Source organism: Capnocytophaga stomatis (assembly GCF_002302635.1).
In the GTDB taxonomy this organism is placed as follows: domain Bacteria; phylum Bacteroidota; class Bacteroidia; order Flavobacteriales; family Flavobacteriaceae; genus Capnocytophaga; species Capnocytophaga stomatis.
This window is the reverse complement of the sequence record NZ_CP022387.1, coordinates 1-230,686: the sequence shown is the minus strand read 5'-3', so window position 1 is coordinate 230,686 and position 230,686 is coordinate 1. Positions and strand designations below refer to the sequence as shown.

General features: G+C 35.1%; 213 protein-coding genes and 3 tRNA genes (1 of these 216 cut by a window edge). 104 read left to right on the top strand and 112 right to left on the bottom strand.

Annotated features, from left to right (window positions below; all coding sequences use genetic code 11):
* Nucleotides 1-563 carry the 3' end of an ABC-F family ATP-binding cassette domain-containing protein gene (locus CGC58_RS01070; protein WP_095894726.1) on the top strand. The gene continues 1,060 nt to the left of window position 1, outside the view, so the window shows 563 of its 1,623 coding nt (coding positions 1,061-1,623); its start codon lies off the left edge, out of view; the stop codon is at nucleotides 561-563.
* Nucleotides 564-1,305: 742 nt separating this feature from the next.
* Here CGC58_RS01070 and CGC58_RS01065 read toward each other — a convergent pair.
* Nucleotides 1,306-2,058: a DUF4595 domain-containing protein gene (locus tag CGC58_RS01065; protein WP_095894725.1), complete on the bottom strand. Its 753-nt coding sequence runs from the start codon at nucleotides 2,056-2,058 to the stop codon at nucleotides 1,306-1,308.
* 144 nt (nucleotides 2,059-2,202) lie between these two features.
* Between CGC58_RS01065 and CGC58_RS01060 the strand changes: the two genes are divergently transcribed.
* From CGC58_RS01060 to CGC58_RS01050, 3 genes are read left to right on the top strand one after another with little or no spacing between them, the layout of a single operon-like run.
* Nucleotides 2,203-2,790, top strand: a complete 588-nt coding sequence (locus tag CGC58_RS01060; RefSeq protein ID WP_095894724.1) for a LemA family protein — start codon at nucleotides 2,203-2,205, stop codon at nucleotides 2,788-2,790.
* Nucleotides 2,791-3,234, top strand: coding sequence for a TPM domain-containing protein (locus CGC58_RS01055; RefSeq protein WP_095894723.1), 444 nt, complete (start codon nucleotides 2,791-2,793; stop codon nucleotides 3,232-3,234).
* Complete coding sequence (locus CGC58_RS01050; protein WP_095894722.1) at nucleotides 3,234-3,995, top strand: TPM domain-containing protein; 762 nt, start codon at nucleotides 3,234-3,236, stop codon at nucleotides 3,993-3,995. The genes CGC58_RS01055 and CGC58_RS01050 overlap by 1 nt, the downstream gene beginning before the upstream one ends.
* A 234-nt stretch (nucleotides 3,996-4,229) precedes the next feature.
* Here CGC58_RS01050 and CGC58_RS01045 read toward each other — a convergent pair whose 3' ends face one another.
* The 9 genes from CGC58_RS01045 to CGC58_RS01005 form a co-directional block, all read right to left on the bottom strand.
* Nucleotides 4,230-4,841 (bottom strand): fumarylacetoacetate hydrolase family protein, encoded by a 612-nt coding sequence (locus CGC58_RS01045; RefSeq protein WP_095897053.1) that lies wholly within the window; start codon nucleotides 4,839-4,841, stop codon nucleotides 4,230-4,232.
* 49 nt (nucleotides 4,842-4,890) lie between these two features.
* Nucleotides 4,891-5,508 carry a DUF4230 domain-containing protein gene (locus CGC58_RS01040; protein ID WP_095894721.1) on the bottom strand — a complete coding sequence of 206 codons (618 nt, stop codon included), beginning with the start codon at nucleotides 5,506-5,508 and terminating at the stop codon, nucleotides 4,891-4,893.
* A 77-nt stretch (nucleotides 5,509-5,585) separates the two neighbouring features.
* A complete protein-coding gene (locus CGC58_RS01035) occupies nucleotides 5,586-6,353 on the bottom strand; it encodes a 3'-5' exonuclease (RefSeq protein ID WP_095894720.1) in 768 nt (255 codons plus the stop codon).
* Nucleotides 6,354-6,909: 556 nt separating this feature from the next.
* A complete protein-coding gene (locus CGC58_RS01030; RefSeq protein ID WP_157909168.1) occupies nucleotides 6,910-7,557 on the bottom strand; it encodes a hypothetical protein in 648 nt (215 codons plus the stop codon).
* A 348-nt stretch (nucleotides 7,558-7,905) separates the two neighbouring features.
* Entirely contained in the window at nucleotides 7,906-8,277 is a 372-nt protein-coding gene (locus tag CGC58_RS01025) for an HU family DNA-binding protein (RefSeq protein WP_095894718.1), read from the bottom strand.
* Nucleotides 8,278-8,546: 269 nt separating this feature from the next.
* Nucleotides 8,547-9,242 (bottom strand): hypothetical protein, encoded by a 696-nt coding sequence (locus CGC58_RS01020; protein WP_157909167.1) that lies wholly within the window; start codon nucleotides 9,240-9,242, stop codon nucleotides 8,547-8,549.
* Nucleotides 9,243-9,291: 49 nt separating this feature from the next.
* Nucleotides 9,292-9,990: a hypothetical protein gene (locus CGC58_RS01015; protein ID WP_095894716.1), complete on the bottom strand. Its 699-nt coding sequence runs from the start codon at nucleotides 9,988-9,990 to the stop codon at nucleotides 9,292-9,294.
* Between the two features lie 101 nt (nucleotides 9,991-10,091).
* Nucleotides 10,092-10,805 carry a hypothetical protein gene (locus tag CGC58_RS01010; protein WP_095894715.1) on the bottom strand — a complete coding sequence of 238 codons (714 nt, stop codon included), beginning with the start codon at nucleotides 10,803-10,805 and terminating at the stop codon, nucleotides 10,092-10,094.
* Nucleotides 10,802-11,164: a PadR family transcriptional regulator gene (locus CGC58_RS01005; RefSeq protein WP_095894714.1), complete on the bottom strand. Its 363-nt coding sequence runs from the start codon at nucleotides 11,162-11,164 to the stop codon at nucleotides 10,802-10,804. Before CGC58_RS01005 ends, CGC58_RS01010 begins: the two co-directional genes overlap by 4 nt.
* Before the next feature lie 157 nt (nucleotides 11,165-11,321).
* On the opposite strand from CGC58_RS01005, the gene CGC58_RS01000 reads away from it, so the two are divergent.
* The 6 genes from CGC58_RS01000 (at nucleotide 11,322) to CGC58_RS00975 (ending at nucleotide 17,744) form a co-directional block, all read left to right on the top strand.
* Nucleotides 11,322-12,242 (top strand): DUF6268 family outer membrane beta-barrel protein, encoded by a 921-nt coding sequence (locus tag CGC58_RS01000; RefSeq protein ID WP_095894713.1) that lies wholly within the window; start codon nucleotides 11,322-11,324, stop codon nucleotides 12,240-12,242.
* Nucleotides 12,243-12,271: 29 nt separating this feature from the next.
* Complete coding sequence (locus tag CGC58_RS00995; RefSeq protein WP_095894712.1) at nucleotides 12,272-13,483, top strand: RsmB/NOP family class I SAM-dependent RNA methyltransferase; 1,212 nt, start codon at nucleotides 12,272-12,274, stop codon at nucleotides 13,481-13,483.
* 161 nt (nucleotides 13,484-13,644) lie between these two features.
* On the top strand, nucleotides 13,645-14,508 hold the full coding sequence (locus tag CGC58_RS00990) for a peptidyl-prolyl cis-trans isomerase (RefSeq protein WP_232748849.1): 864 nt from the start codon (nucleotides 13,645-13,647) through the stop codon (nucleotides 14,506-14,508).
* Nucleotides 14,501-15,880, top strand: coding sequence for a peptidylprolyl isomerase (locus tag CGC58_RS00985; protein ID WP_095894711.1), 1,380 nt, complete (start codon nucleotides 14,501-14,503; stop codon nucleotides 15,878-15,880). Before CGC58_RS00990 ends, CGC58_RS00985 begins: the two co-directional genes overlap by 8 nt.
* A 44-nt stretch (nucleotides 15,881-15,924) precedes the next feature.
* Nucleotides 15,925-16,644, top strand: a complete 720-nt coding sequence (locus CGC58_RS00980) for a 16S rRNA (uracil(1498)-N(3))-methyltransferase (RefSeq protein WP_095894710.1) — start codon at nucleotides 15,925-15,927, stop codon at nucleotides 16,642-16,644.
* A gap of 23 nt (nucleotides 16,645-16,667) precedes the next feature.
* A complete protein-coding gene (locus tag CGC58_RS00975; RefSeq protein WP_095894709.1) occupies nucleotides 16,668-17,744 on the top strand; it encodes an AI-2E family transporter in 1,077 nt (358 codons plus the stop codon).
* Between the two features lie 9 nt (nucleotides 17,745-17,753).
* Here CGC58_RS00975 and CGC58_RS00970 read toward each other — a convergent pair whose 3' ends face one another.
* The 5 genes from CGC58_RS00970 to CGC58_RS00950 are packed head-to-tail and all read right to left on the bottom strand — an operon-like array spanning nucleotide 17,754 to nucleotide 20,544.
* The gene (locus CGC58_RS00970; RefSeq protein WP_095894708.1) at nucleotides 17,754-18,500 is read right to left on the bottom strand and encodes a Rossmann-fold NAD(P)-binding domain-containing protein; all 747 of its coding nucleotides are present in this window, start codon (nucleotides 18,498-18,500) and stop codon (nucleotides 17,754-17,756) included.
* 9 nt (nucleotides 18,501-18,509) lie between these two features.
* Nucleotides 18,510-19,034, bottom strand: a complete 525-nt coding sequence (locus CGC58_RS00965) for a DUF4252 domain-containing protein (protein ID WP_095894707.1) — start codon at nucleotides 19,032-19,034, stop codon at nucleotides 18,510-18,512.
* Between the two features lie 12 nt (nucleotides 19,035-19,046).
* A complete protein-coding gene (locus CGC58_RS00960) occupies nucleotides 19,047-19,562 on the bottom strand; it encodes a DUF4252 domain-containing protein (protein ID WP_095894706.1) in 516 nt (171 codons plus the stop codon).
* A gap of 33 nt (nucleotides 19,563-19,595) precedes the next feature.
* On the bottom strand, nucleotides 19,596-20,033 hold the full coding sequence (locus CGC58_RS00955) for a hypothetical protein (RefSeq protein ID WP_095894705.1): 438 nt from the start codon (nucleotides 20,031-20,033) through the stop codon (nucleotides 19,596-19,598).
* Nucleotides 20,034-20,043: 10 nt separating this feature from the next.
* A complete protein-coding gene (locus tag CGC58_RS00950; protein WP_095894704.1) occupies nucleotides 20,044-20,544 on the bottom strand; it encodes an RNA polymerase sigma factor in 501 nt (166 codons plus the stop codon).
* A 77-nt stretch (nucleotides 20,545-20,621) separates the two neighbouring features.
* On the opposite strand from CGC58_RS00950, the gene CGC58_RS00945 reads away from it, so the two are divergent.
* The 6 genes from CGC58_RS00945 (at nucleotide 20,622) to priA (ending at nucleotide 27,342) form a co-directional block, all read left to right on the top strand.
* A complete protein-coding gene (locus CGC58_RS00945) occupies nucleotides 20,622-22,118 on the top strand; it encodes a S41 family peptidase (RefSeq protein ID WP_095894703.1) in 1,497 nt (498 codons plus the stop codon).
* 49 nt (nucleotides 22,119-22,167) lie between these two features.
* Complete coding sequence (locus tag CGC58_RS00940; RefSeq protein ID WP_095894702.1) at nucleotides 22,168-23,208, top strand: ferredoxin--NADP reductase; 1,041 nt, start codon at nucleotides 22,168-22,170, stop codon at nucleotides 23,206-23,208.
* 19 nt (nucleotides 23,209-23,227) lie between these two features.
* Complete coding sequence (locus tag CGC58_RS00935) at nucleotides 23,228-23,593, top strand: rhodanese-like domain-containing protein (protein WP_095894701.1); 366 nt, start codon at nucleotides 23,228-23,230, stop codon at nucleotides 23,591-23,593.
* 111 nt (nucleotides 23,594-23,704) lie between these two features.
* Nucleotides 23,705-23,878, top strand: a complete 174-nt coding sequence (locus CGC58_RS12785; protein ID WP_095894700.1) for a hypothetical protein — start codon at nucleotides 23,705-23,707, stop codon at nucleotides 23,876-23,878.
* A gap of 95 nt (nucleotides 23,879-23,973) precedes the next feature.
* Nucleotides 23,974-24,891 carry a YihY/virulence factor BrkB family protein gene (locus CGC58_RS00925; protein WP_095894699.1) on the top strand — a complete coding sequence of 306 codons (918 nt, stop codon included), beginning with the start codon at nucleotides 23,974-23,976 and terminating at the stop codon, nucleotides 24,889-24,891.
* A complete protein-coding gene (gene priA, locus CGC58_RS00920; protein ID WP_095894698.1) occupies nucleotides 24,892-27,342 on the top strand; it encodes a replication restart helicase PriA in 2,451 nt (816 codons plus the stop codon).
* A 28-nt stretch (nucleotides 27,343-27,370) separates the two neighbouring features.
* Here the strand turns inward: priA and CGC58_RS00915 are convergent, their stop codons facing one another.
* Entirely contained in the window at nucleotides 27,371-28,009 is a 639-nt protein-coding gene (locus tag CGC58_RS00915; RefSeq protein ID WP_095894697.1) for a hypothetical protein, read from the bottom strand.
* A 510-nt stretch (nucleotides 28,010-28,519) separates the two neighbouring features.
* The gene (locus CGC58_RS00910; protein WP_095894696.1) at nucleotides 28,520-29,965 is read right to left on the bottom strand and encodes an SLC13 family permease; all 1,446 of its coding nucleotides are present in this window, start codon (nucleotides 29,963-29,965) and stop codon (nucleotides 28,520-28,522) included.
* A gap of 271 nt (nucleotides 29,966-30,236) precedes the next feature.
* Here CGC58_RS00910 and CGC58_RS00905 point away from each other — a divergent pair, with 271 nt between their 5' ends.
* The 5 genes from CGC58_RS00905 (at nucleotide 30,237) to CGC58_RS00885 (ending at nucleotide 36,259) form a co-directional block, all read left to right on the top strand.
* The gene (locus tag CGC58_RS00905; RefSeq protein WP_095894695.1) at nucleotides 30,237-30,599 is read left to right on the top strand and encodes a hypothetical protein; all 363 of its coding nucleotides are present in this window, start codon (nucleotides 30,237-30,239) and stop codon (nucleotides 30,597-30,599) included.
* A 77-nt stretch (nucleotides 30,600-30,676) separates the two neighbouring features.
* Complete coding sequence (mtaB, locus tag CGC58_RS00900; protein ID WP_095894694.1) at nucleotides 30,677-32,002, top strand: tRNA (N(6)-L-threonylcarbamoyladenosine(37)-C(2))-methylthiotransferase MtaB; 1,326 nt, start codon at nucleotides 30,677-30,679, stop codon at nucleotides 32,000-32,002.
* Nucleotides 32,003-32,147: 145 nt separating this feature from the next.
* The gene (pta, locus tag CGC58_RS00895; RefSeq protein WP_095894693.1) at nucleotides 32,148-34,232 is read left to right on the top strand and encodes a phosphate acetyltransferase; all 2,085 of its coding nucleotides are present in this window, start codon (nucleotides 32,148-32,150) and stop codon (nucleotides 34,230-34,232) included.
* Between the two features lie 101 nt (nucleotides 34,233-34,333).
* Nucleotides 34,334-34,846 (top strand): isoprenylcysteine carboxyl methyltransferase family protein, encoded by a 513-nt coding sequence (locus tag CGC58_RS00890; protein ID WP_095894692.1) that lies wholly within the window; start codon nucleotides 34,334-34,336, stop codon nucleotides 34,844-34,846.
* 210 nt (nucleotides 34,847-35,056) lie between these two features.
* Nucleotides 35,057-36,259: an acetate/propionate family kinase gene (locus CGC58_RS00885; protein WP_095894691.1), complete on the top strand. Its 1,203-nt coding sequence runs from the start codon at nucleotides 35,057-35,059 to the stop codon at nucleotides 36,257-36,259.
* Nucleotides 36,260-36,331: 72 nt separating this feature from the next.
* Here CGC58_RS00885 and CGC58_RS00880 read toward each other — a convergent pair whose 3' ends face one another.
* Nucleotides 36,332-36,805, bottom strand: a complete 474-nt coding sequence (locus tag CGC58_RS00880; RefSeq protein ID WP_232748848.1) for a hypothetical protein — start codon at nucleotides 36,803-36,805, stop codon at nucleotides 36,332-36,334.
* A 275-nt stretch (nucleotides 36,806-37,080) separates the two neighbouring features.
* Between CGC58_RS00880 and ettA the strand changes: the two genes are divergently transcribed.
* From ettA to CGC58_RS00865, 3 genes are all read left to right on the top strand, one after another.
* Nucleotides 37,081-38,775 (top strand): energy-dependent translational throttle protein EttA, encoded by a 1,695-nt coding sequence (gene ettA, locus CGC58_RS00875; RefSeq protein ID WP_095894690.1) that lies wholly within the window; start codon nucleotides 37,081-37,083, stop codon nucleotides 38,773-38,775.
* Between the two features lie 173 nt (nucleotides 38,776-38,948).
* Nucleotides 38,949-41,054, top strand: coding sequence for a glycoside hydrolase family 97 protein (locus CGC58_RS00870; RefSeq protein WP_095894689.1), 2,106 nt, complete (start codon nucleotides 38,949-38,951; stop codon nucleotides 41,052-41,054).
* A 126-nt stretch (nucleotides 41,055-41,180) separates the two neighbouring features.
* On the top strand, nucleotides 41,181-41,471 hold the full coding sequence (locus CGC58_RS00865) for an HU family DNA-binding protein (protein WP_255318094.1): 291 nt from the start codon (nucleotides 41,181-41,183) through the stop codon (nucleotides 41,469-41,471).
* A 46-nt stretch (nucleotides 41,472-41,517) separates the two neighbouring features.
* On the opposite strand, the gene trmD is transcribed toward CGC58_RS00865, so the two are convergent.
* From trmD to CGC58_RS00805, 12 genes are all read right to left on the bottom strand, one after another.
* A complete protein-coding gene (gene trmD, locus CGC58_RS00860; RefSeq protein ID WP_095894687.1) occupies nucleotides 41,518-42,195 on the bottom strand; it encodes a tRNA (guanosine(37)-N1)-methyltransferase TrmD in 678 nt (225 codons plus the stop codon).
* A gap of 3 nt (nucleotides 42,196-42,198) precedes the next feature.
* On the bottom strand, nucleotides 42,199-42,810 hold the full coding sequence (locus CGC58_RS00855) for a hypothetical protein (protein ID WP_095894686.1): 612 nt from the start codon (nucleotides 42,808-42,810) through the stop codon (nucleotides 42,199-42,201).
* Nucleotides 42,811-43,002: 192 nt separating this feature from the next.
* Nucleotides 43,003-44,181, bottom strand: coding sequence for an acetyl-CoA C-acyltransferase (locus CGC58_RS00850; protein ID WP_095894685.1), 1,179 nt, complete (start codon nucleotides 44,179-44,181; stop codon nucleotides 43,003-43,005).
* 121 nt (nucleotides 44,182-44,302) lie between these two features.
* Nucleotides 44,303-45,235: a bifunctional riboflavin kinase/FAD synthetase gene (locus tag CGC58_RS00845; protein WP_095894684.1), complete on the bottom strand. Its 933-nt coding sequence runs from the start codon at nucleotides 45,233-45,235 to the stop codon at nucleotides 44,303-44,305.
* 41 nt (nucleotides 45,236-45,276) lie between these two features.
* On the bottom strand, nucleotides 45,277-47,049 hold the full coding sequence (locus CGC58_RS00840) for an AMP-dependent synthetase/ligase (protein ID WP_095894683.1): 1,773 nt from the start codon (nucleotides 47,047-47,049) through the stop codon (nucleotides 45,277-45,279).
* Between the two features lie 205 nt (nucleotides 47,050-47,254).
* The gene (locus CGC58_RS00835; protein WP_095894682.1) at nucleotides 47,255-48,349 is read right to left on the bottom strand and encodes a BT_3928 family protein; all 1,095 of its coding nucleotides are present in this window, start codon (nucleotides 48,347-48,349) and stop codon (nucleotides 47,255-47,257) included.
* Nucleotides 48,350-48,389: 40 nt separating this feature from the next.
* The gene (locus CGC58_RS00830) at nucleotides 48,390-48,929 is read right to left on the bottom strand and encodes a DUF1599 domain-containing protein (protein WP_095894681.1); all 540 of its coding nucleotides are present in this window, start codon (nucleotides 48,927-48,929) and stop codon (nucleotides 48,390-48,392) included.
* Between the two features lie 83 nt (nucleotides 48,930-49,012).
* A complete protein-coding gene (locus CGC58_RS00825) occupies nucleotides 49,013-50,020 on the bottom strand; it encodes an endonuclease (RefSeq protein WP_095894680.1) in 1,008 nt (335 codons plus the stop codon).
* 165 nt (nucleotides 50,021-50,185) lie between these two features.
* The gene (locus tag CGC58_RS00820; protein ID WP_095894679.1) at nucleotides 50,186-51,316 is read right to left on the bottom strand and encodes a porin; all 1,131 of its coding nucleotides are present in this window, start codon (nucleotides 51,314-51,316) and stop codon (nucleotides 50,186-50,188) included.
* Nucleotides 51,317-51,551: 235 nt separating this feature from the next.
* A complete protein-coding gene (locus CGC58_RS00815; protein WP_095894678.1) occupies nucleotides 51,552-52,271 on the bottom strand; it encodes a DNA-binding domain-containing protein in 720 nt (239 codons plus the stop codon).
* A gap of 199 nt (nucleotides 52,272-52,470) precedes the next feature.
* Nucleotides 52,471-53,526, bottom strand: coding sequence for an L-asparaginase 2 (gene ansB / locus CGC58_RS00810; RefSeq protein WP_095894677.1), 1,056 nt, complete (start codon nucleotides 53,524-53,526; stop codon nucleotides 52,471-52,473).
* 57 nt (nucleotides 53,527-53,583) lie between these two features.
* Nucleotides 53,584-54,912, bottom strand: coding sequence for an anaerobic C4-dicarboxylate transporter family protein (locus CGC58_RS00805; protein ID WP_095894676.1), 1,329 nt, complete (start codon nucleotides 54,910-54,912; stop codon nucleotides 53,584-53,586).
* 60 nt (nucleotides 54,913-54,972) lie between these two features.
* Between CGC58_RS00805 and CGC58_RS12640 the strand changes: the two genes are divergently transcribed.
* Nucleotides 54,973-55,113, top strand: coding sequence for a hypothetical protein (locus tag CGC58_RS12640; RefSeq protein ID WP_157909166.1), 141 nt, complete (start codon nucleotides 54,973-54,975; stop codon nucleotides 55,111-55,113).
* On the opposite strand, the gene CGC58_RS00800 is transcribed toward CGC58_RS12640, so the two are convergent.
* Nucleotides 55,088-55,690 carry a hypothetical protein gene (locus CGC58_RS00800; RefSeq protein ID WP_095894675.1) on the bottom strand — a complete coding sequence of 201 codons (603 nt, stop codon included), beginning with the start codon at nucleotides 55,688-55,690 and terminating at the stop codon, nucleotides 55,088-55,090. The genes CGC58_RS12640 and CGC58_RS00800 overlap by 26 nt on opposite strands.
* Before the next feature lie 136 nt (nucleotides 55,691-55,826).
* Nucleotides 55,827-57,005 carry a proline dehydrogenase family protein gene (locus CGC58_RS00795; protein WP_095894674.1) on the bottom strand — a complete coding sequence of 393 codons (1,179 nt, stop codon included), beginning with the start codon at nucleotides 57,003-57,005 and terminating at the stop codon, nucleotides 55,827-55,829.
* 213 nt (nucleotides 57,006-57,218) lie between these two features.
* Between CGC58_RS00795 and aroB the strand changes: the two genes are divergently transcribed.
* From aroB to CGC58_RS00780, 3 genes are read left to right on the top strand one after another with little or no spacing between them, the layout of a single operon-like run.
* Nucleotides 57,219-58,274, top strand: a complete 1,056-nt coding sequence (gene aroB, locus CGC58_RS00790) for a 3-dehydroquinate synthase (RefSeq protein WP_095894673.1) — start codon at nucleotides 57,219-57,221, stop codon at nucleotides 58,272-58,274.
* Complete coding sequence (locus tag CGC58_RS00785; RefSeq protein ID WP_198540738.1) at nucleotides 58,271-60,856, top strand: reprolysin-like metallopeptidase; 2,586 nt, start codon at nucleotides 58,271-58,273, stop codon at nucleotides 60,854-60,856. The genes aroB and CGC58_RS00785 overlap by 4 nt, the downstream gene beginning before the upstream one ends.
* 2 nt (nucleotides 60,857-60,858) lie before the next feature.
* A complete protein-coding gene (locus tag CGC58_RS00780) occupies nucleotides 60,859-61,764 on the top strand; it encodes a PorP/SprF family type IX secretion system membrane protein (protein ID WP_095897050.1) in 906 nt (301 codons plus the stop codon).
* A gap of 225 nt (nucleotides 61,765-61,989) precedes the next feature.
* Here CGC58_RS00780 and CGC58_RS00775 read toward each other — a convergent pair whose 3' ends face one another.
* The 4 genes from CGC58_RS00775 to CGC58_RS00760 form a co-directional block, all read right to left on the bottom strand.
* A complete protein-coding gene (locus tag CGC58_RS00775) occupies nucleotides 61,990-62,700 on the bottom strand; it encodes a peptidylprolyl isomerase (RefSeq protein WP_095894672.1) in 711 nt (236 codons plus the stop codon).
* Complete coding sequence (locus tag CGC58_RS00770) at nucleotides 62,690-63,454, bottom strand: alpha/beta fold hydrolase (protein ID WP_095894671.1); 765 nt, start codon at nucleotides 63,452-63,454, stop codon at nucleotides 62,690-62,692. Before CGC58_RS00770 ends, CGC58_RS00775 begins: the two co-directional genes overlap by 11 nt.
* A gap of 127 nt (nucleotides 63,455-63,581) precedes the next feature.
* Nucleotides 63,582-65,144, bottom strand: coding sequence for an OmpP1/FadL family transporter (locus CGC58_RS00765; RefSeq protein WP_095894670.1), 1,563 nt, complete (start codon nucleotides 65,142-65,144; stop codon nucleotides 63,582-63,584).
* A gap of 51 nt (nucleotides 65,145-65,195) precedes the next feature.
* Complete coding sequence (locus tag CGC58_RS00760) at nucleotides 65,196-66,239, bottom strand: hypothetical protein (RefSeq protein ID WP_095894669.1); 1,044 nt, start codon at nucleotides 66,237-66,239, stop codon at nucleotides 65,196-65,198.
* 435 nt (nucleotides 66,240-66,674) lie between these two features.
* On the opposite strand from CGC58_RS00760, the gene metG reads away from it, so the two are divergent.
* Nucleotides 66,675-68,738, top strand: a complete 2,064-nt coding sequence (gene metG / locus CGC58_RS00755; RefSeq protein ID WP_095894668.1) for a methionine--tRNA ligase — start codon at nucleotides 66,675-66,677, stop codon at nucleotides 68,736-68,738.
* 241 nt (nucleotides 68,739-68,979) lie between these two features.
* On the opposite strand, the gene CGC58_RS00745 is transcribed toward metG, so the two are convergent.
* The gene (locus CGC58_RS00745; RefSeq protein ID WP_095894666.1) at nucleotides 68,980-70,254 is read right to left on the bottom strand and encodes an acetyl-CoA hydrolase/transferase family protein; all 1,275 of its coding nucleotides are present in this window, start codon (nucleotides 70,252-70,254) and stop codon (nucleotides 68,980-68,982) included.
* Between the two features lie 214 nt (nucleotides 70,255-70,468).
* On the opposite strand from CGC58_RS00745, the gene CGC58_RS00740 reads away from it, so the two are divergent.
* Nucleotides 70,469-70,879: a BrxA/BrxB family bacilliredoxin gene (locus tag CGC58_RS00740; protein WP_095897048.1), complete on the top strand. Its 411-nt coding sequence runs from the start codon at nucleotides 70,469-70,471 to the stop codon at nucleotides 70,877-70,879.
* A 60-nt stretch (nucleotides 70,880-70,939) separates the two neighbouring features.
* Nucleotides 70,940-71,671, top strand: a complete 732-nt coding sequence (locus CGC58_RS00735; RefSeq protein ID WP_095894665.1) for a lysophospholipid acyltransferase family protein — start codon at nucleotides 70,940-70,942, stop codon at nucleotides 71,669-71,671.
* A gap of 42 nt (nucleotides 71,672-71,713) precedes the next feature.
* On the opposite strand, the gene fumC is transcribed toward CGC58_RS00735, so the two are convergent.
* On the bottom strand, nucleotides 71,714-73,111 hold the full coding sequence (fumC, locus tag CGC58_RS00730; protein ID WP_095894664.1) for a class II fumarate hydratase: 1,398 nt from the start codon (nucleotides 73,109-73,111) through the stop codon (nucleotides 71,714-71,716).
* A gap of 179 nt (nucleotides 73,112-73,290) precedes the next feature.
* Nucleotides 73,291-74,769, bottom strand: coding sequence for a proline--tRNA ligase (gene proS / locus CGC58_RS00725; protein WP_095894663.1), 1,479 nt, complete (start codon nucleotides 74,767-74,769; stop codon nucleotides 73,291-73,293).
* Between the two features lie 335 nt (nucleotides 74,770-75,104).
* Here proS and CGC58_RS00720 point away from each other — a divergent pair, with 335 nt between their 5' ends.
* Nucleotides 75,105-76,535, top strand: a complete 1,431-nt coding sequence (locus CGC58_RS00720) for a Gfo/Idh/MocA family protein (RefSeq protein WP_095894662.1) — start codon at nucleotides 75,105-75,107, stop codon at nucleotides 76,533-76,535.
* A gap of 47 nt (nucleotides 76,536-76,582) precedes the next feature.
* Here CGC58_RS00720 and CGC58_RS00715 read toward each other — a convergent pair whose 3' ends face one another.
* Complete coding sequence (locus CGC58_RS00715; RefSeq protein ID WP_095894661.1) at nucleotides 76,583-77,284, bottom strand: LrgB family protein; 702 nt, start codon at nucleotides 77,282-77,284, stop codon at nucleotides 76,583-76,585.
* A complete protein-coding gene (locus CGC58_RS00710) occupies nucleotides 77,284-77,631 on the bottom strand; it encodes a CidA/LrgA family protein (protein WP_095894660.1) in 348 nt (115 codons plus the stop codon). Before CGC58_RS00710 ends, CGC58_RS00715 begins: the two co-directional genes overlap by 1 nt.
* A gap of 249 nt (nucleotides 77,632-77,880) precedes the next feature.
* Between CGC58_RS00710 and CGC58_RS00705 the strand changes: the two genes are divergently transcribed.
* Entirely contained in the window at nucleotides 77,881-78,837 is a 957-nt protein-coding gene (locus CGC58_RS00705) for a hypothetical protein (protein WP_095894659.1), read from the top strand.
* Nucleotides 78,838-78,933: 96 nt separating this feature from the next.
* On the opposite strand, the gene CGC58_RS00700 is transcribed toward CGC58_RS00705, so the two are convergent.
* Complete coding sequence (locus CGC58_RS00700) at nucleotides 78,934-80,856, bottom strand: DUF294 nucleotidyltransferase-like domain-containing protein (protein WP_095894658.1); 1,923 nt, start codon at nucleotides 80,854-80,856, stop codon at nucleotides 78,934-78,936.
* Between the two features lie 31 nt (nucleotides 80,857-80,887).
* Nucleotides 80,888-82,177, bottom strand: coding sequence for a dicarboxylate/amino acid:cation symporter (locus CGC58_RS00695; protein WP_095894657.1), 1,290 nt, complete (start codon nucleotides 82,175-82,177; stop codon nucleotides 80,888-80,890).
* A 127-nt stretch (nucleotides 82,178-82,304) separates the two neighbouring features.
* On the opposite strand from CGC58_RS00695, the gene CGC58_RS00690 reads away from it, so the two are divergent.
* The 3 genes from CGC58_RS00690 (at nucleotide 82,305) to CGC58_RS12780 (ending at nucleotide 83,795) form a co-directional block, all read left to right on the top strand.
* Nucleotides 82,305-82,853 carry a hypothetical protein gene (locus CGC58_RS00690; protein WP_095894656.1) on the top strand — a complete coding sequence of 183 codons (549 nt, stop codon included), beginning with the start codon at nucleotides 82,305-82,307 and terminating at the stop codon, nucleotides 82,851-82,853.
* 90 nt (nucleotides 82,854-82,943) lie between these two features.
* Nucleotides 82,944-83,627, top strand: coding sequence for an ABC transporter ATP-binding protein (locus CGC58_RS00685; protein ID WP_095894655.1), 684 nt, complete (start codon nucleotides 82,944-82,946; stop codon nucleotides 83,625-83,627).
* Between the two features lie 18 nt (nucleotides 83,628-83,645).
* On the top strand, nucleotides 83,646-83,795 hold the full coding sequence (locus CGC58_RS12780; RefSeq protein WP_198540737.1) for a hypothetical protein: 150 nt from the start codon (nucleotides 83,646-83,648) through the stop codon (nucleotides 83,793-83,795).
* A gap of 121 nt (nucleotides 83,796-83,916) precedes the next feature.
* Here CGC58_RS12780 and CGC58_RS00680 read toward each other — a convergent pair.
* Nucleotides 83,917-83,990 (bottom strand) — tRNA-Arg (locus CGC58_RS00680).
* Nucleotides 83,991-84,106: 116 nt separating this feature from the next.
* Nucleotides 84,107-85,174 (bottom strand): branched-chain amino acid aminotransferase, encoded by a 1,068-nt coding sequence (locus CGC58_RS00675; RefSeq protein ID WP_095894654.1) that lies wholly within the window; start codon nucleotides 85,172-85,174, stop codon nucleotides 84,107-84,109.
* 279 nt (nucleotides 85,175-85,453) lie between these two features.
* On the opposite strand from CGC58_RS00675, the gene CGC58_RS00670 reads away from it, so the two are divergent.
* The 5 genes from CGC58_RS00670 (at nucleotide 85,454) to CGC58_RS00650 (ending at nucleotide 89,953) form a co-directional block, all read left to right on the top strand.
* Complete coding sequence (locus CGC58_RS00670; protein WP_095897047.1) at nucleotides 85,454-86,536, top strand: AMP-binding protein; 1,083 nt, start codon at nucleotides 85,454-85,456, stop codon at nucleotides 86,534-86,536.
* Between the two features lie 64 nt (nucleotides 86,537-86,600).
* Entirely contained in the window at nucleotides 86,601-88,436 is a 1,836-nt protein-coding gene (locus CGC58_RS00665) for an ABC transporter ATP-binding protein (RefSeq protein ID WP_095894653.1), read from the top strand.
* A gap of 2 nt (nucleotides 88,437-88,438) precedes the next feature.
* Nucleotides 88,439-88,978 (top strand): RNA polymerase sigma factor, encoded by a 540-nt coding sequence (locus tag CGC58_RS00660; protein ID WP_095894652.1) that lies wholly within the window; start codon nucleotides 88,439-88,441, stop codon nucleotides 88,976-88,978.
* Nucleotides 88,979-89,012: 34 nt separating this feature from the next.
* Nucleotides 89,013-89,510, top strand: a complete 498-nt coding sequence (locus CGC58_RS00655; RefSeq protein WP_095894651.1) for a hypothetical protein — start codon at nucleotides 89,013-89,015, stop codon at nucleotides 89,508-89,510.
* A gap of 11 nt (nucleotides 89,511-89,521) precedes the next feature.
* The gene (locus tag CGC58_RS00650; protein WP_095894650.1) at nucleotides 89,522-89,953 is read left to right on the top strand and encodes a hypothetical protein; all 432 of its coding nucleotides are present in this window, start codon (nucleotides 89,522-89,524) and stop codon (nucleotides 89,951-89,953) included.
* A gap of 42 nt (nucleotides 89,954-89,995) precedes the next feature.
* Here the strand turns inward: CGC58_RS00650 and CGC58_RS00645 are convergent, their stop codons facing one another.
* The 3 genes from CGC58_RS00645 to CGC58_RS00635 form a co-directional block, all read right to left on the bottom strand.
* Entirely contained in the window at nucleotides 89,996-92,122 is a 2,127-nt protein-coding gene (locus CGC58_RS00645) for a Tex family protein (protein WP_095894649.1), read from the bottom strand.
* 74 nt (nucleotides 92,123-92,196) lie between these two features.
* Nucleotides 92,197-92,270, bottom strand: a tRNA-Thr gene (locus CGC58_RS00640).
* A 60-nt stretch (nucleotides 92,271-92,330) separates the two neighbouring features.
* Nucleotides 92,331-92,594 (bottom strand): hypothetical protein, encoded by a 264-nt coding sequence (locus CGC58_RS00635; RefSeq protein WP_095894648.1) that lies wholly within the window; start codon nucleotides 92,592-92,594, stop codon nucleotides 92,331-92,333.
* A gap of 164 nt (nucleotides 92,595-92,758) precedes the next feature.
* Between CGC58_RS00635 and CGC58_RS00630 the strand changes: the two genes are divergently transcribed.
* The 5 genes from CGC58_RS00630 to CGC58_RS00610 are packed head-to-tail and all read left to right on the top strand — an operon-like array spanning nucleotide 92,759 to nucleotide 95,618.
* Complete coding sequence (locus CGC58_RS00630) at nucleotides 92,759-93,097, top strand: TM2 domain-containing protein (protein ID WP_095894647.1); 339 nt, start codon at nucleotides 92,759-92,761, stop codon at nucleotides 93,095-93,097.
* The gene (locus CGC58_RS00625; protein ID WP_095894646.1) at nucleotides 93,098-93,505 is read left to right on the top strand and encodes a DUF2752 domain-containing protein; all 408 of its coding nucleotides are present in this window, start codon (nucleotides 93,098-93,100) and stop codon (nucleotides 93,503-93,505) included.
* Complete coding sequence (locus CGC58_RS00620; protein ID WP_095894645.1) at nucleotides 93,502-93,939, top strand: DUF4870 domain-containing protein; 438 nt, start codon at nucleotides 93,502-93,504, stop codon at nucleotides 93,937-93,939. Before CGC58_RS00625 ends, CGC58_RS00620 begins: the two co-directional genes overlap by 4 nt.
* Entirely contained in the window at nucleotides 93,929-94,750 is an 822-nt protein-coding gene (locus tag CGC58_RS00615) for a M48 family metallopeptidase (protein WP_095894644.1), read from the top strand. Before CGC58_RS00620 ends, CGC58_RS00615 begins: the two co-directional genes overlap by 11 nt.
* Before the next feature lie 37 nt (nucleotides 94,751-94,787).
* Nucleotides 94,788-95,618: a hypothetical protein gene (locus tag CGC58_RS00610; RefSeq protein ID WP_157909165.1), complete on the top strand. Its 831-nt coding sequence runs from the start codon at nucleotides 94,788-94,790 to the stop codon at nucleotides 95,616-95,618.
* Nucleotides 95,619-95,635: 17 nt separating this feature from the next.
* Here the strand turns inward: CGC58_RS00610 and CGC58_RS00605 are convergent, their stop codons facing one another.
* From CGC58_RS00605 to CGC58_RS00560, 10 genes are all read right to left on the bottom strand, one after another.
* The gene (locus tag CGC58_RS00605; RefSeq protein WP_095894642.1) at nucleotides 95,636-96,340 is read right to left on the bottom strand and encodes an RluA family pseudouridine synthase; all 705 of its coding nucleotides are present in this window, start codon (nucleotides 96,338-96,340) and stop codon (nucleotides 95,636-95,638) included.
* Nucleotides 96,231-97,067: a YoaK family protein gene (locus CGC58_RS00600; RefSeq protein ID WP_095894641.1), complete on the bottom strand. Its 837-nt coding sequence runs from the start codon at nucleotides 97,065-97,067 to the stop codon at nucleotides 96,231-96,233. Before CGC58_RS00600 ends, CGC58_RS00605 begins: the two co-directional genes overlap by 110 nt.
* Before the next feature lie 69 nt (nucleotides 97,068-97,136).
* Nucleotides 97,137-97,955 (bottom strand): 3-methyl-2-oxobutanoate hydroxymethyltransferase, encoded by an 819-nt coding sequence (gene panB, locus CGC58_RS00595; protein ID WP_095894640.1) that lies wholly within the window; start codon nucleotides 97,953-97,955, stop codon nucleotides 97,137-97,139.
* Between the two features lie 24 nt (nucleotides 97,956-97,979).
* Nucleotides 97,980-99,251 carry an adenylosuccinate synthase gene (locus CGC58_RS00590; RefSeq protein WP_095894639.1) on the bottom strand — a complete coding sequence of 424 codons (1,272 nt, stop codon included), beginning with the start codon at nucleotides 99,249-99,251 and terminating at the stop codon, nucleotides 97,980-97,982.
* Between the two features lie 153 nt (nucleotides 99,252-99,404).
* Nucleotides 99,405-99,863 (bottom strand): Fur family transcriptional regulator, encoded by a 459-nt coding sequence (locus CGC58_RS00585; RefSeq protein WP_095894638.1) that lies wholly within the window; start codon nucleotides 99,861-99,863, stop codon nucleotides 99,405-99,407.
* A 130-nt stretch (nucleotides 99,864-99,993) separates the two neighbouring features.
* Complete coding sequence (locus CGC58_RS00580) at nucleotides 99,994-100,905, bottom strand: CPBP family intramembrane glutamic endopeptidase (RefSeq protein ID WP_095894637.1); 912 nt, start codon at nucleotides 100,903-100,905, stop codon at nucleotides 99,994-99,996.
* A 23-nt stretch (nucleotides 100,906-100,928) separates the two neighbouring features.
* On the bottom strand, nucleotides 100,929-101,426 hold the full coding sequence (locus CGC58_RS00575) for a porin family protein (protein WP_095894636.1): 498 nt from the start codon (nucleotides 101,424-101,426) through the stop codon (nucleotides 100,929-100,931).
* Between the two features lie 52 nt (nucleotides 101,427-101,478).
* The gene (locus CGC58_RS00570; protein ID WP_095894635.1) at nucleotides 101,479-102,273 is read right to left on the bottom strand and encodes an IS5 family transposase; all 795 of its coding nucleotides are present in this window, start codon (nucleotides 102,271-102,273) and stop codon (nucleotides 101,479-101,481) included.
* A 247-nt stretch (nucleotides 102,274-102,520) separates the two neighbouring features.
* On the bottom strand, nucleotides 102,521-103,900 hold the full coding sequence (glmM, locus tag CGC58_RS00565; protein ID WP_095894634.1) for a phosphoglucosamine mutase: 1,380 nt from the start codon (nucleotides 103,898-103,900) through the stop codon (nucleotides 102,521-102,523).
* A gap of 41 nt (nucleotides 103,901-103,941) precedes the next feature.
* Entirely contained in the window at nucleotides 103,942-104,769 is an 828-nt protein-coding gene (locus CGC58_RS00560) for an SAM hydrolase/SAM-dependent halogenase family protein (protein WP_095894633.1), read from the bottom strand.
* Nucleotides 104,770-104,962: 193 nt separating this feature from the next.
* Here CGC58_RS00560 and CGC58_RS00555 point away from each other — a divergent pair, with 193 nt between their 5' ends.
* The 6 genes from CGC58_RS00555 (at nucleotide 104,963) to CGC58_RS00530 (ending at nucleotide 110,109) form a co-directional block, all read left to right on the top strand.
* Nucleotides 104,963-106,042: a mannose-1-phosphate guanylyltransferase gene (locus CGC58_RS00555; RefSeq protein WP_095894632.1), complete on the top strand. Its 1,080-nt coding sequence runs from the start codon at nucleotides 104,963-104,965 to the stop codon at nucleotides 106,040-106,042.
* Nucleotides 106,043-106,190: 148 nt separating this feature from the next.
* A complete protein-coding gene (locus tag CGC58_RS00550; protein ID WP_095894631.1) occupies nucleotides 106,191-106,709 on the top strand; it encodes an Lrp/AsnC family transcriptional regulator in 519 nt (172 codons plus the stop codon).
* 27 nt (nucleotides 106,710-106,736) lie between these two features.
* On the top strand, nucleotides 106,737-107,351 hold the full coding sequence (locus CGC58_RS00545; RefSeq protein ID WP_095894630.1) for a deoxynucleoside kinase: 615 nt from the start codon (nucleotides 106,737-106,739) through the stop codon (nucleotides 107,349-107,351).
* Between the two features lie 21 nt (nucleotides 107,352-107,372).
* Nucleotides 107,373-107,597, top strand: coding sequence for a putative signal transducing protein (locus tag CGC58_RS00540; RefSeq protein WP_095894629.1), 225 nt, complete (start codon nucleotides 107,373-107,375; stop codon nucleotides 107,595-107,597).
* Between the two features lie 98 nt (nucleotides 107,598-107,695).
* Nucleotides 107,696-108,181 carry a DUF6495 family protein gene (locus CGC58_RS00535; protein WP_095894628.1) on the top strand — a complete coding sequence of 162 codons (486 nt, stop codon included), beginning with the start codon at nucleotides 107,696-107,698 and terminating at the stop codon, nucleotides 108,179-108,181.
* 71 nt (nucleotides 108,182-108,252) lie between these two features.
* Nucleotides 108,253-110,109 carry a DNA topoisomerase IV subunit B gene (locus tag CGC58_RS00530; RefSeq protein ID WP_095897046.1) on the top strand — a complete coding sequence of 619 codons (1,857 nt, stop codon included), beginning with the start codon at nucleotides 108,253-108,255 and terminating at the stop codon, nucleotides 110,107-110,109.
* A gap of 70 nt (nucleotides 110,110-110,179) precedes the next feature.
* Here the strand turns inward: CGC58_RS00530 and rho are convergent, their stop codons facing one another.
* Entirely contained in the window at nucleotides 110,180-111,937 is a 1,758-nt protein-coding gene (gene rho, locus CGC58_RS00525) for a transcription termination factor Rho (RefSeq protein ID WP_095894627.1), read from the bottom strand.
* A gap of 402 nt (nucleotides 111,938-112,339) precedes the next feature.
* On the opposite strand from rho, the gene ppk1 reads away from it, so the two are divergent.
* The 5 genes from ppk1 to rlmH all read left to right on the top strand — a co-directional run bounded on the left by ppk1 (nucleotide 112,340) and on the right by rlmH (nucleotide 118,221).
* On the top strand, nucleotides 112,340-114,430 hold the full coding sequence (gene ppk1 / locus CGC58_RS00520) for a polyphosphate kinase 1 (RefSeq protein WP_095894626.1): 2,091 nt from the start codon (nucleotides 112,340-112,342) through the stop codon (nucleotides 114,428-114,430).
* 108 nt (nucleotides 114,431-114,538) lie between these two features.
* On the top strand, nucleotides 114,539-115,357 hold the full coding sequence (locus CGC58_RS00515) for a ZIP family metal transporter (RefSeq protein WP_095894625.1): 819 nt from the start codon (nucleotides 114,539-114,541) through the stop codon (nucleotides 115,355-115,357).
* A gap of 32 nt (nucleotides 115,358-115,389) precedes the next feature.
* Nucleotides 115,390-116,091 carry an AAA family ATPase gene (locus CGC58_RS00510; protein ID WP_095894624.1) on the top strand — a complete coding sequence of 234 codons (702 nt, stop codon included), beginning with the start codon at nucleotides 115,390-115,392 and terminating at the stop codon, nucleotides 116,089-116,091.
* A gap of 162 nt (nucleotides 116,092-116,253) precedes the next feature.
* Complete coding sequence (locus tag CGC58_RS00505; protein WP_095897045.1) at nucleotides 116,254-117,669, top strand: S1C family serine protease; 1,416 nt, start codon at nucleotides 116,254-116,256, stop codon at nucleotides 117,667-117,669.
* 78 nt (nucleotides 117,670-117,747) lie between these two features.
* On the top strand, nucleotides 117,748-118,221 hold the full coding sequence (gene rlmH / locus CGC58_RS00500; RefSeq protein WP_095894623.1) for a 23S rRNA (pseudouridine(1915)-N(3))-methyltransferase RlmH: 474 nt from the start codon (nucleotides 117,748-117,750) through the stop codon (nucleotides 118,219-118,221).
* A 4-nt stretch (nucleotides 118,222-118,225) separates the two neighbouring features.
* On the opposite strand, the gene CGC58_RS00495 is transcribed toward rlmH, so the two are convergent.
* From CGC58_RS00495 to CGC58_RS00485, 3 genes are all read right to left on the bottom strand, one after another.
* Nucleotides 118,226-118,909: an SIR2 family NAD-dependent protein deacylase gene (locus CGC58_RS00495; RefSeq protein WP_095894622.1), complete on the bottom strand. Its 684-nt coding sequence runs from the start codon at nucleotides 118,907-118,909 to the stop codon at nucleotides 118,226-118,228.
* A 15-nt stretch (nucleotides 118,910-118,924) separates the two neighbouring features.
* A complete protein-coding gene (locus CGC58_RS00490; RefSeq protein ID WP_095894621.1) occupies nucleotides 118,925-119,638 on the bottom strand; it encodes a DUF4369 domain-containing protein in 714 nt (237 codons plus the stop codon).
* A 118-nt stretch (nucleotides 119,639-119,756) separates the two neighbouring features.
* A complete protein-coding gene (locus CGC58_RS00485; RefSeq protein ID WP_232748847.1) occupies nucleotides 119,757-120,416 on the bottom strand; it encodes an alpha/beta hydrolase in 660 nt (219 codons plus the stop codon).
* 148 nt (nucleotides 120,417-120,564) lie between these two features.
* Between CGC58_RS00485 and CGC58_RS00480 the strand changes: the two genes are divergently transcribed.
* The 6 genes from CGC58_RS00480 to CGC58_RS00455 all read left to right on the top strand — a co-directional run bounded on the left by CGC58_RS00480 (nucleotide 120,565) and on the right by CGC58_RS00455 (nucleotide 128,921).
* Nucleotides 120,565-120,849, top strand: a complete 285-nt coding sequence (locus tag CGC58_RS00480; protein WP_095894620.1) for a GNAT family N-acetyltransferase — start codon at nucleotides 120,565-120,567, stop codon at nucleotides 120,847-120,849.
* Between the two features lie 57 nt (nucleotides 120,850-120,906).
* On the top strand, nucleotides 120,907-121,863 hold the full coding sequence (locus tag CGC58_RS00475) for a glycosyltransferase family 2 protein (protein ID WP_095894619.1): 957 nt from the start codon (nucleotides 120,907-120,909) through the stop codon (nucleotides 121,861-121,863).
* A 137-nt stretch (nucleotides 121,864-122,000) separates the two neighbouring features.
* A complete protein-coding gene (gene lpdA, locus CGC58_RS00470; protein WP_095894618.1) occupies nucleotides 122,001-123,392 on the top strand; it encodes a dihydrolipoyl dehydrogenase in 1,392 nt (463 codons plus the stop codon).
* Nucleotides 123,393-123,637: 245 nt separating this feature from the next.
* Nucleotides 123,638-126,157: an ATP-dependent Clp protease ATP-binding subunit gene (locus tag CGC58_RS00465; protein ID WP_095897043.1), complete on the top strand. Its 2,520-nt coding sequence runs from the start codon at nucleotides 123,638-123,640 to the stop codon at nucleotides 126,155-126,157.
* Nucleotides 126,158-126,345: 188 nt separating this feature from the next.
* Nucleotides 126,346-126,900, top strand: a complete 555-nt coding sequence (locus CGC58_RS00460; RefSeq protein WP_232748846.1) for a C40 family peptidase — start codon at nucleotides 126,346-126,348, stop codon at nucleotides 126,898-126,900.
* On the top strand, nucleotides 126,897-128,921 hold the full coding sequence (locus CGC58_RS00455) for a ComEC/Rec2 family competence protein (RefSeq protein WP_095897042.1): 2,025 nt from the start codon (nucleotides 126,897-126,899) through the stop codon (nucleotides 128,919-128,921). Before CGC58_RS00460 ends, CGC58_RS00455 begins: the two co-directional genes overlap by 4 nt.
* Here CGC58_RS00455 and CGC58_RS00450 read toward each other — a convergent pair whose 3' ends face one another.
* A complete protein-coding gene (locus CGC58_RS00450) occupies nucleotides 128,922-130,307 on the bottom strand; it encodes a M20/M25/M40 family metallo-hydrolase (protein ID WP_095894616.1) in 1,386 nt (461 codons plus the stop codon).
* Between the two features lie 21 nt (nucleotides 130,308-130,328).
* Entirely contained in the window at nucleotides 130,329-131,201 is an 873-nt protein-coding gene (locus CGC58_RS00445) for a PPK2 family polyphosphate kinase (RefSeq protein WP_095894615.1), read from the bottom strand.
* Between the two features lie 160 nt (nucleotides 131,202-131,361).
* Here CGC58_RS00445 and CGC58_RS00440 point away from each other — a divergent pair, with 160 nt between their 5' ends.
* The gene (locus CGC58_RS00440; protein ID WP_095894614.1) at nucleotides 131,362-133,407 is read left to right on the top strand and encodes a protein-disulfide reductase DsbD family protein; all 2,046 of its coding nucleotides are present in this window, start codon (nucleotides 131,362-131,364) and stop codon (nucleotides 133,405-133,407) included.
* A 132-nt stretch (nucleotides 133,408-133,539) separates the two neighbouring features.
* Nucleotides 133,540-135,180 carry a S41 family peptidase gene (locus CGC58_RS00435; protein WP_095894613.1) on the top strand — a complete coding sequence of 547 codons (1,641 nt, stop codon included), beginning with the start codon at nucleotides 133,540-133,542 and terminating at the stop codon, nucleotides 135,178-135,180.
* A 44-nt stretch (nucleotides 135,181-135,224) separates the two neighbouring features.
* Here CGC58_RS00435 and CGC58_RS00430 read toward each other — a convergent pair whose 3' ends face one another.
* Nucleotides 135,225-136,421: a heparan-alpha-glucosaminide N-acetyltransferase domain-containing protein gene (locus CGC58_RS00430; protein ID WP_095894612.1), complete on the bottom strand. Its 1,197-nt coding sequence runs from the start codon at nucleotides 136,419-136,421 to the stop codon at nucleotides 135,225-135,227.
* 344 nt (nucleotides 136,422-136,765) lie between these two features.
* Between CGC58_RS00430 and fbaA the strand changes: the two genes are divergently transcribed.
* Nucleotides 136,766-137,833: a class II fructose-bisphosphate aldolase gene (gene fbaA, locus CGC58_RS00425; RefSeq protein ID WP_095894611.1), complete on the top strand. Its 1,068-nt coding sequence runs from the start codon at nucleotides 136,766-136,768 to the stop codon at nucleotides 137,831-137,833.
* 61 nt (nucleotides 137,834-137,894) lie between these two features.
* Here fbaA and CGC58_RS00420 read toward each other — a convergent pair whose 3' ends face one another.
* The 3 genes from CGC58_RS00420 to CGC58_RS00410 are packed head-to-tail and all read right to left on the bottom strand — an operon-like array spanning nucleotide 137,895 to nucleotide 139,360.
* On the bottom strand, nucleotides 137,895-138,557 hold the full coding sequence (locus CGC58_RS00420) for a TrmH family RNA methyltransferase (protein WP_095894610.1): 663 nt from the start codon (nucleotides 138,555-138,557) through the stop codon (nucleotides 137,895-137,897).
* Entirely contained in the window at nucleotides 138,557-139,123 is a 567-nt protein-coding gene (locus tag CGC58_RS00415; protein WP_095894609.1) for a phosphatase PAP2 family protein, read from the bottom strand. The genes CGC58_RS00420 and CGC58_RS00415 overlap by 1 nt, the downstream gene beginning before the upstream one ends.
* Before the next feature lie 6 nt (nucleotides 139,124-139,129).
* Nucleotides 139,130-139,360 (bottom strand): hypothetical protein, encoded by a 231-nt coding sequence (locus CGC58_RS00410; RefSeq protein WP_018279119.1) that lies wholly within the window; start codon nucleotides 139,358-139,360, stop codon nucleotides 139,130-139,132.
* Nucleotides 139,361-139,521: 161 nt separating this feature from the next.
* Between CGC58_RS00410 and CGC58_RS00405 the strand changes: the two genes are divergently transcribed.
* The 5 genes from CGC58_RS00405 (at nucleotide 139,522) to corA (ending at nucleotide 144,517) form a co-directional block, all read left to right on the top strand.
* Nucleotides 139,522-141,057, top strand: a complete 1,536-nt coding sequence (locus CGC58_RS00405; protein WP_095894608.1) for a helicase HerA-like domain-containing protein — start codon at nucleotides 139,522-139,524, stop codon at nucleotides 141,055-141,057.
* Nucleotides 141,058-141,095: 38 nt separating this feature from the next.
* Nucleotides 141,096-141,650 carry a hypothetical protein gene (locus tag CGC58_RS00400; RefSeq protein WP_095894607.1) on the top strand — a complete coding sequence of 185 codons (555 nt, stop codon included), beginning with the start codon at nucleotides 141,096-141,098 and terminating at the stop codon, nucleotides 141,648-141,650.
* Between the two features lie 18 nt (nucleotides 141,651-141,668).
* Nucleotides 141,669-142,451 (top strand): Rossmann-like and DUF2520 domain-containing protein, encoded by a 783-nt coding sequence (locus tag CGC58_RS00395; protein WP_095894606.1) that lies wholly within the window; start codon nucleotides 141,669-141,671, stop codon nucleotides 142,449-142,451.
* Nucleotides 142,432-142,941, top strand: a complete 510-nt coding sequence (locus CGC58_RS00390; protein ID WP_095894605.1) for a KdsC family phosphatase — start codon at nucleotides 142,432-142,434, stop codon at nucleotides 142,939-142,941. Before CGC58_RS00395 ends, CGC58_RS00390 begins: the two co-directional genes overlap by 20 nt.
* A 490-nt stretch (nucleotides 142,942-143,431) precedes the next feature.
* Nucleotides 143,432-144,517: a magnesium/cobalt transporter CorA gene (gene corA, locus CGC58_RS00385; RefSeq protein WP_095894604.1), complete on the top strand. Its 1,086-nt coding sequence runs from the start codon at nucleotides 143,432-143,434 to the stop codon at nucleotides 144,515-144,517.
* A 39-nt stretch (nucleotides 144,518-144,556) separates the two neighbouring features.
* Here the strand turns inward: corA and CGC58_RS00380 are convergent, their stop codons facing one another.
* Nucleotides 144,557-144,991: a helix-turn-helix domain-containing protein gene (locus CGC58_RS00380; protein WP_095894603.1), complete on the bottom strand. Its 435-nt coding sequence runs from the start codon at nucleotides 144,989-144,991 to the stop codon at nucleotides 144,557-144,559.
* A 140-nt stretch (nucleotides 144,992-145,131) separates the two neighbouring features.
* Between CGC58_RS00380 and CGC58_RS00375 the strand changes: the two genes are divergently transcribed.
* From CGC58_RS00375 to CGC58_RS00365, 3 genes are all read left to right on the top strand, one after another.
* The gene (locus CGC58_RS00375; protein WP_232748845.1) at nucleotides 145,132-146,220 is read left to right on the top strand and encodes a M14 family metallopeptidase; all 1,089 of its coding nucleotides are present in this window, start codon (nucleotides 145,132-145,134) and stop codon (nucleotides 146,218-146,220) included.
* Between the two features lie 88 nt (nucleotides 146,221-146,308).
* Nucleotides 146,309-146,788 carry an Lrp/AsnC family transcriptional regulator gene (locus CGC58_RS00370; RefSeq protein WP_095894602.1) on the top strand — a complete coding sequence of 160 codons (480 nt, stop codon included), beginning with the start codon at nucleotides 146,309-146,311 and terminating at the stop codon, nucleotides 146,786-146,788.
* Nucleotides 146,789-146,873: 85 nt separating this feature from the next.
* Nucleotides 146,874-149,438 carry a phosphoenolpyruvate carboxylase gene (locus tag CGC58_RS00365; protein ID WP_095894601.1) on the top strand — a complete coding sequence of 855 codons (2,565 nt, stop codon included), beginning with the start codon at nucleotides 146,874-146,876 and terminating at the stop codon, nucleotides 149,436-149,438.
* A gap of 234 nt (nucleotides 149,439-149,672) precedes the next feature.
* Here the strand turns inward: CGC58_RS00365 and CGC58_RS00360 are convergent, their stop codons facing one another.
* The 7 genes from CGC58_RS00360 to bshA all read right to left on the bottom strand — a co-directional run bounded on the left by CGC58_RS00360 (nucleotide 149,673) and on the right by bshA (nucleotide 157,500).
* On the bottom strand, nucleotides 149,673-152,093 hold the full coding sequence (locus CGC58_RS00360; RefSeq protein ID WP_095894600.1) for an alpha-ketoacid dehydrogenase subunit alpha/beta: 2,421 nt from the start codon (nucleotides 152,091-152,093) through the stop codon (nucleotides 149,673-149,675).
* A 96-nt stretch (nucleotides 152,094-152,189) separates the two neighbouring features.
* Nucleotides 152,190-153,233, bottom strand: a complete 1,044-nt coding sequence (mltG, locus tag CGC58_RS00355; protein ID WP_095894599.1) for an endolytic transglycosylase MltG — start codon at nucleotides 153,231-153,233, stop codon at nucleotides 152,190-152,192.
* Nucleotides 153,234-153,348: 115 nt separating this feature from the next.
* A complete protein-coding gene (locus tag CGC58_RS00350) occupies nucleotides 153,349-154,896 on the bottom strand; it encodes a DUF4301 family protein (RefSeq protein WP_095894598.1) in 1,548 nt (515 codons plus the stop codon).
* On the bottom strand, nucleotides 154,889-155,455 hold the full coding sequence (locus CGC58_RS00345) for an AAA family ATPase (protein ID WP_095894597.1): 567 nt from the start codon (nucleotides 155,453-155,455) through the stop codon (nucleotides 154,889-154,891). Before CGC58_RS00345 ends, CGC58_RS00350 begins: the two co-directional genes overlap by 8 nt.
* The gene (gene pnuC, locus CGC58_RS00340; protein WP_095894596.1) at nucleotides 155,419-156,093 is read right to left on the bottom strand and encodes a nicotinamide riboside transporter PnuC; all 675 of its coding nucleotides are present in this window, start codon (nucleotides 156,091-156,093) and stop codon (nucleotides 155,419-155,421) included. The genes CGC58_RS00345 and pnuC overlap by 37 nt, the downstream gene beginning before the upstream one ends.
* Complete coding sequence (locus CGC58_RS00335) at nucleotides 156,077-156,337, bottom strand: thiamine-binding protein (protein ID WP_095894595.1); 261 nt, start codon at nucleotides 156,335-156,337, stop codon at nucleotides 156,077-156,079. The genes pnuC and CGC58_RS00335 overlap by 17 nt, the downstream gene beginning before the upstream one ends.
* Nucleotides 156,338-156,363: 26 nt before the next feature.
* Nucleotides 156,364-157,500, bottom strand: coding sequence for an N-acetyl-alpha-D-glucosaminyl L-malate synthase BshA (gene bshA, locus CGC58_RS00330; RefSeq protein WP_095894594.1), 1,137 nt, complete (start codon nucleotides 157,498-157,500; stop codon nucleotides 156,364-156,366).
* 281 nt (nucleotides 157,501-157,781) lie between these two features.
* On the opposite strand from bshA, the gene rlmD reads away from it, so the two are divergent.
* Nucleotides 157,782-159,191, top strand: coding sequence for a 23S rRNA (uracil(1939)-C(5))-methyltransferase RlmD (gene rlmD / locus CGC58_RS00325; protein WP_095894593.1), 1,410 nt, complete (start codon nucleotides 157,782-157,784; stop codon nucleotides 159,189-159,191).
* Nucleotides 159,192-159,559: 368 nt separating this feature from the next.
* Here rlmD and CGC58_RS00320 read toward each other — a convergent pair whose 3' ends face one another.
* From CGC58_RS00320 to CGC58_RS00300, 5 genes are read right to left on the bottom strand one after another with little or no spacing between them, the layout of a single operon-like run.
* Nucleotides 159,560-161,206 (bottom strand): OstA-like protein, encoded by a 1,647-nt coding sequence (locus CGC58_RS00320; protein ID WP_095894592.1) that lies wholly within the window; start codon nucleotides 161,204-161,206, stop codon nucleotides 159,560-159,562.
* A gap of 59 nt (nucleotides 161,207-161,265) precedes the next feature.
* Entirely contained in the window at nucleotides 161,266-161,877 is a 612-nt protein-coding gene (locus CGC58_RS00315) for a DUF5683 domain-containing protein (RefSeq protein WP_095894591.1), read from the bottom strand.
* Nucleotides 161,870-162,811 (bottom strand): ParB/RepB/Spo0J family partition protein, encoded by a 942-nt coding sequence (locus tag CGC58_RS00310; RefSeq protein ID WP_095894590.1) that lies wholly within the window; start codon nucleotides 162,809-162,811, stop codon nucleotides 161,870-161,872. Before CGC58_RS00310 ends, CGC58_RS00315 begins: the two co-directional genes overlap by 8 nt.
* A gap of 9 nt (nucleotides 162,812-162,820) precedes the next feature.
* A complete protein-coding gene (locus CGC58_RS00305) occupies nucleotides 162,821-163,588 on the bottom strand; it encodes a ParA family protein (protein ID WP_095894589.1) in 768 nt (255 codons plus the stop codon).
* A 56-nt stretch (nucleotides 163,589-163,644) separates the two neighbouring features.
* Entirely contained in the window at nucleotides 163,645-163,962 is a 318-nt protein-coding gene (locus CGC58_RS00300) for a YbaB/EbfC family nucleoid-associated protein (RefSeq protein ID WP_095894588.1), read from the bottom strand.
* Between the two features lie 250 nt (nucleotides 163,963-164,212).
* Here CGC58_RS00300 and murB point away from each other — a divergent pair, with 250 nt between their 5' ends.
* Nucleotides 164,213-165,232: a UDP-N-acetylmuramate dehydrogenase gene (murB, locus tag CGC58_RS00295; protein ID WP_095894587.1), complete on the top strand. Its 1,020-nt coding sequence runs from the start codon at nucleotides 164,213-164,215 to the stop codon at nucleotides 165,230-165,232.
* 4 nt (nucleotides 165,233-165,236) lie between these two features.
* On the opposite strand, the gene CGC58_RS00290 is transcribed toward murB, so the two are convergent.
* The 3 genes from CGC58_RS00290 to CGC58_RS00280 form a co-directional block, all read right to left on the bottom strand.
* Entirely contained in the window at nucleotides 165,237-165,686 is a 450-nt protein-coding gene (locus CGC58_RS00290) for an NTF2 fold immunity protein (RefSeq protein WP_095894586.1), read from the bottom strand.
* A 47-nt stretch (nucleotides 165,687-165,733) separates the two neighbouring features.
* Complete coding sequence (locus CGC58_RS00285; protein ID WP_095894585.1) at nucleotides 165,734-166,387, bottom strand: hypothetical protein; 654 nt, start codon at nucleotides 166,385-166,387, stop codon at nucleotides 165,734-165,736.
* A gap of 66 nt (nucleotides 166,388-166,453) precedes the next feature.
* Nucleotides 166,454-167,815, bottom strand: a complete 1,362-nt coding sequence (locus CGC58_RS00280) for an MFS transporter (protein WP_095894584.1) — start codon at nucleotides 167,813-167,815, stop codon at nucleotides 166,454-166,456.
* 160 nt (nucleotides 167,816-167,975) lie between these two features.
* Here CGC58_RS00280 and CGC58_RS00275 point away from each other — a divergent pair, with 160 nt between their 5' ends.
* Together CGC58_RS00275 and CGC58_RS00270 are read left to right on the top strand one after the other, a co-directional pair.
* Nucleotides 167,976-169,379 (top strand): aromatic amino acid ammonia-lyase, encoded by a 1,404-nt coding sequence (locus tag CGC58_RS00275; RefSeq protein WP_095894583.1) that lies wholly within the window; start codon nucleotides 167,976-167,978, stop codon nucleotides 169,377-169,379.
* A gap of 41 nt (nucleotides 169,380-169,420) precedes the next feature.
* Nucleotides 169,421-171,103: a L,D-transpeptidase family protein gene (locus CGC58_RS00270; RefSeq protein ID WP_095894582.1), complete on the top strand. Its 1,683-nt coding sequence runs from the start codon at nucleotides 169,421-169,423 to the stop codon at nucleotides 171,101-171,103.
* Nucleotides 171,104-171,154: 51 nt separating this feature from the next.
* On the opposite strand, the gene CGC58_RS00265 is transcribed toward CGC58_RS00270, so the two are convergent.
* Complete coding sequence (locus tag CGC58_RS00265; protein WP_095894581.1) at nucleotides 171,155-171,922, bottom strand: murein L,D-transpeptidase catalytic domain family protein; 768 nt, start codon at nucleotides 171,920-171,922, stop codon at nucleotides 171,155-171,157.
* Nucleotides 171,923-172,090: 168 nt separating this feature from the next.
* On the opposite strand from CGC58_RS00265, the gene CGC58_RS00260 reads away from it, so the two are divergent.
* The 11 genes from CGC58_RS00260 to CGC58_RS00210 all read left to right on the top strand — a co-directional run bounded on the left by CGC58_RS00260 (nucleotide 172,091) and on the right by CGC58_RS00210 (nucleotide 184,022).
* Nucleotides 172,091-172,624, top strand: coding sequence for a hypothetical protein (locus CGC58_RS00260; RefSeq protein ID WP_095894580.1), 534 nt, complete (start codon nucleotides 172,091-172,093; stop codon nucleotides 172,622-172,624).
* 233 nt (nucleotides 172,625-172,857) lie between these two features.
* A complete protein-coding gene (gene metK, locus CGC58_RS00255) occupies nucleotides 172,858-174,108 on the top strand; it encodes a methionine adenosyltransferase (RefSeq protein WP_095894579.1) in 1,251 nt (416 codons plus the stop codon).
* A gap of 128 nt (nucleotides 174,109-174,236) precedes the next feature.
* Entirely contained in the window at nucleotides 174,237-174,770 is a 534-nt protein-coding gene (locus CGC58_RS00250; RefSeq protein WP_095894578.1) for a DUF4136 domain-containing protein, read from the top strand.
* A gap of 174 nt (nucleotides 174,771-174,944) precedes the next feature.
* Entirely contained in the window at nucleotides 174,945-177,350 is a 2,406-nt protein-coding gene (locus CGC58_RS00245; RefSeq protein WP_095894577.1) for an efflux RND transporter permease subunit, read from the top strand.
* 94 nt (nucleotides 177,351-177,444) lie between these two features.
* A complete protein-coding gene (locus CGC58_RS00240) occupies nucleotides 177,445-177,987 on the top strand; it encodes a DUF4199 domain-containing protein (RefSeq protein ID WP_095894576.1) in 543 nt (180 codons plus the stop codon).
* 164 nt (nucleotides 177,988-178,151) lie between these two features.
* Complete coding sequence (gene ffh / locus CGC58_RS00235) at nucleotides 178,152-179,483, top strand: signal recognition particle protein (RefSeq protein ID WP_095894575.1); 1,332 nt, start codon at nucleotides 178,152-178,154, stop codon at nucleotides 179,481-179,483.
* A 17-nt stretch (nucleotides 179,484-179,500) separates the two neighbouring features.
* Entirely contained in the window at nucleotides 179,501-179,923 is a 423-nt protein-coding gene (locus CGC58_RS00230; protein WP_095894574.1) for a DUF2750 domain-containing protein, read from the top strand.
* 38 nt (nucleotides 179,924-179,961) lie between these two features.
* Entirely contained in the window at nucleotides 179,962-180,840 is an 879-nt protein-coding gene (gene folD, locus CGC58_RS00225; RefSeq protein ID WP_095894573.1) for a bifunctional methylenetetrahydrofolate dehydrogenase/methenyltetrahydrofolate cyclohydrolase FolD, read from the top strand.
* Between the two features lie 15 nt (nucleotides 180,841-180,855).
* Nucleotides 180,856-181,365 (top strand): IS1096 element passenger TnpR family protein, encoded by a 510-nt coding sequence (locus CGC58_RS00220; RefSeq protein ID WP_095894572.1) that lies wholly within the window; start codon nucleotides 180,856-180,858, stop codon nucleotides 181,363-181,365.
* A 70-nt stretch (nucleotides 181,366-181,435) separates the two neighbouring features.
* Nucleotides 181,436-182,494, top strand: coding sequence for a nucleoid-associated protein (locus CGC58_RS00215; protein ID WP_095894571.1), 1,059 nt, complete (start codon nucleotides 181,436-181,438; stop codon nucleotides 182,492-182,494).
* Between the two features lie 247 nt (nucleotides 182,495-182,741).
* A complete protein-coding gene (locus CGC58_RS00210) occupies nucleotides 182,742-184,022 on the top strand; it encodes a Glu/Leu/Phe/Val family dehydrogenase (RefSeq protein WP_095894570.1) in 1,281 nt (426 codons plus the stop codon).
* Between the two features lie 92 nt (nucleotides 184,023-184,114).
* Here CGC58_RS00210 and CGC58_RS00205 read toward each other — a convergent pair whose 3' ends face one another.
* The 7 genes from CGC58_RS00205 to CGC58_RS00175 form a co-directional block, all read right to left on the bottom strand.
* Nucleotides 184,115-184,657: an RsmD family RNA methyltransferase gene (locus CGC58_RS00205; RefSeq protein ID WP_095894569.1), complete on the bottom strand. Its 543-nt coding sequence runs from the start codon at nucleotides 184,655-184,657 to the stop codon at nucleotides 184,115-184,117.
* 40 nt (nucleotides 184,658-184,697) lie between these two features.
* Nucleotides 184,698-186,014 (bottom strand): MATE family efflux transporter, encoded by a 1,317-nt coding sequence (locus CGC58_RS00200; RefSeq protein WP_095894568.1) that lies wholly within the window; start codon nucleotides 186,012-186,014, stop codon nucleotides 184,698-184,700.
* Nucleotides 186,007-187,290, bottom strand: a complete 1,284-nt coding sequence (locus tag CGC58_RS00195; protein WP_095894567.1) for a glycosyltransferase family 4 protein — start codon at nucleotides 187,288-187,290, stop codon at nucleotides 186,007-186,009. The genes CGC58_RS00200 and CGC58_RS00195 overlap by 8 nt, the downstream gene beginning before the upstream one ends.
* A gap of 168 nt (nucleotides 187,291-187,458) precedes the next feature.
* Nucleotides 187,459-189,213, bottom strand: coding sequence for a 30S ribosomal protein S1 (rpsA, locus tag CGC58_RS00190; protein WP_095894566.1), 1,755 nt, complete (start codon nucleotides 189,211-189,213; stop codon nucleotides 187,459-187,461).
* A gap of 246 nt (nucleotides 189,214-189,459) precedes the next feature.
* Nucleotides 189,460-190,509, bottom strand: coding sequence for a tRNA preQ1(34) S-adenosylmethionine ribosyltransferase-isomerase QueA (gene queA / locus CGC58_RS00185; RefSeq protein ID WP_095894565.1), 1,050 nt, complete (start codon nucleotides 190,507-190,509; stop codon nucleotides 189,460-189,462).
* 169 nt (nucleotides 190,510-190,678) lie between these two features.
* Nucleotides 190,679-190,751 (bottom strand) — tRNA-Pro (locus tag CGC58_RS00180).
* Between the two features lie 148 nt (nucleotides 190,752-190,899).
* Nucleotides 190,900-191,382, bottom strand: coding sequence for an ABC transporter ATPase (locus tag CGC58_RS00175; protein WP_095894564.1), 483 nt, complete (start codon nucleotides 191,380-191,382; stop codon nucleotides 190,900-190,902).
* Between the two features lie 258 nt (nucleotides 191,383-191,640).
* On the opposite strand from CGC58_RS00175, the gene CGC58_RS00170 reads away from it, so the two are divergent.
* The 9 genes from CGC58_RS00170 to CGC58_RS00135 all read left to right on the top strand — a co-directional run bounded on the left by CGC58_RS00170 (nucleotide 191,641) and on the right by CGC58_RS00135 (nucleotide 199,403).
* Complete coding sequence (locus CGC58_RS00170; protein WP_095894563.1) at nucleotides 191,641-192,486, top strand: transketolase; 846 nt, start codon at nucleotides 191,641-191,643, stop codon at nucleotides 192,484-192,486.
* A gap of 35 nt (nucleotides 192,487-192,521) precedes the next feature.
* A complete protein-coding gene (locus tag CGC58_RS00165; RefSeq protein ID WP_095894562.1) occupies nucleotides 192,522-193,394 on the top strand; it encodes a mechanosensitive ion channel family protein in 873 nt (290 codons plus the stop codon).
* A 22-nt stretch (nucleotides 193,395-193,416) separates the two neighbouring features.
* Nucleotides 193,417-194,820, top strand: a complete 1,404-nt coding sequence (locus tag CGC58_RS00160) for a TIGR00341 family protein (protein ID WP_095894561.1) — start codon at nucleotides 193,417-193,419, stop codon at nucleotides 194,818-194,820.
* A gap of 44 nt (nucleotides 194,821-194,864) precedes the next feature.
* The gene (locus tag CGC58_RS00155; protein ID WP_157909164.1) at nucleotides 194,865-195,227 is read left to right on the top strand and encodes a hypothetical protein; all 363 of its coding nucleotides are present in this window, start codon (nucleotides 194,865-194,867) and stop codon (nucleotides 195,225-195,227) included.
* Nucleotides 195,228-195,323: 96 nt separating this feature from the next.
* Nucleotides 195,324-196,577 carry a pyridoxal phosphate-dependent aminotransferase gene (locus CGC58_RS00150; RefSeq protein ID WP_095894559.1) on the top strand — a complete coding sequence of 418 codons (1,254 nt, stop codon included), beginning with the start codon at nucleotides 195,324-195,326 and terminating at the stop codon, nucleotides 196,575-196,577.
* 138 nt (nucleotides 196,578-196,715) lie between these two features.
* A complete protein-coding gene (locus CGC58_RS00145; protein ID WP_095894329.1) occupies nucleotides 196,716-197,105 on the top strand; it encodes an HU family DNA-binding protein in 390 nt (129 codons plus the stop codon).
* Nucleotides 197,106-197,316: 211 nt separating this feature from the next.
* Entirely contained in the window at nucleotides 197,317-197,481 is a 165-nt protein-coding gene (locus tag CGC58_RS12775) for a hypothetical protein (RefSeq protein ID WP_198540736.1), read from the top strand.
* 66 nt (nucleotides 197,482-197,547) lie between these two features.
* Entirely contained in the window at nucleotides 197,548-198,444 is an 897-nt protein-coding gene (locus tag CGC58_RS00140; RefSeq protein WP_157909163.1) for a hypothetical protein, read from the top strand.
* 5 nt (nucleotides 198,445-198,449) lie between these two features.
* A complete protein-coding gene (locus CGC58_RS00135; protein WP_095894557.1) occupies nucleotides 198,450-199,403 on the top strand; it encodes a transketolase family protein in 954 nt (317 codons plus the stop codon).
* An 80-nt stretch (nucleotides 199,404-199,483) separates the two neighbouring features.
* Here the strand turns inward: CGC58_RS00135 and CGC58_RS00130 are convergent, their stop codons facing one another.
* The 5 genes from CGC58_RS00130 to CGC58_RS00110 all read right to left on the bottom strand — a co-directional run bounded on the left by CGC58_RS00130 (nucleotide 199,484) and on the right by CGC58_RS00110 (nucleotide 208,434).
* Nucleotides 199,484-200,158 carry an ABC transporter ATP-binding protein gene (locus CGC58_RS00130; protein ID WP_095894556.1) on the bottom strand — a complete coding sequence of 225 codons (675 nt, stop codon included), beginning with the start codon at nucleotides 200,156-200,158 and terminating at the stop codon, nucleotides 199,484-199,486.
* Nucleotides 200,159-200,466: 308 nt separating this feature from the next.
* Nucleotides 200,467-202,827: an ABC transporter permease gene (locus CGC58_RS00125; RefSeq protein ID WP_095894555.1), complete on the bottom strand. Its 2,361-nt coding sequence runs from the start codon at nucleotides 202,825-202,827 to the stop codon at nucleotides 200,467-200,469.
* A 133-nt stretch (nucleotides 202,828-202,960) separates the two neighbouring features.
* Nucleotides 202,961-204,259: an efflux RND transporter periplasmic adaptor subunit gene (locus tag CGC58_RS00120; RefSeq protein ID WP_198540735.1), complete on the bottom strand. Its 1,299-nt coding sequence runs from the start codon at nucleotides 204,257-204,259 to the stop codon at nucleotides 202,961-202,963.
* A gap of 59 nt (nucleotides 204,260-204,318) precedes the next feature.
* Nucleotides 204,319-206,646: an FtsX-like permease family protein gene (locus CGC58_RS00115; RefSeq protein ID WP_095894554.1), complete on the bottom strand. Its 2,328-nt coding sequence runs from the start codon at nucleotides 206,644-206,646 to the stop codon at nucleotides 204,319-204,321.
* A 303-nt stretch (nucleotides 206,647-206,949) separates the two neighbouring features.
* On the bottom strand, nucleotides 206,950-208,434 hold the full coding sequence (locus CGC58_RS00110) for a TolC family protein (RefSeq protein WP_095894553.1): 1,485 nt from the start codon (nucleotides 208,432-208,434) through the stop codon (nucleotides 206,950-206,952).
* Between the two features lie 317 nt (nucleotides 208,435-208,751).
* On the opposite strand from CGC58_RS00110, the gene CGC58_RS00105 reads away from it, so the two are divergent.
* Complete coding sequence (locus tag CGC58_RS00105) at nucleotides 208,752-209,528, top strand: hypothetical protein (protein ID WP_095894552.1); 777 nt, start codon at nucleotides 208,752-208,754, stop codon at nucleotides 209,526-209,528.
* Nucleotides 209,529-209,530: 2 nt separating this feature from the next.
* Here CGC58_RS00105 and CGC58_RS00100 read toward each other — a convergent pair whose 3' ends face one another.
* The 4 genes from CGC58_RS00100 to CGC58_RS00085 form a co-directional block, all read right to left on the bottom strand.
* Nucleotides 209,531-210,403, bottom strand: coding sequence for a DUF6929 family protein (locus CGC58_RS00100; protein WP_095894551.1), 873 nt, complete (start codon nucleotides 210,401-210,403; stop codon nucleotides 209,531-209,533).
* Between the two features lie 87 nt (nucleotides 210,404-210,490).
* Nucleotides 210,491-212,077: an apolipoprotein N-acyltransferase gene (gene lnt, locus CGC58_RS00095; protein ID WP_095894550.1), complete on the bottom strand. Its 1,587-nt coding sequence runs from the start codon at nucleotides 212,075-212,077 to the stop codon at nucleotides 210,491-210,493.
* Between the two features lie 17 nt (nucleotides 212,078-212,094).
* A complete protein-coding gene (gene crcB / locus CGC58_RS00090) occupies nucleotides 212,095-212,469 on the bottom strand; it encodes a fluoride efflux transporter CrcB (protein WP_095894549.1) in 375 nt (124 codons plus the stop codon).
* A gap of 45 nt (nucleotides 212,470-212,514) precedes the next feature.
* On the bottom strand, nucleotides 212,515-213,099 hold the full coding sequence (locus CGC58_RS00085; RefSeq protein WP_095894548.1) for an NUDIX hydrolase: 585 nt from the start codon (nucleotides 213,097-213,099) through the stop codon (nucleotides 212,515-212,517).
* A gap of 8 nt (nucleotides 213,100-213,107) precedes the next feature.
* Between CGC58_RS00085 and pyrE the strand changes: the two genes are divergently transcribed.
* The 3 genes from pyrE to CGC58_RS00070 all read left to right on the top strand — a co-directional run bounded on the left by pyrE (nucleotide 213,108) and on the right by CGC58_RS00070 (nucleotide 215,461).
* Nucleotides 213,108-213,749, top strand: coding sequence for an orotate phosphoribosyltransferase (pyrE, locus tag CGC58_RS00080; protein ID WP_095894547.1), 642 nt, complete (start codon nucleotides 213,108-213,110; stop codon nucleotides 213,747-213,749).
* A 107-nt stretch (nucleotides 213,750-213,856) separates the two neighbouring features.
* A complete protein-coding gene (locus tag CGC58_RS00075; RefSeq protein WP_095894546.1) occupies nucleotides 213,857-214,249 on the top strand; it encodes an orotate phosphoribosyltransferase in 393 nt (130 codons plus the stop codon).
* 63 nt (nucleotides 214,250-214,312) lie between these two features.
* Entirely contained in the window at nucleotides 214,313-215,461 is a 1,149-nt protein-coding gene (locus tag CGC58_RS00070; protein ID WP_095894545.1) for a THUMP-like domain-containing protein, read from the top strand.
* Here CGC58_RS00070 and CGC58_RS00065 read toward each other — a convergent pair whose 3' ends face one another.
* The 4 genes from CGC58_RS00065 to gyrA all read right to left on the bottom strand — a co-directional run bounded on the left by CGC58_RS00065 (nucleotide 215,462) and on the right by gyrA (nucleotide 220,828).
* Nucleotides 215,462-216,412, bottom strand: coding sequence for a lysylphosphatidylglycerol synthase transmembrane domain-containing protein (locus CGC58_RS00065; RefSeq protein ID WP_095894544.1), 951 nt, complete (start codon nucleotides 216,410-216,412; stop codon nucleotides 215,462-215,464).
* 24 nt (nucleotides 216,413-216,436) lie between these two features.
* Nucleotides 216,437-216,787 carry an aspartate 1-decarboxylase gene (panD, locus tag CGC58_RS00060; RefSeq protein WP_095894543.1) on the bottom strand — a complete coding sequence of 117 codons (351 nt, stop codon included), beginning with the start codon at nucleotides 216,785-216,787 and terminating at the stop codon, nucleotides 216,437-216,439.
* Nucleotides 216,788-216,933: 146 nt separating this feature from the next.
* Nucleotides 216,934-218,196 carry a tetratricopeptide repeat protein gene (locus tag CGC58_RS00055; protein ID WP_095894542.1) on the bottom strand — a complete coding sequence of 421 codons (1,263 nt, stop codon included), beginning with the start codon at nucleotides 218,194-218,196 and terminating at the stop codon, nucleotides 216,934-216,936.
* 109 nt (nucleotides 218,197-218,305) lie between these two features.
* Nucleotides 218,306-220,828, bottom strand: a complete 2,523-nt coding sequence (gene gyrA, locus CGC58_RS00050) for a DNA gyrase subunit A (protein ID WP_095894541.1) — start codon at nucleotides 220,826-220,828, stop codon at nucleotides 218,306-218,308.
* A 362-nt stretch (nucleotides 220,829-221,190) separates the two neighbouring features.
* Here gyrA and typA point away from each other — a divergent pair, with 362 nt between their 5' ends.
* The gene (typA, locus tag CGC58_RS00045) at nucleotides 221,191-222,996 is read left to right on the top strand and encodes a translational GTPase TypA (protein ID WP_095894540.1); all 1,806 of its coding nucleotides are present in this window, start codon (nucleotides 221,191-221,193) and stop codon (nucleotides 222,994-222,996) included.
* Between the two features lie 234 nt (nucleotides 222,997-223,230).
* Nucleotides 223,231-224,322, top strand: a complete 1,092-nt coding sequence (gene ychF / locus CGC58_RS00040) for a redox-regulated ATPase YchF (protein WP_095894539.1) — start codon at nucleotides 223,231-223,233, stop codon at nucleotides 224,320-224,322.
* 77 nt (nucleotides 224,323-224,399) lie between these two features.
* On the opposite strand, the gene speB is transcribed toward ychF, so the two are convergent.
* The 7 genes from speB to dnaA form a co-directional block, all read right to left on the bottom strand.
* Complete coding sequence (gene speB / locus CGC58_RS00035) at nucleotides 224,400-225,266, bottom strand: agmatinase (protein WP_095894538.1); 867 nt, start codon at nucleotides 225,264-225,266, stop codon at nucleotides 224,400-224,402.
* 35 nt (nucleotides 225,267-225,301) lie between these two features.
* Nucleotides 225,302-226,270, bottom strand: coding sequence for a polyprenyl synthetase family protein (locus tag CGC58_RS00030; RefSeq protein WP_095894537.1), 969 nt, complete (start codon nucleotides 226,268-226,270; stop codon nucleotides 225,302-225,304).
* A gap of 110 nt (nucleotides 226,271-226,380) precedes the next feature.
* A complete protein-coding gene (locus tag CGC58_RS00025) occupies nucleotides 226,381-227,100 on the bottom strand; it encodes a YebC/PmpR family DNA-binding transcriptional regulator (RefSeq protein ID WP_095894536.1) in 720 nt (239 codons plus the stop codon).
* A gap of 59 nt (nucleotides 227,101-227,159) precedes the next feature.
* Nucleotides 227,160-227,810: a phosphatidylserine decarboxylase family protein gene (locus CGC58_RS00020; RefSeq protein ID WP_095894535.1), complete on the bottom strand. Its 651-nt coding sequence runs from the start codon at nucleotides 227,808-227,810 to the stop codon at nucleotides 227,160-227,162.
* A 93-nt stretch (nucleotides 227,811-227,903) separates the two neighbouring features.
* A complete protein-coding gene (locus tag CGC58_RS00015) occupies nucleotides 227,904-228,605 on the bottom strand; it encodes an SAM-dependent methyltransferase (protein WP_095894534.1) in 702 nt (233 codons plus the stop codon).
* A 43-nt stretch (nucleotides 228,606-228,648) separates the two neighbouring features.
* Nucleotides 228,649-229,113, bottom strand: coding sequence for a low molecular weight protein-tyrosine-phosphatase (locus CGC58_RS00010; RefSeq protein WP_095894533.1), 465 nt, complete (start codon nucleotides 229,111-229,113; stop codon nucleotides 228,649-228,651).
* A 154-nt stretch (nucleotides 229,114-229,267) separates the two neighbouring features.
* On the bottom strand, nucleotides 229,268-230,686 hold the full coding sequence (dnaA, locus tag CGC58_RS00005; RefSeq protein ID WP_095894532.1) for a chromosomal replication initiator protein DnaA: 1,419 nt from the start codon (nucleotides 230,684-230,686) through the stop codon (nucleotides 229,268-229,270).

The following is a 230,686-nucleotide window of genomic DNA, read 5'->3' as shown; positions in this document are numbered from 1 at the left end:
GAGCTACGACGGCTTTCTACCAAATTCTGAACGAAAAACAGCAACCCGACAGCGGAAAATTCCAATGGGGAGTAACCACTTCGCAATCGTATCTTCCAGTGGACAATTCCGAATATTTCAATAATGATTATTCGCTGGTGGATTGGCTTCGTCAGTGGGCAAAAACCGAAGAGGAACGCGAAGAGGTGTATATCCGCGGATTTTTAGGTAAAATGTTATTCAGCGGAGAGGAAGCCTTGAAAAAATCATCGGTTTTATCGGGAGGAGAAAAGGTGCGTTGTATGCTCAGCCGTATGATGATGCTTCGTGCTAACGTTTTGATGCTCAACGAACCCACCAACCACTTGGATTTGGAAAGTATCACGGCTTTCAACAACTCGCTCAAAAACTTCAAAGGCAATGTGTTGTTCACCACGCACGACCACGAGTTTGCTCAAACCGTTGCTAATCGAATCATTGAGCTTACGCCTAACGGGGTTATCGACCGTTATATGACTTTCGACGAGTATATGGATGATAAAAACGTTCAAGAACTTCGCAAAAAGATGTACGAAAGAAAATAAAGGGTTGTGTTATTAAAAGTATGATGCAGGTTATGATTGTCAGGCTGAGCGTAGTTGAAGCCTTGTAATGATAACGCTTTGACTACGCTCAGCCTGACAAAAACACTTTTTTTAAAGGCATCATACTTTTTACATCACTTCCAATAAAAGTCTTCAAAGGCTAAAAAATAATTATGATAAACGACTCCGAATGCAAATTTTGTGTTCGGAGTTTTTTGTTTCTGTTTTGAAAATCTAAAAAAGCAAAAAAAGAATTTAAAAAAGCAAAAAGATAGATTACGTAAGCTAAAATATTGTCTTCATAACCTAAAAAATAAATTCTGGAAGCTAAATTATTATTATCAGAAGCTAAAATATTGCTTCTTAAATTTAAAAAATAGCTTCCAAAATCTAAAATATTGTCTTCAAAACCTAAATTATTGCTTCTTGAATCTAAAAAATAGTCATCATAATCTAAAATATTGTCTTCATAACCTAAAAAATAAATTCCGGAAGCTAAAATATTGTCATCAAAATCTAAAAAATTACTTCTATAATTTAAAATTTAGTCATTAGAACCTAAAATATTGCTTCTTGAATTTAAAAAATAATCATCGAAATCTAAAATTTAATCATTAGAATCTAAAAAATAAATTTCAGAAGCTAAAATATTGCTTTCATTCAGTTTTTATCTTTAGCATTATAAAATAAAAAAGGTTATCAATTCAAAACTGATAACCTTTTCTTTATTTTGATATTTTATTTAGTAATTAATTTCGAATGTAGTTACGTATTTTTCTTTATCGTTGGTATTTTTGTAGTTTTCAGTAATTTTTGTAACATAGCCTTCTTTATCGAATTCATATTCGTAAGAATAGGAATATCTGTCAGAAGAGACTTGAGTAGGAAGCATTTCTGAGCTTTTTCCTGTAGGAAAAGGTAAACAAAGTAAAAACATTTTATTATAAGAAAAACGACTTAATAAAATGAATGAAAAATTATTTTTATTACTATGCTTACTGTATTCAATTCTTACATCAGGATTATTTTTGTCTCCTAAAGCTACAAAATTGCCATTTTCCCAATGATAATTATATATTTCATCTTTATCAATGGTTCCTTTGCCTGCTTTTTTGATTTCTTGAATTAATTGATTGTCAGTATTGTATTTATATTCGTAGTTTTTCTCGGAAGATTCTATTCTTGTCAAGGAAACAACATTTCCTTTTTCATTGATTGTTGCTGATATCTTAAATTTTTCAATTTCAATCTTATCTTTTTGGTAAGATACGTCAAATGAATTAGCAATTTTAGTGATTTTATTTTCTTTATTGTAGGTGTAATGAATTATAGCATCTTTTAAATTTTCTTCTCCGCCGTTGATTTTTACCGACTTAATAAGTTTTACGCGAGTTGAATCATTTTCATTAGGTTTTGGAGTATCAGTATCTTTTCCGCAAGAAATAGTGGTTAATAATACTACCAAAAGAATCATTTTCAAAACATTTTTTTTCATTTTATTTCGATTTTTATTTGTTGAAAGAGCAAATATATAGAAATATTTTTCAATTTTCAGTTTTTTTAAAAATTAAAATAAAATCCACAATATGATGAGATTATCAATTTTATTTATTAGATTTGCCCTTTAAATTACAAACAGATGAAAAAATGGATTATTATCATAGCGGTACTTGCCGTTATAGGATTTTGGGGTGTAAGTAAAAACAACCAAATGGTGCGTCTTAAAGGAGAAGCCGAAAAAGAATGGGCAGATGTGGAAAGTTCATATCAACGTCGTGCTGACCTTATCGGTAATTTGGTAAAAACAGTACAAGGAGCCGCTGATTTTGAAAAAGGAACATTAACGCAAGTGATTGAAGCACGTTCCAAAGCTACTTCTGTCAATATTGATGCTTCTAATTTAACTCCTGAAGCTATTAATCAGTTTCAAGAAGCACAGGCTGGGCTTACTTCGGCTTTGTCTCGGTTGTTGGTAACTGTGGAACGCTATCCTGATTTGAAAGCAAACCAAAACTTTTTACAATTGCAATCACAAATTGAAGGTACTGAAAACAGAATCAACGTAGCTCGCAATCGTTTTAACGCTTCAGCTAAGGAATACAATGTGTACATTGAGTTATTTCCTAATAACTTAATTGCGGGAGTTACAAATCGCTCCAAAATGCCGTTGTTCAAATCCAAAGAGGGAGCTGAAAATGCACCAGAAGTTAATTTTGATTTTAAATAAATGCCAAGAATTGAAGATTTTTTAACTTCGCAAGAAGAACAACAAATTATAGAAGCTATTCGTGTTGCCGAAAAAACTACTTCGGGCGAAATACGTGTGCATTTAGAAAGTCAAACTTCCACAGAACCTCTCGAAAGAGCTGTGGAGGTTTTTCATTTATTAAAGATGGATACCACAGCTCAACGCAATGGCGTATTGTTCTATTTTGCTGTTCAGGATAAGAAATTTGCTATCTATGGAGATGAAGGCATAAACAAATTAGTCCCAGCAGATTTTTGGGAAAGCACGAAAAACCAAATGAAGTTACATTTCCAAAAAGGACAATTTTGTCAGGGAATTATTGAAGGCATTCTTAAAGCTGGTGAAGAGTTAAAACGCTATTTTCCATACCAGAAGGAAGATGTCAATGAGCTTCCTGACGATATTTCAAAAGGAGAAATTTGATGAAGAGATTATATTACTTTATTATATTGCTTTTGGCTGTTCAGCCACTACTTTTGGCACAAGTTCCCAAACTAAAAAATCCGAATGAGGCGGTGCAGGATTATGTTAATCTGCTTTCTGACCAGGAAAGAATGCTTCTTAATACAAAGTTAGCACAGTACGCCGATTCTACTTCCACGGGGATTGTTATTGCAATCGTTCCGAGAACTGATGATGACATCAATTTTCAGGCTGCTGAAATTCTTTCCGAATGGAAAATCGGGCAAAAAGGAAAAGACAATGGCGTATTGATATTAATGGCTTCTGAGCAGCGAAAAGTAGCAATATCAACGGGTTACGGCGTAGAAGAATACCTAACCGACGCACTAAGCAAGCAAATTATCACGCAAGATATGATTCCTCATTTTAGAGAAAGGAATTATTATGCAGGTTTTGACAGTGCCACAACTTCGATAATGCAAGTACTTTCGGGTACGTACAAGAATGATGCTACACCAACGCAAGGAATACCTTTCTCTGTGATAGTTATTTTTGGAATTGCGATGCTTTTGCTGATTATAGCTTTGTCAAAAGGAGGAAAAGGCGGAAATAATAGCCGAGGTGGAGGCGGTTTTGACCTTTTTGATATGATAATCCTTTCCAGTATGGGGCGAAACTCCGGTGGTTTTGGCGGAGGTTTCGGTGGTGGAGGCAGCTCAGGAGGTTTTGGCGGCTTCGGCGGTGGAATGGGCGGAGGCGGAGGTGCCAGCGGAAGTTGGTAACACAACCTTTGATTTATCGCCTTTAACTTGGTAAAAAGTACAAAAGAAAGCTAAACAAAAAACGAGCAAAATGCAGAAAATCAAGCTGAACAAGGCACAAATATTCGAGCGTCAGAAATTCTGATTTTAGTCGATTTTGAGAATTTTTTGACGTACTTCTTTTACATAACAAACCTCGAAATGGAATTTTTCCTTCTGAAAGAAAATCCGTTTCGAAGTTTTTGATTTATAAACTTACTTGATATTTACGGTAAACATCTTCTGATTTTCCAAAAAGCCTTCAAGGACATCGTTTGGAGCCACACTGCCAACACCCGCCGGAGTACCCGTGAAAATAATATCGCCCTTACGCAGAGTGAAAAACTTTGAAGCCTCGGCGATGATTTGGTCAAACGTCCAGAGCATCAAACTTGTGCTGCTTTCTTGAACTGTTTGTCCGTTTTTCTCTAATCGGAAGGCAAGCGAGTTCAAATCACCAAGGCGTGACTTATGGATGAAATCCCCTATAATCGCCGAACCATCAAAGGCTTTGCACTTTTCCCACGACAGTCCGTTTTGTTTTAAGGAAGACTGCAAGTCGCGTGCAGTAAAGTCAATCCCTAAACCGATTTCCTCGTAATACTTGTGAGCAAACTTCTCTGAAATGCATTTCCCGTTCTGCGTAATTTTGAGAATTACTTCCACTTCGTGATGCAAATTGTTAGTGAAATCGGGAATGTAGTAGGGGAGTTCCGTATTGTGAATTGCCGTATCGGGTTTTAAAAACAACACGATATCTTCGGGATGTTTGCCGTCAAATTCTTTTATGTGGTCAGCATAATTTTTTCCTACACAAATGATTTTCATAAAAATATTGAGTTTACGGTTCGTACGTTTGTTATTATATCTTTTCGGTTTAATTCTTTTCAATAGCCTTTAAGTCGCTTGCGTTTTCAATTGGCAAACTGTTGTATTCCAGCGTCCAACCAATGGATTTTGTAAGAAAGATGATGTTCGCCAGTTCTGAAATTAGGCGATTTTCTGCATTTTTCTTGAGGTTGGATTGTGCAATCTTCTTCTCCAATTCTTCATTTACTCTGCGTTGAATTTTATTAACGTCATTAGTGCCGAACGGATTTACCGGGTTTTGGCTGACATCGTAATACTTCAGCTTGGGATAAATCTTGACTTCGGCATCCGGAATTGACTTGATAATCACTTTTTTATTTACCTCATCAATGTCATAAACTACCTTTTGCAAATCATAAGAAACAGTCACATCGGCATTTACAACGATTAGAATCTTTTTATCGAACGACAGTAAGTCCATAAAATACTTCTGGCTATCGGTGTAAGAAATGACCTCAGCAAAGTGCCCTTCCGTTACTATGAGTTTGCTGACGTTGGCTATCTGCGTTTGAATCAAAGCTGAATCCGCTTCCAATGTTTCCCTTGCTTCTTTTCTGTCCAAAAAGAACTTTATGACCAGCAAGACGGCTATGGCGGTGAGTATTCCTAAGAAGAATTTTTTCATAGTACTTTAGTTTTAGGTTTTTTAAAAGAATGTATGTGATATTTTCTGCTGTTCCTTCGGGGAAGGGTTCAGCTAAACTATTTTGCAAGTCCCCGTAGTTTGATTGCAGTTAGTACCTTTTTGGTGTACAGCGGAAAGTCAGCATTCAGGAGCCAACCAAAATACCCGGGCTCTTCCTGAAGGATATCTTCCACTTTTCGTCCTTTATGCTTTCCGAAGGTGAAAATCTCTTCGTTCTTGTCGTTGAGGGCGATAAATCCGGCGAAGTCCACAGCTTGTTTTCGGGTGGTGAACTCGCTGAGTTTTTTCATATTGTTATCCAGCTCCGGATAGCGGTCGAGTTGTGATTTTAGTATCTCATAGGTGGCGTTGGTGTCCGCTGCTGCCGAGTGTGCATTGTCCAACGTTTTTCCGCAGTAGAACTTATAAGCTGCGCCAAGGGTACGTTGTTCCATTTTGTGGAAGATAGTTTGCACATCCACCGTTACGCGGTTTCCTAAATCGAAATCGACGTCGGCACGGAGCATTTCTTCAGCCAAAAGCGGAATGTCAAAACGGTCAGAATTGTAACCGGCAAGGTCAGCATCTTTAATCATATTATGAATGGTCTTGGCAAGCTCCTTGAAAGTGGGTTCGTTGGCAACGCGTTCGTCGGTGATGCCGTGCACGTCGCTTGCTCCTTTAGGTATAGGAATGGTCGGGTTTACCAACCACGTTTTACTTTCTTTGTTCCCATTCGGATATACTTTCAGTACGGAGATTTCAACAATTCGGTCTTTAGTAATGTCGGTTCCGGTGGTTTCCAAATCAAAGAAACAAATAGGTTTTGCTAAATTTAATTCCATTGAGTGTTTAATTTTAAGCTGAAAAGATTAGCAATATTACCTGATAACTAATTCTTTTTTTGCTGTTATTTTTTTATGTTTATTATTTGAATTATTTACTTTATACTGTTTTAAGCTCCCGCAGATAGCACAGATTTTCACAGATTTTCCTCTTGTAAAAATAGATTTATACTGTTTTTAGCTCCCTCAGATAGCACAGATTTTCACAGATTTCCCTCTTTCAAAAATAGATTTATACTCTTTTAAGCTCCCGCAGATAGCACAGATTTTCACAGATTTCCCTCTTTCAAAAATAGATTTATACTGTTTTTAGCTTCCGCAGATAGCACAGATTTTCACAGATTTCCCTCTTTCAAAAATAGATTTATACTGTTTTTAGCTCCCTCAGATAGCACAGATTTTCACAGATTTCCCTCTTGTAAAAATAGGTTTATGCTGTTTTAAGCTCTCACAGATGGCACAGATTTTCACAGATTTGTACATAATGTATAAATAACAACCCGTGTGCATTTGTGAAATCTGTGGGGAATCATATTACAAATATCGGCTATAAATCTTAATTCTTTCCGTTTAAAACCATATCCCGAAGCCATTCGTTGGTTTCTTCAAAGCTTTCAAGCCAACTGATTTTCCACTTTCCATCTTCTTTTTTTGCCCTGACTTTGTAAGTGAAATCACCCCAAGAAGGTTCGCCCCATTGCCATTGAAAGCTGGCAACATCATCTTTAATTTTTATGTTTTCAATAGTCATTCGCTCGTAATAGTCGGGCGAAGGAATATCCTGACACATACACCAATCATTTGTTCCCCTGCTAAACGGAGAAATATCGCCCACAGCCCATTTTACGTGATGCTCTCGCAAAGCGAAATCGATATTCTGCCCAATTTCATCATATAGGTTAATCAAATCTCTCCCAAAGAAGCCCGATTTTTCGAGTTTACGTATTTGTGCATCGTGGATAGCGAAATCTATTCCGTTAAATAGCGTATCGTTAGGGTCGGCAGTGGGTATGAAATCTTCGTAGGAATACTCATTTTCCAACCATTTGTAGGCATTGCGTGTTAAGTTGAGCAGTGCCAAGCTATCATTCTGAACGCTTTGAGCGGTATTTTTTGACTCATTCCCTTTTGCTTTTCCACCTTTGGATTGCTGTTTGCACGCTATCAGAGCCACAAAAGTAAGCATTAAAATTAGTTTTTTCATAGTTTTTTGTTTTTCTTCTACGAGTGTGTATGATGTATTTGTACGTTTTTTTAATTTTTATAGAGAGTATAAATTTTCATAGAGAATACAAACAGAATTAAAATGAATGGTTTATATTTTATGATAATATCACTTTATGTGTTTTTAGTTTGTATGTAATTGAAAAATATCTCTCAAGCAAACTGTTTTAACTTTGACGGCAAACTGTTTTAACTTTGGCTGTAAACTGAAATCACTTTGACGGCAAACTTTTTTTGCCTTGACGTACGTATGTTTTTAGCAAAGATACCAAGAAAAAAGCTACACTTTGAAAAATTATTTCAAGGTGTAGCTTTTGTACTTATAAAGTTACTCTTTTTCGAAAGAAACACCTTCGATAGCTTTTTTCATTTCTACCCCAGGGGTAAAGATGATACGCACATCTTTAATCATAGAAGCCTTGAAATCTTTTTCATTTTCGACTCCTTCGCTACTAATCGAAATACGAAAACTTCCGAAATCTCCCAGTTTTACAATGTTACCTTTAACGAGTTCTTTAGGAAGTTCTTCCAATAGATTTTGGATAACATTAGCGATGTCGCCCGCCGTGAGTGACGATTTGGACGAAATGCTCTTAGCGATTTCCTTCTGCCCAATCTTGGAGCTGTTTACAGCATTAGCATACCATTTCTTTTTGGAACGGTCTTGCGGATTTACTTTTTGAACCAAATGATACTTCATACTTGTACGTTATTTTAGTTAGACAATCCTTTTTGAAAAGAAATCTTTTCGCTACCAAAGGTATTCATTTTCCGTGAGAAACAAAAAAAATTAACATTTTTATTTTTTCATCGTAGGGGCGTATTGCGATACGCCCCTACTTAAGGTTTTTGTTTCCAGAGATTCATTGAATCTTTGCAGATTCTCCTTTCAAAAAATACATCTATCCATACAGAGCAGTAGAATATATAAAGTTTTTTTCTACTCATTACTTTTTGATATTCTTAAAATTACTTGATATACTGAGTTTTGTACTCAGAATATAATTCCTGAAGATATTTGTCACGATGTTTGGGAAAGTAGACCATTAGCACGTACATCAAAACAAGTAGAAACGTGAATACTGCAGAATAAATCATATATGCCATTTCAGTATCAGGAAAATCACGCCAAAACTGTAAACTCATCTGACAAGGGAAGAAGAAAAAGAAAGTATAATCATTCAATCGCAAAATGATATCCTCAAAAAGCCACTTTTTATCACCTTTTTGTTTAAGCGTACGTCTGTTTTTAACCATAAATACAATAGCAGCAATAAAAATGGCAAGAGACAACGCGGGAACCATAATTTTTGCGTTCCCAAACAAAGTAAATAGTGAAAAAATGGAGATAACAATACAAAATATCAAGATTATTTTGGGAATAACAAACAGTTCTTTAGTTTTTTTCCACAACATTCGATTATAACGTTTACTCATTTGTTTGGTTTTTTCTTCTAATACATCCATAAATCCAAACACTCCGAATTTACGGAATTCTTTCTGCAAGGCCGTTTCAAAATCGTCGTCAGGAAATTCTTGCCAATGCGCTTCGATAGCATTTGCCAGATGGTCAACCAGTTCAGTTTGTACGTCAAAGTATTCCACGTAATGCTGACGTGTAAATTCATACAGGCGTTCGATTTGTTTTGGGGTTACTTTTTTCATATTATATACTATTCTATTTTTATTTGAAGACATATTGTAATATGCCATACTAAGTAGTTATCATAAAATCTTTATATTCGGGATACAATTCCATTAGATACTTATCTCGATTTTTGGGTAAATAATAAAAAACTAAATATACCGATATGCCTAAAAACGTAATTAAAATCGAAAAAACAGCCATAAAAGCAATATTTTCTCCCAAATATCTAATAAAAAAATGAAGCTGAGCCAACAATCCTAACGCCCCCACATAGTTGTTATACCCTAAGAGGACGTTTTCAAAAAGCCATTTTTTATCAGTTTTATTTTGATATAACTTGGGTTTTGAAAGTAAAAAGGCATATATAAAAAACAAAATGATAAGTGTCATACTACCAACGATTTCAGCGGCTATATCCTTGAAGAAATACAAAACTGTATAAACAACCAACGCAATACACAAAGTCATCATTATTTTAGGAAATGTGAAAAAGTCTTTAATTTTTTGCCATAGTATTCTATTATAACGTTTATTCATTTCTCTGATTTTATGTTCCACCACATCCATAAACCCAAACACCCCGAATTTACGGAATTCTTTCTGTAGTACGGTTTCAAAATCATCGTCAGGATGTGTTTTCCAATGCGTTTCGATGGCATTTGCCAGATGGTCAACCAGTTCAGTTTGTACGTCATAATATTCCACGTAATGCTGACGTGTAAATTCATACAGACGTTCGACTTGCTTTGCGGTTATGGTTTTCATAAAATTTTTTCGATTTTAGTTTATATGTTTTTTCTTCAATACTTCTCTTCGGAATTACTTTTCATTGTAATTTTCTGACTTGTAACAAAATCGCATTACTCTTACGACGCCAATTTTCCTACTTTGTATTCTTTATATGTTTCTGCGAGATATTTTTCACTTTTGAAAGGAATATGAAATAATACCAAATAGCAAAAAATATAAATAAGGACTATAACAAAAGAAAATATGCTTATAAAATATTTATTTTCAATATGCTCAATATGATGAACATCAGCCATAGAAAGTACGTTAAGTATGAGTACTAAAAAAGAAGCACACCAACCATTATTAAAAATGATATCCTTTAAAATCCATTTTTTATCGCTCTCATTCTGTCTTTTCTTCCTGATATATTGTTGGATGGAAAAAGAAATAATTATTAAATAAGTACCCATAAACAGCAGTTTCATAACGGCTCCCTTGTCAGAAGATACGTGTAGCAAAATAAATAACGACATAGTCAGAATTATTGTCATTATAATTTTTGGAAACGAGAAAAAGGCGATTATTTCTTTCCAAATGATATTCTTATATCGTTTACGTAGCTGTTTTTCTTTTTCTTCTGTAATTTCCTTGAAACCAAAAGTACCAAACTTTTGAGCCTCTTGTATTAAAACGATTTCAAAATCGTCCTTAGGAAATTCTTGCCAATGCGTTTCGATGGCATTTGCCAGATGGTCAACCAGCTCGGTTTGTACGTCAAAGTATTTTACCTGACACTGACGCGTGAATTCATACAGACGCTCGATTTGTTTTGGGGTTACTGTTTTCATATTTTAACAGGAGTTAGATTGGTGTCACTTTGCGGATTGATGATATTTTGCAAACAAGAAATAAAATTCTGAATTTCAGATACTTGTTTTTCGGTTTCTTTGATGCCGCTCTCTGTTATTTTATAATATTTACGAATACGGTTGCCAACTTGCTCAATTTCGGGAGTGAGTAATCCTTGGGCTTCGAGTTTATGCAAAGTTGGGTATAAAGCACCTTCAGTAATAGAAATTTCACCCTGCGAAAGTTCCTTTACTTTTTGTGTGATTTCATAGCCGTACATTCTTCCATTATCTTGTAATAGCTTCATTACTATGGTGGTAAGGCTTCCTTTATAGAGTGCTGAATTCTGTTTTTTCATTATCTTATATATTTAGGTTACAAATATACATAATTTTCTTATGTATGAAAATAAAAATTGACTTTTTATTTCTTATTATGATGCCTAAGGTTTATTTTATTTGCGTATATGCTTAAAAATGTATAGGTTTGCGGGCTAACCGCTTAACTTATAATCTATGAAAGTGAATTATTTTGTGAATCATATTTTTGGTGCAGGAAAAATCATTTTGTGTTTGTTTCTTTTCTCTATTTCAGAAGCGATAGAAGCACAAATTCAAGTAAAATCGGAATATATTGGTTCTTCGCAAGTGAAAGATAATCAGGGGAATACTCTCTCAGGAAACGGAGATTTGAAGGTCGCAGATGTAATCGTTCGCGTTCCGCTGGCGATGCAAAAAAACGAAAATGACGAAGTGGTTAAAGCTACTTTCGTATCGCTTTGGGGAACGTATGCTTCATTGAGTAACAAGCTTTTATCGAAAGAACATTCTATTTCGGATATATCCAATGTGTCGCTAACTTTTGGGCAATTGTTACCAATAACGGAAAAATGGTCGCTTTTGGCAATGGCAGGAGGAGGAATTTTTACAACTAATTTTCCGAAATTTTCTGGGAAATCTGCCTTTTTGCAAGGAGGAGCAATGGCTTTGCGAAAAGAAAGTACAAAATTTGATTGGGGAATAGGAGCTTCTATCAATAATTCATATGATTATGCGATGATTACGCCTGCTTTTTTACTCAATTGGAAGATTGATGACAGACATAAATTAAGCATCTTTTATTATAATTATTTTGATTTCGAGCTTAGTAGAAAAATTTCTGAAAAATTCAAATTGAGCTTAGTGGCTGAAGGCGAGGTACTTTTAGGGCTTCATAATCAAAATGATAAAGAGGCTTCTTTTGTTACTCAATTCGGTCACGGCGGGCTTCGTTCTGAATTTAAAGTCGGGAAAAACTTTTACATTCCCATTACATTGGGAGTTTCTTTTTCAAGAAACACATATTTTGATGAAAAAACATTCAAGTTTTACTATAATGTCATAGGTGAAAATAAACTTTCATCTTATTTTGCGGCAGGTTTCCGATATGGAGGCTGATAGTTGAACTTTTTAAAATATTAGCAAAAATGCGATTACACCGAAATTTAACAGATGCAGTGATTGAGGGTTTGGGAATGATTTTCAACGATAATCATTATGCGGATAAAGTGGTTGAAAAACAGCTAAAAAAGGACAAACGTTGGGGGGCTCGCGATAGGGCTTTCATTGCGGAAACTACCTATGAAATCGTTCGTTGGAAACGTTTGTATGCCGAAATTGCAGAGGTAAAGCAACCTTTTTCAGTTCAGGATTTACGCCGAATGTTCGCCGTTTGGGCAGTGTTGAAAGGAATTTCGTTGCCCGATTGGTCGTATTTTGAAAACACGCCTCAACGTCGCATAAAAGGAAAGTTTGACGAGCTTTCAAAAGTTAGAAAATTCAGAGAATCAGTTCCTGATTGGCTTGATATTTTAGGAGAAGAAGAGTTAGGTAATGATTTCTGGACGAGGGAGTTACGTGCACTTAATGAGTTGGCTCCCGTTGTTTTACGGTCAAATACTTTGAAAATTTCTCCTCCGCAACTCAAAAGTTTATTACAGCAAGAAGGCATCGAAACTCGTTTGTTGGAAAATTATCCGGAGGCTTTGGAACTTTCCGAGCGGGCTAACGTTTTTTCAACAAAAGCGTTTTCAAATGGGCTTTTTGAAGTGCAAGATGCTTCATCACAAAAAGTGGCTCCGTTTTTGGAGGTAACTCCGGGAATGCGTGTAATTGATACTTGTGCCGGAGCAGGCGGAAAAACACTGCATTTAGCTTCTTTGATGAAAAATAAAGGACAAATCATTGCAATGGATATTTATGAAAATAAGCTTCAAGAACTTAAAAGAAGAGCCCGACGCAATGAAGTTTTCAATGTAGAAACGAAACTTATTGACCCAAAACAGCTAAAACGAATGCAAAACACAGCTGATAGAGTTTTAATTGATGCTCCTTGTAGTGGTTTGGGAGTTTTAAGGCGAAATCCTGATGCAAAATGGAAGCTAAAACCCGAATTTTTGGAACAAATACGAAAAACACAACAGGAAATTCTGCAAAATTACAGTAAATTGGTAAAATCAGGAGGAAAATTGGTGTACGCTACTTGTTCCATTCTTCCGTCCGAGAACCGAAAGCAAGTTGATGAGTTTTTAAAATCGGAAGCAGGAAAAGGATTCGTTTTTGAAGCAGAAGATAAAATTTTTGCTCACCAATCAGGCTACGACGGATTTTATATGGCAAGAATGCGAAAAAATAATTAAAAAATTGAAACGTCATAATTTGCTTCATTTTTCTTTTCGTTGATATTTTTTCTGTTTAATTCAAAAATTATCTGTAAATTGCACCTCTTTTATATTTCTTTTTATTGTTAGGAAGAATTATATTTTTTAGTTATATTTCTGATTTTTATGTTGTTATAGAAATGCTGAGGTGGGTTAAAGATAGGTTTTATATATTTTTTGTGGTGATGTTGGTGTCCTCCTGCGAGTATTTTTCAAAGGAAACTCCGCAGTATGCCATTGCCCGAGTTGGTGAAAAATATCTTTATAAAGAAGATATAGCCGCCATTATGCCAGTTGATTACACGAAAGAAGATAGCATAAATATAGCTGAAAAATATATCAATAATTGGGCTATAAAAGAATTGATGCTCGCAAATGCCGAACGAAATATAAACGATGAAGAAAAGGAAAATTTTGAACGTTTGGTAAATGATTATCGAGCAGATTTATATATAAATTTCTATAAAGAAGGGTTGATAAACAATGCGATAGATACCGTTGTTAATGAAAAGGAAATGCAATTCTTCTATGAAAAAAATAAGGAAGTTTTCAAGTTAAATGAAGCATTGATAAAATTGAGATATATTCAAATCTCGTCAAACGAAAAGAAGAAAAAAACAGATGCTCTTGAGGAAAAAATAAAACGTTTTGAAAAATCCGATGCAAGGGAGTTGGATTCATTGTCATTGCAGTTTACATCCGTTTATTTGAATGATTCCACTTGGGTTAAAGCTGAAAGTGTTCTGAAAAAACTTCCTTTTTTGGATAAAGAAATGGAAACCAACAAACAAATATTCGTAAGTCATAAAGATTCCACAGGAATTTATTTTGTGCAAATTTGCGATGTTTTGCGAAGAAATGAGCAAGCTCCTATGGAATACGTTTTGCCTACTTTGCAACAAATTATATTGAATCAGAGGAAATTAGAGTTTGTTAAAAAACTCGAAACAGATATTATAAATACAGGTATAAAGAAAAAACAATTTGAAATTATTTATGAATAGAAAAATTGTATCCGCTGTCGGAATGTTATTTTTAACTTTGGGCTTATATGCTCAAAATGATACAGTTACTAACAAAGAAGTCATTCAAAAACGCTTGAAAGTTGATGGCGTTGCGGCTGTTGTTGGTGACTATTTAATTTTGGAATCGGACATAGACAAAACTTTCATTGAGTTGCAGAACCAAGAGGTTGATACAAAGAATTTTACACGTTGTCAGGTTTTAGGCAAATTGATGGAAGACAGGTTATACGCTCACCAAGCAGTTCAAGACAGTATCACAGTAACAGATAGTAGAGTTCGTGAATCTGTAAATCAGCAAGTTGAATTTTTATTGTCAAAACTTGGAGGCGATATGAAAAAATTGCTTGAATTCTACAAAAAAGAAGATGAGCAATCAATGCGTGATGAACTTTTTGATATTTTCAAATTGAATATGCTTTCTCAGCAAATGCGTTCAAAAATAGTTGAAAAAGTGGAAGTTACACCAGAGGAAGTACGCCAGTTTTTCAATTCCATTCCTGAAGATGAGCGTCCCATTTTCAACACAGAGCTTGAAATCGCTCAAATTGTTATAAATCCGGTGGCTCCGAAAGAAGAAGTTCAGAAAGTGATAGACCAATTAAATGAAATTAAAGCGGATGTGGAACAAAACGGAACGAGTTTTGCCACCAAAGCGATACTTTATTCAAAAGACCGTGTAACAGGAGGTCAAACCTTGACTTTCAATCGTTCTTCACACTTTGATAAGGCTTTTAAAGATATGGCTTTTAGCCTACAAGAAGGCGAAATTTCCAAACCTTTTGAATCAAGTTTCGGTTGGCATATCATAGAAATGGTTAATGTCAGAGGGAAAGAAGTAACCGTGCGTCATATTTTATTGACACCCAGCGTACCACGTGAAGCACTGGCAGAAGCTAAGGAGAAAATTGAAAAAATTCGTGAAAGAATAATCAATAAAGAGCTTGCTTTTGACGAGGCTGCACGCAGTTTATCCGATGAAAAAGAAACTCGAGGCGATGGAGGTCAGCTTGTTAATCCGGAAGATTTTTCTTCTCGTTTTGAACTTACACGCTTGGAACCTGCTATGTATGAAAGAGTTGCAAAGTTGAAAGACGGAGAAGTTTCTGTTCCGTATCTTGATGAGGACGATACGGGAAAGAAAAGCTACAAAATCTATCAAGTGACAAATCGCCACGAAGAGCATAAAGCTGATTTCGTGAAGGATTATGTTAAAATTCAAGATTTGGCTTTAAAAGAAAAACAGCTAAAAGTTATAGCCAAGTGGATGAATGAGAATATTGAAAAAACACACATTATGGTTAATGGAGAATATAAAAAATGTGAATTCTCTAATAATTGGTTGAAAAAATAATGTTATTTATTGAAAAAGCTGTGATTTTTTGATATGTTCTTGCAATGCAACTTTTTTATTATTCTGAAATAGACGAACAAAGTACATCCTTTTTCTTTGATAAGGAGGAAAGCCAACACATTGTAAAGGTTTTACGAAAGAAACAAGGTGATTTACTGTATGTTACAAACGGAAAAGGATGGCTTTTTGAAACAGAAATCACTTTTGCTTCTCCCAAAAAGTGTGAAGTTTCAATTTTGAAATACGAGTATAAATCACCTCGTCCGTATCATTTGCATTTGGTGGTTGCTCCAACAAAAATGAATGAGCGTTATGAATGGTTTTTGGAGAAAGCCGTTGAAATTGGCGTAGATGAAATTACTCCGATAATTTGTCATCATTCTGAAAGAACGGTGGTTAAAACGGAACGCTTTGAAAAAATCATACATTCGGCGATGAAGCAATCTTTGCAATATTACTTGCCCAAACTGAATGCTCCCATATCATCAATGGAATTTTTTAAGCAATTGAAAGATGATAGTTCGGCGAAGTTTATTGCTCATTGTCAGGAAGGTACAAAGTATTTGTTTTCAGAAAAACTTAATCCGTTTCCTGAAAAAATAATGGTTCTGATAGGTCCTGAAGGAGATTTTTCTTCAGAAGAAATTAAAGCAGCTTTGCAAAATCGATTTCAACCAATTTCGCTCGGAGACAATCGATTACGAACAGAAACAGCAGGAATCGTAGCTTGTGATTTTGTAGCGATTTGCTCCAAATTGAAATAAAAATCTGAAAAAAATATTGGAATATGAACTCTAAAATGATAGCCAATGGAATACTACGAGCCGTCGGGACGATTGTGCTGGTAATTTTGTTGCTTTATGCTTTATATTTGATAAGGTCAATAATCGTTTACATAATATTGGCTTTAATTATTGCTTTGATAGCCAAGCCATTGGTTTATTTTCTTGCCAAAAAAATGAAAATAAGAAACCAAACCATCAGGATTTTAATAACGATGGGGATTTTTATCATTTTGAGTTTGGGTACGTTCAGTTTGTTTGTTCCGTTATTAATTTCACAAGGCAGGAATTTATCAGGACTAAACGTGGAGTTGTTGCGTGCAAATTTGGACGGCTTGATGTCACAAGTTTTTGATAATCTGGGAATAAGTAAAGAAAATTACACAATGAGTGCCTCGGAAGTGCTTAATTTTATAGATATTCCTAATTTTCTTAATTCATTTATTTCTTTCATCGGAAGTTTTGGAGCGGGAGTATTTTCTGTTTTGTTCATTTCATTTTTCTTTATAAAAGACGGAAGCAAAATGTTTGGTTCAATTCTTTCATTGGTTTCTGCAAAAAATGCTCACAAAACAAGAGTTTCTGTCCTTAAAATCAATGATTTACTTTCTCGTTATTTCGTTGGATTAGTTTTGCAACTGACAATTCTGTTTGTAATATACACAACTACATTATTGATTTTTGGGGTACAAAATGCCTTAATAATAGCCTTTTTATGTGCTTTTCTGAACATAATCCCTTACATAGGACCTATTATAGGCTTTGTGCTGATGGCTTTTTTGACTATGAGTAGCAACATTAGCAGTGATTTTATGGCAGTTACGCTTCCTACTACGATTTATGTTTTGATTGGATTTTTGATAGGTCAATTTATTGATAATGTTTTTTCTCAGCCAATTATTTTCTCTAACTCGGTGAAATCTACTCCTTTAGAAATTTTTCTGGTGATTTTAATAACGGGAAGCCTTTTAGGAATCATCGGGATGGTAATCGCTGTGCCTGCTTACACAGTTTTGAAAGTAGTCCTAAAAGAATTTTTGCCTAACAACAAATTGGTTGAATTACTTACTAAAAATATATAAATCAGTTAATTAAGTGAAGTAAATGGGATTAGGGTACAGAAAGTTGTAATCCAATTCTGTTTCCAGTTTTTCTGAAAGTATTATTTTCCCATAAGGTTTTCCAAGTGTAGTTTTTGTTCCTTTTTGATAATTGATAATTTCCTGTTTCATAGGATGTTGCGGAGCTACTACATTATACAGTTTTGATTCCAAATTCAGTGAAATCATCTTTTCGATTATTAAGCAAATATCCTGATAATGAATGTGATTTGCAACTTGATTGGGTTCGGAAATTTTATATTTGCTAAGTATGCGGTCATCTCCCATTAGTCCGCCTAATCGCAGAATATTTATTTGAGGAAATTGATTTCTTAAAAAAGATTCCACAAAAAATAATTTAGGTTCTAATAAAGTGGAAGGAAAATCTTCATTCATTTTAGTATCGGATTGTGGATAAATTCCTACAGAACTGGTAAAAAATAACTGTTTTTTGAAATTCTGAATAAAAAAGCAAATATTTTCTAATCTTTTTTCTAAAATATCGTTATTAAGATGCCTTCCAAACGGAATTGTTATTATAATACAATCCAAATCGGAAAGAATTTCCCATTTTTTTGCTTCAAAATCATCAAAATCTATTAAAAAAGAACGAAAATAAGCATCTAAAGACTTATATTTTTCAATATTTCGAGCCGTAGTGTAGATTGTATTGTTTGTTTTCAAATGTTTTGCCAATCGAAAACCCAACCAGCCACATCCTATGATACCTATTTTCATTCTTTGATACTATTTTTTTAAAGCCACTGAAATTTTTTCAAATAAATTTTTCAAGCCTTCTTCGTCAACGGAATTTCCGCTCAAAGTAGTTGAAATTTTTGAAAGTTGCGTTACATCTAAGCCGTTGGACAGAATTCTCAAAAGAGCCATTTTTTCTCCTTTTTGAAAAATGAGAATAATTACTTCTTTGATATTTTCGTCTGTACCAACGTAATCAACCTGAAATTTAATACCTTTATCAGTAGTTCGGATTAAATCTTGGTATTTTTCATCTTTTAAAATGGTAGCTACTTCGTCGTATTCTTTTTTGAGTTGCAAGCTATCACTTTTATTCAACAACAGTAAATTAACTCTTTCAATGATATTGAAAATATTTTCTTTTTCCGTAGATTTATCCCTCAAATAATCCTTTGGAGAAATATTCATTGAAATAAAGTTCGGACTTTCCGAGTTTTTAACAATGTATTGCTGTATGCTTTTCTGTTGGCAAGCCGTGAATGCAAACAGAAATCCGAATAGAATTAAAATACGCATTTTTAATAAACATTATTTTGTTTTCACTTCTTTTACTTCTTCCGGCAGGTTCATATTTTTTGTCAGAACGCCTATTTTGTTAAGGTCAATATCTCCTGTGAGGCTCAAAATCACCGCTTTATTTGAATTACCTCCATCTTCAACAAACATCAATAATTCAGAAACGTGGTCGGCATTTTTTCCTTGTTTTACGTAAAATTTCACGTTTGTAGCTTTGTCTTTTACTCGCATCAACTCGGTTAATGTGGTTTTGCTTAAATAATTTTGAACTTCTTTTTTCATATTTTGTGCTACAGCTTTGTCTTCTGTTGTGAAGATTTTCAAACCTGTTAATTTATTGGCAATATCCATAAATTCCTTTGCTTCAGCATCTTTACTGTCGATTTTGGAAAGCATTTGAAACATTTTTTGAGAAACTACCACAGTTGTAACTTTGTCGTTTTCTTCAAATTTATCAAAAGCAGATTGCCCCATTACACCCATTGATACCAAAAAGATATTTACTAAAAGAATTAATTTTGTTTTCATATGATTATGTTTTTATATTTTATTTATTTGTTACTAAAATTCGTTTAAATTTATTATTTTATTCGTTGTTGCATCGAATTCTTTTAAATATTTTATTTTTGTTGTCCCTTTATTATAATTAACGGAAATCAGTTGTAGAGCTTCTTTCACTTGTTCAAAAGCAATTTCGGCTTCTTGTTGCTGTTTTTGCTGTTTGAGATGGTAACTAACCCCGAAAAAAACACTCAAAAATGTTGCCGCAATTCCAATTTTCCAGAATAAACTTCTTTTTTTCGGTTTGTTTAGAGGTAATTCTTTTTTTGGAAATTCCTCTAAACCAGATTTTTGAAAGTATCTGAACATTGGTTTGTATTTTTCAAGGGAAGCATCTACTTGCTCGGAATTGAAATATTCTTGCAGCTCTTTTTCTTCCTGCAGAGAAGTTTCTCCTTCAAAATATTTTTCTAATAATAATTGAATTTTCTTTGTCATATTTTTATTTTTAATATTCAAATGTTAATAATTTTTCACGTACTGTTTTTCTGGCTCTTGATAAAATTACTCTGATAGTAGCCTCTTTTATTCCGGTTATTTTTTCAATTTCGTCAAACTCATATTGCTCTATATCACGCAGTTGCATAACCATACGTTGTTGGTCGGTCAGGTTATTGATTATATTTTTTACTTTTTCCAACATATCGTTCGTTTCTACTTGTTTTTGTAGCGAAATATGAGTTTCAGTTTCAAATCTCACATTTGTAAGCGACACATTTTCAGAACTTTTTGCCTTCAACTTATCATAACATAAGTTTTTAGTTAAGGTCATTGTGTAGGCTTCCAAATTTTGTATGTCTTTAATTTTTTGGTTTTGCTGCCACAATTTCAGTAAAATTTCCTGCGAGGCATCTTCGGCTTCATCTTTTGAGATAAGTAATCGCTTGGCAAAACGATAAATTTTATCTTGAAACGGACGAATATGCTCTAAAAAAGTTTTGTGTGTCATACAAAAATCATAATTTTCTTCATACAAAAGACGAATATATGAAAAAAATGTTACATTTGTAGGAAAAATTTTATGTTATGAAAAGAATATTTTTATCTATTTTGTTGATGGCGAGTATTTTATCTTGTAAAAAAGATGTTGATGATACTCCAAAACCAGATGATGTGAAAAATGAAGACGTTTTAAATTTGGAAATTAAAGACTTCATCTGGAAGGGACTTAATACATTTTATTTGTGGCAGGCAGATGTTCCAAATTTGGCAGACACGCGTTTTGCTCCAAGTGTGCAACAAACTAATTTTGCAAACACTGCTTACTCCGATTTTTTGAAGAGTTATAAAACGCCTGATGAATTGTTTTTCAATTTGTTGAATAAACCTGAAAAAATATATAAAAAAGAAGCTATTGACCGATTTAGCTATATTACAAATGATTACACTGAATTGGAACGTAGTTTTCAAGGAGTTTCGCTCAGTACAGGAATGGAATTTGGTCTGACAAGGTACGGACAAGAAGGAGGCGTTTTAGGATTTGTTAACTATGTGCTTCCTAATTCTGAAGCAGAACAAAAGGGCGTTAAAAGAGGAGATTTATTTTTAACCGTAGATGGTACTCCCTTGACAGTCAGCAATTACAAAAGTTTGCTATTCAATGATAAAACATCAATGGCTATTGATATTTACAGATTAGAGAATGTAAATGGACAAAAAACAATTCAAAAGACGAATAAATCGGTAGTGATGGCAAAAAAAGAAATCACTGAAAACCCGATACTTATTAAAAAAGTAATTGAAAAAGGAACTCATAAAATAGGCTATTTGATGTACAACGGATTTGTAGCTAACTTTGACAAACAACTCAATGAAGCTTTCGGAGAGTTTAAAAGTCAAGGAATTACGGATTTTGTTTTAGACTTGCGTTATAACGGAGGCGGACGCGTTTCTTCTGCAACGTATTTGGCTTCAATGATTACAGGTCAATTCAACGGACAAATTTTCGCTAAAGAACGTTGGAACAGTAAGTTACAACCCATTGTGGAAAAAGAAAGAGGAGGAGTAGATAACTTCTTCACCAATGAAATGACTACGGATAACAAAGAAAAGATAGCGATTAATAGCTTGAATTTGAGTAAGATATATATATTAACTTCAGGAAGAACAGCCTCAGCAAGTGAGCTGGTAATCAACGGATTAAGGGCATATATTGATGTTGTTCAGATTGGAGATGTAACCGTGGGCAAAAACCAAGGCTCTATCACGATTTATGATTGGATTGACAACAACAGAAATAAAAATCCAAAACATAAATGGGCAATGCAACCGCTGGTTTTGAAAATTGAAAATGCTAAAGGCGAAGGAGATTACACAAGTGGTTTACGCCCAACTTTCCAAATGGAGGAAGATTTGACAAATTACGGCGTTTTGGGTGATGAAAAAGAGCCTTTATTAGCAAAAGCAATTCAGTCAATCACAGGAGCGACAGACAAACGCTTACCAAGCAAACCTGAGATGCCAACAAGAGAGTTTGTTCATTCAAAATCTTTCAATTTTGCAGTAAATGAAATGTATAAATAGTTGATAATAAGTTGTAATTTTGTTTTAAGTTTTATTCTCAGCTTTCAGAATGAGTAAGTTTTACAGACTAACAGTATCAGACATAAAAAAATTAACGGAAGATTCTGTTAAGATAACTTTTGCCTTGCCCGAACTTCTGAAAAAGGAATTTTCTTACGAAGCAGGACAATATCTTACATTACAGCAAGATATTGATAATCAAAAAGTAAGAAGGGCTTATTCAATTTGTTCGGGTGTGGATGAAAGTGAGCTGAGTGTGGCTGTAAAGTGCATCCCAAACGGAATTTTCTCAACCTACGCAACCACAAAGCTCAAAAAAGGGGATATTATAGAGGTAATGCCTCCGGAAGGAAGATTTGTTTTCCTTGATATTTTTGGAGATAGGGGTATTGTGCTTTTTTCCGCGGGAAGTGGTGTAACCCCTATGATGAGCATCGCCAAAACCGCTTTGGCTAAAACTGACATAAAAGTTGTATTTATTTACGGAAACAAATCAAAAGAAGATACACTTTTTTTTGATGAAATAGAGCAACTTAGAAAGAAATATCCCGATAGATTTTTGGTGCATTACGCTTTTAGCCGGCAAATGTGGGGCGAGAATATTTCAGGAAGAATTAATCCTCAAGTGGTTGATTTTATTCTTGCAAAGTACAGAGAATTGAATTTAGGATATTATTATATTTGTGGTCCTAATGAGATGGTTTCCAGTGTTAAAGAACATATCATTAACAAAGGAATCCATCAAGATTGTATTTTTACTGAGCTTTTTGAAATTACAAAGCCGCAGAGTGATGATTTTTCGCATTTACAGGGCAAAGTTACCGTTTCTTGCATTTTAAAAGGCGAAGAGAAGGTGTTTCAAATTCCTAAAAATCAATCACTTTTGGAAGGAATCCTTTCGCAGGGAATAGATGTGCCATATTCGTGTTTGAATGGGGTTTGTAGTAGTTGTATAGGCAAAATTACCGAAGGAGAAGCGAAAATGGCTAAGAATGAAACACTTGTTGAAAAGGAAATTTCGGAAGGGTTAGTGCTTAGTTGTCAGGCATATGCCGTGACAGACAGATTAAAAATTGTATATGATATATAAAAAATAATTGATTTAAAGTATGAAACGTGTATTTATTTTAGCGATAGGTTTATCTTCTTGTGGTTCAGGAAGTTCCTCAAAGCATATTTCTATGGATGAATATCAGCCCAATTCGGCAAACATTCTTGTAGATATTCGTACCCCTGAAGAATTTTCTGAAGGACATTTGGAGAATGCCGTGAATGTGAATTTTTTTGATGAAGATTTTGTTTCAAATTTTGAAAAAGAATTTGATAAAAATGATACGATTTACATTCATTGCAAAAGTGGAGGCAGAAGCACCAAAGCAGTTCAAATTCTTGAAGATAAGGGATATAAGAATTTAATTCACTTAGATGGAGGAATTTTACGTTGGCTGGAAGCAGGCAAACCTGTGGAAAAATAATTGGAATTCTTTATTTAAATTGAATATAAATTAAAGCTGCTGATTGTAAAAAATTAATTTTGAAAATCAGAAGTATAGAAAAAAGATATATCTTTGGGCAAAATTTAGGTTATGTTTGAATTTGATCAATATTTAGGATTTTTAGTGTTTTTAGGTATTGCGATGATTGGCTTTTGGTTAATGGTTTTCTTGCTTACCTTTGTGGTTCCTTACTGGGTTGGAGGTGCTATTATGGAAGCCATTAAAGAAAAAAAGGAAGCCAAAAGAGCTAAACAGCAATCATAAAAAGGTCTTTAGCTTTTTAAAAAATATATTTTGATTAGGTCTCTATGGAAGGAAATCTTTCGTAGAGGTCTTTTTCTTGTTTTAATACTTTACTTATGTCGGCAGTTATAGAAGAAAAATTACAGAAGATACCCATTGTTCGCAATGTAGTTTCCTTTCTGAAGAAAGTTCCATTATCAAGTAACGCTTTTTCTCTTTATGACTTGCTTGAACTTTATATTGTTGGGATTGTAAAAGGAGCTTTAACTCATAGGGCAAGTGCTATTTCTTATAGTTTTTTTATCGCAATGTTTCCCTTTTTGTTGTTTATCCTGAATTTAATTCCTTACATTCCTATTGATAATTTTCAAATGGACGTCTGGAATTTTATCAATGGTTTGTTACCTCCTGGTACTCACGAATTTTTCTCCGGTATTTTCTTTGATATTGCCGATAATCCCAGAGGAGGTTTGCTTTCTTCTGTTTTTTTGCTATCTATCTTCCTGATGACTAACGGAGTAGTTGCTATTTTTGGCGGTTTTGAATTTTCATATCACGTTAAAATTACCAGAACTTTCATAAAACAGTACATTGTATCTCTGGTTGTGGCTATCATATTGGGATTGTTGATATTAGTAGTTGTTGCAATGTTTATTTCGTATGAGATTTATTTACTTCCTTATTTAGAAAAATGGGGACTTTTGTACAGCAATGAGGCATTAATTAAGTGGTCAAAAATAGTATTTATTTCTATCATAACGTATTTTGGTACGTCGATTCTTTTCTTTTTTGGCACTCACGAAGGTAAGAAAAGCAGATTTTTTTCGGTGGGTTCTATCTTTACTGTGTTGCTTTTTGGTGTAACTACGTATTTCTTTGGTATTTATATTGAAAATTTCTCTCAGTACAATCAACTTTATGGTTCTATTGGGGCTTTGTTGATTTTTTTGTTTTATATTTGGCTGAATTCAAACATTTTGTTATTGGGATTTGAACTTAATGCAGCGTTATTACAACTAAAAAAATCAAATTAAATGCCTTATTTTGTTGATGTTATTCTTCCGATTCCTCTCTGGAAATTATTTACTTATGGTGTAAATGAAGATGAAGCACATTTTTTAAAACCCGGAATGCGAGTTGCTGTATCTTTTGGTAAATCAAAGATTTATACGGCTTTGGCGTTCCAAATACATACTTTTGAGCCAACTTACCAAACTAAGGATATTGAATATATTTTAGATGAAATTCCTGTTGTAAATCCGTTACAATTGCAACATTGGCAATGGATTTCCGAATTTTATATGTGTTCGTTGGGAGAAGTTTTCAAAACAGCAATGCCTTCTTCCTTTTTATTGGAGAGTGAAACAATCATTGAAATGAATTCCAAAGAATTGGAGATGAGTGCTTTTACGGATGATGAATGGTTAGTGTATGAGGCTCTGAATTTCAAAACTGCCCTGACGGGAAACGAGGTTGCTAAAATAGTAGGAAAGAAAAAAGCGTTAAAAGTTTTGAAGGGTTTGGTGGAGAAAAACGCCGTGAAAATTTCCGAAAAGATGTTTGAAAAATATGTTCCGAAGTTGGTGAAATACATCAGGTTATCTTCTGAATATCAATCTGATGAGGGAATACAAAAAGCTTTTGAAATCCTCTCTAAAGCAAGCAAACAAAAACAGCTTATCGTAGCCTATTTCAATTGTATCAATAAAGAAAAAGGGGTTTTAAAGGCTGAAAAATTACTTTCGGAGGCAAATGTTTCTGCCAGTGTTTTAAAATCTGTGGTTGAAAAAGGAATTTTTGAAGAGTATTTCATTCAGAAAGACCGTGTTAGTTTCGCGGGAGATTTGCTCGACAAAAAAACATTGAGCGAAGCCCAGCAAGAAGCATTTTCTGAAATTCAAAATCAATTTAAGGAGAAACAAACTGTTCTTCTTCAGGGAGTTACAGCCTCTGGAAAAACAGAAATTTATATTGAACTGATTGACCAAGTATTACAATCAGGAAAACAAGTTTTATTTCTGCTTCCTGAAATAGGACTTACCGTGCATTTAATCAGCAGATTAAAGAAATATTTTGGTGACAAGATGGGCGTTTATCATTCCAAATACAATACCAATGAGCGAGTTGAAGTTTGGAATAATGTTCTAAACGAAAATGCTAAAAATCAGCTGGTTGTAGGAGTTCGTTCATCGGTTTTTTTACCTTTTTCAAACTTAGGATTGGTAATTGTTGATGAGGAACACGATTCTTCCTATCGCCAATTTGAACCTGCTCCGCGTTTCCACACTCGTGATGTAGCGATAGTTTTATCTAAAATACATAATGCCAATATGTTACTGGGTTCGGCAACACCTTCGCTTGAGAGTCTTTACAATGCGAAACGAGAAAAATATGGCTATGTGTATCTCTCCAAACGATTTGGTGACTTTCAAGCTCCTGATATAGAGATAATTGATATGAAGGACAAACGCCATCGGAAGCAAATGACTGGGCATTTTTCCGATGTGCTTATAAAAGAAATCGAGCAGACACTCCAACAAGGAAATCAGGTTATTTTATTTCAAAATCAGCGAGGTTATGCTCCTGTAATTCAGTGTGAATCTTGTGCTACGGTGCCGCAATGTCCTCATTGTGATGTGAGTTTAACGTATCATCAAGGGAGAAATCAGCTGCGATGCCATTACTGCGGTTATGCCATAGCAAAACCCGAAGTTTGCATAGCTTGCGGAAGTACCGATTTGATGACGAAAGGATTTGGAACAGAGCAAATTGCAAAAGAACTGGCGGAACTCTTCCCAACAGCAACAATTGACAGAATGGACCAAGATACTACAAGCGGAAAGCACGGCTATGAGAAGATTTTATCGAAGTTTGAGCAACGAGAAACACAGATTTTGGTCGGGACGCAAATGATTAGCAAAGGTTTGGATTTTGAAAATGTGGGCTTGGTAGGAGTTATGAACGCCGATTCGCTTATTCATTTTCCTGACTTTAGGGCGTACGAGCGTAGCTTTCAGTTGTTGGTGCAAATATCGGGTAGGGCAGGGCGTAGTTCCAAGAAAGGAAAAGTTTTAATTCAGACCTACAGCCCGAAACATCCTGTCTTGCAACAAGTTTTGCATAATAATTTCAAAGAAATGTTCCAAAATCAAATTGAGGAACGCAGGGAATTTCATTATCCGCCCTTTGTCCGATTAATTAAAATAACTTTCAAACATTCGGATTTTAACAAAGTAAATGAGGGAGCGGAGTGGTTTGCAGAGGCTTTGCGTCAAGGATTTTCCGAGCAGAAACTCTTACAAGTGTTGGGACCTGAATTTCCGTTGGTTTCGCGTATTCGGAATGAATATATAAAGGATATTTTGATAAAAATACCGCCGGAAATTTCCGTAGAAAGAGTGAAAAAATATATTTTAAGAACCGAAACCAGCTTTCAATCTGTTGCTAACTTTAGGTCTGTTCGTGTAATTTTTAATGTGGAATAGATGTCAAAATCTTCATTTCAAACCAATATTATTCTGCGTAATTCTGCCATTGGTGTTTGGCTTTGATGATTTCACGCTGTAATTTAATTTTGCGTTTTTCCCATTTTTTCCAGAGTACAATTATAAAAAAGTAAAAAAAAGGAAAACTTAATAAAAAGATAGCAAATAATATTTTTTCTGTTGTGAAATCAATTTTATCAGGAGAGTGTTTCTGAATGGGATAGGCTATACCACTATTTTTATTTACCCAAAGAGGAATGGAATCGTATATTTTATCGCCGATTTCAGCAGAAATAAATGCAGATTCTTCAATACCCAAATACTCAGAAAAATTAAACTTTCCGTCCATATAAACGATTTTCTGTTTTCGTTTCTCGATAGGTAATGATATATCTTGCATTCTTGTAAAATAATTGGTTGTCCAAGATACTCTTCTATTATCGGATTCAATGCTATCTAATCTACAAATTTCTTTGTCAAATGTCTTTATATTATACCATCCTAATCTATTTAAATAGGGGATTATAGCAAAACCTAATAAAAACATCAAAAACCATATAAAAATACTAATCCCTCTCAATAGTGTAGCCCAAATACTTCTATTTATAAATTTATTCTCTAATTTTTTATAATGTTGATACAATTCTATTTTTTTATCTGCTTTCATCTTTAAATAAATTTATTTGTTGTGTTAATGCTATTTCTCCTTCAAAATTAATCAACTCAAACTTGATTTAACTTAAAAAACATTTTCCCATTGCTTCCTTCACGTTGAATTAAGTAAAAAATATTTTCCCATTGCTTCCCTCAAGCTGAATTAAGTAAAAAATATTTTCCCATTGCTTCCTTCACGCTGAATTGAGTAAAAAATATTTTCCCATAGCTTCCCTCAAGCTGAATTAAGTAAAAAATATTTTCCCATAGCTTCCCTCACGCTGAATTAAGTAAAAAATATTTTCCCATAGCTTCCTTCACGCTGAATTGAGTAAAAAACATTTTCCCATAGCTTCCTTCACGTTGAATTAAGTAAAAAATATTTTCCCATAGCTTCCTTCACTTCTATATCCGTAAATTTTTGTTTTAAAATCAGTATTAAACAAAAAACAAAACCTCAAGAATTTTCATTTTTCAGATTGCATTCTTGAGGCTTGATTTCTGTTATTTTTGTATCGTTACATTAAAATATCACCATAAAAATTAATATTGTGATGGCACAAGTAACTAAAGGTCCTACAATTCCGGCAATCAGTCCGATGTATCTGAAATCTTTTTGTTGCAAATAACCCGTACTGTAAACAATTGCATTGGGTGGGGTGGAAATCGGTAAAAATAGTGCGGTGGAAGCACTAAGCCCGATAACAATAGGCAAAACAATAGGATGCTGATGTGCCAAGATAGCAGCAATCGGGATTAAAATCGTTGCGGTGGCAGTGTTACTCATCACGTTCGACATCAAAACCGTTAGAAGAGCAAAAACAACAACCAAAACATAAAAATTCAAATTAACTTGTTGAAGTTTATCTACATAATGTTGTGCCAATCCTGTTTCTTTAATAGCCATACCCAATGCTAAACCTCCCGCCACAAGCATTAATGTATCCCAAGGTAATTTGCGAACGTCGTGTCCGTTAACAATTCCGAGCATCGTCAGTAACATAATAGGAATAAACGAAACGATGGCGGCAGGTATATTATGTAGTTTTTCGGTAAGCCACAGCAAAAGCGTAACGGAAAGAATAGCCAAAACCACATTTTTTTTCATTTTCAAGATAGTTGGGCTTTCTTGCTTTTCTTCTTCGGTTAATTCGTCCTCCAACTGTATGTGAACAGGCGTATTTACTTTGATGTATTTAATTTTTAGTAAGTACCAAGCAGCTAACGTTAAAATTATTGAAACGGGCATCCCTACATACATCCATTCAAGGAATCCGATACCTTTATCGGAAAGTGCATCAACAGCGATGGCGTTCGGTGGCGAACCTATTAACGTTCCCATACCGCCAAAAGAAGCCGCTGCCGCGATACCGATCAGTAATGCTTTACCTAAGGTAGAATCTTTCGGAAGAGTTTGTAGAAAAGCAGCTACCGAAGCCACCATCATTGCAGTAGTTGCCGTGTTTGACATTACCATTGAAAAGACTGCCGTGGTAAGCATTAATCCTAAAAGAATCTTATCGGGTGTTTTTCCAAATCGTGAAATAGACATTTTAAAAACAATCCTGTCCAAATGTGTCTTCTGCATAGCGTAGGCGATGAAAAAACCTCCCAACATCAGCCAAATCACACTGTTTGACCACGTATTTACGTATTCTTGGTAATACGATTTGGCGTTTTCAGGGTCTAATTCCGAATAATAACTGTTGGTAGCAAAGATGAGAAACCCGAAAATAAAAAGCCCCGTGGCAAAAGGCGGAATCGCCTCCGTTACCCACAATCCGATAGCCAAAAACAGAATGAACAGCACATAAATCTGAGCTCTGTTAAGCTCCGGTTCATACAGCCAATACGTCAGCCCGAAAGCCAGTATAGCACTCAGCAAAAAGTAAATAATCCTGCGTTGTATATCAACTACTTTTTGAATACGCGACAAGATTTGAAACGAATAATGTCTGGAATCTGCCATAATGTATAATTTAAAAGGTGGTTAAAATTTCCGTCAAAGCTACGAAAAGAAATGTAAATAAAATAATTTTTTATGTTAAATTTTAAGAGAATTTGATTGACTTGAAAAAAATAATGGCTGAAAATTTCCGTATTTGTATTTATTGTATTATTGATTTACCATTCTAATCGACAAAAACCATCATTTTCAATTTCTTTAAATGAAACTAAAAGAATGACTTAACTACGGATTTAGAGAAAATCTTCATATTTTTGCCGCCAAAATGTAAAATATGGCAAGAGACGAGGTTTTAAAAGCTCGATGGGAAAAAGTAGTAGAAGAATTATCAAAAACCTTCGCTGATGGTGAAAAACTTGATTTGGAGGCTATTATATATCTTATTGGTATTCAGGAATTAGGGCAAATAAAATCGAAATATAAAAAAGACGAAAAAGTAAATCTGATGCATATAGCCATCTGCAAATTGCTTGAGCCTTACGGCTATTACAAATTTGATTACACGGATTCTGACGGCTGGCCTCATTATTCCTTGGTGGAACAACTTCCTGCATTAAAAGCGGGTGAACAATCCATTTTGATGAAAGAAGCCATCGTTCAATATTTTGATAATAGAGGCTTTTTTCAAGATGAATAGTTACTCATAATGAGGCTTAATTGTCCGATATTCTGAAAAAAAGCATATCTTTGCCACCCAAAAAACGAAAAATAAAAATGACTTCATCAGAAGATAGAAAAAAGGTTGCATTCTACACATTAGGTTGTAAGTTGAATTTTTCAGAAACTTCAACCATAGCCCGCAGTTTTGAAACGGAAGGCTTCGAACGTGTTGATTTTGAGCAACCTGCTGATATATATGTGATAAATACGTGTTCCGTAACAGAAAATGCCGACAAGCAATTTAAGCAAATAGTTCGCAAAGCTCTGAAAACGAATGACAAGGCGTTTATTGCTGCTGTGGGATGCTATGCTCAGCTCAAACCGGAGGAATTGGCTGCCGTTGATGGCGTGGATTTGGTTTTGGGAGCAAAAGAAAAGTTTGATATTACACAGTATATTGATGACCTGACCAAAAACAATGAGGGACAGGTGCATTCTTGTGAAATTTCGGAAACGGATTTTTATGTAGGAAGTTATTCCATCGGCGACCGCACACGTGCTTTTTTAAAGGTGCAAGATGGTTGCGATTACAAATGTACTTATTGTACAATACCGATGGCTCGAGGTATTTCACGTAGTGATACTATTGAAAATATTCTTAAAAACGTACACAAAATTTCGGAACAAGGAATAAAAGAAATTGTACTAACAGGCGTAAACATAGGAGATTACGGAAAAGGGGAGTTTGGCAATAAAAAACACGAACATACTTTTTTGGATTTGGTACAAGCCTTGGATAAGGTTGAGGGAATTGAGCGTTTGCGGATTTCTTCCATCGAACCGAATTTACTAAAAGACGAAACTATTGATTTTGTGTCAAAAAGCAAGGCTTTTGTTCCTCATTTTCACGTGCCTTTACAAAGCGGGAGCAATGATATTCTTAAAAAGATGAAACGTCGTTATTTACGAGAAGTTTACGCCAGCAGAGTTGCGAAAATTAAAGAAGTGATGCCTCACGCTTGCATTGGTGCGGATGTTATTGTGGGTTTCCCTGGCGAAACTGATGAGCATTTTTTGGAAACATATCATTTTTTAAGTGAGCTGGAAGTGTCTTATTTACACGTTTTTACATATTCCGAGCGAGATAATACCGAAGCTGTGTTGATGGAAGGCGTTGTGCCTGATGCGGTTCGTGCCAAACGAAGTAAAATGCTTCGAGGGCTTTCTGCCAAAAAACGAAATGCTTTTTATCAAAGTCAATTGGGAACAGAAAGAATCGTTCTTTTTGAAGGAGAAAACAAGCAAGGATATATTCACGGTTTCACAGAAAATTACGTGAAGGTAAAAACTCCTTGGAATCCTGAATTGGTGAATACTTTGCATAGAGTAAAACTTACCAAAATTGATTCGGACGGAATGGTACGATTTGATTTTCTGTAAGTAATCCTAAATAGAAGTTTTCTTTCTTTTTTATCGCTCAAAAATTTTTATTCTTTTTTCAAAAATTCCTACCTTTGTGCGGTCAAAATTGGGGAGTTTTGGTGATTTTGTAAGCTAATTCTCTCAATCAATAAACAAATTAAATATGAATAAATCGGTATATATCATCACATCCGACACTTACAGCGGAAAATCATTGGTTACCATTGGGGTAATGCAAATGATTATGCGAAACACAACCAAAGTAGCGTATTTCAAGCCAATTTTGGAAAGTAAAACTCAGAAAGATAATCATATAATGACGATTCTTTCTCATTTTCAGCTGGATATGAAGTACGATGATGCGTATGTTTTTTCGCGTAGTGAGGTGGCGAGCCTTAAAAATAAAGGAAAAATTGGCGAGGTTTACGACACAATTATCAAAAGATACAAAGAGCTGGAAAACAAGTACGATTTTGTATTAGTTGAAGGAACAGACTTATTGGAAGAAAGCAATGTGTTTGACATTAATTTCAATGCGTCGTTGGCTCAAAGCTTGAATATTCCGGCACTTATTGTATTGAAAGATAATTTTTCTTCGGAAGATGAATTGGTAAATCACATACAAATAGAGGTAAATTCCTTACTTGAACAAGAGGTTCAAATTTTGGGCGTATTTGTCAATAAGGCAAAGTATTACGTTGACGGAATAAAACAAAAGCTTCAACAAGAATACAAGGATATTCACTTCACTTTTATTCCAAAAGAAGGCGATTTAAGTCGCCCAACGGTGAAGGAAGTTGCCGATGAATTAGGAGCTCGCTTTCTGTACAAGGGCGATGATGTGGATATAATTACCAAAAAAACCATTGTGGGAGGAATGCAATTGCACAATTTCTTAAATCATCTGTCGGAAGGTTGTTTGGCTGTAATGCCAGCCGACCGTTCGGATTTGATTGTAGGAACATTGGCGGCTCACATTTCGTCAAATTATCCGCGTGTGGCGGGGATAGTACTTTCCGGAGCACTTACGCCTGAAAAATCTATCGTGAAAATCCTTGACGGAACACAAAAGATGCTTCCTATTATGGTATCAAAATTAGGAACTTTTGAAACAGCCAATCGCATCGGGAACATTAAATCGAAAATATATCCTGAAAGTTTTGAAAAAATAAAGCTGTGCATACAACTTTTTGAAAAATACGCCGATGTAGAGGATTTGAACAAAAGAATTTCTTCCTTCAAGTCCGAAACGATTACGCCACGTATGTTCCAGTACAATATGGTGCAAAAAGCTCGTAACGCTCAGAAACATATTGTTTTACCTGAAGGAACGGACGATCGTATTCTTACAGCGGCATCGCAACTGGCAGCCGACGAATTGGTTTATTTAACCATACTCGGCGAGCCTGAAAAAATAATCACACGAGTGAATGAGTTGGGATTGCGTTGGGACGAAAATCGTATATCAATTGTTAATCCGATAGAAAGTCCGAAGTATAATTCGTATGCCGAAAAATTGTACGAACTTCGAAAATCTAAAGGAATGGAACTGTCGCAAGCACGTGATTTGATGCTTGATGTTTCGTATTTCGGAACGATGATGGTGTTTTTAGGTGATGCTGACGGAATGGTTTCGGGTGCGGTAAATACTACAGCACACACAATTCGTCCTTCATTACAGTTCGTAAAAACCAAACCGAATGTAAATACGGTTTCTTCAGTGTTCTTTATGTTGTTGCACGACAGGGTACTTGTTTACGGAGATTGTGCAATTGTTCCGAATCCAACAGCAGAACAGTTGGCTGAAATAGCTATTTCTTCAGCTGAATCGGCAAAAGCTTTCGGAATTGAGCCTAAAGTTGCTTTACTTTCCTATTCTTCAGGAAGTTCGGGAAGCGGTGCCGATGTAGATAAAGTGCGTGAAGCAACTCAAATCGTAAAATCACAACATCCTGAATTATTGGTAGAAGGACCTATTCAGTACGATGCTGCGGTTAACCCTAAAGTAGGGAAAAGCAAAATGCCTGATTCAAAAGTGGCTGGGCAAGCGAATGTACTTATTTTCCCAGACTTGAACACAGGAAATAACACTTACAAAGCGGTACAACGTGAAACGGGAGCGTTAGCCATCGGGCCAATGTTACAAGGACTTAAAAAACCTGTAAACGATTTAAGTCGAGGAGCTACCATTCCTGACATTTACAATACGGTGTTAATTACTGCTATTCAGTCAGTTATGGAAGAATAGAATTTGTTTTGTAAATATATACTTTTTGCCAAAGCCTCAAAGCTTTGGCAAATTTTTTGGTTATGAGATTTTTTGAAATTATAAATTTATAAATTATTCATATGAAAGAAGTTATTATTATTTTTGTTTGTTTTTTTGTATTGCGATTGGTTTCTTTGGGAATTTCGATTAAAAATGAAAAGAGAATCAAGGAAATGGGAGGAATTCAATACGGAAAATTTAATTCGATGTTGCTGACGTTTGCTCACGTATCCTTTTATTTTCTTTGTTTGTTTGAAGCTATCCGAAACGAGCATTTTTCATTGGATTTTACCTCAAAAATAGGTGTTGCTTTGCTGGTTTTTGCTTACCTGATGTTGTTTTATGTGATTTATCAACTTAAAGAAATTTGGACACTGAAAATATACATATTACCTAACCATAAAATCAATAAATCTTTTTTATTCAAATGGGTAAAACATCCTAATTACTTTTTGAATATCTTGCCTGAACTTGTGGGAATTGCACTTTTATGTAAGGCTTACACCACACTTTGCGTTATGTTGCCTATCTATGCGGTAGTTTTAGCAATCCGTATCCGACAGGAAGAAGCCGCAATGAAACATTTGGTGTAATAATCTTATTTACAGTGTTTTATTGCTGATGATTGACTGTAAGAAATGAATTAATGTTGAGTTAAAAATATATTTGTGATAAAAATTCTTTGAGTTTGAAAAAGTTTCGTAGCTTTGCGACGTTTTTCTTGCAGAAGGAAATAGTAAAAATATCAATATCAGAAAAATTTTTGAATTAAATTATATAATTGTTTTTAATAAAAGTATCATATGGAAATATTGATAATAAATTCAGGAAGTTCCTCATTAAAATATCAATTAATTGATTCACAGAAAGGTATTTCAAAAGTAAGAGGGCTTGTAGATAGAATCGGGATTGATGGAAGTTCAATCAAATACGTGGCTTTGAAAGATGGTAAGGAAGTGGAAATAAAGAAACAATTACCAATCAGCAACCACGAAGAGGCAATGAAGCAAGTGACTGATTTACTAACAGATGCAGAAGTAGGAGTTATTAGCAATCCGGATGATATTAAGGCTGTGGGGCATCGTGTGGTTCACGGGGGAGAAAAATTTGTACAACCAACGCTTGTAACAGAGGAAGTTAAGAAAGAAATTGAAAAACTTATTCCGCTGTCACCTTTGCATAATCCTGCTTGTTTGGAGGGTATTCGCAGTGCGGAAAAGATTTTCAAAAAAGCAAAACACGTGGCTGTTTTTGATACTGCTTTTCATCAATCAATGCCTGCCAAAGCGTTCCGTTACGCTATCCCGAATGAATATTACAAAGATTATGGCGTAAGAGCATACGGATTCCACGGAACAAGTCATAAATATGTTGATGCACAGGCACGTAAACATCTAAATAAGAATATAAAAAATATCACAATACACTTAGGAAACGGCTCAAGTATGGCAGCTGTGAATGAAAGTGGAAGATGTATGGATACAACAATGGGACTTACGCCACTTGATGGTTTGGTGATGGGGACACGTTGTGGAAATATTGATGCTGGAGTAATTTTCTATCTTGCTGACCGATTGAATTTAACAGCTGATGAAATTAGTACAATTCTCAACAAGAAAAGTGGAATGCTTGGATTAACAGGCAGTTCCGATGCACGAGATGTATCGGACAAATACTTTGCAGGAGATACCAATGCAATTCTTTGTTACGAAATGTATGCTTACCGAATTAAGAAATTTATTGGTGCGTATGCCGCTATTTTGAACGGATTGGATAGCATCACTTTCACGGCAGGTTTGGGTGAAAATGACGATTTAATTCGTTTACTTGCGTGTCAAGGAATGGAATTTTTAGGAATAGAAATCGATGAAAATAAAAATAAGGAATTTAACCGACCTAAGCAAGTTGTTGAGGTTCAAAGCGATAAAAGTCGTGTGAAAATTCTTATTATTCCTACAAACGAGGAGCTACAAATAGCTAACGAAGTAGTAGAACTAATTGGTTAAGAACTAATACAAAAAAATTAAAACAGCCAAACTTCTTTTTAGAAACTTGGCTGTTTTTTTATTGCCTGATTATCAAAATCCAATTTTTAACTTATCGTAGAATTTTCCTTCAAAAGGCGATACTAAAATTCTAACTCCGAAAACTATACCTTGCAGATTCGTTTGAGTTTTATCAAAAGGAAAACTGTATCCGCTGTAAAGATGTAAAAAGTTGAGAAAATTAATTCCCGCAATGGGCGAAAAATTCTTTGTAGAAGATTGAAAACCAAATAGTAATCCGTTTTTTCTGTAAATTAATTTTACTTCCGGAACAAAATATTGGTTGCCATCTTTTCCTTTAAAATAACGCATAGCCACCCCCAAGTTGTATCCGTGCCAACGATAGCTATCAATAGGCAAATTGTATTCAATTCCGGCAGTAAGGCTGTTTTTTCCTTGATAATCATATCCTATACTTATAGCCGTCCGATTAGCTATGTCTTTCATTTTCTGAGCATTTGCATTAACTGAAAGCACTAAACATATTGTGATAAAAAAGAGTCTCATTATGATTTCATTTTATGTTTATGTAACAAAAATAAGTAATTTTCTTGAGTTTTGTAATACAAAGATTTTTATTTTTTATATTTAATTTACGTGAAAATCCGTTTTATGATTCGTTTTAAGGTTAGTTAAATTAATGAAAATCAAATTATTAATAGTGATTTATTAATCCGAAACATTAGTGAAATAGATTGAAAAAAATAATGATTGAAGTACAAATTTTTATATTTTTCTTTTTCAATATTTAGATGTAACTTTGAGCCTTAAATTTTAAAAATATGTCAGACGATAAGAAAGTAATTTTTTCGATGTCGAGGGTAAGTAAAACCTATTCTTCGACGAATAAACAAGTGCTTAAGGATATCTATTTGAGTTTTTTCTACGGAGCGAAAATAGGTATTTTAGGGTTGAATGGTTCAGGGAAATCTTCACTTTTGAAGATTATCGCTGGGGTTGATAAAAATTATCAAGGCGATGTGGTTTTTGCCCCTGGTTACACGGTTGGTTATTTGGAACAAGAACCGCAATTAGATGAAAATAAAACGGTTATAGAAGTAGTTCGGGAAGGAGCTTCTGAAATTATCGGTATTTTGGACGAATTCAACAAAATCAACGATATGTTTGGTTTGGAAGAAGTGTATTCCGACCCCGACAAAATGCAAAAGTTGATGGACAAGCAAGCCGAATTGCAGGACAAAATCGATGCTTGTGGAGGTTGGGAAATCGATAATAAATTGGAAATCGCGATGGACGCTCTTCGTACGCCAGACCCCGACACGCCAATAAAAGTGCTTTCGGGAGGTGAACGCCGTAGAGTTGCATTGTGCCGATTATTGTTGCAACAACCTGATGTCCTGTTACTTGATGAGCCTACAAACCACCTTGACGCTGAGTCTGTTCTGTGGTTGGAGCAACATTTGCAACAATATACCGGAACAGTGATTGCCGTAACGCACGACCGTTATTTCTTGGATAATGTAGCCGGCTGGATTTTGGAACTTGACCGAGGTGAAGGCATTCCGTGGAAAGGAAACTATTCATCGTGGCTCGACCAAAAAGCCAAACGTTTGGCACAAGAGCAAAAAACGGAATCCAAACGACAAAAAGTGTTGGAACGCGAGTTGGAATGGGTGCGTCAGGGAGCTAAAGGACGCCAAGCCAAGCAAAAAGCACGTTTGCAAAATTACGACCGTTTGCTCAATGAAGACCAAAAACAATTGGAAGAAAAGCTCGAAATTTACATTCCTAACGGACCACGATTGGGAACGAATGTGATTGAAGCCAAGCACGTATCGAAAGCCTTTGGAGATAAAATTCTGTATGAAGATTTGAATTTCGTATTGCCACAAGCGGGAATTGTGGGAGTTATCGGACCTAACGGAGCAGGAAAATCGACTATTTTTAGAATGATTATGGGCGAAGAAACTCCTGATTCAGGGGAATTTATCGTTGGGGAAACCGTAAAAATTGCCTATGTTGACCAATCGCACAAGGATATCGACCCCGAAAAATCAATCTGGGAGAATTTCTCCGACGGGCAAGACCTTATTATGATGGGCGGGCGTCAGGTGAATTCACGTGCATACCTCAGTCGATTTAATTTCAGTGGAAGTGAGCAAAACAAAAAAGTAGGTACGCTTTCGGGAGGAGAACGTAACCGTTTGCATTTGGCAATGACCCTCAAAGAAGAAGGAAACGTTCTGTTACTCGATGAGCCTACCAACGATTTGGATGTTAATACATTACGAGCTTTAGAGGAAGGTTTGGAGAATTTTGCGGGCTGTGCTGTAATCATCTCGCACGACCGTTGGTTTTTGGACAGAATTTGTACGCATATTTTAGCATTTGAAGGCGATTCGCAAGTGTATTTCTTTGAAGGAAGTTTCTCCGAATACGAAGAAAATAAACGTAAACGTCTTGGAAAAGAAGTTACTCCAACGCGTATCAAATATAAAAAGTTAGTTCGTAATTAGTAATATAATGAAAGGATTAGAAAATATTTTCTAATCCTTTTTTCTTTGTTTTTACGAAAGAAAGTTGTGAAAAATACAATTTTTAAACGTTAAAAATGAGTACATTTGTAATAAAAATAATTGGATGATAATTTTAGCTTCAGAAAAGATAAATAATTTTAAATGAAGATATTATGAGTAGAATATTTCTTACATTGACAGTCATTTTGTTTGTGAGTGCGTTATCTGCACAGAAACTCCATTCGCCCGACAAAAATTTAGTGCTTTCTTTTAAGTTGAAAGATAATGGAACGCCTGTTTATCAGCTTGATTATAAAGGGAAAAAGGTACTTGAAGAAAGTAAATTAGGATTTATTCTGAATGATTTTTTCTCTTTTTCGGAAGGATTTTCAATTATTGAAACGCAAAATGATACTTCGGATAGCGTTTGGAAGTCCGTTTGGGGAGAAAATAGCGAAATAAGAGATAATCATAATGAATTGTTAGTGAAGTTGGTACATCAGGCAACTAACTGGAAATTGAATATCCGATTCAGATTATTTAATGACGGACTTGGATTTCGATATGAATTTCCTCAACAAAAAGAACTTCGTCATTTCATAATAAAAGAAGAACTTACGGAATTTAATCTTACTGGTAATCATAAATCTTTTTGGATTCCAGCTGATTATGATACTAATGAATTTCCAATTACTACCTCTCGTTTGTCTGATATTGGTAAACTCATTGATGAAGTTCGTAAAGAGCCATTGGCAGCCAAAGCACCATCACCCAATGTGGCAGTTCAAACGCCTTTGATGTTAAAAACGAAAGAAAATCTGTACATAAACATCCACGAGGCGGCTTTGGTAAATTATTCTGCAATGTTTTTGAATGTTGAAGGAGATAAATTCTGTTTAAGTGCTCATTTGGCTCCGGATAAAAATGGCAATAAAGTATATTTCCAGACAGGAAACGTAACTCCTTGGCGTACAATTATTGTCAGTGATGATGCTCGTGATATTTTGGCTTCTAATCTGATACTGAACCTAAATGAACCCTGCAAGTTTGAAGACACTTCTTGGATAAAACCAATGAAATACGTTGGTGTTTGGTGGGAATATTTTACGGGAGGAGGTTCAACTTGGGCTTATACCGACCATAAAGATATTATTATCGGGCAAACCGACTATTCAAAACTTCCACCGAACGGACATCACGGAGCGAATACAGCACACGTAAAAAAATATATAGATTTTGCTGCAAAACACGGATTCGATGCTGTGTTAGTGGAAGGTTGGAATGAAGGCTGGGAAGATAATGTGGCTTACAAAAAGGAAAAAATCTATAGTTTTACCAAGCCATATCCTGATTTTGACGTAAAAGAATTGCAAGAATATGCACAAAATAGGGGAGTTAAAATCATTATGCATCACGAAACAACTTCTTCAGTGGCAGATTATGAGCGTCAATTGCACGAAGCCTTCCGATTTATGGTAGAAAATGGATATAATTCCGTAAAAACGGGATATGTGGGGCCAATTATTCCGCGAAGTGAGTATCACGATGGGCAATGGATGGTAAATCATTACAATTATGTAGCGAAAACGGCTTCGGAATACAAAATTATGGTGAATTCTCACGAGGCAGTTCGTCCGACGGGGCTTTGTCGCACTTTTCCGAATTGGATAGCACAAGAATCAGCTCGTGGAACAGAATTTGAGTCTTTCAACGGAAATCATCCCGAACATACCACGATTTTGCCATTCACTCGATTGGTCGGAGGTCCTATGGATTATACGCCAGGCATTTTTCAAGGAGATTTATCCGTTTACGGCACTAATAAAGCCAAATTAAGCACCACACTTGCCAAGCAATTAGCTCTTTACGTAACGATGTACAGTCCTTTACAAATGGCTGCCGATTTGATTGAAAATTATGAACGCTTTCCTGATGCTTTTCAGTTTATAAAAGATGTAGCGGTTGATTGGGATAAAACGTATGTTTTGGAAGCAGAACCCGGAGATTTCATAATCATTGCTCGTAAAGCTAAGGGCAAAAATGAATGGTTTGTAGGAGGAATTACGGATGAAAATTCACGTGAAGCAATCGTAAGTTTTGATTTTCTTCCATTTGGGAAAAAGTATGAGGCTGTTATTTATTCTGATGCAGAAAATGCTCATTGGCAAACCAATCCGCAAAGTTATGTTATAAAGAAGAAAATTATTGATAGTAAGAAAAAGCTAAAAGTACGATTGGCCCCCAGCGGAGGATTTGCCATCAGCATAAAGGAAAAGTAATGTGTTTTTTATAATTATTTTAGCGAATTTCGGGAATGATGTTAATTTTTATTTAAAATATCTGCTTTTTTACAGAGATTTGTTGCTCAGATTAAATATATTACTACCTTTGTCTTTATTAATTGTATTAAAATCAATACTATGAACAAAACAGAATTAATTGATGCTATCGCTGCTGATGCAGGAATTACAAAAGTAGATGCAAAGAAGGCGTTGGAGTCTTTCTTTTCAAATGTAGAGAAAACTCTAAAAAAAGGGGATAAAGTTTCGATTGTAGGCTTCGGTTCTTGGTCGGTAACTAAAAAAGAGGCTCGTGAGGCAAGAAACCCTCGTACCAATGAAGTGATTAAAGTAGCTGCTAAAAACGTGGTGAAATTCAAACCGGGTTCTGAGCTTTCTGATGCGGTAAACAAGTAAAACAGAAAAAAATTAAGGCTATCTAAATAAGATAGCCTTTTCTAATTTATTTTTTTAGTAAATCGGGTCTTCGTGTTTTGGTGTGTTTGTAGGCTTCTTCTTCTCGCCATTGTTCTATTTCAGGAAAATTTCCACTAAGCAATATTTCCGGAACATCCCATCCGTTATATGAAGCAGGACGTGTGTAAACAGGCGGAGCTAACAAATCATCTTGGAATGAGTCAGTTAAAGCCGAAGTTTCGTCTCCCAATACACCGGGAATCAGACGGATAACAGCATCACAAACAATCATAGCTCCTAATTCACCACCGGAAAGAACATAATCACCAACAGAAATTTCTTTTGTGATAAAATGGTCGCGAACACGTTGGTCAACGCCCTTGTAATGCCCGCAAAGTATAATCAAATTCTCACAAAGGGACATTCGGTTTGCAGTTTTTTGGTTGAAAGTCTCACCGTCAGGGGTCATATAAATCACCTCATCATAATTTCGTTGTGATTTCAATTCGGAAATACATTTATCAATAGGCTCAATCATCAGTACCATTCCGGCACCTCCACCAAATTGATAATCATCTACTTGCCGATAGCTTCCTGTGCTGTAATCTCGCAAGTTGTGGAAATGAACCTCAACCAATCCTTTTTCAATTGCTCGTTTCATAATTGAAGCATTGAAAGGACTCTCTAAAAGTTCCGGAACTACCGAAATAATATCAATCCGCATTGATTATTTATGTTTGTTAATTTCGTCCTGAAGCTGGCGACGTACTTTTTGTTCTCTTTCAATAGCCGATTTTCTGTAATTTTCGTACTCTTCTTGAAGTTCTTGCAAATCTTGAAGAGATTTTTTGGTAACCGCACTTCCGTTTATATATTTATAGACATAGAAAAGCAGCAAGCAGGTCAAAATCAAGACAAGGCTCCACACCATTAATGAATAGGTTGATTTTGGAAGTAAAATTCCTAAAAAATTAACACTATCTTTCTCATTTTGAGTTCTTTCGAGATTATTCTGTAACTCAGCTATTTTTCCGTTAAGTTGCTTAACTTCTTCTTCGTGCCCGTTAATGATATCTTGTTGAGCTTGTATTTTTGATTTGATACTTTGTAAACTGTCAATTACGTTTTTCTGATAATTTCCGAGTTTAGCTCTGTCAATAATTTTATAACTTTGCCAAGAGTTTGCCTTTTCAACTAAGGTTTCAAACTGTTCGTTGAGTGTGTTTTGTTTCTTTTTAACTTGAACATTTACAGTATCTAAACTTTGTTCTTGAGCATTTACAGCAAATGTAAATGAAAAAAATACGGCTATGGCTCCTGCTACTAATTGCTTCTTCATCTTATAATCAAATTATTTTCAAAGAGCAAAAATATAAAAAATTAATAAGAAAAATAGCTCTTCGTATGAAAAAATATTATTACGAGTGCATTTTTAAGGATTTTATAAGGAAGAATTTTTTGAATTATGAGAATAAATAAAAAAACGAGCGAAATTTTTGAAATCTGCTCGTTCTGTAAGTTTTAATATTGACTAAAATACTTCGTAAATACCTGCTGCTCCTTGTCCTGTACCCACACACATTGTTACCATACCGTATTTTTGTCCGCGTCTTTTAAGTTCGTCGAAAAGTTGCACAGACAATTTTGCTCCGGTACAACCCAGCGGATGCCCTAAAGCTATTGCTCCTCCGTTTACGTTGATTATTTCAGGATTCAAGCCTAATTCACGAATAACGGCTAAAGATTGCGAAGCAAAAGCTTCATTTAGTTCTATTAGCTGAAGATCATTTAGTGTCAGTCCGGATTGCTCAAGTGCTTTCGGGATGGCTTTCACCGGTCCTATTCCCATTATGCTGGGCGGAACTCCTGCCACGACGTAGGTTACTAATCGTGCGATAGGCTCGATGTTGAGTTTCTTAACCATTTCTTCGCTCATTAAAAGCAGAAAAGCAGCTCCGTCACTGGTTTGTGACGAGTTTCCGGCAGTAACGGTTCCGCCTTGCGCAAATACAGGTTTTAATTTTGCGAGAGCCTCCAAGGAAGTATCAGCACGAGGTCCTTCATCGGTTTTGAAAGTGTATTTGTGAGTTGTACGTTTTCCGTTTTCGAGCAGTACTTGTTCAATTTCAATCGGAACAATTTGCTTTTCAAATTTATTTTCTGCAATGGCTTTTAATGCTTTTTGGTGAGATTGAAAAGCAAACAAATCTTGGTCTTCACGCGAAATTTTGAACTGATGAGCTACTTTTTCGGCTGTAAGTCCCATTCCCCAGTAGAAATCTTCGTTTCCTTCTTTAACTGCTTTATAATCAGGAGACGGACGATACCCCCCGAAAGGAATAAAACTCATACTTTCAACACCTCCCGCAATGATGCAGTCAGCCATTCCTGATTGTATTTTAGCCATTGCAATCGCGACAGTTTCCAATCCTGAAGCACAATATCTGTTCACGGTTACTCCCGGAACTTGGTCTGTTTGAAGCCCCATAAGTGAAATTATGCGACCAACATTCAAACCTTGTTCGGCTTCGGGCATTGCATTACCGACGATAACGTCATCAATCAGATTTTTGTCGAAATCAGGTAGTTGCTCCATCATATAAGCGATGGTTTCAGCAGCCAATTCATCGGGTCGTTTAAAGCGTAAAAGTCCGCGGGGAGCTTTCCCTACAGCTGTACGATATGCCTTTACTACGTAAGTTGTTTTCATAGGCTTTTGTTTTTTAGTGAATAGAAAATTATTTGCTATTCAGAAGGTTATTAACTATTTTTTTATTTCAAAAGTATATTTTTTCCACCAAATGACTGACCAACTTCGAGAAATTTTCCTTTTATCCGATTTGTTTTATAAGTTCTCTTGAGGTGGCTTCATCAATTTGTAATTGTTCCTTTAGTTTTTCAACCGATTCAAACTTTTGTTCGTCGCGGAGGCGTTCCAAAAAATGAATTGTTATATTGTTTTCGTATATATCTTCTTTAAAATCAAAGTAATGTACTTCAATAGTTGCTCCTTTTCCTTCGATGGTTGGGTTTTTTCCGATGCTCATCATTCCATACGTTTTTTTTCCGCTGAAGAAGCTATAAACCAGATAAATACCATCTTTTGGAATTAGTTTATAAGATTCTTTCACTTGAATATTGGCAGTCGGGTAACCGATTGTTCTTCCGATTTTTAGCCCGTGAATTACCTTTCCGCTGATACAAAAAGGAACTCCGAGATATTCCCACGCGGTTTTGACATTGCCTTCGCTTATTGCATTTCGTATTTTTGTTGAACTTATCGATACTTCATTTACTTCCTGTGCGGGAATTTCCTCTACTTCAAAACCGTATTTTTCTCCGAATTTTCGCATATCGCTAATGTCAGCAGTTCTATTTCTCCCGAAACGATGGTCATATCCGATGATGATTTTCTTAGCTTTCAGGCGTTTTACAAGCAAATCTTCCACGAAAGCCTCCGCTGACATTTTTGAAAAAGAATCATCAAAAGGACAGATAACTAACTGGTTGATTCCCAGTGATTCTAAAACTTGTTTTTTTTCATCAAGTGTGTGAATTAGTTTCAGATTGTTATCCTGCTGAACCACCATTCTCGGATGTGGGAAAAAAGTGAAAACAGTGGTCAGTAAATCCTGATTCTTAGCCGTTTCTACAAGTTTTTTTATTATTTTCCGATGACCTAAATGAACTCCGTCAAATGTGCCGATGGTAATTACACTGCCTTTTTCTGCCGTAAAATTGAAAATATCTGTAATTTCTTTCATTTTTATTTATGAAATAAAACGATTTTTTTAATCGAACTCAATTAATGATTATAGAATGAGTTGTAAATGTTGATGTATTTTTCTTTGATATTACGGCGTTTAAGTTTTAATGTTGGGGTAAGTTGCCCTGCGTCAATGCTCCATTCATCGGGGGTAAAGGCAAAAAGCTTAATTTTTTCCCATTGTCCCAAATTATTATTTACTTTTTCAACTTCTTTTTCAATTCTTGCGAAAAGTTCCGGATTTTTGATAATTTCTTCGTTTGATTCACCTAAGTTGATGCCACGTCTTTTCGCCCATTCTTTAACGAAAGGAAAATTCAGCTGGATGATAGCAGCCGGCATTTTTTCTCCTTCGCCTACAACCATTGCCTGTTCAATAAATCGCGATTGTTTCAACAGATTTTCAATGGTTTGCGGAGCGATATATTTTCCTCCGGAGGTTTTGAAAATTTCTTTTTTTCTGTCTGTAATTTTCAAAAAGCCTTCGGAATCAATTTCTCCGATGTCTCCGGTATGAAAGAAACCATCTGTGATTGAAGCCGCTGTAAGGTCAGGGTCTTTATAATATCCAATCATTACATTTGGTCCTTTACATAAAATTTCACCATCTTCGGCAATTTTAACCTCCAAATTTTTGATAGGCTTACCAACAGTCCCTATTTTCCAATATCTTCCTGATTTTCTGTTTACTGCAATTACGGGAGAAGTTTCTGTAAGTCCGTAACCTTCCATAATATTAATTCCCGCAGCCGAAAAAATTCTTGCCAGTCGAGGTTGTAAGGCAGCACTTCCCGATACCATCATTTCAAGCTCCCCGCCAAGGGCTTCTTGCCATTTTTTGAAGATTAATTTTCGTGCAATTCCCAATTTGAAACCATACCACCACCCATTGGCTCCGTATGGTTCATATTTAAGTCCTAAGTCTACTGCCCAAAAGAATAAAAATTTTGCAATTCCTTTTAGTTCTGTTCCTTTTGCGTAAATTTTGTCATAAACTTTCTCAACCAATCGGGGAACAACAGTCATCAAATTGGGCTTCACTTCTTTAATGTTTTCTCCCATTTTATCAATAGACTCAGCAAAATAAATCCGCATAAAATTGTATTGATAGAAGTACGTTAGCATTCGTTCAAATATATGACAAACAGGAAGAAAACTCAAGCAACGAGAGCCTTTGGCAACAGGTAATCTGTCTTGACAGTTAATTACATTTGAAATAATATTGTTGTGTGAAAGCATTACTCCTTTAGGGCGAGCAGTTGTTCCTGAGGTATAGATAATGGTAGCCAAATCATTCGGTTGGATACTGTTTTTGAGCTTTTCCACTTCTTCTTGATTGCTGTTATCTTCTCCTAAATCCAAAATTTCTTTCCAGCTGTGAGCGTAAGGAACATCATCAAAAGTATATATGCCTTTAAGATGTGGAAGTTTATCTTGAATTGAAGTTATTTTATCAAGTAATTCTTTATCAGAAACAAAGCAGTATTTGCATTCGGCGTGATTGAAAATATACTCATAATCTTCCAGAGAAATAGTAGGATAAACAGGAACGTTTTGTGCTCCAATTTGCAGAATTCCCATATCAAGCACGTGCCATTCCGTACGATTGTTAGATGAGATAACTGCAATTTTATCGTTTTTTTCGACACCCAATCGCAACAATCCACGGCTAACCTGATTGAATTTATTGATATATTCTTGCGTGGAAGTTTTTTCCCATTTTCCGTTGTATTTTGTAACGAAAGCCGCTTCCGACGGGAAATTTTTCAATTGATAATAAGGAATGTCAAACAAACGTGTAACAGCGTTCATAGCTTTTTCATTTTAAATTACAACGCAAATTAAGAATTAAAAATAATATAAACAAAATTTCTTTCCGAATATGTTAAATAAATTAACAAATATGGTGTGTAATGTATTGATAGTTAGTTGTTTGTATTTTAAATAGAAAAGGGAAACAATTTTGTAACTGTTCCCCTTTATATCTTGATTTAGATGTTTGCAATTCGCTGTAAAATCAGTGTAATTTTAGTTTATCCACATCGTTGAAATGCCTTTTATCTTTGATACTTCCTTTTTGAAGCGTCATAACCCCAGGATTGGAACGAATCATCGTTTTCAAGGTTGTTTCATCGTTAAAGTAGAAATCAAAGTTCAGTTCATAATCTTTTTTAATTTGTTCTGCTTGCTCAACGATAGAAGTCAAACCTATTACTGTATATCCTTGCTTTAAGGCTTTGTCTGTTACCTTTTTAATGGCTTTAAATGCTTCTTTATCAGATTTATCAATACGATAAGAAACCACAACAAGTAATTTTTCTTTATCCATCATTTCATCGAAATAACTTTCTCCGTTCTTTTCTATGAAGAAGTCGTGTATAGGTGGAGTATAACCCGGGTCTATTAATTTCGTTTCAAAGGAAACAAACTCTCCGTCCACTTTTGGGTAATCGCCTTGTGTTACAAATACTTCCTCTTTCCCGTTTACGTTGAATTTCCAATGATAGTCGTACTTAGGTAGGGGAGCTCCTTCGGGAACAATCATTCCTTCGGGGATGTTTACTCCTATTTTGTAAGGTCTGAAATCTCCCACGGGCAAATGATTGTACACGTGGTACACAAAACCAATACAGCCTATTAGTGATAACACACTGACAATTAGAGGAGTGTTTCCTTTTGAAATGGGAGTAATATATTTCTGTCCTGCAAAGAGAATTAAAGTTAAAACCAGTAGGAACACATCTTTTCCGAAAGATTGCCAAGGAGTAAATTTAATAACATCGCCAAAGCAGCCACAATCCGTAACTTTATTAAAATAAGCAGAGTAGAAGGTAAGGAAGCCAAAGAATACCAGCATTGCCAGTAGTGACCACAACGTAAATTTCGCTTTGTAGCCAACAAGAAGCATCACTCCCAAAAGAACTTCTGCTATACAAACCACAATTGCCAACCAAAGGGCGAACGGCTCCAAGAAGAGAAGATTCAGCACCGGCTCGCTGAAGTATTCTTCCAACTTAAATGAAAACCCGATGGGGTCATTGAGTTTGATAAGCCCGCTGATGATGAATAGTACGCCCACAACAAAACGGACAAAATGTGTAATATATCTCATATTTAGATGATGATTAATGATGATGATTGAGTATGTAACGTTACGATTCAGTTAGGTGGATTAATGCAAAAACTGCGTAATTAAGCATATCTTGATAATTTGCCTCCACGCCTTCGCTAACGAGTGTTCTGCCTTGATTGTCTTCTATTTGCTTGACACGCAACACTTTTTGCAAGATAAGGTCGGTTAGTGAACTTACTCGCATATCTCGCCACGCTTCACCATAATCGTGGTTTTTGCTTTCCATCAGCGAGCGTGTTTCTTCAATTTTCTGTTCGTAAAGGGCAAGAGCTTGTTCGGTGTTTAGGTCGGGCTGTTGGGCAACGCCTCTCTCAAGCTGGATTAAAGCTATGACGGAATAGTTTATAATGCCAATAAATTCAGACACTTCACCTTCGTCTATCTTACGAATGCCATTCTGTTGCAAACTGCGGATACGTTGTGCTTTGATGAAAATCTGGTCGGTGAGTGAAGGTAATCTGAGGATACGCCAAGCACTTCCATAATCGTTCATCTTATTGACAAACATACTTTTGCACGTATTGATAACGTTGTTATACTGTTCTATAGTTTTATTCATTTGTTATAGGAAATAATTGGGCAAAGATACTACTTTGTGCCAAAATTTAAAATACTTCGTTTAACTCTTTGTTGCCAGAATATTTACCAACGATTCTGAGCATTAGCTTTTCCCCATATCAGAGTGGCTAAATAAGGATTGTCGATAAACGGATTGCGATTGCCTTGTGCTTGCTCAATTACATCATTGCGGTTGATTTCAATAGCAGACACAGGGTCTTCGGCATTCCACTTCAGGAGCAAATCAACACCCTCTCTCGAGATATCTTCTCCTAAATCCTCGTTGTAGCGTAGGTTCAGATATAGTACCATTCGGGCTACATCACCCTTCCACTCATCACCGGGATACCAGCTGTCGCCGTTGACTAACGCTGCCTCGCCACTGCCATTGGTGAACGGATAGTTCCCACGTTTTGAGTTTACCTTTGAATCACAATATCTCAAATGGTGCAAGTCGCCTTTGGCAGTGTTGCCAATTTTGGATTGTGGGTAAACGTGTTCCGTGTTCACATCTTTGCTTCGGGAGCTGCGTACTTCGCCGGTGTAGATTAATACCACTTTATTAGCATCATTTGCCGAACGGTCGGCTTTGGGTAAATATTGATGCCGACTGCCATACTCCAGAAAAGGCGAGTGTTTTGCAATGGTCAGTGTAGCCAATTCATCATATAAAGCCCGTCCTGCTTTGGTAAAATCCACCGATTTGTAATAATTCTGCAAGGCGGGAGGAATGTTAAAAGAGGTGTTATTGGTAGGCTCTTTTTCAGTAGTGAAATGGTGTTTAAGGTCAGTTGCACCTCCTTTGCCATCGTGTGCGGTGATGATAATGTTATAAGTGGTGTTGGGCTTTAGTTTGGAGAACGTATAATGTGTGGCTTCCACGCCTCTGACATCAATATTATCACCTTTGATGGAATACGTAACATAATCGCCATCGGGATCAACGGCTTTCGTCCAGGCAATTGTTGCCACGTTGGGAGTAACATTGGTTACCCTAATGGCAAAGGCATTGGGCGGTCGGTTACTATTGTCTGTTGATTTGGAACTGCAGGCAGTAAGTAAGCAGGCAGTGAGGAATACTATTTTATTCATAATAAATACTGTTTTTTATGCGTGCCAAAGGTATGAAAAAATATGGGAAACAGAGCATTTGTGCTAAAGCTAAATGTTTCGCACTCCCTACATCAGGCAACTTAAACGGGAAAAAACCTTTGCTTTATTCTGTTAAAGCAAAGGTTTTTTATATGTAGGTATCAATTAAAATGCTTTAATTCGGTACATCATTCCGATGCTGAATCGGTTGGAATGTGTGTTAAACGAATCCCTTGCATAGCTGTACTTACGACCCACATAGGTTGCAAAGAAACGCAAATCTTGGTCTTTGAAAGGCATATATTCAACCCCAAAGAAGTAACCAAAGGAGTTACGCTTACTATCCATAAAACCAGCAGGAATATCCTTACCTACACGGGCTGTCTCGTACATAAATTTGCCAAATACATTCCAGTTTTCGTGTGGCTGATACTCGGCTTTGGTTACAAAGGAATTATAGGTGGTTCCTTTTAAAGCCCCTGTGTGTTTGATACCAATAGCATCTGTATAGATTCCAGCGTATCCGAATCTGTCGAGACCTTGATTAGCCAACATATAATCAAAAAACATCTGGAACTTAGGCAAGTTTAACATAGTACCAAGCATCACTTTGGAGCTACTGTGGTTATTAGCTTCCTGCTCGTACCCTACACCCCAACGCGTTTGTATAAGTCCGTCCCACATTGAGCCATTCCAATTGAAGATATATGCAAGCGGTGCATTAGTTGCTTTTATATCCTTGTTATCAGGGTAAAGGTCATCAAATCTATTTGTTCGGCTGTTTGTTATCTGAAAGTTCAATTCGTGGTTTTCATCAGGGGTATAGGTAAGCATTCCACCCACCATAAAATTATCCATATGCTCTACATAGTCAGAGTATTCATAGATATTCATCGGGTTGAGGTCAAACTCATATCCACCCCACGCCTGACACATTTTCCCAGCGGTAACCGTCCACTTTTCGTTCAAACGGAAACCTGCATACATCATATCGGTAGCACGGGCAAGGTTATCAAGAGAAGCCCCTCCGCTCGAACGATTTAGACGATGACGAAGACGATAGAATATACGCTCGTTAATGTTCCCTCTGAACTCCAACCGAAGTTGTCTCGCCATAAAACCAAAGTGCGTATCTGTATCTTTTACAGTCGTAGCATCAAAACTCGACTGAAAATTCAGATACACGTTGAACCTATCGGACTTCATTTTCAGCTCATCAATTTGCTCCTGAAAGCCCTGTTGTGCAAATACAACGCTTCCTGCCAAGAAAGCCATTGCTGTGTATATGTTTTTCATAATTAGTAGAATTAAATATAATAATGGTTTAGTATTTCATTACAATTGTAAAACTGCTGTGCTTTTGTTTTTTATCGTCAGTATGTTTTGCATTGTAAAGATAGGTTTGTTTGCTTAAACGTGCTTATACAATCTTCATAAAAAGGATTATAGATAATCTCCCACTCGGGTGAGTGTGCTACCATTGCTCGGGTGAGTGTTGCTATCGCACTCGTTTGAGTGGGAGTATCTTGCTTTAACTAACAGTTATAGTCCCTTCAAAGACAGTCTTTCTTGGTTCTTTCAGCAGAGATTTCCCTTGACTGAATTGAGTAACAATACTCAGTTCGTACGACCCTGATTCCAAATCAGGTGGGATAAGAATCAAAAGTCGTGAAGGTTCATTCAGTACAATGTCTTCCTCAGGGAGTTTTGTCTCTCGGCTTGTGTCGATATTTCGTAGGTAAATTCCGTTAGTGGGTGAACTTCCTGCAATTTTGAGATAAGCTCCTTTGATTTCTACATTTTTCCCTTTCGTGATAGAACCATCAGTCTTCTTTGTAGCACTATCAGTGATGCTTAATATGGTCATCGGGTCGGCCTGTACACCAAGTATTTCTACTAAGGTTTGTGTTACTTCCTTGCGTAGTTCAGCACCTTGTGTAATGCTTATCTGTACGTTGTGTATTTCTGGATTCCACGTTTTGTCGCGGAACACGCCTCGTATGGTGGGGCGCATATACACCAATCCAGTATTCACATTGTAGCCTTCCAATACCATTTCCGCTACTTTACGATTAAATCGGCTGATAATGTCCTGAGCCGTTTCTGTACGTATCTCCATACCTTCTTCTTTAAGGCGTTGGATAATGTCCTGAGTCGAAATGCTCCCAACGGTAACAGGTACCGCTATAAAGTCAGTCGTGTCGCCCTTTGTCAAAAGATTGGGTTTAAGCCACGCTTTCATCTTGCTCATATGAATTGAATTTTAAAGTTACGATGTTAATTCTATGATGTGTGTATGTCTTTGTAATACTTCTTTCTATGTTGGTTTCTTACCTCAGAAAACATTTTTATACCATATATATTATATAGGTGTAGTATTTCTCCGTATAGAAAGTATATTTTTTAGGCATACATTACTATCATTCTGATAACAAGGATAAATCATTGTTTTAGTACTCGTTGAAGTACTGTTGTATTTGTTTCCAGTCTTTCGTTTTAGTAAGTGCGAGCATCAGCAATACGCGTGCTTTTTGCGGATTGAGGTTCTGTGCTGCTACGAAATGATGCTTAGCATCGTCCACTTCTGCATCAAGAGTGGTTCCTCCAAACGGTACACGAGAAGACCTAACCACTTGAATACCTTTTTGCTGAGCTTTTACAGCTAAATCAAACAACGTGTGGTAGAAGTTTCCATTCCCCACTCCTGCATATACGATACCGTCAAACTTCGCATCGATGAAGGCTTTCATAGGTAATTCGGACATATTGGCATATCCGTACACGATGCCTACTTTTGGTAATGATTTGAGGTTGTCCACGTTGAACACGGATTGCGTGGTATGCTTGCTCTGAGGTGTTGCCCCGAAGAAGGGTTTTCCGTTGTGCAAGTAAGCCAACTTACCATAGTTTGCTCCTTGGAAGGTTTCTACTGCGGTAGTACTGGTTTTAACCACGTCTTTTGCCCCCAGTACAATGTCATTCATACATACCATAACGCCTCTGCCGGAAGCACTTGGGCTTGCTGCTACTGCTACGGCATTGTATAGATTGGCAGGACCATCAGCACTCATACCCGTAGCTGGACGCATTGCCCCTACCATCACCACAGGCTTGTTGCTGTGAACGGTAAGGTTTAGGAAGTACGCCGTCTCTTCCATTGTATCAGTACCGTGTGTGATAACGACCCCATCATAACCTTCCTTATTAAGGAGTTCATTGATGCGTTTTGCCAATTTTAGCCATACGTCATCGTTCATATCTTGCGACCCGATTTTAACGAGTTGCTCTCCGCTCACCTCTGCAAGGTTCTTTACCTCAGGAACGGCTTGCAACAATTGGTAAATACCGAGCTCACCCGCCTTGTAACTACTCTCGGTAGATGATTTGCTCACTCCGGCAATGGTACCTCCCGTTGCAATAATACGTATCTTCGGTTTCTGCCCGAAGACTGCCACAGACATCATTAAGCATAATGCAAGGGCAATTTTCCTTAAAGTTTTTTGCATATACTAATTATTTTAAATGTATTTCGATAGATATTGTGTTAGGCATTTAGTTTGGTGTTATCCCATTGTCAGTACAATAACATATCCTACGGCAAGGGCAACAATAGTAGCTACAAAGCCTGGTATTTGGAATGAATGATTTAGCACATACTTGCCAATGCGGGTGGTTCCCGTACGGTCAAAGTTTATCGCTGCCACTACCGTTGGATAGTTGGGAATGAAAAAATATCCATTTACAGCAGGGAACATTGCTACCATTGTCATTGGCGGAATTCCTAATGCTATTCCCAGCGGATATAACGTCCGTACGGTAGCTGCTTGGCTAAATAACAAAATGGACATTACAAACAAGGCCAATGAGAACAAGAACGGATATTCGGTTACAATATGTTCAATACTTGATTTAAAGAACTCTAAGTTGCCTTGAAAGAAGGTGTCGCCCATCCAAGCAATCCCAAATATAGCGATAACGGCTTGCATTCCCGCTAAGAAAACGCTTCCTTTCACGGCTTTTGTAACATCGGCTTTTGCAATGATAAAGATAAGCCCAGCCACCGTCATCATCACAATTTCTATAATCTCAGGCATTCCCAATCGGCTTCCGTCAGCAAATGCAGGTCGTAATGAAGCAACTGAACCGAATAGCACGATGGAGAGTACCCCGAGTAGGAATATCCATACTGCTGTTTTGGCTTTGCGTTGTTGTTGTGGGTCGAGTGTCTTTTTCTTGTCTTGTGAATTGCCAAGCATTCCTTCTGCCAGCCTGCGTTGATATTCAGGGTCTTTTTCAAGAGGTACTCCTACAAAATTGACAACGAAAGCCCCCACGATAACCCCTATCAGTGTTGCTGGGATACACACCATTAATATATCACTGAGTTCCACGCCGTGCGTACCGAGCAGGTCTTTGCTCAGTAGTGCCGCAGTTGCCGCCGAAATGGGGCTTGCTGTGATGGCTTGCTGGGAGGCTATCACCGAAATACTCATAGGACGTTCTGGGCGTACTTTGCTTTCAGTAGCAATTTCGGCAATAATAGGCAGAAGTGAATATGCCACGTGTCCTGTACCAGAAAAGAAGGTAAAGAAGTAACACACCACAGGGGCGAGAAAAGTAACCATAGATGGATTCTTACGTAAGATTTTCTCTGCCACTTGTACCAGATAGTCCAACCCGCCCGCCGATTGCAATGCCGATGCCGCAGTGATTACGGCTACAATCATAAGCATAACGTCAATAGGAGCACTGCCTGGTTTCAGCCCGAATACGAAAACCAAAACGGCTAACCCCATCATACCGAAGATACCCAGCCCAATGCCTCCTACACGAGCACCAATGAAGATAGCAGTCAGTACCACGAAGAGTTCGATGTAAATTAACAATTCCATAAATCCTGTTGTTTTGTGTGCTAAGATAATGAATATTTCTCAAATAAAAAACATATTTTTATGAAAAAAATAAAAAATATCACTTCCGTAGATGATAGTGACTTGGAAATGTGTATGGAGGTAAAAAATAAATCAGGAATCGGCTTGATTGCTCGGATTCCTGATTTTGTATTGCTTAGTTTTCGTCGTCCCAGTATTTGATGAATTCTTTGATGAGTTTTGCGGGGTTTGCTTTTTTCGTCCATCGTATGGGCTCGTCATAGTATTCCAGTTTGTGTATGATAATGGGTATGTCGTTCCCGAAGGTTTTGTCTATTACTTTTTCTTCAAAGAGCTTCTTGGCGATGGCGATAATCTCACTGATGAACTCTTTTTGAAATTTCTCACCTTTCTTTAAGATTTTCTCGTAAAGTGCTTCGTCCTCCTCCATAGCTTTTTCGTTTTCTTCTTCGGTGTAGAAATAAGGAGATGCTGCAAACCAATTGCTTAAAAGAGAGTCATTTTCACCCCCGACAGTTTCGATTTCATTTTGAAGCCAGTAGGCGAAGTTCCATTTTGCTTCTTCCTTAGTGTCGGCGTTGTATGCCTCTTCCTTAAAGTTGGAAAGTGTGTTATAACCCAGCGTGATTTTTGGATAACGCTGGTCGTCGTCATCACAGTAAAACCAGAAGGACAGGGCGTATACATCTTTTATATCTTCTTCGTTGGCAATATTCTCAATGGCGGTCTTTAACTTGTCATAACTTGTTTTTACAAAAATGTCTTTTTTGTTCTCCATTCTATTTGTACTTTGTCATTTGATAATTGATTGATAATAGGTTAATTCGTGTTTCAAATTTTCGGCAAAAAGAAACCAGACATTTCTGAAATTACAAAATATCTGGTTTTCCCAACAAAAAACAATATCACGATTGTTATTTCTCTCTTTTTCTTCTTTTGTGTTCTTGCATTAGTAGGGAAAGTTCGCGTCCCATTTGCCCTGCTACTGAGGTGTTTTCCTGAGCCCTACGAATCAGGTAAGGCATTACTTCACGCACGGGACCAAAAGGGAGATATTTTGCCACGTTATGCCCCAGCTTTGCGGCATTAAAGCTGATATGGTCACTCATTCCGTAGAGTTGAGCAAGCCATACACGCTTGTCGTTGTGTTTTAGTCCTTTTTTGTCCATCAAGTCCATTACTAAGGCTGAACTTTTCTCGTTGTGCGTTCCGGCAAAGAGTGAAATGCGGTCAGTATGGTCAAGAATGTAGGTAATGGCGGCGTTGTAATTATCATCGGTGGCTTGTTTTGAAGCACAGATAGGAGAGGGATAGCCTTTCTCGGCAGCTCTTTCGTTTTCTTTCTCCATATACGCTCCCCGAACGACTTTTACACCTATGTGGAATCCGTTGGCTATGGCACGCTGGTGAAGACCTTTTAAGTAATCCAATCGGTCGTGGCGATACATTTGTAATGTGTTGTAAACGATGGCTTCTTCCTTGTTGTACTTCTGCATCATTTGTTCGATTAAATCATCGGCGGCGGTTTGCATCCAGCTTTCTTCGGCATCAATCATAATAGGGAGTTTGTAAGTAGCTGCTTTTGCACAGGCTTGGTCAAAGCGTTCCACGATGCGTTCCCACGCTTTTTGTTCTTCTTCGGTAAGAGGCTGTTTTTCCGATATTTTCTGGTATATTGAGATTTTTCCGAATCCTGTGGGCTTGAAAACAGCAAATGGAGTTCCTGTATCTCGGTTTTGATGTACGAAATCAATGATTTCCATTGTTTTGTTAAAGGTGGCTTCAAATGAGGTCTCGTCTTCTTTTCCCTCTACGGAATAATCTAAAACGGAACTTACGCCCTTTTCGTGCATCTTTCTAATAACAGGCTTGCAATCCTCTTCGGAGATACCTCCGCAGAATTGATTGAAAACGGTTTTTCGGATAAGCCACTCTACGGGCAGATGCATTTTCAGGGAAAAGTTCGTCAGAGCCGTACCGATGCCAATCAGTGTATTATTCCCGATAAAACGGAAAAGCCAGTAAGCTCTTCCCAATTCAAAATTGTCTTTTAGTGCGAATGCGGTTTTTGTATCGCCAAATCGTGTAGCCATTGAAAATTTTTTTAATGCGTTAAAATTCAGTATTTTTTATAGTGAAAACAAAAAACGAAAACAAATCCGATAATGTTCGATTGGTTTTCAGCATCGCAAATATATGTAATTTTTTGTCTGTATCTCATTTTTTCTGATTATTTTTACCCGAATTTTGTTTTTGAAAGAATATTCAAAAAAGATTGAAACCAAACACACAGAATATCAGAGCAAATGAAAAATATAGAATCAGTATATTTCAATGAACTCGGATTTTCATCTTTGAATGAATTGTTACGGGAGAAGAAGTATTCAAAGGTATTTATATTGACAGACGAAAACACAAATCGGTGTTGCTCGCCTTTGTTTTTGCCAGAATTGGCAATGGAAATACCTATTGAAGTCATTGAAATTGAGGCAGGAGAAGAGTTTAAAAACATAGAAACTTGTACGCAAGTGTGGTACGCTTTATCGGAATTGGGTGCAGACCGTAAGAGTTTGATAATCAATCTTGGAGGTGGAGTTGTAACTGATTTGGGTGGGTTTGTAGCTTCAACCTATATGCGAGGGGTTGATTTTGTGAATGTTCCGACAACCCTTTTGGCAATGGTTGATGCCTCTGTTGGAGGGAAAACGGGGGTGGATTTGGGAGCTTTGAAAAACCAAATAGGACTGATTAACAATCCTTTATTGGTAATTATTGATAGTCGTTTTTTGGCTACGCTTCCTGCCGAACAATTACGCAGCGGAATGGCTGAAATGTTCAAACACGGACTTATTCAATCTGAAAGTTATTGGTGTAAAATGCTTAATTTGAGTAGTTTGACCTTAGATGATTTGGACGATTTGATTTATGAATCTGTGCTTATCAAAAATCGTGTGGTAAAACAAGACCCTACGGAAAAAGGAATGCGAAAAACATTGAATTTTGGGCATACTTTGGGACACGCCATTGAATCGTATTGCTTGCAAAATACTGGTATACAGACATTATTACACGGGGAGGCTATTGCTATCGGAATGATTCTGGCAACATTTCTTTCAGTTGAAAAATTAAATTTTCCGAAAGAGAAATGTGTTGAAATTAAGGAGGTTTTAGGTCAGTACTTTGAAAAACAGTATTTTACTGAAAACGAAATTGAAGAAATCATTAATTTGATGAAGTTTGACAAGAAAAACTCACACGGAAATATTAATTTTGTTCTTTTGGAGGATATTGCCAAACCAAAATTGGATTGTTTGATAGAAAATGAATTGATTTATAAGGCTTTCAATTATTATATGAGATGATAGGAATTATAAGAAAATTATATATTTTATTTTTTATTTTGGGTTTTGGAGTAATGCCCGCACAAACATATTGGAAACGCACAGGATTGACAGAAAAGAAAGAGCAAAAGCCAGGATATCAGTATTATACGTTAGATAAAAAAGCTTTTGATAAGGCTTTAAATGTTACAAAAAGTTTGGCAAGCAAAAAAGAAGTTTTAATTCAAATCCCTGATAGTGATGGAGGTATTGAGAATTACCGCATTGAGCAAACTCAAGTACTTTCGGAAGATTTGTCAAAGAAATATGCGGATATAAAAACGTATGTGGGATTTTCAACCAAAAATCCTTCAAAAACAATTCGTTTTACGTGGTCGCCATTTGGTTTAAATGCGATTATGGGAGAAAATTTTGAACTTTCTTTCATAGAATCAACTGATGATGAGGGAGTTGAATATAAAGTTTACCAACGAAAATCTTCAGAACATCAGCATTTTGAGTGTAAAACTTTTGAAGAACTAAAAATACAACAAAGTAATAAAACCCGAAAAGTTACTTATCAAACTGATAATCAGGTAAGAACTTTCAGAATTGCGATTGCAACGACGTATCAGTACACTCAGTATTTCGGAGGAAAAGACAGAGCTTTTGCTCAAGTTGTTAGCACAATAAATCGGGTAAATCAAGTTTACGGAGCACAATTATCAATTCAATTTCAGATAGTTTCGGATAAATCTACATTGTTTGGCGATGCCACAGAAGACCCTTTCAAAAATGTTAATTACGATAATTGGTACAATTCGGAATCAAGCGTATTGCAAAAAACGTTAGATGCAAAGGTAGGTTCGGCGAATTATGACCTTGGGCATTTGTTCCATAATAAAAACTTAGGAGGAAATGCAGGTTGCATAGGTTGCGTGTGTGAGGCAGGACGGAAAGCAACAGCCTTTTCTTCGGTTCGTTTCAGGAGAAATATGGATATGGATTTTTTTGACGTGGATATATTGGCTCACGAAATAGGACACCAATTGGGAGCGTATCACACTTTTTCCTATGAATATGAAAACACAAGCTCTCAGGTGGAACCCGGAAGTGGTTCAACTATAATGGGATATGCGGGAGTTATTGATAATCAGAATGTACAGAAAAAGACAGATGCGTATTTTCACCACAGAAGTATATATGATATTATGCAGTCGGTTAAAGGAAAGAGATGTGCAAAGGTTCTTCCTTCTTCAAATAATCCGCCTGACATAAACGATTTGAGAAGTTACACGATTCCGCACGGAACGGCTTATTTATTGGAAGGTTCGGCTACGGATGCTGACGGAGATAAATTGCTATACGCTTGGGAACAATCGGATAGTAGGGCGAGTGGAGATTATGTATTTTCACCCACTTTAAAAAGCGGAGCTACGGCACGTTCGCTTCCTCCTTCCGATTCACCAAAGCGTTATATTCCCAGATTAAGCCGTATTGTTGCAGGAAAACTTACGCAGACCGACCCGCCCATCGGCTCGGAATGGGAAACGGTTCTGAATGTTGGAAGAACGCTCAATTGGTCGCTTATGGTTTTGGACAGAAAGCCGGCAACAAATGCAATGGGAAGCACTGTTTATAAAACAATTCAGGTAGTTGTAGATGCTTCGGCAGGACCTTTTCGGGTAACTTCACATACTGAAAATTCAAGTTGGTTTGCAGGGCAAAATCAAACAATTACTTGGGACGTAGCCAACACCAATGCAGGAAATATAAACTCAAAAAAGGTAACTATCTTACTTTCAACCGACGGAGGAGTCACTTTTCCGCATACATTGGCAAAGGGAATCGACAATAATGGAAAGGCGAGAGTTTCCGTTCCGCAGTCGCTTCGAACCACTCAAGGAAGATATATGGTTAAGGCTGAAGACAATATATTTTTAGCCGTAAATGCGGGTATAATCACAATTAAAGAAGATGAAGATACCGATGGCGATGGCGTTCCGTCAAGCAAGGATAACTGTCCTGAAATTCCAAATCCTGACCAACTTGATTTGGACAACGATGGAATCGGCGATGTGTGTGATGACGATTGGGACGGAGACGATGTGCCTAACAATCAGGATAATTGCCCTAAGCAAGAAAATAAAGAACAAACCGATTTGGACAAAGACGGAGTGGGTGATGCTTGCGATGATGATATGGACGGCGATGGTCTTTTAAATGAAAAAGATAATTGCCCGATGGTTTATAATCCTAATCAGGAAGATTTGGACGGTGATGGAATAGGAGATGCCTGTGATAGTGATATCGATGGTGATGGAATTGCGAATTCTAACGATAAATCATTTGATTATGTATTGATTTCCAATGCTTTTAGTCCGAATGATGACGGGGTTAATGATTACTTTTCAATTGTGCGAGCCGAAAATTATCCGGCAAATATGCTTCGGGTGTTCAATCATTTAGGGCAATTGGTTTACGAGATGAAAGGATATAAAAATCAGTGGAATGGAACGAGCACCAACGGTAATAAAGTTCCGCAAGGTTCTTACTACTATATTTTTACGTTAGACAATACGGAAATTTACAAACGACAAGGATGGATATTTATCAATTATTAGAGATGAAAAAATATATCTGCAATATCATATTTATAGGGCTGAGTGTTTTGGTTTCGAATCAGTTAAAGGCACAAGAACCAAGCTATATATTTTACAATCAGCATAAGAATTTAGTAAATCCGGCTGCGGTGGGAACAGAAAAAGGACACACGATTTCTGTGGATATTCGCAATCAGTGGCAGGGAGTTGTTGACGCTCCTCAAACGCAAACCTTCTTCACCACGCACAAAATTAATGACCGTATAGGTTTAGGATTTTCCATAGCAAATAATAAAGTTTTCATACAAAAACAGGCAGGAATTTATGCCGATTTTTCGTACTCTTTGCAGATAAGCGACAGCACAAAAATTTATGCAGGATTGAAATTCGGTGGAGATTTTTTCAACATAGACGGAAGCCGCATTCACACTTACACAACCCCACATAACACGCGTTACGACCCTTATTTACAGACGATTTCAGGGAAATTTCAAGTGAATATGGGAACCGGTTTTTTCTATGAGCATCCCAAGTTTTATTTTGGAGTTTCTATTCCTAATTTATTGGCTTCCAAGGAAGTTAAATTGAAGGACGACGTGGTAACTTCAGTGGCTGAGAGACTTCATTTTTATGCCTTAGGAGGATATTATTGGAATATTTCAAACGAACTTACCTTAAAACCGGTGATGCAAGCACGCTTTGCAAAAGATATAAGCCCGTCGTTTAACTTTACTTTGGCAGGCGTGTACCTGAAAAACAGCGAAGTAGGATTAACATACCGCACTGATAGTGCTTTGGGAGGTTACGTATTGTTCTTCATTCCGAAGTACTTCGTAGGTGTGGGCTATGGTTATGAGGGAGTTACAAAATCACAACTGAATTTGTACGCACGCAACTCGCACGAATTTTTGGTTCAATTCAAGTGGTAAAAATCACTGTAACGAAGCCTCAGAAAAGCAGTTATAGTTCCCGAATAATTTTATGCGGAAGCACAGAAATTTTCTGACGGGAGAAAAATAATTTCTTCCCGTGAGAAAATAAATTTCCTGACGTCAAGAAATTTTCGGCTTGACGTCAGTTTTTTTATAATGTGTTCGGGAGAAGAAAATTTTTGCTACTGAACTTCCGCAGAAGGTCGCTTTTTGCTTTGAAGATTATCTGTCGAGAAGAACAACTTTCATCTTCACATCGCGTTTAGGCCACTCGCTCTTTTCGTTGGTTTCCACCTGATTGATTTTATCAACAACCTCCATTCCTGCAATAACCTTCCCGAAAGCGGTGTAATTCCCGTCCAGATGATAAGCACCGGGGCTTTGTACCACGATAAAAAACTCATAAGGCGAAGCAAACTGATGCGGGTTATCAATGTCGCTGCTTGGCATCGAAACAATTCCGCGGTGATGTTTAAATCCCTTTTTGGTGTCGGGAGGAAGTAAATAATAGCCTATCTTTTGGCGTTTTTTACGAATATCCCAGCCATCAGAATTTCCTCCTTGAATTACAAAATCTTTTACAACTCGGTGAAAAACTGAGCCGTCAAAATATTGTTGCTTTGTTAGAAAAATGAAATTTGCCCGATGATACGGAGTTTCGTTAAATAGTTCAATATCAATATTTCCGTAGTCAGTAATGATACGAACGTACCGCTCTTTATTTTCTTTTTCATAATTAAACAAAAAAGGAATAACGCTTTGTGTGTTCAGAGTTTCAATGGGCTTTTCTTTTTTTTCTTCCTTTTCAGATATTTTTTCTTGGCTTTCGGCTGATTGAGTAACGCTTTTCTTCTTCTCAGATTTTGGAGAATTTTCGCCACAACCAACGACAAGAGAAGCGAGGAATAACGGGAGGAAATATTTAAACTTCATTGATAAAATTCTTTAAAATGCTGATAGTTTCCGATTTATTTTCGATGTATGACATATGTCCTCCTTCAAGCAGAGAATAAGTCGCCCCGATTTCGTTTGCCAAAGTAACCAATTCCTCATAAGGAATTAACGCATCTTTTTTCCCGATGATGAAGTGCTTCGGAGCAGGTAACGACTTTAAAATGAGCGTTCTGTTGGGTCTTTCTTTCATTCCTAAAGAAGCTGCTTTGATGCCTTCATTAGGAGTTTTTGAAGCAACATTGATGATTTCTTCTATTTTTACTTTCATCAATTGTTTGTTTTCTTCACTAAATAAATTAGTCACAGAACTACGAATGAAAAAAGTTTTGTCGTTATCAACCACAGTCACAACTCGCTCTCGATTAGCTTTTTTCTCGTCAGAATCGGGTAGGGGAGTTGAGTTCATCAGTACGATTCCCTTTACTTTCTGCGGATACTTTTCTGCAAAAGCCAAACTTACGTAACCACCCATCGAGTGCCCAACCAAGATGCATTCTTCTATTTTTTCGGTTTCCAGAATAGAAAAGACTTGCTCCGCCATCATTTCCATCGTATGAACTTTGGAAGTTGCGGGTGTTTTTCCGTGTCCGAGAAGGTCAGGAACGATAAGGTGAAAATCCTTCTCAAGTACTTCAATAAGTTCGTTCCATACTTCGCAACTCTCTAAAAATCCGTGTAATAGAATTAATGTTTTGCCTTTTCCTGCTTTTTTATAAAAAGAATTGTATTCCATCAGAAATAAAATTTTAGTTAAAAAGAATTGCCACAAAGATAGAATATTATTTCTGAAAAATCTAAAAAAAATAGGCTACCCGGAAAGCGGATAGCCTAAATTGTTATAGGTTAGTAGATAGAATTTGTCAGAATAATTTTGCTGATAAGGTGAACAATAAATTACTTCTTGTGGATGAAATTTTTGCCGGAGTGGTCAAAACGGCTTCATACATTTGGAACATATTATCCTGTTTTGCAATATCGTATGAAACGTCCAAACGAACGCCACCAAAAGAATAACCCGCACCGAAAGAGTATCCGTTAAGGTCTCCTACGTACTTGGAATTTCCTTTGTAAGGACTTTGCTCATAACGCATACCTGCACGCAAACTTAACGCTTTTATACGATACTCTCCACCTACACGTATTGATGAAGTGCCGTTCAAAGTATTCTGAATAATGGTATTTTCACCTTTCAAATTGTTGCTGGTAAAATAGATATTTTCGTAATTCTTATAGATATAATCAAAACTGATTAGCCCTTTTTTACTGAAAACGTAAGCAACACTTCCCACCCAAGAACTTGGCGTACGGAATTTATAATCTCGCTCGAACCAAATTTCATCACCGTATTGGTTTAGCAAATCGACGTCTTTATCCTCATTTTGATTTGCTTGTTTATTAAAAATTGTGGAATACAACACTTCTCGTGATTGTTCTTCAAGTTTGTACCAAGTAGGAGACTGGTAACTTAATCCTAAACGAATCTGATTACCAACTTTCGCGATACCTCCTAACTGAAAAGAAAAGCCGTTTCCGGTAGTATTCACTCTCACTTGATGATTAGCATATCTTACTAATGAAGTACTTTCAAAATTGTCATCACGCAAGCTATACAAAGAGCTGGAATTAATCGGATGTGAGTTAAGGTTTACACCCAAATAAATATTATTTCCGAATTGTGATGCAAAATTGAAGTTGTACTTATTGATTTGCCCATTATGAATCACTTCGTATTTTTGTCGCCTTAAAGTTCTGTCAGCATTTGCTATGTAGTTTGTTTCAGAAGCATTGGGCGACTCAGGTACCACTAATTCGGTTTTTATTCCCAAATAAGCACTTCTTGCATTCCAGTCGTTTAATCCTAAGTAAAACTCTCCAATTGCATTTTGGTTAACGATAGGAAGATTTCCGTCGGCAAACGTGGACAGAGGAAAGCCACTTCCGTTAACATTTCCATTTTGTGCAAAGTGGCGGAAATAATCATCAATACCGATGTTGTTATCTCCGAAATAAGTAAATCCTGAATTACTTAGATTTTTGGTCTGTTGAAAGTTAAATCCAAAACTAATTTTTTTCCAATTTTCCGAAACATTAGGTACAACGAAAGCAATTCCAAATTGATTCAAATCAAAATCGGAATCTTTGTTGATTGTTTCTTGATTTAGGAAGGAAACATTTTTCTTGTGGTTGTCATCTCTTATAGAGAAGGAAAATTCCGTACCTGAAAAAATGGCACTTCCTGCAGGATTTATATTTATTGCGGACATATCACCTCCCAAAGCTCCAAAAGCACCGCTCATTCCTTTGAAGCGAGCACTACCGTTTAAGTCTTCGGTTGAATAACGCAAAGCATCGGTGTAATTCTGTGCTTGAATACCTGTTGTGAACAAAGTACCCAAAACTAATGAGTATATTAACTTATTCATATTTCTTTCTTATTGATATGTTTTTAATATCTGCGTAAATATCGTTTGATATTATCTTCGGTTAGAGCTTCGATGGCTTCCTCCACTTCCGGAGCTTCCTGAATTTCTGCTGCCTGAATTATCGTGTCCTCTTGAAGAATTACTTTCATAACTTCTTGAAGAGTTGTTATAATTTCGGTTTTCATAACCTCGTGTAGGCAAGTCATTTCTTGAGTTATTATAGTTATTGTTATTGCGATTACTATAATTTCCGGAACGATTTTCATATCTTCCCGAAGGAGCTGTTTCACGATTGTAATGCCCTCGTGCGTTTCTTGAATTTTCGTAGTTATAATAACGATTTGCATCACCTCTTCGTGAATTATCTCTTACTATTGCACGTCCTCTTCTGTCATAATAATTGTTGTTGTACCCACGATTATACGAATTATTAGGAGAATAGTAATAATCTCTGGAATAATATCTTCCACCATAGTAGTGAGGATAATAGCCGTATCCGTAATGAGGATAATAACCTCTGCCATAATATCCATATCCGTAGCGGTCATACCAATTCCAATAAGGATTGTAGTAACCTCCCCAACCTATTGAAAATCCCCAATTTAAGCGATTTCTGTAATGAGGATAATACGAACCATATCCGTAATAATTGTCATAAGGATACCAAGCTCCGTAACCCCAATATGAATTATATCCACCATAATATGGATAATTCCAATGGTTATCATATACATTTACAGTTACCTGAGTAGGATTGCTTCCCCATCCGGCATAAGCTTTTCTTTCCGGATTAGTGTAAAAATCAGAAGTATAGGCATCTACATCGGTAAAGTGTGTGAAACTTTCTTCGGTGTTGCCGTATTGTTCTGCTTTTTCTCTGAAATAATCCCTATATTTATTTCGCGGAGCAGGAACATTTCTTGAAGGGTAACTATCGTAATGCTCAACCACAGTCACTCTCTCAGGAGGAACTTCGCCGTAAATTCCGTCGCTGTAATAAGCATAGTACGACCCACAGGAGGCAAGTAAGGCAGGTAATGCGAATATACCTAAAAATTTTGCCACATTTCTTTTGAGTTTGTTATTCGTTTTCATAGCTAAATAATTTTTAATTCTAAAAATTTAATTAATTCTTCAAACATCTTCTCAATACTTTGGAGTGATGTAATGTTAGGAAGATTTTTTTCATTGTGAATCTTCATATTTTAAAGCACAATATTTGTGCCAAACAATGTTTATCAGCTTATATTTCAAATTAAAAATTCATTTTTTTTAGATAATAATTTTTTATGAGCGAAAATTTGTTGAAGTCTATCTCATTACGCAGATCAAACAAAACAGAAAAAAAAGTTGTTTATTGTTCTTATGTTTTTGATTATTAATATATTATTTTGTTTTTGAAAAATGTTTGTCTGATGAAATAGTTTACCGAGTTTGGAATTATTCATTTTTGAAAAGGAAAACAACTTTTATAACTTTCAAATTTCCGAAGAAGACCTTATCTTTGCAACCTATTTATTTTTCTAAAAAATGTCAAAAAGATATACCATTACGGCAGCTTTGCCTTATACCAACGGACCTATACACATCGGTCACTTAGCGGGAGTTTATGTGCCTTCGGATATTTATGCTCGTTATCAGCGATTGAAAAACAACGATGTAGCTTTTATTTGCGGAAGTGACGAACACGGTGTTGCTATTTCTATCAAAGCTAAAAAAGAAGGAGTTACGCCACAGGAAATCATCGATAAATATCACAACATCATCAAAAAATCCTTTGAAGATTTTGGAATTTCGTTTGATAATTATTCACGAACTTCGCTTCCTATTCATCATAAAACGGCTTCCGATTTTTTCAGAAAATTGTACGAACAAGGCGATTTTATTGAAGAAGTTTCCGAGCAATTGTATGACGAACAAGCTCAGCAATTTTTGGCAGATCGTTTCGTTACCGGAACTTGCCCTAAGTGCTCAAATACAGAGGCTTACGGAGACCAATGCGAAAAATGCGGAACGTCATTGAATGCCACCGACTTAATAAACCCAAAATCAACCATTACGGGAACCAAACCCACACTTAAAGAAACCAAACATTGGTTTTTACCTTTGAACCGTTATCAAAAATTTATTGAAGAATGGATTTTAGAAGGACATAAAAAAGATTGGAAACCAAATGTTTATGGTCAAGTAAAATCGTGGCTTGATGATGAACTTAAGCCTCGTGCCGTTACGCGTGATTTGGATTGGGGAATTCCTGTTCCAGTTGAAGGTGCTGACGGAAAGGTGCTTTACGTTTGGTTTGATGCTCCCATCGGATATATTTCATCAACAATTGAATGGGCTGAGCGTGAGGGCAAAGATTGGGAGCCTTATTGGAAAGATAAAGATACAAAATTGGTTCACTTTATCGGTAAGGATAACATTGTGTTTCACTGCATTATATTTCCGTCGATGCTTAAAGCCGAAGGAAGTTACATTTTACCCGATAACGTTCCCGCCAATGAATTTTTGAACTTGGAGGGAGATAAATTATCTACATCCAAAAATTGGGCGGTTTGGTTACACGAATATTTGCAAGATTTTCCTAATCAGCAAGATGTGTTGCGATATGTTTTGACAGCCAATGCTCCTGAAACCAAAGATAATGACTTCACTTGGAAAGATTTTCAAGCTCGAAATAATAATGAATTGGTAGCCATTTTTGGAAATTTTATCAATCGGGTTACGGTTTTGACTCATAAATATTACAACGGAATCACTCCTGAACCTAACGAATTTACTGAAACAGATTTGCAAACATTGGCTTTGATGAAAGCTTTTCCTGAGCTGATTTCCAATTCAATAGAACGTTACCGATTCCGTGAAGCTTCACAAGAATTGATGAATTTGGCTCGCCTCGGGAACAAATATTTGGCTGATGAGGAACCTTGGAAGCTCATCAAAGAAAATCCTGAACGCGTAAAAACACAAATGTATGTGGCTTTGCAAATTGCGGGAGCGTTAGCAATACTTAGTGAACCTTTATTGCCTTTTACTTCCGAAAAATTGAAGAAAATGCTTCAATTTGATGATTTAAAAGCAAAAATACAGTGGAATGATGTAGAAAAATGCGATAAAATTCTTCCAAGTGGTCACGTTATCGGAAAATCAGAGCTTCTTTTCCAAAAAATAGAAGATGAAGCCATCGAAAAACAACTTATAAGATTGGAAAATACTAAAATTGAAAACAAAAAAGAAGAAAAAATGTCAGTAGAAACTCAAAAAGAGTTGATTTCGTATGACGATTTTATGAAAATGGATATTCGTATCGGTACAATTCTGGAAGCTGAAAAAATGCCAAAAGCAGATAAATTACTTGTTTTGAAGGTAGATACAGGAATCGATGTACGAACCATAGTTTCAGGAATTGCAGAAAGTTTCAATCCGCAAGATATTGTAGGAAAGCAAGTTACTGTTTTAGCAAATCTTGCTCCGCGAAAATTGAGAGGAGTTGAAAGTCACGGAATGATTCTGATGACTGAAAATTCAGAAGGGAAATTTGTCTTCTTGAATCCTGATAATGAAAGTATTGCCAACGGAATGGTTGTGAAATAGATTTTATACTGAATATTTGTCAGGCTCATAAAATAAAAAAGAGTATTGTTATGCAATACTCTTTTTATTTTTATCCACATTTACACTGATTGTCGTCTTTTCCGCAAGATTTTTTCTTTTTATTTGTTAAAAAAAACTTCTTCACCAGAAAAAAAACAGCAATCAGGACTAAAACGTATGCAATAACTTCTTGTATTCCCATTTTTAATTCAATTTTATGCCAAAAATAGAAAAATAAATTCTACTTTTTGCGAAATTCTTCAAAAAATTGCCTTTCTAAGTTCTCTCTGTGGTCAGGGTGAGCAATATCAATCATTGATTTGATTCGTTGATGAATATTCTTGCTATGTAATTGAGCCACACCATATTCCGTAACTACATACTGAACGTGCGAACGGGTTGTAACAACTCCTCCTCCTTTTTTTAAGAAGGGAACTATTTTGCTTTCGCCTCTTTTGGTCACGGATGGAAGGGCGATGATGGATTTTCCCCCCTCACTTAGTGAAGCTCCTCTCACAAAATCAACTTGACCGCCAACTCCGGAATACATCTGAGTTCCAATGGAATCCGCACAAACTTGCCCCGTTAAATCAACTTCAATGGCTGAGTTGATAGAAATCATTTTTGGATTTTGCCGTATTACTGATACCTCATTCGTGTAAGAGCATTCTCTGAGTTCTACAAACGGATTATCATCAACAAATTCATAAAATTCTTGTGACCCCATCATAAAAGAAGCAACAATTTTTCCTTTATCAATTCCTTTTTGCGAACCATTTACGACGCCTTTTTTGATTAAATCCAAAACTCCATCAGTAAGTAATTCTGTGTGAACGCCTAAATTTTTCAAATGTGACATTTGCGAGAGTGTTGCATCGGGAATGCTTCCAATTCCTAATTGTATTGTGCTTCCGTCTTCGATTAATCCTGCGATGTGTCGCCCTATCTGATTTTCCGTTTCGTTAGTAATGATAGCATTTACAGAAAATAAAGGTCTGTCGTATTCAACCAGATAATCAATTTCGCTTATGTGAAGCATTCCGTCTCCGAAAATACGAGGCGTGTGCTTATTTACCTGAGCTATAACGTATTTCGCATTTCGTACAGCCGCCTTACAAGCCTCTACAGAAACACCCATTGAGCAACATCCGTTCTTATCAGGAGGCGAAACTTGAATCAAAGCCACATCAACAGATATATGTTTTCTGTCGAACAAGAGAGGTACATCACTCAAAAAAACAGGCGTATAAGTCCCATTTCCGGCTGAAATTACGTGTCGGACATTTTTTGACAGAAAGAAAGAATTTACGAAAAAATTATCCTTATATTTTGGGTCAGCATACGGAGCATCTCCCTCAACGTGAATATGTCCGATGGTTACATTTCTTAAATCAGAGGCTTTTGCCACTAACGCATCTACCAAATGTGTTGGAACTGCTGCACCTCCTTGTATGTATATAAAATCATTGCTCTTTACTACTTTCAGAGCCTCTTCTGCGGTTACGTATTTAGCCATATGCTCAAAAATTTAGTTCTTATTTAAGAAAATATGTATTTATAGGTTTCAAAGTTACATTTTTTTTTCGAAATTCCAAATTTTCAGGCTTTTATGATGAAAAATAATCTTCTGAATATTAAAAGTATTATTTTGATTTTGTTTTTTAATCTCATTTTATTATTCGTTAATTATTTTTTTCTATCTTTGCCACTTAACTAAAATGCAAAATATTATGTATCCACCAGAATTGGTAAAACCTATGATAGAAGAACTAACAGCCGTTGGTTTTCAAGAATTAAAAACAGTTGATGCTGTGCAAGAGGCAATTAAGAAGCAAGGTACGACCTTAGTTGTTGTAAATTCGGTTTGCGGATGTGCTGCCAGAAATGCTCGTCCTGCGGCAATTATGAGCCTTCAAAATGCAAAAAAACCGGATTATTTAACAACTGTGTTTGCAGGTGTTGACAGGGAAGCCACTGAGGAGGCTCGTCATTTTATGCTTCCTTTTCCTCCTTCGTCTCCAAGTATAGCTCTTTTTAAAGACGGTGAGTTAGTGCATATGCTTGAGCGTCATCACATTGAAGGAAGATATGCAGAAACAATCGCAGAAAATCTTCAGCAAGCTTACGATGAATTTTGCTAAAATATTTTAATTTGCCAAAGTGTGAACTTTGGCAAAATTTTTAATCATACGAAATATCTAATGAAAATACTCGCATATCCTCTGAGCATACTTCACTATGTTGTTTTGAGTTCTTTGTTATTGATTTTTCATCCTTTACAATGGATTTCTATTCACTTTTTAGGAAGAAAAACGCATAAAAAAGTAGTTGATTTTCTGAATATATTGCTTATTAAATCTTTGTTAATTACAGGAAATCGGGTGAAATTCAGTTTTGAAACTTCTATTCCTGAAAATATTCCCTTAATTTTTGCTGCAAACCATCAAAGTGTTTATGATATTCCTCCTCTTATTTGGTATTTGAGAAAGTATAGCATTCGTTTTGTGGGAAAAAAGGAATTAGGCAACGGTACCCCAAGTATTACTATCAATTTGAGACATAACGGCTCTGTTTTGATTGACCGTAGCAGACCCCAAGATGCAATTCCTCAGTTAGAAGAATTTGGAAGGTCGTTACAAAAGAATAAAGATGCGGGACTTATTTTTCCGGAAGGAACCCGAAGCAGAGGAAATACTCCTAAACCATTCAAAACTAAAGGATTGGAGGCTATTATGAAAAATATGCCAGATGGTTACGTAGTGCCAATTACCATAAATAATTCTTGGAAAATTTTGAAATATGGCTCTTTTCCTGTAGGAATTGGAAATAAAATCAGCTTTTATGTTCACAAACCAATAAAAATTGAAACAGAAAATATTCAAAATCAAATTTCTGAAGTAGAAAAGATAATAATCTCAAAAATAGAAAAATAAAAAAAGGCTGTTTTTAAAACAGCCTTTTTCTTTGTGAAAAATTTATTTTAAACTTCCTACCATATCTTCAGGTTTTACCCAAGCGTCAAAATCCTCAGGAGTTACGTAACCCAATCTAACGGCTTCTTCTTTTAATGTAGTTCCGTTTCTGTGAGCTGTTTGAGCAATTTCGGCAGCTTTGTAATATCCGATTTTAGTGTTTAATGCTGTAACCAACATCAGTGAATTATCAACCAATTCTTTGATACGCTTGTAGTTAGGTTCGATACCTTGAGCACAGTGTTCGTCAAACGAAACGCAAGCATCTCCTAATAATTCTGCCGAACGCAAGAAATTGGAAGCCATCAATGGTTTGAATACATTCAACTCGTAGTGACCTTGAGCTCCTCCAACGGAAATAGCCACATCGTTCCCCATAACTTGTGCGGCAACCATTGTAAGTGCTTCACACTGTGTAGGATTCACTTTTCCTGGCATAATTGAACTACCTGGTTCGTTTTCAGGGATTAAAATTTCTCCAATTCCTGAACGCGGACCAGAAGCCAACATACGAATGTCGTTTGCAATTTTATTCAATGAAACTGCTAATTGTTTTAAAGCTCCGTGAGCCTCCACAATAGCATCGTGTGAAGCCAATGCTTCAAATTTGTTTGGAGCGGTAACAAACGGATGCCCTGTAAACTTAGCGATGTACTCGGCAACTTTCACATCGTATCCTTTTGGGGTGTTAAGTCCTGTTCCTACGGCAGTTCCGCCCAACGCCAATTCCGACAAGTGAGTCAAGGTGTTTTTCAAGGCTTTCAAGCCGTAATCCAACTGAGCTGCATAACCTGAAATTTCTTGTCCCAAAGTAAGTGGCGTAGCGTCCATAAGGTGCGTACGTCCGATTTTCACTACATCTTTGAAAGCTTCTGCTTTGGCTTTTAGTGTATTACGAAGTTGTTCTACTCCCGGGATTGTTTTTTCAACCACCATTTTGTAGCAAGCGATGTGCATTCCTGTTGGGAACGTATCATTTGAAGATTGTGATTTATTTACATCATCGTTGGCTTTCAGAACGGGCTCTCCTTCGCCTATTTTTCCGCCGGCAAGTACCTGAGCACGGTTGGCAATCACTTCATTAACGTTCATATTTGATTGTGTTCCTGAACCTGTTTGCCAAATTACAAGCGGAAATTGGTCGTCCAACTTTCCAGCCAAAATTTCATCACAAACTTGTGCAATAGCATCTCTTTTTTCGGTTGAAAGCACGCCCAAATCACAGTTGGCATAAGCAGCTGCTTTTTTCAGATAAGCAAACCCTCGTACGATTTCGATTGGCATTGAAGCAGGAGCTCCAATTTTAAAATTGTTACGTGAACGCTCAGTTTGAGCTCCCCAATATTTATCAGCAGGAACTTTCACTTCGCCCATTGTGTCTTTTTCAATTCTGTAACTCATTTTATTCTATTTTTATGTTATTAAACAATTTTCTCAAGTTTTTAAAACTCTACAAAGTTATTAAATTTGGCAGACATAAAATAGTTTTTTGATAATTTTTTTATCCTCCTGAAACAAAAAAATGAGATTTGAAAAATTATGTAATTTCAAATCTCATCATATGGTTCAAATTTTTTTGATTAATATGCCTTAGCAAATAAAACTCGTTTGGTAGAAGGTTTTCCTGAGAAAATACAAACTCCCTGTTCTTCTTTTGCGTCCAAAGGGATACAACGAATGGTGGCTTTGGTTTCCTCTTGAATTGTGGCTTCGGTTTCAGGAGTTCCGTCCCAATGAGCAGAAATGAATCCTCCTTTGGTTTCCAGAACTTCTTTGAATTCATCGTATGAATTGACTTCCGTAATATGAGAATTTCGGTAATCCAAAGCTTTTTTGTAGATATTTTCTTGAATATCAGTTAATAACTTTTCGATATGTGCTACAATTGCATCACCTGAAATAGTTTCTTTGGTTAGTGTATCGCGACGAGCTACTTCAAACGTATTGTTTTCCAAATCACGTTGCCCTACCGCCAAACGCACAGGAACACCTTTAAGCTCATATTCATTGAATTTGAATCCCGGTTTTTGAGTGTCGCGATCATCAAATTTTACTGAAATACCTCGTTTTTTCAGTTCGTCCATCAAAGGTAACACTCTTTGTCTTACGGCTTCCAATTGCTCTTCTCCTTTATAAATAGGGATGATAACTATTTGAATAGGAGCTAATTTCGGAGGAAGTACTAATCCGTTATCGTCGCTGTGAGTCATAATTAAAGCTCCCATCAATCGTGTTGAAACTCCCCAAGAGGTTGCCCAAACATAATCAAGAGTTCCTTCTTTTGAAGCAAATTTTACGTCAAAAGCTTTGGCAAAATTTTGTCCTAAGAAGTGCGAAGTTCCTGCTTGTAAGGCTTTTCCGTCTTGCATTAAAGCTTCGATACAGTAAGTTTCATCGGCTCCGGCAAAACGCTCCGATTCGGTTTTAAAACCTTTTATAACGGGTACGCACATAAAATTTTCAGCAAATTCGGCATATACGTTCATCATTTTTTCTGCTTCTTCAATAGCTTCGGCTTTGGTAGCGTGTGCTGTGTGTCCTTCTTGCCATAAAAATTCAGCAGTACGTAAGAACAAGCGAGTACGCATTTCCCAGCGTACAACGTTTGCCCATTGATTAATGAGGATTGGCAAATCTCGATACGATTGAATCCAGTTTTTATATGTATTCCAAATGATAGCCTCCGATGTAGGACGTACCACCAATTCATCTTCTAATTTCGCTTCGGGGTCAACCATTAATTTCCCTTTTTCGTTAGGGTCAGCTTTTAAGCGATAATGTGTTACAACGGCACATTCTTTGGCAAATCCTTCGGCGTTTTTTTCTTCTGCTTCAAAAAAACTTCTTGGTACGAAAAGCGGAAAATAAGCATTTACGTGACCTGTTTCCTTGAACATTCGGTCAAGTTCTGCCTGCATTTTTTCCCAAATTGCATATCCGTAAGGCTTGATTACCATACAGCCACGCACTCCGGAATTTTCTGCTAATTCGGCTTTTACTACTAATTCATTATACCATTTTGAATAATCTTCTCCGCGTTTTGTTAAGTTTTTACTCATTTTTTATTAATCTCGTAAAATTGCTATTCTCGTAATTTTGTCAAAGTTGCAAATTTATAAAAAGTATTTCAGATTTTAATGTTTGCATTCAGGAAATTAAAGTTAGGAAGTACCTTTTGTAATGTAGGAAGTTCTTATTATTTATTATAGATGTTTGTAAATCAATGTTTTATTTTTTATTTTTTTGTAAGAATTCGAAAAATAATCATTGATATATCATAGGTTGTTTGGTGAAAATATTTTTCTACAAAAATTGTAAAAAATATTTTTTAATTAATCCTAAAATCAATACCTTTGCTCGGAATTTTGTAATTAACCTCTAAATACATAATAATATGTTAAGAAAAATTAACCAAGTACTTTTAGGAGGGATGTTGTGCTTGAGTTTTGTGGCTTGCAATTCTGTACAAAAAGCCAGCACTCCCACCGCCGAAAAAACAATGATGTATCAGCACATTAAGGTTCCTACGCCAAAACGTGCTGCTGGTCAGAAAGATGTAGTGAATTTAGTAACTCCAAAATTAGAAACCGTTCGTGTAGGATTTATAGGGCTGGGAATGCGCGGACCGGGTGCTGTACAGCGTTTTACACATATTCCGGGAGCCAAAGTTACTGCTCTTTGTGATATTCGTCCGGAAAGAGTTGAGAAAGCTCAAGCAATTTTAGAAAAAGCAGGTGCTGAAAAAGCAGCAACTTATAGTGGCTCGGAAGACGCTTGGAAAGCACTTTGTGAGCGAGATGATGTTGATTTAGTGTATATTGTAACTGATTGGAAATCACACGTTCCTATGGCATTATATGCTATGGAAAAAGGCAAACACGTAGCAATTGAAGTGCCGGGAGCAATGACTATGGATGAAATTTGGTCATTGATTGATATGGCAGAAAAAAAACGTTTGCATTGTATGATGCTTGAAAACTGTGTGTACGATTATTTCGAATTAACTTCATTAAATATGGCTCAACAAGGATTATTTGGTGAAATCATTCACGCAGAGGGTTCGTATATTCATAGTTTAGATGATTTCTGGAAAGCATATTGGAATAATTGGAGATTGGACTATAATGCTAAACATCGCGGAGATGTGTATCCAACACACGGTATGGGTCCTGCTTGTCAAGCACTTGATATTCACCGAGGTGATAAAATGAATTACTTGGTTTCTTTTGATACAAAGCCTTTCAAAGGGAAAAATTTGTATGAAAAAATTACAGGTAAAAACGGAGATAATTTCCAAAATGGAGACCACACAATGACGATGATTAAGACCGAAAAAGGCAAAACAATGCAAATTCAGCATAATGTAATGACTCCTCGTCCTTATTCACGTATGTATCAACTTACCGGAACAAAAGGATTTGCAAATAAATATCCAACAGAAGGGTACACAGTAGAACCTGAAAATATTTCGAAAGACGATGTTCCTAATCACGAGAATTTAAGCTCTCACGGATTTGTTCCGAAAGCAGTGAAAGAAGCTCTGATGAAGAAATACAAACACCGAATTCACATTGAATTGGAAGAAAAAGCCAAACAAGTAGGAGGACACGGAGGAATGGATTTCATTATGGATTACCGACTTGTATATTGTTTAAGAAACGGACTTCCGTTAGATATGGACGTGTATGATTTGGCTGAATGGTCTTGCTTGGTTCCTCTTTCAAAACTTTCTTTGGAAAACGGAAGTGCTCCTGTTGAAATTCCTGATTTCACTCGCGGAGCTTGGAACAAAGTTAATAAATACAGACACGCTTTTGCAGAATAGAAGTTATCTATAAAAAACAAAAAGCCTTGCGATTAGCAAGGCTTTTTTTATAGCCAAGGTTCAATTAATTGAATTATTGGAGGTGCTAAGATAGCGGTAAATACACCATTAAGTATCATTCCTAAACTGGCATAAACGGCGTGTTTTTCACTAAGCCCGAAGGCTGCCATTACGCCCAATCCGTGGGAAGCGGTTCCGATAGCAATTCCTCTGCCCATAGGGCTTTTGACTCTGAAAAAATCAAGGATTTTGAATCCGAAAACGCTTCCAAGTACTCCAGTGATTATCACGGAAGCCACCGTAAGAGGAGTGATTCCTCCAATTACTTCTGAAATTTCAATTGCAATGGGGGTTGTTACTGATTTGGGAACCAATGACAATATGATTTCTTTGTCTGCTCCAAATAATTTTGCTACTAAACATACTGAAAAAATCCCAGCCAAACTGCCAATAAATTGACAAACAAGCAACGGAATCAATTGCTTTTTGATTTTTGAAATCTGTAAGTATAGTGGCACGCCAAGTGCAACAATAGAAGGTTTCAACCAGAATTCGATAAAAACTCCAGCTTCTTCGTATTTGCTATGAGAGATATTAAAAATAGATAAATATCCAATAAGAACAGCAGTTGTCACCAAAACCGGACTTAATAAAGCAGATTTGTACTTCTTTTGAAGCATTTGAGTTAGGTAATAAACAGCAAAAGTAAGCCCTAATAGCAGTAAAGGATTTTCTAAAAATGAATTCATTATTTTTTTATCTTCTTTCGTAAAAATTGATAACTATGTCCTGTGACAACAATTACTATAATTGTAGTAATAATAACGGTAACAGCAATTGACCAAAAATTGGCAGCTATCAGGTCAAAATGCACCAAAATAGCTACGCCGGGAGGAACGAAAAAAAGCCCTAAATTGGCTAATAATAAGTCCGAAATGGCTTTAACCCAATGTAATTTAATCCATCCCATTTGCAGAAAAAAAGTCAAAAAGAACATACCAATGATGCTTGAGGGAAATTGTATTTTGGTAAGAAAAATAAATAGCTCTCCCAAGGCTAAACAACCGAAAATGATGGCACAATACCTAACTAACATATGATGAAATTTGTTGCAAAAGTACTCCGTTTTTGTAAAAATAGAGAGGATTTTTGTAATATATTTTCTTTCTGAATTGAAGTGAAAAAACACAGATAAATATATTTATTTCATAAATAATTGAGTAAAAGAAAATTAGAAGAGTTTTAAAATTATGAAATATGAGATAAAAATGCAAAAAAACATAAAAAATTATGAGAATATCAAAGTTTTATATATATTTGCCCAGCAAACAAAAAGAAAAAAGCTATGATAAATTCAGAAAAATTTGACAATTCTTCTCAAAAAGAAGAATTTACATTTGAAGAGGGTTACGGAAATGAACCTAGAAAAGGAGGTGGAATAGTTTCCAAAGTTTTGATAGGAATCTTGGCAATCACAACAGGTTTTGTGGGGTATCACGCCTATTCACTCCGTGAGCAAAAGGATAAAAATGAGATTGAATTGAATGAGCAGAAAGAGCAGATAATTAAGGAGTTAAGTGCTTTGAAAACCAGCTATGATAAAGCTGTAGAGGAGAACAAGACTACTAATCAGGAACTTATTGATGCTCGTAACAAGGTAAGTATGTACATCGATTCTTTAAAAACGATGAAGGTTTCAATGGCAGCCTTAACCAAGTACAGAAATCAAGTTTTTACCTTAACCAAAGAGCGTGAGCGTTTGTTGGCTATTAATGATTCACTAAGAAGGTCGAATGCGTTGATTCGTCAGGAACGTGACAGCGTTGCGGGAGCTTTGCAAACAACGGTTTCGTATGCTGATTCATTGGTACAACAAAACACGAAACTCAGACAAGTGGTTGAAAGCGGTGAAGAGCTACAAATCAACAAATTGACTACTGAAGCTGTTAAAGAACGTTCAAGTGGTAAGTTAGTTGGAACGAGCAGATCAAAAGCTGCGGACAAAATCCGTGTGTGTTTCACAGTTACAGCAAACAGAATTGCTAAGTCAGGAACAAGATACTTCTACGTACAGTTAGTAGATCCTAGTGGTGTTACTTTAGGAGAAAACGGAACAACTTCAGTAGGAAATAATACTGTGAATTACAGCGTGGTAACTAAATTTATCTACGAAAATAAAAACATTGATGTTTGTGATTTTGTTGCAAAATCAGGTGACAGATTTGAAAAAGGAACATACAAAGTTGTTGTTTTTGATGATAAATTAAAATCTGTAGGAGAAACAGAATTCTCCCTAAAATAAGAACGTTCATAATACACAAATTTATATTAAACTAAAAAAGAGAGAAAGCTGATGTTTTCTCTCTTTTGTTTTTTAGGATATCAATTTTTAGTAATTTTAAACGTAGGTAAGGCTTACTTTAAATCTTAGTTTTATCAATTCCTGCACTCCCGCAATAGCTTTGAAACAACGTTTTAATTTTGTTTTTTCTTCTTTACTTAAACTATTGAGATCAAGATATCTACCGCTGTTGTCATTTTTCAAGCCACTTTTTATGCGGAACTTTAAAAGTGCTTTTGCTGCGTAAGCACTTGCCAAATAAATATCCTTATTTTGAGGTTCAAGTTCTGCTAATTTCTCAAATCGTTCGGAAGTATTCGTAACTCCTTTAATTTTGTAAGAAAGAGAAAGTAATCTTGCACTATCACTGATTGTTGTCAGAGCTCTGGCTTTCAAATCAAATTGGTCTTTGTATTTTCCATCGTGTTCAACGATAAAATTTCTGAAGAATCCGAGGGGAGAAGGATTTTCCAACGCACTTTTAGCAAGCAAAGCCATAAAACGTTCGTTGCTTTGTGTGAGTTCAAATACTTTTTCACTTAGTTTTTCTACCAAAGTAGGCTCTCCAAAAGAAAAAGCCATATCGTAAAAGATAGAAAACATCAGAAGATCAGCGTCGTTTGCATCAGAAATCCATTTTTGGAACTGCTCTTCCCATTTTTCCAAACTCAAACACCAATTAGGATTTCTTGCCATCATATCCGCAGGGCAGTAATCGTACCCAATTTTATTCAGCATTGTGTTGATTTTGTCGGCTAATTGCAGAAAATATTGCTGTGTTTTTTCATAATTTTCTTCTGTAACATTCTCAAAAACAATTGCATTATCTTGGTCGGTTACTAAGAATTGCTCTTTTCGGGCGTGGCTACCCAAACTAACCCAAGCAAACCGAACGGGTGGGGGAGTGGGCATTCGCTTGATGCATATTTCAATAGCTTTGGAAATGATAGCTTCAAACAGCTGATGAAATGAATCAGTAATTAATCCTAAAGGAATATTTTGTAATACGTATCCTTTCAATAAGTTAAGTGATTGCTTTCGGATGCGTTTTAAGTGTTTTGATTTTTTTGAACGCTTCACGGCTTTCATCAATTCTGGGATACTATCGCCTTTTACCGTTTCAATATCGTGTTGCGTCATTATGCCACAAACAGAGGTTTTGTCTGTCCCGTCTTCCGTGATTATCAGGTGATTAATATTGTTTTTAATCATTTCAAATTGGGCTTGGGCTATCGTCATTTTTTTGGGATAAGTTTTAACGGGACTACTCATCACTTGCGACACTTTCATATCTAATGAAAAACAGCCTGTTGCAATTTGTTTTCGCAAATCTTTGTCGGTAACAATGCCTAAAGGTTTCTTTTCCGAATCAACTATGACGATGCTACTAACACGCTTCTCGGTCATCAGAAACGCTGCTTGTTGAATATTTTCTTCTGGATTGGTTCTCACTACTTTACGAACATAAACTGCTGGTTGTAGCTCAAAAAAATCCTTTTGAAGCATATTTCGGTCAAAATTCTGATACAAAAATTTTGTGTAATCAACCGAATACGGATTTCTTGTTTTTGAAGCAAAAATTTCAATTAAGTATAGTCCTATTTTTGTATCATTTTCAATAAGTGGACGAAATTCATTTGCTGGAATTCCGTAAATGATGGATTCTTCCTGAGCAACGGCAGTCATCAAATAAGGTGTGTTTGTAATCATAGGTCTGACCCCGAAAACATCACCTTCATCGCAAATATCTACCATTTCGGAATTATCATTTACCGTTTGTCTCATCTCAATCGCTCCTTCCTTAACGATGTACAGAAACTCGTGAGCGTCTTCGTGTTCTTTGAAAAGAATTTTTCCTTTTTCTAAGTAAATGACAACAACTTCTTTCGATAAATTGAGTAATTTGTTTTCGTCAATAATATCAAAAGGAGGATATTTTTTTAAAAAATCGCAAACTCTTCGAGAGATAGTATTTCTCATAAATAATTAAAATACAGATAAATATATTGAATTATTCTTTTTCTTTTACCTCGTGCAGTTTTCCTACGGATTTTCCTACAATCATTGCAACACAGGCATCTCCCGTAACATTTGCGACAGTTCGCATCATATCCAACGGACGGTCAACAGCGAAAATTAATGCCAAGCCTGCTTCAGGAATGCCAGCTTGTTCCAAAATAATCACAAGCATAGCAATACTGGCACCAGGAACGCCAGCCGCCCCGATAGAAGCCAATGTTGCAGTGACAACAATTCCAAGCTGAGCCGTGAAACTCAAATCCATTCCAGAGGCTTGAGCAATGAAAATAGTTGCAATTCCAAGATATAGGCTTGTTCCGTCCATATTTATAGTTGCCCCTAAAGGAACTACAAAACTCGCAACTTCCTCATCTACACCTAATTCATCTTCCACACGTTCCATCGTTAGAGGCATTGTTGCTGAACTTGAGCTTGTTGAAAAAGCTAAAAGCTGAACGGGAGCCATCTTTTGCAAGAAGAATTTCGGGGTTCTTTTAGTGAAAGTCCACACTAAAATACAATACATTCCCATCAAGATTGTTAAGCCGGCAAACACACATAGGGCGTAAACGAGCAGGGCAGAAAGTACTTCAGAATTAGGTACTTCCACGATTAATCCGGCAATGAGGGCAAATACTCCGTAGGGAGCAAATTTCATTATCAAATCGATGATTTTCAGTATTATATCGTTTAGGCTGTTGAAGAAATCTTTTACGGGTTTGGTCTTTTCTTCAGGAATTAGAATCATTGCAAATCCGAATAATATCGCACAGAAAATGATTTGAAGCATATTGGCATTGTCCGTTGCCGACAAAAAGAGGTTGTCCGGTACTAAGTTTTCTATGGCGTCCAACGGTCGGGCTTCTTTTTGTTTTTGAGCGATACTTATGCTTCTATCTGCTTGTGATTTAAAGTTTTCCATTAATTCGATACGTGTTTCTTCTTTCAGCATTTTTCCCGGTTTAACGATGTTTGCCACTGTTAGCCCGATAGAAACTGCCAAAACCGTTGTCAGCATATATATGACGATTGTTCTCGTACCGATTCGGGAGAATTTGGAAATATCTTTTAAATCGGAAATTCCTTTGATAAGAGAAGCCAAAATTAAAGGTATTGCTATGATTTTTAATGACTTAATAAAAATATTTCCGAAAGGTTTTACATAATCCAACACGAAATTTTTTCCCCACGAAAATTGTAACATCAAGAGGGCTAACAAACCTCCGGCTAACATACCAATAAGAATTTGCCAATGTAATGCGATTTTTGTACTTTTTTTCATAACGAAGTCAAAATAAAAAGAATTGTTTTTTATATTTCTGATTAACCCCGCAATATATAACTTTTTTCGGATACGAGAAATTTATGAATTGTTTTTTCTATTTTTGTGATTGAATTATACAAAGGCGATGAAGTTTATTTTTGATTATATTTTGTTTTTTTTTAAGTCAATTCATCTTCACGGAGTTCATTCTCCGTTTGTTTTTGGATTGAATAACAATTGTTTGCGTGTAAAAAGCAAAATTCAGAATAAAGAAATGTACGATTTCAAAAAAATGAGAATTTCTGAAAGAAAATTTCAAATGTTATTGCAATTTATTGAATATTTTGATGCAAAACATATTTTTGTAAATGATAAAAATATTCGAGAAGCGTTGCAGTTCACAGGAAAAAATATTTCCGTTGAAACAAAAATTTCTTCTGATTTTGATAAACAGAAATACGATTTGATTTTTATAAATAAAGAAGCTGAAAATTTAGACATTACATCTTTTCTGGAAAGAATGCATAACGATAGTGTGTTGATAATTAATGGTATAAATAAAAATTGTAATAAAATTCATTGGCAAAAATTGATAAATTATTCCAAAACCACTGCTTGCATAAATACCTTCACGCAAGGATATGTTTTCATACGTAGGGAGCAAAAAAAGGAAGTTTTTTATATTAAAGTATGATGATTTTTTAGTACATTCGCAAAAAAATAGTTGAAGTTTTATCATTTGAAATGTTGTAAAAACTGTCAAAACATTTAATTTTTGAAAAATATGAGTTTATTAGAGATTAGAAATATCAAACGTGATTTTAAATTAGGGAGCGAAGTTTTGCACGTGTTAAAAGGCATCTTTTTGTCAATTGAAAAAGGTGAATATGTGGCACTTATGGGACCTTCGGGCTCGGGAAAATCAACTTTGATGAATATTTTAGGTTGTTTGGACACGCCAACCTCAGGGGAATATATTCTTAATGGAAGAGATGTTAGCAAACTTTCCGATGGAGAACTTGCTGATATTCGTAACAAGGAAATTGGATTTGTTTTTCAGACGTTCAATCTGATGCCCAGAACTACTGCACTCGATAACGTAGCTCTGCCGATGATTTATGCGGGAATAGGAAAAGATAAGCGACGAGAGCGAGCCAAAGAAGTGCTTGAACTTGTGGGACTTGGAGATAGAATGATGCATAAACCTAATGAATTATCGGGCGGACAAAGGCAAAGGGTGGCTGTGGCAAGGGCTTTGGTGAATCATCCTTCCATTATTTTAGCAGATGAGCCTACCGGAAATTTGGACTCGAAAACTTCGTACGAAATTATGGCACTTTTTGATGAAATTCACCAAAAAGGAAATACAGTTATTTTGGTAACACACGAGGAAGATATTGCTCAGCACGCACATCGTATCATTCGTTTGCGTGACGGATTGATAGACAGTGATTTCAGAAAAAAATGATTTTAAAAATATAATAATATGTGGTGGTTATGGGGATTGTTGATTATTCCTGTGTTCTTTTTGCTTATTTTTTGGAATGACAGAAAGAATCGGAATAAATTGTACAAACGGCAAGGAAGAAACTTCAGGGAGAATTACCTGAAAAAGAAAGAAAAACATAATGTGTGATTTTTTGATTACAATCTTAAAAAGTGTTGAGACATCTATAATCTTGAAGATATATTTCGATTATAAAATTTTATTAAAACGAAAAAACTCACTGCTTTACAGTGAGTTTTTTTATATTTTGTGACCTCGTCAGGATTCAAACCTGAAACCTCTTGAGCCGTAATCAAGTGCTCTATTCAGTTGAGCTACGAGGCCAGCTATTTTCTAAATCGGTTGCAAAGATACAGCTTTATTTTAAAACTCCAAATGTTTTCAATACTTTTTTTAAGAAAATATTTAAATTTTTTTGTTGGGTCTTTATTATCAATGATTTAAACAACCTTCACTCTCCAGCCAAAAGAATCTTCCGATTTGTTGTATTGGATATTTAAGATAGCTTCTTTGATTTTTGAGGCATATAGGTCAGCAGGACGATTAACTACATAATCCTTCTCTTTATAACCAAATCCTGAAATTGGACTGATAACAGCAGCAGTTCCACTTCCGAATATTTCCTGAAGCGTGCCTTTTTCAGCGGCTGATAACAATTCCTGAACTTTTATAGGACGAACTTCCGTTTCTATGCCTAATTTTTCCGCGATAGCAAGCACACTTTTACGCGTAACACCATCTAAAATACGGTCGCTGGTAGGGCAAGTAATTAGCTTATTATCAATTCGGAAGAAAAGATTCATCATTCCGGCTTCTTCCAAAAACTCGTGAGTTGTATCATCCGTCCAAATGATTTGCTGATATCCTTCTTGAATTGCCAATTGTGTAGGATAAAACTGTCCTGCATAGTTTCCTGCTGCTTTTGCCGCCCCGAAACCTCCATTGGCAGCACGGCTGTAATAGTCCGCAATTTTTACTTTTACATCGCCTCCGTAATAGGCTTGCACGGGAGAAGTAATAATGAAAAATATGTATTCCTTTGAAGGAGAAGCCATTATTCCGGTTGAAGTTCCAATAATAAAAGGACGAACATATAACGAATTTCCAACTCCTTTTTTAATCCAATCCTTATCAATTTTTAAAAGAGTTTTCAGCCCTTCATCAAACCATTTTTCAGGAAATTCAGGAATAGCCAAACGCACAGCCGATTTGTTCATACGTTTGTAGTTTTCTTCCGGACGGAAGAGGAAAATGTCGTCATTATCGTCTTTATATGCTTTCATTCCTTCAAAAATCGCCTGTCCATAATGAAAAACACTTGCGGAAGGCTCCAAAGAAATCGGTGCATATGGCTTAATTTGAGGTTGTTGCCACTGTCCGTTTTTGTAATGACATACAAACATATGGTCAGAAAAAGTTTGCCCAAAAGCCAATTTCGAGAAATCTACTTGGTTGATACGGCTTTCTTTTATTTTTTCGATAGTTAAATTGAAATCCAAATTTTCCATAATATTATTTTTTCTGCGAATTTAATAACTTTCTTTTCAAATTTCAAACAAAAAGAACTGTTTTTTGAAATTAATTTTTTATGGTTTGATTTTTAGATTATTGCAAAAATTCAATTCTTGAAAATTGCCGAATCCTTACCTTTTGTTAAAATTAATCTGAAAATGATTGCTGATAATTCGTTAAAATCTGTTTTTGAAAATATAAATTTTTATCGGACTTCAAATCTTTTTTGTACATTTGCAACTTGTTTTAGTTTTAGAAAGATGCAAGAAAAGGAAATGGATAAAATAGATTATACTTTTGTAGATAGACATTTGAAAATCAATGGTTTTTCTGTTGATAGAGAGGATTTGGTAGTTTTGGCTATGGAATACATCAAAGATGGAGAGCCTTACCGAAAGTCTATCGGAAATTTTTTGTTGAATTGGCTTGATGATAATGATTATATTGAGGCAGTTACCTCAGGTTCAACAGGAATTCCCAAAGTAATTCGTTTGAAAAAGCAACATATGGTAAATTCGGCTTTGGCTACGGGAAAATACCTGAATTTATCACCTAAAAACACGGCTTTGTTGTGTTTGCCAGCTGATTTTATCGCAGGAAAAATGATGATAATTCGTTCTATTGTATTAGGATTGCATTTGGATATTATTCAGCCTTCATCGATGCCATTGGCTTTAACGAATAAAGATTATGATTTTACTGCAATGATTCCGTTACAAGCCTCAAAATCGCTGTACGATTTGCACCGCGTAAAAAAATTAATTCTTGGAGGTGCTGCAGTTGATAATGAATTGGAAGCCAAGCTACAGAATGTTTCAACAGAAGTTTATTCTTCTTACGGAATGACGGAAACTATCTCGCACATTGCAATGCGACACGTTAACCACACGAAATCCCACGAAGAAAGTTACAAAGCTCTTCCGGATGTAACATTTCATCAAGACGAGAGAAAATGTTTGATTATAAATGCTCCTCAAATATCTGACCACGAGATTATTACAAATGATATTGTCAAATTAATTTCAGACACTGAATTTGTTTGGTTAGGGCGTTTGGATAATGTAATTAATTCGGGAGGATTTAAGGTGTTCCCTGAAAGTGTTGAACGCAAAATCAAGAAATATATTAAGAATAATTATTTCCTTGTAGGTGAGGAAGATGAGCAACTCGGGCAAAGAGCTGTGCTTTACGTAGAAGGAAGCGAGGAAGATTATCCGAATTTGGCTCACGATTTGTATATGGATAAGGAAATCCTGAAGTATGAAGTTCCCAGAGCCATTTATTTTATGCCTAAGTTTGAACTCACTGGCAACGGAAAAATTCAACGTAAAGAAACCATAAAAAAATACAAAGGATAGAAATTAAAAGCTCAAAATCAATATAAAAAATGATGATTTTGAGCTTTAATCAATTTAATCAACAATGAGTCCGTATTTAAAGAAATTTATACCTTACATACTTCCTTATAAGAAATACGCTTTTCTGAATGTTTTTTTTAATATTTTGTACGCACTTTTTAGTGCTATTTCATTCGTGGCACTTATCCCGATGTTGGATATTTTATTTGGAAAAGACGCCCAAAAAATAACCGAAGAACCTGTTTTTTCAGGCAAAGTTTCGGATTTGGTAAGTTATGGTAAAAATTTGCTAAATTACAGAATATCAAATATTGTAGGAGAAGATTCTGTTTCTGCTTTAACCATTGTTATTGCCCTTGTAATTGTACTTTTCTTGCTTAAAAACGCATTCAATTATATTGCAGTGTTTTTCATCACACATCTGCGTAACGGCGTACTAAAGGATTTGCGAAATGCACTTTACAAAAAAATAACAAATTTGCCACTTTCTTACTTTTCCGAGCAACGAAAAGGTGATATAATCGCACGTGTGGCGGGTGATGTAGGGGAGGTGCAACATTCTTTTCTTTCGATATTGGAACTAATTATCAGAGAGCCTCTTACAATTATTTTTTCGATTGTTATGATGCTGGGAATCAGTGTGAAATTAACAATTTTCACTTTTATTTTTATTCCGGTATCAGGCTGGATTATTTCTAAAATTGGGAAATCCTTAAAAAAGCAATCCACCAAAGTACAGCAAGAACAAGGACGATTTTTATCTCTCATAGAAGAAACCGTTGGCGGACTGCGAGTTGTGAAGGCTTTCAATGCTGAAAAAGTTTTTCAGAATAAATTTGAGGATTCTACTTCACGCTTTTTTAAATTGGCTAATAACTTGGCGAATAGACAGAATTTAGCCTCACCAATGAGTGAATTTCTTGGTATCCTGATGATTGCTGTTTTGTTGTGGTTTGGAGGAACTATGGTTTTGGTTGACAAAACCTTGGACGGAGCTGCTTTTATTGCCTTTATGGGGTTGGCTTACAATATTTTAACTCCGGCAAAGGCAATTAGTAAAGCTTCTTATGATTTGAAAAGAGGAAATGCCGCCGCCGAACGTGTATTTGAGGTTTTGGAATACGAAAGCCCAATTCAGGAAAAAAATAATGCTGTTGATATACAGGAATTTAAATCTTCGATTGTATTGAAAAATATTACATTCGGTTATGATGATAAGGAGGTTTTAACTGATTTTTCTTTAGAAATTCCAAAAGGAAAAACAATTGCTTTAGTAGGGCAGTCAGGAAGTGGAAAGAGTACTATTGCCAATTTAATTACACGCTTTTATGATGTAAGTGAAGGGAGTATTGAAATTGACGGTGTTAATGTTAAAGATTTAAAAATAAGCTCATTACGTCGTTTGATAGGAGTGGTTTCGCAGGATTCAATATTGTTCAATGACACTGTTAAAAATAACTTACTTATTGGAAAGCAGAACGCAAATGAGCAAGAAATTTTAGAAGCTACTAAAGTGGCGAATGCTTATGAATTTATTAAAGATTTGCCAGAACAGTTCGATACAAATATCGGAGATTCAGGAGGTAAGCTAAGTGGAGGACAAAAACAACGATTGAGCATTGCCCGTGCGGTTTTGAAGAATCCACCAATTATGATTTTGGATGAAGCAACTTCTGCACTTGATACCGAAAGCGAGCGTTTGGTACAAAATGCGTTGGAAAATATGATGAAAAATAGAACTTCCATTGTAATTGCTCACCGTCTTTCAACCATTCAAAAAGCTGATTTGATAGTAGTTATGCAAAAAGGACGCATAGTGGAACAAGGTACGCACAATGAGCTTTTACAAAGGCAAGGTATGTACAAAAAATTAGTTGAAATGCAATCTTTTGAATCATAAATTTGGAAGAAAAAGAACTCATAACGCTGCTTCAAGATTCAAAAACACGTTCAAAAGCCTTTGAATTTCTGGTAGATACATACCAAAGGAAACTTTATTGGCATATCCGAAAAATGGTCATCTCGCACGACGATGCCGATGATGTGTTACAAGAAACTTTTATTAAAATTTTTCGCAATATTGATAAATTCAGAGGTGAAAGTTCTTTATTTTCGTGGATTTACCGAATAGCTACAAACCAAGCTCTTGATTTTTTGAAGAAAAAAGCCAACGAACGAAATTGTTCTATCGAAGATTTGCAATATAGCAGAAGTATGCACTTGGAGGCTGATGTTTATTTTGAAGGAGATGAAATTCAGATTAAATTTCAGAAAGCAATTGCAACACTTCCTGAAAAACAGCAACTTGTGTTCAATATGAAGTATTTTGAAGAATTGAAATACGAACAAATATCTGAAATATTAGATACTTCGGTAGGAGCCTTGAAAGCATCATACCACCACGCCGTTCAGAAAATTAAAAATTATTTGGAAACGCATTAAACTTTTTACAAATTTTATCGTCTTACGCTTAGATATGGAACAAGATAAATTAAATATAAACTCAGGAATGAAAGTTCCGGAAACGTATTTCGATGATTTTAAGAAAAATCTTAGAAATAGGATTGATATTGAGTTTGTTATACCAAAAAAACAAGAGTTTAAAGTTCCGGAGGCTTATTTTGAGCAATCAAGAGAGTCGATTTTAAAAGCCACAACCAAAAAAACAAAAACATTCTATTTGCCAATTGTTAAGTATGCGGTGGCTTCCGTTTTGGCTGTATTGCTTGTTTCGTCGGTTTGGATTTATGTTTCTCAAAATTCTTTGAAAAGTGTTCAGTTTTCAGATTTAACTTCCGTAGAAATACAAAATTATCTGAATAATAGTTATTTAGGAGAAGATAAAACATACTTGATTTTAGAACAATTGGAAACTGTGAGTCTGAATAGTTCTATCGTGAATGAGAGTCAAAATATGGAAAATCTTGATGATTATTTACGAGAATATGATTATAATATAGAAGAGAATTACTAAAAAAATACATTATGAGGGTTATTTTTACTATTATTTTGTTCTTTTTTGTCAATTTTTCGCTTTTTTCTCAGAAAGAAGACAATTATGAACGAATAAAAACGCTAAAAATAGGGTATATTACTGAAAAAATAGACCTTACGCCAGATGAAGCAAAGGTTTTTTGGCCTATATATGAAAAATATAGCGAAACTTTGCATAATTTGCACGACCAAGCGAGAAGTTGCAGAAAAAAAGGTTGTGAAAGAAAAAAAGATTTGACGGAAAAGGAAGCATTGGAAATTTTAAAAAGAGACAGTGAACTTGGTGATAAAATACGGCAAGTGAGCAAAGAAAAGGATAAAGAGCTTTTGAAGATAATTTCCGCTAAGAAGCTGCTTTTACTAAAAGATGCAGAGAAAGAGTTTCATAGGAAACTAATGAACCATTATAAAAATGCTAAGTGAAAAAATCTCCAGAAATTTATGATTTCTGGAGATTTTTATTTTTTAACTGACTAAACTTAGCCCGATTCTTTTTCGCTGATAATCAACATCAACTACTTTTACGGTAATATGTTGATGCATTTTCACAACATCATTTACATCAGCCACATAACCTTCTTTTAGCTGTGAAATGTGGATAAGTCCGCTTTCTTTTATTCCGATATCAACAAAACAGCCAAAAGCCGTGATATTATTGACAATGCCGGGTAAAATCATTCCTATTTTTACATCATCAAAAGTTTTTACATTGGGGTCAAACTCAAAGATTTTAGCAGATTTACGCGGGTCTAATCCGGGTTTTTCCAATTCTTTTAGAATATCTTTCAAATAGATAACTCCCACGTTATCATTGATATACTTTTGGATGTTTACTTTGTTTATAGCTTCTTTATTACCGATAAGTTTCTCTGGTGAAATGTCTAAGTCATTTGCCATTTTTTGAACAATCGGGTAAGCCTCAGGATGTACAGCTGAATTGTCCAACGGATTTTTCCCCTCGTGAATACGTAAAAAAGCAACCGCTTGTTGGTAAGCTTTTGCTCCTAATCTTGGAACGCTCAAAAGTTCCTCTCTTTCAGAGAAAGCTCCTTTTTCGGAACGATATTTTACAATGTTTTCCGCCATTTTTTCTCCAATTCCGGATACATATGAAAGAAGAGATTTTCCTGCCGTATTGAGGTTTACACCTACTGAATTTACACATCTAATTACAACAGAATCAAGTTCTTCTTTTAGTTTTGTTTGGTTTACATCGTGCTGATATTGTCCCACTCCAATTGCTTTAGGGTCAATTTTCACCAATTCTGCCAAGGGGTCAGAAAGGCGTCTGCCTATCGATACGGCTCCACGTACTGTAACGTCATAGTTGGGGAACTCATCACGTGCTATTTTTGACGCTGAATACACCGAAGCACCCGCTTCATTGACTACAAAAACTTGCAAAGGAGAGCCGAAAGCTACGTTTTTTATGAATAATTCCGTTTCGCGTGAGGCTGTTCCGTTTCCGATGGCGATAGCTTCAATTTTGTAGGAATTAACCATTGATTTGATTTTTTTCATCGCCATTGTGGTATCTTTTTGCGGAGGATGCGGAAAAATAGTTTCGTTGTGTAATAAATCTCCTTTTTCATCCAAACACACAACCTTACAACCAGTTTTGAATCCGGGGTCGATGGCTAAAATTCTTTTCTCCCCAAGAGGAGCAGCCAATAACAATTGTTTCAAATTTTCAGCAAAAATTTGAATAGCCTTATTATCAGCTTGTTCCTTAGCTTCTTGTAAAGTTTCATTTGCAATGGAAGGTGCTAAAAGACGTTTATAGCTATCTGAAATCGCATCATTCAGAAAATCAGCAACTTCTCCATTTGTTTTGATGATGTTCTTACTTATAGAGTTGATTGCTTCTTCCGAATCAATTTCTACTTTTAATCGTACAAAACCTTCACTTTCAGCTCTAAGCATTGCTAAAATACGATGTGAAGGCGTTTTCAAAAGATTTTCTTCCCAATCAAAATACATTGAGAATTTTTGAGCCTCTTCAGTTTCGGCTTTTGCTTTGACCACTTGCGAAATAATATTTGCGTTGCGTTGAAACATACGTCTCAAAGTTTTTCGGATAAAAATATTTTCGCTAATCCATTCGGCAATAATGTCAGAAGCTCCTTGCAAAGCTTCTTTTTCTGTGGGAACTTCTTTATTAATATATTTTGACGCAGTAAATTCTAAATCATTGATTTTTTGTGACATAATGATTTTAGCCAAAGGTTCCAATCCTTTTTCTTTGGCAACATCGGCACGTGTTTTTTTTCTCTTTTTGTAAGGTAAGTAAATGTCTTCCAGTTCGTTGAGAATAAAACAAAGTTCTATTTTTTGTTTTAAATCATCGGATAGCTTTCCTTGCTCTTCAATGGCTGTCAAAATAGTTTCTTTTCTTTTGAGAATATTTTCATATTCTGTTTGCCATTTTGAGATTTGCTCGATGGCTATTTCGTCCAAATTTTGTGTTTTGTCTTTTCTGTAACGTGCAATAAACGGAATTGTACAGCCTTCGGAAAGGAGTAATAATGTGTTTTCAATCTGATTTTTTTGAAGCGTATTATTCTGATTTTGAATGTACTGAATGTTTGTCATTGTGTGGTTGTAAAATTTTGTAAGTTAAGGAAATGAAAAAAGCCACCTTTTTAAAAAGATGGCTTTGTTTTTTGAGCCGATAGAGGGATTCGAACCCACGACCCCGAGATTACAAATCACGTGCTCTGGCCAACTGAGCTATATCGGCGTTATTGCGGGTGCAAATGTAAGAACTTTTTTTTAATTTGCAACTATTTTCCGAAAAAAATTAACTCAACTTGTTCAATTTTCCGATGAAAGCTCCCGCTTTTTGCTCAAAATCTTTTCTAACTTGCTTTAAATGAGCACCTCTGTTTTCAACATTTCGGTGATAAATTTTTTCGATTAATTCATCATAAGCTACCAAAATTTCTAGGGTAAGCTCCGAACCTTCACCAAAATTTCCGCTTGTGTACTCCCAATGAAAAACACTGTCAATAATATCTCCGAAAACGTAGTTAATTTCTTTTTTTAAATTTCTGATGCTTGCCATAATCATTTCTTTTTAATTCGGTTACAAATGTACAATAAAAAGGCATAAGAACAAAATATTGGCTGAGTTTTACTGCTGAAAATATACGATTATTTGTATTTCTAAATTATGAGAATTCAGAAAAAAATGGTAATATTGCACATTATTTCTTAAAAAATATTTTTATGGATGCTCAGAAAGTAGATATGTTTATCATTACTAACGCAAAATTTTTCAAAAGTGAATTAGTACCTCAAATCCGTCAGCGTTTACTTGAATTGGATGACTCTCATTGGGTTGCTTTACAGTCACTTCAGTTAAAAGATCCTACCACATCGTTAATCATTTCATTTTTCGTGGGACAATTGGGAATTGATCGCTTCTATATCGGTGATACGGGGCTTGGAATAGCTAAACTATTAACCTGCGGAGGGTTAGGGATTTGGACAATCGTCGATTGGTTCTTGATTATGGATGCTACACGTGATAAAAATGCAGAAATTTTACAAGCAGCACTTTTCTAATTGACAGCAAAAAACACATATACGTTTTTTACAATATTCTGTGTTGTAGGTTGGGGGTGGTTGATTATCAGTTTTTTAACTCATAAGAGTGATGTGGGGCTTACGGTCTGTATGTCCAAACACATAACTGATATCCCTTGTCCTTCTTGCGGGACAACTCGTTCCGTGGTTTCTTTTTTTGAAGGGAATTTTGTTAAATCTTTCTATTTGAATCCATTAGGGATATTGGCTTCTTTATTTTTATTGATAGCTCCGCTTGTACTTTTGTATGATTTAGTGTTCCGTAAAACTTTATTTTATCAAATGTACATAAAATTGGAAGAGTATTTGAAAAAAGCATATGTTTATATTCCTCTGATTTTCTTGATATTACTTAATTGGATTTGGAATATACAAAAAGGATTATGATAACAATCAAAAAATTAGGCTACAGAATCAGCGAAAGCGATAAGGAAAGAGCTTCAAATAGTTATTTGATGTCCGTGATGGCGATTATTGTAGGGTTGCCTTTCCCGATAGTCAATCTTTTAGCTACGTTTGTATTCTTTTTTGCTTACAGAAGAAGCTCTTACTTTGTGCGTTGGCATTGCACGCAAGCGTTGATATCACAACTGTCTGTTTTTCCGATAAATGTGATTGGCTTTTGGTGGACAATCTCAATTATTTTTGGAAAATGGGAAGTTACTAATAGCTATATAGCTTATTTGATAACTGTTTTTCTGTTCAACTTTGTGGAATTTATCGGGACAGCTTATACGGCAACCAAAGTGCGTAAGGGAGAACACTTAATTTGGTGGTTTTACGGAGATATTACGGATTTATTAGTGAAAAATGATGAGTAAAATAGCTATCCGAGGAATTTTGATTCTTGTTTCATTTTTAGGAACTTGGTTTTTGTTAAAACAAGTTAATTGGGTTGGGCTTGTTAATATAAATGATATAAAAGAGAATCGAAATATTCAAAAACTTGAAAAAGAGCTTGGAAAGATGATGATTTCCGAATTTAAGTCTGAAGCTGAAAGTGTTGAAAATCCGTATGTTATTCAAACGATTGATAGCTTAGTTACAAGAATTTGCAAACCAAATCAGATTGATTCAGAAAGTATTCGAGTTTACATATTCAAAAGTCCGATAGTTAATGCCTTTGCTCTTCCTGACCGTCAGTTAGTTATCTACACAGGATTGATTGAAAAAACTGAAACACCGGAGGCTCTCAGCGGAGTAATTGCACACGAGTTAGCTCACATCGAACGCAAACACGTTATGGAATCGCTCATAAAAGAATTGGGTTTGGGCGTTTTACTTTCGTTAATTTCAGGTCAGTCCGATTTATCAATCGCAACAGAAATTGTTCAAATGGTTTCTTCGTCGGCTTTTAGCAGAGAAATGGAAAAGGAGGCAGACCTTCTGGGAGTGGATTATCTTATTGAAAGTCAGGTAAATCCGAAGCCTTTTGCGGAGCTAATGAAAACCTTTGGGAAGGGAGAATTTTCTGCTTTAAAATGGATTCAGTCACATCCAATGTCCAAAGAACGAGAGGAATACATAATGGAAAAAGCCAGAAATGCAAAAGTTTCGTTTACAGAAATAATTTCTCCAAGTACTTGGGAATCATTTAAAAAAGAAATTTCGAGCGAAGATGATGAATTTTGAAACAGAATAAAGAAGCAATCTCAAAAAATTGACTGTGATGAAATTTATTTATATAATTCTTTTTTCAATGCTAACTATTTCTGTTTCAGGGCAGAGTAAAATAGAAAAGGCAAAGGAAAATTTATCTCAAGATTTGCAAATTCAAGGCGGAAATGCTTCAAATTCTAACAGAAATTCATCTCGTTCTTCTTCCAGTTCTCATTATTCTGGTGAAGGGATTTTTGCAGGAATTTTGTTGGATTTGACTATATTTCTGGCGTATTATGTGGCTTTTGAAACTCCTTTGGAACAAGAAAGTCAGATGTATAATTCTACTTTAAGTCCTTATCCGTTTTACGCAGGAGCTAAAGGAGATTATAATTATGTGCGTTCGGACGACTATATTTTTTGGAGATTGGAAGGTTCTAATTACTATTTTTCTGAAAAAGGTAAATTTTTTATGAATGATTTGAACTTGAAAATCAGATTGGGAAACCGCTTTGCTTTAAAAGCCGAATATTTGCATTTTTGGGAAAAATTGTTAGCAAACAAAAACAGCAAATTGGATATATTCACGCTTACGGGGCAATATTTTCGTATAAGAACGCCGAGAGTTTCTCTCCATTGGGGACTCGGAGCAAGTTATATAGGCAATGAAATCAATCAGTTAGGATTTGCAACCGAATTAGGAAACGAAATCTTCATTAAACCATTCTCTTTATATACAGACTTGAAGTACAGTGCTTTTAGGAATAGTGATGTTTATCATTTTTCGATTGGACCAAAGTTTTATTTCAGAAATTACAACATAGGGGTTAAATATCAATATGTTAATTTGGCTGGAAGCAAGGCTTCGGGCGTTAGTTTCGGGGTTGGAGCGATTTTTTAACAGAAGGAAGAAATTTCCTAAATTCCATCGTTACAAGCAATCCACAACTTTTCGTCAGGAACAGGAGCTGTGATTTCAATTTTTTCTTTCTTCACAGGATGAATAAAACTTAATTTTCGTGCGTGAAGATGGATGCTTCCGTCTGGGTTTGAGCGTTTTGCACCATATTTTAAATCTCCCTTTATAATGCATTCTATGGCAGAAAGTTGCGACCTAATTTGATGATGCCTTCCTGTAATTAGCTGAATTTCCAGCAGATAGTAATTATTTAATTTTTTCAGTAATCTGTAATTTAGTACCGCTTTTTTGCTATTTTTTACTTCTTTTTTGTGAGCTGTGGATTTATTTTTTTCCGTATTTCTTGTAAGCCAATGTGTTAGAGAACCTTCGGTGGGAGAGGGGCAGTTTTCTGTAATTGCCCAATATGTTTTTTCGATAGTGTTTTTCTCTGCAAATGAGGCATTTAATCTGGATAAGGCTTTGGAAGTTTTTGCAAAAACTACAATTCCTGTGGTGGGTCGGTCTAAACGATGTACCACGCCGAGGAAAACTTCACCGGGTTTATTGTATTTATTTTTTAAGTGTTTTTTAACAATTTCACTTAAAGGAGAATCACCCGTTTTGTCGCCTTGGACGATGTCTCCAGCCCTTTTGTTTATGATTATCAGGTGATTGTCCTCGTAAAGTATTTGTAGGTTTTCTGCGTTTGATGTTATTTTCATATTTTCTTTTTTTCGTAAGATAGACAAAACGAAAATCGTCATAAAAAAGCCCTAAAAGCAAAACAATGATGGGAATAGTTAAAGCTTTCAGATTCATTTCCATTTTTACGAAGAAAAAACCACCGCTTAATCCTCCTAAAAAGAAGAAAATAATGATGAATAAACGTAATTTGATGTTTGATTTTACTTTGTCTAACTGAGTCTTTAAGTTATTATTTTTCAGGTAAATCCATTGAGAAAGTTCGATTCCTAAATCTGTGAATAAACCTGTAAGGTGCGTGGTTCTGACTATGGAATTAGAAATTTTCGTTACGAATGAATTTTGTACTCCCATAGCAAAAAGCAATATGCAGGCGGTAATATCAGTTGGGAAATCGGTAAAAAAATGATTGAGTACCATTGCAGTAAACAACAAAAAACACTCCACCAAAGTAGGAATAACAAAAACGTTGTGCTTTTTGTAATGATTTGCTGTTTCAATAAGCCAACCCGATGTAAATGAGCCTACTAAAAAGGAAAAAATATACAAAAAGTAAATCGTTCCTTTCCAGAATTCCATTATGGAAACGTCGTAAATAAAAAGAGCAAAATGCCCTGTTACATTGGTAGTTAACTTTCCTAAAAACAAGAAACCAACCACATTAACAATTCCCGCTACAAACGAAAGTACCACAGCAATTTGTAAATTATTTTTTGCTGTTCTATTTTTTCCCTGATGCCGAAACATTACACGAATGCAATATTCAAAAGTTTCAGATTCAGGATTTTACTCTGAATCTGAAATTTCTGAAAAATTCTAATAAGATTCCTCTTTATTGGGAAATTCAAGGTTTTTCACATCTTCCACATAACGAGAAACAGCCGAAGTTATTTCATCATACAAATTGGCATAACGACGTAAAAATCTCGGGTGAAATTCATTAGTCATTCCTAAAACATCGTGAAGTACAAGTACTTGACCATCAACACCATTTCCTGCTCCAATTCCTATAACGGGGATACTAACACTCTTGGCTACTTCTTCTGCCAAAGTTGCCGGAACTTTTTCCAGAACGATTGCAAAACATCCCATTTTTTCCAGCATAATGGCATCTTCTTTTAGTTTTTGAGCTTCCGCCTCTTCTTTAGCTCTAACTGTATAAGAACCAAATTTATAGATTGATTGCGGAGTTAATCCTAAATGACCCATCACAGGAATACCGGCGTTTAAGATGCGTTTGATACTTTCCTTGATTTCTTTTCCACCTTCAAGTTTTACTGCGTGTCCGCCACTTTCTTTCATAATACGAATGGCTGAACGGAGAGCTTCTTTGGGATTAGACTGATACGAACCGAAAGGTAAATCAACAACTACCAGCGAACGTCCCGCCCCCCGAACCACCGATGAAGCGTGGTAAATCATTTGGTCTAAGGTAATTGGCAAAGTGGTTTCGTGCCCTGCCATCACGTTACTCGCAGAGTCACCTACAAGAATTACATCAATTCCCGCTCCGTCAATGATTCTGCTAAATGTATAATCGTAAGCCGTAAGCATTGAAATTTTCTCTCCGCGAGATTTCATATCAATTAACGACTTTGTTGTTACACGTTTGTATTCTTTTTTTGCAACAGACATATTAATTTTCAAATAAATAGATAATTATCTAACAATGGTTTGTGTTCGGTCGGGACCTACTGAAACAAGTGTGATAGGCACTTCCAATTCTTTTTCTAAAAATGAAATATAATCATTTAATTCTTTTGGAAGTTCTTCTGTATCAGTGATTTGTGTTAAATCTTTCGCCCATCCTTTCATTTCTGTGTAAATAGGAGTTACGTTTTGCTCTTCGATATTATATGGTAAATGATTGATTTCTTTGCCGTTGTATTTGTAGGAAGTACACACTTTCAATGTTTCAAACCCACTTAAAACGTCGGCTTTCATCATCATAAGTTGCGTCACTCCATTCACTTGCACGGCATATTTCAGTGCAACCAAGTCTAACCATCCGCAACGGCGTTTACGTCCTGTAGTAGCACCAAATTCACGCCCCACACGTCCCATTGTTTCGCCATCTTCATCAAAAAGCTCAGTTGGGAAAGGTCCGCTTCCAACACGTGTAGTGTAAGCTTTGAAAATACCTAAAACCTCGCCAATTTGTGTTGGAGCAACCCCCAAACCTGTACAAGCTCCTGCGGCAGTTGTATTTGAAGAAGTAACAAAAGGATATGTTCCGAAATCGATATCTAACAATGAACCTTGAGCTCCTTCTGCCAATATTTTTTTTCCGCTTTTAATAGCTTGATGTATATATTCTTCACTATCAATGAATTGAAGTTTTTTCAGAGATTCGATAGCTTCAAAGAATTCTGCTTCCAATTCTGACAGATTGTATTGAATTTCCACATTGTAGTGCGAAATCATTTCTTCGTGCTTGTCTGTTAAATTGCGATATCTTGTCTCAAAATCAGCCAGTTCGATATCGCCCACACGAAGCCCATTTCTGCCCGTTTTGTCCATATAAGTTGGTCCTATTCCTTTTAAGGTAGAGCCAATTTTTGCCTTTCCTTTTGAGGCTTCGGAAGCAGCATCAAGCAATCGGTGTGTAGGCAAGATAAGATGTGCTTTTCTGGATATTAATAATCTGTTTTTCAGGTCGATATTGAATTTTCCTAAAGCGTCAATTTCTTTTTTGAAAATAACGGGGTCAATAACCACGCCATTTCCAACAATATTTATTGCATTTTTGTGGAAAATCCCTGAGGGGATGGTATGTAAAACGTGTTTGATTCCGTTGAATTCGAGAGTGTGTCCAGCATTGGGACCTCCTTGAAAACGTGCGATGATATCGTACTTTTGTGTAAGTACATCTACGATTTTTCCTTTTCCTTCATCGCCCCATTGAAGCCCAAGAAGTAAATCTACTGCCATTTTTGTTTGTTTTATGTTGAAAAATTATTTTTTACAATTTATTTATAAATTATTTTATTTCAGACTTATAAACTTGATTATTTAAATAAAATATTTAAGAATTATCGATTTTAATTTGCAAATTAAAATCCGAGAAAAAGAAAGTGATAAATACTATTTTTCTTCCTCTTTTTTGTTTTTTACACCATAGAAATACAACGAGTGATTGTTGATTTTTATGTCGAATATTTCTTCTATAGTTTGTTTAATAGCTTGAATTCGAGGGTCGCAAAACTCCATAATTTCGCCGGTATCGGTAAGGATTACGTGGTCGTGTTGGCGATCAAAATATGCTTTTTCATAATGTGCCTGATTTTGCCCGAATTGATGCTTGCGAACCAAACCACATTCCAATAAAAGCTCAATAGTGTTGTAAAGCGTAGCACGACTCACACGATATTTTTTATTTTTCATTTTGATATAAAGCGTTTCAATATCAAAATGTTCACCACTTTCATAAATTTCCCTAACAATTGCGTAACGCTCAGGAGTTTTTCGGTGTCCGTTTTCTTCCAAGTATTTGGTGAAAACCTTTTTAACGATTTCTAAATTTTCTTGGGTAGTATTCGCCATAACTATTTAATGTAATCAAAGGACAAAGTTACAATTTTTTTTGATATATTCGTATGAATTGAGCGTTTTAATTAAGTGCGATTTTATTGCATTTTATAAAAGTAAAAAGAGAGCTTTTAGCTCTCTTTTGTTATTGATTTTCAAGGAATTCTTTTTCAGATAATACTCGCCCGAAAAGTTTTTCTTTCCAATTTGTCCAACCATATTTTTTTGCAAAAATAAATAGCATTACTGGGAAATAAACCAATAAAGATGGTAATATGGTTGCCGCGAGCGAAGGTTCGGAAATGTCTTTTAATAACGAAGGTGTTTGAAAGACAGACCAACTACTTGTTATTAAAAGGGCAGAGAAAATGTTATTCGCTATGTGAAAACCCAGAGCCAATTCCAAGCCTTCATCCATTAGAACAATTATTCCGAGGAAAAATCCTGTGCCGATGTAATATGCTAATAACCAATAGCCTAATTTTCCTATCTCGGGATTGGCAGCGTGAACTAATCCGAAGGTTACGGAACTGAAAAGCAGCGGAAACCAACGATTTTTAACAAAAATTCCGACTCCTTGCATTAAATACCCTCGGAAAAAATACTCTTCAAATCCTGCTTGAAAAGGTATAAGTAATAAGGATAATATACACAAGATTAAGAACGGTTCGAGTTGAAAATTCCACTCAAAATCCTCGGGAAATATTAGAAAGTCTGCAAAAACCATCGCAGTTACAATTCCGCCCCACAGAAAAAAAGAAAAGAAAAAACGCTTCCAATCTATCTTATTTCGTGAAGTGTGAAAATGTAACAACGGCTGTTGATGTACATAACGAACCCAAAGTAGCAAAATGCCACAAAAAAACGCAAAAGAAATTAAATTTTCTGCAAAAAAACGCAATTCTCCTTTCTGCTTGATAGATGCTTTTATCAATTCGCTGGAATCAACCACCAAAAAAGCTAAAAAGCTCAATATAGTGACACCAAAAAATAACAGCGGACAGATTACGTATAGCCATTTTGGGCTTTTACCGCGATATGCATTTTCAATGTACATTTTTTCCTAACCTTTTCGGATTGTTAAAAAATGTATGTGATTCCTATTTTTCCTGCGGCAGTATTTCCGCCTCCTAATTCAAGGTTTACCCCGAAGTTATCATTGAAAAAGTAACGTCCGCCTACTTGCAACCCCCAACCTAATCCAGAAGAGTAATATGGTTGTAAGTATGGATGTTTGTGATTGTGTGACCAATGGAAATACCCAACAGTTGCACCAGCGTAAACGTCAAATTCTGAAGGAATTCTTAGTATTCTGTTAAAGTGATAGTTACCATTTGCCATAATTCCTAATCCTGAATATTTTACATTTTCTTTAGAGCTGGAACGGAACGAAATTTCGCCTCCTACGGTGAAATCTTCTGCAATACCGTAATCAACACCCACGTAAACAGGAACACCCCAACCGGAAAAGCCAAAACCTCCGTTTATTTGGAAATTATTAACTTCCAATGAACCTTGAGCCGACATAGCTGCCGTGAAAGACACAAATAATCCGAATAATAAAATAATTTTTTTCATCTTCTTAAATAAATTAAATTGTTAATAATGCAAAAGTAAACTTTAAACTTGTTTAAACTTTTCGAATAAATGTTAGTATAATCCCTAGATACAACATAGCCATCCAAGTTGTGTTTAGGGTTTCATATCTTATAATCAATCCTTTAAAACCATCAAGCCACGCAAAACTTCTCTCTATTTTAAACCGATTTTTATATAATTCTTCGTCAAAATAAATATTTTCATTTTGTCCATTTCTGGGATTTTGTTTGATATTAGGTATTATTTCTTTTTCCTGTAAAAAACTTTTTAAGTCTCGGCTATCAAAACCTGCATCTGCATTGACAAACAAGCCTTTATGCTCTATTTTCGCTTCCTCCAAAAGATTCAAAATCTCTTTTAAAACAAAGTCTATATTATTCAAATCGTGATGATTACCGGATTTTGGACTACCCATTGCTAAAATTTGCCCCAAATTATCACACAGAAAGATAGAATTCGTGGTCTTTGACTTTTTTCTTAACTGATAACCAACAGATTGTCCTCCCATTCGACATCGAGTATGACTACCATCAAGTTGGACGCTTGATAAATCTAATTTTCTCCGATTCTCAAGCAACAAATTAAGCCAAATTCGCTTAAAACTACCATCTTTACTCCATTTATTGAAATAATAATAGACTGTTTGATAGCTTATTTTTTGGTCTTTAAAATACACTTCTACCGGAAGTTCCCTCCACTGGCAACCTGTTTTTAATCGTTTGACTATCAGAAGAAAAATTAATGATAAATCAAATTTTGTTTTAAATCCTCTTTTTCCAATACTCAAATGGGAAATAATCCATTTTTTTATTATATCTTTGCTCAAAGTTCCTTGATTTTCATTTTGTTATGCAAAACAAAAATGCTAAAAATTCTTGGAACTTTTAATTTTCCTCTTAAAAAGTTTAGACAGGTTTTTTATAAGAAATATGAGTACAAATAAAATGTTAAAATTTAGTTTTTATTTTTAAAGAATACTTCTTACTGAAATAGATTTATATGAAAGAAACTTCACCAAAAAATAAACTTTGATGAAGTTTCAAAATGTATTATAAAAGTGTTAGTTTTTTGATTTATAACTTTTTGATATCGTCAATGATTTTCAAAGCTAAATCGTCAGCTTCTTTTTGGCTTTTGGCTTCTGTATAAATACGGATGATAGGTTCAGTATTTGATTTTCTCAAGTGAGCCCAGCTTTCGGCAAAATCAATTTTCACTCCGTCGATAGTGTTCACATTTTCATTAGCATATTTTTCTGCCATTTTTTTCAAAATGTTATCCACGTTTACATCGGGCGTCAGTTCAATTTTGTTTTTGCTCATAAAATAAGCAGGATAACTTTCACGAAGTTGTTTTGCAGAACAATTTTTCGTAGCTAAAAGCGACAAAAACACAGCAACACCCACCAAAGCATCACGTCCGTAATGCAATTCAGGATAAATTACTCCGCCGTTTCCTTCACCACCGATAACAACGTTATGTTTTTTCATCATTTCAACAACGTTTACTTCTCCCACAGCCGAAGCAAAGTATTTTCCGCCGTGTTTTTCGGTAACGTCACGCAAAGCCCTTGATGAAGAAAGGTTGGAGGCAGTATTTCCCGGAGTTTTTCCTAAAATATAGTCAGCACAAGCTACGAGAGTGTATTCTTCTCCAAACATTTCTCCATCCTCGCAAATGAGCGCTAATCTGTCCACATCTGGGTCAACTACGATTCCAAAATCAGCTTTTTCGGCAACAACTTTGGCAGAAATATCTCCCAAATGTTCTTTCAGAGGTTCCGGATTATGAGGGAAATGCCCCGTTGGCTCGCAATAAAGTTCCACAACTTCTACTCCTAATTTTTTCAAAAGCTTAGGAATTGCAATTCCTCCGGTTGAATTTACAGCATCGACAACTACTTTGAATTTTTTCTTTTTAATAGCTTCAACGTCTAAAACTTTTAAATTAAGAACAGCTTCAATGTGTTTATCAATGTAGGTGTCGTTTTTGGTAATTTTCCCCAAATCATCGACCAAAGAGAAACTAAAATCATTCTTTTCAGCAATTTTCAGGATTTCTTCTCCGTCCTTTCCGCTTAGAAACTCTCCTTTATTGTTGAGAAGTTTCAGGGCGTTCCATTGTTTTGGGTTATGGCTGGCAGTCAAGATGATACCTCCGTCAGCTTTTTCCATTGGTACGGCAACTTCCACAGTGGGGGTGGTACTCAAACCTGTGTCAATCACTTCAATTCCCAAGCCTACAAGCGTATAAGCAACCAAATTCTGAATCATTTCGCCTGAAATTCGGGCATCGCGTCCCAAAACCACACGGATATTTTCTTTTTTTAAGGTTGATTTTAGCCAAGTTCCGTAAGCAGCGGCAAATTTTACAGCGTCGATTGGAGTTAAATTGTCTTCGGGTTTTCCGCCGATTGTACCCCGAATTCCTGAAATAGATTTAATTAATGTCATATTCTTATGTTTTTATGATTAAATATGTTCGTTTTTATTTTTTAATAAAAATGCACTGTAACATTATCAAGACATTCTATTCCCAAAAGGGTGGAAGCTCCTCCTAAAGAACTCAAATCACTTTTGTAGATGCTAATTTGCAGTAAATCAATACTATTGAATAAAAGTAAATCTCTTCCTTCAGGTGCTCTGTTTTCTTTTGGAATTCTAAAATCGATTATATCAGTGTATAAATTGTGTATTTTGCCCAACGAATACATTTTGAAAATCACTTCAAAATCACGATTTTGCCCGATTTCATCGAATAGCGAACGACTAATGTTACTCACTGCATTTCCGTAATGGTCTATATAGATGATACTTCCGTAAATGAAAGATTTATCTCGTGAAATTTCAGGCTTTAAGTAGTTTATTTTCAGGTAATTATCTGTTTTTTTTCCGATTTTATCAAGAGGAATTTCATTGCCTATTTTGGCTATTATTTTCGGAAAGAAATCAAGTGCCGGAAATAGCGTAACAGGTTCATTTTCTCCGATTTCATAAACTTCTACATCTTTCTCATTTTCAGATAATAAATGAAAAATACCATTGTCAGCCCCAATGAAATAATGTCCGTTAAGATACATAATCAAGTGCTTTTTTTCGGGAGTTCGCTCCGAATCCACACCAATAACGTGAATGGTTCCTTTCGGGAAATGTATGTAAGCATTTTTGAGGATATAAGCCGTTTGCAGAACATCAAAAGGAGTAACCAAGTGTGAAATATCAACAACGTGAGCCTGCGGAAGATTGCTATAAATAGCACCTTTCACAGCTCCGACGGAGTAGTCTCGCTCTCCAAAATCTGTAGTTAATGTGATGATTTTCAAATTAATTGTTATTACACCTGAAATTATGTAGTACGGTTAAAAATGCCCACAAACATAGTAAAAAAAATATTATTATACATTCTTTTAAGGTATTATTTATTAACATTTGTCGCAATTGATATTTTCCGTTGTTTGAAATTGATTTTAATTCAAATATTTTCTACCTTTGCGAAAAACTTATCATATTTTATTTATGAATCATAACTATTATGCAGTAATTATGGCGGGTGGAATCGGTTCTCGTTTTTGGCCTATCAGCACCGAAAGCTACCCGAAACAGTTTCACGATATGTTGGGTACGGGACAGACATTGCTTCAAAGAACCTTTTCCCGACTTAATAACTTCATTCAAAAGGAAAATATTTTAGTTTTGACCAATGAAATATATGGTGAGTTAGTTAAGGAGCAAATCCCCGAAATAGATAGTCAAAACATTGTTTTAGAGCCTTGTATGAGAAATACAGCTCCTTGCATATTGTATGCTTCGATGAAAATAAAACAACGAAATCCCAATGCACTGATGATTGTTGCTCCAAGTGACCATTGGATTGAGAATGAAACCGTCTTTGCTGAAAATGTGAAAAAGTGTTTTGAAGCTTCACAAAATGCTGATATTCTGATGACTTTAGGAGTTATTCCTACGTTTCCCAATACAGGATATGGCTACATTCAGTATGATAAAAACACTTCTGATGAAATAAAAAAAGTAAGTCAATTTCGGGAGAAGCCTGATTATCAAACTGCTAAGGAATTTTTACAATTGAGGAATTTTCTGTGGAATGCAGGGATTTTTGTTTGGAGCGTACGAAGTGTCTTGCAAGCTTTTAAAATATATCAACCTGTTATGTATGAGCTATTTGACAAGGGAAGTGATTTTTATAACACGGAGCAAGAACCAGATTTTATCAAAGAGAATTATCCCAAAGCCGATAATATTTCGGTTGATTATGCCATTTTGGAGCCTTCTTCCAATATATATGTGCTTCCTGCTCGCTTCGATTGGAACGATTTAGGAACGTGGGGTTCACTATATGAAAAACTTCCGAAGGATGAAACGCAAAATGCAGTGGTAAATGCTCAAGTTTTGTTCAGAAATGCAACTAACAATATTGTGCGTTCCGAAAAGGGGAAAACAGTTGTAATTGAGGGTCTTAATGATTACATAGTTGTGGATAAGGAAGAAGTATTGCTGATTTGCCCGAAACAAAACGAACAAAATATTAAAGAAATACTAAACGAGGTTAAAAATAAGTTTGGAAATCATTTAGGATAGGTGTTTTATTATGCTTTTCTGAAAAAGTGATAATAATATTATTTTTAAGGATTTAATTAAAAGAAAACAGAAATTTTTTTCTGTTTTTTTGTGTTTCTCAAAAAAATAAAATATTTTTACCGACATTAATCTTAATAACTCAATAACTATGCAAATGTTAGACCATATAGATTTTATGCTACTTGATGAATTGCAGAAAGACGGAAAGCAGTCCATCAAAAAGTTAGCAGAAAAGGTAGGGCTTTCCATCACGCCCGTACACGAGCGAATAAAAAAATTGGAAACCAGCGGAATTATAGAAAATTATGTCGCAGTGGTTAATCCTAAACAATTAGGTAAGAAGCTTGTAGCGTACTGTCAGGTAAAATTGTTGCGTCATCAAGGAGAGCTTTTTGAAGAATTTGAAAAGTATATAAGCACGTTAGATGAAGTTCTTGAAGCCTCGTATATGGCGGGAGGTTATGATTTTTTGCTCAAATTGGTGCTAAACGATATGGAAGAATATCAGAGATTTGTTGTGCATAAAATTTCGAAATTGGAAATAATTGCAAACATTCAAAGTTCGTTCGTAATTAAGGAAATCAAAAATACGTCAATGATAAAATGTTTACGTGACGAAGCAGAATATGAATACAATAACACACTGAAAAACAGTAACGAATTATAAATACATTATTAAAAATAGTTAATACTGATGCATATAGCCGTCGCAGGAAATATTGGAGCAGGAAAAACCACACTAACAGCTCTTTTAGCAAAACATTATAACTGGGAAGCTCATTATGAGGATGTTGTAGATAATCCGTATTTGGATGATTTTTATCATCAAATGGAACGTTGGAGTTTTAATCTACAGATTTACTTCTTAAATAGTCGCTTCCGTCAGGTTTTAGATTTTCGTGAAAAGGGAAATAACATAATACAAGACAGAACAATTTACGAAGATGCTCACATTTTCGCACCCAATTTGCACGAAATGGGACTTATGAGCGGGAGAGATTTCCAAAATTACAAATCGCTTTTCTTTCTGATGGAAAAGCTTGTGCAACCGCCCGATTTGCTTATTTATTTGCGAAGTACGATTTCAAATTTAGTGAAGCAAATTCATAAGCGAGGAAGAGATTATGAAAGCTCTATTTCAATAGATTATCTTAATCGTTTAAATGAACGTTATGAACAATGGATTAAAAATTACGATAAAGGAAAGCTATTGATTATTGATGTGGATGACATTAATTTCGTGGATAATCCTGAGGATTTGGGCGAAATAATAAACAAGGTTGATGGCTTGCTTTATGGACTTTTCTGAAATAAATAAAAACAAATTAATATGCCGGAATTAAAGAAAATATTCGAAGGTTCTTCAATTCAAGCTAATCTTATAAAGTTGGCTTTGGAAGAAATTGGAATTGAGCCAATTATAAAAGACCGCACGGAATCAGGGAGATTGGCAGGATTTGCAAGTGAAATTCCAATGCAAGTGGAAGTATATGTTTTTGAAAATCAGTATGATGAAGCTATTGATGTTTTGAAAAACTTATCTTTGGAAGATTAATTCTTCTTTTCGTTTCTATCAAAAGAAAAATATGTTTAACAGTTGAGAATTAGGGCGTAAAAGCATTTTAACTCTCAACTTTTAATTTTTGTAAATAAATGAAATACACACGTTTAACCAAAGAACAGCTGGAAGAACTCCATCACGATTTTGCTCGTTTTTTGGCTTCACAACAAATTACTTCCGATGAATGGGAAATCATAAAAAGAGAAAAACCACACATAGCAGAGGAAGAAATTGATATCTTCAGCGATTTGGTTTGGGAAAAGAGTTTGGAAAAAGTTAAATTTTTAGAAAGAATTGATAGTGAGTCTGTTAATTGTTTCTATTTTGGAGAGAATGATGCTCAAATGATTTCCGTTTTAATTTCAAACAAAACTGTTGATTTAACAACTTCGGAAGGATTTCACTGGCTTGAAAATAACATACATTCTGATAAAGTTCAGCTTTATACGGGGAAAAAAAAATTGGAAGAAGACCGTAAATTGGAAATATTTAATTTAATTCGTCAAGGAGCTCAAGTGTCTGACGGAAAGCTTTTTAAATCTTTATTAGATATAAAAAAGCAGATTGAAAATAAATAAATTTTTCAGTGGAGGATATTTTTTCTTTTCAAAAATTAGTATCTTCGCACGGATTTCAAAAAGTTAAAACTATGGAAAATATACAACAATATACTGAGGATGATATCAGGTCGTTAGACCCTATAGAACACGTTCGTATGCGACCAGGAATGTATATCGGGAAGCTTGGTGACGGTTCTTCTCCAGATGACGGAATTTACATCCTCTTGAAAGAAATTTTGGATAACTGTATTGATGAGTTTGTTATGGGTGCAGGAAAATCCATTGAGGTTAAAATTACGGATAATCGGGTAGAGGTACGAGATTACGGACGGGGAATTCCTTTAGGAAAGATGATTGATGCGGTTTCCAAAATGAACACTGGCGGGAAATATGATTCTCAGGCGTTTAAAAAATCGGTGGGACTAAATGGTGTGGGAACGAAAGCTGTGAACGCTTTGTCAGCTTACTTTAGGGTAGAATCCATACGAGACAATAAATCAAAGTCCGCCACATTTGAAAAAGGTATTTTGCAAGAAGAATCTCCCATTGAGGAATCTTCTAAACGAAGAGGAACAACCGTGGTTTTTATTCCTGATGAAAGTATTTTTAAAAATTACAAGTTCAGAAAAGAGTACATCGAACGGATGTTAAAAAACTACGTTTATCTGAATACGGGACTTACAATACATTACAACGGTGAGAAATATTATTCTGAAAATGGATTAAAAGATTTGTTGACAGAAAATAATAACGAAGAAGATTTTCTTTATCCCATTATTCATTTAAAAGGACCTGATATTGAGGTAGCGGTAACGCACAGCCGAACGCAATACAGTGAGGAATATTACTCTTTTGCAAATGGTCAAAATACTACTCAAGGTGGAACGCATTTGTTGGCTTTCAGAGAAGCTTACGTGAAAACCATTCGGGATTTTTTCAATAAATCGTACGACGCTGCGGATATCCGCAAGTCAATTATTGGAGGAATATCAATCAAAGTGGTGGAGCCCGTTTTTGAAAGTCAGACAAAAACCAAATTGGGTTCAGTGGAAATGGGTGAGGGAATGCCGTCGATACGCTCTTACATCAATGAATTTATTGGTAAACATTTGGATGATTTTCTTCATAAAAATTTGGCTGTTGCCGATGAAATAAAAAAGAAAATTGAACAGGCAGAACGCGAACGCAAGGAGTTGGCAGGAATTAGAAAATCGGCGAGGGAAACGGCAAAAAAAGTTAGTTTACATAACAAAAAACTTCGTGATTGTCGCATTCACTTAACGGACACCAAAAAAGAACGAAATTTGGAAACTACTCTTTTCATAACCGAGGGAGATTCAGCTTCGGGTTCTATTACCAAGTCACGCGATGTAGAAACGCAGGCAGTTTTTAGTCTTAAAGGAAAGCCACTCAATACCTTCGGAATGACGAAAAAAATTGTTTACGAAAACGAAGAATTCAATTTGTTGCAGGCTGCACTAAATATAGAAGAATCCATTTCCGATTTGAGATACAATAATATCGTCATTGCAACGGATGCCGATGTGGACGGAATGCACATTCGTTTGCTTTTAATTACTTTCTTTCTGCAATTTTTCCCGGAATTGATAAAAGAAGGACACGTATATATTTTGCAAACGCCTCTTTTTCGAGTACGCGATAAGCAACAAACAATTTATTGTTATAGCGAAGAGGAAAAGCAAAATGCAATCAAAAAACTAAAAGGAAAGCCTGAAATTACTCGATTTAAAGGATTAGGAGAGATTTCACCCGATGAGTTTAAGCATTTTATTGGTGAAGATATGCGTTTAGAGCCTGTAATGATGGACAAAACTATTCATACAGATCAACTTTTAGAGTTTTATATGGGTAAAAACACGCCCGATCGTCAGGAATTCATCATAAATAACCTCCGTGTGGAATTAGATATGGTTGAAGAGAATTAATTTCATCTATTTTGAAAATAAAAAAAAGCTATTTCTGAGAGGAAATAGCTTTTTTTGTATTTTGGAAAATCTAATTGTTCATCGTGATGAGAAATTCCTCATTATTTCGGGTTTGTTTCATTTGGGTTTCCATAAATTCCATAGCTTCCACAGGATTCATATCTGCCAAGTATTTACGCAAAATCCAAGTGCGTTGCAATGTTTTCTCATCAAGCAGTAAATCATCACGACGTGTTGAAGATGAAACAAGGTCGATAGCAGGGAAAATACGGCGGTTTGCGATGCGTCTATCCAACTGCAGTTCCATATTTCCTGTTCCTTTGAATTCTTCAAAGATAACTTCGTCCATTTTCGAACCGGTTTCTGTGAGAGCTGTCGCTATAATTGAAAGAGAACCTCCGTTTTCGATATTCCGAGCTGCACCGAAAAATCGTTTGGGCTTGTGAAGTGCGTTGGCATCAACTCCTCCCGTAAGTACCTTACCTGAAGCAGGTTGAACAGTATTGTAAGCTCGTGCCAATCGTGTGATAGAATCCAAAAGAATCACCACATCGTGTCCGCATTCAACAAGCCGTTTCGCTTTTTCCAATACGATATTAGCAATTCGTACGTGTTCCGAAGCTTCTTTGTCAAAAGTAGAAGCAATGATTTCACCTTTCACACTTCGTTGCATATCAGTCACTTCCTCAGGACGCTCGTCAATAAGCAAAACCATCAAATAAACTTCAGGATGATTTTTCGAAATAGCATTTGCTATGTCTTTGAGTAACATTGTTTTACCTGTTTTAGGTTGAGCTACAATCATTCCGCGTTGCCCTTTTCCTATAGGAGAAAACAAGTCAATAATTCGAGTAGAAATGGTACTTCCTTTTTCTGCCAATTTGAATTTTTCATCAGGGAAAAGAGGCGTTAAGTGTTCAAAAGAAACGCGATCACGCACAATTTGAGGGTCAAGACCATTTATTTTAAGCACTTTAAGCAGTGGAAAATATTTTTCTCCTTCTTTTGGAGGACGAACCGCACCCAGCACAGTATCACCTGTTTGCAACCCGAAAAGGCGGATTTGTGATTGTGAAACGTAAATATCATCAGGCGAGGCTAAGTAGTTATAATCAGAAGAACGAAGAAAGCCGTAACCATCTTGCATTATATCCAAAACACCTTCACATTCTACAATTCCGTCGAATTCAAACTCAGGGGAACGATAACGATTTTTTTTCTCCTTATCAAAGTTTTCAGAATGATTGTTGTTCGAGTGGTTTTGGTTATTTCCGTTTCCATTCCCATTTCCGTTTTTATTGAAATTGGATTTGTTGTTTTGGTTATTTTGTTGATTCTGAGTGTTTTGTTGGTTGTTTTTTTTCTGGAAGTTTTGTTGCTTTTTGAATTGCTTCGATTCTTTGCTTCCTTCGTTGGAATCTTGTGAGGAAACTTCTCTGGCTTCTGTTTTTTTATTTTCTTTGGTTGTGACAGGAGTATTTTTCTTTTTTACGTTTTGATTTTTAGTTGGCTCCTGTTTTTTTTCTTCAGTAATAATAGTTTCTTTTTCAGTCTGTTCAACTTGTTCGGTTTTGTTGTTTTCAGAAGCTACTTTGGGCGTTGCGTGTTTCTTTTTATTTTGATTTTTTGCAGGATTTACCTTTTCTTCAGCAGTTTCCTTTTCGTTTTGTTGTTTTTTAGGTAATGGAGGGTTTGATGCTTGAAAATCAAGTATTTGGTAAATTAAGTCGCTTTTGTTAAAGCTACGAAATTTAGGAACCTTCATCTCCTGAGCTATTTCCTGTAATTCAGGAAGCTTCATAGATTTTAAATCAGTAATGTCAAACATTGGTAATTTTTTGTTATTAAAATAAAAAAATGATGATTTTTTCCAGTTTTTAGAATGTCGTTGAGATAGATATTTCCTTTATTAAGAAATGTTTAGAGAATGTTTTTAATAGAAGGAACTGAAAAGTCGGTGCAATATTACAATATATATAGATAAAAAGCAAATATTTTTTCAAAAAAATGAATTTTAAATGTTTTATTTAGGGAAAATCAAATTTATTTGGAGAAAAGTTTTTCTTCTTGAATTAAAAACAAAAAAATCAATGTTTTGTATTTGATTAACGTATTAATTGTTATTATCACATTATCAAAGGATTGTGTAATGTTACATTCTACATTTTGTTTTTTGTTCTTATCAAAAAAAAATTATATCTTTACACGGATTTTTCTAAATGAATTAAAAATGGCAAAAGATAAAAATAAATATATCAATAGAGAACTTAGTTGGCTGAAATTCAATGCTCGAGTTCTTCAAGAAGCAGCAGACAAAAACGTTCCGTTATTGGAAAGATTGCGTTTTGCAGGTATCTTTTCCAATAATTTAGATGAGTTTTTTAAAGTGCGTTATGCAACAGTGAAACGTGTGGCGATGAATGATCACGCACACGATGAGCTTGGTGTACACGCTAAAGAATTACTCGAGGAAATAACAAAGGAAGTAATTGAATTACAGGAGGAAAGCCTAAGGATAATTAATTCCGTAACAAAAGAACTTGAAAAGGAAAATATTTTCATTGTAAACGAAAATACATTACTTCCTGAGCACGAGCAGTTTGTAAACACATATTTTTTGGCAAAAGTTCGCCCCGCATTATTCACGATTATTTTAAATGATTTGGAGGCTTTTCCGCAGCTGAAAGACGATGTGGCATATTTGGCAATAAAAATGACACTCAAGGAGGAAACAAAAACAAAAGGAGTGCAAAAGTTTTTCTCATCAAAAGCGTATAAAGAAAAAATACAATACGCTCTTATTGAGCTTCCTACAACGTTAGACCGTTTTGTTGAGCTTCCGCAAGTAGGCAATAAGCATTATATAATAATGATAGATGATATCATTCGTTTTTGTATGCATCGTATTTTTAATATATTTGATTATGAGTCTCTTACTGCTCATATGATAAAAATTACTCGCGATGCGGAACTTGATATTGATGACGATTTGAGCAAAAGTTTTGTGGAGAAGATATCCTCAAGTGTGGAAGGCAGACGTAGCGGAGAACCCGTACGATTAGTGTACGACAAGGAAATAGGAAAAGATACGTTACAATTTTTGTTTGAAAAAATGGAAATTGTTGAAACAGATAGTATTATACCAGGAGGAAGATACCACAATCGCCGTGATTATATGAATTTTCCGAGTATGGGGCGTCGTGATTTGACCTATGAACCCATTCAGCCACTTCCGGTTAAGGGACTTGCTACGGGAGGAAGCCTTCTCCAAAAAATAGCTGAAAAAGATTATTTGCAATTTACTCCTTATCACACATTTTCCAACATTGTTTGGTTTTTGCGTGAAGCGGCGTTAGACCCGAAAGTAAAAGCGGTTAAAATCACGATTTATCGTTTGGCAAAGAATTCGCAAGTGGTTAATTCTCTGATAAATGCAGTAAAAAACGGAAAGAAAGTAACCGTACAAATTGAGCTTCAGGCACGTTTTGATGAGGAATCAAACATAAAATACGCAGAACTTTTGAAAGCGGAAGGAGTGAAGCTCATTTTTGGCGTTCGCGGGCTAAAAGTGCACAGTAAAATATGTGTTATTGAACGTGAAGAAGGCAAGGAAATTAAGCGTTATGGCTTCATCAGCACGGGAAATTTTAATGAATCAACTGCGAGAATCTATACGGATTACACCCTATTTACGGCGAATCAGGATATTCTAAAAGAAGTAAATAAAGTATTTAACTTCTTGGAAACGAGTTATGTAATTCAGCGTTATAAACACTTGATAGTTTCGCCTCATTATACGAAAAAAATGTTGATGAAACTCATTGACAAGGAAATAGAAAATGCCAAGTTAGGTAAAGAAGCATATATAAAGCTGAAAATGAATAGCTTAACAAGCTATAAGATGATAGACAAACTCTACGAAGCCAGCAGAGCAGGAGTTAAAATTCAAATGATTGTGCGAGGCATTTGTTGTTTGATTCCGGGAGTGGAAGGAATGAGCGAAAATATTGAAGTCATCAGCATTGTGGATAAGTTTTTAGAACATCCTCGTTTGTTTATTTTCGGAAATAACGGAAATCCAAAGGTTTACATTTCTTCTGCGGATTTTATGACAAGAAACATATCTTACCGAGTTGAAGTGGGTTGCCCGATTTATGATTCTAATATCAAAAAAGAATTGATTGATACCTTTGAAATTGGCTGGTCGGATAATGTGAAAGCAAGAATTATTTCAGAAAAACAAGATAATGCGTATCGAAGTAACAACAACCCTAAGGTTAGGTCACAAGAAGCAATGTATGAATATTACTTGAATAAATAAGGGTTCGTAAAATGAATCTAAATAATATTATTGTGGTGTTAAAAATATTTTTAGATTAATCTAAAATAAATCGTTATTTTTGCACTCAATAATTTTAGATTTTAATTTATGGTTGAATCGGTAATTGCTTATCTGGAGAGTATTGACCCTGTAAATGCGGCACTCTGTGCGACGTTATTTACTTGGTTTGTAACGGCTTTGGGAGCTTCAGTAGTTTTCTTTTTCAAGGAAATGAATAAAACTTTTCTTGACGGAATGCTCGGGTTCACAGGAGGAGTTATGGTAGCGGCAAGTATCTGGAGTTTATTGATTCCTTCTATGGAAATGACTGAAGGAGAGGGATTTTATAAGGTAGCACCAACTATTTTTGGTTTTTTGTTGGGAGCTCTTTTCCTTTTTGTTTTGGACAAATTATTGCCTCATTTTCACGCAAATTTCAAACAAACGGAGGGAGTGAAATCAAGGTTAAGGAAAACCACTTTACTAATTTTGGCGATAACCTTGCATAACATTCCTGAAGGATTGGCAGTAGGTGTTCTTTTTGGTGGTGTTGCAGCCGGGGTTCCTGAGGCTTCCATTGCGGGAGCGGTGATTTTGGCAATTGGGATTGGATTGCAAAACTTTCCTGAAGGTATTGCGGTTTCGATGCCTCTGCGTGCTATGGGATTAAGCCGAAGGAAAAGTTTTTTTTACGGACAGTTATCTGCTGTGGTTGAGCCTATTGCAGGAGTTTTGGGGGCGGTTGCTGTATTGTTTTTCACGCCAATTTTGCCTTATGCGTTATCTTTCGCTGCGGGAGCAATGATTTACGTGGTTGTTGAAGAGGTAATCCCTGAGTCACAGCAAAATAAGAATACGGATGTATCCACAATTGGGTTTCTCATCGGGTTTGTGATAATGATGTCATTGGATGTGATGTTAGGATAATCAATTTGAAAAATTAGTACAAATAGAAATTTATGATTACAACAGATTTTGTAATTCAAGATAGAGAATCTATTCCTTTTGAAGAGATTTTTTTATCTGAAGAAAATAAGAAGGCTTTAAATCAGGTTATTAAGGAGCACAAGTACTTTGCGGAACTTTCAAAATATGGGCTGTACCCTGATAATAAAATTTTGTTTCACGGAGCTTCGGGATGCGGGAAAACAACAACAGCTAAAGCAATTGCAAAAGTGTTAAATAAACCTTCTTTTATATTGAATCTGAGTAATTTGGTAAATTCAAGAATAGGGGAAACATCTAAAAATTTGAAGGCGGTTTTCGATAAAGCTCAAAGGGAAAAAGCGGTTTTGTTTTTAGATGAATTTGACCAAATAGGAAAAACCCGAACCGATGATGAACGCGATGTGGGGGAAATGCGTCGTTTGGTGAATACGATTATCCAGCTTTTTGATTATTTTCCCAAAGATGGAGTGCTTATTTGTGCTACAAATCATATTGATTTCATAGATTTCGCTTTACTTCGCCGTTTTCAGTTTAAATTGGACTTTCAACTTCCAACAAATGAGCGTTTGGATGCCTATTATGACAAAATATTAACGCCTTTTCCTGAAGAAATGAAAAATATTGACAGAAAATATGATATTTCATACGCAGAAGTGAAAGATTATGTTCACACACAGATGAAAAAAGCAATAATTGAATCCTTAGAAAAATAATTTTTTCGGAATTAGAAAATTTATTCATAAATACTCAAAAAAATATTTTTTAATATGTTCTTTTTATAGGTGAATTTTCTCTTTTTTGGCATAATTATTGCTGATTATAAAAGGAGTATGTTAAAAAAATATATTAAGTATAACTATTTTAAGAAAAACAGTATGAAAAATTATGTAAGTGCAGTTTCAGCAGCTTTTTTAGGAGGAATGCTGACATTAGGAGGATACAAATTATTTTTTGACAAAAAAGAAACAAACCAATCAGTTATCGCTGAAATGGGAAAACCTAATTTTGTTCAGACAAATTATGTCGCAGGAACAAAATTTGAATTTAACGAAAACAGTTTTGTTGAAGCAGCAAACAAAACGGTAAACAGCGTGGTTCACATCAAAAATGTGGCGAAGGTGCAAGGTGGAGCAATGTCCATTTTTGATTTGCTTTACGGAAATGGTGGAGGACAAGGGCAAACTGAAATCGGTACAGGTTCAGGAGTTATCATAACGCCTGATGGTTACATAGTTACAAATAATCACGTGATTGCTGGTGCTACAAGTTTGGAAGTAACTTTAAACAATAATAAAACATACGCGGCCAAGCTCGTAGGAACGGATGTTTCATCGGATATTGCTTTACTTAAAATTGATGTGGAGGAGCAATTGCCTTTCCTTACTTTTGCCGATTCGGATAATACGCAAATAGGCGAGTGGGTGCTTGCTGTTGGAAATCCGTTTAATTTAAATTCGACTGTAACTGCGGGGATTATCAGTGCAAAAGCTCGTAATATCAGCGAACGCTCAAGCGACAAGGTGGAATCGTTCATCCAAACAGATGCCGCAGTAAACAGAGGAAACAGCGGTGGGGCTTTGGTAAATTTGAAAGGAGATTTAATAGGAATAAATACTGCAATAACTTCAACAACAGGTACTTATGTTGGTTATTCTTTTGCAGTTCCGAGTAATATAGCCAAAAAAGTAGTTGAAGATTTGATTGAGTTTGGAAATGTTCAAAAAGGAATTTTGGGAGTAAGAGGTACGGAACTAAACTCAAGTTATGCGGAAAAACTCAAAATAAAAGAAACAGAAGGTTTTTATGTAGATTCAGTTGATGAGGATTCAGGAGCTGCTTCTGCCGGAATAAGAAAAGGAGATGTTATCAAACAAATTGATAATGTGCGTATTCACAAATATTCTGACCTTAGCGGATACATTGCTTCCAAACGTCCCGGAGATGCACTCAAAGTTCTGTACGTGCGTGAAGGAAAAGAAAAAACAACAAGCATCACGCTTAAGAAAAACACTACATATGTGGTTAATGCCCTTGGTTTGGAGGTGAAAAATTTGTCAGAAAATGATTACAAAAAATTCAAAACCAAATCGGGAGTGAAAATTACAGGAGCTTCTCAGTTTTATGAATATAATAATATCGGAGTTGTAGGAAAAGTGTTACTTTCCGTAAACGGAAAATCAATAAAAGATGTTGATGAATTAAAGACAATAATGTCAAATTTATCATCAAATTCAAGAAATTCATTAGAATTATTAAATGAAAAAGGAGAAAAAGAAAGATTCTTTTTTTAAAGAAATTAATTAATTTTTTAGGGATTGATGTTTTGTTTTCAGCGGAATATCAGTCCCTAAATTTTGTTTTTTAAGAAAATGAATATCAAATTAATAGCTATAGGAAAAACGGATAACTCTGCATTACAGCAACTTATCACGGATTATGAAAAAAGACTTTCACATTATGTGAACTTTCAGTTGCAAATCATTTTAGATGTAAAAAATAGTAAATCATTAAGTGAGGAGCAACAAAAAATAAAAGAAGGAGAGCTGATTTTGAAGAATATAGATAGTTCTCATCATTTGATTTTGTTAGATGAACGAGGAAAAGAATATACTTCGGTTGGTTTCTCGGAATTTTTACAAAAGCAAATGAATGCAGGTACAAGGCAACTCGTGTTTGTAATAGGAGGACCTTACGGTTTTTCCGAAGAGGTGTACGCGAGGGCTAACGGAAAGCTATCTCTCTCAAAATTAACATTTTCTCATCAAATGATACGCTTATTTTTTATGGAGCAAATTTATCGAGCTTTCACAATATTGAAAAATGAACCTTATCACCATCGATGAAGATTTATTGATGTTTTCTCAATAAATTAGCTACTTTTTGCATACCAACAGACGCTTTTTCTTTAATTACTGTTAAATTTCCTCTACTCTGAATCTGAGGATTTAAATCCACATAATATATAGGAGTATTATATTGAGCATAATCCATAAGTCCTGCTGCTGGATATACTTGTAAAGATGTTCCTATAATCAAAAGAATATCAGCGGATTCTACTTCTTTTATGCTTTTGGGAATCATAGGTACGGACTCACCAAACCACACAATATGTGGACGCAATTGAACTCCGGAAGGAGATAAATCTCCTAAATGAATATCCTCAAAACAATCAAAAATAAGCTCCTCATTATCAATTCCTCTTGATTTTAACAACTCTCCGTGAAGATGAATTATGTTTTTGCTTCCCGCCCTTTCGTGTAAATCATCTACATTTTGAGTAACTATAACCACTTCATAATCAGATTGTAATTCTGATAAAATAATATGAGCTAAGTTGGGGTGTACTTCTTTAAGTTGTCGCCTACGTTGGTTGTAGAAATCCAGAACAAGATTGGGATTTTTAGCGAAACCTTCAGGAGAGGCAACTTCCATTACGTTGTGTCCTTCCCACAATCCGTCCGAATCACGAAATGTTTTTATTCCGCTTTCGGCACTAATGCCTGCTCCTGTAAGTGCTACAATCTTCTTCATTAAAAGTTGAATTTTTTAATTTTCTTTTTTTACTTCTTCGATATGTTTTTTCAGTTCCTTACCATATTTGGAAGAAGCTACTTCCGGAGATAGTACCTTGTGTATGGAATCCAAAAACTTGATGTTTGCATCGGGAGCATCAGCCAAGGCAATGTAAGGAGATACGTAAGAGTTTGGATGCGTGATGGCAAAATTCAGCGTGTAAAGGTAACGACGAAGCGTATTTTTTTCTGAAAGTTGATTAATTGAATCGGCTTTTTTCTGATTTAGGTCTTTTATAGCATTAAGTTGTTGTTCCAAAAGCTCTAAATTTCGATTGCTAAATTTTCGTATATTTCGATTGTATTCCTCAAGAAGTTTCTGTGATTCAGAGCCTTCAATTTTTGCGTGAACATCAAACATATCGTGTTTACTATTGATTTTGATTGTTGTAGGCTCGCCAAAAAAACGAAGTCGGTCACCAAAGTCAGTTCCTTCTTTTTTGTCTAAATCAAGGTAAATGTAAAAAACTTCAGGAGTTTCAAGCGTTCTTCTGAAAGTAAATTTGCCATCGCCCTTTGCTTCAACTGAATCCAAATTGATTAGCTTTTCGCCGTCATATTGTTGCAGATAAATCTTTCCTTTTTTAAGTCCTTCGATGTTTCCTTCAATAATCATTGTGTTCTCATCAGCTGTTTCTGAGCAACTTAAAAGCGTTAAAGCCGAAACTAAAAAAAATATTTTCTTCATTGATAAATAAAATCTAAAAAAAATTAAAAATCACTAAATCCCTTAATAAATTGGTTTTTTTATATATTCCGTGCGAAGGTAACACAATTTTTGATTTTAGCAAAATTTTAAGGAATTCTTAATTTTCAATTATTCGAGGTAAATTCTCATTGAACCATCTGTGCCGATTGATAATCATAATATGTGTTCCTTTTTCAATAATAATTGCATCAGAAATATATTTGACAGGGAAAATTTTGTCGTTACTTCCTTGTATATGAACAGTATTAGGCAAAGGAGCATCTTGTTCCCAATTTACAATTTTATCAATAGACCATTCCAAATAAAAAGGAGAACGCATACCAATGTATTTTTCGTAAAGTTCGATGCGTTTTGTAATGGAATCTATGAAAGAAAACTGTTTCCAATATTCAAAAGAATTAATCAGGCTCACGGGAAGCAATTTATATAAATTTGTGTATCGAGCTAAAAGCATTTTTTTAGGAAGTTCGTGTTTGCTTTTTACGCTTGATATTACAATAATCTTTTTATAATCAATGTGTTTTGCGATTTCTTGCACGATGATTCCGCCGAAAGAAACTCCCAAAAGCACAGGTTTTTCGTGTTTTATATTCTTCGATAAACGCAAAGCATATCCCGACAAAGATTCTTCTTTCAGAGGGAGAATCCAATCTAAAAGATGAACTTCATAATTATCAGGAAATTTTAAAAAATCAAAAATTTTGGGACTTGCAGCCATCCCCGGCATTAGGTAAATATGAGTTTTAGTATTTATCATTTAAAAATTGAAAATTAATGAATTATTTCGTAATTTTGTGCCGAAATAACAAATATAAAACCAGGGTAAAGGTACAACCTTTTTGTTAAATACAAAAACGGTGACAAAAGTAAACCCTATTTTTAGATTGTTAATATTTGATACTGATATGGTTGAAATAACAGATAGTGAGTTTTTACGTCAATTTCAGACAAAAGTAAATGGAGAAATTGCCTTTGTGGAGTATTCCGTACAGGAACGAAAAATCTTCTTCACAAAAGTACACATTCCTGAAGTGGCTGACAAAGAATTTGCAGATGAGTTCATTAAAGCTGTTCTTGAAGAAGTTTCTTCCAGAAGGCTCAGAGTAGTGCCAACTTGTGCCGAAGCTACTGCTTTTTTCAGGAGAAATAAGGAATATAAAGAATTGCTTCCTGCAGGAATCAGAATTTAATGCAGAATTTTTTGCAAACTAACTGTAACTTTAAAATTTTTACGCACCTTAAAGCAAATGCAAATATCAATAGTAATCCCCCTTTTAAACGAGGAAGAATCATTGACTGAGCTTCATAATTGGATAGTTCAGGTGATGAAAGAACACAAATTCACTTATCAAATAATTTTTGTAGATGACGGAAGCACTGATGATTCTTGGAAGATAATCAAGGAGTTATCGCAAAAAGATAGTTGTGTTTCGGGAATACGATTTTTCAGAAATTATGGCAAATCACAGGCTCTGCACATTGGTTTTGCACAAGCGGAAGGAGATGTAATCATAACAATGGATGCTGATTTGCAAGATAGCCCTGATGAAATACCTGCTTTGTACCGAATGATAACAACAGAAGGATACGATTTGGTATCAGGTTGGAAGAAAAAGCGTTATGATTCAAAAATAGCTAAAAATTTGCCATCGAAGCTGTTCAATTGGGCGGCTCGCAAAACTTCGGGTTTGCGTCTTCACGACTTCAATTGCGGATTGAAAGCCTATAAAAAAGAAGTTGTTAAAAATATAGATGTTTCCGGTGAGATGCATCGTTATATTCCCGTTCTGGCTAAAAATGCTGGTTATAAGAAAATTACCGAAAAAATAGTTCAGCATCAAGCTCGGAAATATGGGCAAACCAAATTTGGAATGAACCGATTTATCAATGGCTTTCTGGATTTGATAACCATCAGTTTCATATCTCATTTCGGAAAGAGACCGATGCATTTTTTTGGTGCATTGGGGGTGCTGATGTTCTTCATTGGTTTTATTTTTTCTGCTTATTTAGGGATAGATAAGTTGTTTATTAATCCTCATAACCGATTGATAGCCAGTCGTCCTGAATTTTACATAGCTTTGACAACGATGGTTATTGGTACTCAATTTTTTATCGCAGGATTTTTGGGTGAAATTATTTTAAGAACCAAAAATAAAGAAGAAAGATACAAGATAAGTGAAAAAATTGGGATTGAAAATCTGTAAGAAAGTCATAATTCAAAATATTGATTTTTAATTTTTTGCAGAATATTCAAATTGAAAAAAATTTAAAAGGACTAAAATTAAAATAAAATTACGTACTTTCGTAACCTGAATAAAACTGACAAATAAAATTATATAAGATGAGTAAATACGACATTATTGTGTTGGGAAGCGGACCGGGTGGTTATGTAACTGCAATTCGTGCTTCTCAATTAGGCTTTAAAACAGCAGTAGTTGAAAAAGAAAATTTGGGCGGTGTGTGCCTGAATTGGGGTTGTATCCCTACGAAAGCACTTCTGAAATCAGCTCAGGTATTTGAATATTTGAAGCACGCTTCGGACTATGGTCTTTCTGTAAAGGAGTTTGATAAGGACTTTTCTGCAGTTGTGAAAAGAAGTCGTGATGTTGCTGACGGAATGAGCAAAGGCGTTCAGTTTTTGATGAAAAAAAATAAAATTGATGTAATTGATGGCTTCGGGAAAGTAAAACCCGGCAAAAAAGTAGAGGTTACTGACAAAGATGGCAAAGTAACTGAGTACTCAGCCGACCACATTATCATTGCTACTGGAGCTCGTTCACGTGAATTACCGGCTCTTCCGCAAGATGGCAAAAAAGTAATCGGCTATCGTCAAGCACTTACCTTGCCTGAGCAACCTAAAAAAATGATTGTAGTGGGAAGTGGAGCTATCGGGATTGAGTTTGCGTACTTTTATAAATCAATGGGGACAGAAGTTGTTATCGTGGAGTTTATGCCGAACATAGTTCCTGTTGAAGATGAGGAAGTTTCAAAACAATTGGAGCGTAGTTTCAAAAAATTAGGCATCAAAATTATGACTTCTGCCGAAGTTACAAAAGTGGACACTTCTGGCAAAGGAGTTAAGGCTTTCGTTAAAACTTCTAAAGGAGAGGAAATTCTGGAGGCTGATGTTATTTTGTCGGCGGTAGGAATCAAAACGAATATTGAAAATATTGGTTTAGAGGAGGTTGGCATAGCAACTGACCGTGATAAAATTTTAGTAGATAAGTTTTATCAAACAAATGTTCCTGGTTATTACGCTATCGGCGATGTGGTTCCGGGGCAAGCATTGGCTCACGTAGCTTCTGCTGAAGGAATTCTTTGTGTGGAGAAAATCAAAGGATTACACGTAGAACCTCTTGATTACGGAAACATTCCTGGTTGTACTTACTGCACTCCTGAAATTGCTTCAGTGGGTCTTACAGAAAAGCAAGCCAAAGAAAAAGGTTACGAAATCAAGGTTGGAAAATTCCCATTCTCGGCATCGGGAAAAGCCAAAGCCGGCGGAAATGCTGACGGATTTGTAAAAGTAATTTTTGATGCCAAATATGGCGAATGGCTTGGTTGTCATATGATTGGGGCAGGAGTTACCGATATGATTGCAGAGGCTGTTGTTGCTCGCAAACTTGAAACTACCGGTCACGAAGTACTTAAAGCCGTACATCCGCATCCTACTATGAGTGAGGCGGTTATGGAGGCTGTTGCTGCCGCCTATGGCGAAGTAATTCACATATAAAGAAATTTAGAAATACTTAATTGCAAGGGCAGAGAATTTTTCAAGGATTTTCTGCCTTTTTAGCTTCAAAACTTATTTTTGAAAACCATTTTTTGATAATAAAAATATCTTAATTTTTGATTTTTAGATATTTTATTTATCTTTACCCGATGAAAGAAGTTTTGTTTTAAATGACAAAATTTCAGATTATTGTAAAAGGAATAGTTTTTGTTACATACAACACATTTTTAGAACATATTTATTTTATGAGTGACAATTTTTCTCCAAGAGTTAAAAGAATTTTTACGTACAGTAAGGATGAGGCTATCCGTTTGGGGCAGTCAACAGTAGGGACAGAGCATTTCATATTAGCGATGCTTCACGAGGGCGAAGGGAAGGCTTTTGAGGTTTTACTCAGTTTGAAAACGGATATGGACAGGCTAAGACAGAGCATTCACGCACTGACTTCGGCTCGAGGGTTAAATCCGCCAAATCATAATGCCATTCATTTTACGGTTCAGGCAGAAAGAGCAATGCAAGCTACGTATTTGGAGGCAAAACGAGCTCAAAATGATGTGATTAACACAGGGCATCTCTTGCTTAGTATTTTACGTAATGAGAACGACCCAACCACTAAGGTTTTTAATAAACTTGGGGTTGATTATGAGTTGGTTAAATCAAAATTTCAGCCAATTGGCGATGATAAGTTTTTCAATCCTACAAATGAATTTGATGAAGAGGAAAGAGAGGAGGGAAGCACTTACGAACGTGGCAAGGGGCAGTCTTCCGAGCCAAGTAGCACTCAAAAAGGAACGCGCAAATTAACTGTGCTTGACAATTTCGGTCGGGATTTGACCTTACTGGCGGAACAAGGAAAATTAGACCCAGTGATAGGGAGAGACAAAGAAATTGAGCGAGTTTCTCAAATTTTAAGTCGCAGAAAGAAAAATAATCCGCTGCTTATAGGAGAACCAGGAGTTGGAAAAAGTGCTATTGCTGAAGGACTTGCACTTCGAATCATTCAGAAAAAAGTGTCACGTGTTTTGTATAATAAACGTGTGGTTACTCTTGATTTGGCTTCGCTTGTTGCGGGAACCAAATATCGTGGTCAGTTTGAGGAACGTATGAAGGCAATAATGAATGAGTTAGAGAAAAATGACGATATTATTCTGTTCATCGATGAAATTCATACCATTGTAGGTGCTGGTGGAGCCACAGGCAGTTTAGATGCTTCAAATATGTTTAAACCAGCTTTGGCACGGGGAGAAATTCAGTGCATCGGAGCCACCACCTTGGACGAATATCGCCAATCCATTGAGAAAGATGGAGCTTTAGAACGACGTTTTCAGAAGGTTATTGTAGAGCCAACATCAATTGATGAAACCATTGAAATTCTTCATAATATAAAGAAAAAATATGAAGATCATCATAGCGTTACTTACACAGATGGAGCCATTGAAGCTTGTGTGAAGCTAACAAGCCGTTATTTAACAGACCGTTTTCTTCCAGATAAAGCTTTGGACGCACTGGATGAGGCTGGTTCACGTATACACATAACTCAAATGAAAGTTCCGAAGAAAATTTTGGAATTAGAGTCTGAATTAGAGCGTGTTGTAAAATCAAAAGGCGATGCTGTTTCGCGTCAGCAGTTTGAGGAGGCTGCTCGTTTACGTGATGATGAGAAAAAAATAGAGCAAACTTTGGCAGAACTTCACAGAAAATGGGAGGAAGACGCTAAGTTACACAGAGATACAGTAACAGAAGAGCACATTGCAGATGTGGTTTCAATGATGAGTGGCATTCCTGTGAACAGAATCGCTCAAACTGAAATGAGTAAACTTTCAACACTTTCTGAGACTATAAAAGGAAAAATTATAGGTCAAGATGTTGCTGTTGAGAAAGTTATAAAAGCAATCAAACGCAATCGTACGGGATTGAAAGATCCTAATAAGCCAATAGGGTCATTTATTTTCTTAGGACAAACTGGAGTTGGAAAAACTCAATTGGCAAAAGTTTTGGCTCGAGAGTTGTTCGATTCGGAAGAAACAATGATTCGTATCGATATGAGCGAATATATGGAAAAATTCTCAACCACGCGACTCATTGGAGCTCCTCCGGGGTACGTGGGATATGAAGAAGGCGGACAACTTACTGAAAAAGTGCGTCGTAAGCCGTATTCTGTTATTTTACTTGATGAGATAGAAAAAGCACATCCGGACATATTTAATATGTTATTACAAGTGCTTGATGATGGTTTTTTGACCGATAGCTTAGGACGTAAGGTAGATTTCAGAAACTGCATTATCATTATGACTTCTAACATCGGAGCCAGACAAATAAAGGACTTTGGGCAAGGAATAGGTTTCGGTACTTCTGCCAAAATGGCACAGTCAGATGCTCACGAAAAGTCAGTTATTGAAAATGCACTAAAAAAAGTGTTTGCTCCCGAGTTTTTAAATCGTATTGATGATGTGATTACGTTCAATCCGCTAAGTAAAGAAGATATAGTTCAAATAATTGATATTGAGCTTAATAAGTTGTATTCTCGAATCAAAGATTTAGGATATTCAATTGAGCTAAGTGAAAAGGCAAGAGATTTCATTGCAGAAAAAGGTTACGACAAACAATATGGAGCAAGACCTTTAAAACGAGCAATTCAGAAATACGTTGAAGACCTTTTGGCAGAGGAGATTGTTTCATCACATATTAAAGAAGGAGATAACATCCATTTTGATGTAAATCCAGAAGGAGATAACTTGGTAATATCAATAAAATCAGTTATTTAGTTTTGAAATAAAGCTGAAAGAGCAGAAAAATAATTTTCTCTAATTTTTCAAATTTTGCTCTTTCGGCTTTTATATTTACCCCATTTTAGCTTTTGATAATGAGATTTTTCACAATACTATTAATTGTTTCAGCCATATTTTTTACATCTTGTGCAGAGCGTTATAGCACAAGGAAACGCACTGCCAAAATGGAAGGAAGGGAAGATATTTCCAAAAATAAGAGAAATCATACGGAAGTATCTCAAACTAAATCAAGCAAAAAAACGGGCAAAAATCATCAGGAAAAAGCTGAAAAAGAGGTAATTGAGAAAACACCTTCTGTTAGTGCAAAAAAGGAAAATACATCAGCTTACACGACAAGTGAGCAACAGCAATTGGTGCTTGATACGGCGTTGTCCTACTTAGGTTCGCCTTACAAATATGGAGGAACTACCCGAAAAGGATTTGATTGTTCAGGATTTGTTTCTGCTTCTTTCAAGCCGTTGGATGTTTCCTTGCATCGTTCGTCTCACGAAATGGCAAATCAAGGGAAAAATGTAGATTTGAAAAATGTGCAAATAGGTGATTTACTGTTTTTTGTGACAGGAAAAAATAAAAGAATTTCCCACGTAGGCATTGTGGTAGAAACAGGAAATGAAATAAAATTCATACATTCATCAACGTCAAGAGGTGTGATTATTTCCTCATTGAGTGAAGGTTATTGGTCAAAAGCATACCGAAAAGCGAAAAGAATTCTTATGTGAAATTTGTAAACACAGCAATATTAACCATACTTTCAGGAATTGTAACGGGAATTGCAATTTCGAGCTTTTTCCGTGTGAATTTGCAAACTGCTTTAGCTTTTTGCTTTGTTGTAATAGCAACATTATCAGCACATTCGTTTCTTTCTCTTAAAAATGTAAAATTCAGAAAATTTTTTCCACTTCATAGTTTTGTAACTTTCGTTTTTACTGGGATTTTAGTTGCGACATTGCATAATCCTACCTTAAAATCAAATCATTACACAAATTTGCTCAGCGAAAACGAGTATTATTTACTTCAAACCAGAATCATAGAAAAAATTTCAGAATCTAATTTTGGAACGACTTATAAAGCAGAATTAATTTCAGCTGATAATCAGGAAATAGGAGGGAAGCTACTCACTTTCTTTCCAAAAGATTCATTAAATAAAGCTGATTTTCAGAGAGATGAATTCATAACTGTATCGGCAAAGCTAACTTCAATTCCTGCTCCTAAGAATCCGTATCAGTTTGATTATAAGGCTTATATGCAACGTCAAGAAGTGTTTTGGAAAGCAAATGTAGTTTCATATAAAATTCATAATGAATTGAAAGGTAGCTCAGTACGAGGATTTGCTGAAAAAATCCGAACAAAAATGTTTTCAATCCTTGATTCAAATTTTTCAAAAGAAACAGCTTCTTTGTTGAAAACGTTGCTTTTAGGAAACCGCAAAGATTTAGATGAAAATACGTATCAGAATTATATTGACGCTGGGGCGGTGCATATTTTAGCAATTTCGGGGCTTCATATCGGGATTATTACAGCAATTTTACTATTTTTATTGCAAAAGTTGCCAAATTTTGGAATTTGGAAAAAATTGCGTTTCGTTTTGCTATTGTTCTTTTTGTGGAGTTTTGCCTTTTTGGCAGGCTTGTCGCCTTCGGTGTTGCGTGCTGTTACGATGTTCAGTTTTATCGGAATATCATTAATGTTGAGCAAGCAGCAGGGACGTTTTGACGCTCTGATGTTCTCGATGCTTTTATTGTTGTTGATTAATCCAAATTATTTGTATGATCTTGGTTTTCAGTTAAGTTACTTAGCAGTTTTTTCCATTTTGATATTTTATCCTTGGATGGAAAAATGGTGGCAACCCCAAACGAAACTTTTAAAAAGCATTTGGTCGCTGTTCCTCGTTGGTATTTCGGCTCAAATTGTTATTTTGCCAATAAGTTTGTATTATTTTCATCAATTTCCTTTTCTGTTTTTTGTTTCCAATTTACTCCTTGTTCCTCTTTTGTCGCCTATCCTTATTTTAGGTTTTTTAGCTCTGATACTTGGTTTTTTCAGTATTTTACCTTCCTTTTTAGTGTTTCTGTTGGAAAAAATTATCAATTTTATGAATTTTTGTACAAAAATTATCGCTTCACAAGAAGAATTTATCGTTCGGAATATATATTTTGATGATAAATTGCTAATTTTTTCATTATTGATGGTCTTAGCTTTAATTTTTTGGATAAATAAGCAAGATTTCAAACGAACAATGGCTTTGTTGTCTTCTATTTTGGTTTTTCAAGCTGTATTATTCTACAATAAATATCAAATTGAGAATACGGAAAACTTGACTGTTTTTCATTTATACAAGAAAAGTTTGTTTTCTGTTAGGAAAGGAAATCAACTGATTGTTTTTCAGAATGATAGCCTAAAGGAAAATCGAATTATTGACAATTATGCCAAAATTTTGGGAATTTCCGATATTCATCAGAAAGAAATTCCTCATATAATTCAATTTCAAGGAAATACGATTCTGTTTTTGGACAGTTTGGGGATTTATCCAAAAAGTAAAAATGTAAAAATAGATGAAATAATCATCACACAATCTCCCAAAATCAATTTCGAGCGTATGTTGTTAGAAATCAAACCTAAAAGAGTAATCGCAGACGGAAGCAATTTTCCAAGTATGGTTAAAAAATGGCAATCAAAATGCGATGAACTCGGAATTTTATTCCATACGACTTCAGAAAAGGGAGCTTATATCAAACAATGATTACAATCCGTATTTATCAACCAAATAAATCAAGCTTGCCATAGCAGCAGCTCCGAGCTCTAATTCTCGTTTATTTACAGCTTCAAAAACGTCATTTTCAGAGTGATGGTAATCAAAATAACGCTGTGAATTTACGTACAAACCAGCTAAAACATTATCCTCAGTTTGCAGAAAATTAATGTCAAGTCCTGGAAAACCTTTCTCAAAATAGTAAACTTGATAAGGTTTGAACAAATTCTTCCACGACTGTATTTTCTGTATTTTCTTTTCATTTCCTTGTAAGCTGAAACCCAGAGGAGTAAATCCGCCAGCATCTGATTCTAAAGCAAAAATTTGATTTTCCTTTTTGTTTTTTGATTCTTCTGCATACTTGATAGCTCCTTTTGCACCATTTTCTTCATTGGCAAAAAATACGATGCGTATTGTTCGTTTTGGTTTGTAATTCAATGCTTTAAAGATGCGAATAACTTCCAAACATTGAGCTACTCCGGCACCATCGTCGTGAGCTCCTTGTCCCACATCCCACGAGTCGAGGTGAGCCCCGAAAGAAATAATTTCGTTGGGAAACTCTGACCCTTTGATTTCGGCAATTACGTTATTTGATTGTACATCATTGAAAATCTTGCAACTTTGCTTGAAAAAGAAATTTAAATCAGGATTTAAACTTAATAAACTACTGAGCATATCTGCCCCATTTGTGCTGATAGCCGTCGCCGGAATATGTCTGCTTCTTGGTAAATCTTCATAGGACATAACTCCCGTATGCGGAGAATTATCTAATTTATGAGTTAAAGAACGAACAATCACAGCAATAGCACCTTTATTTACAGCAATTCTTGCTCCGGAATATCGCTGAGCTCCGCGAACTCCGTACGCATCCGAAACGTCTATAAAGTCATTAGGCAAAGCACCATTGATGAATGCTATTTTTCCAACCACCTTATTGATATCAGCTTTTTCGAGTTCTTCCAAGCTTTTAAATTCCACGACTTGTGCCTTAATTCCGGAAGCCGGAGTTGCAACAGAACCGCCTAAAGCTAAAATGGGAACTGTAGTTGTTTTTCCCTTACTTGTCTCAATATAAGCATATTCCGAAATTCCTCTTGCCCAATGCGGAACCATCACAGGCTGAAGAGTCACTTTTGTATTTAAATTATTGAGTTCTGTTTCTAAAAATCGAATCATCTTTTTTTCACCGTAAGAGCCTGAAAGTCTGGCACCAACGTTATAACAAATTTGATGTAGCCAATCATAAGCTTTTCCTTCTGTCAAGGCTTGATTGTAGATGTTTCGTAAAAATAACGAATCTTTCTCATTTTGAGCATTCATTCTGCTAAAAACACTGCAAAAAATGCAAGTAAGAATGATGATAAATTTGTTTTTCATAAACTGATAAATATTTTATAATCAATCGTTTGATAATTGTTCTTTATATTCTGCAAGATTTATTTCGTTACTTATTTCGGGGTATTTTATGTCTTCATATTTTTTCAGCGTATTCCACAGAATTTTTGCAACTAACAACCGTGCAGCCTTTTTATTGTTTGCGGGAATTATATACCAAGGAGCTGATTTTGAATATGTTTCATTAATTGCTTCTTCATAATATTTTTGATATTTATCCCAAAGTTTTCGTTCGTTTAAATCTCCTATCGAAAATTTCCAATTTTTAGAAGGATTATTTAAACGTTCCAGCAATCTTCGCCTTTGTTCTTCTTTTGAAATATTTAGAAAGAATTTGAAGATAATTGTTCCGTTTTCCGAAATATTTTTTTCAAATTTTCTGATTTGTTTGAATCGTTTTTTCCAAAATTTTTCATCAATATCTTCAATTTTTGTTATTTTTGGAAGGTTTTCATTCAAAATATACTCTGGATGTACTCGAGTTACGGTTACATTTTCATAATGCGTACGATTAAAAATCCCGAATTTGCCACGTTCAGGCAAAGCGATGTAATGTCTCCACAAATAGTCGTGCTCGAGTTCTTTTTGAGAGGGAGATTTAAAACTATGAACCTCAATGCCTTGAGTGTTAAAACCTTTGAAAACATCTCTGATTAAACTATCTTTTCCTGAAGTGTCCATTCCTTGTATGCAAACCAAAACGCTGTATCGGTTGTGTGCGTAAAGTACATCCTGAAAATCAGCAAGTTTTTTGCTAACCTCCTTAAGTTCAGCTTTTAAACTTTCTTCATTCATTAAAAAATCTTCATAAGTGTTTAATTCTGAGAGATTAATATCTTCCTTAACACGATATTTTTTAGGATTTATTTTGCTCATAGAAGTAATTCAATTCGGTTACTTTGCAAAAGTAAAGGATTTTATCAGGAAAAACAAACTGTTGAAACTGTTAAAAATATCGTTGAAAAAATAAATATTAAGAATAAAAATATTAATTATTTTTTGTTACCTTTGTCGCTTCACAATAAAAAAATAATGTATGAGAAAGATTTTAACTCTTTTATTTTCATTTATATTTGTCACGTTGAGTGCACAAGTATATGATCCTGTGAAGTGGGAAACTAAAGTTGAAAAGGTAGGCGATAATGAGTTCTATTTGATTTCAACGGCTACGATTCAAAAAGGATGGAAATTGTATTCACAGAGCATTCCGCCTAATGGTCCGGTTCCTACTACTTTTGAGTATAAATCAGGTTCTGATTTTCAGCTTGTAGGAAAAACAGAGGAACAAGGAACGGTGGTTAAACACGATGCTGTTTTTGATATGGAAATAGGTTTTTTCTATGAAAAAGCAGTATTTAAACAACGTATAAAAACAACAAAAAAATTAACAACTGCAACAGGAAGTGTTGAATTTATGGTTTGTGATGACGCAAATTGTCTTCCTCCTGATACGGTGGATTTAGAGTTTGTTTTCTCAAATGGTGATGCCACTACAACACCTACAGAAAATTCAGGACAACAAGCCGGTTTGGTAACTTCAGAGGAGAATACTCAAATGCAGTCAGCGATTCCTACAAGTACAGACGGATTAGAATCTGCTAAAAAAGTAGAGAAAAAAGCTGATAAAAGTGATGCTAATCAAGGAGTTGGAAATAAGGGGTTATGGAGTATTTTCATTATTTCATTTCTTTCAGGATTTGCAGCATTGCTAACACCTTGCGTTTTCCCGATGATACCAATGACGGTGAGTTATTTTACAAAGCAAAGTAAATCAAAGGCAAAAGGGATTAAAAATGCAATTATTTATGGTATATCAATCATCGTAATTTACGTATTATTGGGTGTTGTTGTAACAGGAATTTTTGGAGCAGATGCACTCAATGCTTTGGCGAGTAGCGTTGTGTTTAACATAGTTTTCTTTGTTATTTTGATTTTCTTTGCAGCTTCGTTTTTAGGAGCTTTTGAACTTACTTTGCCAAGTTCTTGGAGTACAAAGATAGATGCTCAGGCTGACCGTAGTGGATTTGTAGGTATTTTCTTTATGGCTTTGGCTTTGGCGGTGGTATCTTTCTCTTGTACGGGACCTATCGTCGGAACATTACTTGTTGAGGCTGCTCAAAAAGGAGGAATCGCTCCGATTATAGGAATGTTTGGTTTTTCATTGGCTATTGCACTGCCTTTTGCTCTTTTTGCGGCCTTCCCAGGATGGTTAAATTCTTTGCCAAAATCTGGAGGATGGCTAAATACGGTTAAAGTTGTTTTAGGATTTTTGGAGCTGGCTTTGGCTTTCAAATTCCTTTCAAATGCGGACTTAGCAGTAACAGGGCATTGGTTTGAAAGAGAGATGTTTATAGCTGTTTGGGTGGCTGTCTTCGGAACATTGGCTTTGTATTTATTCGGGAAAATTCGCTTGCCGCACGACTCACCAATTGAAAAGATTTCAGTAGGAAGGTTAAGTTTGGGGTTGTTGTCATTGACATTCACCATTTATATGATTCCGGGACTTTGGGGAGCTCCGCTGAACTTGATTAGTGCTTTTCCTCCGCCACAACATTACAGTGAATCGCCTTACGGTGTAGGATACAAAAAAGGTGTTACAAGCACTCAAGAGGCTACTCTTCCCGAAGGTGCACACTTCTTTGCTCCACACGATATCATTACATTTGATGATTACGACAAGGGGCTTGCTTATGCCAAAAAAGTAAACAAACCTGTTTTGATAGATTTCACAGGAAAAACTTGTGTTAATTGCCGAAAAATGGAGGAAAATGTGTGGACAGAACCTCACGTTCTTGAAATATTGAAAAATGAAGTAGTACTTGTTTCTCTTTATGTAGATGATAAGCGATTACTTCCTGAAAGCGAGGTGGTTGAATCTCAAATTAAACCAGGCAAGAAGTTGAAATATATCGGGCAAAAATGGAGTGAGTTCCAAACGGTTCGTTATAAAGCTAATTCACAGCCGTTTTACGTTTTGATGAATCACGATGAAACTAACTTGGTAGAACCTGTTGGCTATACCCCTGATACTGAGGAGTATTATAACTGGTTGAAATCAGGATTGGAGGCTTTTAAAAAGTAAAATCGTTATAAAAAATATTCAAAAAGACGACCGCTTTTCTGTAATGATAAGCTGTCGTGTTTTTGTTTTTATGATTTTCGATTTTTCAGAATTTAGGATGCAAGAGAAAATTAATTTGAATAAAGTTTTTGAATGAAAGTAAAAACTTACATAGTGCCAATTGTATTGGGAGGTGTGTTGGCTATAGGAATTCTCTTGGGGAAATTTCTTTCGGATTTTTATGTTCAAAAATTGCCTCCTCCGGTTCCCGTTCCTGTGGTTAATATTGATACCATCACGGAGGAAAGTCCGAGCAAAGCAAAATTAGGTAAGTTGATAGATTATATTGAAGATGAGTATGTTGATAAGGTTGATACGGATAGCATTGTTGACATTACGGTAAACGGAATTCTTCACAAGTTAGACCCACATTCCACATACATTTCAAAATCAGATATTCAGGAAGTTACCGAAAATATGAGCGGGAAATTTGTTGGTGTGGGAGTTTCTTTTTATATGTACAAAGATTCCATTGCCGTTATAAAACCAATTGAGGGAAGCGATGCCTTTGAGAAAGGAATTTCACTTGGTGACCGCATTTTGAAAGCTAATGAAGATACTCTCTTTGGCAAAGGATTTTCGGCTGATAAAATTAGAACTATTCTCAGAGGAGAAATAAATTCTGAAACTAACTTAACGGTATATAGAAAGCTGACAGACAGTCTTTTTACTCTACCCATAACGCGAAAATATATCCCGATAAAGAGCATTGACCGTTATTATAAGCTTAACGATACATTAGGATATATCAGAATGAATCGCTTTGCTGAAACCACTCACCAAGAGTTTACATCAGCACTGAAACAGCTTGGAGAAATCAATAGCTTGATTTTGGATTTAAGAGACAACACTGGTGGCTTTTTTAACGTAGGAATCCAAATTGCGGACGAATTTCTAGCTAAAGACAAAATGATTGTTTTTACAAAAAATAATCGGAAAGAAATAGAAGAAGTTTATTCGACCGAAGGAGGTATGTTTGATAACAAATCTGTTTTTGTTTTAGTTAATGAGCAAACCGCCTCGGCAAGTGAAATTGTTGCGGGAGCATTGCAAGATAATGACAGAGGAGTTATTGTTGGTCGGAGAACCTTTGGTAAAGGATTGGTACAGAGTGAAATGCCCTTACCTGATGGCTCGGCAGTGCGTTTGACCACAGCTCGTTATTACACGCCCACAGGTCGTTCAATTCAAAAGCCTTATAATCTTAGAAATAAAAGAAGTGTTCAAATAGACAACACAAAAGTAGCTGATTCTTTGAAGTTTACAACGCCCAAGGGTAAAGTTGTTTACGGTGGTGGCGGAATTTATCCGGATGTTTACATAGCGATGGATATGAAGCCCGATATGTATATGATACACGAAATATTGAATTCAGGATTAACAAATTTTTTCCTATTTGAATATTTCGATAATAATCCTGAAGCTAATGAAAAACCAGATAAAGAATATTTTGTGAAAAAATACAAAATATCGAAAGAAATGCTGACTGCATTCTCAAAATTTCTTTCAAAAAGAAAAATATTTATAGATTTCAGAAGAAATAAAGATGAAATTTCAAAATATTTGAAAGCAAGTTTGGCTGAAATGTGGTATGATGATAATATTGCAGGAGTGATTCAAAATCAGGGAGATTTTTATATTGAAAAGTGTCTGTATTATTACAAAGGTGGAGAAGCTCCTCCGGCACCAGTGAAAAAAAAGACCACAACTAAGAAGAAAAAAACAAAGAAATAATGTTTCAAATAAAAAAGGGATTCTGTAAGAATCCCTTTTTTGTATTACGAATTTCGTTTGAAAGCGAATATAAAATTCAATATTTTGCTTTTTAATTTGTTGAAAAAAGAAACGGTCAGGTAATATCCTTCGGTTAAAAATTCTTTAAGGTCATTTCTTATAATTTCATATCTATCAACTACAAAAGGTTTCCATTGATTGTATTTGAAAGATAACCAGATGTTTACTAAAATAAAAAGCAAAGCCCCAGGAATTACAACATAAGGATTTAAGCTATGGTGAAAGTACTGATACAAACCAAATCCTGTGAAACTTCCATACAAAATAATATAATGTATGATGTAAATAGATAGCGTATTTTGCCCGATGGTTCGGATTGTTACAGACATAATTACATCACGAAGTAACATAAATATTGAAAAAACTAACAACACATTTCCCAATCTGTTGAAAATAGTATTTTCCGAAATCAGAAAAGCTAATTGTGAGTCGGTTACACTGTAAATCCAGTTAAAGAAAGGCTGAGAACCGAAGGACAAAATTAACCCAAATACAACCGAAAAGGCAATTGCATAGCTGTAAATGTGTTTGTTATCCTTGAACATACTGAACAAAACCCCAACAAAAGCCCCAAATGAGGCGTAACCAAACCAAGGGAAAATGGTAAATACCGAACCATTAGCTTGTGTAAAATAATTTGCTAATGCAATCGGCAGAAAATCATAGTTTTGCGATAAATAAACGGGAGCCAACAAAAAAGAAAAAAGCGTAAAACTAATTAATATTGAAGGCATTACGTAAGGTTTTTTCTTATATGAAAATAAATATATTGCAATTAAGAAAAGTAAAGATAACCCAATGCAATGAAGTACATCAATCATATAAGAATTTGGAAATATTTTTCCTATAAATAAACTCCAAATGTGTAATCTTAATAAATAAGCTGTGATAATCAGTGTAATTCCTCTGCGAATTCCTTTGGTAACTCGCACGTGATTCCAGCCGGTTTTTCCTGCAGTTTTTTCTTTTGCCAGAAGATACATAAAAATAAAACCGGAAACGGTGAAGAAAACAGGTGCTGTTAATCCTCTGAAAAATAACCATATAGAATAAATAGGATATTCAGGACTTCTATATTCATTTGCTAATAATCCATCTACAAAATGCCCCTGCAACATCATACAAATGGCAAAGGCTCTCATCACATCAATAAAGTAAAGCCTAAAAATAGGGTTTTTCATAAAGTTTTATTTTAAGGGGCAAAGGTAGGAAAATTAATCCATTGTGTGAGTGAGATTACAAGAATTATTTTAACTTTAACATAAAACGTATCAAATGAAAATGTATATTCTGTGAAAATCAATATAAAAAGAGCTGTTCAATTTGTATTATTTTTTAAAAATCTTACTTTCAATTACCAAATAAGAAATTTTGCTTAAAAAATGATTTTTATTTTTGCTATCTGATTAAAAAATCGTACTTTTGTTACCGACTTTAAGGTTTTAGATGTAAGATGCTCGAAATCTTATTTTTAGAACTTTGTTAAACTTTAGATAGTATAATTTTTAAATTTTTTATAGTACAAATGGCACACAATATTAAACCAGGCGTAGCTGTTGGAAAACAAGTACAAGAAATTTTTCAATACGCCAAACAAAAAGGATTTGCTTTACCAGCTGTAAACGTTGTTAGTTCAAACACAATCAATTCCGTAATGGAAGCTGCAAAAGAAATGAATGCTCCTGTTATTATTCAGTTTTCAAACGGAGGAGCTTGTTTTATGGCAGGAAAAGGACTTTCAAATGAAAACCAACGTGCAGCTATTGCAGGAGCCGTTTCAGGAGCGAAACACGTTCATCAATTAGCTGAACTTTACGGGGTTAGCGTAATTCTTCATACTGACCACTGTGCAAAAAAATTGCTTCCTTGGATTGATGGTTTGTTAGATGCTTCGGAAAAACATTTCGCTGAAACAGGAAAACCTTTGTTTAGCTCGCATATGATTGACCTTTCAGAAGAGCCACTTAAAGAGAACATCGAAATTTGCAAAAAATATTTGGAGAGAATGAGCAAAATGGGTATGACTCTTGAAATTGAGCTGGGAATTACCGGAGGTGAAGAAGACGGAGTTGATAACACAGATGTTGATTCTTCAAAATTATACACACAACCTGAAGAAGTGGCGTATGCTTATGAAGAGTTGCTTAAAGTGAGCCCTCAGTTTACAATTGCGGCTGCTTTTGGTAACGTTCACGGAGTTTACAAACCTGGTAATGTGAAACTTACTCCTAAAATTTTGAGAAATTCACAAGAGTACATCTCTAAACACTACAACGTTCCTCAAAATACGGTAGATTTCGTTTTCCACGGAGGTTCTGGTTCTACTCTTGAGGAAATCCGTGAGGCAATCTCTTATGGTGTAATCAAAATGAATATTGATACTGACTTGCAATATGCTTTTACAGAAGGAATTCGTGATTATATGAAAGAAAAAACAGCTTACTTGCAATCACAAATCGGAAATCCGGAAGGAGCTGATGCACCAAACAAAAAATACTATGACCCTCGTGTTTGGTTAAGAGAAGGTGAAAAAACGTTTATCGCCCGACTTAAAAAAGCTTTCGAAGATTTGAATAATGTTAATACATTATAAATAGATTAAAGGTTTTAAATAGAAAAGAGTAAGAATCAAAAAATTCTTACTCTTTTTATTTTTAAGGGTTTATTTCATAAAATCGCTTCATAACATCATCAACGCTTCGGATGGATTTTTTTGTCCAATCTATGCGGATTGCCATTTTTTCTTCTTCTGTAAGTTGCCACGAAACATCTGATTTTCTGAGATTTTCAGTGAGTTGTTGCAAAATTATAGCCGCACAAACCGAAATATTCAAACTTTCAGTAAAGCCCACCATCGGAATTTTTAAAAATGTATCGGCTTGATTTAAAACCAATTTCGATAATCCGTCTTTTTCCGTGCCAAAGAAGAAAGCACTTTTTTTGGAAATGTCAAAGTCGCTCAAAAAGTAAGCATCCTTGTGAGGCGTTGTAGCCACAATTTGGTAACCTTTTTCACGAAGCCTATCCATACAATCCTGCGTGTTATCATATCGGAATGTATCCACCCATTTTTGAGCTCCCATCGCAATTTTGGCATCTAACCGCTTCCCAAAACGCTGCTCAATCAAATGAGCTTGCTGCACTCCAAATACTTCACAACTTCGGATAACAGCACTTGTATTGTGCATCTGGAAAACATCTTCAACAGCTACCGTAAAATGATTGGTTCGATATTCAAGAATTTCAGAAAATCGTTTTTTTCGCTCTTCTGTAATGAAATTTTCTAAATATGATAGCAAAATTTGTTCATTTTTCATTATAAAACCTGTTCTTTTAATATTTTTCCGAATGCTATTTTATAAAAAAGATATCCCAAAGCACCTCCCAAAATAAATCCCGTAACAACATCACCAGGGAAGTGAACTCCTAAATAAATTCGGCTGTATCCCACTAAAAATGACCAAGAAAACAGCACAAAAGGTAGCCATTTCATCCTTCTGCGGAAAATCGAACTAAAAAATACAGCTACCGCCATTGAACTGGCTGCGTGAGCCGAAAAATAGCCAAATTTACCGCCACAAATTACCGAACGCATTTGTGAAATTAATGTTTCATCGTGACACGGACGCAATCGCTCAAAGCCATATTTAAAAAGGTTCGCGAGCTGGTCAGTGGCGAGAATCATCAAAGCTATACAAACTAAAATAATGGCTGTTTTCTTCCATTTGAAATATTTCAAACAGAAAAAAAGTAACAAAACATACAAAGGCAAAGCGGAAAGTTTATGACTGACAAACAGCCAAAAACTGTCCCAATGCTCTGAGCCTAAGCCATTCAGGTAGAGGAATAACTCTTTATCTTTTTCTATAATGTATTCAAGCATAGTAGATTACCCTTCGTATCGGTCTATTTCTCGCTCGTAAAATTCATTGGCTTGCTGAATGAGGTTTTCGGCTTCGGTTTCGAGTTCTTTGGTGTCTTCTTCATCAAATTCTTCCAGCCATTCCACTTCGTCAGTTTCTAAATTTAGCACAAAACGAGGATATTCGGTGTGAATTACAAAAATAGCATCGGGGAAGTCAGTGTTATCTCCCAGCAAAAATTTAGGAAAATTACTCATTTATAGTTTTATTAATATGGTTCGACAAAATAATTTACGCAAAGTTATACGAATAGAACTTAGCAAGCAAATTTTACCAAAGAAAATTGAATAAATGTAACAGCTTTCAGTTTTTTATTATATCTTTGTTTCCTTGAAGTATTATCATCTAATTTAGAGATATGAGTAAAATAGAATCTTTTAAAGAAACCATAACCAACGGATATGTTTGCAAAGGGGATTATATTACATTAGGAGGGGCTATGTATGAAGGTCAACCTATTGAAAACGTATTAGTTAATCTTCCTTTAAAGACGCTTAATCGCCACGGACTCATAGCAGGAGCAACGGGTACGGGAAAAACCAAAACCTTGCAAGTAATCGCCGAAAATTTGTCTAAAAACGGAGTTCCTGTACTTTTGATGGACTTGAAAGGAGATTTGAGCGGTTTGGCAGAAGCAGGCGAAGAAAAATCATTTATCACAGAACGTCACAAAAAAATAGGAATTCCGTATGCTTCACAAGGATTTCCTGTGGAATTATTAACAATTTCGGAGCAGAAAGGAGCCAGAATGCGAGCTACGGTTTCCGAATTTGGTTCGGTGTTGCTTTCTCGTATTTTGGATTTGAGCGATGTACAAGAAGGCGTGTTGGCAGTGATTTTCAAATATTGCGACGACCACGGTTATCCTTTGCTGGATTTGAAAGATTTAAAAAAGATATTACAATTTGCCACTGAAGAAGGCAAGGCCGATTTTGAAAAAGAATACGGAGCGATTGCAAAAACTTCAACCAGTGCAATTTTAAGGAAAATAGTTGAATTAGAGCATCAAGGAGCTGAGTTGTTTTTTGGAGAACGAAGCTTTGAACCATCTGATTTACTGAGAACTAACAGCAAAGGGGAGGGGTATGTGAATATTATTCGCCTAACGGATATTCAAGACCGTCCGAAAATGTTTTCAACTTTTATGTTAAGTCTGCTGGCCGAAATTTATTCTACTTTTCCGGAAGAAGGAGATTTGCAAAAACCGAAATTGGTGATTTTCATCGATGAAGCCCACTTGATTTTCAGTGAAGCATCAAAAACGTTGCTAAATCAGTTGGAAAATATCGTGAAACTAATTCGTTCTAAAGGAGTTGGACTTATTTTCTGTACACAAAACCCAACCGATGTTCCTGATGCCGTTCTTTCACAATTGGGAATGAAAGTTCAACACGCACTCAGGGCTTTCACCGCGAAGGACAGAAAAGCCATCAAACTCACAGCCGAAAACTACCCTGTATCAGACTTTTACAATACAGCGGAAGTACTAACATCTCTGGGCACGGGAGAGGCTTTTGTAACTGTTTTGAACGAAAAAGGAATTCCTACTCCGTTGGTAGCCACTATGTTAAGAGCTCCAATGAGCCGAATGGATATTCTGTCCGAAAATGAAATAAACGCTCTTGTAAATCGCTCTGAATTAGTTCGAAAATATAACGAAGTGATAGACAGAGAGAGTGCCTACGAGCTGTTAAATAAGAAAATTTCAGAAATTCAAGCTCAGCAAGTTAAGGAGAAAGAAGAGGAGCAACAACAGAAACAAAAACAAACCCAACCACGACAAGCACGAACAACAAAGCAAAGTACGGCTCAAAATCCGATATTAAAAATGGTGACGAGTGCTACATTTATTCGTGGTGTTTTTGGAGTTTTGAATAAAGTAATGAAGAAATAATAAATTTTATTGAAGAATCTGTAAAAATAATTATAAAAATGAACAAATATATTGTACTAATACTAATTTTGATTGTAACTATTGCTTGTAATAAAACCGATAATAAATTTCTGATAACGAAAGATAATGTGGGAGTTTTACACAGAAATACGCCTATCCAAAAATTGGATTCCATATATGCGAAAGATTCCTTGGTCAATACTACTTTTGAGGGCGAGCTTCGTTATGCAAGTATGGAACGAATTATCATTTTTGAAAAAGGAGGTAAGGAGCTGATAGAAATAACTCCGGTTATTAATTCTGATAATCAGAAAGTTGTGGAAAGTGTATTGATTTTGGATTCGCGTTTTGCTACCGAAAAAGGAATTTCATTGGCAAGCACTTACAAAGATGTTAAGGACAGATATCCTGATTTTGAAATTGAGCAAACACTGAAAAGCATATTGGTTACGCCTAAAAATGAAAATTATTATTTTACTTTTGACAAATCGGCTTTAAAGAATAATAATTTCGGGCTTTCTTCTGAAATCACAAAAAACGATATAGAGGACAATGCAAAACTATCACGAATCACTATAAATTGGAATTTATAGAAATATTGTAAAATTCTGATGAAAGGAAACAGTCAAAAATTATCATTAAGTATAGTAGGAGGCGGAAATGTAGCTTTTCACTTAATGAATATTTTTTACAATAATGATAAAATTGAAGTGAAGCAACTTTGTAATAGAAGCTGCTTCACTTCTCATTTTGAGCAATTTGCAGTGGAAAAAATTACAAATGTTTCATTGTTAAAACCCGTTGACATTTGTATAATTGCTGTGAAAGATTCGGCTATTTCTGAAGTATCTGAAAAGTTACCTTTTTCAGGAAATTTGGTAGTTCATACTTCAGGAAACACAGATATTGATGTTTTAAGTGGTAAAAACAGAAAGGGTGTTTTCTATCCACTGCAATCTTTTTCTAAAGATATACCTGTTGATTTTCAAGAAGTTCCAATTTGTATCGAAGCTCAGGATTTAGCTGATTTAGAGGTTTTACGCATTTTGGCAGAATCCGTAACGAGTAAAGTTTACGAAATAAACGGTTTTCAGAGAAAAATTTTACATATTTCAGCGGTAATGATGAATAATTTTACGAATCATTTAATCGGAATTAGTAAGGAAATATGTGAAGAGAATAAAGTTCCTTTTGAAATTCTGAAACCTTTATTGGCAAAAACTTTTGAGAAAATTCAGAAAACAGAACCTTTTGAAGCCCAAACAGGTCCGGCAAGGCGTGATGACCGTCAAACCATTGAAAATCATTTGGCTCTTTTAAGTGGAAATCGGAAAGAAATTTATAAAACAATAACAAATTCAATATTAGAAACATATGGAAGCAAAAAGCTATAAGGAGTATTTGAAAAACATCACAACTTTTGTATTTGATATAGATGGAGTACTGACAAACGCTCAAGTTTTGGTAACAAATGAAGGAGAATTATTACGAAGTATGAGCGTAAAAGATGGTTTTGTGATGAAATTGGCATTGGATAAGGGATATAATATGTGTATCATCACCGGAGGAAACAACCAAGGAGCCAAAAAAAGGCTCGAAGATTTAGGAATTAGTGATGTTTTTATGAAAAGACATCAAAAATTGGATACTTTTTTGGAATATCAGCAGTCAAAAGGGTTAAAAAAGGAAGAAATATTATATATGGGCGATGATATATTGGATATTCCGCCAATGAAACACTCCGGTTTAGCTACTTGTCCGCAAGATGCAGCTCCTGAAGTGAAAGCCATAGCGGATTATGTTTCTCATTTGAAGGGTGGGGAAGGATGCGTCCGAGATGTTATTACCCAAGTGTTAAAAGTACGTGGCGATTGGGAGTTTTAAGTCAATTAGTTTTATGTAAGAAATAAAACAAAAAATTTCAATTAAAGAACCCGAATTTTCTTTTATAATAGAGAAAGTTCGGGTTCTTTTTTGTCTTTTTAAAAATATATATTTTTTATAAATAATTATCTGGTAATTAGTTTTTTAAATATAACTATTTAAATAATTACATTAACTAAAAATATTGAAGAAATTCTATAACTTATAACTAAAGATATTTTTTATAATAAAATATTGTAAATGAGTTATTTATAATCAAATAAGGTTTAAATATTAATTATAAATGACAAAATGACATATATTATTAAATTGTTAATTAACTTAAATTTATCATTTAAATTTTATAATTTAAATATAATATAATCAGTATTTTATATTATTTATTAAAGTCTAAAAATATTTTATAAGTTCGAGATTTAATCCTGAAAATAAAATTTTATATTTCAGAAAAGAATTCTTACTTTTGGGAGAGTTTTTAAGTTGTTAAGAAATGGCTAAAAATGTTTCTCAGAAGCGTAAAAAAAGGAAGTTAAATCGTATTAATAAGATGGAATCGCCTCCTGGTACATTGCTGTATTTCGGTGAGAAAGAAAAATCAGTTGATATTGATGTGATTTCTTATGGAGATTCGTTTTTTCACTCTGGGAAAGTAAATTCAGTAAAGGAGGCTTTGTATTTTATCTCTGGAGAAAATCGTACTTGGATAAATATCAATGGATTAAACAATATTGAAGAAATAAAACAAGTAGGAGAGTTTACAAAGTTACACAATTTACTTTTGGAAGATGTTCTTGATACGGAGCATCGCCCTAAAAGTGAGGTTCTTGAAAATAATTTATTGATTATTATCAAGATGATGTATTTCGGAAAGAAAGAACAACTTGTTTCAGAGCATTTGGCATTGATTTTAGGTAAAGATTATGTTGTTAGTTTTCAGGAGGTTGAAGGAGAAGATGTATTTGAGCCGTTACGCAGACGATTATTAATGAATATAAATGATATTCGCAAAAAGGGCATTGATTATCTTCTTTTTGGTCTTTTGGATGCCGTGATTGATAATTATTTCGTAATTTTGGACAAGATTGGAGGCAAAATTGAGGATATAGAAGATGAAATTATAAACAATCCTGATGAAAAAATGATTCTGGAGATACAAAATTTGAAGAAAAGTGCTATTTTTCTTCAGAAATCGATTGTTCCTGTGCGAGAAATAACTGGTAAATTGGAAAAAATTAATCATTTTTTGGTTACAAATGACACAAAACATTATTTTCGTGACCTTCACGACCATACTATTCAAATTGTGGAAACTTTGGGAACTTACAGAGATATTCTTTGGGGATTGACCGATACTTATATGGGAGCTATGAGCAACAAAATGAACAACATAATGCGGTTACTCACTTTAATATCAACAATTTTCATTCCCTTAACATTCATCGTTGGAGTTTATGGTATGAATTTTGAGTTTATGCCTGAGCTTCAATATAAATGGGCATATCCTATTGTTTGGGCAATAATGATTTTAATATCTGTTATAATGATATTTTATTTTAAACGGAAAAAATGGCTATAATTTACAAATGTAAATCAAGTTAATAGTTCTCTTAAAATTTTACAGATTTTCAAATATTTCAAAACTATTATCTTCATAGAAAAAGATAATTTTTTTGATTTTTTTGTCAGTTTTTTCTTGCTTTATTGGGAGTTCAGGTTCTTTATTTTCTGTGATTACAGGATTATTTATTACATTTTGAGAGCTTTTTTCCTCAAATAAATCTGTTTGAAAAGATTGCTTTACGGATTTATCTGTAGAAGAGGTACTTATAGGAAATTCACCTTTTCCCTGAGTAATCCAGTAAATATCAACTTCAGGAAACTTCGACACTAACTTGAGAATAAAGTCCAAGCTGGGTTTATTTCGTTCGGAAAGTAAGTGAGAGATACTTGAACGCTGAATATCAAGTGTATCAGCAAAAGCAGAAGCACTTAATCCATAGTAATCCATTACTTTTTGTAGCCGTTTTGTAAAATCAGAAATGTTTATCATTGTAATTAGATTGTAAAATAAACAAAGTACAAATGTAATTAATAAAATTTACAAATCCAAACAGTGTCATAAAAAACAAATTATCAGTTAAAATAACTTTATTAACTTTTGTAAAATAGTTAATTTACAATATTAATTTTATGGAATACGATTTATATAAAGAAAAAAGTATATTAGGAAGATATATAACTTCTGCTATGATTTTACCTATTTTAAAGAATTATAACATTCAAAATCAGATATATTTAGGAAATTCAGTAAATAATATGCCAATTTATTTGTATCAAGTAGGCAATGGAAACAAGAAAATACTGATGTGGTCGCAAATGCACGGAAATGAGTCCACCACAACAAAAGCATTGTTTGATGTATTAAATTATTTTACAAAAGTAAACTATGATTATTTAGATAAAATTTCATTATTTTTTATACCAATTTTGAATCCTGATGGAGCAGAAATGTACACACGTGTAAATGCTAATGAAGTGGATTTAAATCGTGATGCGTTTGAATTGTCTCAGCCTGAAAGCAAATGTCTTAGAAAAGCATATGAATTGGTAAAACCTGATTTTTGCTTTAATTTGCACGACCAACGAACCATTTTTTCAGCAGGAAAAACAAAAAATCCGGCAACAGTATCATTTTTAGCTCCTTCGTATAATGAAAGTAGGGACATAAATGATGTGCGCAAAAAAAGTATGGAGGTAATTTCAGTAATGAATGAAATGTTACAAAAGTATATCCCGAATCAAGTAGGACGTTTTGATGACAGTTTCAATATAAACTGCACAGGGGATTATTTTACAAATATAAATATACCAACAATTCTTTTTGAAGCAGGACATTATCAGTCAGACTATCTTCGTGAGGAAACCAGAAAATATATTTGCTTGGCTATGATTGAGGGACTTAAGTACATTGTTGATAATGATGTTTCTGGAGCTAAATACAAGTCTTATTTTGAAATTCCGGAAAATGAAAAACTATTTTTTGATGTTTTGATAAGAGATGATTTTTATGGAAATACAAATGATATTGGTATTTTATTTAAAGAAAATTTAAAAAATAATACAATTTATTTTGAACCTTATATTTCTGAAGCGGGAAATTTAACGAATTATTATGGTCATAAGGAGTATAAATTATCAGAAATCTTCACAAATAAAATAGATAAAAAAGATATAGAAAAACGATTAGATTTAAAAAAATTCGAACCTAAATTTGTATAAATATAATTTTTTACAAAAAAAAAATGAATTTATTTTGAATATATTGAAAAAATGATTTACTTTGCATTCGTAATTAATAGATAATACGATGGGAAGATTTAGATTGGATGAGATTGATCATCAAATTTTGGACATGCTAATAGAGAATACACGTACTCCGTTCACTGATATTGCTAAGAAATTGGATATATCTGCTGGTACGGTTCACGTTCGTGTTCGTAAGATGGAGGAATCAGGAATTATTAAAGGCTCAACTTTAACCATTGATTATGAAAAACTTGGCTACACATTTGTAGCTTATGTGGGTATTTTTCTTGAAAAAAATCACCAAACTCAGTTTGTATTAGAGCGTTTGGCTAATATTCCTTATGTAACTGTTGCTCACATAACAACAGGTAAGTATAATATTTTCTGTAAAATTCGTGCAAAGGATACAAAACACGCAAAAGAGATTATCTATATGATTGATGATATTCAGGGAGTATCACGCACGGAAAGTATGATTTCTTTAGAGGAAACTATCAATGATAAGAAACGCTTGATGCGTACTGTTTTTAAAGAATTATAATTTTTTAAGAAAAAATAAAAAGTAGTAGAATCCTCCCAAAGTTTTTGAGAGGATTTTTTTATGTTTAAGAAATAATCAAATTTGTATGCCAAGAAAAACCAAATTAGAACGATTTAATGAAAATGTACTGAGTAAATATCAGATTTACAACGGTATATTAATGACCCTTCCTTATAAGGAAGTGCTGGAAACAGGAACTTTATTGCCTATTTTTAGTGAGATGTGCAGTAAAGGATATGAAGAAAACTTATCTCCAGTTGAAATAGTTAATAATTTTTTCCGTAAATATTTAGAAAACCCAACTGAAAAAGAAAAAAATGATTTATTATTTCGGTTTATACAATATATTGAACGTCAGGTAGTTTTATTTGACGCTATTGAAGATGCCAGCTTTGCTGTTGTAAACAATATGGACGGGCTTGGTACACTCAGAAATGTTCGAGAAAAGGCTGAATCTCAGGAAAAAACGGAACAATTAAAGGCATATCTGCGTTATGCCAAGGTGCGTCCTGTGCTTACAGCCCATCCGACGCAGTTTTATCCCGGAGCTGTTTTGGGAATTATAAATGATTTGTCTGAGGCTATTAAAAAAGATGATATATTGCTCATTAAGAATCTTTTAGCTCAATTAGGAAAAACTCCTTTCTTCAAAAAAGAAAAACCAACTCCGTATGATGAAGCTGTGAATTTGATATGGTATTTGGAAAATATTTTTTATCATTCCGTTGGGGCGATTTATAAATATATATATCATAACATATTTAAAGACAGTAAGATAGATAACGAAATCATTGAACTTGGGTTCTGGCCTGGTGGTGACCGTGACGGGAATCCGTTTGTAACTGCGGAAATTACACGCAAAGTAGCGGAACGCCTCAGGAGGTCTGTTATCCGAAACTATTATAAAGATTTACGAAATATTAAAAGAAGACTTACTTTCCCCGAAGTAGAACCTTTGGTTAATGAACTGGAAATCAAGTTGTACAATTTAAGTTTTTTACAGAAAGATGATTCTATTTCATTGGAAGAATTTGTTGAAAAACTCAAAAATATTAAGCAGATTTTGGTTGAGAAATATCAGTCGTTATTTGTTGAAAAAGTTGAAGATTTATTGCATAAGATACAAATTTTTGGGTTTCACTTCGCAACACTTGATATTCGCCAAGATTCGCGAGTGCATCATTCCGTTGTAAAAGATATTGCTAAAACTTTAAACGGAAAAATTTTCCCTGAAAATTACGGTGAATTATCTGATAGTGAGAAATATGAATGTTTGAAAAATGCAAAAGGAATTTTGAATTCTGAGGATTTTTCTGATGAACTCACCAAGCAAACCATTGAGAGTATTTATGCTGTGAAAGAAATCCAAAAGCTTAATGGTGAGCGTGGGGCAAATCGTTACATAATTAGTAACAATCAAAGTTCTTTGAATGTACTTGAAGTGCTGACAATGATTCGTTTATGCGATTGGGAGAATCCAACTGTAGATGTTATTCCTCTTTTTGAAACTATTAATGATTTGTCTGTTGCTGAGCGTGTTATGCAGGAATTGTACACAAATCCAACCTATAAAGAACATCTTAAAAATCGTAATGATTTACAAATCATTATGTTAGGTTTTTCTGATGGAACAAAAGATGGCGGATATTTGATGGCAAATTGGAGTATTTATCAGGCTAAGGAACGTTTAACGCAAGTTGCTCGAAATAATGGAGTTAAGGTTATATTTTTTGATGGAAGGGGAGGACCTCCTGCACGTGGAGGCGGGAAAGCACATCAGTTTTACGCATCTTTAGGAAATACCATTGAGGCAGAACAAATTCAGCTAACTATTCAGGGTCAGACAATTAGCTCTAATTTTGGAACTTTGGAATCTTCTCAATATAACTTAGAACAATTGCTCAGTGCGGGAATTAATAACAAAGTTTTCAATGATAACAAAAGTACAGTACTTACTGAAGAAGATAAAAAAGTAATTTCTGAACTTGCTCAGGTTAGCTATGAAAGTTATACCGATTTTAAAAATCATCCGATGTTTATTCCTTATTTAGAGCGAGTTAGCACATTGAAGTACTATGCTAAAACCAATATTGGAAGCCGTCCGAGTAAGCGTTCACAATCGGAAGGATTGAATTTCAGTGATTTAAGAGCTATTCCGTTTGTGGGAAGTTGGAGCCAGTTAAAACAGAATGTTCCTGGATTTTACGGATTAGGAACTGCATTAAAATATCTCGAGGAAAAAGGAAATTTTGATAAGGCAATTCATTTGTATAAAAACTCATTGTTTTTCAGGACATTACTTGAAAATAGTATGATGAGTTTAACAAAATCAAATTTCAAACTGACTCAATATATGCGTAATGATGCAGAATTTGGAGCATTTTGGACGCTGATTTACGAAGAATTTGAATTGACCAAAAAAATGTTATTGAAATTAACGGGATATTCAGAATTAATGGAAAATCATCAAAGCGGAAAAGCATCTATAGAAATACGTGAAAAAATGGTTTTGCCATTGCTAACGATTCAACAGTATGCCTTACAAAAAATTAAGAATGAAATATCTGATTCTGAATTAATTAATATTTACGAGAAAATGGTAATGCGTTCGATGTTTGGAAACATTAATGCAAGCCGAAATTCAGCATAAAAAAATAAGTTAAAATAATAGAAAAGATTTAATTTTACAGAGGATTTTAAACTTAGTGAGATTAAATCTTTTTATTTTTATAAATGCACATTTGTATCATAATTTATATTATGTAAAATAGGATTTGGGTTATTAAACCAAATTCTTTTAATATCTTTAAAAATAAAAAAACAAAACCTCTGTTGATGTTTTGTACAGAGGTTTTGTAAATATAAATAGATGGACTAATTTATTCTATTTCAAAAAGTTTGGAAATTTTGAAGGATTTGCCTCTTGCATTATGCTATAAGCTTTTTCAAAAATATCATCAGCATTTGGTTTTGAGAAATAATCACCATCACTACCATATGCCGTTCTGTGGTCTTTTGCAGTAAGTGTTTGCGGAGCACTATCCAAATATTGATAAGCATTTTGCTCTTCTAAAATTTTCTGCAAAATATAAGCTGAAGCTCCTCCTGAAACATCTTCATCAATAACTAAAAGTCGATTAGTTTTGGCTACACTTTTTACAATATCGTGGTTTAGGTCAAAAGGTAAAAGTGACTGAACATCAATTACTTCTGCACTTATTCCAAATAGTTCTAATTCTTCCGCAGCTTGCTGTACAATTCGCAATGTTGAACCATAAGAAACCAAAGTAATATCCTTTCCTTGTTTTACAGTTTCAACAACTCCTATAGGTGTTTTAAATTCTCCAAGATTCGTAGGTAATTCTTCTTTAAGGCGATATCCATTTAAACACTCAATGACAACTGCAGGCTGATTTCCTTCCAATAAGGTATTATAAAATCCTGCTGCTTTAGTCATATTACGTGGCGTTAAAATGTAAACTCCTCTGAGTGTGTGCAGTAGTGCTCCCATAGGAGAACCCGAATGCCAAATTCCTTCCAAACGGTGACCACGAGTTCTGATAATCATCGGAGCCATTTGTCGTCCAAATGTACGATAATGCAACGAAGCCAAATCATCGCTTAGTGTTTGTAATCCATAAAGGATGTAATCCAAATATTGAATTTCAGCAATAGGGCGTAATCCTCTCATTGCCATACCTATCCCCTGTCCTACGATGGTTGCTTCACGAATTCCCACATCAGCGATTCGTATTTCTCCGTATTTTTTCTGCAAACCTTCCAAACTTTGGTTTACGTCACCTATGTTTCCGGTATCTTCACCAAAAATAAGTAAATTAGAGTGTTTGGCAAACAAAGCGTCAAAGTTTTCACGTAAAACGATACGAGCATCTACTAATTTTGAATTTTCATCATAAACCGGAAGAACTTCTTTTACTGAAGTAGGATTACTTTCGTTTTCAATGTATAAATATTTGCTATATTTAGGCTGATTTTCAGCTGAATAATCTTTTATCCATTGCTGTAATTTTGCGGTAACTTGTGGAGCTTCATAACGCAAGTGTCGAAGAATTTTCCGTGCTGCACTTATAATATCTTTACGGATTGGAGCTGTGATATTAACTAACTGATTTTTAATTGCTTCAACTTCGTGTTTATTACTACTTACTTGGTTAATAATCTCATCAATTAATCTGATAAATGCATCTTTTTCGTTCTTTATCGGAGTTATGTAAGCTTCCCAAGCTCGTTTTTTTCCGTTAGCGACTAATTTTTTTACATCTTTCTCTAAATCAGTAAGTTCTTGCTCTGTAGCAAGCTTATTTTCTAAAATCCACTCTCGCATTTTGCGATTACAGTCAAACTCTTTTTCCCATTCAAGACGTTCCTTAGTTTTATAACGCTCGTGCGAACCTGAAGTTGAATGTCCAAGAGGCTGTGTCAGTTCTCGTACGTGAATCAGTACAGGAATGTGTTCTTTGCGTGCAATATCCCCTGCTTTCTCAAAAGTTTCAATCAAAGCAGGATAATCCCAGCCATTAACAACAAAAATCTCAAATCCGTTATTGGAATTTTTGTCACGCTGAAATCCTTTCAAAATCTCGGATATATTTTCTTTTGTAGTTTGGTACTTAGCAGGAACAGAAATTCCGTAATCGTCGTCCCACACGCACATTACCATTGGTACTTGCATAACGCCAGCAGCATTGATCGTTTCAAAAAAATGCCCTTCACTGGTACTTGCATTTCCGATAGTTCCCCAAGCTACTTCATTTCCGTTATCAGAAAAATTATGATTTTGCACACCGGGAACTTCTCTGTATATTTTAGAAGCCTGAGCCAATCCGAGTAAGCGAGGCATTTGCCCTGCCGTACACGAAATGTCGCTACTACTATTTTTCTGGTTCAATAAATTGTTCCAATTTCCATTTTCATCCAAACTGTGTGTTGAAAAATGCCCTCCCATCTGCCTTCCAGCACTTGTTGGATCGGCTTGAATGTCAGCGTGTGCGTAAAGCCCAGCAAAAAAATTCTCGATGGTAAAGGCACCTATCGCCATCATAAAAGTCTGGTCACGATAGTATCCGCTTCGGAAATCTCCATTTTTAAAAGCTCGTGCCATCGCCAACTGTGGGAGTTCTTTTCCGTCACCAAAAATACCGAATTTAGCTTTTCCTGTGTGAACCTCTACCCTTCCCAAATTACTACATTCTCTACTGATAAGGGCAATTTTGTAATCTTCTAAAGCATTGCTTTTTAATTTGTTATTAATCGAATGCTTGGAGGTTATATTCTTTTTTGTCATAAATTAAAGTTATAATAAGTTCTCAAAGATATTAATTTTTTATGAAATAACCAAAATTTTATGGAAAATTAAGGTTATAGATGCGTTATATTAAATTTACCTTCTGATTCCTTGCGAATTTATCCACTGATGGTAAGCTTTACTGTTGATAAGATGCTGATTATAGCTTCGTGCAAATTTGTGAAACCCAGGTTTTTCTATATCTGCTACAAAGTAGAAAAAATCGTGTTTTTCAGGATTCAAAACGGCTTCAATTGATGAAACATCAGGCATCGCAATGGGAGCAGGCGGCAATCCTGCATATTTGTAAGTGTTGTATGGTGAATTAATTTCTAAATCTCGATTCAAAACCCTCTTAATAATTGTATCGTAATTACCTGTATGTTCCTTAATTGCGAAAATTACGGTTGGGTCAGCTTGTAGTAACATATTTGTTTTCAGTCGATTAAGATAAACACCCGCTACCCTACTCCGCTCTGATACCTGAGCAGTTTCTTTTTGTACTATCGATGATAAAACAGTCACTTGTTTCGGAGTAAGATTCTGATTTTTAGCCTTTTGTTTTCTTTCTTCTGTCCAAAAACGATTGTATTCCTTTAACATTCTGTCTCTGAATTGCTCTGCTGACGTATTCCAAAAAAATTCATAAGTATTAGGCAAGTACATTGCAATAGCATCTTTCTCACTGAATTGATTTTCAGATAAAAACGAAGCATCTAAAAAAGATTTTAGCAAAGAAACACTATCCGCTTCAATTTGCTGACTGATACGCCCTGCCAAATCTTGCAATCTGTCTTGATTGTTGAAAGTTACTTTCACAGGTACGTTTTTACTTCGTAAAGCGTTGATAATGTCATTGTTATTACTTCCTTTTTTAATAACATATTTTCCTGCTTTCACATTTTTAACATATTTTTTCTGAACAGCTACTTTTTTAAAAGTTTCTATATCAGAAAGATATGGATTCATTTTATGTATTACGTCATTAAAATCGGAACCTGTAGGAATATAAACAATCACTTCCTTTTCTTGAAAACTCGTGTTCGGGCTTAAAACAGCATTGTACACAAAGTAGGAAAAAATACCTAAAATAATCAGTCCGATAATGGAAGCAACAAGTATAATTTTTTTCAGATACATATATTAATTTGGAAAATTTTTTTAAAAAAATCAATGATTTGGAAATTCAAAAAAATAACATATTCAGAAAGATTTGTCAGTTTTTAAATTTCCAAATCACTTTATAATCAAATAATTACTGATGTGTTTTCTTCAATAAATCGTTTACGGTTTTTACCGGATTGAAAGTAATTAACGGAACTTCAACAAAAACGGTTATCCAATTTGCCATCGAACCATTCCACAAGCCTGGTCGCTCCAAAGCTTTAAGCGGTTTTCCCATATATGTTTTTCCAGTAATGAAAGCCTGTTTAGGGTCTGTAAATTGTTGTAAATCAAATTTTTCTCCTTTGAAATTTTTTGTTCCACAAACTAAATCAACCGGATTAAAGTGTGTTGATTGCTGGAAAATTTCTTTCTGTTCAGGATTGTTTAAATCCACCTGTGCAGATTCGATAATTTGCAAACTCAAGTTTCCGTTAGCATCTTTCACCCAGAAAGGACCTCCACCAGGTTCGCCTTCGTTTTTAACCATTCCGCACAAACGAATTGGACGATTGAGCTGCTCTTGAATGAACTCTAAAGCATAACGTCTTCTGAATTTGTACAGATAATCAGGAACATAGATATTGATTTCTTTCAAAAAGTTTAATAATTTCTTTACTTCTTTCTTTTTAACTTTGTCATTATCAATGCGTTTCAGGATATGAAAAACTTCTGATTGAATTTCGAGTAATTTCCCTGCCAATGCTTCTTTGTAGAAAACAGTTTCGTCTGTGTATTTTTTAACTACCACATTATCAATGTTTTTTATAAAGATTACGTCAGCATCAACTTCGTTAAGATTATCAAGCAAAGCTCCGTGACCTGACGGACGGAACAATAAATTTTCGTTTTCATCACGGAAATATTCGTTATCCTCAGTAACTGAAACGGTGTCTGTGCTTGGTTTTTGATACGAAAAATTCACATCAAATTTGATGTTGTACCTTTTTTCAAGTTTATCCTTAATTTCGTTCAATTCCTTGTTGAAGGCTTCAGTATGTTGCTCAGTAATAGTGAAATGCAAGTGAGCAACATCTTCACCCGAAGCGTACATCACCGATTCGCGAAAATGCTCTTCAAAAGGCGTAACTATTTTTTCAGAATGTTTGTGGAAAGGAAGCAATCCTTTAGGCAAATTTCCGTAGTTTAGTCCGTTTTCACCAAGCAAAATGGAAACAATTGTATATTTCTGATTATCTTCATTTTGAGTATGAAAATCGGGAATGTTTTTTGCTATGTAATCCATTAAAATAGGATAAAAAGCAAACTTTTCCAATCCTTCAAAAAAGGTTTCGATTTCTTTGTCACTTTTTCGATTGATGTAAGCCTTAAACGACTCTTTTTCAGGATTAAAATTGTCTTTGAAAGCAAAAAGTGATTTGAACATTCGGGTTGCAGCTCCTGAAGCAGGAACGAACTTCAAAATCGAAATGCCTTTCTTTTTCTTTTGATAAATAGCTGCATATTTGGCGGTTTCTTCCTTTGAAAAGGACAAAATTCCATTTCCGATAGTTGCAGCAGCTTGCAATTCAATCGGAGGAACGCCTTGTTTGAAAAGTTCTAATTGGCTTTCAAGCATTCCTTCCGTAATTCCTTTTTTAGCCAATAATTGCTGGTCTTTTGCTGTAAGTTTAGTCATTGTTTTTCAATATTTTATAAACAACCTCTTTCACTGTTTTTAAACGTTCTTCAAGGTTGCCTGTTATTACTACATATTTAATGTTGTGTTCATCAAGCATTTGTTTAAATTTGGAAAACATAAATTCACGCTCATTGGGCTTATCACGCAAATCATCTGCCTGCCAAGGAACATCAATATTTGTCAAAAAAATGATATCATAATGATTTTCAATAGCATATTTTTTGATTTGTGCTGGGCATTTTCCGTAGTAAATATACGAATAAATCATTAATTCAAGCAAATTTGTATCACAAAAAATGATTTTATTTGCTTTTTGAATGAGTTCATTTTCTGTTAGAATTTGCCCTAACGCAATGGGTTCGAGGTCGTCCCAAGTACAAGTCTCCCGTTTTTCGTCCCATTTTTTTTGTAGGTACGTTCGCATAAATTCGGGCACCCATTCCGTTTGGAAATCATTGGCAAGAGTCTGACTAAGTGTAGTCTTTCCTGTGCATTCAGGTCCTACAAACGCCACACGGATTATTTCACTTTTGATTTGTTCAAGTTTCTTTTCCATTCAAAATAAGCTGCAATTGCAATTATGGTGAAAATAAAATACTGAAAAGAACTGAATACAAGTCCTTTATGATAATATAACGGAACCGAAATAACATCTCCAATAATCCAGCAAATCCAATTTTCAATTTTCCGTTTAGCCATTAGCCACATCCCAACTAAGAAAATGGAAGTTGTGAAAATATCTGTCCAATCCACCCAAGTAAAATGTTGGAAATCAAAAGAAATCTTATCAGGTGAAAAGCCACTATTAATGTAAGGTTTTAAAAGATAAACTCCCATCACAAACACCCAGCTAAAAACGGCTAACCCTAAGCTAATGAGCCAATCACGTTTAGTAGTTTTTGAAACCTCAATATGGATGTTGTCTTTGCTACTTTTTGCCCAAAGAATCCAGCCATAAACGCTCATAATGGTGTAATAAGCATTGATAAGCATATCTCCGAAAAGCCGACTAACCCAAAGCAAATACACAAAAATTACCGTACTGATAATTCCTGTCGGATACACCCAAATATTTCGCTTTTTACTGAAATAAACACTTAAAAGACCAAAACAAACACCAATGATTTCCAATACAACGAGATGTGTTTCGACACCTTTATATTGTGCAAAAAACCAATCAAAAATGTGGTTCATAGTCGTATCTATCTGATTTTACAATTTTTACATACATCAATCCGCGTTCAACGAGTTCCATCGCTTCCTTTATTTCAACGGTAAGTGTATGCATTACTTTATCATAATCGCCGTAAACTTGTGTACTTAACGGATTTTCAAGTACTTTTAATCCTGAAGCTCGTAACTTTTTGATAAAGTGAATGATAGGTTGTTCAAAATCATCTTGTAACGGACTGAATGTCAGTTCTACTGATACTTTCATAAATTTTATAGTTAGAATGGTTAAATTTACTTCTTATTTAATGTATTTTTTACAGTTTTCTCATAAAGTTCTTCATACATCGGAATGATTTTGCGTTCGTCAAATCTTTTAGCAGAAATTTTTGCTTGTCTTTTGAACTGAGCCAAACGATTTTCATCTTCTAAAATGTAAATGGCATTTTTACTCATATCTTTAATATCACCAACGGGACTTAAAAATCCTGAAAAACCATTTTCGTTTACTTCGTGCAAACCTCCTGCATTCGAGGAAATTACAGGTACACCCGACGCCATAGCCTCCAAAGCTGAAAGACCAAAACTTTCTGATTCTGAAGGTAATATAAATAAATCGGAAGCACACAGCAATCTATCTACATCTAACGTGTTTCCTAAAAAGAGCACTTTATTTTTGATGCCTAATTGTTTGCATTTATTCTCGGCAAATTCTCTTTCAGGACCGTCTCCAGCCAATATTAACTTGGAAGGAATTTTTTGCTGCACTTGGTGAAAAACGTCAATCACATCAGGGATTCGCTTTACTTTGCGGAAATTACTAATGTGCGTAATGATTCGTTCGTTTTTTTGTGCCATTATCGAACGTTTGCACGGAGCTGTGTGTGTATCTTTCTCAATATCAATAAAGTTTGGAATTACAAAAATTTCTTTTTCAATATCGAATAATCGCAATGTATCTTGTTTTAAACTCTCTGATACAGAGGTAACTACATCCGATTCGTTGATACTAAATGTCACGGCTTGTTTGTAATTCGGGTGATTTCCCACTAAGGTAATATCTGTTCCGTGTAAGGTTGTAATCATCGGAATTTCAATCCCTTCCTTTTTCAGCATTTGCTTTGCCATATAACCTGCATAGGCGTGCGGAATGGCATAATGTACGTGTAAAACATCTATTTGATAGGCTTTTATCACAGAAACCATTTTGCTGGAAAGCGCCAATTCGTACGGCTGATAATGAAATAACGGATACTCCTCAACGTGTACCTCGTGAAAGTGAATATTCATCTCCAGATAATCCAAACGTACTGGGTAACTGTATGTTATAAAATGTACTTGATGTCCTTTCCGAGCTAAAGCCAATCCTAATTCGGTTGCCACTACCCCACTTCCGCCAAAGGTAGGATAACAAACAATTGCTATATTCATTTAAAATTAATTTTGTTGGTTTGTCACCATATTGAATTGGTAAAAATATAAAAAAATTGAATAATCAACCGAAAAAAATGAAAAAGTTGCTCTTTTAAAAGGGATTTTAAAAATTCAGAATAATTAAATTATTGTAAACCAGCGTGAATGATGTTTGTTACATTTTGCATTTGAAAAATCTCTTAATTCTGTGTTTCGCCTTATAAAATATAGGTCGCAGTTAATCTGTGGATTGGCATATTTTGTTCTTTATCAATAAAGAATTATCTTTGCCCGCAATTATGGGAAGAAAAAATAAAAATTTAATTTTTGAAAATATAGAAGTCATCGATGCCGGTGCGAAAGGCAAAAGTGTAGCCAAAGCTCCTGACGGAAGAGTCATTTTCCTTACGGATGCCGTGCCGGGTGATGTAGTAGATGTACAAACTACTAAAAAAAGAACCGCTTATTACGAAGGATTTGTAAAGAAAATCCATAAGAAGTCCGATAAGCGTGCCGTGCCCGTTTGCGAACACTTCGGGTATTGTGGCGGATGTAAGTGGCAGAATATGAGCTACGAACATCAACTTTTTTACAAACAGCAAGAAGTTGAAAACAATCTCAAACGTTTAGGAAAAATAGAACTTCCTGAAATACAGTCCATTTTAGGCTCGGAAAAAATCTATTTTTATCGCAATAAAATGGAATTTTCTTTTTCCGATACGCGTTGGCTTACGCCCGAAGAAATAAAAGATTCGGAGAATATTGACAATCGTAACGGGTTGGGTTTTCACATTTCGGGGGCTTGGGATAAAATTCTTGACGTTAAGAAATGCCATTTGCAAGCCGACCCGTCCAACGCCATACGTTTGGCTGTAAAGCAGTTCGCACTGGAACACGAAATGCCTTTCTACAGCCCTCGTAATCAGTCGGGTTTGTTGCGTTCGATGATGATACGAACTGCTTCCACCGGTGAGCTTATGGTGGTCATTCAATTCTTTTCGGAAAACAAAACCAAACGCGGACTGCTACTCGACTTCCTGTCGGAAAAATTCCCGCAAATTACATCGCTTCAATATATTATCAACGGAAAAGCAAACGATTCGATATACGACCAAGAAATTATTTGCTACAAAGGACGCGATTACATCTTTGAAGAAATGGAAGGTTTACGGTTCAAAATTAACGCCAAGTCCTTCTATCAAACCAATTCCGAACAGGCTTACGAACTTTACAAAGTAACACGAGATTTTGCCGGACTAACCGGAAACGAGCTGGTGTACGACCTTTATACCGGAACGGGTACTATCGCTCAATTCGTGGCGAAGAAAGCCAAGAAAGTAGTTGGCGTAGAGGCAGTTCCGGAAGCTATTGAAGACGCCAAAGCCAACGCTCAAAACAATAACATTACTAACGTTGATTTTTTTGTGGGTGATATGAAAAACGTTTTCAATGAGGCGTTTATTGCCGAAAACGGAACTCCTGACCTGATTATCACCGACCCGCCTCGCGACGGAATGCACAAGGACGTGGTACAGCAAATCCTCAACATCGCACCGCCAAAAGTGGTGTATGTGAGTTGCAATTCTGCTACGCAGGCACGCGATTTGGCGCTGATGGACGCAATGTACAAAGTCACCAAAGTGCAGCCCGTAGATATGTTTCCGCAGACGCATCACGTGGAAAATGTCGTGCTATTAGAGAAAAGATAATCTGCTATAGGTCAAGAAAAATAGAAATATACATACGAAAAAGGAAAAGCCTCCGTTAAAGTTTACAAATTTTAACGGAGGCTTTTTTATGTCAATACGTGAGATTAAAAATTTCCTGACGTACGTTTGAAAATTTCTTGACGTCAGGAAATTTTTTTCTTGCCGTCAAGAAATTTATTTTCTGACGTACGTTTTTTTGCTTACTGACGGGAAGAAATAAAAAATGATAATTTTCTCAGTTTGGTTCTTTACGGAAAAGTAAAAACACTTTGACGGTAAAGTATTTTAACTTTGGCGTCAAAGTGTTTTCAGTTTACAGGCAAACTTTTTTCAGTTTGCCGTATGTCTTTTTATGATTGCCAGCCGAACTATTTTTGAGTTTCAGCAGATTCCTTTTCGTCCTGCTCGGCGTTTAGTTTGGCTTCCTCTAAATCAACTTCTTCCGGTTCTTTAGGTCCTTGTATTTTAACAGGCTGAGATTTCTTTTCTTCCTCGCTAAAAATTTCTTCTTTGCTGGCAATTCGTTCATCGCCCCGCCATATAAATTCCCGAAACTTTCGATCATTTTTGTGAAGTTTGTCCTCCGGATATAAATCGCCTACGGGTTGCGTGATAAAAACAACTTGCTGAACTTGTTGCTGCTCATCCAAATGCAATTTAATGTGGCTACAAGTAAGTTTGTTGATGCCTATCATTTCTTTTTTATCGTTGTAAACGTAATAGATAGACTCTGTATTTTGGAGAAAATCAATTTGCTTGAGTTGATTTTTCTTGAACTTGCCATACAAAACCTTTCCTTTTACTTGATTGTATCCATCGCTTAGCGTATCTTTTTCAACCACTAACGCATTGTTGAAAACTTTAAGCGAATCCAGCTGTTCTGTTTTTGTGTTGGCTATCAGGTGGATACTGTCTCCCGTCATCTGGCTTTCCCCTGTCCAAACCACAGGTTTCCCGATAAGTTGCGTAAGCCCGCTAAGTTCATCAGAATGAATGGAATCACATTTTGCCTGCATATCCGACTTAAAAATACGTGCGTCAGGGAATACGCGAATCGTTCTATTCTTTTCTTTCCCCGTAACCAGTATTTTCTTTCCGTGCATATACATTGAATCTTTTTCAATTAGTGAGATAATTACCGGCTTTTTGGTGATAAACATCGAATCTTTAGCTTTGTGAATCTCGCCGTAATGCCCTTTGACTGTGGTATTGTTGATGGTGTCAATCACAACAATATTATTTGTTCCGGAAGCAAAATTTTTCTTTTTGTCAAAATACAGACTATCTCCTTTTAAGGTTTTTAAATCATAATCGATAGTTGCGTTTTTCATAAAGTAACCTTCTTCTTTTCGTGTATCGTAAAAACCTCGTTCACAGTAAACTTTATAATCCTGCCCGGTAATGGTTGTAGCTCCGTAGAAATAAGCATTTCCCGTAGGATGATAATAATCCAACACTTGTGAATCTACTGTAAAATCTTTATTGACAATCTTTACGGAATTGGTAAATTGATTTTTCTTTTTGGTAATGAAGTACTTTCCTGTTTGGCTTGTCAATTCATTTTCCACGTCGGTGATTTTTCCGAAATTGTTATAGTAAGCCTCTTGCGTATTTCTATCCAGAAAAAGTTCTTCTGTTTCAAGAGTCATTGTTTCGTTTTTCAGAACTACATTTTCCTTAGCCACAGCCGTTTTCAGATTACCATTATAAGAGATGTATTGGCTATTCATTTGCAATGTATCTCCTTGTTGCACAAGTACATCCCCGTGAGCAATTACAACATTTTTTTCTTCATAAAGCACAGCCAAATTACACCAAACATCCAATCCTTGATGCCTAAATTGAACTTTATTTCCGTCCGATTTGAAGATGGTAGCCCCGGGATATTTTGCATTGTCAATAGTGAATTCACCTCCATAAACGATTTCAATACGTTTAATCTTTGGTTCTTTGTTTTGAGCCAGAGAAATGAAAGAAATTGTAAAAAAGCTGATAATAAGTAAAATATATTTCATTTGGACAGGGATTTAATACAATACATTTAAAGTTGATTACATCTTTGAGGAAGAAAGTATTAAAAACGATATTGCATTGTTATTCCAAACATAGGCTTTGCATTTACCTCATTTGATTGAAAAAAAGGCTCAACAGAAAGACGCTCATCTACATTGAATTGCTTTAAGTGTGCATCTACATTGGCTTCGATGATGTTAAGTGCGTACAAACCTGCTGTAATTAGCAAGGAAAGTTCCTGATTTCTTCTGTAAAATTGTTGTGCTCTACGCAAGCCGTCGGTGCTTAAACGCGGCTGACCATCGCTCCTATTTCCGTAAAATTCATCATCGGTATGCCCTGCCATTCGCCTTTTATACGCTGTTTGGTATCGGTTGAATTCCTTTGTATTTCGGATATAAAAGTAAACTCCCGTTCCGATAGCTCCATAAACGAGAGGAACTTTCCAATAACTTTTGTTATAAATTTGCCCCAAACCAGGGAGAACAGCAGAGTAAAACGCTGCCTTTGCAGGAGAAAGAGGGTCTGTATTCCAAGTGGGTTGTTGTGCTATTTGATATTCATTTTTTACAGCTTTCGCTTGTAATGTATCTTGTACACCAACTCCTTGCTGTGCATACGATACATACAAGCTAAGCCACATTATAAATATGAAAACAATTGATTTAGACATTTTTATTCAACAGACTTTGAATACGTTTAAAATCTTCTTCCGAAGAAAAGGGGATTGTTAATGTCCCTTTACCGTTTTTAGCAACTTTTACAGAAACTTTCGTACCGAAAAAGTGACTGAAATTGTCCAAATTTTCCTGAATGTACGAAGGAATCCCTGCTTTTAAGTTCTGATTTTTAGAAGTGTCACCTTCTGATATCTCGTTTTCAGTAGTTTCTAAATCAGGGTTTTGGATTCTTCGGACTAAATCTTCCGTTTCACGAACAGACAAATTTTGAGAAACAATTTGTTGGTAGATATCTACCTGTTGCTCAGGATTTTCGATGGTGATAATGGCACGTCCGTGTCCCATAGAAATAAATCCGTCACGAATTCCTGTTTGAATTACAGGAGCTAACTTTAAAAGCCTCAAATAGTTAGTGATTGTAGAACGTTTCTTACCAACACGTTTACTCATTTGGTCTTGAGTGAGGTTAATCTCCTCAATTAAGCGTTGGTAAGACAAAGCTATTTCAATTGGGTCTAAATCTTGGCGTTGGATATTTTCAACCAAAGCCATTGTAAGGGATTCGTTATCATCAGCAATACGAACGTAAGCGGGAATAGTTTTCAATCCTGCCAACTTCGAAGCTCTGAAACGACGCTCACCGGAAACCAATTGGAACTTATTAAATCCAATTTTCCGAACGGTAATAGGTTGAATAACACCTAATTCTTCAATAGAGGAAGCCAATCCTTTAAGTTCTTCTTCATTAAAAGAAGTACGAGGTTGAAAAGGATTTACTTCTATAAAATCAAGCTCTAGTTCAATGATGTTGCCTACTACTTTTTCGGCGTCTTTGTCCTTTACCGAATTAATATCATTGTCCGGATTATTTCCGAATATAACCGAAACACCTCTTCCTAAGGCTTGTTTTTTGAATGCTTTAGCCATTTATGTGATTTAAACTTTATTTTTGTCAATAATTTCCTGTGCCAAATTAATATGATTTGTGGCTCCTTTGCTGGTTGCATCATAATTGATGATTGTTTCACCAAAGCTCGGAGCTTCACTCAAGCGAACATTTCGTTGGATAATAGTTTTGAAAACCATATCACTGAAATGCTTCTGAACTTCCTCAACTACCTGATTTGAAAGACGTAAACGAGCATCATACATCGTTAAAAGAAGTCCTTCGATATCCAAATTCGGATTAAATACTTTTTGAACTTGTTTGATAGTGTTCAGAAGCTTTCCAAGCCCTTCCAAAGCAAAATATTCGCATTGAATAGGAATAATAACAGAGTTTGCAGCCGTCAAGGCATTCAATGTAATTAAACCCAAGGAAGGAGCACAATCAATCAAGATAAAATCATATTGGTCTTTGATGGGCTCTAACGCTTTTTTGAGCATAAATTCGCGTTGTTCTTTATCAACTAACTCAATTTCAATAGCTACCAAGTCAATATGTGCTGCAATCAAATCCAAGTTTGGTGATTCCGTATGGATAATCATATCCTTTGCCTCCACAGTGTGTTCCAAAAGCTCGTAAGTTCCGTGCTCAATCGAATCGATGTCGATACCCAATCCTGAAGTGGCATTTGCTTGAGGATCAGCATCAATAAGCAACACTTTCTTCTCAAGTACACCTAAAGAAGCCGCCAGATTTACTGAAGTTGTGGTTTTTCCCACGCCTCCTTTTTGATTTGCAACAGCAATTATTTTGCCCATAATCTTAAATTTTAATTATCTTGAAAGTAATGTTTTATATGAAAGTTGAAGTTCCTTTATGAAAAAAGCCCCGGTATGTTAGGCATTCCTTGTTTAGCAACGGCAGCCAACTCATTTTCATTGATTTGTGTGGTTTTTTCAATTGCTTTATTTAATGTAAGAACCAAATAATCTTCTAATTCTTCCTTATCAGAAAGCAAATTCTCACTAATTTCAATTGATTTTATTTCCCGATTGGCTGTAACAGTAACTTTAATTTCGCCATTTGGTGAAACTTCATCTATCAAAACGTGATTTAAACGCTGTTTTGTTTCTTCAATTTTTTGCTGGGTTTCTTTTAATTTACCCATCATTCCCATAAGGTCTCCAAACATATTTTATTGTGATTTTTTCTTGTGGACAAAAGTAGTAATTTTTTTTGAAGTAACAAGTTTGAGAAATATCCGTATGCGAAATCAGTTGACATTTTTTCTTAAAGTGTACAGATTCTTAACATTTTAAATTTTTCTTTTTCAGAACACAGAAAAGTTATTTCAAATACAGATTAAAAAATGAAAAATATGCGTGAAATTTTTAGTCGTTTTGTATATTTGCAAAAAAGAAATCACAATCAAAAATACAATTATGTCAAAAAGAATACTTTCAGAGAAGAAAATATCTTTAAAACCTTTCAACACCTTTAATATAGGTGTTCAATCAAGCGAATTTGTTAAAATTCAAACTGAAAAAGAGCTAATTGAAGCGTTAAAACAGTTTTCAAATCCGTTTGTCTTGGGAGGTGGAAGTAATATGCTTTTGACTAAAAATGTTGAAAATCCTGTTTTTTACATACAATTGAAGGGAATTTCTGTAGAAAAAGAAACCGATGATTTTGTTTGGATTAAAGCTCAGGCTGGTGAAAATTGGCACGAATTTGTATTACACACACTAAATCAAGACTTTGGGGGACTTGAGAATCTGTCGCTTATACCAGGGAATGTTGGAACTACTCCGGTGCAAAACATTGGAGCTTACGGTGTTGAAATTAAGGATGTTATGGAAAGTTGTGAGGCAATCCATATAAAAACTCAAGAAAAGAGAATTTTCACTAATGCCGATTGTAAGTTTTCGTATCGTGAGTCTGTCTTTAAAAATGAAGAAAAAGGAAATTATATAATCACATCTGTAACATTCAAGCTAACAAAAAGAAATCATTTTTTAAATATAAAATATGGTGACATTCAAAAAGTTATGACTGAAAAAGGGATTGCAAATCCAACCCCGAAAGACGTTTCCCAAGCTGTAATTTTTATCAGACAAAGCAAACTTCCCGACCCTAAGCAAATAGGAAACAGTGGAAGTTTTTTCAAAAATCCGATAATAGAAAAAACTAAGTTTGAAGCTTTACAAAAACAATTTCCTCAAATGCCTTTCTATTCTGTTGATGATAATCATACGAAAGTTCCAGCTGGTTGGCTTATAGATACTTGCGGACTAAAAGGTTACCGAAAAGGTGACGCAGGTGTGCACGAAAAACAAGCTCTCGTTTTGGTGAATTATGGCAATGCCACCGGATTGGAAATCCTTCAAGTAGCTCATTTTGTGAAAAATACGGTAAAAGAAAAATTTGATATAGATTTGGAATTTGAAGTAAATATATTTTAAGATTTTAAAATAATTGCCGTGATTTTTTCCATTTATCGTAATACATAAACGCCATCTGGTCTATTTTCCACTCTCCTTTTTCTAAAATTAAAGTATAAGTCTTTTTGTTATTGTCATCATCTAAGACATCAATTTCATATTTCTTATCATTAATTTTTCGTTCGCATATGATGGTTTGGTTGTATTCGGGTGGAATTTGGTAAGTCAGTGTTATGCGTCTATCTTGTTTTAAAGATAAAGCCTTTTTTGATAAATATTTATCTTGAATATCAATTATATCGGACAGTCTTTTTGCTCTACTATTATTATTACTATCTTCCGTCAATTTCTCTTTCAATCGCGATAACCCTTCCTCACTTCTGTCGCTTAAGAAACTTTGAAGATTAGCTCCCCAAAATTCCTCGAAATTTCTCATTTCATTAATAAATGCTTGTAAAACTTGCTTTGCTTCCATATGTGTAACTACTTATTAATGAATAATATAAAAACTTAATTTTTTTCTTATTCCTGATTTTGAACTTCTTTGATGATAACAAACTGAGCTTTTGAGCCTGTTGCCAAATTCCATTGATTTTGAGCGATAACTTTCCCGCTGTCGTCCAAAACTCTGAAATCTGCCGTGTTAGGTCCTGATTCTCCTTGGTTTAAAGCCAAAAATTCTATTTTGTTAAAACCGGGCTTTAAATTGATTTGAAAACCAGCATATTCACCCAATAGCAAAATATCGTGGATTTCTACTTTGTCATTAACCAAAATGCTAACTCGGTCACCATCAATGGCTTGAAAATCTCTGCAATAAACGTTTACGAATCCTCCGTTGCTTACAAAATCTCCAAAAAATTGATTTCCTTTCGGAGCATCATATTCCTCTCTTTTATAATCATTTAGGTAATTGGGCTTGAAATCAACTTTTCTTCGGATTAAATCACTTTTTTTTGTGAAATTAATTTCTTTCTCCGGCTTTTTTAGCAGAGAACCTGATTCATCTTTTTTTGTAGATAAAGGCAAGGAAAACAAATTGTTAGAAGAATTCAGCTCGGGAGCATTTTCAAGCGGAACTACAACGGGAACTTCCTTTTTTGAAGTTTCAAAAGTTTGTGCTTTAACAAAAGTGACAACAAATCCAAACAAACAAACAAAAATTCTCTTTTTCATAATAATTCAAATTAGAAATCATCAAAAAATGAATCTGATTTTCAAATTTTGATTAAATTTCACAAATTAATCGGAATTAGATTGAAGTTTTTCTAACTTCATTTTTCTTCTTTCCATCTTCAAAACTTTCAATAACAAAAATACGCCGAAACCAAAAAATAGTACCAAAAAAACTACTGAGTTTCGCATATTATTGGTAAATTGGTCAATGGCACCATATATTCCCATACCAATAACAATGCCAATTTTTTCAGCCACGTCAAAAAAACTAAAAAAAGATGTTGTATCTTTTGTTTCAGGTAAATAATTTGAATAAGTAGAGCGAGAAAGTGTCTGAATTCCACCCATTACCATTCCCACAAGCATTGCCGTGGCATAAAAATGTATTGGAAGATAAATAAAATAAGCCACCAAACAAATGATAATCCAAATACAATTTAAGGCAATCAGTACAGGGATTTGACCTATTTTTTTGACCGCTATAACCGTTAATTTGGCTCCGAAAATCGCTACAATTTGAATGATTAAAATACTGATTATGAGTCCTAAAGTACGTTCTTCGGCTCCTTTCCATTTAATTTCTTGTTCACCAAAATAAGTCGCAACTAACATAATGGTTTGCACTCCCATACTATATACAAAAAATGCAAACAGAAACATTTTCAATCGGTTAGATTCTTTTAATTTTCTCCAAACGCCTCGTAATTCTTTATATCCGTTAAAAATGATATCTTTATTTATTTTTCCTCTTCCCTTTTCAAAATCAGGTAAATACCTAAAAGAATACTGGCTGAATGCAATCCACCAAATTCCTACTGTTACAAACGAAATTTTCATTGCTGTAAGTGTAGCTTGGGTTTCATCTCCTCCAATGCCAAAAAAAGCCGGATACATCACCATTGCCAAATTAAAAATCAGTAATGTAGTACATCCTAAATACCCCATAATGAATCCTTTAGCACTCACTTCATCATATTGTTCCGGCAAGGCAATATCAGGCAAATAGGAATTATAAAAAACAATGCTTCCCCAAAAGCCCACAACTCCCAAAAAATAGCACGTAAGTCCAAAATATATGCTTTCCAGAGAAAACCAGTACAAACCAATACAAGAAATTGCTCCCAAATAACAAAAAAACTTCATAAAAGTTTTCTTATTTCCCAGATAATCAGCTATTCCGCTTAAAATAGGAGAAACCAAAACTACTACCAAAAAAGCCAACGAGGTAACAAATGTAATGACCGCCGTGTTTTTAAAATCAATTCCAAATAATTGAATATGAGTTATATCAGCAATTTTAAATAATAATCCGTAAAAAATGGGGAATACCGCAGAAACGATGGTTAAACTATATACAGAATTAGCCCAATCGTATAATATCCAAGCCTTTAAAAGTTTTTTATGCCCGCGTGGAAATTGATTTGCCATAAGCAATTTTTTAGTTAGTAAAATTATCAAGGAGGCAAATTTACACTTTTTTAAGATTTTTTCTTTATAATATAAGAAAAATTATCGCCTACTTGATGAGTAATTTTTCGTATATTCAAAAAAATCATATATTTGTCCACCTAAAAGGAATGAATAAAGTATGATTCACTATATATCCAATGATGTGTTGATTTTGGAACACATTGAGTCTCTGCTAATCAATGATACCAGACTGAAGTTATCAGAAGAAGCAATAATTAATGTGCAAAAATGTAATGCTTTTCTGAATGAAGAAGTTTTAAGCAAATCTCAAAAAAAAGATATTAATAATCAGTATTTTATACTTAAATCGTATGCCAGCGGAGTTGGAGAAGCCGTTCCTGATGAAGTGGTAAAATTAATGTTGTTTCTAAAAATTCAGTCTCTGTGTTACGGATTTAGTGGCGTTCGTTTGGAAATTGTGGAGCGTTTGCTTGATTTTTTTAATAACAACATACTGCCTGTGGTGTATTCTAAAAACAATCCTGATGACCGTATTGCTCTGGCTCACTTGTCGTTACCTTTAATAGGAGAAGGAGAAGTACGAATTAAAGGAAAGGTTTTTTCTGCCTGTGAACTGGAATCTAAATTTGGATGGAAACCCATAGAATTGAGAGATAAAGAAGCAGAAGCTCTGTTGGGAGGCACACAACTTACAACTGCTTTCGGGGCTTGTAATTTGATTAAATCATTGAAATTGTGCAGAATATCTGATTTTATTTCATCTATTTCGGTACAAGTTTTTGGTGTAAATAGCTTATTTTTTTCAGAACAAGTACAAATTGTACGTCCGCATAAGGGACAAATTCAAACAGCCGATTCCATTCGTAAATTTATGGATTACAATAAATTAGAGTTGAATAAAGCTGTTGCTGCTTCCGCTCCTGAGGCTTTTTGTGCCATTCCACAAGTACACGGAGCAGTGAAAGATACAATTGCATATGTGAGAAAAATTATCAAAACGGAAATCAATTCAACAACTGATAATCTTTTGGTTTTCCCAGAAAAGAAACAAATTATTTTGGGAGGGAATTCGCATACTTTACCGTTGTCACTTGGTTTGGATTTTCTTTCAATTGCATTGACGAGCTTGGGGAATATCTCTGAAAGAAGAATTTTTTACTTAATTTCTACTTTAAGTACCGAAAACAATGATGAAAATTCCTCAATATTTTTAAATTTTCCTGTTCTTCAGCGTATAACTGAAGGAATTTTAGCAGAAAATAAGCGATTATCAGTTCCTGTAAGTGTAGAAAGTCCTATTTTCACCGAAAAAATGACAAATATTAAAGGAATGGGAGGAAGTTCGGCCGTAAAATGTTATGAAGTTATTAGAAATATAGAACAAATTCTGGCTATTGAACTACTGATAGTAACTTTGATTATATTCAATAAAAAAATTCATTACAATTCTGAAATCATAAAAACATATATCGAATATTTAGATTTTGATACAAACAAACAAGATTTAAAGAAATATATTGAAAAAACACTATTATTTTTTAAAGAAAACGAAATTATTTAAGTAAACTAAATTGCATATTTATATTATTAACTTTCAATAAAATGAAAAAACATTTTCTTATCTTTTTAGGAATATTTATAGTTTTACAAAGTTGTGGAAATCAGCAAACACCAAAAGAACTTGTTGAAGAAATCAAACAGCGGGAAACTTATGAAAATTCTAAAACAATTTCTTTATCTGATACTACGCAAAAGTCTTTTAATCAGATATTTATAAAGGATAGTGTACTTCGAAAATCTGTGATTTCCGACACCAAAAATTTCTATAAACAAAACGGATTTCAAACGCGTTGGCTTTACGAAAATAAGCCCGGAAAACTTTTTTATGAGTATATGAAAATCTTGGAAAATTCCGAAAATTACGGATTAAATCCTGAAACGTATAATCATAAGCTTTTGTTACAATCCGTTGATAGTCTTTACGCTTCCTCTCCTACTCTTTCAGAAATTGAAAAGTTGGATAAGGAAATTACTTCCTCTTTCTTACTATTAACCAGCCATTTAGGACGTGGAAGAATCACGAAATTAGCTCACGGAAAGCACGTGTGGAGACGCTCAAAAAAGAACAGAGATGATTTGGAAATTTTGCTGAAAGTAAAAGATAATGAAAAATTATCGGAAATTGTTGAGGCTCTTCATCCTCAACATTCTCTCTACAAGCGAATGAGTGAGAAATATAAAGCATTGAAAAACACAGAAGAAGATTCAATAACAGAAGTTGTAATCCTCAAACCGAAAGAGTTTTCCATAGGCTACAAACACAAATCGGTAGAGAATTTGCGACATAATTTGGCACAAAAGGGCTATGAGGCAATTCCCGAAAGTTCAGTAGATAAGGTAGATAGCACATTGCTAAGAGCATTGATGAAATTTCAGGAAGACAAAGGTATAAAACCTGATGGAATTCCCGGAAAATCAACGCTTTACTATTTGAATATGACCATTTCACAGAAACGAGATTTGCTTGAACTTAATATGGAGCGTATTCGATTGTTAAACAATGATTTAGGAGATAATTACATTGTAGTAAACATTCCTGAATTTAAAATGTTCATATACCATAAAGATTCTATGATTCATCAAATGAATGTGATTGTAGGGAAAGAATATACAGCTACACCTGTGTTTGTGGATACGCTAAAATATGTTGAATTCCGTCCTACTTGGACTGTTCCTCAAAGTATTATAAAAAATGAGATGATTCCGCAAATAGTATCACAGTCCGACCCTGAAAAGTATCAAAAACGAGGATATACACTTTATGAAAATGGAAAAAAAGTAGATCCAAAAACTATTAATTGGGAAAGTCCTGATATTAACAAACGAAAATTCAGATTTGTAGAAGCTCCTTCTGCCCGAAATTCTTTAGGTCTGGTGAAGTTTATTTTAACAAATGATATGAGCATTTACCTTCACGACACACCTTCTCCTAAATTATTTGCCAGAGAAAATCGAGCTTTAAGTCACGGATGCATACGTGTGGAAGAGCCAGCAGAATTGGCATATCTTCTTCTGAAAAATCAAGATGATTGGACAAGAGAAAAAGTAGTAGAAGCTATGAATTCAGGAAGAAATCAAAGACGTATTGCACTGAATACTAAGTTCTTGGTAAATATGCTTTATATCACGGCTTGGGTAGATGAAAAAGGAGAGTTGATAATCAAAAACGATATATACGGATTTGACCAAGAGCAACTTAAGGAGTTAAGAAAATTTCAAAACTAAAAAAATAGGATAGCAAAAAACGCTATCCTATTTTCATATAACAACTTAAACTTAAAGTACAGAATATTCAATTAATTTTAAGACATTCAAGTATTTAGATGAACTCAAGTACTTCGGATTGTTGTAGTAAGCAAAAATCATCGTTTTTTCTTTGATTGTTTCTATAACTTGTTTGTAAATATTTTTAGGAAGTACAGGGCATCCCAAACTTCTTCCCATACGACCATTTCTCTTTATATAGTCTTCACTGGCATAATCCGCTGTGTGAATTACAACTCCACGTTCAGCCATATTGCTATTATATCCTTTTTCATCACCGTGAAGTTGCAAGCTAAATCCTCTACTTCCCATATAGGTTTTTCCCGTTATATAGAAGCCTATGCTACTTTTGTTAGATTCTTTAACATTTGAGAATGAAGTGGCCGTTTTCTCTCCGCTTTTTTTGCCGTGTGCAACGTAAGTATTGTAGATAACTTGTTTGCTTTCTAAATCAATTGTGTAGAAACGCTTTGTATTGCAATCTTTTGAGAAGTCGATAATTGAGAAGATTTCTTTATCGTTCAGTCGTTGTTGTTTTCTGAGAGATTGGTAACCAATGTAGGCGTATCTGAAAGCCTCGAAGTTTAAATCGTATTGTTCGGCACCGATTTCATCATAAATATCTTTGATGTTTGTTTCCATCTTTTTCAGAGCCAGAGAAACGTACTCTTTTGAGCTAATGGAATCGCTAATTGGGTTAAAAACAGCATTTTCTGCTTTTGTTAGATGTGTTGAGATAAATAAAATAAATAAACAAATTACACGGAATATCTTGTTCATAACATATGACTATTATACTATAACAAAAATCGATGCAAAGCTATGTCCATATAATTTAAAAAGCAAGACTTCAATAAATAAAAAATTGTTAATTAACATTTTTATAGCGAGTAAAAAAATTGCCGAATCATTATATTTACGTACTTTTGCAAGTGTAAATATTTTAATATGAAGAAATTAATTTTAACATTCGGGTTTATTTTTATCTGCGGATTTTTGGCCGCTCAACAAGGGAATTCTTCAATATCAAAAGCCTATTCTCCCAATAATTGGACTTTTGGCGGGAACGTAGGGCTTTCGGGAGGAAGTTACGGATTAGGGGTTTTCATCACACCGAGAGTTGGTTACAAAATTTCAGAATCTTTTGAAATAGCTATGAATCTGAACTATACGTTTCAAAGTACGGAATACTATAAAAACAACCTTTTAGGATTTGGTCCTTCTGTTAGTTATTATATAGGAAGAAATTTTTTCGCAAATTCGTCTTTTCAGCATTATTTTGTATCTCAGAAGCATAAAACGACCAAAGCTTCTTACAATGCACGGGAAAATGCGTTATACATAGGAGGTGGCTATATGCAACATTTGGGAGGAAGAGCCTATATGCAACTTGGGCTTTCCTACAACGTACTTTATGACAAAAACAAAAGCATATTTTCAACAGGATTTATCCCTAATGTGGGAATTGTTGTTGGGCTGTAAAATTTTTCTTTTTTGTTTTTCTGTTTTTGTTTGTTTTTGTACCTTTGCACCCGAATTAATAACAAGAGGAAAGATTTGGACTGATTGCAACCTCTTTTTGGAACTTCCAAAAAAATGCTAAAACAGTGATTTATATTACTTTATAATTGCTAAATGATTCTTTCTTAGCCAGAAATGAATGATGAAAATTGCAGTTATCGCCTAAAATCTTCCTTTCTAAAAATTTTATAGAAATGGGATATTTATTTACCTCCGAGTCCGTTTCAGAAGGACATCCAGACAAAATTGCAGACCAAATTAGTGATGCACTTATTGACAATTTTTTAGCCTTTGACCCTACCTCAAAAGTTGCCTGTGAAACTTTAGTAACAACAGGGCAAGTGGTGCTTGCTGGCGAAGTAAAATCGAACACTTATATTGATGTTCAGCAAATTGCACGAAATGTTATTCGCAAAATTGGCTACACCAAAAGTGAATATATGTTTGAGGCAAATTCTTGCGGAATTTTGTCGGCAATTCACGAGCAATCACCTGATATTAATCAAGGAGTTGACAGAGGAAATCCGGAAGAGCAAGGAGCCGGAGACCAAGGTATGATGTTTGGTTATGCGGTTAATGAAACTGAGAATTATATGCCCTTGGCGTTGGATTTGTCACACGCTTTATTGAAGGAATTAGCCGAGTTACGTCGTGAAAATAAGGAAATTACATACCTTCGTCCCGATGCTAAAAGTCAGGTTACTTTGGAATATAGCGATGATAACAAACCCGTTCGCATCAATACAATAGTAATTTCAACGCAACACGATGACTTTGATACGGAAGAAAAAATGTTGCAAAAGATTAAAAATGACATTGTAACTATCTTAATTCCAAGAGTTATCAAAAAATATCCGCAATACGCTCCTTTCTTTGATGATAATATTATTTATCACATCAATCCGACAGGTATTTTCGTTATTGGAGGTCCGCACGGCGACACGGGACTAACAGGCAGAAAAATCATTGTGGACACTTACGGCGGAAAAGGAGCTCACGGCGGAGGAGCTTTTTCAGGGAAAGACCCAAGTAAAGTGGACAGAAGTGCGGCTTACGCAATGCGACATATCGCTAAAAATATGGTTGCTGCCGGAGTTGCAGATGAAATTTTGGTACAGGTGAGTTATGCTATCGGAGTTGCAGAACCTACTGGGCTGTATGTCAATACTTACGGGACTTCAAAAGTAAATTTGACCGATGGCGAAATTGCTCTAAAAGTTGGAAAAATTTTCAGATTGCGTCCGTACGACATTGAGCAACGATTGAAGCTTCGTAATCCAATATACAGTGAAACAGCAGCTTACGGGCATATGGGACGTACTCCGCAAACCATCACCAAAGTCTTTACTTCACCTTATAATGAAACAAAAACTATTGAAGTAGAGCTTTTTACGTGGGAAAAATTAGATTTTGTGGACAAAATTAAAACCGAATTCGGAATATAAGGCTTAAAAATGTCTTCTTTAAAAAAATTGTAAGTTTTTTTTGCTTTTTCAGTAAAAATAATGATTTTCGGTATGGATTTTGCGGTAGATTTATTTGATAAATATTCAATCAATAAAAAGTATAAAATATGAAAAATGCAGTATCAATTATCATTGTTTTATTCATTGCTTTGACTTCATTTTCGTGTGCAAGTATATCTGTAGCAGTGGATTATGACGGAAAAGCAGATTTTTCTGCCTACAAGTCGTATGCTTTCTTTAAAGAAGGTGTGGACAAAGCTCAAATTTCGGATTTGGACAAAAGACGTATCTTGCGTGCCATAGAGCAAAATCTCAATGCAAAAGGAATGGTAATTTCCGAAAATCCTGATTTTCTGGTAAATATTTTTACAAGAGAACGTGAAAATATTAATGTTTACAACAATCTTTATTATTGGGGATGGGAAATGGGATGGAGACCTTTTTGGGGAGGAGCCTCTTACAGTGTAAGTAGCAATGCCGAAGGAACTCTTTACATTGAAATTATTGATGCCAAGAAAAAAGAACTCCTCTGGCAGGGAAAAGGAACTGGGTATATTCCTCAGAATGTGGAAGCTAAGGAAGAAGCTATTGCCAATTTTGTAAATAAAATTTTGGAAAAATATCCACCGATGAAAAAATAAAATCATAATGTAGTATTTTAGAAGGAAGAGGTAATTGAAGTTTTTTCGTTACCTCTTTTTTGTTTTTTGATTTTTCTCTGAAAGATTATTGTCTGTCAGGAATAAATTAAGAAATCTAATCCTGAATCTGGAAATTAATTATTATTTTTGCACGAATATTTTAAAAATTTACCAATGATTAAATGGTTTAAAGCAGAATTTTGGACAACCATTGCACGATTAATACTACGAAATAGAATAACTGTTCTGGTAGGTATTGCACTGATTACCATTTTTTTAGCTATTCAGTGGAAAAATATTCGTTTTACTTTTACGGAAGCGAATATGCTGCCAAACGAACATCCTGTAAATTTGGAGTACAAGGACTTTTTATCAAAATTCGGAGAGGAAGGAAATTTGATTCTACTTGCCATCAAAAATGAAAATATTTACACTCCTGAAATATTAAATCAATGGAATGAATTAAGCAGAAAACTTAAAAATTTTAAAGAAATAAATGCTGTAATTTCGGTTGAAAATCTGCCAATTTTGGTAAAAGATACTACAACACAAAGCTTCGTTACGAGTTCACTTTTAAAAGGAAAAATTGAAACTCAAAAACAGGCAGATAGCATAAAAACAATACTTGCCGAAAGACTTCCTTTTTATGAGGGACTGATTTATAATAAAGAAACACAAACTTTACAAACTGCGGTGTATATGGATAAAAAAATCATAAACACTAAAGCTCGTAAAGATTTCATTATTAATCAGTTTATTCCTATAATAAAAAATTTTGAACAACAAACCAAGCTGAAGGTTCACACCTCGGGAATGCCTTACATTCGTACACTTAGTGCTCAAAGCATTATGGATGAGATAGGTTTGTTCATCGGGGCAGCTTTGTTCACAACCTCACTTATTTTTTTCTTGTTTTTCCGTTCGTTTCGGGCGATGTTTATTTCAATGACAGTCGTGTCCATTGGAGTTATGTGGACGTTCGGTTTCCTTGGATTGTTTGATTACGAAATCACGATTCTTACGGGATTAATTCCTCCGCTGATAATCGTTATCGGAATTCCAAACTGTATCTTCTTGATTAACAAATATCAACAAGAAATAAACAAACACGGAAATCAAGCAAAATCGCTTCAACGTGTTATCCGAAATATAGGTAACGTAACCTTGCTTACAAATCTTACTACTGCCATTGGTTTTGCTACATTCATATTTACAGCCAGCGACCTTTTGCAAGAATTTGGTGTAATTGCCTCATTGAGTGTAATTTCCATTTTCTTTATTTCGCTTCTCATAATTCCTATTATATATAGTTTTATGAAAGTTCCGAAAGCAAAACACTTGCGTCATTTGAGTCGTAATTGGATTGGTGGACTTATTCGCTGGCTTGAAAACACGGTTAAACATCATCGATTTGCAGTATTTTCTGTTGCTGTTACTTTGCTTGTTACCAGTATTATAGGAATTTATCAAATCAAAATCTCAGGAAGTTTGATTGAAGATATGCCTAAATCTGCCCCTTTCTTTGATGATATTTTGTTTTTTGAGAAAGAATTTGGCGGAATTATGCCTTTGGAAATCACTGTAAATACAAAACAGAAAAACGGCGTAACCAAATTGGCAACTCTCAAACGACTTGAAGAACTTACTTCTCACTTGGAGGAAATTCCTGAAATTTCAAAGCCAATTTCAATTCTGAATTTGGTAAAATACGCAAAACAAACGTATTACAACGGAAATCCGGATTATTACGAATTGCCTACCGCACAGGAACAGAATTTTATCCTGTCGTATGTGCGAAATTCAAAAGGAAACGCTCAAATGTTGTCATCTTATATAGATTCATCGGGGCAAACGGCTCGTATTACGACCTTTATGAAGGACATCGGTACAGAGAAAAAGATGCAACAAATTGAAGAAAGCATTTACGCAAAGGCTAAAAAATTATTTCCAGAAGACAGATATGAGCTGAAAATCACAGGAAAAGCGTATTTGTTTACAAAAGGAACTTCTTATTTGGTTACGAATTTGGTATATTCGTTGGCTTTGGCAATTTTACTGATTGCACTAATTATGTCGTATATGTTCCGTTCTTTCAAAATGATTGTAGTTTCATTGGTTCCGAACATTTTACCTTTGTTGATAACAGCAGGAATGATGGGATTTTTAGGAATTCCGTTAAAACCTTCTACTATATTGGTTTTCAGTATTGCATTTGGAATTTCGGTAGATGATACAATTCACTTTTTGGCTAAATATCGTCAGGAATTGGTTGCCCGAAATTGGAAAATCAGCAAGTCGGTTTATGCTGCGTTACGTGAAACGGGAATTAGTATGTTCTACACTTCCATTGTGTTACTTTTCGGATTTTCAGTGTTTTTGCTATCAGGATTTGGCGGAACAAAAGCTCTCGGAGGATTGGTGTCCGTGACATTGCTTTTTGCGATGGCTACAAATTTGCTGTTTTTGCCAAGTTTGTTGCTGGCTCTTGAAAGAAGCATCGCAAATAAGGAAACTTTAAAAGAACCTCAAATAGAGATTTTTCCGGAGGAAGAAAAAGAAGAAGAAACAAAATCCGAATAATCACAAATAAATAAACATTTTTTAAGAATTATTTGTAATTATGATTTATTTCTGTATATTTGGCGAATAAATTTTAACTAAAATTCTTATTTCTATGGAAACAAATGCAGTGAACAGCAAAAACATTATGCTAAAAAACGGACTTTATTTAGGTTTGGCATCTATCGCGATAAGTGTAATTTGGTATGCTACAGGGAATACTTATTCCACAAATCCATTGATGGGAACCTTACTGACTATTATCGGTTTAGGAATTTCAATATTTTTCATCGTTGTTGCAATCAAAAAATTTAAAGCAGAAAATAATGGTTATTTATTTTTGAGCCAAGCCTTAAAAATAGGGATTGGAGTTGCATTGATTGGTGGCGTTATAGCAGCTGCTTACGCGTTACTTTTCACCACTGTAATTGAACCTGATTATTTTGAAAAGCTCCTTGAAGTTCAGCGACAAGCAATGATTGAAGCTAACCCTAATTTGACCGAACAACAATTACAAGCTATGGGAGAAATGGCTGAGAAATTTTCTCTTTCTCCATTTACCACATTTACATTTTCCATCATTGGGAGTTTATTTTCTGGACTAATTATATCCCTAATTGCGGGAGCTGTAATGCAGAAAAAAGAACAAGTATATTAATAAATAACACACTTTATATCATACAAATAAGCAATAGGTTCATTACTTGTTGCTTATTTTTTTATTGTAACTTATCGTATTTTCTGTCTTTTAAAACTTTTTTATTTTTCACTTTCTCATTATCACTTTTTTAGTATCTTTGCATATTCAATAAATAGGAAATTATGTTTGATAATTTAAGTGATAAGTTAGAAAAAGCCCTGCATAACCTCAAAGGGCACGGAAAAATTACCGAAATTAACGTTGCTGAAACCTTAAAAGAAGTGCGTCGTGCCTTACTTGATGCCGACGTAAACTACAAAATAGCAAAAGAATTTACCAATAAAGTAAAAGAAAAAGCATTAGGACAGAGCGTACTTACTACGTTGCAACCCGGTCAGTTAATGGTAAAAATCGTTAAAGACGAACTTACTGAGCTTATGGGCGGTGATGCTTCGGGAGTAAATTTGTCAGGAAATCCGTCTGTGATTTTGATGTCAGGTTTGCAAGGTTCGGGTAAAACAACTTTTTCGGGCAAATTGGCTAACTTCCTTAAAAAGAAAAAAAATAAAAAACCTTTGTTAGTTGCTTGTGACGTTTACCGCCCTGCAGCGATTGACCAGCTTCATATCGTTGGGGAACAAGTGGGCGTTGAAGTCTTTTCAGATAAAGGAAATAACAATCCTGTTGATATCGCTCAAAAAGGAGTTCAGTACGCTAAATCAAACGGTTACAATGTTGTAATTGTGGATACGGCAGGTCGTTTGGCAGTTGATGAACAAATGATGAATGAAATTTCAAATATTCATAAAGCCATCAATCCGCAAGAAACTCTTTTTGTTGTGGATTCAATGACTGGGCAAGATGCCGTGAATACCGCCAAAGCATTTAACGATGTACTTAATTTTGATGGAGTTATCCTTACCAAATTAGACGGCGATACGCGTGGTGGAGCTGCGATTTCTATCAAATCGGTTGTAAATAAACCAATTAAGTTTATTGGTACGGGCGAGAAAATGGATGCTATTGATATTTTCTATCCTGAACGTATGGCCGACCGTATTTTGGGAATGGGTGACGTGATCTCACTTGTGGAACGTGCTCAAGAACAGTTTGATGAAGAACAAGCCAGAAAATTACAGAAGAAAATTGCTAAAAATCAGTTTGGTTTTGATGACTTTTTGGAACAAATACAGCAAATCAAGAAAATGGGAAGTATGAAAGACCTTTTGGGAATGCTTCCTGGGGTTGGAAAAGCTGTGAAAGACCTTGATATAGGCGATGATTCTTTCAAACATATCGAAGCAATTATTTATTCGATGACTCCGAAGGAACGTAGCAATCCGTCAATTATTGACAGTAACCGCAAAAAACGTATTGCCAAAGGAAGCGGACGTGATATTCAGGAAGTTAACCAGCTTTTGAAACAATTCACGCAAATGAGCAAAATGATGAAAATGATGCAAGGTGGTGGCGGTAGAAAAATGATGCAAATGATGCAGGGAATGAGGCAATAATTCTATTTTAATAAAAAATGCACGATTTTATTCATAAAATACTTGAAAACGGACTGGTTTTCTATCTGAAAAACAAGAAGGAAGTAGCCGTTTGTCCATCAAATACCTTTTTTATTGAAGAAACAAACACTCCCATTTCAGTTTTTCCGTTTTGGTCGGACAAATTGACGGCAGAACGTTGCCGCAAGGAAGAATGGGAAAATTATGAAGTTTCGGAAATTTCACTTGCTGATTTTATGGAGTTTTGGTGTTTGGGAATGTATGAAGATGGCGTGGCAGCGGGCATCGATTTTGATGAAAATTTGTGTGGAGAAGAAGAAATCCCGACAGAATTACTCAAAAAAATAATTGATGAAGTTGAAAAAACCAATACAAAAATCACATTCAAAAATTTCAAAACATTAAAACAACTCAAAAACTATTTAGAAACAGAAGATTAAACCAAAAAATAAATCATTGACAACAAAAAAATAAAGATATGAGACTATTAGACGGAAAAAAAACATCGGAGCAAATCAAGCAAGAAATTGCCGAAGAAGTAAAACAAATTAAAGCACGAGGCGGAAAAGTTCCTCATTTGGCAGCTGTTTTGGTAGGGAATGACGGAGCAAGTTTAACCTACGTAGGAAGCAAAGTAAAGGCTTGTGAGCAAGTAGGGTTTGATTCTACTTTGGTAGAACTTCCTGCCGAAATTACCGAAGCAGAATTATTACAGAAAATCAATGAGTTAAACAAAGATAAAGCCATTGACGGATACATTGTACAGCTTCCTTTACCAAAACATATTGATAGCCAAAAAGTGCTAATGGCAGTTGATCCTGAGAAAGATGTGGACGGATTTCACCCTGCTAACTTCGGGAAAATAGCGTTGGATATGGAGGCTTTCATTCCGGCAACTCCTTTCGGTATTATGGAACTTTTAAAACGCCATAATGTGGAAACCAAAGGAAAGCACGTGGTTGTGGTAGGTCGTTCGCATATTGTGGGTCGCCCAATGAGTATTTTACTAAGCCAGAAAGGAAATCCGGGGAATGCAACTGTAACACTTACACATAGTTACACTCCTAATTTAAAGGAAATCACAAAACAAGCCGACATCATTATTATGGCTTTGGGAATTCCTGAATTTTTAAAAGCAGATATGGTAAAAGACGGTGTAACAGTGGTTGACGTGGGCATCACTCGTTTGAAAGATGAAAATACTCCGAAAGGCTACCGAATTGTGGGAGATGTTGATTTTGAGCAAGTAAAAGAAAAAGCCGATTACATTACGCCTGTTCCTGGTGGTGTTGGTCCAATGACCATTGCTATGCTTCTGAAAAACACGCTTTTGGCAAGAAAATGGAAAGAAAAATAAATTTTTAAATTAAAAATGATATACAAATTTAGAGTTATACTCGATGTAAAAGAAGACGTTTTCCGTGACATAGTAATTCAGGGAGATGCAACTTTGGAAGATTTTCACAACGTTATCATACAATCATTCGGGTTTGCCGGTGACGAAATGGCATCATTTTACTTAACCGATGATGATTGGAATCAAGGCGAGGAAATCACCCTTTTTGACCTTTCGGAAAGTGGCGAAATTCGTTTGATGGAAGAAACATCAGTGGATTCAGTGGTAAGTGAAGAAGAACCTAAGTTGCTTTACGTTTACGATTTTTTCAATATGTGGACTTTCTTCGTGGAGCTTGTAGAAATTTCAGACGAAGAAGATGGTGCCTCCTACCCTTCTCTACTTTTCGCTCACGGTTCAATTCCAGCCGAAGCACCCGAAAAATTCTTTGAAGCCGATGATTTTAACGAATTTGAAGATGAATTCAGTGACTTCGATATGGACGAAGAAGATTACGACAATTTCAGAGAAGAAGATTATTACTAATATTTTGAGGTTCAAAGTTTGAGGTTTTTGACTTTGAACCTCAATTCTGAACCTTAAATCATAATAAAAAATGCTAAATCTTTACACCACACACATAGATAGTTTATCTATCCATCGTATTGGAAATCAAAGTAAAAACGAACCCTTATTTTTGTCACAACAGCCCTATTCGCTTAATGATGAAATAGTTGGTTTGTTGAAGGAATATTTTTTCAAGCCTTTCCGTGAAAAGGAGGAAAATTATTTCCGATTTTCACACGATGTAGATGTGGAATTCAACGAACTTTATCAATTGGTAGCTTCCATTTTTGAAAATGAAAATTCAATTCACGAGGTTTCTAAAAAAATAGCCCAACATCTTTATAATCAGTCCAATCATCCGCATATTAAAAGTGGAGAGTTATATGTTACTCTGCTTCACGATATTTATTTGGATAACAATAAAGTATCTGCTGTTGGGATTTTTAAATCGGAAATGAAACATAGTTTTCTGCAATTTGAAGAAAACCAAAATCAGTTGGATATCATCATTCAAGAAGGCGTGAATATTCACAAATTGGATAAAGGGTGTATCGTTTTCAATGTCAATAAAGAAGAAGGTTACAAAGTACTTTCGGTGGATAGCAATCGCTACGATACAAAGTATTGGCTGGAAAACTTTTTAGGTGTAGATGCTTTGATTGATGAAAATTTTTACACAAAGAAATATCTGAAATTCAGCCAAGATTTTGCCAAAGACGTGATTCTTCCTGCCGAAGATAAAAAGCAAGAGGTAATGTTTATGAATCGTGCGATAAATTATTTTGCTAAAAATGACGAATTCGAGGAAACTTCTTTTGTGAATGAAGTAATTGATAATCCGGAACTTATCCCTGAATTTAAACATTATAAGGTAGAAAAGGGACCTAAATACCAAATTGAAGATGTTTCAAGTTTTCCGATAGCCAATAAAGCGGTTTCGGACGTTCGCAAGAAAATCAAAAACGTAATTGAGTTGGATACAAACATTCAAATACGAATGGATTTTGTGAATCCTGAATCAGCTGAAAAATTCATTGAAAAAGGTTGGGACGAAGAAAAACAAATGTATTATTATTTGGTGTATTTTAACCGAGAACAGAAAAATTAAATAAAAATATCGAAATCTAAAAAATAGAAAGTGAATTAAAAGTTCAACTTTCTATTTTTTGTTTTAAATAGTTTCGTTTTGCTTTATTATTTTTCGATTTTTTTCGTATTACAAAAATACTAATTCATTGATAATACGTTAGATGAGCTAATATTTTTATGAATATGTAAAAAATGTTACTTACTATTTTTGTTTATATCAATTTTAATACATACTTTTACGCTTATTTTTATTATATTTATAAATTATGAGTAACGATACAGAAAAGAAAAGAACTGGAATGTATGAAAACGTGATGCACGAGTTCAACAAAGCCGCTGATAAAATGAATTTAGATGCAGGAGTACGCAAGATTTTAGCTTCTACGCAGAACGAAATCGTGGTGCATTTCCCTGTTAAAATGGATGATGGTTCTATTGAGGTTTTCACCGGATACCGCGTTCAGCACAATAACGCTTTAGGTCCTTATAAAGGAGGATTGCGTTACCACCCAACTGTGGATATTGACGCTGCGAGAGCTTTGGCAACTTGGATGACTTGGAAATCAGCTATTGCGGGGCTTCCTTATGGTGGTGGAAAAGGAGGAATTCAGATAGACCCTTCAAAATATTCACAAGGTGAGTTGGAGAGAATTACACGCCGATTTACATATGCTTTGGGCGACAATATCGGACCAGATTATGACATTCCTGCTCCGGACGTAAATACAAATGCTCAAATAATGGCTTGGATTTCAGATACCTATGCTTCTGCAAAATCTCCAGCGAATCGCTCTATAAATCTACACGTAGTTACTGGGAAGCCTGTTTTGTCAGGAGGATTACAAGGTAGAGACCGTGCCACAGGATTTGGAGTTGTGGTTTCTATTCAAAAATGGGCTAAGAAAAATAATGTTGATTTGAAAGGAAAAACATTCATTGTTCAAGGTTTCGGAAATGTAGGTTATTGGGCAGCTCATTTTTTACACGAATTAGGAGCTAAACTCATTGCAGTTCAAGACCATACAGGTTCAATTCTTAATACGGAAGGAATCAATCCGGAAGATTTAATAGCTTATGCAAAAACAAACAAAGGCGGAGTTGGTGGATACGCTAAAGCGAAGATTATTGATAACGCAGAGTTCTGGAAAACAGATTGTTTCCTTTTAGTTCCTGCTGCTTTGGGCAATCAAATCACGACTGATAACGCCAACGATATCAAAGCAACTCTCATCGCTGAAGGTGCAAACGGACCTACGGACTCTGCTGCGGAAGAAATTTTGATGAAGCGAGGCATTGCTATCATTCCTGATATTCTTTGTAATAGCGGAGGTGTAATTGGCTCATATTTTGAGTGGTTGCAAAATAAACGTGCTGAAATATGGGAAATTGATGAGGTACTTGTTAAGCTAAAACAAAAAATTGAAACTGCATTTGATGCCGTGGTAGCTTCAGCTGAAAAATATCAAACAGATTACAGAACTGCTGCATATATTGTTGCTTTGGCAAAAATAGAGCAAGTATATAAAGAAAGAGGAGTTTTCCCTTAATAGATATTTCATTCAAAAAAGGTTAGACATTAAAAAAGTTACTCTTTTGGGAGTAACTTTTTTATTTTATTAGATTATTAAAATTCTGTTTATTAGCTCTCTAACTCAAAAAAACTGAATAAATTTCCTCCATATTTTTTGGAATATGAAAAGTTTGAAACGTCTTCTAAATCAGTTTGTTTTGAATGTTCTATAATGAGGACTCCGCCTTCGTTTAGTAAGTTTCTGTCAAAAACTAAATCTACTATTTCAGCAAATTTTTCTTGAGTAAAATCATACGGAGGGTCTGCAAAAATAACATCAAACTTTTGGTTTGTTTTTTTTAAATAACTATACACATCTGATTTAAAAGTAGTTATAGAGTATTCCAATTCTTTAGCTGTTTTTGTAATGAATTGTACACACCCACTATGGCTATCTACCGAAATGATGTTTTGGCTTCCTCTGCTTGCGAACTCATAGCTGATATTGCCTGTTCCGGCAAATAAGTCAAGAACGCTAATTTCATCAAAATAATAGTTGTTATTCAATATGTTAAACAATGCTTCTTTGGCAAAATCCGTTGTAGGGCGAACGGGTAACTTTGCGGGAGCAATGAGATGTTTTCCTTTGTTTTTTCCTGAAATGATTCGCATTTTATATGTTTTTCCGTCTGCAAAAGTAACTAAAATAAAATTATTTTTGAATAAAATTTGCCCTGAAATGAAGAGCCAAGAGCAGTCCGCGAGTGATTATCCAGGCAAAAAAAGCGAGCCAAATTCCTTTCAATTCCCAATTAAAACTTTGAAATAAATATAAAAAAGGCAAAAATACTACAAAAGTAGCAACTAAAAGCACGTTTCTCAATGTTTTTGTAAATCCAATACCTTTATAAACACCATCAAGTAAGAAAGTTATGGAATTAATGGGTTGCATCAAGACTACAATCCAAAAAGTACTAAAAAACAAATTGCGAATATCCTCATTTTTGGTGAAAAAGTTTCCTATCGGAAAATAAAAAACGGAATAAACCAAAACCAAAGCAAATCCTATCAATATTGTGATTTTCAACAAGTCTTTTACTAAAATTGTCATTGTTTCCAGTTTTTTCATTCCGTATAACTTTCCTGAAAGAACTCCACCCGCACTGCTATAACCATCAATAAAAAAGGCTGAAAATAGCCAAATTTGAGCCAACAAAGTATGTGTTGCCACGAAAGAATTATCACTTTCTCCCCCCAGATTTGTCGCTACACGAAAAGCAAAAAATAAAGCAATTTGTAATGAAAGTGAGCGAATTAGGAGATTAAAACTCATTATCAAATTATTCCAAAAAGAAGGATGTAATTTCCTGAAAATAAATATTCTGAAAATAGTTTTTTGATGCAAGAAAATCAAAGCCAGCACAAACATCACTATTTGTGAAATCAAAGTAGCCCAAGCCAATCCTTTTACTCCCAAATCCAATAAAAACACAAAAACTAAATTCAAAATAATATTAAGAATTCCGCCAAATACACTGATAACCATCGCCCAAGAAGTGTTCTGTACGCCTTTAAAAACGCCGTAAAGCATTATGGTTAAAAGAGTTAAAGGAAATCCCCAAACACGTATGTTAAAATATTGCAGACAAACGTCCAACAACTTTCCTTCCGCTCCATAAAGCCGAAAGAGAGAATCTCCTAAGGCAAAACTAATTCCGGAACCTATTAAAGAAATCCCCGCACTGAACCAAAAAACCTGAGAGACCAATCCTTTCAAGTTCCTGAGCCTACTTTGCCCATAACCTTGTGCCACTTGCGAAGCTATGGCATACGATGTTTGAGCAAAAATCCAAATAATTGCAGTAATAAAAGAACCAACGATTCCCACAGCTCCAAGTATTTCTTCTGTATTTGTAGGAATATGCCCGGCAACTATCGTGTCGGTTAAAGATATGATAGGTTCAATAATCCCCGAAATAATGGCAGGAATTGCCAAACGATTGATTTCTTTTAAAGAAACTTTAGACATTTTTTATTAATTCAGCTAACTTTTCGGTTAAATTTTTTCTACTGTAAGGAGCTAATCCTATAGGGTTAGTTTTCAGATTATTATGCTTATAGTTATTGTACCAAGCCAAAATAATTTCCTTAATTTTGGTTTCGTTATCATACCCAACAAAACACCCAGTATTAGTTTCCTTAATAATTTTTATAACATCCCAATTTTCAGGACCTATTGCTAAAATAGGACGTCCCGAAATCATATATTCAAACAATTTCCCGGGTATAATGCATTCTGTCTCTTTTGAATTAATTTCAATTAATAACAATACTTGAGATTTTTGCTGTAATTCAATAGCTTCATTATGAGAAATATACCCCATATTTGTTGTATATTTACTCAACCCTAAAGAATCTATTTCTTCTTCTACATCGCTACTTATTTTTCCTGCAAAACATAATTCAAAGTTTTCAGCAAATTCCTTATTTTCAGCAACTAAATCAGCTAATACTTTCCAAAGTACCTTTGGATTTCTATCAGAAAGCAATGAACCGATATGTGAAATTAAAAATTTATCCGAAACCTTTGCTTTCGGCTGATTTACAATATCATATCCATTGGTTGTTACTTTAATTGGCTTTTTTGTAATTTGTGAAAATTCCTCCTTGGTTTTAAAACTTGTAACAATAACTAAATCAGAAGATTGTAAGATTTCTTTTTCCCAAAATTTATGTTTTTTATCAGCCCATTTTGTCAGACGTAAATCTTTGTAATAACCGATTGTTGTCCACGGATCACGAAAATCACTAATCCATTTTAGTTGTGGAAATTTCTTTTTCAAATAATAACCTATTAGGTGTACACTATGAGGCGGAGAAGTAGTTATAACTGTTTGAATTTCATTTTCTTGTATAAAATTTGAAAGGAAATTAACAGATGGTTTTATCCAAAACTTTCTCGCATCGGGAATAAATAAATTGCCCCGTATCCAAAGCATAATTTTTTCTATAAAAGATACTTTTTTACGAGGAATAATTCCCGAACTTATTTTCTGTGTTTTCTTTTTGGAAAATAAAGAAGCTAATCCGTATGGTTCCCAAATAGGATGTTTTATTACCTGAATATCAGATGGTAAGTCCTCCCCTATTCTTTCATCAATTATTGGATATTCCGGATTTTCAGGTATATAAACAATAGGCTCAATGTTAAAGTCACGCAAGTACTTAACAAACTTTATCCAGCGTTGTACTCCGGGTCCTCCGGCAGGTTTCCAATAATATGTAATGATTAAAACTTTCTTCATCTTAATTTGACTTATTTCTCTGACTGAAAAAATGTAATGAATTCAACTCACAAACTTCGTAATAAATTTATAAAAAATGAAATTTTTTAAATTTAAAATGCAAAAAAGCCGTCACTTCCCAGCAACGGCTTTTCCTCATTAAAACAAAAAATTATGAAAAAAACTAAATTACTTTCCTTTTTCCATTTTGTCTTTCAACTCTTGAAGAGCTTCTAAGTCTCCTAAAGTTGATTTTTCGACAGTTGTTGTAGAGCTTGATGCTTCTTTAGCAATTTTCTCTTCTTCTTCTCTAAAGATAGAAGTGTGAGAAGCTACAACTCTTTTGAATTCTTTATTGAACTCAATCACTTTGAAATCAGCTGTATCGCCTTTTCCAAGTTTCTTGCCATCTTCTTTCTCTAAGTGACGTGTAGGTATGAACGCAACGATATCCTCATTAAATTCAACAGTTGCTCCTTTATCTACCATTTTAGAAATAGTTCCGCTGTGAACTGTTCCTACCGCGAAATCTACTTCATATTTATCCCAAGGATTTTCAGTAGTTTGTTTGTGTCCTAAAGAAAGTTTACGAGCATCAACATCTAATTCTAAAACTACGACATCCAATTTATCTCCTACGTTCACAAATTCTGAAGGATGTTTGATTTTTTTAGACCAAGAAAGATCTGAGATGTAAATCAATCCGTCAATTCCTTCTTCTAACTCAACAAATACTCCGAAGTTTGTAAAGTTACGAACTGTTCCAACGTGTTTTGAACCTACAGGATATTTTGTAGCGATGTTAGCCCAAGGGTCAGAAGTCAATTGTTTGATACCCAATGACATCTTACGCTCATCACGATCCAAAGTTAATACAACAGCTTCAATTTCATCACCAAGATTTACAAAATCCTGTGCTGAACGAAGGTGTGTACTCCAAGACATTTCCGATACGTGAACTAAACCTTCAACTCCTTCTGCGATTTCAACAAAAGCACCATAGTCAGCAATAACAACTACTTTTCCTTTAACTTTATCTCCAACTTTCAAGTCGTCAGCTAAAGCATCCCAAGGGTGTTTGCTTAATTGTTTCAATCCTAATTGGATACGTGATTTGTTATCATCAAAATCTAAGATAACTACGTTTAATTTTTGGTCTAATTCAACCACTTCGTTCGGATGATTGATTCTTGACCAAGAAAGGTCTGTAATGTGGATTAATCCATCAACACCACCTAAGTCAACAAACACACCGTAAGAAGTGATATTTTTAACAACACCTTCCAAAACTTGACCTTTTTCAAGTTGTCCGATGATTTCTTTTTTCTGTTCTTCAATATCAGCCTCAATAAGAGCCTTGTGTGAAACAACTACGTTTTTGAATTCGTGGTTTACTTTCACAATTTTGAACTCCATTGTTTTGTTCACATATTGTTCGTAATCACGGATAGGTTTCACATCAATTTGAGAACCTGGTAAGAATGCCTCAATTCCAAATACATCAACAATCATACCACCTTTTGTTCTGCTCTTAACAAATCCGTTTACGATTTCTCCATTTTCGTGAGCCAAATTCACACGATCCCACGCTTTAATTGTACGTGCTTTTCTGTGAGAAAGTACCAATTGTCCTGTTTTATCCTCACGGATGTCAATCAAAACTTCTACTTTATCACCTACTTTTAAGTTAGGATTATAACGGAACTCATTCAAAGAAATAACACCTTCCGATTTGGCATTGATATCGATAATCGCCTCTCTGTCAGTGATTCTAACAACTGTTCCTTCAACAACCTCATTGTCCTGTGTATCAACAAAATTGTTTTTTACTAAATCCTCAAAGTTTTTCAACTTATCCTCTTGAACACCTTCAATACCTTCTTGGTATTTTGTCCAGTCAAAATTTTGCAAGAATTCTTCTTGCGTTTGTTTTTGTTCAGCCATTTGCTGATAATTAAATTTGTATTTCCTTTTGAAAATCAAGAGTTTAGCGAATTTTCATCAGAAAGAATTAAACATTAAAATAAACCTCTTTACTCTTTAAACGCTTATAAGAGAGTGCAATATTACGAATAATTTTGTTATTCACAAAATTTTTATGGTTTTTATCTCGAAAAATATGAAATTAAAGAAATTTCTGTCGAATTTCAAATCTAAAAAACCAAACTATTCTTCTACGGAATGGGATGCTTAAAGTATCAACATCGCATCTCCGTACGAATAAAACTTGTATTTTTCAGCTACTGCTTCCTTGTAAGCCCTCATTACCAAATCGTGCCCTCCGAAGGCAGAAACCATCATCAAAAGAGTTGATTTTGGAGTATGGAAGTTGGTAATCATTGCATTAGCTACGCTAAAATCATACGGAGGAAAAATAAATTTATTCGTCCAACCGATGTACGGATTAACTGTATTTTCAGATGAAACAGAACTTTCCAAAGCTCGCATCACAGTTGTCCCAACGGCACAAACCTTTTTTTTGTTAAGTTTGGCTTTATTGATGATTTTGGTCTGATCTTCAGGAATGAAAACCTCCTCACTATCCATTTTATGTTTTGAAAGATCCTCTACTTCAACAGGGCTAAATGTACCCAATCCTACGTGTAGAGTTACTTCTGCAAAATTTATCCCTTTGATTTCGAGCCTTTTCATTAAATGTTTTGAAAAGTGCAAACCGGCAGTGGGTGCAGCAACAGCTCCTTCGTGCTTAGCGTAAATGGTTTGATATCGCTCTTCGTCCTCAGGCTCTACAGCACGCGAAATATACTTAGGTAGAGGTGTTTGCCCCAATTCTGTTAATTTATTGCGGAATTCTTCGTAAGATCCATCGTACAAAAAGCGAAGAGTTCTTCCTCTGGAAGTCGTATTATCGATAACTTCAGCTACCAAACTGTCATCTTTTCCAAAATAAAGTTTGTTACCTATTCGGATTTTTCTGGCAGGGTCAACTAAAACATCCCACAAACGTTGTTCTGCATTGAGTTCTCTAAGTAAAAAAACTTCGATTTTAGCTTTGGTTTTTTCTTTATTTCCGTACAAACGAGCAGGAAAAACTTTAGTGTTGTTCAGCACGAAAACATCCTGATCATCAAAATAATCAATGACATCTTTGAATAACCTATGCTCAATTTCTCCCGTTTTTCGGTGCAAAACCATCAAACGAGCCTCGTCGCGATTCTCACTTGGATATTCGGCTAATAATTCTTTTGGAAGGTCGAAGTTAAAATTAGATAATTTCATCTGAATCAATGTATATTTTTTGTAAAAGCGTGCAAATATACATTTTGAAGATAGGGGTTGTCAAGTAATTTATAAAATAATTTTATTTTTATTTTGTAAATAACTATAAATAAAACGATTATGTTTCAAAAAGAAAAAGAATTTAGAATCATTATCAGAAGTTAAAAAGTCGGGGTGACTGGACTCGAACCAGCGACCACACGCACCCCATACGTGTACGCTACCAACTGCGCCACACCCCGATTTTTTTTCCGCGTGCAAATTTACATCTTTTTTCGAAATAAGAAAATATTTTTTGAAAGACGAAAATCACCTAAATAAATTCTTATAAAAAAACGAATACAAATAATTGATAATAAGTTGTTTTTCTTTTAAAAAGATGATTTTAAATTATAGAAAACGACTGTGCCAGCTTTCTTCCATTGGAATTTCCCAATGAGTTTCGTATTCGGCTTTTGTATTTACTAAATTATTGAATACGATGGTTTTAGCAGAAACAGCTTTTTCTTTTACCATTTTTTTGAAATCAGCTAAGTTTTTGTACGCGATAAACTCTCCTTGTCTGTAACTTACGTTCATTCTGTCAAGCAAATCAACTTGAAAATCTTTTTCTAATTGCTGAATAAATTGAGCCAAATTGTCCAACGAACATCCTGAAACTGCGTGTAATTCCTGATTTACTCCTATCACAACAAATCTATTGTAACGTAATTCGTATGAGGCAGTTAGCCCAATTCCGTGAGCCGTCCAATTTTCCAGATATGTTTTTATTTTGGTGTGTAATTCTGCTTGTTCTGCTTCGGTGAAACTGCGATTACTTTGGTATATCCAAATTCGTGAATTTTCGGGTAATTCTTTAAAATCTATGTACATTTTCTATCTATTTTATCTAATAATCAATATCTTAAAAAGTAAAATTAATTTTGAATTCTACAATCTTAATACTTTTGCGAGCACAAAATTACAATATTTTATATAATCAATTCCATTTTTAATAAAATCGAAGCAAAATTTATCTTTTTGAAAAAGTATTCTTTTGATTTTGTTTTTGTTACACTTTCATTTTTTTGAATCTTCTTGCACACAAGAATAAAAAGATATACATTTGTGCGGATAAATTAAAAAATAACTATGTCGAATATTCAACAACTTACAGATTTAACTACGCAAGTACGTAGAGATATTTTACGAATGGTTCATAAAGTAAATTCAGGACATCCCGGTGGTTCGCTTGGTTGTACTGAATTTTTAGTTTGCCTTTATAACGAATTAATGGAAATTAACACCGATTTTTCAATGGACGGCAAAAATGAAGACCTTTTCTTCCTTTCTAACGGACATATTTCTCCAGTGTTTTACAGCGTTTTAGCACGAAGAGGCTATTTTCCTATAAGTGAGCTAAATACATTCCGATTGCTAAATTCACGTTTGCAAGGTCACCCCACTCCACACGAAGGATTGGAAGGCGTACGCATTGCTTCAGGTTCTTTAGGGCAAGGGCTTTCTGTTGGGATTGGAGCTGCACTGACCAAAAAACTCAACGGTGATAAGCATTTGGTGTACACACTACACGGAGACGGCGAACTGCAAGAAGGACAAATTTGGGAAGCAGCGATGTACGCTGGCGGAAAAGGCGTCGATAACCTGATAGCTACCGTTGATTACAACAAAAAACAAATCGACGGAAGTACCGATAATGTTCTGCCATTAGGCGATTTACGAGCCAAATTTGAAGCATTCGGTTGGCAAGTAATTGATATTGAAAAAGGAAATGATATTCCTTCTATTCTTCAAGGGATGCAAAAGGCCAAATCGCTAACCGGTAAAGGAAAACCCGTATGTGTACTTCTGCATACCGAGATGGGGAATGGTGTAGATTTTATGATGGGCACACACGCTTGGCACGGAAAAGCACCGAATGATGAGCAACTTGCCAAAGCCCTCGCTCAAAATCCTGAAACATTAGGAGATTACTAAAAAATTATCTGCCTAAAAGCATAAATCTTGCTAAAATGAAAGAAACAGAGTTCGATTTTTTCGAAAAACTTAAGGAAGTAATGAACTATGTAATTTTTAATATACAAGGAAGTAATTTTACTTTATTGACATTGGTATATTTAATAGTTTCTATTACTGTTTTGATTTTTGCTTCGAGGAAAATCACGTATTTTCTGGAACATAAATTCTTTGTAGGTCGCATCGCAGAAAAAGGAAATCGTTCTGCGATTGTGACTATAATTCGATATTTGATTTTGCTATTTGGCTTTCTGTTCATTTTTAAATCAGCAGGATTTGAATTAGGGGCTTTCAGTTGGCTTTTTGGGGCATTGGGTGTCGGTATCGGATTTGGTTTACAGAACATTACCAATAATTTTATATCAGGGATAATTATTCTTTTTGAACGTCCAATCAAGATAGGCGACCGCATTCAGGTTGGAGATATTTCAGGAGATGTCATTTCTATTTCAATGCGTTCCACTAAAATTGTTACTAATGACAATATTTCGGTAATTGTACCTAATTCTCAGTTTATTAACGGAAATGTAACGAATTGGTCGCATAATGATCGTTTGGTTCGTTTTCATTATCCTGTGGGAGTTGCTTATAAAGAAGACCCTGAAAAAGTGAAAAATATTGTTCTGGAAATAGCTAAAAATCATTCCGGCGTATTGAAAGACCCGGCTCCGGCTTTTTGGTTTGTTGAATACGGCGATAATTCACTAAACTTTGAGCTTGTTGTCTGGACATCTACCTATATTCAAAAGCCAATCGTTTTAAAAAGCGAATTGTACTATGAAATTTTTAAGGAATTTACAAAACATAATATCGAAATTCCTTTCCCACAACGCGATTTACACATACGTTCGGGATTGAATAATATTTAAATTTAATAAAAATGAATTAACTATGAGTGCAATGAATGACACAAATGAGAAACCTAAAAGTATTTTAGAACAAACTAAAGAGTTTCTCTCTGAATTGATGAATATTCGTCAAGACACCGACAGAAAAGCTACCATCGAAAGTATAAAAGCCGACATTTCCTTTAAAGGACACACCTCTTGGATTTTGATTTGCTCCATCGTAATTGCATCATTAGGATTAAATGCCAATTCAACAGCTGTAATTATCGGAGCGATGTTAATTTCTCCATTGATGGGACCTATTTTAGGAATGGCTCTTTCCTTGGCTATCAATGATGTGGACTTATTACGACGAGCCGTAAAGAACTTCGGGGTGATGGTTGTCTTGAGTGTGACTTCAGCTTTTGTTTTCTTTTGGTTGTTTCCGCTTCGTGATACTTCCTCTGAGCTTTTGGCACGTACTTCCCCTGATATTCGCGACGTATTGATTGCCTTTTTCGGTGGATTGGCTTTGGTAATCGCTCGAGCTAAACGTGGTACAATGGCAAGTGTTATTTTTGGAGTTGCTATTGCTACTGCATTGATGCCGCCACTTTGTACTGTTGGTTTTTTCTTAGCTGTTGGTGATTGGAAATTGGCTTTGGGAGCTTTGTATTTATTCTTAATCAACACCATTTTTATTGGTTTGGCTACATTTTTGGTACTTCGTTTCTTACGTTTACCAATGGTAGTTTATGCAAATTCTTCCAAACGCAAGCGAATTTCAAATATAGCTTACATTTGTGCTACTTTGGTAATGGTTCCTGCGGGATATACTTTCTATGAAGTTTGGAGAGTTTCTCAGTTTAAGAATAATGCCAATACTTTCATTGAAACCAGTATCGACACGTACGAGTTTGACGGAGGTCGTTTCTTAAAAGACCTTTCAAAAGTGGAATACAATAACGGAAATCCTTACATTGAATTGGTTTTCTTTGGTGATATTCCTATTCCTGATGAAGTAAAAACCCTTTGGAATAACCAAAAAGAAGCTTATCCGTATTTGAAAAATACAGAGTTACGTATCTTGAATGATAGCCGAGAGCGTGACCAAAGTCTGTACGTTCAGGAGTTGTATAATACTAATAAAGAACAACTTATTTCAAGCCAAAGTAAGATAAAATTACTGCAAGACCAAGTGGAAACTTTGGGCAAATACAACAAGGAAGCTGCTAAATTCCAACAAATCACGAAGGAAATAGCTGTAAATTATGAGGATATTGCTTCTGTTTCATTTGCTAACGAACTGAAAAGTAACTTCAAGAAGATAGATACAATTCCTGTTTTTCGTATTCAATGGAAAAAGGAACCCAAAAAAGATGAACGAAAAGCTGAAATAGAAAAACTAAGAAAATGGCTTTCAACTCGCTTGAACAATAAAAAAGTTTTAGTGAAAGAAGAAAATTAACGACAAACTAATACAATAATTCAAAATAAAAAGAAATAATTATTATGACAAGAAAATTAACAAAAATGATTTATGCGGTAGTTATTGCTTTATCAATGTCTTGCTCAAAAAACGAAGACAATAACGATAACTCACAACCACTTTATTGGGAAATAGATGAACAACGTTTCACGGCGGAAGGAGGAAAAGCGTTCGATAACGGAGCATCCATTTCGGTGTACGTAACTCCACATCCGAGTAATTGCTCGTCCAAAGTCTATGAATATGACAATTATTTAAACGTAGAAATCCCAAAAAATGCCGACAAAAATGAATATAATGTTGTTTTCGGGCGTAAGGGAAGTATTCCTATGAATGCTTTAAACAGTAACTATTTGGGTAGAAGCAAAAACAATTTCAGGTCATAAAGCTGAAGGAAAATATACCGTTCCGTATTGCAAATAAAGAACATTTAGGGCACATATGTATTTATCGAACCTTAATTTTAAAAACATCAAACCATAATGAACGTATCAAAATTAGCACAGAATTTAATTGGTTCTGAGATTGTAAAGATTGGAAATGAAGTAAACGATCTCAAAGCCAAAGGCGAAAAAATCACAAATTTAACTATTGGCGATTTGGATTCGAATATTTATCCCATTCCTGATGAGCTTAAAGAGGGGATTCAACAAGCGTATGCCGACAATCTTACGAACTATCCGCCGGCAAGTGGTATCCTTCCGCTTCGGGAAAATGTTTCAAAAGACCTCAAACAACGTTACGCATTGGAGTACTCGGCGAAAGATATTCTTATCGCAGGAGGTTCGCGTCCGTTGATTTACGCAACCTTTAAAACTATTGTAGATGAGGGCGATAAAGTGATTTATCCTGTACCTTCGTGGAACAACAATCACTATTCGTATTTGAATTCTGCTCAGAAAGTAGAACTGGAAGTTAAGCCTGAAAACAACTTCTTACCTACGGCGGAAGAGCTACGTCCGCACCTGAAAGATGCCGTTCTGTTAGCACTTTGTTCGCCACTTAATCCGACAGGAACGATGTTTTCCGAGCATCAACTCAGAGAAATTTGCGAACTTATTGTGGAAGAAAACCGCAAACGTGGAGCAGACGAAAAGCCCCTTTACTTGATGTATGACCAAATTTATGCGATGCTTACCTTTGGAGAAAAACACTTTAATCCGGTGAGTTTAGTCCCTGAAATGAAGCCTTATACGATATTTATCGATGGTTCTTCCAAATGTTTTGCGGCTACGGGCGTTCGCGTGGGCTGGGCTTTTGGTCCTTCGGAAATCATCGGTAAAATGGCGGCTCTACTTACGCACGTTGGGGCGTGGGCTCCGAAACCCGAACAACAGGCGATGGCTCAGTTCCTTACTGATACTAAAGCAGTTGACACATTCGTAAATGATTTCAAAGGAAAGATTAAACATAGTTTGGAAACCCTGCACGAAGGCATTCAGGCATTGAAACAAAAAGGATATGCAGTGGAAAGCATTCGTCCGATGGGAGCTTTGTACTTAACCATTCAGTTGGATTATGTTGGAAAAACCACCCCGAAAGGCGAGAAACTTAACGATACAACCGACTTGGTTTTCTATCTGATTAAGGAAGCTGGAATGGCATTAGTTCCGTTTTCTGCCTTCGGAAATAGCCGAACAATGCCTTGGTTTAGAGCTTCGGCGGGCGGATGTTCGTTGCAAGATATTAAGGACGTTCTCCCAAGATTAGAGAAAGCCTTAAGCGAATTGAAATAGAAAAACAACAATCAAACGGAGCAAAGTTTTCAACGGAAAAAGTATAAAATCAGACTTTGCTCCGCTTATTGGTTTCAAATCTCAACTAAAATCATCACACCTTATATATATATTATAAACTTTAAAAAACTTATTATTATGGCAGTAAAATACAACATCGTAGAAAGAAAAAACCTTTTAGACAAAGAAGCTAAACCTAAATTTTATGCAAGTGCAAAAGCAGATGGTGAAATATCTTTCCGTGCACTTGCTAAAGAAATTGCAACAGGCTCATCAACTGTGTCAGATACAGATGTATTGGCGGTGCTAAACGATTTAACCAAAGTATTAGTAAAACATCTTTCGGAAGGACGTATCGTTCGTTTGGGCGATTTCGGGAGTTTCAGAATTACCATCTCAAGCGAAGGAGCAGAAACGGCAGAAAAATTCAATCCCGCTCTAATCAAAAGCAATAAAATTCAGTTTACACCCGGAGTGGATTTAAAGGAAATGCAACGCGTTATCAAATACGAAAAATACAAAAAATAATTTTATTTTCAGAAAGAAGTCTCAATTCATTGATATACGAGTAAGTGTATTTTTAAAATTATATGTATATATCTTATCGAAGATATATATATAAGTTTATAAAAATATATATACAAGTCGATGAAGTTTTATATATAAAATAAATGACTTATATTTTAAGTTATAAGTTTTATTATTTTTTATATTGAATAATAAATACAAATGATTAAAAATGAGTTACAAAATATCCTTTCAGGAAAGGGCGAAGTTAAGTATGGAGAACCTATCCAAACAATTGCCTGTTACCTTAGAAGAAGCTCGGGAACAAGTACAATGGTTGAAGAAAAAGAGCAAAACAAAAGTAAGGAAACGGAGAAACTCTGCCAATGGATATTAAGTTTTAGTTCTCATTTGTATAATGATTTTTTGTAAATAATAGTTTATATTTTTAAAATTCAACACAATGAAAAGATTAGTTTTTATATTATTGTCGATAGTTATGTTATCGTGCAATAAAGAAAGTGAACCGAACAGACAAGAGTTTCTTGAGCTATTTAAACGAGAAAGAAATATTCCACAAGATATTTCTATTGAGAGAATTTCATTAGGAAAAGATTTTGAAATTGTTGTAGGAAAGAAAGATTTTGAGTTGTTTTTATATAAAATTCAGAATAAAAAAATCGTAGTTTCACACAAAGAGCCTATTCCTAAAGAAGTAAAAAAAGGAGAAAAAACGTATTTAGTAAAGGGTTTTACACCTAACATAAGTCGATTAAAAGAAAATGGTTTCATTTGGATTGATATAACACGTGATTGGGCGGAACAAGGAAATACTTCGGTAAATCCGTATTATGTTCTTTTCTCTTTTGTGCTTCATAAGGATACTTTTGTTAAAATAGATAATAGCTCGTATGATTGGAATGGGGATATTATCGACATACGTACTTGGAATGAAACTAATTTTTTAGTTCAAGTAACAGGAAATTCTGATAGAGATTTTTATATTTACGGCGATAAATGGCAATTTTTGTTCAAATCAAATTCAAAATTCTTAATCAATCCTGATAAGATATATACTTTAAATCAGGAAGAGATTATTCTATTTGGAGATGAAAAACAGTTGTTTAAAAGGATAAATATTAAGGATAATAATACAATTTGGCAGGTGGATTCTGAGAAAATTTTCCCTTCCAAAACAGTATTTCTCAGTAGAGTAACTGAGCTAAATAAATCGGAAAATATTTGGACTTTTATAATAAATTACACACTTCGATACGAAGATAATGAAAAACAAGAGCAATTTGAAGAAGGAATAAAAACAATTAAAATAGATATTAACAACGGGAAAATTATTGAATAAATACAATTATGAAATATACAGACACAGGAAAAAAGGATACTCGAAGCGGCTTCGGGGCAGGATTGGTTGAGCTTGGGCGTACCAATCCTAACGTAGTGGCACTTTGTGCTGACCTTATCGGGTCGCTCAAAATGGAGAAGTTTATTGAAGAAAACCCTGAGCGTTTCTTCCAAATTGGTATTGCCGAAGCCAATATGATGGGCATTGCGGCTGGACTTACCATCGGAGGAAAAATTCCGTTTACGGGTACATTTGCCGCGTTTTCAACGGGAAGGGTGTATGACCAAATCCGTCAATCGATTGCTTATTCGGGCAAAAATGTGAAAATTTGTGCCTCACACGCAGGGCTTACCTTAGGAGAAGATGGGGCAACGCACCAGATTTTGGAAGACATCGGACTGATGAAAATGCTTCCCGGAATGGTAGTTATCAATCCGTGTGATTATAATCAAACCAAAGCGGCTACTATTGCCATTGCTGATTATCAAGGTCCGGTTTACTTGCGTTTCGGTCGTCCGACGGTAGCAAACTTTACTCCGGAAGACCAAAAGTTCGAAATCGGGAAAGGAATTCTTCTCACCGAAGGAAAAGACGTAACTATTGTTGCCACAGGACATTTGGTTTGGGAAGCATTACTTGCCGCCGACGAGTTGGAAAAGCAAGGTATTTCCGCCGAAGTGATTAACATTCACACCATAAAACCTTTGGACGAGGAAATTATTTTGAATTCCGTAAAGAAAACAGGTTGTATCGTTACTTGCGAAGAGCACAATTACTACGGAGGATTGGGCGAAAGCGTAGCTCGTGTACTTACTCAAAGGTTGCCCGCTCCGCAAGAATTCGTTGCAGTGAATGACACATTTGGGGAATCGGGAACACCTGCCGACCTGATGAAAAAATACGGACTCGACAAAAACGGCGTAATCAAAGCTGTGGAGAAAGTATTGAAACGTAAGTAAATCAGAAAAAGTATATACATTTTACTTAAATAAAAACGGGCTGAGAGTATTAATTCTCAGCCCGTTTATTTTAATTGAAACTATAATTCTACTTCAGGAACTACTCTTCCATCGAAAAGATTAATAATGCGAGTTGCATAGCCAGCATCGTGACGGCTGTGGGTTACCATTACAATTGTTGTGCCTTCAGCATTAAGTTCGGAAAGAAGTTTCATAACCTCTGCCCCATTTTTACTGTCAAGATTTCCCGTTGGCTCATCCGCGAGAATTAATTTTGGGTTGGCAACAACAGCACGAGCAATGGCAACACGCTGTTGCTGTCCGCCAGAGAGTTGCTGAGGAAAATGCTTCTCTCGATGCGAAATTGCCATACGTTCCATCGCTTCTTTTACACGTTTTTTGCGTTCGGGGGCGGGAATTTTCATATAAAGCAAAGGCAATTCAATGTTTTCATATACACTTAATTCCTCAATAAGATTGAAACTTTGGAAAACAAATCCTATTACACCTTTTCGGAGTGTTGTACGTTGATTTTCAGTAAACTCAGTCACATTAGTTCCATTTAGGTAATATTCTCCGGAGGTAGGATTATCCAGTAAACCTAAAATATTCAACAAAGTGGATTTCCCACAGCCTGAAGGTCCCATAATAGCAACAAATTCCCCTTCCTTAATATCAATACTAACGTCTGTTAATGCCCACGTTTCAATTTCTTCCGTGCGGAAGATTTTCTGTAAATTGGTTGTCTTTATCATCTTTTATATATTTAAAATTCGTAAATTATTTAAGTTTTTTTAAAATAGTTAGGTATAAAATAGTTTCATACTTAATTCAATTGTAATTAATTATCTATAAAAGGAAATTCATTTTATTATAATTCATTTTCATTTACTATAAAATTACATTCAACTAATTATAAAATAAAATTATTATCCTTAAAATGTAATTCAATTAATGTTAATTAAAATTAATTATCTTAATTCAAAATTCCTTTTTAAGTAAATATATTTTGTTTTAGTTAAAAAGGTAATTCAAATTTATTAAAATAAATTCATTTATCTTATTAATCTAATTTAAGTACACTTGATTCATTTATTTTCATTGCTTCATTTACTTGTTTTGATACCGATAAAATAATAATTACATTAATTATAATCAACACTATCGCAAATAACCAAATAGAAAGCTCAAAATGATACGCATATGTCTCTAACCATTTTGATATGAACAAATATCCAATAGGTAGTGCAATTAAATTAGATATTATAGATATAAAAAGATATCTTTTTAGGAATAATTTTAAAATATCAGCGAAAGTTGCTCCACTTATTTTGCGTATTGCAATTTCTTTCTTGCGTTGTTCAACAGATAATGACACTAATGAATATATTCCCAAGGCAGAAATTAATATGGATGTGGCTGCCAGAGTTAAAAATATCCAAGACATCTTAATATCTGAGGCATTTAGGTTTTCCATAACCTCAGGCAGATACAAAAATCGCTTCTCCAAAGGTACTTCTTCATTAGAAAATTTACCATATTGCTCTTTTAAAAAAGCTAAAACCTTATCCTTATTCTCTGGTTTTACTTTTATATAAATGTAGGACTGACCAAATGATTTTTCTTCCTCAGATTCTTTTTCTCTTACCTTAATAAATACATTTTTTAAAGGATTTTGCATTGAAGTATAGTAAAAATTCTTTACAATTCCCTTGAATTCAATCGGAATATCTGAAAAAGGAGTACCTTCTTTGGATAAATTATTTTTAATACCTATTTCTTTTGCTCCTATTTCATTCATTACATATTTATTATGGTCAGATTCTGATAACCATTCCCCCGATTTCATTTGTAAACCAAAAAAAGGCAAAAAGTTTGGCTCTACTAAAAGAACATTCATTTTAAAAACTTCTCCATTTTTATTTAAATTTAATATCCTTTGATAACTTCCATAATAAATTCCAGATGTAGAAAAAATTTCATTGGTAGTTGTAGTAACTTCTTCAATGTAAGAAGATTGTTTTATACTTTCCAGAAAACCTGAATAGTTTGAAGAAATAGAATTAAAGAAACCTACATCAATTTGCCAGATGTTATCAGGTACAATTCCCTTATCCGTATTTCTTGTATAGCTGTATTGTAAATAGAAAGCCAAAGCGGTTATCAGAAATAAGCTTCCTATAAAAATTTGACCCGAAACAAGAAAGTCTCTCAAGGCAAATGAAGTTGATTTTTTGTGTTTTTGAATCAGAAAATAGATGGGAATAATACATAGAAGTAAAAAAAGAATCCCCGATATGGCAAAACTAATTACAGATGCCTGAATCAAATCTCCTTTTGAGAGAAAATTTTTAAAATTACTGAAAATCTCTCCTTCAGAATGAATCGTTGTATATTCTTGATAGAAAGGAAAGATTATTTCTATCAAGGTCATTGATACGATGAAGCTAATCAGCATAAAGACTGTCAATTCTGTAATTCCTCTCAGTATAAGTCCTTTTGTTGATGCCCCTATCACACGATAAAGACCATTATAACGTAACTTGACTTGCTGTCGGGAAAGAAAGAGAACTAATAAATTCATCAAAGCACTGATAAATGCTAATAATCCACCACAAAATAGTATCTTGATGTTGCGAAAACGACTTTTAAGATGTGAATTGGTTGTCAGATGAACGTCAGGAAGTTTACAAAGTCTATATTTGTATTTAGAATATTTATTGTAAACATCATCTTTTTCCTTAACAGTATATCCTTCTATCTTGTTTCGTAATTGATTGATATCAGTATTAGGTTTAACTTTGATATATGTAGGTAATCTACCTAAATGATGATATTCAATTTTGGTTAAACATAAATATTCAAACTTAAAATGTGTATTTTGAGGGTATTCCTTAATTACTCCAGCAATATCAAATGATATTTTATTATTAATTTCAAATTTTTTGCCCAAACAGGAAGTACTTCCGAAGAGATTTATTGCCATTTGTTCTGTAAGTATCACACTTTTTCCGTCAAACGGATTTCCTTTGTATGTTCCTTCTATAAATTCGTGATGAAACATATCAAAAAAGGATTCTTCAACTTCCATTCCTACCCAAACACGATTTTGTTTTTCAGGAGAATGTAAGAATAAATTGGTTAATGTAACTTTTTCTACTTCAGAAAATTTTTCAAATTCCTCTCGGGCATATTTATTTAACTGATTCAGATTATCTATTTCCTCCGAATAATTGGAAGTAGTGATAGCATAGGTTCTTTCCCAGTCAGGATGAAATGTATCGAAGGTATTTTCCCAATAGTACCAATATCCTGCTAAAATAAATGCCGTAAAACCGATAGCCATACCAGTTATACTAATAATACTTTGCGTTTTATACCTTACTATATTACGCCAAGCTAATTTCAAATAATGTGGTAACATATAATTTTGTGTTTATTACTATTTATTTTATGTTAGTTAAATTTCCTTTTTGGTTTGTTGTAATTTAATTTAATATAATCAAACTTCCTTTTGAACTAAAATTAAAAAAATTATCTACAAACGAATTTCCTTTTTACTTCTTTTCAATTTGAATAGTCTCAGCTTCTCCAAAAGTTCCATAACCTGAAATGATAACACGGTCTCCTTTTTGCAATCCGCTGATAATTTCATATTGAGAGGGATTTTGCCTTCCGATGCTAACGGGAATTCGAGTTGCTTTATCTCCTGAAGGATTCATTTTGAAGAGCCACTGACCTCCGGTAGTCTGGAAGAAATCCCCTCGAGGGATAATCAAAGCAGTTTCGGGCTGCCCGAGTTCTATCTGAAGCCGAAAACTTTTCCCGATGCGTACATTGTCAGGTTTTTCGCCTGTGAAAACTAAATCCACCTCAAACTGCCTGTCTTTTACCTCCGGAATAACTTTGGATACTCGTAGGGGATACTTTTTACCCTGATAAGTAATGGAAGCAGGCAATCCGGAAGTAATTCTGTCGATATAGTATTCACTTAATCGTGTTTTGATTTTAAAATTGTCGATAACCTTAATTTCTCCAACACTTTCCGATTGCCCTACACGCTGCCCTAAAGTTACATTGAGGAAACTCAATTGCCCATCAATGGGAGCACGAACTACGAGGCTTTCCATACGGTTCCTGATATGCTGATTTTGTTTTCTGGCACGTTGTAAATCATTATTCATAAGCTCGTAGCGTAATTTTGTCGATGCACTGTCTTGTTTTAGGCTCTCGAGTTGCAGGGCGGTGCTTTTGGTCTTATAGTTGAACTCTTCACGTTGTACTTCAAGCTGTGCTTTGCTCTTGATGCCCATTTTGAATTCTTCTTCTCCTAAATTGAAGTCCTTGCCAAGGCGATTCAATTCGTAACGAGCTTGCAGGGTTTGCTGCTGAAGCAAAATACTTTTTTGTTCCATTTCAATTTTCTTTTCCTGATAGATAATCCGCTGTTTTTCCCATTCGCTTTCCTGTTCCTCAATAATGCGATTCAATTCAGGATTTTGAAGAACCAAAATTGTATCTCCTTTTCGTATATTTGTTCCTTCTTCGGCTACAATTCGGGCTACTGTTCCCATTTCCAACGCATTGATTTTTATGGTCATAATGGGCTGTACGTTTCCTTCCGTATCCACGTAATCCAGAAAGGGAGCTTCGGTAACTTCTGCTATTTGTATTTTGTCGTTATCCACACGGAGTTTTCTTCCGTCCAAAATATTTATAAAAATATACGCCAGAAAAACCGCAAAAGCAAAACCTGAAATCAAGTGATATTTGTACTTCTGAATGAATGTTTTAGGAGGAAGCTTTTTGTCCATATTGGAATCTCGTGATTCGTGATAGTTATTGTGTTTTTCCATAATGGTGTTTTTTATAGTTTTTTAGAAAACAATATTTATATCTTTTTAAAATTTCAAAATTATTCTGATTTGATAACATTTATAGGATTTTCACTGCACGCTTTGTGTATGAGGCGGTAAATTGTTAATAGAATGAATATTACCAAAACGCTCCACGTTGAAAGACAAGAAATTATCACCATAAGTGAAAAATTATCAAAAAACACTGTAAGTTCCAAACCTGACAAGGCAAAAATGTTTACCGGAATGCTCAATATCAGAATAATCAAAAGCATTATGATATATAATCTTAAGTGTTTCCAAAGGATATCGCGATAGGTAGCTCCATTAATTTTTCGGATAGCTATTTCTTTTCTTCGGCGTGTAATATCTGCATTTACAGCAGTGTATATCCCTAACAAAGTCAGAATCAAGCTCATTACGGCAAGTATGGAAATTCCACCAACAATTCTATTAGCAATGGTATTGGTATAGTTAATTTGCTCATACATTGTACCCATACGATAAGGAATTGTAGCAGGTAAATATTCTCTGATTATCTTCAGGATTTCAGTTTTAACGTTTTCTGCTTGTGCAACATTGCTTTTTACTAAATAATTTCCTCTACCAAGCACATCTGCCGAAGCTAAAACCGCATATGAATCTGTTTTAGAATAAGGAATGTTACTCACAGAGCCTACTACTTTATGCGTAACTCCATATATTGAAATTTCGGATTTGCCTAATGAATTAAGTTTGTCCGCTAATTTTTGATTTACTATCGCTTCATTAGGAGCCAACGATTTGCGAGGTAACGGCTCTTTCATCTCCATAAACTGACTATAATCTTCTGATAATATGAATACAAAAGCTTCAACTCCCATATTTTTATCATAGTTTATGAAACTAGGGAACGAAAAATTATTTTCGCCAGTAATGCTTAAAATACCTTCTACGCCTGCAATTCCTCTGATGCGTGAAATGATTTCTTCTTGATTGGTTCTTAATTTCAGTTCTGACAGAGACACAGAAAAAACGGATTGAGTTTGTTCTTTTGATAAAGTTTCGTGAGTATCTTTAATTTGTGAAAAAAGAAATCCAAATAAAGTATAAAACACTGTAAATACAATCAATGTAAATAATAACTGAAAGAAAATAAGACCATTACGCATATAGTTTTTACTTCCCTTAAGTAGTTTTCCACGTATTCCTTGTGTTAAAACTATCTTTTGGATGTAATTTGTAAGTAAAAAAGCCACCACAATACACAAAAGGAAAGTATATAAAGCAATTTGCCAAGGATAATCATACAGTATGGGTAAAATAGATGCTACTTTATTGTACTCGTTTTTGAGGATAATTTGAGAAGATAACAGCCAATGAATAAATATTTCTGTAAGCAGATAACTTATAAGTGTTGCTCCTAAGAGTATTGGAATTATCTCACAGAAAAGCATTAACATAAACGTCCAACGATTTGCACCTACAATTCTCCGTAACGTAAACTGCCTGATGCGAGCCTGAATTGAATTAACAAGTAAATTAAAGAAGTTGAACAATGCAATTATGAGAACAATCGAAGCCAAAAAGCTTAGAACCACATACAAAGGAGTGGGAAGATTTTTTCCAATTTCTGCTTCTTGTAACTCAACATAAGAGTACTCCACATTTTCTCGTTCAAGGAATTGGTAATTTGATGTACGGTGTTTTAGTACTTTGTTTAACTCCTCTACGGATGCATCTTTTGAGAGCGTTACAAGCACTCCTCCCTCTTTTCTTTCGAATAAACTTTCAGAGCTGAATATTTCCGCATTATATCTTGGGAGATTTAGCGGTTTTATTACTCCCGCAATCGTAAAGGTTCTCTGGTAAACACTATTATGTATTTCAATGCTGTTACCCACCACATTGGTAGTTCCGAAGAGTTTTTTAGCAAAATAATCTGTTAAAACTACCGAAGGTTGATGCTCCCATCGAGATACTCCCCCCGAAATAAATTTAGCTCCAATCAAATCAAAAAATTCCTTACTTGCAAACCGATTTGCCCCACTAAACATCCATTCTTGCTTATGCTCAGGACAAGCATAAACATCTAACTCAACATTCTCATAGCTGGCTATTGTTTGAATTTCAGGTAAATGCTCTTCTTTCAGCCTTTCCAAAACCAAATAAGGAGTTAATAAGTAACTTGCTTCCGAATTGCTCCCTTGTTCTTTAAAGTTTACAGACAAAGTATATAATTGTTTATCTTTAGGGAGATTATGTTCAAATTCATTGAGTATATCAATTGCAAATTGAAAAATAGCAAATACCGTAATCCCCACGGCAATTCCTAAAGTGGTTAGCAAATAGCGAAACTTGTGTTTCAATATATTCCGAACGGTAATTTTCAAATAATGTGATAACATAATTAAAATCTTTTTGGTTTTTATTCTTAATATATAAATTTTTGTCTTTTTCTCGTTACAAATTAATATGTTTAATTCTGTTTATCATATTTTTTCAAACAGAATTTTATTAATCCTTCAGTGCTAATATTTTCCTGATGCAGAATTTTATCAATCCCTCAGTGCTGATACTTTCCTGATACAGAATTTTATCAATCTCTTAGTGCTAACATTTTCCTGATGCAGAATTTTATCAATCCCTCATTGCTGATACTTTCCTGTTGCAGAATTTTATTAATTCCTCAGTGCTGATATTTTCCTGTTTTAAAAATCATTGTAAGAATTATTAATCATTGGTTTTTCTAACGGAATTTCAGTATTCTTTTGAAAATCCCAACCTGTGATGCTTCGCAAAGTGTAGTACATACTCCAATAATTTTGCAATTCAAGAATAAAACTACGTTGTAAGCGGTCTTTTTCTGCCACTGCCGAATTCAAATCCAATATGTTCGACTTTCCCAGTAAATACAATCGGTAAGCAACCTCATTTCGTTTCTTTGCTCTTTCCGACGTTTTTTGAGCGATATGCACTTTATTAGCCTGTAAATTAAATTGTTTTACTAACTTCACAATATTAGCATCGAAATCAGTTTGTGCTTGCTTAATGTCGGTAAGTGTTTTTTCATAGTTACTTTTAGCTACCTCTACCCTGCCCTTTCCTACGCCCCAATCCAAAATCGGTATCCGAATCCCCAGGCTAACTAACTGTTGGTCAAGCGGACTACGATATGCCCCTTTTAGTTCTTTATGCGTTTGTGTTAGTCCAAATTCTAAATATAAATCGGCTTTCATACCGTGTGATGAACGTGCTTTCGCAACAGAACTTTCACTTTCTAACTTTCTTAACTTAAAATTTTCTATCTCAGGACTATTTTGCCGAGCCAAAGTTAAAGCTTCTTGTTCCGAAACCAGAAATTCCGGCAGGTTTGAAGCTATTTCTACCACAATTTTAGTCTGTTCAGTGATTCCCAGAAAGCTTCGCAAATCCTGTATGTAATCATCCATTTCAATGCGAGCATTCATCTTGTTGGTTTGTTCGGTAAGATAGTTAATTTCAAGCTGAAGCATTTCATTCTCAGTTATAGTCCCTATTTTATAACGTCCTTGTGCATATCGGTAAAGCGTATCGGCAGTAGCATAATTGTATGAAGCTGATTCCCAATTACTCTGAGCCATCGCCAACTTAAAGAATTTGGAAGAGGCTGTCGCTGCGACAAGCTCCAAAGTTTCACGAAATTCCTTCTGTGCTTGTGTGTATCGTATGGGTTCTATTTTTCTGTTCCATTTCAAATGATTGTACCCGAGCAAGTTTTGTGAATATCCCAAAACAATAGGTGTAGATTTATAAGAAATTATCTTATCCGATAGAATGTCAAGCCTTTGCAAGCCTGTTTTCATATAAATACTTCCACCGAGCGGAGCTATATTCTGATTGATAGTAAGCGAATTATCGTTCAGAAGTTGATTGCGGTGTACGAAACTGTCGCTACCATCGGGCAAGGTAATCGAACTAATGGAACGATTCAGCGAAGAGGAAGAGTTAAAGGATAAACTCGGCAGATAATCAGCCTTAAAGGAACGCCAATTCCAATACATCGCTCTGTACTGATGCCGTGCCGATACAGCTTGTGGTGATTGCTTGCGTGCAAGTTCTATGGTTTTGGTCAGTGTAAGTTTAAGCGTATCTTGCTGGGCATAAAATCGTGCTGGAAAAAGCCATAAAATCAAAAGAAAAACATAATATTTCATACAGAATTTAACTTTTATATAACATTAGTAAGCAATATAGATGCCAAAATGTATATATTTATATGTCAGAAAGATACAACTTAATAAAAGAAGAATATAAGTGCGATTATGAACATACGAAGTGTAATTCCGCACAGAATAAAAAACTTAGTGCCAATGAAGAAGATTTTTGCTGATAAACCTACGGAAGAATAAAATAGGTCTGTCCGTACTTCATAAAAGTAGTAATCTTTTTATTTCAATAAAAAACTAACTACGTAAAAAGATTGCGTATTGTTGTTGTAATTTTGTCCCGTAATCAGAATATAATCAATCCGATGAAAATAAAAACACGCCCTGAGAAGAACACACCTAAAACCAGTAAGAATATACAATTACTTATAGAGGAAGCGTATCATATTTTTGACTATCAACTTAATGGACGATTGAGCGTGTGTACTCCTTGCTGTGTATCAGCTGAAAGGATGCAAGAACTTTTACAAACGCCTGTTTCAGAGCTTTCTGCCTGTGCCATTTATGATTATTTGGATGCGGTACATTATGACGAATCGGGATATGAAATAAAGCATTTTTTGCCACGGATACTTGAACTGTTAGCGGAAGACGCTACGATAAGGCATTCCACCGAACTTATTTTGGATAAATGCCATTTTGAAAGAAGTTCTTGGCGACAAGCCGAATTGGATTTTATGAAACGCTTTTCGGCGGAATTTATCAGATATGTGCTGACAAATTTCAACCAAAGCCAAGGAGATGATGCGATGAATTATATTTTAATGTTTGATTTAGCGGGACTTCCAATCGAGCATTTACTTGAAATTTGGGAAAACGAGCTTAGCTCCTCCCCGATTGCTCTGAAACATTTGGAAGTAATGATGTACTATTATATTGATTCTGAAGGTTATTACTCGAATGCTTTTTCAGAAAATCCCAGCTTCAACAATCAGGTGAGAAACTGGGTAATAAGCCCTAAACTTGCCAGAATTGTGCTGCCCATCATTGAAAAAGAATATTTTGAAAATCAAAACCTTACGGAAGAAGCTCGCTATTATTTGGACTTGCTCTACGGAAAACTTGAACGTAATTTACAATAAAATCACATTTTCAAAACCGCCTTAATCAGTTTTGTATTTCCGTTATCATCGTCAGTTATAAAAGCAACTTCCGTATTACGACCTGATTTTGAAGGCAATATAGCAACAGATTCCACTTTTATGGGTTGTTTCTCACTCGGGATAAAGTTATAACGAATTACTTTTGCCTTCTGAAAGTCAGAAATATCGATTATTCCTACCAAACTCCCGATAATTTCTCCATCATTGTACGCATCATCAGTAGCCTCAACCGAAGCCGTAAAAAGAATTTTTGATTTCTCAGAAAATGTAGCTCCTGAAAAACCTGCTTCAACTCCTTCAATTTGAGGGAGAGACACTTGATTTATCTCAATCTTAGGAAGATTTCCTGTTTTTAAATAAGAGATAAATTCTTGATAATCAAATTTTACGATAATGTTATTCGTTCTATTAAATAAATATAAAAATCCGTCAGAAAAAGCACTTGCCTCAAGATTGAGTTCTATATCTTTTACTAATGGAAAACTTTTTAAATGCTCATAAAATTCTGTTATTGAGTAACTTTCCACATCTAGAATTTCATTTAGTAAAACTCGCACAAAAACGTCACGTCGTGGAGACTTTGAACCTGAACCAAATATAACAAGCTCATTTTCAGAAATCATTTCCAAAGTTTCAAAGTCGGGTTTCATTTTCTTTTTAATACGATTTCCTTTAAAATCTTCCGAAGAGGCTTCCAATAACGAAATTCTATTTTCCACCTGAAAATCTGAATCTATGACGTATAAAAATGGACTATCATCGCCAATTGCATATAATTTTTCCCCATTTGCTCCCAATCCCGAACCACTGGGAAAATCTTCTATATTACTGATTTTCTGTATTTCTATTTTCATTTTTTTCTGAGAATATGCATTCAAAGTACATAAACAAACGGTTAGTAAAAAACTTAAAATTCTATTCATAAAATTGCCAGATATTCATTAATCACGTTTTCTTGCCATTGCATACAAGAATATAAATAAACTCAAAAATAGTGAAATTCGAGCCAAATAATCTCCCATTTTTACATAAAATGTTATTTTATCATTCAAATTGATGTTGCTTCGCAAACTTCCTTGTTTTTCGTAAGACAGCGAATCGGTAATTTCACCCCGCTGATTGATAAACGCAGAAATTCCGGTATTGGCACTTCGAGCAATACTACGGCGAGTTTCAATGGCACGCAATTGAGCATAACTTAATAATTGTTTGTGTCCTTGTGTGTTCTTCCACCAAGCATCGTTTGTCAGGATTGCCAAAAAATTAGCTCCGTTTTTGATATAATCGGTTACAAATTCACCATAAATCGACTCATAACAGATAATAGGAGCTGCTTTTCCTTCTGTTTTTTCACCAAAAAAGACGCTTCTTTCCTCTTGAGTAGTTTTTAAGGCAACTGTTCCGCCCAAATCTATCAAAGTTTCGCCCAAAATAGGCTTTAAAACGCTTTGATACGGAAAATTTTCAACTCCAACCACCAATTTTGATTTGTGATATAAAGGAATTGAGTCATTTTTGTTTAGCAAAAAAGCCGAATTGTAATCGTTATACCAAATGTCAGCTCTTTCCAAATAATTGCTTTGCTCGGTTATTTTGGATTTTTCTTTGAAAAAATCAATCATAGCAATGCCTCCAACAACGTTCAAATTTGGAAATTTCAGCACCATTGAACGCAAAATGGAAAGTTCCCACGAATTTTGTAAGTTTTCAAACTTAACATTATCAGCAAAAACTGTTTCGGGAGTAATGATGAAATTAACTTTTTCGTCTAATGATTTTTCGGAAAGATTTACCAATAATTGTGCTATGTCTTGGTTTGAAATCTGATATTTTTCAAAATAAGGGTCAATATTTGGCTGTAAAACAATTACATCGATAGGATTTTCTTTTTCTTTGTAATTAATATACATAAAATAAGAAACCAAAACGGGTACAGCAAAGCATAAAACTGAAATTCCCACGCCTTTTGCAAGATTTTTTCTGTTTTTCAGCTCAAAATATGATTTAATAAAAGAAAAAAGCAGAATATTTATAAATAAAACCCATAAACTACCACCAAAAGCTCCCGTGTACTCATACCATTGAACCCAAGTGATTTTTCCGGAAAAAACATTTCCCAAATTGAGCCAAGGCCACGAAACATCCCACGTCAAATGAAATTTCTCAAAAGATAACCATATCGTAATCAGGAAAATAAATGCTATTTTTTGAGGTAATCTTTTCGCAACGACGTGATAAAGCAAAAATGTGATGGTCATCAGTAATGTATTTGCTAAAATTGCAAAAACTGCTCCGCCCTTAGTTGAATGCCATATCCACCACGTAGTAATAATGTTCCAAATAAGAAAAGATAAATAACTGATTATAAATACTTTTCTTTTAGTTTGCGTATAATTTTTACGTATATTTTGTTCTGCCAACAGCAACGGAACAAAAGCGATGAAAATCAGTGCTGTAAAGCCGTATGTAGGCCAAGAAAGAGCCAAAAGAAATCCTGATAATATCGCTAATAGTAGATTTTTTTTCATTCTGTCTTTAAGTTTTGTTAAAAATGTATTCTACTTCCCAAAAAACAAGCCGTAATTCCGAGCAGAATGCTTCCTAAAACGTACAAAATTGCTTTCATAGGTTCATTATTTTGGAAAAGTTGAAGTGTTTCGAGCGAAAAAGTTGAAAAAGTGGTAAATCCTCCTAAAATTCCAGTCATTAGGAAGTACTGTAACGTTCCAAATTGTGGTTTTTCTTTAAAATAAGCAAAAGAAACGCCTATCAGGAAGCATCCGATGATGTTTACAGTCATAATTCCGATGGGAAAATGCAAAGTTTTATCAAATTTTATGTTCAAAATGAAAGAAATAATTACTCTCAAAATTCCACCGATAAAACTTCCTAAGCCCGCTACTAAAATCAACTTAATCATCTTGTTTTTGTAACTTAAAAAATTGATAATCAAATTTTTATAAAATCATTCAAATATTTTTTGAATATTTTTATATGATTTTTTGATTAATTCCCTGGCTTCATCGGGCTTTTTCCAACAAACCATTTCTATATCTTCTTCAATTTGAGCTTTAAGAACGCCCTTGTATTTCGTTTCCATATCGTACCAATAAGTTTCTTTCAGGAAATATTGCCCGTCTTGTTTGAAAATATGATATGTTATGGTTCTGAAACGCATCAAATTCAGCTTTTTAACTCCTGTTTCTTCTTCCACCTCACGCAAAGCACAAACGGCAATATTCTCTCCTTTTTCTTTTTTGCCTTTTGGTAAATCCCACTTTCCTCGCCTTTTCATCATCAGAATTTCACCTTTTTTGTTGGTAACAATTCCTCCGCCAGCTTTAATTACAGACAATTTTTTCTTGAATTTTTTAAGAAGCTTTTCTTCCTTAGGATGATAAAGATAGATTTTTTCAACGCCTTTTTTATTCAATTCTGACATAATAAAATCAATTGTCACATCTTTTAGCCGAAAAAATTTGACATTGTTAATATTTTCTTCTACATTTGTCAGAATAATAGATTTATCGTTAGCAAAAATTTCATACATAATTAAAAATGATTTTAGATAGTAATACTGCACAAAAAACAGCTGATTTTTTATTGCAAATAAAAGCAATAAAATTGAATTCTGAAAATTCTTTTACTTGGGCTTCAGGCTGGAAATCTCCAATTTACTGTGATAATCGCATAATACTCTCATACCCAGAAGTTAGAGATTTTGTTGCTTCAGAAATGGCGAAACACATCAAAGAAAAATATCCAAATGCTGAGGTAGTCGCGGGCGTCGCCACGGGAGCTATCGGTATAGGAATGCTTGTGGCAAATCAGTTGGGATTGCCCTTTATTTACGTGCGTCCTGAGCCTAAAAAACACGGCAGACAAAATCAAATTGAGGGGCTTTTGGAAGCAAATCAAAATGTTATCGTAATTGAAGACCTTATCAGTACCGGAATGAGTAGTTTAAACGCCGTTAAAGCATTGAAAGACAGCCAAGCTAATGTACTGGGAATGATAGCTATTTTCTCTTACGGATTTGATGTGGCTAACTCCAATTTTGCAAATGAAAAAGTGAATTTACACACCTTAGGCGATTATGAAAATTTACTTTTGCAAGCCTTAAAAATAGGATATATTTCTGAAAATGAATTAGAAACATTAAAAGAATGGAGGGAAAATCCATCTCAATGGAAACAATAAAATAACCCAAAAGTATAAAGCCAAAAAAATCAGTGATTTGAGAAATGAAAATTTCTAATTTCGTATCTTTTTAGCTTTATGCTTTTTTAACTTTATATTTTTACAAAATGAATTTAGAAAGCCCAAAAGTAACTGTACCAAAAAGCCAACAAGAATTGTTCGGATTGCTGCAAAATGTAGAAAATTTTGAAAAATTAATGCCTGATTCCATTAGTAAATTTCAGGTTCTCAACGAAAATTCTTTTCTGTTTGCACTAAAAGGAATGCCCGAAATCGCATTGGAAAAGAAAGGAAATACGCCTCATTCACAAATTGTTTTGGGAGCAAAAAGTGATAAAGTTCCGTTTACGCTTACCGCAAATTTATTGGAAAAATCTGATAATCAGACCGAAGTACAGCTTCTTTTTGAAGGAAATTTTAATCCAATGATGACAATGATGATTAAATCTCCCATTTCAAAATTCATCGAAACTTTAGCAAGTAAAATGAAAGATTTATAAAACCAAAAAGAATGATTTTTAAGAAATTTTTCAAAAAATCATTCTTTTGTTTTTTCTTTTAATATGATTTTAGATAGAAAAATCCAGGATTTTATCACCGAAAATTTAAATATAAACATCTCCGATTTATTGCTTAAAAAACCTGTTTTTGAAGGAATTAGCAATAAATATTTGGCTCAGCAAATTATTGGAAGAAATACCGCTTCCAAAAAATTTCCTTTTTTAAATCAACCCGATATCCTTTTCCCTCCGCATCTGAATTTGGAACAAGCCTCTTCACAACAAACAGCTGAATTTAAGTCTGTTGGAATGCAAGGTAAACGTTTTTTGGATTTAACTTGCGGATTGGGAATTGATGCCTTTTTCCTGTCTGAAAATTTTGAAGAAGTACATTTGGTAGAACAAAATCCAGAGCTTTTAAAGTTAGTACAGCATAATTGGTTGATTTTAGGCAGAAAAGCAAATTTTCATCAACAATCTTTGTACGAATTTTTAGAAAAAAAATCAGAAAAATTCGATTTGATTTTCATCGACCCAGCCAGAAGAGATGAAAACAATAAGAAAAAATTTCTCTTGGAAGAACTTTCGCCTAACTTGTTAGAAATTCAATCTGCACTTTGGAAAATTACAGACCGAATTTTGATAAAACTATCACCTTTAATCGACCTAAAATATTTACTTTCAGCACTTTCAAATATAGAACGTATTGATATTGTAGCTGTTAAAAATGAAGTAAAAGAAGTTCTTGTTTTACAAAATCAACATAAAACAGATAACAAAATCCTTTGCCGATGTGTAAATTTAGGCAGTAACGAGCCTATGTTTTCTTTCTTTTTTGAAGATGCCGAAAATGTGGCAATTTCGTTTTCAGCTCCTAAAGAATACATTTACATTCCTAATAATAGTTTGCTAAAATCGGGAGCTTTTAACTTGATTTCCAAATATTTTGGTTTACAAAAATTGCATCCCAATACACATTTATATACTTCCGAACAAATAAATCTTAATTTTCCGGGAAGAATCTTAAAATCAGAGGTTATTTCAACAAAAAGTATTGAAAAAGGAGGTAAATACAATATAATTTCTAAAAATCACCCGCTATCAGCTGATGAAATCAAGAAAAAATACAAACTCAAGGATGGAGGCAATAAATATCTGATTTTCACGCAATCCAACAAAGGTAAGGAAGTTATTTTAGGAAATCCGATATAATCAGTTTCTTTTTCTGTTTAATAACGGAAGTAGTATAAAAGATATTCCGCCAAAGAATAAAGTCATAAAAAATTGGGAAACCCAGACAATCCATCCGAAAGCAGTTCCTGTAACCAACGGAATTCCAAAAAGTAAAAGAATTTCTGCAATAAAAAACGGGTATGAACCAAAGCCTCCATTGGTGAAAGCAATAGCAAAACTACCTACTACAAAAGCAGTTAGAACCGTAGATAATTCAACATCACTGGTTTCAGGCAAAGCAAAAAATGGAACATAAAACATCAAAAAATACATTCCCCATATAAAAAATGTATGTAAAATGAATGATTTTCGTTGTTTTAATTTCACAATTGAAAATATTCCTTCTTTTAAACCGAGAAGAAAATTACTGATTTTATCCGCAAGTGAATTTTTTGATTTGTAAAGCCACCACAAAAATCCTCCACCAAGAATGAGTCCAATTCCTCCGATAATGATTAATTTTTTAAAAGGAACTCTTGAAAGTAGAAAATCACTTATCAAATCAAATTGAATTAAAAAAGCTGATAATGTGAATGATAACAACAATATCATATCAATAACACGCTCCGAAATAATCGTTCCGAAAGATTTATCAAAGGGAACATTATCATAACGATTAATTACCAAAGCACGCGAAATTTCACCCGAGCGAGGAATTGTTATGTTCACCAAATAACCGATAAAAACCGCCATAATTCTGTTTGCGGTCTTTGCTCTGTATCCTAACGGACTGATTAGCAATTGCCAACGAATAGCCCTTGAAATATGACTCAAAAATCCCAAAAAGATAGAAAGACCAATATAAAAGTAATTGGCGTCCATAAACTTCATCTTGATTTCAACAAGTTGTTTCTCAGTGAATTGGCTATACGCGTACCAACACAGGAAAACGCCTAACAGCAGAGGAACAAGAGTTTTTACAAGTTTCATCTTTCTGGAAATTAGTTTATTATGTTATTCTATTTTGTTTGTATTTTCATTCGGAAAAATAATTGATGGCTTGAATTGTTTTGCCTTCTCGAAATCCATAATTCCGTAAGAAATAATGATAATTATATCTCCTTTTTGTACCTTGCGAGCAGCAGGACCATTTAACACAATTTCTCCGGAATTGCGTTTTCCTTTTATGATATAAGTTTCCAAACGTTCACCATTGTTCACATTCACAATTGCAACCTTCTCTCCTTCAATCATATTGGCCGCATCAAGCAAATCTTCATCAATTGTGATGCTCCCAACATAGTTTAAGTCAGCTCCCGTAACCGTAACTCTGTGAATTTTAGATTTTAGTACTTCTATTTGCATTTTTATTACTTGAAAATTCGGGCAAAGATAAAATTAAATGTTGAAAGTTAAAAACCGAACATATGTTATTTAATCCTAAAGACAAAATAAAAAAAGCATAAAGGATTCATTCCCTTATGCTTTTATTTATCCGTTTTTTAAAAGAATTATTGTCCTAACAATCCTTTAACTCTTTGGAAATTAGCACTATCTCCTAAGGCTCCATAGATATTTTTTAATTGCTCCAAGATACTTTCATTTTTACCTTGTGTTTTATAAAAATTCTCTAGAATTTCAGCACCTTTTTTAAAGAATTCATCTTTTTTAAGTCTTAATTCCTCATATTTTGCAATATCTGCTTTTGAATTTCCTAAAGAGTTCATCTGCTCAACCAAAGCATTTCCTTCATTAATATAGGTTGTTGAAATATTTAATACAGCATCCGCATAATCAGGTTTGATGCTCAACGCTTGTTCAAATGCTTTACGAGCTTCTTCCAAATGATTTTGTTGCATATTAATAACACCTATATTATACTGTAAATCAGGATTTTTAGGTTCTAATTTAGCTGCTTCTTGCATCAATTCTTTGAATTTGTCTTTGTCATCCAACTGCATATAAATGCTCGCCTCTTGAACTATCAAATTTGCGTCATTTGGATATCTTTTTCTTGCTTCTGCAAATGCTGCCAAAGCCTCATCGTTTTTGCCTTGCTCTACATAAATGTACGCAATATTTTTGATGATTTCAGCACGTTTTGAAGGAGTTTTTTCAGTTCTTGGATTTGTGTGAGTACCTCCCTTTACCATTAAATCACGTTGATTTTTAGTCGGGAAAGCCTCTTCTTTACCAGTTTGTTTTTCTTTTGCATAGTAAAGAACTTCTGTTCCATCGTAATTCAAATCCTTTAGCTCTTTGTAATATTTCAAAGCTGCATCGTAGTTTTTATCTTGCACAGCAACCAAAGCAGCGTTATACAAAAAGACAGTATCTCTCGGGCTTAAACGATACACTTGCTCAAATGCAGTTGTAGCATTTTTCAAATCTTTTCTTCCGTAAGATTCTTGTGCTTGAGTAAGAGCGATGTTAGTTGCTTCTTCCAAAAGAGGCTGCAACATTGACACATATTTCCCTTTTCCTCCCTCCAATTCTCTCACTTTTGCAAAGGCAGAAGAAGCATTTTGCAAAGAAGATGCTACATTTACATTCTTTTTAGCGTTAGCAAGATTCAATTGTCCTTCCAAGAAATAGTATTGAGGAGCAAACTCGCTGTTTGATGTAGCTACACTTTTAATTCCCTCTAATGCATTTTTAGCATTTGCCAAATCTCCTTTTTTGATTTGTTTTTCTACCTCTCTAAGTTCCTTTTTTTGTCCAAACGCAACAGCCGATACCAATAATGCTGATGCAAACAATAATGATTTTTTCATCTGATTTGTTTTTGTAAGTTGTTTTATAATTTTTTGATTTTTAGACTAACCAAAGCACAAACCTTGCCAAAGTTTGAAATTCTGACAAGATTTATGCAAAATTGACTATCTATACATTATTTTCAGTTTCAGGGTTTTGATTTTCTTCCGATGTGGTTTCTTCCTCATCTTCTTTCATAACCTTAGCAACAGCCGCGATAGAATCGTTTCCTTTGATGTTTATCAAACGTACACCTTGTGTAGCACGTCCCATAATTCGCAAATCATCTATCGGTAGACGGATAGCAATTCCGGACTTGTTGATAATCATCAAATCCTCACCCGGAAGCACACTCTTGATTGCTACCAAATTTCCTGTTTTTTCGGTAATGGAAATTGTCTTAACTCCTTTTCCTCCACGATTTGTAATTCGGTAAACAGCCTCTCCCGTTTCCGGTTCGTCGATATAAGAACGTTTTCCGTATCCATTTTCCGAAACCACAAGCACAGTTTCTTCCAACGGATTTTCAATAGCAATCATTCCTATAACTTCATCATTTTCAACATCCAAATCAATTCCTCGAACTCCTTGCGAATTTCTACCTACGGCACGTACTTTCTCTTCCTCAAAACGGATAGCTCTACCCGATTTCACAGCCAACATTAGCTGACTCTTACCGGAAGTAAGTTTTGCCTCAAGTAATTCATCTCCGTCCTTGATTGTGATTGCATTAATACCATTTTGACGAGGACGAGAATATTGCTCCAACAAGGTTTTCTTAACGATACCTTGTTTCGTGGTCATAATCAAATAATTATTATTGATATATTCCTCATCTTTAAGGTTTTGAACGCTCACAAAGGCTTTTACTTTATCATCTTGTTCAATGTTGATAAGATTTTGGATAGCTCGTCCTTTGGCAGTTTTGCCTCCTTCCGGAATTTCGTAAACTCGCATCCAGAAACATTTTCCTTTCTGAGTAAAGAACAACATATATTGGTGGTTCGAACTCACGAACAAATGTTCCAAAAAGTCCTGGTCACGCGTATTTGAAGCCTTTTGACCAACACCGCCTCTGTTTTGCGTTTTGTATTCATTTAATGGTGTACGTTTGATATATCCTGCGTGCGTGATGGTAATTACCATTGTTTCATCAGGAATCATATCCTCCACGCTGAACTCTCCTCCCGCGTACTCAATTTGAGAACGACGAACATCGCCATATTTCTCTTTCACCTCAAGAAGTTCTTCTTTGATGATTTCAGTACGGCGTTCCTTACGAGCCAAAATATCTTCTAAATCAATAATCAACTTTTTAAGTTCTTCAAATTCAGCACGTAATTTATCTTGTTCAAGACCTGTAAGCTGACGTAAACGCATCTCAACAATCGCTCTCGACTGAATTTCAGACAGATTGAAACGCTCCATCAATCGAGTTCGAGCTACTTCAGGACTTTCTGATGAACGGATAATTGCAATTACCTCATCAATATTATCCGAAGCAATGATTAATCCTTCCAAAATATGAGCTCTTTCCTGTGCTTTGCGGAGTTCAAATTGTGTTCTGCGATACACCACATCGTAACGGTGTTCCACAAAGTAGTGAATCAACTCTTTCAAATTCAACAATTGTGGACGACCATTAACCAGGGCGATATTATTCACACTGAAAGACGATTGTAACGCTGTGTGTTTAAATAAGTTATTTAAAACTACGTTAGACACGGCATCACGCTTGAGCACATAAACAATACGCATTCCCTCACGTCCTGACGATTCATCACGGATTTCAGAAATACCATCCAGTTTTCCGTCTTTAATAAGGTCGGCTGTTTGTTTAACCATCAAGGCTTTATTAACCTGATACGGAATTTCTGTAACTACGATACATTCCCTTCCTTTAACCTCTTGGATATCAGCTTTAGCACGCATCACAACACGACCACGTCCTGTTTTGAAAGCTTCGCGTACTCCTTCATATCCGTAAATGATTCCTCCGGTAGGAAAATCAGGAGCTTTGATGTATTTTATTAATTCATCTATTTCAATTTCAGGATTATCTATGTAAGCAATTGTTCCATCAACTACTTCGCTTAAGTTGTGCGGAGCCATATTGGTAGCCATTCCCACCGCAATTCCTGACGAACCATTTACTAACAAATTCGGGATACGAGTAGGCAACACCGTAGGTTCTTGCAGAGTGTCGTCAAAGTTTAATTGATGGTCAACGGTTTCTTTTTCAATATCAGCGAGCATATCTTCCGATATTTTTCGCATACGAGCCTCCGTATAACGCATTGCCGCTGCCGAATCTCCATCTACCGAACCGAAGTTTCCTTGCCCATCAACCAGCATATAACGCAAGCTCCAAGGCTGTGCCATTCGCACCATTGTTTCATATACGGGTGAGTCACCGTGTGGGTGATATTTACCCAGAACTTCCCCTACAATTCTCGCAGATTTTTTATATGCTTTGTTACTCAACACGCCCAACTCATACATTCCGAACAGAACGCGGCGATGAACAGGTTTCAAGCCATCACGAACATCCGGTAATGCCCGTGAAACAATTACCGACATTGAATAATCAATGTAAGCGGATTTCATCTCATCACCTATATCTACAGGAATGAGTTTTTCTCCTTCTGTCATAATTAATGTTTACTATTTTCTAATTTCATTCAACAAATCAACGGGCTAATGTACGAAAAAAATTGATTATAACACATATTTTCTTGTTTTTTTTATCTTCTGAAAGAAAATGAAGCTGGTGTTAAGTTAGTTACATTTTGGCAGATAAAACCTCATTTATTGATTTAAAACCAAATATTTGTAATTTATCCGATTCAGTATTTGATAAATATATTTTGTTTTATTTATTAAAAGTAAAATTTCTTTAAGATTTAGTTTTTGTTTATTCAAATTTCGTGATTTAACAAAACTTTTTTCAGCTCAATTTTTCATTTTTCACATTTAATCGTATTTTTGCCCGCTTTTAATTTTAAATACATTTTATGACTGCTATCAAAAACATAGCTATTATTGCCCACGTTGACCACGGGAAAACTACTTTGGTGGATAAAATACTACACCATTGTGCTTTATTCAGAGAAAACCAAGAATCGGGAGAACTGATTTTGGATAATAACGACATTGAACGCGAACGCGGAATCACGATTCTTTCCAAAAACGTTTCTGTGAATTATAAAGGAACGAAAATCAACATTATAGACACTCCCGGACACGCCGATTTCGGTGGTGAGGTGGAGCGTGTACTCAATATGGCAGACGGTGTTCTGCTTTTGGTGGACGCCTTTGAAGGTCCGATGCCACAAACGCGTTTCGTACTGCAAAAAGCCATCGAAATGAAACTCAAACCTATCGTGGTAGTAAATAAGGTGGACAAAGAAAACTGTACACCCGACGAAGTTCACGAAAAAGTATTCGACTTGATGTTTGAGCTTGGTGCCGAAGAATGGCAGTTGGACTTCCCTACCGTGTATGGTTCTGCCAAAAATAATTGGATGTCAGAAGATTGGAAAAACCAAACGGATTCCATCGACCCGCTTTTAGATATGGTAATCAAGCATATTCCTTCGCCAAAAGTGGAAGAAGGAACCACCCAAATGCTTATTACTTCACTTGATTATTCTTCTTTTACAGGACGAATTGCCATCGGGCGTTTGCAACGAGGCGTACTCAAAAGCGGAATGAACGTTTCGCTGGTAAAAGGAGACGGAACTATCACAAAATCAAAGATTAAAGAACTGCATACTTTTGACGGATTAGGTCGTAAAAAAATCGACGAAGTACAAGCAGGCGACATCTGTGCCATTGCCGGATTGGAAGGTTTTGACATTGGCGATACCATTGCCGATTTCGAAAATCCAGAGGCGTTGCCTACCATCGCTATCGATGAACCTACAATGAGTATGTTGTTCACTATCAACGATTCACCTTTCTTTGGGAAAGAAGGAAAATATGTTACTTCACGCCACATTAAAGAGCGTTTGGAAAAAGAATTGGAGAAAAACCTCGCCCTTCGTGTAGAGCCTACCGACAGCGCCGATAAATTTATGGTTTTCGGACGTGGAGTGCTTCACTTATCGGTACTTATCGAAACGATGCGTCGTGAAGGTTATGAACTTCAAATCGGTCAACCACAAGTAATTATAAAAGAAATTGACGGCGTAAAATGCGAGCCTGTTGAGGAACTGACTATCGACTTGCCCGAAAACCTTTCGGGAAGAGCCGTTGAATTTGTAACCCTTCGCAAAGGTGAAATGCTTTCAATGACTCCGAAAGGCGAGCGAATGGTAATTGAATTTATCATTCCGTCAAGAGGAATTATCGGGCTTCGTAATCAGATACTTACAGCTACTGCCGGAGAAGCCATTATGGCACACCGCTTCTTGGAATACCAACCTTACAAAGGCGAAATTCCGGGGCGTATCAACGGTTCGTTAATCTCAATGGAAAATGGAAAAGCCATTCCGTATTCTATTGACAAACTGCAAGATAGAGGGAAATTCTTCATCGACCCGAACGAAGATGTGTACGAAGGACAAGTAATTGGGGAAAATTCACGCGGTGATGATATGGTAGTGAACGTTACTAAAACCAAGAAACTCACCAACATACGTTCAGCTGGTGCGGACGATAAAATGCGTATTGCCCCTGCTATTAAGTTTTCGTTGGAAGAAGCATTGGAGTACATCCAAAAAGATGAATACGTGGAGGTCACACCAAAATCAATACGCTTGCGTAAAATCTACTTAAACGAAAACGACCGCAAACGCTACGAAAAAGAGTTTAAATAACTTAAGAATTCTGTTTAAGGATAACAAAAAACCGAAAGTGTAATGCTTTCGGTTTTTTATTTTTTAAAAAATTAAGTTTTGCTTTGGCTTTTTCTAATTTCTTAACCCTTAATATGTGTTATTTTTTGAGTTTCAAGATTTTTTATTACTTTTGCACGAATTTTAGTAAAAAGTAAAACAGCTAAAAATGAGTATATTAAATCATTAAAAGGCTGTAAAACCCATAAAAGTAATATGAAAGCAGGAATTGTAGGGCTTCCTAATGTTGGGAAATCCACCTTATTTAATTGTTTATCAAATGCCAAAGCACAGAGTGCAAACTTTCCGTTTTGTACCATCGAGCCTAATTTAGGGGTAGTGAACGTACCCGACCCACGGTTGGAAAAGCTGGAAGAATTGGTAAAACCCGAACGCGTTTTGCCAGCCACCGTTGAAATTGTGGACATTGCCGGCTTAGTGAAAGGAGCCAGCAAAGGCGAAGGGTTAGGCAACCAGTTTCTGGGGAACATCCGCGAGTGTAACGCCATCATACACGTGCTTCGATGCTTTGAAAACGATAATATTGTTCACGTGGACGGTAGCGTAAATCCTATCCGCGATAAAGGAACCATCGATGTGGAGCTTCAACTTAAAGACCTTGAAACGGTTGAAAAACGCCTCGACAAAGTAAATCGTGCTGCCAAAGCGGGCGACAAGAAAGCTGCCAAAGAACAAGAACTCTTAAACCGAATCAAAGCTACTTTGGAATCGGGCAATTCTGCAAGAGCCGTACAAGTTGCTGAAGACGAGCAAGAATTAATGGATTCTTTCCAACTGCTTACCGCCAAGCCTATTTTATATGTTTGTAACGTTGATGAGGCTTCTGCCAAGAATGGAAACAAATATGTGGAGCAGGTAAAAGAAGCGGTAAAGGACGAAAATGCGGAAGTCATTGTACTTGCCGTTGCCACCGAAGCCGACATTACCGAATTGGAAAGCTATGAAGAACGACAAATGTTCTTGGAAGACATCGGGCTGGATGAGCCAGGGGCTTCCAAACTGATTCGGGCAGCATACAAACTGCTAAATTTGCAAACCTATTTCACTGCCGGAGTTAAAGAGGTTCGTGCTTGGACGATTCACAAAGGAGATACCGCTCCAAAAGCCGCCGGGGTTATCCACTCCGATTTTGAAAAGGGATTCATCCGTGCCGAAGTTATCGCCTACGATGATTTCGTTACCTACGGAAGTGAAGCCAAAGTAAAAGAAGCCGGAAAAATGCGTGTAGAAGGCAAAGAATATATCGTGAAGGATGGTGATGTGATGCATTTCCGTTTTAATGTGTAATTTTTAATTCCATATAGAAACAAAAAAGGTCAGAATGTTTTCTAATTCTGACCTTTTTTTATTTCTCGTAATCTTCGTTATTTAACTCTTTTACTGTATTTAAAATGGTAAGCTAACATTTTATAATACAATTTTGCGGCTAAAAAAGCTGTTGGTTTCGCAGCAGGGCTATCCATAAGTTCCACAATATCAAAAGCTACCACATTACATTTTTTGAAAACCTTGCGAAGTAGTTTCAAAGTTGGATACCATTGTAATCCGCCTGGTTCCGGAGTTCCTGTTGACGGAGCGATTGAAGGGTCAAAAGCATCCAAATCAATGGTTATATAAACATTTCCGGAAACTTTATCCAAAACATCATCAATCCATTTCTTGTTTTTAGCAATTTCGTGAGCAAAAAATACACGTCCTTTAGGAAGATATTGTTTTTCTTCTGCATCCATTGAGCGAATGCCTACTTGTACTAATTTATGCTTTTGGTTAGCCTCGAACACCGCACAAGCGTGGTTAGATGTAGAACCGTGAAACTCCGGACGCAAATCCGTATGAGCATCTAACTGAAGTACGGTTAATTTTTCATACTTCTCTCCCACTGCACGAATCGAACCAATTGAAACAGAATGCTCCCCTCCGAAAAGTGTAAATAATTTGTCTTCGTGTTGCAAAAGTTCTTTCGTTTTTTGATAAACAGCTTCGGTCATTGCCTCAGGCGAGCTATTTTCAGACACTTCTCCCGCCATATAAACTCCATTCAAGTAAGGTTCTGAATCTGTCTCAATATCATAGAGTTCCATATTTTCAGAGGCGTTCAAAAAAAGTTCAGGACCTTTGTCTGCACCTTTCCCCCAAGTAGAAGTTCCGTCATAAGGAACCGTTACCAACATTACTTTTGAATTTTCAAACGTTGCATTTTCTTCAGGAATCCCTGCATATGTTCTTTCCATCTTTTCTATATTTTTAATAATTTTATTCGATTTTTTTATATTTTTCTGTCCATTAAATCAATAGCAAACTTTCTGAGTTCAAGTTTTTTATCCTCAGTAATATCCAATTTTTCAAGCGATTCCAAAGATTTTTGTGTGTATTTCTCAATTTCTTTTCTGACAAAATCAGCAGCTTGAGTTTCTACAAAAATTTTCTTTACTTTTTCAACTTTATCAGGATTTTCTTCCGCATTATTATACAAAAGGAATAATTCTTTTTTTAGCTCATTATCAGATAATTCCAAAGCTTTCAGATAAAGCATTGTTTTCTTGTTTTCCAATATATCCCCTCCTATTTGCTTACCGAAAGAACTATCTCCAAAGGCATCAAGATAATCGTCTTGCAATTGAAAAGCCAAACCTAACTGAATTCCGAAATCGTAAACAAGTTTTTTATTTTCTGCGGAAGTTTCAGCCACAATTGCTCCCATTTGCAAAGCAGCCCCCACCAAAACAGCAGTCTTGTACTTTATCATCAGCAAATATTGGTCAGTACTCACATCGTTTCGGCGTTCGAAATCCATATCCAATTGCTGACCTTCACAAACTTCCAAAGCCGTTTTGCTAAACAATTTCGCCAACTCCTGAAAAATAGTTGGTTTATAATTCTCAAACAACTGATAAGCAATGATTAACATTGCATCTCCCGATAAAATCGCTGTGTTAGTATTCCACTTGTTGTGTACTGTTTGTTTGCCTCTCCTTAAAGGAGCGTTATCCATAATATCGTCGTGAACCAACGAAAAATTATGAAAAACTTCCACAGCCAAAGCCGCGTGAAGAGCTTTTTTATAATCTACCCCGAAAAGGTTTGCCCCCATTAGCGTTAAAATAGGACGAATGCGTTTTCCTTCCAATCCCAAAATGTAATGCATTGGTGCATACAAATTTTCAGGTTCTGTTTTAACAATTGATTTTTCCAGATGAATTAAAAATGCTTTTTTATAATTCTCTATAGATGACATAATTACGTTTATGATAAAAGAAAAACTGTCAGAAAAAAACTATAAAGCAATCTCTAACAGTTTCTACATATTTTATATTGAATATTTACAGTTTATTGAACCCTAAAAGACTAAGCTTCAGCTTCTTTCATTGTGTGGTAAACATTTTGGACATCCTCGTCTTCTTCTATTTTTTCAAGAAGTTTTTCCACATCAGCTTGTTCTTCAGCCGATAACTCTTTAGTTACCTGAGGAATACGATCAAATCCTGAAGATAAAATTTCTATATTTCTGCCTTCCAATTCTTTTTGAATAGCCCCAAAACTCTCAAAAGGTGCATAAATATGAATTCCGTCTTCGTCGGCAAAAACTTCCTCGGCTCCGAAGTCAATCATCTCTAGCTCAAGCTCTTCAGGGTCAATTCCTTCGGCATTAATTCGGAAATTGCACGTGTGGTCGAACATAAACTCCACCGAACCGGAAGTTCCAAGAGTTCCGTTACATTTATTAAAATAACTACGGATATTTGCCACAGTACGATTGTTATTATCGGTTGCCGTTTCAATCAAAACCGCAATTCCGTGAGGTGCATACCCTTCAAAAAGAACTTCTTTATAGTTTGCAGTATCTTTCTCAGATGCCTTTTTTATTGCTCTTTCTATGTTTTCCTTCGGCATATTCGCCGCCTTAGCATTTTGAATTACAGCTCTTAATCGTGAGTTAGATTCAGGGTGCGGACCTCCTTCTTTAACCGCCATTACGATGTCTTTTCCGATACGCGTAAACGTTTTTGCCATCGCAGCCCAACGTTTAAATTTTCGTGCTTTTCTAAACTCAAATGCTCTTCCCATAAATTTTTTCTATCTTTTTAAAAAAACTAAATTAAAAAATCAATTTCTTTGCTAAACTCTTATTTTTCAGCTATTACGTCAATTCCGCCTTTAACAGTTTGACCCAACTCAACATTTATTTTAGTATCAAGTGGCAAATATAAATCCACACGTGAACCGAACTTGATAAAACCTGCATCAGCTCCTTGAACTGCCGTATCTCCTTCTTTTGCATAATTCACGATGCGTTTTGCCAAAGCTCCTGCAATTTGTCGGTATAACACTTTCCCAAAAACTTGATTTTCAACCACTACCGTAGTTCTTTCATTTTCTTCGGATGCTTTTGGGTGCCAAGCTACTAAATATTTTCCAGGGTGATATTTACTAAAAACCACTTTACCACCTAAGGCATAACGAGTTACGTGAACGTTGATAGGCGACATAAAAATAGAAACTTGCAGACGCTTATCCTTAAAGTATTCCTTTTCCTCAACCTCCTCAATTACTACAACTTTTCCGTCAACCGGTGCAATAATTTGATTATCATTCTTTTGTGTAATTCTTTTAGGATTTCGGAAGAATTGAAGTACCAAAATCAAAAGTACCAATGCAAGTACCTGAATTAGTTTTTGTAACCAAAAAATATCAATAAAAAAATGTGCAAACAAAGCCAATCCTGCAGTAATAAAAAACGTAGTCAGAATTATCTTAAAACCTTCTTTATGAAACATATATGTAAAAATTTCAAAAAATCAACTTAGCGTGTAAAAAGAAAAAATTTTCGGCAAATATATGAATAAATATTCTAAAAATAACAATATTTTTTAACTTCCTATAATAAAAATTGCGGGACGTTTTTGAAAAGAAATGTTTGTTTTTCGCCATTGAGCTATAGTTTGAGTTTTAATTTCCTCGGTTTCCAAACTGATATCACAAGCAATACACAACAGAGTTGTTGGTTGCAGAGTTTCTATCAAATCGGCAAGCATTTTGTCATTTCTGTAGGGAGTTTCAATAAAAATTTGAGTTTGATTGCTTTCTATCACTTTTCTTTCAAGCGATTTTAGCATTTTTTTACGTTCTGATTTATCAATCGGGAGATAACCATTAAAAGCAAAACTTTGCCCATTCAGCCCGCTTGCCATCATAGCCAATAATATGGAAGAAGGACCAACCAAAGGAATTACTTTAATTTTCTCTTTGTGAGCTATTTTCACTATTTCAGCCCCAGGGTCAGCAATTCCCGGACATCCTGCCTCAGAGATAATTCCCATTGAAAATCCGGCAGAACAAGGCTCTAAAAAAGAAGGCAATTCTTCCGGAGGCGTATGTTTGTTGATGGTAAAAAAGACTAATTCTTGTTGAGATTTTTCGGGAGCAATTTGTTTTATAAACTTTCGTGCCGATTTTTCATTCTCTACGATAAAATGCCTTAACGAACGAACAACACTTACCACCTGATTTGGCAAAACCATATCAGCAGAACTTTCACCTAAAAAGTTAGGAATCAGATAAATACTTGACATAAAATCAAAACTAAAATACAGTAATTTAAAAGAAGAAATTATTTTAATGAATAGCTTTCAACTTTTCACTTATCACATCGCAAGCTTCGTCAATCATAGTGAAAACAGCTCGAAAATCATTTTTATCTCCATAGTATGGGTCAGGGACTTCCTTTAAAGTTGCCTTACCAAGCGTATCCAACAAAAAAGAAATTTTCTCTCGATGCTCTTTTTTTTCTGCTAAGTCACACACATTGGCGTAGTTACTTCTATCCATTACAAAAATATAATCGAATTCTTCAAAATCATTAACTGAAATTTGACGCCCTTTAAGGTTGGAAATATCTATTCCGTTTTTGCGAGCAACTTCTATCGAACGGCGGTCAGGAGCGGCTCCTACGTGATAATTTGAAGTTCCCGCAGAATCCACTTCAAACTTCTCTGAATCAAGCTTTGACCTCAAAATTCCTTCTGCCAACGGAGAACGACAAATATTCCCCAAACAAACCATCAATATTTTTGTTTTCATTTAAATTTTTGTAGAAAATTGAATCTTGCAAAGCTACATTTTTTTAATCTAAAATACAAATAAAACTATGCTTATTTCCAAATAAATATACCATTTTAATTGAAGGAAATTTTGCATAAAAAAATCCCAAGCTTTCAAACTTGGGAGCATAATCTTAATTAGATAATTTCAAGGTTAAATCTTCGACATATTTTTTAAATTCACGATCGGTTTCTGCCAGATTTTCAACGGTTTTACAAGCGTGCAGAACGGTTGCGTGATCGCGTTGCCCAATCTGTGAACCAATAGTTGTAAGTGAATTTTTCGTGTATTTTTTAGCAAAAAACATCGCTAACTGACGTGCTTGCACTATGTTCCTTTTTCGAGTTTTTGATTGCAAATCTTCCAAATCTACCTGAAAATAATCCACAACTATTTGTTGTATGTGGTCAATCGTTATTTCTTTTCTGTGATTTTTTATTGATTTTTCAATAATGCTTTGAGCCAATTCAATTGAATATTCCTTACGATTGAAAGCCGCCTGAGCAATTAACGAGTTACTAACTCCTTCTAACTCACGCACATTAGTTCTCACATTTTGAGCTAAATACGCAATAATTTCATCGCTAACATCAGCTCCGTCGGTATAAAATTTATTTTTCAAAATCTTATAACGTGTTTCATAATCAGGAGCTTGCAATTCTGCCGACAACCCCCATTTGAAACGAGAAAGCAATCGTTGCTCAATATCCTGCATATCTACTGGTGCTTTGTCCGATGTCAAAATCACTTGTTTATTATTTTGATGTAAGTGATTAAAAATATGGAAGAAAGCATCTTGTGTTTTTATCTTTGATGACAAAAACTGAATATCATCAACAATAAGAACATCAATAAGTTGATAAAAATGGATAAAATCATTCAATGTATTTTTATCCTTATCCTTTGACATCGTGGCATTCACAAATTGTTGAGTAAACTTCTCAGCTGAGACATATAGTACTTTTTTCTTAGGATGTTTCTCCTTGATTTCCACCCCAATAGCGTGTGCCAAATGAGTTTTTCCAAGCCCTACGCCTCCAAAAATAAACAATGGGTTAAACGAAGTTCCACCAGGCTTGTTAGCCACAGCTATCCCCGCCGAGCGAGCCAAACGATTGGAAGCCCCTTCAACAAAGTTATCAAAATTCTGATTTAGATTAAGTTGCGGGTCAATCGTAATTTCTCGGATTCCTGGAATGACAAATGGGTTCTTAAGCTCAGGGTCTTTGTTTTGAACTGGCACAGTAACAGACTGCTTCGCCAGCTCAGGTCGGTTGGTACTTGGCACTTGCTCCCTAACCGAGGCGTCTATAATGTAAGTCAATTTAGAATTAGCCCCCAAAGCGAAGGTCAGTGCCGATTTAAGGAGAGAAATGTAATTTTCTTCCAAAAATTCATAGAAAAATTTACTCGGGACTTTGATTTTCAATGTATTCCCATCCAATCCCATAGGCACAATGGGAGCAAACCACACATTAAATGGTTGCTCATCAATATTGTCTTTGATAAAATCAAGACATCTACCCCATACTTTTTCGGCTAAATCTTTCAT

Coding starts and splice junctions, on each gene's coding strand:
- CGC58_RS00270 (WP_095894582.1), top strand. CDS start 169,421: ATGAAAAAACATTTTCTTATCTTTTTAGGAATATTTATAGTTTTACAA.
- CGC58_RS00245 (WP_095894577.1), top strand. CDS start 174,945: ATGATTAAATGGTTTAAAGCAGAATTTTGGACAACCATTGCACGATTA.
- CGC58_RS00980 (WP_095894710.1), top strand. CDS start 15,925: ATGCAACTTTTTTATTATTCTGAAATAGACGAACAAAGTACATCCTTT.
- CGC58_RS00085 (WP_095894548.1), bottom strand. CDS start 213,099: ATGTATGAAATTTTTGCTAACGATAAATCTATTATTCTGACAAATGTA.
- CGC58_RS00935 (WP_095894701.1), top strand. CDS start 23,228: ATGAAACGTGTATTTATTTTAGCGATAGGTTTATCTTCTTGTGGTTCA.
- CGC58_RS00855 (WP_095894686.1), bottom strand. CDS start 42,810: ATGAAGAAGCAATTAGTAGCAGGAGCCATAGCCGTATTTTTTTCATTT.
- murB (WP_095894587.1), top strand. CDS start 164,213: ATGTCAAAAAGAATACTTTCAGAGAAGAAAATATCTTTAAAACCTTTC.
- CGC58_RS01030 (WP_157909168.1), bottom strand. CDS start 7,557: ATGAAAAAACTAATTTTAATGCTTACTTTTGTGGCTCTGATAGCGTGC.
- CGC58_RS00575 (WP_095894636.1), bottom strand. CDS start 101,426: ATGAAAAAAATTATTTTATTATTCGGATTATTTGTGTCTTTCACGGCA.
- CGC58_RS00200 (WP_095894568.1), bottom strand. CDS start 186,014: ATGTCTAAAGTTTCTTTAAAAGAAATCAATCGTTTGGCAATTCCTGCC.
- CGC58_RS00250 (WP_095894578.1), top strand. CDS start 174,237: ATGAAAAATGCAGTATCAATTATCATTGTTTTATTCATTGCTTTGACT.
- CGC58_RS00205 (WP_095894569.1), bottom strand. CDS start 184,657: ATGCGAATCATTTCAGGAAAAAACAAAGGAAAACATCTCATTGCTCCC.
- CGC58_RS00445 (WP_095894615.1), bottom strand. CDS start 131,201: ATGAGCAAAATAAATCCTAAAAAATATCGTGTTAAGGAAGATATTAAT.
- CGC58_RS00165 (WP_095894562.1), top strand. CDS start 192,522: ATGAAAGAAACAGAGTTCGATTTTTTCGAAAAACTTAAGGAAGTAATG.
- ffh (WP_095894575.1), top strand. CDS start 178,152: ATGTTTGATAATTTAAGTGATAAGTTAGAAAAAGCCCTGCATAACCTC.
- CGC58_RS00230 (WP_095894574.1), top strand. CDS start 179,501: ATGCACGATTTTATTCATAAAATACTTGAAAACGGACTGGTTTTCTAT.
- CGC58_RS00530 (WP_095897046.1), top strand. CDS start 108,253: ATGGAAAATATACAACAATATACTGAGGATGATATCAGGTCGTTAGAC.
- CGC58_RS00800 (WP_095894675.1), bottom strand. CDS start 55,690: ATGGAGAACAAAAAAGACATTTTTGTAAAAACAAGTTATGACAAGTTA.
- CGC58_RS01050 (WP_095894722.1), top strand. CDS start 3,234: ATGAAGAGATTATATTACTTTATTATATTGCTTTTGGCTGTTCAGCCA.
- CGC58_RS00815 (WP_095894678.1), bottom strand. CDS start 52,271: ATGAGCAAGATGAAAGCGTGGCTTAAACCCAATCTTTTGACAAAGGGC.
- CGC58_RS00805 (WP_095894676.1), bottom strand. CDS start 54,912: ATGGAATTGTTAATTTACATCGAACTCTTCGTGGTACTGACTGCTATC.
- corA (WP_095894604.1), top strand. CDS start 143,432: ATGGCTAAAAATGTTTCTCAGAAGCGTAAAAAAAGGAAGTTAAATCGT.
- lpdA (WP_095894618.1), top strand. CDS start 122,001: ATGAGTAAATACGACATTATTGTGTTGGGAAGCGGACCGGGTGGTTAT.
- metK (WP_095894579.1), top strand. CDS start 172,858: ATGGGATATTTATTTACCTCCGAGTCCGTTTCAGAAGGACATCCAGAC.
- CGC58_RS00540 (WP_095894629.1), top strand. CDS start 107,373: ATGCCGGAATTAAAGAAAATATTCGAAGGTTCTTCAATTCAAGCTAAT.
- CGC58_RS01040 (WP_095894721.1), bottom strand. CDS start 5,508: ATGAAAAAATTCTTCTTAGGAATACTCACCGCCATAGCCGTCTTGCTG.
- CGC58_RS00475 (WP_095894619.1), top strand. CDS start 120,907: ATGCAAATATCAATAGTAATCCCCCTTTTAAACGAGGAAGAATCATTG.
- CGC58_RS00370 (WP_095894602.1), top strand. CDS start 146,309: ATGGGAAGATTTAGATTGGATGAGATTGATCATCAAATTTTGGACATG.
- CGC58_RS00960 (WP_095894706.1), bottom strand. CDS start 19,562: ATGAAAACAAAATTAATTCTTTTAGTAAATATCTTTTTGGTATCAATG.
- CGC58_RS00020 (WP_095894535.1), bottom strand. CDS start 227,810: ATGTTTCATAAAGAAGGTTTTAAGATAATTCTGACTACGTTTTTTATT.
- CGC58_RS00605 (WP_095894642.1), bottom strand. CDS start 96,340: ATGAAAATAACATCAAACGCAGAAAACCTACAAATACTTTACGAGGAC.
- pyrE (WP_095894547.1), top strand. CDS start 213,108: ATGATTTTAGATAGTAATACTGCACAAAAAACAGCTGATTTTTTATTG.
- CGC58_RS00885 (WP_095894691.1), top strand. CDS start 35,057: ATGGAAATATTGATAATAAATTCAGGAAGTTCCTCATTAAAATATCAA.
- CGC58_RS00175 (WP_095894564.1), bottom strand. CDS start 191,382: ATGTACATAGATTTTAAAGAATTACCCGAAAATTCACGAATTTGGATA.
- CGC58_RS00705 (WP_095894659.1), top strand. CDS start 77,881: ATGATAAATTCAGAAAAATTTGACAATTCTTCTCAAAAAGAAGAATTT.
- CGC58_RS00515 (WP_095894625.1), top strand. CDS start 114,539: ATGGTTGAATCGGTAATTGCTTATCTGGAGAGTATTGACCCTGTAAAT.
- CGC58_RS01065 (WP_095894725.1), bottom strand. CDS start 2,058: ATGAAAAAAAATGTTTTGAAAATGATTCTTTTGGTAGTATTATTAACC.
- CGC58_RS01035 (WP_095894720.1), bottom strand. CDS start 6,353: ATGGAATTAAATTTAGCAAAACCTATTTGTTTCTTTGATTTGGAAACC.
- CGC58_RS00365 (WP_095894601.1), top strand. CDS start 146,874: ATGCCAAGAAAAACCAAATTAGAACGATTTAATGAAAATGTACTGAGT.
- CGC58_RS00100 (WP_095894551.1), bottom strand. CDS start 210,403: ATGAAAATAGAAATACAGAAAATCAGTAATATAGAAGATTTTCCCAGT.
- ychF (WP_095894539.1), top strand. CDS start 223,231: ATGAAAGCAGGAATTGTAGGGCTTCCTAATGTTGGGAAATCCACCTTA.
- CGC58_RS00555 (WP_095894632.1), top strand. CDS start 104,963: ATGAATCATAACTATTATGCAGTAATTATGGCGGGTGGAATCGGTTCT.
- proS (WP_095894663.1), bottom strand. CDS start 74,769: ATGAGTAAAAACTTAACAAAACGCGGAGAAGATTATTCAAAATGGTAT.
- CGC58_RS00145 (WP_095894329.1), top strand. CDS start 196,716: ATGGCAGTAAAATACAACATCGTAGAAAGAAAAAACCTTTTAGACAAA.
- CGC58_RS00115 (WP_095894554.1), bottom strand. CDS start 206,646: ATGTTATCACATTATTTGAAAATTACCGTTCGGAATATATTGAAACAC.
- CGC58_RS00375 (WP_232748845.1), top strand. CDS start 145,132: ATGGAATACGATTTATATAAAGAAAAAAGTATATTAGGAAGATATATA.
- CGC58_RS00780 (WP_095897050.1), top strand. CDS start 60,859: ATGAAAAAATATATCTGCAATATCATATTTATAGGGCTGAGTGTTTTG.
- CGC58_RS00825 (WP_095894680.1), bottom strand. CDS start 50,020: ATGAATAAAATAGTATTCCTCACTGCCTGCTTACTTACTGCCTGCAGT.
- CGC58_RS00065 (WP_095894544.1), bottom strand. CDS start 216,412: ATGAAACTTGTAAAAACTCTTGTTCCTCTGCTGTTAGGCGTTTTCCTG.
- CGC58_RS00460 (WP_232748846.1), top strand. CDS start 126,346: ATGGAAGGAAGGGAAGATATTTCCAAAAATAAGAGAAATCATACGGAA.
- CGC58_RS00485 (WP_232748847.1), bottom strand. CDS start 120,416: ATGATAAATACTAAAACTCATATTTACCTAATGCCGGGGATGGCTGCA.
- CGC58_RS00075 (WP_095894546.1), top strand. CDS start 213,857: ATGAATTTAGAAAGCCCAAAAGTAACTGTACCAAAAAGCCAACAAGAA.
- CGC58_RS00990 (WP_232748849.1), top strand. CDS start 13,645: ATGCTGAGGTGGGTTAAAGATAGGTTTTATATATTTTTTGTGGTGATG.
- CGC58_RS00795 (WP_095894674.1), bottom strand. CDS start 57,005: ATGGCTACACGATTTGGCGATACAAAAACCGCATTCGCACTAAAAGAC.
- CGC58_RS00635 (WP_095894648.1), bottom strand. CDS start 92,594: ATGGCAAGCATCAGAAATTTAAAAAAAGAAATTAACTACGTTTTCGGA.
- CGC58_RS00215 (WP_095894571.1), top strand. CDS start 181,436: ATGCTAAATCTTTACACCACACACATAGATAGTTTATCTATCCATCGT.
- CGC58_RS00280 (WP_095894584.1), bottom strand. CDS start 167,815: ATGGCAAATCAATTTCCACGCGGGCATAAAAAACTTTTAAAGGCTTGG.
- CGC58_RS00405 (WP_095894608.1), top strand. CDS start 139,522: ATGAGTAAAATAGAATCTTTTAAAGAAACCATAACCAACGGATATGTT.
- panB (WP_095894640.1), bottom strand. CDS start 97,955: ATGTCTGTTGCAAAAAAAGAATACAAACGTGTAACAACAAAGTCGTTA.
- CGC58_RS12785 (WP_095894700.1), top strand. CDS start 23,705: ATGTTTGAATTTGATCAATATTTAGGATTTTTAGTGTTTTTAGGTATT.
- CGC58_RS00015 (WP_095894534.1), bottom strand. CDS start 228,605: ATGTCAAGTATTTATCTGATTCCTAACTTTTTAGGTGAAAGTTCTGCT.
- CGC58_RS00170 (WP_095894563.1), top strand. CDS start 191,641: ATGTCGAATATTCAACAACTTACAGATTTAACTACGCAAGTACGTAGA.
- aroB (WP_095894673.1), top strand. CDS start 57,219: ATGAAAAATATAGAATCAGTATATTTCAATGAACTCGGATTTTCATCT.
- CGC58_RS00435 (WP_095894613.1), top strand. CDS start 133,540: ATGAAAGTAAAAACTTACATAGTGCCAATTGTATTGGGAGGTGTGTTG.
- CGC58_RS00740 (WP_095897048.1), top strand. CDS start 70,469: ATGTATCCACCAGAATTGGTAAAACCTATGATAGAAGAACTAACAGCC.
- CGC58_RS00965 (WP_095894707.1), bottom strand. CDS start 19,034: ATGCGTATTTTAATTCTATTCGGATTTCTGTTTGCATTCACGGCTTGC.
- CGC58_RS00760 (WP_095894669.1), bottom strand. CDS start 66,239: ATGAAAACGAATAACAAACTCAAAAGAAATGTGGCAAAATTTTTAGGT.
- CGC58_RS01060 (WP_095894724.1), top strand. CDS start 2,203: ATGAAAAAATGGATTATTATCATAGCGGTACTTGCCGTTATAGGATTT.
- CGC58_RS01020 (WP_157909167.1), bottom strand. CDS start 9,242: ATGAAAAAAGTAACCCCAAAACAAATCGAACGCCTGTATGAATTTACA.
- CGC58_RS00985 (WP_095894711.1), top strand. CDS start 14,501: ATGAATAGAAAAATTGTATCCGCTGTCGGAATGTTATTTTTAACTTTG.
- CGC58_RS00055 (WP_095894542.1), bottom strand. CDS start 218,196: ATGAAAAAATCATTATTGTTTGCATCAGCATTATTGGTATCGGCTGTT.
- CGC58_RS00880 (WP_232748848.1), bottom strand. CDS start 36,805: ATGAGACTCTTTTTTATCACAATATGTTTAGTGCTTTCAGTTAATGCA.
- CGC58_RS01010 (WP_095894715.1), bottom strand. CDS start 10,805: ATGAAAACAGTAACCCCAAAACAAATCGAGCGTCTGTATGAATTCACG.
- CGC58_RS00945 (WP_095894703.1), top strand. CDS start 20,622: ATGAAAAGAATATTTTTATCTATTTTGTTGATGGCGAGTATTTTATCT.
- CGC58_RS00545 (WP_095894630.1), top strand. CDS start 106,737: ATGCATATAGCCGTCGCAGGAAATATTGGAGCAGGAAAAACCACACTA.
- panD (WP_095894543.1), bottom strand. CDS start 216,787: ATGCAAATAGAAGTACTAAAATCTAAAATTCACAGAGTTACGGTTACG.
- CGC58_RS00160 (WP_095894561.1), top strand. CDS start 193,417: ATGAGTGCAATGAATGACACAAATGAGAAACCTAAAAGTATTTTAGAA.
- metG (WP_095894668.1), top strand. CDS start 66,675: ATGTCAAAAAGATATACCATTACGGCAGCTTTGCCTTATACCAACGGA.
- CGC58_RS00505 (WP_095897045.1), top strand. CDS start 116,254: ATGAAAAATTATGTAAGTGCAGTTTCAGCAGCTTTTTTAGGAGGAATG.
- CGC58_RS00925 (WP_095894699.1), top strand. CDS start 23,974: ATGTCGGCAGTTATAGAAGAAAAATTACAGAAGATACCCATTGTTCGC.
- CGC58_RS00870 (WP_095894689.1), top strand. CDS start 38,949: ATGAGTAGAATATTTCTTACATTGACAGTCATTTTGTTTGTGAGTGCG.
- CGC58_RS00315 (WP_095894591.1), bottom strand. CDS start 161,877: ATGTCTAAATCAATTGTTTTCATATTTATAATGTGGCTTAGCTTGTAT.
- rho (WP_095894627.1), bottom strand. CDS start 111,937: ATGTTTGACATTACTGATTTAAAATCTATGAAGCTTCCTGAATTACAG.
- CGC58_RS00590 (WP_095894639.1), bottom strand. CDS start 99,251: ATGGCAGTAGATTTACTTCTTGGGCTTCAATGGGGCGATGAAGGAAAA.
- CGC58_RS00845 (WP_095894684.1), bottom strand. CDS start 45,235: ATGAAAGAAATTACAGATATTTTCAATTTTACGGCAGAAAAAGGCAGT.
- CGC58_RS00710 (WP_095894660.1), bottom strand. CDS start 77,631: ATGTTAGTTAGGTATTGTGCCATCATTTTCGGTTGTTTAGCCTTGGGA.
- pta (WP_095894693.1), top strand. CDS start 32,148: ATGAATAAATCGGTATATATCATCACATCCGACACTTACAGCGGAAAA.
- pnuC (WP_095894596.1), bottom strand. CDS start 156,093: ATGAACCACATTTTTGATTGGTTTTTTGCACAATATAAAGGTGTCGAA.
- CGC58_RS00665 (WP_095894653.1), top strand. CDS start 86,601: ATGAGTCCGTATTTAAAGAAATTTATACCTTACATACTTCCTTATAAG.
- dnaA (WP_095894532.1), bottom strand. CDS start 230,686: ATGAAAGATTTAGCCGAAAAAGTATGGGGTAGATGTCTTGATTTTATC.
- CGC58_RS00510 (WP_095894624.1), top strand. CDS start 115,390: ATGATTACAACAGATTTTGTAATTCAAGATAGAGAATCTATTCCTTTT.
- CGC58_RS00905 (WP_095894695.1), top strand. CDS start 30,237: ATGGCAAGAGACGAGGTTTTAAAAGCTCGATGGGAAAAAGTAGTAGAA.
- trmD (WP_095894687.1), bottom strand. CDS start 42,195: ATGCGGATTGATATTATTTCGGTAGTTCCGGAACTTTTAGAGAGTCCT.
- CGC58_RS00195 (WP_095894567.1), bottom strand. CDS start 187,290: ATGAAGAAAGTTTTAATCATTACATATTATTGGAAACCTGCCGGAGGA.
- CGC58_RS00430 (WP_095894612.1), bottom strand. CDS start 136,421: ATGAAAAACCCTATTTTTAGGCTTTACTTTATTGATGTGATGAGAGCC.
- CGC58_RS00335 (WP_095894595.1), bottom strand. CDS start 156,337: ATGAAAGTATCAGTAGAACTGACATTCAGTCCGTTACAAGATGATTTT.
- CGC58_RS00070 (WP_095894545.1), top strand. CDS start 214,313: ATGATTTTAGATAGAAAAATCCAGGATTTTATCACCGAAAATTTAAAT.
- CGC58_RS00125 (WP_095894555.1), bottom strand. CDS start 202,827: ATGTTACCACATTATTTGAAATTAGCTTGGCGTAATATAGTAAGGTAT.
- priA (WP_095894698.1), top strand. CDS start 24,892: ATGCCTTATTTTGTTGATGTTATTCTTCCGATTCCTCTCTGGAAATTA.
- CGC58_RS00150 (WP_095894559.1), top strand. CDS start 195,324: ATGAACGTATCAAAATTAGCACAGAATTTAATTGGTTCTGAGATTGTA.
- CGC58_RS00685 (WP_095894655.1), top strand. CDS start 82,944: ATGAGTTTATTAGAGATTAGAAATATCAAACGTGATTTTAAATTAGGG.
- CGC58_RS00830 (WP_095894681.1), bottom strand. CDS start 48,929: ATGAATAAAACTATAGAACAGTATAACAACGTTATCAATACGTGCAAA.
- CGC58_RS00850 (WP_095894685.1), bottom strand. CDS start 44,181: ATGAAAACAACTTACGTAGTAAAGGCATATCGTACAGCTGTAGGGAAA.
- CGC58_RS00765 (WP_095894670.1), bottom strand. CDS start 65,144: ATGAATAAGTTAATATACTCATTAGTTTTGGGTACTTTGTTCACAACA.
- bshA (WP_095894594.1), bottom strand. CDS start 157,500: ATGAATATAGCAATTGTTTGTTATCCTACCTTTGGCGGAAGTGGGGTA.
- rpsA (WP_095894566.1), bottom strand. CDS start 189,213: ATGGCTGAACAAAAACAAACGCAAGAAGAATTCTTGCAAAATTTTGAC.
- CGC58_RS00140 (WP_157909163.1), top strand. CDS start 197,548: ATGAAAAGATTAGTTTTTATATTATTGTCGATAGTTATGTTATCGTGC.
- CGC58_RS00535 (WP_095894628.1), top strand. CDS start 107,696: ATGAAATACACACGTTTAACCAAAGAACAGCTGGAAGAACTCCATCAC.
- crcB (WP_095894549.1), bottom strand. CDS start 212,469: ATGATTAAGTTGATTTTAGTAGCGGGCTTAGGAAGTTTTATCGGTGGA.
- CGC58_RS00775 (WP_095894672.1), bottom strand. CDS start 62,700: ATGAAGTTTAAATATTTCCTCCCGTTATTCCTCGCTTCTCTTGTCGTT.
- speB (WP_095894538.1), bottom strand. CDS start 225,266: ATGGAAAGAACATATGCAGGGATTCCTGAAGAAAATGCAACGTTTGAA.
- glmM (WP_095894634.1), bottom strand. CDS start 103,900: ATGACATTAATTAAATCTATTTCAGGAATTCGGGGTACAATCGGCGGA.
- CGC58_RS00450 (WP_095894616.1), bottom strand. CDS start 130,307: ATGAAAAACAAATTTATCATCATTCTTACTTGCATTTTTTGCAGTGTT.
- CGC58_RS00415 (WP_095894609.1), bottom strand. CDS start 139,123: ATGCTTGAATACATTATAGAAAAAGATAAAGAGTTATTCCTCTACCTG.
- CGC58_RS00645 (WP_095894649.1), bottom strand. CDS start 92,122: ATGACAAACATTCAGTACATTCAAAATCAGAATAATACGCTTCAAAAA.
- CGC58_RS00120 (WP_198540735.1), bottom strand. CDS start 204,259: ATGGAAAAACACAATAACTATCACGAATCACGAGATTCCAATATGGAC.
- CGC58_RS01045 (WP_095897053.1), bottom strand. CDS start 4,841: ATGAAAATCATTTGTGTAGGAAAAAATTATGCTGACCACATAAAAGAA.
- CGC58_RS00240 (WP_095894576.1), top strand. CDS start 177,445: ATGGAAACAAATGCAGTGAACAGCAAAAACATTATGCTAAAAAACGGA.
- CGC58_RS00840 (WP_095894683.1), bottom strand. CDS start 47,049: ATGAACGCTGTTACACGTTTGTTTGACATTCCTTATTATCAATTGAAA.
- CGC58_RS00915 (WP_095894697.1), bottom strand. CDS start 28,009: ATGAAAGCAGATAAAAAAATAGAATTGTATCAACATTATAAAAAATTA.
- CGC58_RS00260 (WP_095894580.1), top strand. CDS start 172,091: ATGAAGAAATTAATTTTAACATTCGGGTTTATTTTTATCTGCGGATTT.
- CGC58_RS00580 (WP_095894637.1), bottom strand. CDS start 100,905: ATGTACATTGAAAATGCATATCGCGGTAAAAGCCCAAAATGGCTATAC.
- CGC58_RS00300 (WP_095894588.1), bottom strand. CDS start 163,962: ATGTTTGGAGACCTTATGGGAATGATGGGTAAATTAAAAGAAACCCAG.
- CGC58_RS00655 (WP_095894651.1), top strand. CDS start 89,013: ATGGAACAAGATAAATTAAATATAAACTCAGGAATGAAAGTTCCGGAA.
- CGC58_RS00970 (WP_095894708.1), bottom strand. CDS start 18,500: ATGAAAATAGGTATCATAGGATGTGGCTGGTTGGGTTTTCGATTGGCA.
- CGC58_RS00360 (WP_095894600.1), bottom strand. CDS start 152,093: ATGACAAAAAAGAATATAACCTCCAAGCATTCGATTAATAACAAATTA.
- CGC58_RS00700 (WP_095894658.1), bottom strand. CDS start 80,856: ATGAGAAATACTATCTCTCGAAGAGTTTGCGATTTTTTAAAAAAATAT.
- CGC58_RS00630 (WP_095894647.1), top strand. CDS start 92,759: ATGGATGCTCAGAAAGTAGATATGTTTATCATTACTAACGCAAAATTT.
- CGC58_RS00285 (WP_095894585.1), bottom strand. CDS start 166,387: ATGAAAAAGAGAATTTTTGTTTGTTTGTTTGGATTTGTTGTCACTTTT.
- CGC58_RS00615 (WP_095894644.1), top strand. CDS start 93,929: ATGATGAGTAAAATAGCTATCCGAGGAATTTTGATTCTTGTTTCATTT.
- CGC58_RS00155 (WP_157909164.1), top strand. CDS start 194,865: ATGACAAGAAAATTAACAAAAATGATTTATGCGGTAGTTATTGCTTTA.
- ettA (WP_095894690.1), top strand. CDS start 37,081: ATGTCAGACGATAAGAAAGTAATTTTTTCGATGTCGAGGGTAAGTAAA.
- CGC58_RS01000 (WP_095894713.1), top strand. CDS start 11,322: ATGAAAGTGAATTATTTTGTGAATCATATTTTTGGTGCAGGAAAAATC.
- CGC58_RS00210 (WP_095894570.1), top strand. CDS start 182,742: ATGAGTAACGATACAGAAAAGAAAAGAACTGGAATGTATGAAAACGTG.
- CGC58_RS00650 (WP_095894650.1), top strand. CDS start 89,522: ATGAGGGTTATTTTTACTATTATTTTGTTCTTTTTTGTCAATTTTTCG.
- CGC58_RS00390 (WP_095894605.1), top strand. CDS start 142,432: ATGGAAGCAAAAAGCTATAAGGAGTATTTGAAAAACATCACAACTTTT.
- CGC58_RS00735 (WP_095894665.1), top strand. CDS start 70,940: ATGAAAATACTCGCATATCCTCTGAGCATACTTCACTATGTTGTTTTG.
- CGC58_RS00395 (WP_095894606.1), top strand. CDS start 141,669: ATGAAAGGAAACAGTCAAAAATTATCATTAAGTATAGTAGGAGGCGGA.
- CGC58_RS00465 (WP_095897043.1), top strand. CDS start 123,638: ATGAGTGACAATTTTTCTCCAAGAGTTAAAAGAATTTTTACGTACAGT.
- queA (WP_095894565.1), bottom strand. CDS start 190,509: ATGAAATTATCTAATTTTAACTTCGACCTTCCAAAAGAATTATTAGCC.
- CGC58_RS00910 (WP_095894696.1), bottom strand. CDS start 29,965: ATGGCAGATTCCAGACATTATTCGTTTCAAATCTTGTCGCGTATTCAA.
- CGC58_RS00380 (WP_095894603.1), bottom strand. CDS start 144,991: ATGATAAACATTTCTGATTTTACAAAACGGCTACAAAAAGTAATGGAT.
- CGC58_RS00890 (WP_095894692.1), top strand. CDS start 34,334: ATGAAAGAAGTTATTATTATTTTTGTTTGTTTTTTTGTATTGCGATTG.
- CGC58_RS00350 (WP_095894598.1), bottom strand. CDS start 154,896: ATGACTAAACTTACAGCAAAAGACCAGCAATTATTGGCTAAAAAAGGA.
- fumC (WP_095894664.1), bottom strand. CDS start 73,111: ATGAGTTACAGAATTGAAAAAGACACAATGGGCGAAGTGAAAGTTCCT.
- CGC58_RS00950 (WP_095894704.1), bottom strand. CDS start 20,544: ATGACACACAAAACTTTTTTAGAGCATATTCGTCCGTTTCAAGATAAA.
- CGC58_RS00770 (WP_095894671.1), bottom strand. CDS start 63,454: ATGGAATACAATTCTTTTTATAAAAAAGCAGGAAAAGGCAAAACATTA.
- CGC58_RS00310 (WP_095894590.1), bottom strand. CDS start 162,811: ATGGCTAAAGCATTCAAAAAACAAGCCTTAGGAAGAGGTGTTTCGGTT.
- CGC58_RS00975 (WP_095894709.1), top strand. CDS start 16,668: ATGAACTCTAAAATGATAGCCAATGGAATACTACGAGCCGTCGGGACG.
- CGC58_RS01015 (WP_095894716.1), bottom strand. CDS start 9,990: ATGAAAACCATAACCGCAAAGCAAGTCGAACGTCTGTATGAATTTACA.
- CGC58_RS00265 (WP_095894581.1), bottom strand. CDS start 171,922: ATGAACAAGATATTCCGTGTAATTTGTTTATTTATTTTATTTATCTCA.
- CGC58_RS00550 (WP_095894631.1), top strand. CDS start 106,191: ATGCAAATGTTAGACCATATAGATTTTATGCTACTTGATGAATTGCAG.
- ansB (WP_095894677.1), bottom strand. CDS start 53,526: ATGCAAAAAACTTTAAGGAAAATTGCCCTTGCATTATGCTTAATGATG.
- CGC58_RS00305 (WP_095894589.1), bottom strand. CDS start 163,588: ATGGGCAAAATAATTGCTGTTGCAAATCAAAAAGGAGGCGTGGGAAAA.
- fbaA (WP_095894611.1), top strand. CDS start 136,766: ATGGCACACAATATTAAACCAGGCGTAGCTGTTGGAAAACAAGTACAA.
- CGC58_RS00400 (WP_095894607.1), top strand. CDS start 141,096: ATGAACAAATATATTGTACTAATACTAATTTTGATTGTAACTATTGCT.
- CGC58_RS00995 (WP_095894712.1), top strand. CDS start 12,272: ATGCGATTACACCGAAATTTAACAGATGCAGTGATTGAGGGTTTGGGA.
- CGC58_RS01005 (WP_095894714.1), bottom strand. CDS start 11,164: ATGAAAAAACAGAATTCAGCACTCTATAAAGGAAGCCTTACCACCATA.
- CGC58_RS00955 (WP_095894705.1), bottom strand. CDS start 20,033: ATGACAAAGAAAATTCAATTATTATTAGAAAAATATTTTGAAGGAGAA.
- lnt (WP_095894550.1), bottom strand. CDS start 212,077: ATGAAAAAAAATCTACTATTAGCGATATTATCAGGATTTCTTTTGGCT.
- CGC58_RS00495 (WP_095894622.1), bottom strand. CDS start 118,909: ATGAAGAAGATTGTAGCACTTACAGGAGCAGGCATTAGTGCCGAAAGC.
- CGC58_RS00480 (WP_095894620.1), top strand. CDS start 120,565: ATGGTTGAAATAACAGATAGTGAGTTTTTACGTCAATTTCAGACAAAA.
- CGC58_RS00670 (WP_095897047.1), top strand. CDS start 85,454: ATGGATAAAATAGATTATACTTTTGTAGATAGACATTTGAAAATCAAT.
- CGC58_RS01055 (WP_095894723.1), top strand. CDS start 2,791: ATGCCAAGAATTGAAGATTTTTTAACTTCGCAAGAAGAACAACAAATT.
- mltG (WP_095894599.1), bottom strand. CDS start 153,233: ATGTATCTGAAAAAAATTATACTTGTTGCTTCCATTATCGGACTGATT.
- CGC58_RS00440 (WP_095894614.1), top strand. CDS start 131,362: ATGAGAAAGATTTTAACTCTTTTATTTTCATTTATATTTGTCACGTTG.
- CGC58_RS01025 (WP_095894718.1), bottom strand. CDS start 8,277: ATGAAGTATCATTTGGTTCAAAAAGTAAATCCGCAAGACCGTTCCAAA.
- CGC58_RS00345 (WP_095894597.1), bottom strand. CDS start 155,455: ATGGAAAAGAAACTTGAACAAATCAAAAGTGAAATAATCCGTGTGGCG.
- CGC58_RS00720 (WP_095894662.1), top strand. CDS start 75,105: ATGTTAAGAAAAATTAACCAAGTACTTTTAGGAGGGATGTTGTGCTTG.
- CGC58_RS00695 (WP_095894657.1), bottom strand. CDS start 82,177: ATGAAAAAAAGTACAAAAATCGCATTACATTGGCAAATTCTTATTGGT.
- CGC58_RS12775 (WP_198540736.1), top strand. CDS start 197,317: ATGAGTTACAAAATATCCTTTCAGGAAAGGGCGAAGTTAAGTATGGAG.
- CGC58_RS00690 (WP_095894656.1), top strand. CDS start 82,305: ATGAAGTTTATTTTTGATTATATTTTGTTTTTTTTTAAGTCAATTCAT.
- CGC58_RS00600 (WP_095894641.1), bottom strand. CDS start 97,067: ATGTTTCGGCATCAGGGAAAAAATAGAACAGCAAAAAATAATTTACAA.
- rlmH (WP_095894623.1), top strand. CDS start 117,748: ATGAATATCAAATTAATAGCTATAGGAAAAACGGATAACTCTGCATTA.
- mtaB (WP_095894694.1), top strand. CDS start 30,677: ATGACTTCATCAGAAGATAGAAAAAAGGTTGCATTCTACACATTAGGT.
- CGC58_RS00745 (WP_095894666.1), bottom strand. CDS start 70,254: ATGGCTAAATACGTAACCGCAGAAGAGGCTCTGAAAGTAGTAAAGAGC.
- CGC58_RS00820 (WP_095894679.1), bottom strand. CDS start 51,316: ATGAAAAACATATACACAGCAATGGCTTTCTTGGCAGGAAGCGTTGTA.
- CGC58_RS00585 (WP_095894638.1), bottom strand. CDS start 99,863: ATGGCGAATACTACCCAAGAAAATTTAGAAATCGTTAAAAAGGTTTTC.
- CGC58_RS00410 (WP_018279119.1), bottom strand. CDS start 139,360: ATGAGTAATTTTCCTAAATTTTTGCTGGGAGATAACACTGACTTCCCC.
- CGC58_RS00030 (WP_095894537.1), bottom strand. CDS start 226,270: ATGTCATCTATAGAGAATTATAAAAAAGCATTTTTAATTCATCTGGAA.
- folD (WP_095894573.1), top strand. CDS start 179,962: ATGAGACTATTAGACGGAAAAAAAACATCGGAGCAAATCAAGCAAGAA.
- CGC58_RS00105 (WP_095894552.1), top strand. CDS start 208,752: ATGAAAATAAAAACACGCCCTGAGAAGAACACACCTAAAACCAGTAAG.
- CGC58_RS00490 (WP_095894621.1), bottom strand. CDS start 119,638: ATGAAGAAAATATTTTTTTTAGTTTCGGCTTTAACGCTTTTAAGTTGC.
- gyrA (WP_095894541.1), bottom strand. CDS start 220,828: ATGACAGAAGGAGAAAAACTCATTCCTGTAGATATAGGTGATGAGATG.
- CGC58_RS00420 (WP_095894610.1), bottom strand. CDS start 138,557: ATGAAAAATGAACAAATTTTGCTATCATATTTAGAAAATTTCATTACA.
- typA (WP_095894540.1), top strand. CDS start 221,191: ATGACTGCTATCAAAAACATAGCTATTATTGCCCACGTTGACCACGGG.
- rlmD (WP_095894593.1), top strand. CDS start 157,782: ATGGGAAGAAAAAATAAAAATTTAATTTTTGAAAATATAGAAGTCATC.
- CGC58_RS00610 (WP_157909165.1), top strand. CDS start 94,788: ATGAAATTTATTTATATAATTCTTTTTTCAATGCTAACTATTTCTGTT.
- CGC58_RS00835 (WP_095894682.1), bottom strand. CDS start 48,349: ATGAGATATATTACACATTTTGTCCGTTTTGTTGTGGGCGTACTATTC.
- CGC58_RS00220 (WP_095894572.1), top strand. CDS start 180,856: ATGATATACAAATTTAGAGTTATACTCGATGTAAAAGAAGACGTTTTC.
- ppk1 (WP_095894626.1), top strand. CDS start 112,340: ATGGCAAAAGATAAAAATAAATATATCAATAGAGAACTTAGTTGGCTG.
- CGC58_RS00275 (WP_095894583.1), top strand. CDS start 167,976: ATGATTCACTATATATCCAATGATGTGTTGATTTTGGAACACATTGAG.
- CGC58_RS00715 (WP_095894661.1), bottom strand. CDS start 77,284: ATGAATTCATTTTTAGAAAATCCTTTACTGCTATTAGGGCTTACTTTT.
- CGC58_RS00940 (WP_095894702.1), top strand. CDS start 22,168: ATGAGTAAGTTTTACAGACTAACAGTATCAGACATAAAAAAATTAACG.
- CGC58_RS00620 (WP_095894645.1), top strand. CDS start 93,502: ATGATAACAATCAAAAAATTAGGCTACAGAATCAGCGAAAGCGATAAG.
- CGC58_RS00320 (WP_095894592.1), bottom strand. CDS start 161,206: ATGAAATATATTTTACTTATTATCAGCTTTTTTACAATTTCTTTCATT.
- CGC58_RS12780 (WP_198540737.1), top strand. CDS start 83,646: ATGTGGTGGTTATGGGGATTGTTGATTATTCCTGTGTTCTTTTTGCTT.
- CGC58_RS00010 (WP_095894533.1), bottom strand. CDS start 229,113: ATGAAAACAAAAATATTGATGGTTTGTTTGGGGAATATTTGTCGTTCT.
- CGC58_RS00290 (WP_095894586.1), bottom strand. CDS start 165,686: ATGGAAGCAAAGCAAGTTTTACAAGCATTTATTAATGAAATGAGAAAT.
- CGC58_RS00110 (WP_095894553.1), bottom strand. CDS start 208,434: ATGAAATATTATGTTTTTCTTTTGATTTTATGGCTTTTTCCAGCACGA.
- CGC58_RS00025 (WP_095894536.1), bottom strand. CDS start 227,100: ATGGGAAGAGCATTTGAGTTTAGAAAAGCACGAAAATTTAAACGTTGG.
- CGC58_RS00130 (WP_095894556.1), bottom strand. CDS start 200,158: ATGATAAAGACAACCAATTTACAGAAAATCTTCCGCACGGAAGAAATT.
- CGC58_RS00785 (WP_198540738.1), top strand. CDS start 58,271: ATGATAGGAATTATAAGAAAATTATATATTTTATTTTTTATTTTGGGT.
- CGC58_RS12640 (WP_157909166.1), top strand. CDS start 54,973: ATGAAAAAAATAAAAAATATCACTTCCGTAGATGATAGTGACTTGGAA.
- CGC58_RS00675 (WP_095894654.1), bottom strand. CDS start 85,174: ATGGAAAATTTGGATTTCAATTTAACTATCGAAAAAATAAAAGAAAGC.